Below are 230,686 nucleotides of genomic sequence, written 5' to 3' on the forward strand. Positions count from 1 at the left end.
TTCCCATGTATGCTTTGGGTGGGAAGGATCAAAATCAACAATCAGCCCGGTTAAAGACCCTGCTAATACTCCTTCAACCTCGATGCATAGTGCACCCTCCGGAAAGAGTTCCACATGATTTGTTAATTGCTCCTTATTCCACCATAAATCTGAAGGAAAAGGCGGCGGAAAGCATTCTGCCTGAATGTCAATTAACTGATCGAAATCCGCTTTAGTATAATTCCTGATTGCAGCTGGCACCGGCTGATCCCCGTCAAACACATAAAATTCGCTTTTATATGCCATTTTTCAGCCTTCGATATTTTCTTTTTCCCAGTCTACATACAGATCCGTTCTGCGGTCGCGCCAAGTCGTAACAGAACCGCGCTCGCGGACTTCATATAAAAGGCTGAGGTCAAGATCGGCAGTCACAATCATATCGTCATTCAACTCGCCTTCCACCATAATCCCCTTTGGCGGAAATGGAATATCATTCGGTGTAATGACGGCTGCCTGGCCGAAATTGGCACGCATAAAGTCGACAGTAGGCAGGGAACCAATTGTTCCCGTGACCACAACATAAACCTGATTCTCAATAGCTCTTGCATGGCTTGTATAGCGGACACGGTGGAAACCATGCCGGTCGTCCGTGCAGGAAGGACAGAAAATAACATCTGCTCCTTTTGCTTTTGCCATACGGACGATTTCCGGAAACTCAATGTCATAGCATGTCAGGATGGCTATTCTGCCTTTATCTGTATCGAATACACGGAGGCCGTCTCCAGGTGACATATTCCACTCATGGACTTCAGTAGGAGTGATATGCAGTTTAGCCTGCTCTTCAATCCGCCCATCCGGATAAAATAAATGAGCCACATTATAAAGACGGCCATCTCTGTTAATAACGTGTGTACCGCCTATAATATGCATTTTTGTATCTTTAGCGAAATTGGAAAATAGCATTTTATACTGTTCTGTAAAACCAGGCAACTCATTAATCGTCAGACTTGTTCCCTGCTCGCTTCCAATGGACAAAAGCTGTGTGGTAAAAAATTCAGGAAATAAGACAAACTCCGATCCGAACTCCTGGGCAGTTTTAATGTAATGCTCACATTGCCTGGCAAACTCTTCAAATGAACGAATAGTGTGCAGATGGTACTGCACAGCGGATACACGAATTTTCAATGTACTCCCCCTCATCAGAAAAATGTATAGATGAGTATCACTCTATCTTTAAAAGATTATCAATGATTTTCCTGCATAGCACAATACTTTTTTAATCGGATTACGAAATTTTTTAATTAACACTATTTTGTTTTACAAACCATACTTTTTGAATTTTATCATCATTAATTTCATACATGGCTATTGCATTAATAGACTCGCCGTTTGCCCTTCCAGTAACATATTCATAATCAATAACTATATTTTCTTTTACCATTCTGGAAATCAGCTCAGCATGCTGATTCGGATTGTTTTTAAAAAGCTGGCTGTACCTTTCCCTCATTTTTTCTTTTCCTCTATACATGACGTCGTTCCCAGGGAATGTCATAACTATTACATCATCACTATATACTCCCAGGAATTCATCAATGTTCTGCTGGTTATAAGCATCAAGTTGCTGCTGAGCAAGCCTTTCTGTTTTTCCTTCCAAATGGGTCACCATCTTTCAATAGTTTTTCTTTCTATCTTAAGGATTTATGGCAAGTCGGTCCAGGTTTGTGCCAAAAAAAAGCATTACCCATAAAAGTAATGTCTTAAGTGTCTATTTTAGTAATTTGCTTAATCCTGATATAAGCCCAATACCTTTTTTTAAATCATTGTTTGCTGCATTGAGTACTTTTAAATATAAGCTTAAAAGGGAAGCGTTTTGTTTCTTTAATTCAGCTACCTCTTTTCGAGTTGTTTTTAATTCGGACTTTATTGCTTCCATTTCTCTTTGCAAGGAAACAAGTTCTCTATTTTCCATATCTGGAATCTCTTCGATTGCTGCTCCATCTTTATCTTCAGGCGGTTTTTGGGAGATTTCTTCAACCAGTCCCATAAGGGAATCATCCTTCAATATCTTATTGGCCATTTTAAATAAAGATCCGAAATTGATATTATTTTCATCCTTCAGTAAGTTAGCTGCAAGTTTTTCTACAGCCTCAGAATTATACAGTTTTGTATTGTTTGCCGGTTTTTCAGATGAATTTTGCTGTTCTTGTTTATTTTCCTCCATTTTTATCCCGTCCTTTTTCGTTTTCACTCACTATTCTATGAAACTGCAGTATTATTGAAATGGACAAACATACAAGGATAAAGAGATTTGCTGATTTCTTCATACGAAAAACCCTGGAATTATACCAGGGTTTTTGTAATTTTGCTTTACGCAGTAGGTGCAGAGCATCCCAAAAGACTGCAAATTGCCTCCACGATGGCACCTTCTGCTGAAGGTACAAGAATACTTGCCAAAAGCAATACAACGGCTAAAAGAATGACAATTAACACCGTTAATGGTTCTACCATGATGATATCCCCCCTTTAAAACCATTTAGCAAGGGAACCCTTACGTAGACATGTTATGTCTAAAATTTGGACATGCTTAAACTACTATCCTATACTGAGAAAAAAGGGCGCTTGTCCAGGGGGGATAACACTAAAAAACGAAAAATATAAAAAGCTATTAGAATTATAATTTGCATAGATCTTTAAAATTACTTAATATTCACTGTATGAGGAAAGCATATTTTTCATCCGTTCAAGAGGAATTTTAGGCATCCATGCAAAACGATACGTGACAAAAGCTGGCCCTCGAGACGGAGAGCCAGCTTATCATTTACTTCTTTTTCAATTCATTTGCCAGAAATTCCACATCCGTTCCAACAATAACCTGCAGACTGGTTTTGCTGAGCCTTATTACCCCTATTGCCCCCAGCTGTTTTAATTGCCCTTCATCAACCAGCGCTATATCTTTCACCTTTAAACGAAGGCGGGTTACACAATTATCGATTTCTTCAAGATTTTCTCTACCGCCTAAAGCCTCCAGATAAGCATCTGCTGCTTCATTATAATTCCCTCTCACAGCGTAATTTTCTTCGAATTCACCTTCTATTTCATCTTCTCTTCCAGGAGTTTTTAAATCTAGTTTCTTTATTAGAAAATAGAAAACCACAAAATACAGAAGGCCATATAGGAGGCCTATCCCCGCAAGCAGTACTGGTTTCTGGGCAATGCCGAAGTTTAGAATATAATCCAGGGCGCCTGCTGAGAATCCGAAACCATGGTGAATATCCAGGGCATAGGAGATGGACATAGCCAGACCTGTTAAAATAGCATGAATTAAATATAGAACCGGTGATAAGAACATAAATAAGAATTCAATCGGCTCTGTAATACCAGTCAGAAAGGAAGTAAATGCGAGACCTGCCATCGCCCCGGCAACCGCTTTCCTTCTTTCCTTTCTAGCAGCGGCAACCATGGCAAAAGCAGCACCCGGCAGTCCAAACATCATGATCGGGAAGAATCCTGTCATGAAAATTCCTGCAGATGGATCTTTAGCAAGAAAGCGCCATAAGTCTCCTTTAATGACATCCCCGGCTGCATTAGTAAACTCACCAAACTCAAACCAGACAAGCGTGTTCAAAATATGATGGAGCCCAACAGGAATTAATAATCGGTTCAGGAATCCGAAGACTCCAACACCTGCGGCACCTGCACCAATAATCCAATCGCCCACACCGTTAATGCCTGCCTGGACCGGCGGCCACACATACCCGAACAAAAATGCAATGACAATCATAGCAAGTGATGTGATAATCGGCACAAACCGTTTTCCTCCAAAGAAACCAAGCCATTCCGGCAGCTTAATATCATGATATTTATTGTATAATAGCCCTGCAATAATACCGGAAATGATTCCTCCAAAAACACCCATATTGACCGTTTCGTTTATCGCCGCGGCACCTTCAGTCAGCACAAAATAACCCACTGCACCGGCGAGGGCAGCAGCCCCGCTGCCATCCTTAGAAAAACCGATGGCAATCCCGATGGCAAACAATAGTGCCAAATGTCCAAAAACAGCATTCCCGGCTGCAGATATAAACGGAATGCCTAAAAGGTCATCCTGTCCCAGCCTAAGCAAAAGTGCAGCAGCAGGCATGACTGCAATCGGCAGCATTAAAGACTTGCCAATCTTTTGTAAAAACCCCAACATTTTTACACACCTCTTTCTGCATGGATTATTACATAATATGAACAGGCTTTATAATTCAGTACCAGGCACCATCAGTATTATGCCGGCCCGCCTTATAATAAAAAAAAGAACCTGGGGCAATTTGCCTCCAAGTTCTTACCTGCGAGTTTAATAGAGTAAATATTCTTCACGTGTCTTTTTGAATTGTTTTAATTCTTTCTGCCATTTGGAGGAGATTTCTTCAACTGGCTTCCCTTCCTCAATGTCCTCACGAACCCAGCCATTGCCCATCAGGTTGTCAAAGAATGAAATCTCTGCACTGTTCTCTGCACGGAATTCGAAGTCTTCCGGATACATATCATGGATCGCCTTCACGATGTGAAGTCCGGTCTCGACAGGCTTGAATGCATCGCGATGTGTAACATGAATCTGAATCCCATGAGAAAGCTGACCTGCATGCTTAGAGAAGCTTGGTGTAAACGAAGCAGCTCTGAAGGTTACCCCCGGAAGATTAAGACTGTTCAAATGTCCAGCCAAGTCATCAGCGTTGATAAATGGAGCACCAATTAATTCAAACGGCTTCGTTGTTCCGCGCCCCTCAGAAACATTCGTCCCTTCAATCAATGCAGCTCCCGGATATACTAAAGCTGTTTCTAAAGTTGGCATATTCGGAGACGGCATGACAAACGGAAGGCTGGTGTCATCATAATACATATCTCGCTTCCAGCCATTCATTTTGACAACAGTTAAATCTGCTCCAATTTCGAACTCTTCATTGAATAATTCGGCCAGTTCTCCTACAGTCATCCCATGGCGGAGCGGAATCGGATAATTCCCCACAAAAGAGGAATACTTCATATCAAGCACCGGCCCTTCAACCTTTGTTCCACCTTGAGGATTTGGCCTGTCCAGCACGATGAAAGGGATGTTGTTTTCTTTTGCTGCTTCCATCGCATAAGCCATTGTGTAAATATACGTGTAAAAACGTGTTCCAACATCCTGGATATCAAACAGGAGCACGTCGATATTCTCCAGCATTTCAGGTGTAGGCTTTTTGGTTTTTCCGTATAAGCTGTAAACAGGAAGCCCTGTCTTTTCATCGATATAATACTCAACGTATTCTCCCGCCTGTGCACTTCCGCGGACTCCATGTTCCGGGCCATATAAAGCTGTTAACTCTACATCGGGATCATTGTGCAGAATATCGACAACGCTGTTTAAATTCTGGTCTACCCCAGTTGGGTTTGTAATTAAGCCCACTCTTTTCCCTTCTATGAGTTCCTTCTTATCATCTAAAAGAACTTCAACTCCAAGCTCGAATTTCTTTTTCTTGCCTTTTCCTTTGCCATTGCCGTTATCTGCAAGCACAACAGTTAAAGAAGAGAGTACGAGAATCATTGTCAAAAATCCCATGAACCATTTCTTCATATATTTTTCCTCCTTGGTTAAGAATGAGGTGCGGGCAAAACCCTAAGGCTGCCCGTACCCTTTCCTTTTCAAAAATAGCAGTGTGCCTAATAGCTCAATCCATGGCCAAATTCATATAAAACACTGCCATCTGTACCCGGAATTGTTACAGGCAATTTACCTGAAGGATTAACCTGGCTAAAAACAACACCTGCAGATGCATCAAAGCTTGCCGTTCTGAATCCGTATTGTGCAATGTATGCATCAACTTCCGGATAAGCCATGATGTCATATGGGTTACGGATGCCAACCGAAATGACTGGAGCTTCTGATTCAGCAATGATGGAATTAACCATTTTCATCTGAGCGCTGTCCGGTGAACGGCCTGATACATTAAAAGTATAGGAGCCCACAATAACTGCACTGGCATTCCTGATTTGCTGCTTCTGCTCTTCCGTTAATGCATAGCTTGAGGTCTGGATGACCTGTGTGTTTGCATGAAACTTGCTGATTGCGTTCTTTAAGTCTGCAATATACGTATTGCCGACAACGACAATATTCTCTTCAGGAGATAATTGTATTGGCAATGCATCTCTTTCATTTTTAACCAATGTAATTGAACCTTCTGCTGCTTCTTTTTCTATTTGTTTATGTTCTTCTGATCCAACAATCTCAAGAGCGTTTGCAATTTTTTCATCAATCGGCTGTGGTGTCTCTTCTTTAATAATTCCCCGCTTTATTTTCAGTGTTAAAATTCGTTCAACTGATGATTCAATGCGTTTTTCTGATATTTCTCCATTCTCCACCGCATTCAATAGCCCTTCTGCAACTTCTTGAAGTCCAACAGGCATTAGCACAATATCTGTTCCAGCTTTAACTGCTCGAATGGCCGCGTCAACTGGTCCAAAATGTTCGGCGATGGCATTCATATTCATTGCGTCTGTTGTAATGACACCATCATAGCCCATTTCTTCCCTCATAAGTTCTGTCAGCACTTTATGGGAAAGAGTGGCCGGAACTGCAATTTCTTCACTCGTTTTTTTCGAGATTGCTTTTGTATCATCAATCTTAGGGAAAGTAACATGTGCTGTCATGATCGCATCAATTCCTGCTTCCATTCCCTTTTGAAAAGGATACAATTCAACTTCTTTTAGACGTTCTTTGTCATGTGGTACTTCAGGCAATCCAAGATGTGAGTCTACTGCTGTATCTCCATGTCCGGGAAAATGCTTTGCAGTAGCGGCAACACCTGCTGATTGCAATCCTTGGGTATAAGCAACACCCATGTCAGCGACAAGCTGCGGGTCTTCACCAAATGAACGAACGCCAATTACCGGATTGTCGGGATTATTATTTACATCCATGACAGGTGCAAAGTTCATATTAATGCCGAGTGATGCCAGCTCCTCTCCAATCGCCTTGCCAACCTTGCGGGAAATTTCTTCAGAACGGGCAGCTCCTAATGCCATATTGCCAGGCATATCCGTTCCTGATTGAAGACGTGTAACAATTCCGCCTTCCTGGTCAATCGTCATCAATAAGCCGAATTTATCGGCAGCTTTCTGATAGTCTGAAACCAGTGTGGCTGTCTGTTCTGTTGTTACCACATTTTCACGGAATAATATTACTCCGCCAAGATGATAATCTTTTACCAGCTTCTCAATTTCCGGCAGCATTTCAGTGACATTTTGTCCCTTCCAGGTGCGGAAATCCGGCATCAGCATTTGGCCGACCTTCTCTTCAATGGACATGTTTTTCACTGCTCGGCTAATGAGATCATACCGTTTCCCATGCTCCTTAATGATTTTCACTTTAAAAGCTGGCTTGCCTTTGCTGCCCTTTTTGCCGTCAGGTTTTACTTGAAGCGCGATACGGTCTTTAAATACTCCGTCCGTTACACTGATGAAGGTTTTTCCAGGCTTCCCTATTAAGGTGATATTCCCCGACTGATCAACTGCTGCAACGTTTTTATTGGAAGATTTCCATTTCATACCATCTGAAACTCCCATGAAATGTCCTTCTTTAAACACATGAAGCGCTTTTAATTGAAATGCATCTCCACTATTCTCTGTGCTGACCTTAGGCAAATTCTGAAGGATGATTAAATCCTTTGCTGCACTTTCTGCTGATGCTTTTTTCAAGGTTCCTCCGATCCATAACTGCGAAACGGCAAGTGTAATTGCGAGAAGGGAAATGAACATTACTTTGCGGGCTTTAACCATTTCTTCCACCGTCCTTACTGCATTTATTTCATATGCACTTAAGCTTACTTTTCACTAAAAAATCGAATGCTAGTAATTTCTTTTTTTCCAACCGTTTCCTGAGAAGTCCGGCGTCACTTTTCGTCCATCTGAAAGCTGGAGTTTTACATTATCAACGTACCAGCCTCTGCCGTTTACTGTACTGTCTGTCTGGTATCGGAATCGAATGTGGGAGGTTCCTGCAGGAATCGTTAGTTTTTCCTTTTTCCAATCGACGCTGCTGCCTGTAAATGGCTGTGCAGCTTGTGTCCAATTGACGCCATCCTCTGACACCTCAACAAAGGCCATATCCGCATTGGTTTCAGTTCTGTACCAGGTATCAAACGACAGGACCGCCTCTTCATCGAGGTCCACTTTAGCCGTTAAATTATGTTGAATTTTATCTCCATATCCTGAGAACCAGGCATCTCCTTTTCCAGGGATTGCAACAGGAATGGAATCTGCCACCTGTCTTGCAAATGCTCGCCTTGCAATATTCGTTGTAACTGTATTTCTTGATGGATGAACGCGATTTGTTAAGAGAATCGCAATCGTGCCATTATTCCGGTTTATTACAATGGATGTTCCAGTGTACCCTGTATGCCCTAGCGAAGTTCCCTCTGATAAGGCATCCATGAACCACCCCTGACCAAGCTCCCAGCCAAGGCCATGATCATCACCAGGAAATTGAGGAATCTGGTTTTGAATCAGCATTTTCACCGTCTCTTCCTTTAAAATCCGCTTGCTGCCATAACGCCCGTCATTCACATACATGTGGGCAAGTTTAGCAAGGTCGGAGGCAGTGGAAAAGACACCTGCATGTCCGGCAACGCCATCAAGAGACCAGGCATTTTCATCATGAACTTCCCCCCAGACAAGGCCCCTGCCAATAGCAGGCTGGTATTCCGTGGCTGCAATTCGCTGTTTCAAAGATTCAGGAGGATTATACATTGTATCCTTCATACCGAGGGGGTTGGTTATGCGTTTTTTCACAAACTCATCCAGGCTTTGTCCTGACAGGCGTTCGATTATTGCGCCGAGCGTAATCATATTCAAATCGCTGTATGTATACGCTTCACCCGGTTCATTGGCCAATGGATGTTTAAAAACGATTTGCATGCGATCGTCTCTGCTGCTCCCTTGTGAATATAAAGGAATCCATGCAGTAAATCCTGAAGTATGTGTCATCAGCTGGCGAATCGTTACATTTTCCTTGCCGTTTTCAGCAAACTCGGGGATATATTTCGCAACAGGATCATCCAGTTGAAAGCGGCCATCATCATACAATATCATCGCAGCAGTCGTTGTAAAAATCTTACTGATTGAAGCCAGATCAAAGATTGTATCTTCCGTCATTTCAATCGGATTCTGCGCTTCAGTGAATTTATCATCCGTATAGCGGTAGGAATATCCGTATGCGTCATGTTTGACAATATGACCCCGCCTTGCGACAAAAGTGACAGCACCAGGCATGACTCCTTCTGATATCATCTCTTCCATCAGCGGATCGATTTCATCGAGCGGCTGCTGAACCATTCCAGCTCCCGCCGCTGAACCTGGATGAAGTATAGGAGAAATCGGCCCAGGGCGATCCCACGAAAAAATCGGATGAATTTTGTGTTTCACATCTTTATGATTCTTCATTTCCATCGTTGGCTTAACTCCTTCCGCGCCCTGCGCAGATGCCGGATATGCTGCCGGAATAAAGAGTGATGTGCTTAGTGCTGCAGATAGCGCAACAAGCTTGGTTTTATTTTTCATACTGCCTCCTTTAATTTTATGAACTTTCATCAGCCTATAACCTCCTTTATGTTTGAAAGGGTTTACATACTGTAAGATTAATAGAGATAGAGTATAGTTGTCTATACCACATAAGTCCTGTTCTAGTTAAAAACTTCCAAATATTTAATTAAACCAATAGTTCTTTTTGACTATTCTGAAAATTATGTTTTTCCTCATGATTTGTTTGCAGGTTTCCCAGCTTTTTTTGTAAAAATGAATGTTTGTTTGCCAGATTCAAATATTCTTTGAAATTTTCCAGGTTTGTTTGATGAAAACAGTCAAGTTTTGGAAGAGGTCACCATTTAGACGAAAAAAAGCAGAATCCATTACGGATTCTGCTTTATCTTTGGAATTGCACATTATGGAGACCTGCAAAGATCCCGCCCTGTTTTATTAACTCATCATGTGTACCTTCTTCTTCTATCCCGTCTTCTGTGACAACCACCACCCTGTCTGCATTGCGAATGGTTGCAAGCCTGTGGGCAATCACAAGTGTAGTGCGGTTTACGGCAAGCTCGTTCAACGCAGTTTGAATAATTTGTTCGGTTTCTGTATCCAATGCCGAAGTTGCTTCATCCAAAATTAAAATCGGCGGATTTTTCAGGAACATTCTTGCAATGGCAATTCGTTGTTTTTGTCCGCCAGACAGCTTTAATCCACGTTCCCCAATTTGTGTTTCGTAGCCATCCGGAAGAGATGCAATGAAGTCCTGCAGGTGAGCTTTTTTAGCCGCGTCCGCAATTTGCTCATCTGTTGCCCCAAGCATTCCGTAAGCTATATTTTCTTTCAGGGTACCGGTAAACAGGAAGACATCCTGCTGGACAATGCCGATTTGCGATCTCAGTGATTTTTTCGTCATGTCCCTGATATCCATGCCATCGATCTTAATGCTTCCGCTATTTACATCATAAAAACGTGGAATCAAAGAACAAATCGTTGTCTTTCCGGCTCCTGAAGGTCCCACAAAAGCAACTGTTTCACCTGCTTTTATTTGAAGATCAATCCCCTCAAGCACCGATTTATGCTTGTCATATCTAAATGATACATCCTGAAAGCGGATGTCACCCCTTAAGGATTCAACCTCAATGGCATCTTTTGCATCCTCAATCTCCGGCTCAGTATCGATGATTTCCAAAAAGCGTTTGAAACCAGCCATTCCTTTTGGGTACAGTTCCATCAGGGCGCTAATTTTATCAATCGGTTTTAAGAGTACATTCACATAGAGCACAAATCCGACCAATTCTCCATATGAAAGCAGCCCGTTGAAGCTCAGCCAGGAACCGTACACAAGAACAATCAGCGTAACTAATCTGGTCAGCATATAGACTCCGGAAGCACTGAAGCTCATAATCTTATATGCTGCAAGCTTGGCAAGACGGAATCTGCCATTGTTTTCTCTAAATCTTTTAATCTCATAGCTTTCATTTGTAAAAGACTGAACCACACGCACTCCAGATACACTATCTTCAACCTGGGCGTTCACATCGGCTATTTCACCGTACATCCTTTTCCATGCTTTGTTCATTTTAATATTGCAGAATGTAATCAGCCATACAAGAAACGGAAGAACAAATATCGTTACAAGGGCGAGCTTTACATTGATGGTCAGCATGATCCAGAATGCACCCACAAACGTCATGACCGCAATAAACAAATCCTCCGGGCCATGATGGGCAAGCTCCCCGATATCCATAAGATCATTTGTCACCCGGCTCATGATATGCCCTGTTTTGGTATTATCGAAGAAGCGGAAAGACTGCCTTTGAACGTGCTGAAAAAGCTGCTGCCGCATATCTGTTTCGATGTTGATGCCCAGCTTGTGGCCCCAATAGTTAACAACAAACTGCAGAAGTGTGCTGGTCAAATAAAGAGCAAGCAGGCCGGCACTTACGGAAACAATCATGGACCAATTCCCGCTTGGAAGCAGGCTGTCGATAAACCACTGAACCGCAAGCGGAAAGCCCAATTCAAGAATTGCCACGAATACCGCCGAACTAAAATCAAGAATGAATAGGCGCTTATGTGGCTTATAGTAGCTAAAAAACCGTCGGATCATCATATTCTCCTTATTCTGAAAAAATCAAACATAATAGGATTATAAATTCACCAGGAATATATTACAAGAAAAACCCGTCCCTATTTATTTCTGGAACGAGTCTTATAGTTAGAGGATATATTACGGCTTAAATCCTAAAAAAGGCCGATGTAATAGTTCTTCGCTGCAAATTAGATTCTTGATTTGAACTGAACTTTGCGGATCATTTGATTGATTACCTCTGAAATGACAAGTCCGACTGCGATTGCCCCGGATATCATGAATGCCTTCGCGGCAAGCTGAATTGCCGTATTATAATCATTTTCAACAAAATTCCGCATTGCATCATAAGCAATCCCTCCTGGGACCAGTGGAATGATGCCGGCAACACTGAAAATAATGATAGGTGTTTTATACATTTTCGCAAAAATCTGGCTGATCACAGCAATGGTAAAAGCAGCGATTAATGACGAAATGACAGCATCGTACTGCCAATTGACAAGCCAAATATAAACAAACCAGCCAACCATCCCGACAAACCCGCATTTCAGCAGCGATTTTTTCGGGGCATTGAAAAGCACTCCGAACCCTGCTGAAGCAATAAAGCTTGTAATCATATGTGTCAACATAAACATACGCATATTCCTCCGCTAATGCATTTAGAAAGTGAATACAAGAGCAATCCCAGCTCCAATGGCAAATGCCGTTAAAAAGGCTTCAGCCCCTTTTGACAGTCCAGAAACAAGGTGCCCGGCCATTAAATCCCTGACTGCATTTGTAATCAGCAGCCCCGGAACGAGTGGCATGACTGAACCGATGATGATCTTATCAAGCTCTGTTCCCACTCCTGAGTACACAAAGAAATAGGCGATAAGGCCAATTAATAATGAAGCAATAAATTCAGAGAAAAATTTTATCTGGACCACTCTATGTACGTATATAAATGAAACAAACCCCAGACCGCCTGCAATCATGGCTGGAATAAAATCTGTCCAGCTTCCAAGGAACATAATTAAAAAGCAGCCGCTTGCAATCGAGGCTGCAAGAATCTGCTGATAAACAGGGAAAGTATAGTCGGCACTTTCAATTTCCTTCAGCCTTGCCAAGGCTTCCTTTCCATCCAGTTCACCGCTGCTGATCCTGCGTGAAACTCCGTTCACTAATGTCACTTTATACAAATCCGTTGACCGTTCTGAAATCCGAATCAGCTTTGCCGGTTCAGTTCCATCCGTTGAAAATATGATTCCGGTTGGCGTCACATAGCTATGCGAGTGCGGTATACCCAGGGAGGCTGCAATCCTGGTCATGGTGTCCTCTACCCGATACGTTTCTGCACCGCCCTGAAGCATGATTTTCCCTGCAAGCAAGCATATCTCAATTACTTCTATTGTTGGAGGGAGTTCTTTCCCCATTCTTTCACCTGCTTTATAAATCTAAAATTTAAAACCCTCTTATATAGGGTTACATCTTAACGGAAATGATAAACGAAAGAAAGACCTTTTGTCTAAAATTTATATAAAAATGTTTTGTAAACCTCGTCTGCATATTTTATAAGGCAGAATAGAAATTGAATAAAAAAAGCGATTATCCCTTACAGAATAATCACTTTCCCATTATTTCTTCCGTATTCCAAACTGAGCATTAAGCTGACCCTGAATCATTTTTGAACGTGATGCCTGATCGTCTTTTTTCTTTTTCCTCTTTAATTCCGAGCGGATTTCCTCCGTTCGGACTCCCTCCTCCCTTTTGTTGGCTATGTCGATGAGCGTCTCTACATCGAGAAAAGAATATTTCCTGCTTCCGCGTTCTGATCTTTCAGGGAAAATCAATTTCCTCTCTTCGTAGTATCGAATCTGGCGTTCACTAAGTCCTGTCAATTCGCTGACCGTCCCAATCGAAATGACTTTTCTGGTTTTGTAGGATGTTTCTCTTTCCAATCATGTCACCTCAATCTAACCATTTTCTTTCATTATACTAATCTTTCAATCATTTTCATCAATCCTGTCAGAAAATCTTACAAAGCAACAAAAACAATGTAAGAAAACTTAACATAATAACTGAATTAGAGCTAAATTTCTTTTAGAATAAACAAAAAAAGAAAAGAGGAGATAGAAAATGCAATATTTACGGAAAGCCATTGAAAAAAAACGGCAATATCTAATCGATCTGCTGGTCAAATCAGGAAGCGAATATCAGCATTCTGAACCGGCTCTGCAAAAGCTGACCTTAACAGAACTTGAGGTTATATTTAAAAAACACAGCAATCAAAGCCGTTATTAACCAGGGGGCCCTTATGGAAACAAAAAATACAATAGATCTGGCAAGAAGGATTATTGAACTCGATTTACTGCGTGATCAGCTTTGGGAAAGTTTAACGGCAGCAGCCGGTGATCTTGCTTATGAAATTTTAAGAAATGAACAGAATAGTTAATAATGGAACGCTTGGAAGAGCGTTCTTTTTTATACCAATGTTAAAGTTTTGTAAATTAATAATTCCCCCTTTTCTTATCACGTTTATTTTGGTATCATCCAATTATCGAATTCCGATATCGGTTTTCGAAATTAATAAGGGAGGCATTTGCTTGGAAGATAAAATATTGCGCAAGCTGTTCCTGGGGTTTATTCAAATCCATATTCTTCACCATGCAAAGAAGCACCCTGTTTTCGGCGCTTGGATGGTGGAAGAGCTGAAAGAGCATGGATATAGCATCAGTTCCGGAACATTGTATCCTATCCTGCATTCGATGGAGTCAGACGGGCTGCTTCATCAGGAGAAGAAAAATGTGGATGGCCGAATCCGTAAATATTATACCGCAACAGAAAAAGGAATTACGGTTCTGGAGGAAGCCAGAAAAAAAGCTTATGAGCTTTTTAAAGAGATTAAAGATTAAAGACTAAAGGAGATGCATATGAACAAAAACAGAACTGGCTTAAAATCTTTACTGGAAATATTAATGGTTTCAACAAGGCTTGGACTTACATCATTCGGGGGACCTGTAGCTCATCTAGGCTATTTTCACGATGAGTATGTCCGCAGAAGAAAATGGATGGATGAGAAAAGCTACGCAGACTTAGTTGCACTTTGTCAGTTCCTGCCCGGACCGGCGAGCAGCCAGGTTGGCATTGGCATTGGTGTCATGAGGGCTGGAGTAGCCGGCGGCATTATGGCTTTCCTTGGTTTTACATTACCATCTGTTATTGCCCTGATTATTTTTGCCATTCTTCTTCAAGGCATTAATCCGGCGGAAGCCGGCTGGATCCATGGACTCAAAATTGTCGCAGTAGCTGTAGTGGCTCACGCGGTCTTGGGAATGGCACAAAAGCTTGTACCTGACCTGCCGCGAAAAACGCTGGCACTGCTCGCGATTATCGCCACACTATTATGGCAGACTGCCATTACTCAGGTTGCGGTCATCCTTATCTCTGGTTTTATTGGATTTTTAATCTATAAGAAGCATGCAGATAACGATGAAGCACGGATGGAGTTTCCCATTTCAAAAGGTTTTGCCATTGGCTGTTTAGTGTTGTTTTTCGCCCTTTTAATAGTGCTTCCAATTTTAAGGGAGCTAACCGCATTGGATTGGGTTGCTCTTTTTGACAGCTTTTATCGCTCAGGATCTCTGGTTTTCGGGGGCGGCCATGTTGTCCTTCCCTTGCTGGAACGTGAATTTGTCCCAACAGGCTGGCTAAGTGAAGAAGCTTTTCTGGCTGGCTACGGTGCAGCTCAGGCAGTGCCAGGGCCGTTATTTACTTTTGCTGCCTATCTTGGAGCAGTGATGAATGGCTGGCAAGGCGGTTTGCTTGCAACGGCCGCGATCTTCCTGCCTGCGTTTCTGCTGATATTAGGCACCCTCCCATTTTGGGACACACTTCGCCGCAACCCTAACATAAAGGGTGCATTAATGGGTGTAAATGCTGCAGTTGTCGGCATTTTAATCGCTGCCTTTTATCATCCAATTTGGACCAGCAGCATCCTGGAGCCGGCTGATTTTGCCTTTGCAGCAGTACTATTCAGCATGCTTGTTTATTGGAAGCTGCCGCCCTGGATTATTGTTGTGACAGGTGCCATCGGCGGAACGATATTAGGATCAATTTTTTAAAAACGCATTTATAAGAAAAGCTGCCTGGATTAGGCAGCTTTATTCTATAGCGGAATTTCAAGTACAATTCTTGTCCCTTTAGTTTCTGCTGAATAAACTTTTATGGAACCGCCCGCAGCTTTTGCTCGTTCTTCCATGCTAAAAAGACCGACTCCTCTGGAGACTTCATTAACATTGAACCCTATGCCTTTATCTTCAATGACTATACGGATTTCTTCTTCCATCTGCCTGATTGTGACTGCTGCTTCATCTGTTTCAGCATATTTCCTTATGTTTGTCAGAGCTTCCTGAATGATCCTGTAAATGGTGATTTCTTTATTTGAACTAAGACGGGAAGCCAAGTAGCAATCAAAATGGACGTTGATATTGTGATGTTCTGAGAACCGGACCAGGTAGGATCGAATCGCTGGAATCAGACCAAGATCATCAAGCACAGAAGGACGCAGCTCCCATGAAAGGTCTCTCAGTTCCTCAATGATTTCAGCAGCCTCATCCTGCATTTGATCAAGCAGCGGGTGGCTAATTTCAGCCTGAAGCCTATTAATGGTAATCAGATGGCTGTACAAATTCTGCCCTATTCCGTCATGAAGCTCCCGCGAAAGTCTTTTCCGTTCATCTTCTTGAACATCAATGATCCTGGTCATCATTTTTTGCAGCTCTTCTTCTGCATTTTTTCTTTGCGTGACTTCATGGCGAATAGCAAGATGCTGATAGGGTTTCCCTTTTTCATTAAGGAAAGGGACGATTGTGGTATCCACCCAATAATGTGTGCCATCCTTAGCTCTGTTCTTGATCTCTCCTTTCCATACCTTCCCGGAAGAAATCGTCTTCCATAAATCTCTAAAAAATTCTTTGGTGTGGAAACCTGAGTTGATAATTCTATGATCCTGTCCAAGCAATTCTTCCCGTGAATATTTTGAGATGCTGCAGAATTGATCATTCACATACGTAATGGTGCCTTTCTGATCTGTAATTGCCACAATGGATGAAGCATCCAGGGCAAACTTTAAATCAATCAGCTCGTTTACGGAATTTTTCAGTTCCTCCACAACACGCTTATATTCAGTAATTTCCTTCCGGATGGCCAGGTATTTATATGGCTTTCCTTTGTCATCAATGAAGGGAACGATCGTGGTATCCACCCAATAATAAGTTCCGTCTTTAGCTTTGTTTTTAATTTCACCGCGCCAGACTTCCCCGCTCGAAATGGTTTCCCAAAGGTTCTCCATAAAATCTTTGGAATGGTATGATGAGTTGATAATTCTATGGTCTTTACCAACCAGCTCATCCGCAGAATATTTCGACACCTCACAGAACTTTTCATTCACATACGTAATTTTTCCTTTTTTGTCTGTAAAGGCCACAATTGTTGATTCATCCAGGGCAAATTGCAGGTCAACCAATTCCTTTAATGGATATGATTGCTGCTTTTTTAATCGGGAACGGTCTTTGACTGAATGAAAGACGATTAAATAATAGGTTTCTTCTCCCTGCTTGAAAGAATTGATTCTATAAAAGATTGAAAATACCTGACCATTACGATGCTGGCCATATTGGTGAACCACTTTGCCCTCTTCAGTTTCATGCAGAGTGATCTCAGGAAGCAGTTCCTTTAGGCTCTTCCCCTGCAGCTCATTTACCCTATATCCAAATTGCTCTTGTGCCTGCTCGTTCGCATAGGAGATGATCCCAAATTTATTAACAAGAATCGTTGCATCACTGGAATCAGGAGCAATCTCTCTCTTTTTCGGCAACTGATTATTCCTGTCCATTTACGTTCCTCCAGTTGCATTTTTTAACCATTCAGCTTTAGTTCAAGTGTCCTCGCTGCATTCCTTGCAGTGCTTTGCTTGTTTTCATTTATAGGCTGACCGGACCGGCTCCCGATCAGGAGGACCCCTTTAGGGATCCCTTTAAAATGAATGGGAACAGCATATGCATACTTCAGGGCTTCAGCAAGCATAATCGGGTATTCCAATGCTTTTCCGGAAATATTTTCTGGGAAGTTTTCTACGTACATCGGCCTTCCGGTTGAAATCACCTTTCCTGCAATGCCTTTGCCGTACCTTACTGATATTCTCTTATATTTTTCGTTGCTATTTCCAGCGGCATAATGCCATCTTACATCCGGGCCATCTGTATTTTGCAGTGCCAATCCCACAAAATCACAGTCCAGCTCTGTCAGCACCTTTTCACAAGCCTGATCAATAAGTGTGCTTTCTCCCTGGCTGCCCCCCTTATATTCCATAACCGAGCAGCCCTTTCTTTAAGGCATAGGCAACAAGTTCCGGCCTGGTTTTCATCTGAAGTTTTTCCATTAAATTACCTTTATGGGTTTCAACTGTCTTTACACTAATCACAAGCTGTTCAGCAATTTCCTTATTGGAAAACCCTTTGGCTATTAATGTAAGAACCTCTTTTTCCCTGTCAGACAACAGGTTAAATGTATCGGTGTTGCCCTGCTTTACACTACCGATATATTCTTCCATCAGCCTTTTAGTTGCAGAAGGATGCAAATAGGCATTCCCGCTTGCAACAGACCGGATTGCTGCGAGCAGTTCATCATGAGGAGCACTTTTTAAAATACATCCGGACGCACCCGCTTGGATCGCCCTGAATAAATACTCTTCATCATCATGCATGGTCAAAATCAGGATCGCTATTTCCGGCATTAATTTTTTCAATTCTGACGTTGCCGACATGCCATCTTTTCCATGGGGCATGCTCAAATCCATTACTACCACATCAGGCTTTAATTCAAGAGCCTGCTGAATCCCCTCGTTGCCTTCCGAAGCTTCACCAACCACCTGCATGTCTTCATGGTTATTTAAAAGCATTTTCAAACCCATTCGGACTACCGCGTGGTCGTCGCAAAGTAAAATAGTGATCAACCTTGCTCCCCCTTTACCATTTGTCTGTACGAGAAAAGCGCAATCTCCTTGCCCACCCGAGGGGGCAGGCTGCTTGCGCCGACAGTCCTCGTAGTACAAAGAAACAATTTCCAGTGTAAAAAATTATCTTTAATAGGCAACAAGGGAGCCGCATTACGCAGGTCCCTTGTTAAGTATAATCTTAGTATAACGGAAGGCTGATATCTATTGTAGTCCCTTCACCGATTTTGGAGCTGATGACGCACTTGCCGCTGATTAAACACATTCTTTCAATCATGGCAGCAAGGCCAGTCGATTTTTGCATCCCAGCATTAACATCAAAGCCCTTCCCCTTGTCTTCAATGCTAATAGAAAGCTGTCCCGGTTTCCATTGCAGGTAGATGGCTGCACTCATTGTGTCAGCATACCTGGCTATGTTTGCCAAAGCTTCCTGGCAAACTCGGAACAAAGTTATGCTTTCCCTTTCACTGATTTGGACTTCCATCCCCTCATTTTGAAGATCCACTGTAATTCCATATGTGGAAGTGTATAATTTCAGATAACTTTTCAGCGCCGGCAGCAGGCCGAGGGTTCCCAGAGCAGGGGGATGCAATTCCACAGCCAGAAGCCTGATTTCCTGAATTGTTTTTTCCATCATTTGCGCCATATCTCCAACATAGCCTTTCATCTCGGGCTGATCGACAGCGGTTTGAATGAACTGCATGCCTGTATATAAGCTGTAAAGCGTCTGCCCGACCCCTTCGTGAAGCTCCATGGCGATGCGCTTGATCTCATCTTCCTGTGATTGAATAATATAGGAACTAATATTTTTCTTTGCTGGCTGGGTTTCCATTTCATCCCTCCTCCTTAAGACTTTATTTTTGCTTTTATTTTGCTTTTTTTACCCGATGGCTGGAAATGTCACTGAACATGCCAGCATATTGAACTACATCTCCAGCATCATTTTTAATCGCACTAATGGTAAGCCATTGGAGATATTCCTCTCCGTCTTTGCGGCAATTCCATATTTCCCCTTGCCAGAATCCATTTTTTTCGATTGAAGTCCATAAGTCCTGGTAAAAGCCCTTAGCCTGCTTTCCTGATTTAAGGATATTCGGATTTTTGCCGACTACTTCTTCTTCCTTGTACCCGGTTATTTCTGTAAAAGCAGGGTTTACAGAGATTATTTTACCGCCCTTATCCGTTACCAGAATTCCTTCAATTGTATGATCAATCACCTGGCTCGCAATTTCCATTTTACCTTGGAAGTACATCCAAATAACTAGAATCAGGCTGGCAAGCGCCACTTCGGACAATGCCATAAAGCCAATCGCATAATGCCCAGTAATATTAAATAACAGGGTCAATATCAGCGGCGGGAAAAATCCTCCCAGGCCGCCCATTGCGGAAACAATTCCGTTCACGATACCCGCCTGCTTCTGGAAGTACATAGGCACCAGCTTAAAGATAACACCATTCCCAATTCCAGCTGATAGTGCAATGCTTAAGCATCCGAATGTATACCATGTAATGGACGGAGATAATGATAGAATTACTGCAGAGATGGTATACACTCCAAAAACAAACATTAGAAGAATTAAAGAATGGAAACGGTCTGCAAGCCAGCCGCCAATCGGTCTCATGGCAGTTGCAAGGACGATAAATCCGGCAGTCCTTAATCCTGCATCCACTTTATCGAGTTCAAAATGAGCTACTAGGAAGTTTGGAAGATAAATTGTAAACGCAACAAATGATCCAAAAGTAATGAAGTAGAATAAGCTCAGCAGCCACAGCTTTTCATTTTTATAGACGCCTTTAATCTGTTCCAGAAGCGGTGTCTGCACCTTAACTTCTTTTTTATCACCAAGCAAGAAGTTTGCTGCAATGAAGATTCCGAGCAAGACAAGATAGATTTGTACGGTTAGGGACCAGCCAAACTTTGTGGCAACAACCGGAGCCGCAAATGCGGTTATGGCTGTTCCTAGATTACCTGCCCCGTATATTCCATTTACAAACCCATGACGCTCCTTTGGATAATACTTTGGAAGAGATGTAACACCAACAGAGAACACCGCTCCTCCAAGACCGAGGAATAATCCCCCGATTAGTAAATCAGTAATTGAATCAGCTATACTGATATAATAGACTGGAAATAATAGAAGAATAAAGCTCAGTATAAAGATTATTCTTGCACCAAACTGATTAGCATAATATCCCAGAGGAATACGAAGCAGTGATCCAAGGATTACCGGAACTGCTGTTACTAGGGCAAGCTTGTCGGCTGGAATATTAATATCTTCCTTAATAAACGGCATAAGGGAGGATATCAGCACCCAAACCATAAACCCGGCTACTAAGTTTAACGTCTGCAAAGGCAGCTGTATTTTTCTTATCATTGTGTTCACGCTCTCTTCTTTATTACATATTTTAATCCGGCTTCCTGATCAAGAGCAGCCCACCTGCTGTCAGATGCTTCCACAGAGGAAGTCAGCGGGACCGCAAAAAAATTCATGTGGTCAAAATAAATACGCAAATGTGTTCCATCTGGGCAGAGCCCGGTTTTTATTATTTCTTTGTGAACAAAAGGGGCTTTGTCATTTCCCTCTTCATCTAAAATTGCCACCTGCACATTTCGCCGGACAAAACCGTCCAAATCTTCTATTTTAATGAGTTCCACAGCTGCCGCACCCTCTTTTAGCAGGGTAAATATACATTTGATAACCCTGCAGATATTTCCAGAATGATTCACTTGCATTTTCTTCTATGAATTCGATGGTTTCCTCTTCTGATTGCCATTTGCTCATGCCTTTTATCTCTGCTACAACAATGTCCATGCCCTCATGAGACTTCTCATCCAAGTACCAGTTGAGGCGGACTCCCTTAAAGAGTTCGGAAAGGAGCTGGTCAACTTCTGGAGCAAAATCCCCGGATCGTTCTCTTACAAAACAAAAATCAAGATATGTTTCACTGTTCATAGAATCACGCCCTCATGTTAATCGTCTTTCTATAAGCGAATACAGCCAAGGGAAAAAGAACAATATTCAGTCCCCCGAAAATCAGTACATTTACATAGTTTTCGTAATAGTATTGGTGGACCATATATTGGGTAAAGACAATATTCATCAATAATATCGCGGCCAAAATGATGACACCCAGATAGCTACGCTTCATAACGTTTCACCCTCACTGCAAAGATTGCCCCATTCTCCACCTTAACCTGGATTTCCGGAAGCGGCCTTCTTGGCGGCCCCGCAGTTGGCGAACCAGTCTCCACATCGAACTTGCCGTGGTGGCAAGGGCATATCATTTCACCTTGCTCCTTCACCCAAAATACCGGGCAGCGCAAATGTGTACACGCATTCTGATAAGCAACATATTTGTTTTCTGATAAACGGATCAAAATCGCGTCATCATGATCCCCAGGAAACTTGAACTCTACTGCATCGCCGATTGGCAGCTTGCTTACTTCGGTTATTTTCTTATGAGGATATTCTTTTTCGCCAAGCCCCATTAATTCTTTGGCAGCCACTGCCCCCCAGGGAAGGGAGGAAACCGCAAATACACCGGCGGCACCAACCAAAGTTTTCATGAAACCCCTTCTATCCAGTTTTCTTTCGTTATTCCGTTCGATATTATGCGTATAATTATCTTCATTAAAGGGAATCTTGTTATTCTTATCAGACATCCCTAATCCCTCCTAAAACAGCTTTGTAATCCCCTGCAGGATTCCCGGCAGATTTACCTTTACGTTTGTTTCGCCTTCAAGATATGGCATGCTTGTTACCCATTTGCCGTTATCAAGGTTAAATTGCTTCTTCTTGTTTTCAATTTCTTCATCTGTCAGCCATTGCAGTGTATTGGATGGACATACACTCGCACACATAGGAGGAATTCCATCTTTAGTACGGTCAATACATAGGTCGCATTTGTACATTAAGTTCTGCTCTTGATCAAATTTCGGTATGCCATATGGGCAGGCTATTGTACAGTTCTGGCAGCCAATGCACTTTTCCACAAGTGCAGATAACACAGCGCCTGTCTCATGAATTTGAATGGCCTGGGCCGGACAGCTTCGGGCACATGCCGGATTTTCACAGTGAAGGCACATGAGAGGCATAGTCTGCCGGTTCACAAGAGGATTTACATCATACACATAGTTTCTGTTGCGCTCCTCATGCCCCCCGCATTGTGTACATGCTGCCAGACAAGAACGGCATCCTATACAGTTTTCAAGTTCTAAATACAGCCTCTTCTTCATTTATTGCACCTTCTTTAATTCGACTTTTTCCAGCTGTGCAGCACATGCCTTGAACTCAGGCATTCGGGATATAGGATCTAACGCTGCAATCGTTAATAGATTAATAGAATCTTCATGTCCAAAATGGTATGGAACAAAGACGGTATCCTTGCGGATGGCTTCCGTAATTTTGACTTTATAGATGGCCTCGCCTCTTCTTGTAAATAAACGGACCCTTTCTTCATGTTCCATATCATATTTTGATGCTGTTTCCGGGTGGATCTCCACAAATGGTTCAGGGCACATATCATGAAGGAATGGAATTCTTCTAGTCTGATTGCCTGATAGGTAGTGGTAAACCACCCGGCCAGTTGTTAAACGGAGCGGATATTTTTCACATGGTTCTTCAGCTGGCGGACGGTATGGCAGCGCGCATATTTTTGCTTTGCCATCCGGATGATAAAATTTCTTATCAAGGAACATATGTGGTGTCCCTTCATCATTTTCATTTTTGCATGGCCAGAAAACTCCATCCTGCTTGTCGATTTTATCCCATGTAGCTCCATAGTAATCAGCATAGCCGCCCTTGGTAGCCAGTCTGAACTCATCTGCAACATCTCTTGCTGTTTTTAGGTGAGAAAAGTATTTTCCTTTTCCTAAGCGCTCAGCCAGCTCCACTTGGATCTGCCAGTCCGGCTTCGATTCCCCAACAGGTTCCTGAGCCTTATTGATCTTTATAATGCGGCCTTCAATATTTGTTACTGTTCCTTCATCCTCTGACCATGTGACAGCCGGAAGAACAACATCTGCAAATTCTGCCGATTCAGATAGGTAGAAATCGGAGCATACCATGAAATCCAAGGTCTTAAATGCTTTTCTGACAAAATTTTGATTTGGTGCAGATACAGCAGGATTCGAACATAGAAGGTATAAACCGCGAATCGTTTTTTGCTCCATCAGCTCAATCATTTCATAAGCAGATACACCAGGCTGCGGCATTTCTTCAGGTGTGATTCCCCAAACACTGCATACTTCTTCAACATGTTTTGGGTTTGTAATTTTTCGGTAGCCTGGAAGCAAATCTGATTTTTGTCCATGCTCTCTTCCGCCCTGTCCATTGCCCTGTCCAGTGAATGTAGCTACTCCGGCTTTAGGACGGCCAATCTTTCCAGTAACAAGCGCCATATTGGTGTAGGCGGAAACATTATCAACACCCTTATGCTGCTGTTCAACACCTCGTGCAAACATGACAACTGCATTTGGAGCTTTTCCGTATATTTCGGCGGCGCGAATGATTTTTTCCGGTGCCACACCAGTCAGCATGCTTGTATATTCAGGTGTGAAATCCTTTACAAGTTCCTTTGTTTCTTCAAATCCGTTCGTGTGTTTATTAATGAACTCTTCATCTATATAGCCCATTTCAATCAATTGATTAACAATCCCGTTTGCAAGTGCAAGGTCTGTTCCGGGCTGCAGGTCGAGATGAAGGTCAGCTCTTCTGGCAATTGGAGTTTCACGGGGATCAACTACAATGATATAACCGCCTCTTTCCTGAACGTTCCAAATGCGGAACATAGAAGTTGGATGGCATTCAGCTGTATTGCTTCCAGCGATAAACAGGCAATCTGTTTCATGAATATCTGTCCAAGGCAATGTTGACCCTCTATCCACTCCGAAAGAACGGAGGAATCCGCCGGCAGCGCTTGACATACAGAAACGGCCGTTATAGTCAATATATCTTGTTGCAAGAGCAACACGGGCAAATTTACCTGTCAAATAACATTTTTCATTTGTCATTGAAACCCCGCTGAAGACGGAGAGTGAATCTTTTCCGTATTCTGTTTGAAGCTCTTTGAATTTTGTTGCAATTAAATCGTATGCTTCATCCCAGCTTGCTTCACGGAACCCTTCTGCCGTTCCTTTCAAAGAAGCATCATCCCGGATCAGCGGTTTCAGCAGGCGGTCTTTGTGGTTGGTCTGCTGGTAGGCGGTAACTCCTTTCGGACACATTTTCCCGACAGTAACCGGCCAGTCATAACGGGGCTCGACCCCGATGATTTTATTCGTCTGTGTATTAACCCTCAAGTTCATTCCGCATTGCATGCCGCAATAGCTGCAGTGTGTTTTGATCAATTTTTCATTCGGATGGTTTAGATTCTCAATTTCTTTAAAAAACTTATCCCTTTGCATTCTGGTTTGCCTCCTTGACCTTCACTTCATGAGTAGGGAATCCGGAAAATTGTGCAATCCGGTATTTTCTTCTGCAAGGAAGGCACATTTCTGCAAGATGATGTCCTTCCTTTGCCTTAAATTCAATATCGTTCACGCCGAGTACATCGACGACATCTTTTGATTGTTCTGATGAAACAAACTGATCTCCGCAAACCTTGCATTCCTTCATGCCTTGTTCGGCATAATGTTCTCTGTAGTTTCTTGCCAAAACACTCATTGGGCGGAAAGGAATATGTGCGAGCTTTCCAAATGGCAGGTAAATCAGTGTAATGATGACGGACCACTGATGGATCAGTGACATTGCCGGCTGTCCCGCACCGTGTAAAAAGATATTCATAAAGGTTAAAGCCAATCCTGTGATGCCGACTAGAAGCAGCATATAAAGAGGCATGAAATCATATAGGAATTTCTGCTCTGCTCTTGCCTGCATATTTTTCAGACGGCGGTACAGCGCCATGCAAACTCCAGTGATTACCATTACTGCTGTAATATTCAGCGCGTTATAAGAGAGATTGGCAATGATGCCATCCGCCGGGACAGTCATTACCTTCATGCCCATTGCAATAATGTTGTAATGGCCATTGTCATCCATCGTAAAATACATCCAGCCGAAAACGAGAGGGAATGTAACGAAGCAGGATAAGATACAGCCCCAGCCGATCAGCACGTGCTGAGTCCATCGGTAAATTCCCCTATTCCAGATAAAATTGTAAGTTGCAAGATGCTCAACAGATGTTTTTGGCGTTGACTTTCTAAATAGCAGCTTCAATCCTTTTTTCAGGATAAGCTTTGTTGGCGGCCTTTCGCCCCAGGCGATGAACCTGTAGAAAAACCCTCCAATAAACACAATCGTTCCGACCATATATCCGTACAGGTTTAAATCAACATGTGTAAACATTCTAGTTCCAATAAAAGAAAGAATAGCTAATGCTGTTACAGATAAAAACATCGACTTGGCAAAATGAGATGCAAACGCATTGTTTAATGTGTTTCCTGTTTTTTGATTGACTGCAGCTTTTGCCTGCATATTAACTCCTCCTCATTCACAAACAATTACCTTAACCTTATTGTAAAAGCGGGAGGAATTTTTCAATATCGGGGAACTTCCCCATTAGAGGGGGGAAATTCCCCTATCTTTAAAAAAGGATATTAATTGCTTTACAAATGAGCATGTTGTTGCAGGGGTCTGCCAACTAAAAAAAGACCTTTTCAAAGGTCTTTGCGAAAAAAATTGAAACTTTTTCCAAGTCCATGCGTATCTCTAATTAGGAGGCGGTACCATGAAGAAAAAAATATATTTATTTTGTTCATTACACTAGCTGCAGAAACTCTGATTACCCTGCTCGCTTCACGTGCCTTTTCAATCCGATTCATAGAAATTATGTTTTTCTCTGGTGTGGTTTTTACAGCTTTAACTGTATGGTTTTCGGGCAGCGGCGGTATGGTAACGAGGTTTATGGACAGCAATGCAAGTGCCTTGACTGGATTCTTAATCAAAAGGGAGGAGTTCAGCTTCAGACCTAATTATGCTGTTCTAGGTTCGGTTATCTTTTCACTTATTGGTCTTGTTTTCTTTATTTTACTGTTAACAAATATAATTCCTCCAATTTAGGCATTATGGTACAATCATCAAAAGGAGTTGGTCAAATGGCTAAATCAGCTGCGAAGAAGTTAAGGGAAAAAGCAGTACGTGAGGGAAAAAGAAACCCTGAATGCAATCGAAGCCCATTTGCGTATGCGGACATGCGCACAAGAAAAACAAAAACCAAAAAAGAACAATTATTTAGGAGCAAATATAAGAACCGTTATTCTGATGAAAACAGAGCACACGGTTCTTTTTTTTGTATTATCTTTTCGAAAGCAGCCAGTCCGATTAAAGACCAGCTGCATTTTTCCGATTATAATATTCCCATCCCTTCTATATGTCTCCGGGCTTCGTCATCACCCAGATCATAAATCATTTTATATATGCCTTCCATGGATGCATCATATTCATCATTTTTTGATTCTTTGTGGTACTCCAGGAAAGGGACATGTGCACGGGCAAATGTTTTAAGATCTGCCTCATAATTCTCATTAATGTATTCATTTAACTGAGCTAAATCTTCGTCTGTGGCAAAAATTTTAAACTGCCATTCGGCTGCTTCAACCGGTTCTGTGTATATCTGCGCATTTTCAATATCTATATAATATGTTTTTTTTGTTTGTTCCATTGTTTTCATCTCCTCTATCTTTTATACGGTATTTACCACAAATTGAGGAAGTTTAACCATTTAATATTCAATGACATTTTAAGACGCTTAATGGGCATGATATAGCTGTGCATTACTAGGAAGGTGGCACAAAAAATGAATCTTTTCAGGAGGTATACAATGGGTATTTTAAGCGGAAATCCAAAGGACGAGCCTTTGCATTATGGCGAGGTTTTTAGCACATGGTCTTACTTGCTGGCAGGAAAGGGAATGGCCTCTGCATACCAAACGATGCTTAGCCACTCTGGAGATGGAGACTTGAAGAAGATGCTTGAAGAAGCCATCCGCCTCTGTAAGCAGGAAGAGGAACAAATTGAGGGAATGTTAAAGGAAAACGGAATTGGCCTTCCTCCCTCACCACCTGACAGACCTGAAGCTTGTGTAAACGATATTCCTGCTGGTGCAAGATTTATGGATCCTGAAGTAGCTGCAAAATTAGCAGGAGACCTGGCATCAGGATTGGTTGGCTGCAGTACAATCATGGGCCAATGTATCCGTGAAGATATCGCAGTCATGTTTGGCCAATTTCATACTCAGAAAGCCGCTTTAGGTATTAAGGTTCTTCGAATGAATAAAGAAAAAGGCTGGCTTATTCCTCCGCCGCTTCATCTTCACAAATCAGATAATTGCTGATGTGTCCAGCTGTAAAAAGAGAGCAGAGTCCATTGTCTGCTCTCTTGCCTAAAAGTTATTTCTTAAAACTTGGGCTTAGTTCACTCCATACATCAAATAAGTTGCCGTCCGGATCAGAAAACACAAAATTCCGGCCAGGATGCCCGCGATTTTCGATAGCTCCTGCATTTACTTCCTTCTCAAGAAGTTCCCGATGCAAGTTTTCGAGCTCTGTTATTCCATCGACTTCAAAGGTTAAACAAAATCGCAATCTTCCGTCAGAATCCTTGAAATTAAGACTTTCTTCTTCAGGTGCTTCCAAAAGGAAAAAGCTTTGGCTTGCCATATTGATTATCGCCATTTTCCCCTTTTCATCCCTATAGCTTTCTGCTGCTCCAAGCTTCTCTGTGTACCAGTTTAAGGAATCCATTACATTTCTGACAGGTATGTATACCGTTCCTACTCTTAAGAGCTTTTGACTCATAAATGATCCTCCTTCAAACAAATTCTCTATATTTGTAAATTCTATCCAAACGTATTAATTCCTTTTAAAAATAAAAAAAACCTTAGTCCTGAATGTGACTAAGGCTCACATATCTTACTCAGTGTATTTGCTTTCACTGGAATCAGGGGAAACCATGCCACCGGCACCGCTGGAATTGATATCAGGTTCTGCTCCTTCAGGCTGAGATGGCAGCACTTTGTTTTTCTTTTGATTAGGAAGGCCGGAATGCTCCTTTAGATATAGATCATTTTCCATGATCGTTACCACCTTAAATCCTGTTCCTTCGAGCTGGTTCTTCAATTGATTAAATACTTTTGTCTGATTATTATTCATTTCCTGATCATCATACTGAAGCTCTACATTTATTGTTTTCATGTCAGGACCTCCTTTTTAACCTATTTTCCCGAATGAGCTTTCATTAAACTACGCAGAACTTTAAAGAAGCAGAAGTTTATTTCAGTAATAATAGGTTATTTAAGAAAACAACTAGGACAGAGTTCAATCATTATAATGCATGGATTATTTTTCCATTAATATCATTTTCTATTCATTCCTGAATATAAATAAATTGTATGCCGATCAGACGAAAGGAGCAGAGGCATGTGGTTTTGGATTCTGGTAATCTTCATTCCTATTATTATCCTCGCTATTTTGGAAGAAACGATTCAATTTGTGGTTCATCGTAAAGTCTTCGGGAAAAGTGACAAACCGGTTTTAATTAAAGAAAAACTGAATCACTTCAAAAATAAATTCAGGTATAAGAAAAGCCATTCCCAATAAGGAAAGGCTTTTTTGTCCAGCCGTTCTAGGCCGCTAAAACTCATACTTTAATTAGGATTCTTCTGTTTCGGAACCTTCTTCTGCCGACTGTTCCCGTTCTTGTCCGGACATCCGCTTCTTTTTCAGCTCAAAATAGGCATCTAATACTTTTCTGCCAATTTCATAATTGGCTGTATGTCCGCTTCTTCCCTGGTATGCCCATGGAACAATGACAGACATGGCAATTTCGGGATTATTATGCGGTGCATAGGCAACAAGGCTCAAGTTCATAACATCTATTAATTTATCTCCCTTTTTTTTGAGAGGGCCGTCATAAAATGCTTCCGCTGTACCTGTTTTTCCTGCTGGAGAATATGGGGCATCTGCGAACCTTCTATATGCAGTCCCTTCAGGATGCTGCATCACCTGTCTTAATCCTTCTTTAACAGTGTTAAGTTCTCTATCACTTACATCTATCGTATTTAAGACAGTTGGCTGAATATCCTTCCAGATCGGGCCAAGCCCCTCCTGCTCCGTGGCTGGCTCACGGATTTCTTTTACAAGGCGCGGCTGGATACGGTAGCCGCCATTTGCAATCGTTGATATATATTGCGCCATTTGCATCGGAGTATAGGTATCATACTGCCCGATTGCAAGGTCTAATAGAAATCCCGGCAAGCGAAGCGGTCCTTCATAGCCTATTGCCTCATTCGGCAAATCGATGCCAGTTCTGACTCCGAGGCCAAATTGGCCGAAAGACTCTCTCATATCTTCAAATGCATTAGGATTTTTAAATCCCAGAGGCTGATCATAAGCATATCGCGCATCCGCAATTTCAATTGCTGTTTTGAACATATATACGTTTGAGGATATGCGCAAAGCCCTTGTTTCGTTCATGATTGCCTGAAAGTTAAACCAGGATTTTTTCACCTGTGGTGTACCTGCAATTTTCATGGGTGCATCTAAAAAGGTCGTCCCGGGTGAAATTGCACCGGTTTTATAGCCTGTTAAAACAGTTGCCCCTTTTACAGAGGATCCCACATTATAAGAAGAGGCAATCGTACCCAGCGCATAATCCTGCAGAACCGTTTTGCCATTATCATCTTTGTCTATCATTTTACCTGCCAGCGTCAGGACTTCACCAGTATACGGATTCATTAGGACGACAAACGCACGATCCATTAAGTAAGTTCCCCTGGTCCTTTTTGCAGCCCAAATTTCCTCTTCCAATATTTTTTCCACAGCCTTCTGCAGATCCATATCAATCGTCAGAACAAGATCCTTGCCTCTTTGGCCTTGAGAAACCAGTTCACTTCCGAGAATTTCTCCTTTTTTTGTAATAAGCTTTTCCTTTGATTTTTGGCCATGCAGAACATCCTCATATTGCATTTCGAGATAGCTCTTTCCAACACGTTCATTTCTGCTGTAGTCCCTGGCCAGAAAATAATCCAGCCTTTCCTGCGGCAGCCCTTCATTTGTATCTGTAACCTTCCCCAGGACTGTCTGGAGCGTACTGTCAAAAGCATAAGTTCTATCCCAGTCAGTGGTTGTATTGACACCTGGAAGATATTGAAGATTCTCGCTTACCGCAGCATATTCTTTACTTGATACAGCTTCATTTTTGACTATTTGCGGCGTCATTGCATAGCCGCTCGTAAATTCCCGGAAGATTGCCCGCACTTCCAGATCCTGCTTGCTCAGCTGTTTCAGATCTTCTTCTGTAATTCTTTCAAGCTGCATTTCATAAATTTGCTTATCATCCAGTTTTTTCTCTTTAAACAGCTTCCATTCCTTATCAGTTATTTTATCCCGGACAGCATCAGGATTTTTTAGAATCCAATGATCCTTCTTATCGCGTTCTGTCACTTTATCCGTCTTTTTATCAATCAAAACGGCCAGCCGTTCTGCCACCTGAAGCATTTCTTTCTGTTTGGCATTCCGATTGGTATATGTAATCGCACTCTTTGGGATATTATCCACGATAACCTGATGGTTCCTGTCAAGCATCCTTCCCCTTGGAACCGGGTTAGATACGATGACATCTTCCGTCCGGTCCACTTCTTTTTTGTATGTCTCACCATTTACAATCTGGACGACGCCGAGTCTTAAAATTAGTACTGAAAACAAAACAAAAACAGCAAAAAACAATAAATTGACCCTAAAAGGCACATGGCTTTTCTTTTTCTTCTTTTTCCCCATGTATGAATCTCCCCCCTTATGAACACTATGTCTGTATTATAGAGACTCTTCCAAATCTTCCCCTGTTAAATAATTCCACGATTTTTGTCAAATCCCTGCCAGTCCAAAAACATATTTTGAAATATAAAGGAATTTAAGGAGGTTAAGCGGAAATGTTAATCTGATTATTTTTTTAGGAGGGATTTAATATGGAAAGAGCGCAAAAATATCTGAACTATTTTTTATCGCATAGAAAGGTGACCAATGAGCTGATCAAGAAGATTGATGAAACAAACTATGATTACAAACCAACTGAAACAAGCATGGCAGCCGGCAAGCTGGTTACTCATATGCTTACTTCTTTTTATATGTTTGCCAAAACAGTAAAAGAAGGCAGCCCGGCAGTGTTTGGCGAGAAATTCGATGAAGTTGCACCAAACCTTTCTGAAGCCGCTGAAAATTATACAGAAAAAACCATTGAGATCATTTCATCATTAACAAATGATGAAATGGATAGGACCATTGATTTGACGCGGATATTTGGTATGGAACTTACAGGCAGCCAGCTGCTGCAGCTTGCAATGGATCATGAAATTAATCATAAAGGGAATTTGTTTGTTTATGTACGGGAAATGGGCCATACGGAGCTTCCGATGTTTGTGAGCAGATGATGAAAAAACGGACGCGTCACCGCGTCCGTTTTATAAACTATTAAGAGGAGAAATTAATTCTGCCAGCTCATTTTTTGGTGAATTCACTTTACTTGATACCGGGTACTTATCCATTTTTTCAGCCGGATAAGGTTCAAGTAATGACTTCAGATATTCAGTGTCATTAAAACGGGGATTAAGCCAATCCTCAAAATCGCTTTCCTTTAATATCACCGGCATTCGGTCATGAACATACTCGGTTACTTCATTTGGCCCCGTTGTAATGATTGTACAGCTCGTTAAAGAATTTTCTCCTTTATGCCATGTATCCCAAATGCCTGCAAAGGCAAACGGTTTTTCATCTTTCATAATGAACCTGTATGGCTGTTTACCTTCTTCGGTTTTCTTCCATTCATAAAAGCCATCTGAAAGGATTAAGCACCTTCTGCTTTTAAAGGGAGCTTTGAAGCTTGGTTTCGAATCAATGCCTTCCGCTCTTGCGTTTATCATTTTGTAAGCTGTTTTTTCGTCTTTAGCCCAGAAGGGGACCAGCCCCCACTTCATCTGCCTGCCGATCCGCTGTTTGCCATTTCCAATGACGGTTAAGATATTTTGGCTTGGCGCGATATTATATCTGGGAATAACCTCTCCCCCTGCATATTCAAATTCAAACAGCAGCTGAAGTTTATTGATGGTTTCTGTTAATGTAAACCGGCCGCACAATATAATCACCTCTTTTAAATCAATTCAGCAATATAATGTTCATCTATTCCCGGATATAGCGCATATTAAAAATGTCAGCTATTTTACAGGGAGGAATGAAATATGACAAAACAAGGTAGACACAATGCAAATCAAACGAGAGCCCAAATTGAAAAACAGGATAAGCGAAACGATGTTGAACTGGGAAGCGAGTTTCAGACAGGAAATGATAAATCTCAAAGCCAGAAAAAAAGCGGAAAGCAAATTAATAAGAAGTCATAATGACAAATCCCCCAATTCAGGGGGATTTTCATGTCCTGATTGTATACAGCTGCCCCTCCACCGCAAAAGAAATGCGGCCTGTTTCCTCTGAAACTACAATGGCAACAGCATCTGATTTTTCAGTAAGTCCAATTGCCGCTCTATGCCTTGTCCCAAGTTTTTTTCCCTCAATAGTTTTATTGGCAAGAGGCAGGATGTTGCCTGCAGAAATAATGGTATCATCTTTTATTAATATACCGCCGTCATGCAATGGGTTTCCCGGATAAAAAATGGTTTCAAGCAAAGCGCTGCTTACTTTTGCTCCAATTGGCGTCCCATTATGAAGGTAATCGCCTAAAGGCAGTCTTCTCTCCACAACAATAAGCCCTCCATGCCTTTTTTCCGATAAATGCTGGGCGGCCAATGACAAACTTGAATATTCCTTTGTATACGGCGATAAATATGACTGAAGATAATAAGTCGAAGCAATTGTGTGAGCCTCTGTTACCGCCTTCTGCAAGTTTTCAAAATCGGATAAAATACAGCAGCTGAAGTCCTCTAGCGTTTTGGAAATAGAATGAATCTGATTGTCGATATTGTCAATATACCGATTTAAATCTTTTCGGTATTGATCTTCGCCATAAATCACCGGACTTCCTCCAATCTTAATTCATATTAGTACCTTTTCCAGTTAAAAATTATTTATCCATTTTACGGAATAGGTTTAGAACCTCTCAAAAGGGACTAAATATAAGTATTAAGCAACGAGGTGAGGGACATGTTCGATATTTTAGCAAAACAATTTGAGAAACCGGAAGGATTACTAGGGAAGCTTGCCGGGAAAATCATGTATTTCGAAAACCGCAAGATTAACAAATGGACAATAAAACAGTTAAAGATTAATCGCAGGGACTCTATTTTAGAAGTAGGCTTTGGCCCTGGATACAGCATTAGGCATATAATGGATCACTGCCGCCATGCAGAAACGGATGGAGTTGATGTATCCGTAGATATGAAGGCTTCAGCAGCCAAACTGAATGATGACTATATTCGGCAGGGGAAGGTCAGATTGTTCGTAAAAGATATTCACGATTACTTCCCTGATAAAAAGTATAATAAGATATTTTCAGTCAACAATTATCCATTATGGACAAAACCAAGAGAATCACTACAGCATCTCTATGGGATGCTTGAGGAAGACGGAATAATTGCCATCACAGTTCAGCCAAGAGAAGAAGGAGCAGATGACACCATTGCCAAAAATCTCGGACAGGTAATCAAAGCAGATATGGAAGCGGCTGGATTCCATTCTATTTCCATTTCGTATAAAGATGCCCGCCCCGTATTAACCGTTTGTGTAACTGGAATAAAATAATGGAAAAGAGCGGGAGATTGTTGCTCCTGCTCTTTTTCAATTTATCACCAGCCACGGCTGGCTCCTCCTCCTCCGGATGAACCGCCTCCCCCACCCCGGGGACCGCCGCCTCCTCCGCCTCCCCCTCTTGAGAGAATGGAAAGGATGGCGTATGAAAAGGCTCCGCCAAAAAATTTAATGTCTAGAAACAACAATCCAACAACAATTATAATTATCAGCCAGGACGGGATGCCAATGCCTCTTTCCTGTGTTCCGGCATCAGCATACTCTCCACCTAAATTCACTTCTTCTCCGGCAGCTTCCTGTACAAGCACCTTATAGGTTTCAATTACCGCTCTATTGGGCTGGCCATCCTGAAGATATGGAAGGGTAACTTCATCCAGAATCCTGCCTGCTTTTCCATCGGGAATCTGGCCTTCAAGCCCATAACCAACCTCAATCCGCACCTTCCGATCCTGCATGGCCACAACCAATAGGACACCATTATTCTCAGCAGCACTGCCTATGCCATAAGACCGAAAAGCTTCATTTGCATATTCTTCAATCGGCCTGTCCCCAGTAGTTCCAACAGTTAAAACTGCAACCTGTGCAGATGTCTTTTCTTCCAATTGCCTCCCCAGGTTATTCAATTCAGATTTTTCCTGGTCATTCAGGACCTCCGCAAAATCCTGGACATAAATATCTCCGGCAGGCTGCGGTATGGATTCATCTGCATGGACTGGGAATGCCCCCATTAGTAAATTTACTAAAAGAAGGGTCAAAGAGACCCTGCGAATGATCATTCTCCTTTGCCTCCAAAGTCAACTTCAGGTGCTTCATTTGCCAGCGGATCCGCCCTAAAATACTCTTTTTCATCAAAGCCTGTTATCCCTGCTACGATTGCACCCGGAAACCTTTTTACTTTCTTGTTATAAACAGCAACCTGGTCATTATAATCCTTTCGGGCAACCGAAATCCGATTTTCCGTACCCGCTAGCTCGTCCATTAATTGAGTAAACTGCTTATCCGCTTTTAAATTAGGATAGTTCTCCACCACTACAAGCAGACGGCTCAATGCGCTTGACAGCTCGGCGTTTGCGGCTGCTTCCTCTTCAGGAGACCTTGCTCCCGCCAATCTCGCACGTGCATCTGATATTGCCTGAATTGTCTCCTTCTCGTGTGCAGCATATCCCTTTACTGTATTTACCAGATTAGGAATCAAATCCAGCCTTCTCTGCAGCTGGTTCTCGATTTGAGAATAAGCCTGGTCCACATTTTCCTCAGCGCTTACAAACCCGTTATAACTGGACATCAGCATCATACCTGCTATGACAACTACCGCAATAACGGCAATTAAAACACCCATACCTTTTTTCATTTGCGCCACTCCTGTTTCTAAGTTGTTTTGTCACTTGCATGGTATTTTTCCTTTTTTGGGCGAAAGTTAAACCAGGAGATTGGCTTGCTGATTGTTTTTTGGAGAACTGGTTAAATTTGTGAGGGTCGGCTCTTTCCACGAGGGTGTATGTCTTAATGCGCGGGCTGGCTTCTGATTTACGCGGGGATTTTACTTTTGAGCGCGGGTGGGCTCCTTCTGCGCGGGTAGTACGTTTTTATGCGCGGGTGACTTCTGATTTTCGCGGGAATGTTACTTTTGCGCGCGGAATCTTGTCAGTTTCTATCATTATTGCTTCATGCCTGATGTAAATTGCGTCGCCAGGATAGGTTATTGCGCTGATGTTATAGTTTTTGCTCTATCACAACATTTTTGCTTCTTGCTTCCCCATAAATGATCCATCCAGCAGGTATTTCGCGCCGCCGTATCTCAATTTCGCGCTGTCACCTTTCATAATTGCGCCAATCAAATTTCCTTTCCCCTACAGGACCAAAAAACCGGAACCCATCCGGGCTCCGGTCCAAGTATGATTATTTAATAAAGTTGTTCGCAATCAGTTCACTGAATTCAGGTTTATCTTTCAGGAATTTTAAAGTGTAGGATGAATCTGCAAATTCCTGGATTGTGTCTGCATCAACATCGTAAGTGAACCCAATTCTTTCCCATGCGCGGTCTACGACTTCTTTTTCCAGTTCCTGGCCAGTTACTTCTTTAATGTCTTTGATTGTAATTGCTTTTGCTTCTTCAGGATTTTCTTCGATAAATTTAACTGCATCTTTATGTGCATCAACGATTTTCTGTACTTTTTCCGGGCTGTTCTTCACAGCATCGCCAGTTGCAACCAATACTGATGCCGGAAGTGTTTCACCGAAGGAAACTTCATCCCAGCCAATTACGACTTCAGCGTTTGTTTCCTGTTCAATGACAGCTGCCCATGGTTCGGGAGCAACTGCAATATCAACTTTACCTGTTTTCAGCATACTTGCATATTGTGCAGGGTTGCCTGTTAAATGCTTCATGGTACCGCCGATGCGAGCTGAAGTGATGCCGGCTTCTTCAAGATATGTTTCATACTGGACATCATGTGTGCAGCCCACGCCAGGTGTAATGAACGTTTTTCCCTCGAAGTCTTCAAGTGAGTTAATTTCTACACCTTCTCTGGCAAGGACAACTGTTCCGCCAGTTGAGGCACCGGCGATAATTTTAACATCAGCCCCAGTTGAGAAGTTGTTCATTGCTGGTCCAGGTCCTACAAGACCTGCATCAATGTCGCCTGTTTTCAGGGCAGTCATGAATGAACCGCCTTCAGCAAATGTCTTGTATTCTACTTTAGTTCCATCTCCAAGCTGTTCTTCAAAATAGCCTTGATCTTTCGCAACCATTGCTGGCACATGATTGATATTCGGGAAATAACCGATGACAATCTTGTCTTCTTCACCGCTGCTCTTCTCAGATGATCCGCAGCCGGCAAGCAGCCCGGTTAAAGTAAATAATACAGCAACCCATAAAATAGCCTTTTTCATTAATACCCCTCCAAAATTAAGACTCAAGTCCCCATTTTTTTATGACTGATTTTTCAATGCGCTGGAAGATGAATTGGTCAACAATCATTCCAATAGCTCCAATAATAATCATGACACCTATCACAATGTCCATTCTTCCAAAGTCTGAAGCATATCGAAGTGTGTAGCCCAATCCTGGTCCTGTGCTTAAAAGCTCACCGGCCATCAGTGCGCGCCAGGCAAATGCCCAGGCAAGACGTGAACCAGTGACAACGTATGGAATTGATGCTGGAAAGATGACTCTTGTGAATAAGTCAATTCCATTCGCACCCATTGTCTGAGCTGCCTTGATATATAATGGTGAAACATTTTTAATCCCTGTTCGCATGTTCAGAGCCATAACAAATGTACCGCCAAGTATGGTTACAAAAATAACAGCCTTTTCATTTAAGCCAAACCACATAATCGCGATCGGCAGCCAGACGATGCTGGGAACACTTTGCAAGGCGAGGATGACTGCACCCAGTGTTTCATCAGCTGTTTTGGATTTTCCCAAAAGAATTCCAATCAGAGTCCCAATAATAAGGCTGATAGTTAAACCGACTGCGAGCCGCTTAAAACTGGCGATTAAATCATAGATGAGAGTTTTATCCTGAAACCCTTCAACAAGAGCACTGAATACACTGGACAGGGAAGGGAAAATCAGAGGATGCCAAAGCTCTAGCCGTGATCCAATTTCCCAAAATGCAATGATGGCTGCAAAAAATATGATCCTTTTAATGGCTGTTTGCATATTGGAGTTCCTCACTTACAACTTTATCAATTTCCTTCTTCAGGTATTTCATAATGTGGTCTTCAATCTCAAGCATTTCTTTTTTGTGTTCCTCACGGGGTCTGGGTATGTCAACCGTTATATCCTGTAAAATGATTCCCGGCTTTGTTCCCATAACTATGATTCGATCTGAGAGTTTAATAGATTCTGAGATGCTATGAGTAACAAAAAGAATGGTTTTCTTTGTCTCAGTCCAGATGTTTTCCAGCTGTCCGTGCAGACGCGAACGGGTCTGTTCATCAAGAGCTCCGAATGGTTCATCCATTAATAGTGTTTCCGGGTTCATCGCAAGCGCTCTCGCAATCGCGACCCTCTGCTGCATTCCTCCAGAAAGTTCATGAGGATAATGGGATATATATTTTCCCAGCTGAACCATTTGCAGATATTTAAGTGCTGTTTCCTCTGCATCCTTCTTCTTCATTTCTTTTTTCAGTGGAAACGTGACATTTTCCATGACTGTCAGCCAAGGGAATAAGGCTGCCTGCTGGAAAACCATTCCCCTGTCTTTTCCGGGTTTTATTATGGTTTTTCCATCAATTTGAATTTGGCCTGAAGTTGTTTTAGTCAGCCCTGCGACGATTGAAAGAAGTGTTGACTTTCCGCATCCTGAAGGGCCTAAAATTGAAACAAACTGGCCTTTTTCAATGGATAAATTAATATCTTTCAGGACGTCAACAGGACGATTTTCTTTATCGCTATATTGTTTATTCACATCGTTTATCTCAATGAACATTCAAAATCACCTATTCCCATAAATCTCATTAATTTACTCGGATTACTTGTAATTATAAAGTATTCACTTTGCATGTCAACCTTTACAATAAATATTTTTAAAAATGGGCTTAATCAAATAAAAAGCCTCCTCCATCAAGGAGAAAGCTTTTGTTTCACAATTTAATTTCTTCTATTTTAGATGAAGCGATCAGCTCTTCAACTTTTGCTAACTCACCGCTTTGAAACAGTTCTATGATCTTGCTTCCAACGATTACCCCGTCACAATGCTGATTCATTTCTTTTACATGATCTGGTTCAGAAATTCCAAATCCCGCCAATACTGGTATCGGACTTACATCTTTAACATTCTTCAAATGCTTTCCGAGCTCCTCTTTAAATTCTTTTCTTGCACCTGTGATGCCATTAACCGTTACAGCGTATAAAAAGCCTTTCCCCTTGCTCGCAATAGCCTGGATCCGCTCTAGTGGACTGGTTAAGGTCACAAGCCGGATGATTTCGATTCCAGCTCTCTCTGCGATTGGTGCAATTATCTCCTCTTCTTCTGCAGGAAGATCAGGCAATATCAAGCCGTCTACCCCAGACCTGGAGGCATCAGAAATAAAGTTGCCAATGCCATAGGCCATGATCGGATTCATGTATGTCATAAAGATAAGCGGGATGTGAACAATAGGCCGGATTTCCGCAATTTTAGCTAAGACGCCTCTAAGTGTTGTTCCGGCTTCTAATGCTCGAATGCCAGCTTGCTGGATTACTGGCCCATCGGCAACCGGATCCGAAAACGGAATCCCAATTTCAATGGCAGTTGCTCCCGCTTTTTCGAGGAAAGTGATTTTCTCGGCCAGTGTCTCTAAGCCTCCATCCCCGGCCATTATATATGGCACAAATGCTTTTTCGTTGTTTTGCTGTAGGCTCTGAAAAACTTTTTCAACCCGGTTCATTGTCCTTTCCCTCCTAATTTTGCTCTTACAGTTTCTACATCTTTATCTCCTCTGCCGGATAAACAGATGACAAGACCTTCGTCTTTTTTCATTTGCGGTGCAAGCTTTAATGCATAGGCAACGGCATGGGAGCTTTCCAGCGCAGGGATAATGCCTTCCAGTTTGCATAAAAGCTTTAACGCATCTAGCGCCTCATCGTCTGTGATGGATTCATACTCGGCTCTTCCGCTGTCTTTCAAATAGCTGTGTTCCGGGCCAACTCCGGGATAATCAAGCCCAGCTGAGATGGAATGGGCCTCCTGAATTTGTCCGTGTTCGTCCTGAAGCAAGTACATTAATGCCCCATGAAGAACTCCAGGAGTTCCTTTTGTTAAAGATGCGGCATGTTTCTCAGTATCTGTTCCCAATCCAGCCGCCTCCACCCCAATCATGCGGACAGTTTCATCTTTTATGAAAGGATAGAACATTCCCATTGAATTGCTTCCTCCGCCAATACAGGCTACAACTGCATCAGGGAGCTTACCTTCTTTTTCAAGGTATTGCTCCTTGGTCTCATTTCCGATAACACTTTGAAAATCCCGTACAATCATAGGAAAAGGATGAGGTCCCATGACAGAGCCAAGGATGTAATGTGTATCCTCGACATTTGTCACCCAGTAGCGGAGTGCTTCGTTGACTGCATCTTTTAATGTGGCACTTCCCGATTTTACCCCGACAACCTTCGCTCCAAGCAGTTCCATTCTGAATACGTTCAGCTGCTGTCTCCTAATGTCCTCTTCACCCATAAAAATAATGCATTCAAGATTTAAAAGCGCACATGCAGTTGCTGTTGCGACTCCATGCTGCCCTGCACCCGTCTCAGCTACTATTTTTCTTTTTCCCATTCGCAGCGCCAATAGAGCCTGGCCCAGTGAGTTGTTTATTTTATGGGCACCTGTATGATTCAAATCTTCTCTTTTAAGATAGACCTTCGCACCGCCGGCGTATTTTGTGAGGTTCTCCGCAAAATAAAGAGGAGTTTCACGTCCGACATAGTCTTTCAGCAAAGCCTGCAGCTCTTTCTGAAAACCTTCATCAGCTTGCGCTTTCTTATACTCCTCTTCCAATTCAAGAATGGCCTGCATAAGTGTCTCCGGCACATACCTTCCTCCAAATTCCCCAAAATGACCTCGTTCATCAGGCAATGTGTAAGCTGCGTTCATTTTACTTCCTCCCTCTCCACAAGTTTAGCGTTATCTATGAATCTTTTTATTTTCTCCAGATCTTTCTTCCCTTCAGTCTCAACCCCGCTGCTTACATCAACCATATAAGGATTGGCTGCTTTAATTCCTTCCCCCACATTTTCAGGATTGAGCCCTCCAGCGAGGATCATTTTTTTGTTCTGCTTTGGGTTTTTGTTTAGAATCGACCAATCAAACGATACCCCGTTGCCCCCCCGATACTTTCCTTTCGGACTATCAAGAAGAACGTATTCACATGAATATTCATCCAGTTGGGATAGATCATCTGGTGAACTAATGCTCAGAGCTTTTATAACTGGAAAAGAAAATGAGCTGCAAAATTCCGGCGTTTCATCTCCATGAAGCTGAATGACATTGATCCCTGAAACACTTGCTATTTCCTCAATAGTCTCTTTCGTTTCATTTACAAACACTCCGACTTTTAAAACTTCTCCGGAAAGCTCTCTGATTATCTCCCCTGCTGCCACAGGATTAATTTTTCTTTTGCTTTCAGCAAAAACAAATCCCAGGGCATCCGCACCGCTTTCAATGGCAGAAAGTGCCGTGCTGATATCTCTAATTCCGCAAATCTTCACCTTCATTGATTGACAGCCCCCTGCAAAGGAAGCTTCATGGCCTTCAAAAGCCCTTCCAGGTTATCTGCTTTCATAAATGCTTCTCCGACAAGAATGGCGTTTGCTCCTGCTGCAATTACACGCCGTACATCCTCTTCTGACTTAATCCCGCTTTCACTGATCAGGAATCTTCCTGCCTTCTTTATTAGCGGTGCAAGTTTTTCTGTTACACCAAGGTCTACTTCGAAAGTTTTTAAATTCCGGTTGTTGACTCCGATCAGCTGTGCACCGGTTTTCAGAGCTATTTCCAGCTCTTCTTCATTATGAACCTCCATTAATACTTCAAGGCCTTCACCTTCAGCAAAATCGAAAAGCTCTTGAAGCCGTTCAGCTTCCAAGGCAGCAGCAATGAGCAAAATAAGGTTCGCCCCTGATGCTTTTGCCTTTAAAACTTGCACTTCGTCTATAATGAAATCTTTGCAAAGGATAGGCAGGCCGACAGTCTCTCTGACAGCTGACAGATCAGCAAAGCTGCCTTTAAAAAACCTATTGTCTGTTAAAACGGAAATGGCATCCGCACCATACTTTTTATAAAATAATGCCTGATCTTTCGGATTTTGTCCGGTATTTATATCACCTTTTGAAGGTGAAGCTCTTTTGAATTCAGCAATCACAGCCAGTTCACTGCCTGATGCAAGCTTATTAATAAATGAGCGTTTAATCACGGGGTCCCCAGCTTGAAAGGATTCTGTTTCTTGCTGCAGTACGATGACTTCATTTCTTTTTTCAGCCAGTATTTTATCTAGAATCGTTCCCACTTATATCACCTCTTTATGGACACTTTTACTTGCTTCAATTAACCTATGCAGTTTTGCTAATGCAGCACCTGAATCAATGCTTTCTCTGGCTAAATTTATCCCGCCTTGAATTGTTTCGGCCATGCCTCCTGTAAAGATGCCAATCCCGGCGTTAAGAAGGACCGTGTCCCTTCTCGCTCCCCTCTCCCCATTTAGGACACTCAGGAGTATTTCAGCATTTTCCCTGGAATCTCCGCCTCTGATCGCATCATTGCTGCTGACGGATAGTCCAACTTCCTCTGGGTGAAGAACCTTTTTCGTCACCTTGCCGTTATTAAGAATTGCCAGGTGATTTTCCCCCTGTAAGGATGCTTCATCCATAAACCCTGCACCATTTAAAACAACTGCCCGTTTTCTTCCCAAAGTTTTTAACACCTCTGCAAACATTTCAATATAATCTCTCCGATAGATCCCCAGAAGCTGAGTATCAAGTTCAACCGGATTGGTTAATGGTCCTATTAGATTGAAGGTTGTGGGTATTCTCAGGTCCTTGCGCACTTTCATGATTCTTTTAATATTCGGATGAACGTGAGGGGCGAAAAGAAAGGCAATCCCGATTTCTTCCAGAATCTCCTCCGTGCGCTCAGGCGGTTGATTTAAATTTATCCCCAAATGCTCCAATACATCGGCACTGCCTGTTTTGCTGGATACACTTCTATTGCCATGCTTGGCAACAGGAATTCCGGCTCCTGCAATCACAAAGGCCGAGGTGGAACTGATATTAAAGCTGCTTGAACCATCCCCTCCTGTACCGCAATTATCCAAAACATTAGGAATTTTCTTGCTAAATGAAAGGGATTTATCCCTCATCGCTTTTACGATGCCTGCAATTTCTTCAACTGTTTCCCCTTTTGTTTTAAGGCTCACCATAAATGCCGCAATCTCACTGTCTGTCACATCATTGGCAAATAAATAGTCCATCGCTTCCTTCATTTCTGCCTCTGTTAATGACTGCCGATCAGATAACCTCTGCAGTATAGTTTTCATCGTTTTTTTCCCTCCCGATCGTTTGTAAAAAGTTTTCCAAAATCTTTTTTCCAAGGCCTGTTCCTACAGACTCCGGATGGAATTGCAAACCGTATAAAGGATAGTCTTCATGCTTGATTGCCATTATTTCATTATCATCCATTGATCTGGCCAAAACCTTAAAGCTGCCAGGCAAAGTTCCCGACTGAATAATTAAGGAATGATAACGCATGATATGGATTGGCTGCGGCATGTATTGAAACAGCTGCGATCCGTTATGCTTAAGATTAGACACCTTGCCATGCATAATTTTCTTTGCTTTTTCAATTTTTGCACCAAACGCATAGCCAATTGCCTGATGGCCAAGGCAAATGCCCAGGATAGGGAGCTTCCTGTAAAACTCCTGAATAACATCAACAATGATCCCTGCTTGTTCCGGCCGCCCCGGTCCGGGTGAAAGAACAATGGCTTCAGGATTTAATTTTTCAATTTCTTCGATTGTTATCTGATCATTCCTTACAACTTTAATTTCTTGTCCCAGTTCACCTAAATACTGATAAAGGTTAAATGTGAATGAATCATAATTATCAATCAGCAGAATCATTTTTTGTCCTCCAAAAATGCTTTTAATTTATGAAGTGTTTCTTCGTACTCTTTTTCGGGAATGGAATCGTGCACGATGCCTGCCCCAGCTTGTATATAGGCGAATCCATCTTTTATCACCATTGTTCTGATTGCCAGGGCGAAATCCATATTGCCATTTCCGGAAAAATAGCCGACTGCCCCTGAGTAAATTCCTCTTTTCACTGCTTCAAGTTCATTGATGATTTCCATTGCTCTGATTTTGGGTGCACCTGAAACCGTTCCGGCAGGCAGACACGCTATTAAGGCATCAATCGCTGTGTGTGGATTTTTCAGCCTGCCTCCAACTTCGGATACAAGGTGCATGACATGCTTATATCTCTCAATTACCATGTTTTTTTCTATCGTTACCGAGCCAAATTCGCAGACACGGCCGAGATCATTTCTGCCTAGATCGAGCAGCATCCTGTGTTCGGCAAGCTCCTTTTCATCTTCTATCAGGTCCCTTTCAAGCAGTAAGTCTTCGTCTTCTGTCTTGCCTCTTGGCCTTGTTCCTGCTATAGGGTTAGTAATTACTTTGTTTCCAGTTGCTTTTATAAGACTTTCAGGGGATGCCCCCGCAACCGCATATTCTTCAAAATCAAGATAGTACATGTAGGGGGAAGGATTTTGCACTCTTAACTTCCGGTAAAATGCAAAAGGATCTCCAGTCAATTCTGCTTTTAACCGCTGAGAAAGCACCACCTGAAAAATGTCTCCCTCTTCAATATAGGACTTGGCTCGGTTTACTTTTTCAACGAAGTCTTCTTTAGATATGGAAGCTTTGAAAGCCGACAGCGATGCTTCTTCCGATTCAGATGCCACTGCCCCCTTTTGTATTTCGGCCTTTCTTTTCTGTAATCTCTCACGAAGCTGAGATTCATCGGTTGCTGCCAGTATAGGCATGGCTACCAGATATACCTTTTGCTCCAGATGATCGAAAACGGCCACTTCCTCAAAAAACATAAGGTGGACATCTGGTACATTCAGCTCATCATGAGGAATCATTCCGATATCTTCGTATTGCCTGATGACATCATAGCCTGCATATCCAACAGCTCCTCCACAAAATGGGAACTGTTCAAAGGGGTGCGGCTTTTCCTTCGGCATCAGCCTTCTTAATACATCAAGCGGCTTCTCATCAAAAACTTCTATTTTTCCGTCTGCAGTAACAGCCGTCCGAGATCCTTCCCCTTTTAGTTCCATCACTGGGTCGGCACCAATAAAGGAATACCTTCCCGATTTTTCATGCTTAAGCGAGCTTTCAAGCAGAAATTTTTTTCTTCCGCTCATTTTCTGATAGATCAAAATAGGTGTTAATGTATCCCCTTCAAGCTCTTCGATGATATACGGACCTTCCAATATCGTTTTCAATATATTTCTCCTCCAGTTCTTTCGGATTCAGAAAAGCGCAAGCGCCTTGATCACCCCCGACACCTCGAGGGGGTAGGCGCTGGAGCTAGACAGTTACCTAACTTCAGAATTTATATACTTAACTATAAATAAAAAAGTCCCCTATACACACAGACAGAATCTGCGGGTATAGAGGACGTGTCTTGTGAACGTGGTGCCACCTCTTTTTAGAGCAAAATGCTGCTCCCTTTTTCGGGTACGGAAAAATATCGATACCCTATCCTTTTAACGGTGGAAATCCGTGCTTCCCTACTATCGTTCAGGTAGCCTCTCGCAAGTCCATTCGAATGATTTTCCGTACCGGGCTCTCACCTCTCCCCGGCTCTCTTGAACGGACTACATCAATCTACTCCTCTTGCTCAGCGATTTAAAGTAATAAAGTTGTTTGAAAATAAAAAAGGGCCTCCCGTCTAAAAAGGACGAGAGACCCGTGGTGCCACCTTCATTAGCTGATACATCAGCTCACTTAACAGATATCAAAACGAAAAACGTTTGAATATCTGTCCCTTGTAACGATGAGACCGTTCGCCAAAGCCTACTGCTTAAAAAAGGTTCGGTTTGGAGGCTCGAAAGTCCATTCACTGCTGCTTCCACACTGATTTGCACCAACCATCAGCTCTCTTTAGCTTCAACTGCAGTTACTACTCTTTGTCATTGCCGATCAATATATATTGTTTATTATACTATTCCGGTAAATAAAAAATGTCAAGAGTAAATTTCATTTTTTTATAAAAGAGCTTTTTCCAGCTTTTCTCTCCAGACATCTGCAAGTTCCTCAATCCGCAGCAGTTCTTCAATTGCTTTATGGTTTTTGCGGTCATGGAACATGATAAAATTCCCTTGCAAAACCGATACCTTTTCCTGCTTTCTTTCTTCGAGCTTAAGAACGCTGCCTGCTGTTACAGTTCCTTCCTTCAGCACTCTGAAAAAGTAGCCTGTGAAGCATGTTTCCACAATTCTGCCTAAAAGCCGACCTTCTTCGTTATGCTTTGAAATTGTTGAACACGGGATACGCCCCTGTGTTATTTGAATAGCAGATTCACCAAGAGAAAAGATATCTCCTATAAAAACATCCTTTTCCAGCATATTTCCCGCACAAATATTTTCACCAAATGCTGGCGGGCAGAACGTCTTTTTAAATTCTTTTTCCCACATCCCGTAATGTTCGAACGGGTATAGGCAAACTGCCCGGTCGGGGCCGCCATGAAAATCAGTGTTTGCTACTCCATCCCCCAGGAAACCATCCTTCGTTAAGAACGCACTTTCAATTTTTTCTTTGCCGATTCCCGATATTTCCTCACGGTTTTTCCAGCTGTGCTTTTTCGGCTTTCCTATGCTTAAAGTAATAATTTCTTTCATAATATCCCCTCACCAGATTCGCTTTTCTATATATTTTAACGCTTTCTTTTTAGTAAATCGAAACATATTTTTCCAGAATTTTAATTTTCCCATAAAAAGACAGAGGTTTTTCTAGTTAGTTTTCCTGCAATTAGCTCATATTAAGACTAGTTTGATTAACGAAAAGGAAGGTCAGAAATATGGAGCATGTTGAAAATTTACAATCTGTAAATTCCAAAGCTAAACAGAAGTCCGGTGATGATGTTCATAACCAAAAATGGGCCATTCTATCACTTTCTTCAATTCCTCTCGTTATGACACTTGGGAATTCCATGCTGATTCCTGTTCTGCCGGCGATGGAAAATAAACTAAATATTTCTGCATTCCAATCCAGCATGATTATTACCGTTTACAGTATTGTAGCCATTATTTTAATTCCAATCGCAGGCTTTTTATCGGATCATATCGGCCGAAAAAAAGTCATTATACCAAGTCTTCTCATTGCAGGAATTGGCGGGCTGATCTCTGGATGGGCGGCATGGAAAATGGCGGATGCTTATTGGATCATATTAGCCGGGAGAGCATTGCAGGGTGTTGGGGCAGCCGGTGCGGCACCAATTGTTATGCCTTTAGTCGGGGATATGTTTAAAAATGATGATGAAGTCAGCAGTTCCCTTGGCCTGATTGAAACTTCCAATACTTTTGGAAAAGTTCTATCACCTATACTTGGAGCGTTTTTGGCAGGGTTTATTTGGTTTTTACCGTTTTTTTCGTTTCCAGTTTTTTGTACGATTTCAATCCTGCTGGTTTTCTTTCTTGTAAAAACACCAAATAAAAGAGAAGAGCCGCTTCCGCTAAAGAAATTTTGGAGCAATATTAAGGATACCTTTAAAAACAACGGAAAATGGCTTTATGCTATTTTCTTAATTGGTGCCATTCTTATGTTTGTGCTTTTTGGGATACTTTTTTATTTATCTGATGTGCTTGAAAAGACATATGATATTAAAGATGTTAAAAAAGGGCTTCTCCTGGCTGTACCGCTTGGCGCACTATGCCTTTCGTCCTATCTAACAGGAAAAAAAATAAAAGAAAATAAAATACTGATGAAGTGGATCATTTTTTTAGGCTCAGTACTTGTGGCAGCTGCCACTGCAATCTTAAGCTTTTCAAACAATATGTGGTTTATGATCAGCATGTTCCTGTTTGCCGGAATTGGCATAGGCGTTGCATTGCCTTCATTGGATGCACTTATTACGGAAGGAATTGCAAAAGAAGAACGTGGAACCATTACTTCTTTATACAGTTCAATGAGGTTTATTGGCGTTGCCGGCGGCCCGCCGGCCATTGCCATTCTCATGAAGCATTCTGATCAAGGCCTTTTTTATATATTAAGCGGAATTACCATTCTTGCTGCCCTTGCAGCCATAATGGCAATCAAACCTGATGGAAATGAGGGATAAAAAAATCCGTATCGTGCTATGACGATACGGATTTTTTTATTTAAAATGCTGCTGTACAAAACCAGTTACAACCTGGTTGAAAAGCTGCCACTTTTTAGTTGGCGCCTGATGGGATACACCTTTGATTATTGCCGCCTGAAAGCTGACATATCTTCTATAGCTCCTAATATGCTGATTAACAAAATCTCTTGATCCATAAATAAGGAGAAGGGGGACGCTTAAGTTCCTTAGGCGATCAGTGCATGAATAGTGAAGCGATCTATCGTAAAATTGAAACCACATAGTATGATTTGCCTTTTTCATGTGTTCCAAAATATCGTTTCTGACTTTTTGATCATTTGTGTGACTTGCTGCTATTACATAGCGCAGGAAACCCGGAAAATGTTTCACGAAATACATTCCCAATATATGCTCATATTTGAAAGTTTCTGATAATACCTCTGGAAATCCGCCTGATAGTATCACACCAAGCGTCCTCTCAGGAAAAGAGAGAGCAAACTCCTGAGCAATTATGCCACCGGAGGAATAACCAAGGATAACGGCTTTTTCAATTTCCAAGTGGTCCAATACAGCTTTAATCTCCTCTGCATAACCTTTGATGGTTACTGTTTTCTCGGGACCAATGGTATCTCCATTCCCGCTTAGATCAGGAAAAACAACCTGAAAATGCTCAGCCAGCAGACCTTGATAATAAAATACCTTTCTCCCCATGGCAGGCGGATGTATAAAGATTATCGGTACACCCTTTCCCATCGTTTCATAAAATATTTTTGTATCCTCATAAATAAATGCTGGCACAAGAATCGTCCTTTCCATTCACAAAACATAGATGGCTCTCCATCCTCCTGTTCCATATAAAAAATGGGACAGTTTTAGTCTGCCCCATCTCGGTCAATTCTTTATTTCCAACATCAGTTAGTCTTGTCTTTTTAGCTTTTTTGCTTTGCTGATCAAGCTCTTTTAAGAACTCCATATCGCTTACGCTTTTGTTTGTGCTTTGCAATCCTGATTTAGTCTTAATATTGCGTTTTGTCATGTCTGATCCTCCCTTATAGTACTGCCATTATAGTAGGGCACATTAGGCTTCGAATCATTATGGATTTTCAGCAGAAATTTGCATATACTATAAGTAATCATGCGATTATGCTTATTTCCGTGACTTTCTGAACCGTATATGATATTCTTGAATTAAGAATATGAATAAAAAAAAAACGACCGCAGGTGTTGCCGCACCCACGGTCATTCGCAATAGTCGTTCCCTTAGGGGATCGGCCTGTCAAAGACATAGACCTCTCCCTCAATTGTCAGATCAAGGGAGGTCTATTTTTTATGGTTAAAAGTCATGACAGCAATGATCAGACTAGAGAAGGAAATCATCATCATGATCGATTCGAAAACTGTCAAAAGGCATCACCCCCTTTCTTACGGGGCTAGCCGACCACCCTTGAGAAACTCCCATTGCTTCTTTATTATAACACATCCTTGTCCATTTAGTCGAACGTGTGTTCTATTTTAAGAAAATTGATTCTTCTTTCCTATTTTTTCAAGTTTCACTATCTTTATCGCCTGCAGATTTCCTTTGAAGATATCCGCGAAGAAAACCCATTTCTTTATTAAGCAAATACTCCATTTCCTCCATCTGCTGCTTAGCAATTAACTGCGGACTGCCTGTCCATTCAGCACTGTGGATAAAGTAATAATTCTTTATTCTTTTAAAAATGATGACCGCTTCAGGAAAGCAGTCAAACAGTCCCTTTACCTGATTTCTCCGCATGTAACTCCATCTTACCAGTTTCATGATATCAGCCTTTTTATACTCTTTTACCCAGAAAACACTGCTGCATGTTCTTAATGCAAAAAAAACTGCCAAAAATGGCAGCATTGAATTTATTCTTTAAGCCTCGGCTTTGCCGGATCACATTTCGGCTTTTCAGACTGAGTGGACTCAGCAAGCTTTGACAGGTAATAGCATTCTTCACGGTACATGTGATCAGCCATTAAAGCTGCAAATGTACCCAATGCCTCTTTGCTCAATTCAAGCTCCTCAATTTCATTGAGAAAGTTCATAAACAAAGATATTTCAAGTGCAACATCGCTGTTGAACTTTTGAAGTGCCGGGAATGACTCAACATTTGTCCGAAGGAACCCGGACATTTCAACCGCCTTTAAATAAAATGCTTCAAAATCCTTTGTATAGCCATCACTGATTTTTTTTATTTTCTTCTCAACACTTTCCATATTATCTGATATGGCTACAGCATGGCCAGCTGCATCCAGAAGCCAGATTAAATGGTGGTGGAGCTCATGAAATACAGGCGGGGCTTCCCCCTTTTTTAAATATTGAAGGACAAGCATATATTCTTCAAGTTCATTCACCATATGGTTAATGAAAACAGGCCCAAGATGAATGGAAATTTTCCCTATCAGATGACGTTCGATTAAGTTCAATTTAAATTCCCTGAGCTTTTTAGCTTCCTGTTCTGCCCTCCGGCTCAATTGCTCCAGGTTATCCACTTCAACCCTTCCTAATAGCTGGTCGAAGGTTTGTATAAAGTAATTTGCCCGTTCAATGCTGTCTTTTTCCTTTGGTGATAGTGAATCATGTATGAAGCGTGCATGATCACCCAAAATCTGAAGCCAAAACCCGTGTTCCAATTTTGCAGCACTTTCAAATCCAGCAGCCAATATATCTCCCCTTTCAAACTTACTCATAAAAACATATCAGGAACCATCTGAAATTATGCCAATAAGCACGAACCTCATAATTATTTGGTAACTTAGTTTTTTGCAGAAAGGGGGAAATTAAATAGGCAGCAGGTATCCTAAAGCGTTTTTTTCATCATTACCTGGCCAATCTTTTTTTCAAATCCCATTTTAAGCAAAGCTTTTGAGGCGGGATTGGAAACAGAAATATTAACTGCAGTGAAATCAATTGAATCATCCTGATCCAGGAACAGATGGCCCAGAATCCTTTCAGTCATTGCATCATTCGCACTGCCATCCGTGAACTTTAGCTGATAGATGATAATACGATCTGTACGTCCTCCTGCTTCCAGCACTCTCTTGTATAGAATGTATCCTTCCTCTTTCCCATCGTCACTCATAAGCACAGCAGCTTCCCCTTGTTTTGCACTTTGCCACTGGCACTGCCAGGCAGCATCGCTGTCATAAAAGCTGAGTGACTGCAGCTGTTCGGGATATATCTTTTTTATTGCTAAATGGTTTTCCATCAATGTGCCCATTTCTTTATGTGTAAGCTTCTTGTTTAAATAAAGCAATTGATCAGTAATCGCATAGCCGGCTTTTTTGTACAGCTTAATCGCTCTCTCATTTTCTTCAATTGCTTCAAGAACAGCAGTGTGTGCATTTTCAGCTTTATATATGCTGAGCACTTCTGACATCATAGCTGCAGAAAGCCCTTTTCCCCTGTATTGTGGTGCGATTCCAGTGCCTCCGTTCCAGGCAATTTTCCTGCCGTTAATCTCCCTGAACCCATTCATTATGATTCCGCAGGGTTCTCCGTGCATAAAAACGACTATGGATTTTTCAGGCGAAAGTCCCTCAGATGCCATTCGATTAATAAAGGCCAGAATATCCATTTTTATTGGAACTATATAACCTTCAAATCCTTTGTTCCAGGCAGTCAGCGCCTCCTCCAGGGTGCACTGAGAAAGTTTTTTAATTTTCATAAACGCTCTCCTTCAAGTGTTTACTGATGAAGTTTTACTTGTTGTGCATCTAATGGTTAGTTATTTATGTTTGTTCCCTCTTTTAATAACAATGATAATGGCCATGGTCCCGCACCTCCTAATATATAGACTGGATAGTTTATTTATTCATAAAATAATATAGACTGATTAGTTTATTTTAATTAAATCATTTATTTTCAGTTTTTTCAATCTTTTCTAAATAAAAATTTAAAGCCGATACATTAAGTACCGGCTTTGGTTTATTCATTATTTATTTAAAGGTTTTTTCAGGAACCCTATAAGGATAGCAGACAGAAGAGCACCTGCTATTATTCCTGCAAGGTAAATTCCCCATGGGCCATCGACGAGAGGGACGACAAAGACTCCGCCGTGCGGCGCTCTTAATCCGATTCCAGCCATCATTGAAATGGCACCTGCCACGGCTGATCCTGCCATGATTGATGGGATGACCCGCAAAGGATCTGCTGCTGCGAACGGGATTGCGCCTTCTGTGATAAACGAAAATCCCATAATGTAATTTGCTTTTCCTGCATCCTGTTCCTGTTTTGTAAATCTATTTTTGAATAAAGTGGTGGCAAGCGCGATGGCAAGAGGCGGAACCATACCCGCTGCCATGATTGCTGCCATTGGTTCATATACACCATTCGCAAGCAGCCCTGTACCAAATACGTATGCCGATTTATTAACCGGGCCGCCCATATCAAATGCCATCATCAGCCCAAGCACTACTCCAAGCATGACAGCATTTCCAGTACCAAGACCTGAAAGCCACTCGGTGATAGCAGTATTTAATGCGCCAACTGGTTTGTTGACAACATAAAGCATCAGTAATCCCGTGATAGCAATTCCAAAGAGCGGATAGAGCAAAATCGTTTTAATTCCTTCAAGTGATGAAGGCAGGCCAGCAAAGACCTTTTTCAAACCAACTACTACATAACCTGCAAGGAAGCCGGCAATGATGCCGCCAAGGAATCCTGCGCCTCCAGATGCTGCCATCATTCCCCCGACTGCACCTGCAGCAAAGCCAGGGCGATCAGCAATACTCATGGCAATGAACGCTGCAAGGATAGGAACGATTAATCCAAATGCATTTCCCCCGCCAATGGTCATCAGTGCTTCTGCGATAGGATGATATGACGGATCATTCGGATCTGCTGCTTTATATCCGAACATAAAGGAAATGGCAATGAGTATTCCGCCGCCAACAACAAATGGAAGCATGTTGGAAACGCCATTCATCAAATGCTTATAAACTCCTGCTTTTTGTTCTTTTTTCTTATCTGCGTTTCCGCTGCTGTCTGCGCTTCCGCCCTTGTATACCGGTGCATCCTGCTTTAGCGCTTTTTCGATAAGCTCCTGAGGTTTTCGGATGCCGTCAGCAACTGCCGTTTCGAGGACATGCTTGCCGCTGAATCGCTCCATTTCAACCTTTGTATCTGCTGCGACTATAACTGCTGCTGCATTCGCAATTTCTTCCGGTGTCAGAACATTTTTAGCACCGCTTGAGCCATTTGTTTCAACCTTAATATCAACGCCCATTTCAGCTGCCTTGGCCTTTAGTGAATCAGCCGCCATATAAGTATGGGCAATTCCTGTTGGGCAAGCTGTTACAGCAACAACAAATCGTTTACTGTCTGCAATATTTTGGACTTCCTCTTCTTCTGTCTCGTCATAGCTGTCTATAATTCCAATAACTTCGTCTGCAGAAGCAGCATTTTGGAGTTTTTTGCGTGCTTCCTCGTTCATTAGTATTGATGAAAGCCTGGATAGAGCTTCCAGATGTGTATTGTTTGCTCCTTCCGGGGCTGCAATCATAAAGAATAGGTGTGCGGGCTGACCGTCAAGTGATTCATAATCCACTCCTGCTTCTGATTTGCCGAATGCAATAGCAGGCTCCTTGACCGCTCCAGTTTTTGCATGAGGAATAGCTATTCCGTCACCGATGCCTGTTGTGCTTTGTTCTTCCCTTTTTAAAATGGCATTCTTGAAGGCAGTGCGGTCATGAAGCTTTCCTGCTTGATCAAGCTGGTTTACCAATCCATTTATGGCATCCAATTTGCCTGTTCCGCTCAACGAGAGCAGAATCGTATCTCTTGTCAGTAATTCTGTAATTCTCATCCTAAATCTCCCCTTTTAGGCTGACCTTTTCAATCGAAACCTGAGAAAGCAATTCCTCTGCTCTTTCCTTTGTGCAAAGACCAAGTGAAAAAGCCGTAGCGCTTCCGGAAGCAACACTGTATTGAAAAGCCTTTTCTATATTTTTGTTTTTCTCATAAGCTGCAAGAAAACCGGCTACCATGGAATCTCCGGCACCTACAGAACTTTTCACTTCCCCATTTGGAACGCTTGAAATATACGCTGTTTCATCAGAAATCAAGACGGCTCCCTTGCCGGCTAATGAAACAATTACATTCTGTGCGCCCATTTCTACAAGTTTCTGTCCATATGGGATAACTTCTCTTGCGGAAGTAAATTCTGTATTGAATATTTCACCTAATTCATGGTGATTGGGCTTTATTAAAAACGGTTTGTATGGAAGGACCTTTTTCAGTAACTCTCCCTCTGCATCCACCACAAAAGCCGTCCCATTTTCTGAACAAATTCTTACCAGCTCTTCATAAGTTGATTCAGGCAATGTTGATGGAATACTGCCAGCCAGGACAAGCAAATCTTCTTCTGAAAGATTGCGGATCTTATTTTTAAGATCTTCGAAATTCCTTCCTGAAATGGCCGGCCCTTTGGCATTGATTTCTGTTTCCGCCTCTGTCTGGATCTTTACATTGATTCTTGTGTCATCAGCAACTTGGACAAAGTCAGTTTGAATATTCTCCTTGTTTAAGTAATCAACAATATAATCTCCTGTAAATCCGCCTACAAAGCCAAGGGCCTTGCTTTCAACATCCATTCTGTTCAGCACTCTGGAAACATTTATCCCTTTTCCTCCAGGGAACTTTGTATCCTGCTGCATGCGGTTAAGACCGCCGACTATCATTTCATCCAATTCTACGATGTAGTCCACTGACGGATTTAGCGTCAATGTGTGTATCATGCTGTCACGACCTTTATTGTAGTTTTGCTGCTATAAGGCTCTTGCTGATCCTCATCCAGCTCATTTGTAATAATTGCTGCTGTATGCAAATCGGCAATCTTGGCAAATGCGATTTCTGAAAACTTCGTATCATCGGCAAGCACGAATGCCTCCCTTGAAAGCGAAATGGCCATTTGCTTGATCATTGCCTCATCCTGATCCGGTGTGGTGTAGCCGAATTGAGGATGGATGCCGTTAACCCCCATAAAGCATTTATCAAATCGATAATTTTCCAGGCTCGCCAATGCCCCCCTGCCGATGATGGCTTTTGTCTGTTCCTTGGCAAAACCGCCGATTAAAAATGTTTTTATATTCCTTTCGAGCAATGCGTTGATATGCATTAATCCGTTCGTTACAACCACAATTTCCTTCGCAGGCAAAAAGGGAATCATTTCAGTTACTGTCGAGCCTGCATCAAGATAAATAGAATCACCTTCTTCAACAAGACTTGCCGCGTATTGGGCGATTTGCCGCTTTTGCTGAAGGTTTTTGGATGACTTCTCAGACATGCTGGGTTCCTGCAGCTTTCCCTGAAGCCTGGCAGCCCCTCCATGTACTCTTTTTAAGTACTTCCCTTCCTCAAGCTGGGTCAAGTCCCTTCTGATTGTGGATTCCGATGTTTCTGTCATGTCAACGAGATCCTGAATTTTCACTACACCTTTTTCTTTTATAAGCTGCAGAATCAATTTGTGGCGCTCTTGTGTTAACAAAACATCACCTCCCTGGGTGTGTTGTTCTTCTTGATTACATCATACTGAAACCGATTGCAAAAATCAATCATTTTCATTCAAAACAAACCAAAATCAATCAAACTTTGATTGATTTTGGTTGTTTTGCGAATATTTACTCCCTAATTCAAAAAATAAAAGAATATTTTAAATATATTAAAATAATAGTTTGCTCTCTATGTTTTATTATGCTAGAATCAGAAATAACAATATATAGTTTCCCAAACAATTTATGCTACTATATATTGTTTTGAATTTAAGAATTTACTCGTTCCAAGGTCTCTTTTTGAACCGCTTTCTATTTGAAAGCGGAATTTTTTTGTTTTAGAAAAAAATCTCTTTTGTTCAATCCCAGACAAACAAAAAAGAGCACTACGCAATGGTAATGCCCTTCTTAAATATTGATTTATTTATTTTGATAATTTACAAGATCCTCAATTTTTCCATCCTCATTATGCAGGATTGCCATTGTGCCTGCATCCTCTGCCATACTCTTCGCTTTCTCCACTGCATCTGAACGTGTTTCCGCTGTAAACTCAGGCTCGTTTTGCCCCTCATTTTTGACTGCCCATCCTTCCTCATCGTGCGGTACTACATGGAATCTTGCTTCTTCTGTTCCTGCCCGGTCCTTAAAATATTGTTCCTGTTCATCACTGTGTATATTGTTTTTACTATTTGCCATGTTTATACCTCCTTAATTTAAGTGAACTATCATCTATCGATGAGTAATATCACTTTACCCTCATATGGAAATAAAAAAACACAATGTCTCTTTCCAAAAATAGTAGTAACCTACCACTGAGTTTTGTCTTTTATTATATAAATTTGACACACTATGTCGGAACAATAGGCATGTCCCATAGGAATAAGTACTCTATTCAAAAAATACCATTTTCTACTAAAATAGGAATTGTTAGGGAGTCGAATAAAACAATAACTTTTCAGGAGGGTATTATGTCAGGAAATAATCGGAAATCTGCCAAGATTCTAGCAGCAGCTCTAGCAGTTTCTTTAGCATTTGGCACAATCGGGTATGCTGCCCCGCTAAGTAATGAAAACGGAAAATCATCCCACTCGCAAGATCAGAAGATCATTGCCAGAGTAAATGCTGAACGTGCTATCGAGCACGTAAGGTATCTATCGGAAGAAATTGGGACAAGACCTGGTGGATTAGAAAATGAAAAAAAATCGGCAGAGTATATTGCAAATACACTCAAAAGTTATGGCTATGATGTTGAGTTTCAATACTTTCCGGTAGCAGATCAATTCATAGGCAGCGCAGCATTTGAAGACGGTACGATATGGGAAATGGGCGCTGCACCAAATGGAGCCATCAGCGATACACCAGTTGATGCAGAAGTAACCTTTGTAGAAAATGAGGATTATAAAGGAGCCGAAGGTAAAATTGTACTTCTGGCTCGGGCAGATACAACAGCCGGATACCGAGAGCAAATAGCTAAAGCAGTTGAGGCAGGAGCAGCTGGTGTGATTCTCCAAAGCCTCGTTGGAAGCCGGGGCAATTACGGACAAACTTTTAATCCGAGCATTGCTGCGGAATATGATATCCCGGTTTTCGGAGCTTCCTATATTCATGGTGAATGGCTCAAGGAGCAAATGGAGCAGGGTACAGTTAAGCTCTCCCTGACAGCAAAACATTATAAAGATCTAAAATCGGTAAATGTAATTGCAACAAAAGAAGCAAAATCAAAGAGTAACGATACAAAAGAGGTTATACTAGGCGCCCACCATGATAGTGTAGTGGGTGCTCCAGGTGCGAATGATAATGCATCCGGGGTAGGGCTAATGCTTGAGCTTGCCAGAGTTTATAAAGGATACAATACAGACAAAACCCTTAAATTCATTGCATTTGGATCTGAAGAGCGCGGCCTTTTGGGAGCAAGATATTATGTAGATCAGTTAACAGAGACAGAAAAAGACCAGATAGAGGCTGTTTTTGTTCCTGATATGGTTGCTACAAATTATGACAAGGCGACAAACCTATATGCCATGACACCAGACGGCAGCCAAAACATTGTAACTTCTTCAACTGGTGAAGCTGGGGCACGCTTGGGCAATTCGGATATTCTCCCAGGCAAATTCGGATCGAGTGACCATGTTCCTTTCCATAATGCCGGCATTCCTGCAGCCTTATTTATCTGGATGGGCATAGACAGCTGGGATCCGCTTGTTTATCATATTGAAAAAGTTTACCATACTCCACAGGATACAATTGAAGATAATATCTCTGCTGAGAGAATGCAATCAGCACTTGATATCATCGGTTCCGGACTTTTTGATGTGGTTCGAAAAAAAACACAAGGCAATAACTAATACCTCTAACAAGCCGCTGGCCAATCGCCAGCGGCTTGTTTATTACAAAAAAAAGAAGCTCCTTACCTATCCCCTGTTTCTCCGCACGCTGCCAGCATTCACCTTGACATATAATCCGTTTTCACATTTTAACAAATATTTATGTAAACCAATTAAAAATTAAGTTGACATTTAATGTTTGCTGCTATTATTCTAAATTGTATAAATATAAATCTATCAGGAGGCATCTTATGAAGACAGGTTTAAGAACGATTGATTTAACATTGGCTGGCATGTTTGTCGCCCTAATGGCTGTTGGAGCAAATATCACTTCATTTGTCCCATTTTTGGTTATTGGGGGAGTGCCTATTACTTTGCAGACCTTTCTTGCCATTTTGGCAGGGGCTATTTTAGGAAGCCGATTAGGGGCTATCACTATGGCTGTCTATGCTTTTGCCGGGCTTGCAGGCGCTCCTGTATTTTCAAAATTCGGCGGCGGTTTTGCTTCCTTATTAAGCCCCACTTTCGGTTTTATCCTATCGTTTATTTTAACAGCCTATGTCACCGGCAAATTGATAGAAAAGAAAAAGTCTGTTCCGGTGTATATTACTGCAGCTTTAATCGGAATGGTGATCAATTATGTTTTCGGGACGAATTGGATGTATATGGCCTATAAACTTTGGTTTACAGCACCTGAGGGATTTACCTATCAAATGGCATGGCTGTGGATGGCAGTCCCCCTTCCAAAAGACATTATTCTCTCTGTTTTTGCCGGGTTAATGGCCCATCGTCTGGAGCATAGAGTATTTGCCAGCAGTCAGTTCAGAAAAATGAACCGAGCAGCATAAACAATTTTACTAAGGAGGATACATATGAATTTTCAACAGCTAGCACTTGACGTACTGGAAGGACATGAACTGACAGACTCGGAGGCAATGGAAATTTTAAATTGTCCAGATGAAGAACTGCTGAGTTTATTGCACAGCGCCTATAAAATCCGTCATCATCATTATGGCAATCATATTAAATTAAATATGATTATTAATACGAAATCAGGCCTATGTCCTGAAAACTGCGGCTATTGCTCACAATCGAGCATCTCAACAGCACCTATTGAAAAATACCGGATGATGGATAAGGAATCTATCATCCAAGGTGCTAAACAGGCCCATCAGCTAAATGTCGGAACCTATTGCATCGTAGCAAGCGGAAGAGGCCCTAGCAATAGGGAGCTAAATGAAGTAGTTTCAGCGGTTAAAGAAATAAAGGATAACTATAATATGAAGGTCTGTGCCTGTCTCGGGCTCCTAAAACCTGAACAGGCTGAGCAGCTCAAGGAAGCTGGAGTGGACCGCTATAATCACAATATTAACACCTCAGAAAATCATCATGACAGCATCACTACCTCCCATACATACCGGGACAGAGTCAATACGGTCCAATTAATAAAGGACGCAGGCATTTCACCTTGTTCCGGAGTAATTATTGGCATGAAGGAAACCAAGGAAGACGTCGTAGCGATGGCCAGAAGCCTAAAAGCCCTGGATGCCGACTCAATACCGGTTAACTTTCTGCATGCAATCGATGGGACGCCATTAGAAGGGACAGATGATTTGAATCCCCGCTATTGTCTGAAGGTGCTTTGCCTGATGCGATATATCAACCCTTCAAAGGAAATCAGAATATCCGGAGGCAGAGAAGTGAATCTTAGGAGCCTTCAGCCGCTTGGACTTTATCCGGCTAATTCTATTTTCGTAGGAGATTACTTAACCACTGCAGGACAGGAAAGCACTGCGGATCACCAAATGCTGAAGGATCTTGGTTTTGAGATTGATTTTGTATCTGGGGAACCAGTATCCTCCTGATTTAAAAAAAGATTCTGCGCCAAAGCAGAATCTTTTTTATTTTATATATCCGGATAACCTTTATAATTCATCAAACCCATTATCAATTTGAACTTTTGTATATTGCCGCGATTTTTGCTCAAAGAAATCGGACTTCCCATGGTCAACCTGCTCATAAGCTACTATCCAGCGGAGCGGATTGGTTCGATAGCCTTCAAACGGCCGTTCATATCCCAGCTGATTGCAGCGGACATTGGCATAAAATTTGATATAAGCTTCAACGTCAGATATCAGGATGCCTTCTGTTTTGCTGCCGATCACATCGCGGGCCCATACAATCTCCAGTTCAGCTGCTCTTTTAAAAGTTTCCTGGACGAATTCACTTAATTCATTAGTATTAAGATCCGGATTTTCCTGCAGAATTTCTTTAAAAATTTTAACAAACAAATCTACATGAATTTGTTCATCCCGGTTGATGTAATTAATCATCGTTGAGGTGGCTACCATTTTCTGATTTCTGGCCAGGTGATAAAAGAAAGCAAAGCCTGAATAAAAGAAAAGCCCCTCCAGAACGACATCAAAAACAATAGATTTCAACAGGTTCTCTGCGCTTGGATTCTCTGCAAAATCTTTATATCCGTTCACAATAAATTCATTTCTTTCAGCTAATATAGGTTCTGTACGCCAGAATTCAAAAACCTCATCCTGTTTTTGTTTGGGAACAAGGCTTGATAGAACATAGGAATATGAGTGATTATGAATCACCTCTTGCTGTGCAAGTATGATCATGAGTGCTGATATGCTTGAGTCGGTAATGTAATCAGCAACTTTTCCGGCATAATCCGTCTGGATGCTGTCGAGCAGTGCAAGCAGCCCAATAATTTTCAAAAATGCATCTTGTTCACTTTTCGTTAATTCCGGAAATTGCTTAATGTCCTGTGACATGTTTATTTCAAAGGGCGTCCAAAAGTTAGCGAGCATTTTTTTATACTTTGGATAGGCCCATGAGAAGCGAACATCATCCCAATTAAGAATATTGGAGCATTCCCCGTTGATGATTGAAGTTGATTTGTTAGGCGCCGATTGATTAATAATTGGCCGTTTTTTTAGGGTATTCATAAGATCCTCCTTTAGCTTGAGCAAGATTCACAGTCTTCAACCTCAGATGAAGTTGAACGGATATAATAAGTTGTTTTTAATTTTTTCTTCCATGCTGAAAGATGCAGATTCAAAAGATCGATTGCTTTAATATGATTAGGTATATAGAAATTAAATGAAATAGCTTGATCTATATGTTTTTGTCTGTTTGCATTCTGCCTGATGCTCCACTCCTGGTTAATATGATAGGCAGATTTGTAATACCAAATGGTCTCACTGTTAATATCAGGGGCTGTCACAGGGATCCGATAATCCTTTTTCTCTTCGGAATACTGCTTGTTGAATATAGGATCAATACTTGGGGTGCTTCCTGCAATTAAAGCAGTTGATGCATTAGGAGCAACCGCCAGCAAATAGGCATTTCGAACGCCGATTTCCCTTACCTCTTCGCTCAATGCAGCCCAGTCCATGTCTGACTCTGCCTCCAGATATCCCCGCTTTTCAAAGTAGGCACCCGTTTCCCAATCAGAGCCTTTAAAGGCTGAATAGCTTCCTTTTTCTTTTGCCAGGTTCATAGAACTTTTTATCGCTAAAAAAGCAATTTGTTCATATAGAGTGTCAGCGAATTCTTCTGCTTCTTCGCTTTCCCATGTGATTTTTTTCAGTGCAAGAAGGTGGTGCCATCCAAAAGTCCCTAGTCCAATCGCACGGTACTTTTGGTTTGTAATCTGGCCCTGCGGCACTGGAATACTATTAATATCAATAACATTATCAAGCATTCGCACCTGAATTGGCACAAGCCTTTCAAGGACTCCTTCACTTATGGCCCGTGCAAGATTGATGGATGAAAGATTGCAGACAACGAAGTCTCCTGGCTGTTTTTCGATAATAATTCTCCCATCTCTTGTATATTCTTCAACCCTCTTTGTAACACTTTGGTTTTGTACGATCTCAGTGCACAGGTTGGTACAATAAATCATCCCGCAATGTGTATTGGCATTTTTCCGATTAACTTCATCCCGGTAGAACATGAATGGTGTCCCGGTTTCAAGCTGACTTCTCATGATGGATTTCATTATCTCGATAGCAGGCACTTTTTCCCTTGATAGAATCGGGTTATCTATGCACTCTTTATATTTCTGGCGGAATGAACCTTCGCCTTCTCCTTCGTCATAAAAATCTTCCAGAGAAAAGCCCATTACCTTGCGGACTTCATGGGGATCAAATAAATACCAATACCCGCGGCTTTCCACTTTTTCCATAAACAAATCCGGAATGCAGACACCCGTGAATAAATCATGTGTTCGCTGTCTTTCATCTCCATTGTTAAGCTTTGCATCTAGAAACGAGAAGATATCTTTATGCCAGACATCCAGATAGACGCTTATAGCACCCTGCCTTTGTCCCAGCTGGTCAACACTGACGGCTGTATTATTCAGCTGCTTCATCCAGGGAATCACACCTGAAGATGCACCCTTAAATCCTTTAATATCACTGCCTCTGCTGCGGATTTTCCCCAAATACACTCCGATTCCGCCGCCATTTTTAGACAGTGATGCAATATCGGTATTGCTGTCATATATTGAATCAAGACTGTCATCAACGGTCTCAATGAAACAGCTTGAAAGCTGTCCCCAGTTTTTCCCTGCATTAGCGAGTGTTGGAGTGGCAACAGTCATATACAAACCACTCATTGCCCAGTAAGCTTCTTTAATAAGTTCAAGCCGCTTACCCTTCGGCTCCATTTTCATCAGCACCATGCTGATGATCATGAACCGCTCCTGTGGAAGCTCATAGAGATTTTTCTGTTTGTCCCTGGCAAGATATCGGTCAGCCAGCATTTTTAACCCCAAATATGTAAATAAGCGGTCATTTTCTTTCCTAATAAAATGGGCCAGCTCATTTATTTCATCCTTTGAATACAGATCTAATAAATCCTGTTCATAAATTCCCAAAGCGGTCAGCCGTTCAATTAACGTATAAAAATGTTTGTAGCAATCATCCGGCTGGCATTCTCTGTTTTTTCCAGACTCAATATAGAGCTTCTTAAGAAGCAGGCATGAAGCGGCAAAAGTCCAATCAGGCTCATCAATGCTGATAAATGATAAACAATCCAGTATAAGCTGGTCATACATTGCCTCCGCTCCCAGCTGGCTCATTTCTTCTTTCCTTTTTAATAGCTGCCCAATGCCGAGCTGTGGAAATTCTGTCTTAAGTTCTTCTAAAATTTTTATCGGTTGTATGGTTTGGACCATCTTACTTCCTCCTAAAGGCAAAATAAAAATCCGCCCGGAAAATGAGCGGATCAAACGATAGTATAATAGCAGGAAGAAATGAAAAAACGGCCATTACGCGATCGTTTCATCATCTCAATCCCCGAAGATAAGAAACTTTCGATCGCCCTGGCAGGTCTCCTGGCTTGTGCTTCACTCTACTAAAAGCCCTTCCCATACAAGCGCCATGAAGCGTTTTGTACAGTGGCATGCTTTTTTCGTCTGCACTTACAGTTGCGGGGACAGCTTCGGTTTTACACCGAATTCCCTATTAAGTCCACTTAGGACACCAATCACGATCTATATGTAGTTTTTAATCTTAAAAATATATACTATATATTGTAGACGATTCTATCATACAGAGAAATAGATTACAAATTTTTAATCGTCAATGTTCGAAAAAAGAGCAGGGGGAGATTTCCCTCTGCTCTTTTATTTCTCATTCATGATTTTCCATTTCAATATCATGAGGTACCGGCTCTGGGGTAACCCAAAAAGAATCATATGCAGCATACAATGCCATTACAAGAACGAGGTAAGCAATCGCTGCACCTGCCCATTTTTTCATTATATCAGCCCCTCCAATTAAACATTTTTTTCATTAATTTTTACTCTTTGTAATCGAAGTGCGTTTAAAACGACAGATACGGAGCTGAACGCCATTGCAGCGCCGGCAAGCCAAGGTGCAAGGAACCCTAACGCAGCTACTGGGATGCCAAGTGTATTGTATGCAAATGCCCAGAAAAGATTTTGTTTTATATTCCTTATTGTTTTTTTACTCATTAGGATGGCGTCTGCAATACTATTTAAATCCCCTCTCATTAGAGTGATATCAGCTGCTTCCATCGCAACGTCTGTACCGGTTCCGATCGCCATTCCAATATCAGCTACAGCAAGTGCAGGTGCATCGTTTATGCCATCGCCGACCATGGCGACTTTTTTTCCCTGGTTCTGAAGTTTCTTTACTTCTTCTGCCTTGCCTTCAGGTAAAACCTCTGCAATTGCAGAGTCTATGCCCACTTCCTCAGCTATTGCCTGAGCCGTACGTTTGTTATCTCCCGTAATCATAATGACTTCAATCCCCAGTTTCCTTAAGCGATTGATTGCATCTCTGGAAGTTTCCTTTATTGTATCCGCAACTGCCACGATACCTGCATATTTGCCATCAACCGCGACAAGCATTGCCGTTTTTCCATTTTCCTCAAGTGTTTCCATTTCAAGTTTGGCTGACTGGACATTAACACCGTATTTGTCCATTAATCTTCTTGTACCTATTAGAAGGTCTTTGCCTTCCACTTTTGCTTTAATTCCATACCCGGGAATAGCTTCAAATTCCTCAGGATTAAATAGCGTGATCCCTTTATCCTTTATTCCCTTTACGATCGCTTCAGCCAATGGATGCTCAGACTGTTTCTCCGCTGACCCTACAAGCTGGAGAAATGTCCTCTCTTCAATGTTGCCTTCCGTAATCACATCTGTTAAAACCGGTTTGCCATGTGTAACTGTTCCAGTTTTATCAAGAACGACTGTAGTGATTTCATGTGTGAGCTCCAAGTGCTCTCCGCCTTTAAAAAGTACCCCATATTCCGCTGCCCGGCCGGAACCTGCCATTATAGAGGTTGGCGTCGCAAGACCTAGTGCACATGGACATGCAATCACCAGCACGGCAATCAATTTTTCGAGTGCTTCTGCAAAATCTCCAGGACTTACCCATATATACCACACCAGGAATGTTACCACAGCTATAGTCACAACAATGGGAACAAATATCCCAGAGATTCTGTCTGCCATTCGCTGTATGGGTGCTTTTGAACCTTGCGCTTCTTCAACCACTTTTATAATCTGTGACAGTGCTGTATCTTTGCCAACTTTTGTGGCTTTAATTTTCAGGAAGCCATTTTTGTTAATGGTAGACCCAATAACTGTGTCGCCTGCTGTTTTATCAACAGGTACACTTTCCCCTGTCAGCATGGATTCATCCAAAGCAGACTGCCCTTCGATAATTACACCATCAACCGGAATTTTTTCACCTGGCTTTACATATATGATATCCCCAGCAATAACTTCTTCAAGGGGAATTTCAATTTCTTCCCCTTCCCTTAAGACAGTTGCTGTTTTTGCCTGCAGACCCATAAGCTTTTTAATCGCTTCAGAAGAACGTCCCTTAGCCCGTGCTTCAAACAGCTTGCCTAAGATTATTAATGTTATAAGGATGGCACTTGTTTCGTAATAGAGTTCCACCATATGTGCATTGCTGCCAATTGATAAAATTGATTGGTATAAGCTATAGAAAAAAGCAGCAGAAGTACCGAGTGCAACCAGCACATCCATATTGGCGCTCTTATTTTTTAATGCCTTATATGCCCCGGCATAAAATTGCTTTCCTATGAAAAATTGCACGGGAGCTGCAAGCGCCAGCTGCACCCACGGATTCATAAACATATCGGGAACATAAATAAATGATGTAAACTCGAAATGTCCCACCATGGACCAGAATAAAGGAATGGAAAGAATTAAAGAGAAAATAAACTTGCCTTTTTGTTTCTCAATTTCCTTTTCCCGATATCCTTCGATATCTTCGTCTTTATCCATTTTTACTTTCGCCTGATACCCTAAATTTTCCACTTTCTTTATCATGTCCTGGATGGAGATTTGTTCAGGATTGTATTCAACAGTGCCAGTTTCAAGAGCCAGATTGACCACAGCTTGTTTGACGCCTGGAAGCTTATTAAGTCCTTTTTCAATCCTTCCAGAGCAAGCAGCGCAAGTCATGCCCAGCAATTCGAACTCGGCTTTCTCCGAAACTACCGTATAACCTAAATCCTCAATTTTTTTCTCAAATGCTTCGACAGAAGTTTCCGCAGGATTATATTTGATTGCTGCTTTTTCCAAAGCAAGATTGACACTTGCTTCCTGGACGCCATCGAGCTTATTTAAGCCCTTCTCTATTCGGGACGAACAGGCTGCACATGTCATGCCTGATATTGGAAGGTGAACCTCCTTTAGGGCTGCATCACCCATAACTCCCACTCCTTTATTAAACGATGTGTCTTACACTTTATATACTATACCCCTCTACCCTATATGTCAATTAATTAAATCCAGACAAATTACCCATTTTTACAGCCCTATTTATTAAAAAAAGAGAACGTGCATTATATTCACACGTTCTTTCCCGATATATTACTCTACATCATAGCCTTGATCGTCAATTGTTTCTTTGATTTCCTCAAGTGTAACTGCTGATGAGTTAAATTGAACCTGAACCTGGCCATTATCAAGGTCAACCGCTACTTTATCTACACCATTTAGTTTGCCGACACTGCCTTCTACCGCTTTTACACAATGTCCGCATGACATTCCGCTAACTTTTAAAGTTACACTTTCCATAATAATTAAACCTCCAATTATTTTTTCATTAGTTTTTGAATAGTGACTAAAAATTCATCAAGCACTTCTTCATCGCCTTCGTGGATTCTTTCAACCACACAGCTTTTCAAATGGCCTTCAAGCAAAAGCTTTGCTACGCTATTCAAAGCAGACTGAGTTGCAGAAATTTGTGTTATTATATCGTCACAATACACGTCTCTGTCAATAAGTCCTTTTATTCCGCGTATTTGACCTTCAATCCGATTTAAACGGGTTGTCAAATTCTTTTTAACTTTTTCTGAGTGATGACTTTTTCGCTCCGATTCAATCGAACAGCAGCTTTCAGATGATAAATCCTCATTTTCCAATTCAAAAGCCATTTGATCAGCCTCCTTTATATTCATTATATTATACCCCGGTACCCTATGTAAAGGCTTGAACCCTAAAAAAATAAATTACGGATTTTTATGTACAATTTCCCTTTCATGATATTGAAAATCTCTGTTTATACTAACGGAAACACTTTATTAAAGGAGGCACCTGATGTGGAAAGAAAGCATGAAAATCTAGAAGACATGGGCAAAGATCTATATGGGATCGATAAAGATATCAGCCTGCAGTCAGTAAACTTTGCTTCTGCTGAGAATCAGTATTTAAATGAACGTACAGAAACAGAATACAATCAGGAAATATAGAGTAAAAGCCGCCAATATGGCGGCTTAGGATCATATTTACAATTCTGTCAGTTCTCCAATTTCTACCTCGGATCTTTCTTCAAGTGGACCGCGCAAATGTACCGTAGCTGTTCTTCCATCCTCATTCAGCTTGTCGATCCACACAGAAGCACCATTGTATTTTACTTCGATATCTGCTGATGATGAAAGAATTTGCTTCACACGTTTTACATCCATAAGTAACACTCTCCTCTGCTTTTTTCATTTTATTTTTTGCATGCTTGAGAAATTTATGCTTACTTTGTCAAAAAGTGAAATGAGTAAGCCTTCTGATTTTTGATCAAGGTTTTTATGGACTATGGCAACTGATTACAAATCTGCTGTTCATAACTTGCTCTGGATTAAAAGTTGTCCTATCCTTCCAATACACTGAATACAATTTGTACAAACAGGTTTTGGCAGTTAGGAGCTGTACACTTATGAGCATATTTCTAGGCTATGTATTCTTGGGTCTGTCGCTTGCAGCGCCAATCGGTCCAATCAATGCTGCACAGTTGGATAAAGGAATAAAAAATGGCTTTTTACATGCCTGGCTGGTGGGGCTGGGGGCTATGACAGCAGATGCCATATATATGGCAGCCGTTTATTTGGGGGTTGTACACTTTCTTGAGATTCCATTCATGAAAGCTTTCTTATGGTGCTTTGGATTTTTCGTCCTTGTATACACAGGAGTTGAAACCCTAATAAGTGCCGGGAAAGTCGTTTCAAGCTATAGAACCAAAGATGAATCTAAAGTTAAAGCCTTTATGTCAGGCTTTCTCATGTCATTGTCAAATCCTTTAACTATACTGTTTTGGCTTGGCATCTATGGTTCCATTCTGGCCAAAACAGCAGCCGAGTATGATAAGGCTCATGTTGTTTTATATAGCGGTGCAATTTTTACAGGGCTTCTTCTCTGGGACATAACGATGGCAGCTGTCGCCAGCAGCTTCAGAAGATTTTTAACCGAGAAGATTCTCGCTTTAATTTCCATATTATCTGGCTTATCGCTGATTGGCTTTGGGATTTATTTTGGGATGCAGGCTTATAAACTTTTGTTTTAATACATATTCCATACATTCGGACATGAAATGGTCATAAAACATTTGGCACCATTTATCTTTCCAGAGAACGGAATTGACTTTTAAAACAGACGGCAAAATGAGGATTGACTCAAAAATAATTCAGTTCTGGCACATATATGGGTGAAAGTGACGCATATTTGTATTTTCCATTAAAAAGAAGAGTTCAAATTAAGATATTTTGATTCTGTATATCATTCAAACAAACAAAAAAGAGCACCCATCAGGTGCTCTTTCATATGCCCGGCAGCGTCCTACTCTCACAGGGGGACAGCCCCCAACTACCATCGGCGCTGAGAAGCTTAACTTCCGTGTTCGGTATGGGAACGGGTGTGACCTTCTCGCTATCGCCACCGGACTATTTGGTTGAAGAAACTTCGTTCCCTCAAAACTAGATAATGCATGAAGAAGAATTGCCGAGTAATAACCAAATATGTCTTGGTTAAGTCCTCGATCGATTAGTATCAGTCAGCTCCACATGTCGCCATGCTTCCACCTCTGACCTATCAACCTGATCATCTTTCAGGGATCTTACTAGCTTGACGCTATGGGAAATCTCATCTCGAGGGGGGCTTCATGCTTAGATGCTTTCAGCACTTATCCCTTCCGCACATAGCTACCCAGCGATGCCTTTGGCAAGACAACTGGTACACCAGCGGTGCGTCCATCCCGGTCCTCTCGTACTAAGGACAGCTCCTCTCAAATTTCCTGCGCCCACGACGGATAGGGACCGAACTGTCTCACGACGTTCTGAACCCAGCTCGCGTACCGCTTTAATGGGCGAACAGCCCAACCCTTGGGACCGACTACAGCCCCAGGATGCGATGAGCCGACATCGAGGTGCCAAACCTCCCGTCGATGTGGACTCTTGGGGAGATAAGCCTGTTATCCCGGGGTAGCTTTTATCCGTTGAGCGATGGCCCTTCCATGCGGAACCACCGGATCACTAAGCCCGACTTTCGTCCCTGCTCGACTTGTAGGTCTCGCAGTCAAGCTCCCTTGTGCCTTTACACTCTGCGAATGATTTCCAACCATTCTGAGGGAACCTTTGGGCGCCTCCGTTACTTTTAGGAGGCGACCGCCCCAGTCAAACTGCCCACCTGACACTGTCTCCCGCCCCGATAAGGGGCGCGGGTTAGAATTTCAATACAGCCAGGGTAGTATCCCACCGACGCCTCCACCGAAGCTGGCGCTCCGGCTTCTCAGGCTCCTACCTATCCTGTACAAGCTGTACCAAAATTCAATATCAGGCTACAGTAAAGCTCCACGGGGTCTTTCCGTCCTGTCGCGGGTAACCTGCATCTTCACAGGTACTATAATTTCACCGAGTCTCTCGTTGAGACAGTGCCCAGATCGTTACGCCTTTCGTGCGGGTCGGAACTTACCCGACAAGGAATTTCGCTACCTTAGGACCGTTATAGTTACGGCCGTTTACTGGGGCTTCGATTCAAAGCTTCGCTTGCGCTAACCTCTCCTCTTAACCTTCCAGCACCGGGCAGGCGTCAGCCCCTATACTTCGCCTTGCGGCTTCGCAGAGACCTGTGTTTTTGCTAAACAGTCGCCTGGGCCTATTCACTGCGGCTCATCAGGGCTATGCACCCTAATGAGCACCCCTTCTCCCGAAGTTACGGGGTCATTTTGCCGAGTTCCTTAACGAGAGTTCTCTCGCTCACCTTAGGATTCTCTCCTCGCCTACCTGTGTCGGTTTGCGGTACGGGCACCTTTTCCCTCGCTAGAGGCTTTTCTTGGCAGTGTGGAATCAGGAACTTCGGTACTAAATTTCCTCGCCGTCACAGCTCAGCCTGTGTGGTAACGGATTTGCCTCGTTACCGGCCTAACTGCTTGGACGCGCTAATCCAGCAGCGCGCTTACCCTATCCTCCTGCGTCCCCCCATTGCTCAAACGGTAAAGAGGTGGTACAGGAATATCAACCTGTTGTCCATCGCCTACGCTTTTCAGCCTCGGCTTAGGTCCCGACTAACCCTGAGCGGACGAGCCTTCCTCAGGAAACCTTAGGCATTCGGTGGATGGGATTCTCACCCATCTTTCGCTACTCATACCGGCATTCTCACTTCTAAGCGCTCCACGGGTCCTTGCGATCCCGCTTCAACGCCCTTAGAACGCTCTCCTACCACTGACATCGTAAGATGTCAATCCACAGCTTCGGTGATACGTTTAGCCCCGGTACATTTTCGGCGCGGAGTCACTCGACCAGTGAGCTATTACGCACTCTTTAAATGGTGGCTGCTTCTAAGCCAACATCCTGGTTGTCTAAGCAACTCCACATCCTTTTCCACTTAACGTATACTTTGGGACCTTAGCTGGTGGTCTGGGCTGTTTCCCTCTTGACTACGGATCTTATCACTCGCAGTCTGACTCCCATGGATAAGTCTTTGGCATTCGGAGTTTGTCTGAATTCGGTAACCCGATGGGGGCCCCTAGTCCAAACAGTGCTCTACCTCCAAGACTCTTACTACATGAGGCTAGCCCTAAAGCTATTTCGGAGAGAACCAGCTATCTCCAAGTTCGATTGGAATTTCTCCGCTACCCACACCTCATCCCCGCACTTTTCAACGTGCGTGGGTTCGGGCCTCCATCCAGTGTTACCTGGACTTCACCCTGGACATGGGTAGATCACCTGGTTTCGGGTCTACGACCACATACTCATTCGCCCTATTCAGACTCGCTTTCGCTGCGGCTCCGTCTCTTCAACTTAACCTTGCATGTAATCGTAACTCGCCGGTTCATTCTACAAAAGGCACGCTATCACCCATTAACGGGCTCTAACTACTTGTAGGCACACGGTTTCAGGATCTCTTTCACTCCCCTTCCGGGGTGCTTTTCACCTTTCCCTCACGGTACTGGTTCACTATCGGTCACTAGGGAGTATTTAGCCTTGGGAGATGGTCCTCCCTGCTTCCGACGGGATTTCTCGTGTCCCGCCGTACTCAGGATCCACTCTGGAGGGAACGAAGTTTCAACTACAGGGCTTTTACCTTCTCTGGCCGGCCTTTCCAGACCTGTTCATTTACCTCGTTCCTTTGTAACTCCGTGTAGAGTGTCCTAAACCCCAGGAGGCAAGCCTCCTGGTTTGGGCTAATCCGTTTCGCTCATGCTACTCAGGGAATCGCGTTTGCTTTCTCTTCCTCCGGGTACTTAGATGTTTCAGTTCCCCGGGTCTGCCTTCAATACCCTATGTATTCAGGTAAAGATCCTATCCCATTACGGATAGGGGGTTTCCCCATTCGGAAATCTCCGGATCAAAGCTTACTTACAGCTCCCCGAAGCATATCGGTGTTAGTACCGTCCTTCATCGGCTCCTAGTGCCAAGGCATTCACCGTGCGCCCTTTCTAACTTAACCTACTTCGGCCTCTGATCGACTGCGGATCTCTGCGTCAGCTCTCTCGCTCCGCTCCTCACGTACTGAAGTACGCTCCGGTGCTCACTCGGTCGCTTCCTTGATCTCCTTGCTCATCGTCCTCATGGTTTGTGCTCTTACTTCGTTATATAACAAAAATAAGAGAAAAAAACTAAGATGGCGATTACTCGGTTATTGCTTCTTCATTAACATTATCTAGTTTTCAAAGAACGAATCTTTCATTGAGAGATTGAACTCTCAAAACTGAACGAACAAAGAACGTCACGTTACATGTAAATATCCTTAGAAAGGAGGTGATCCAGCCGCACCTTCCGATACGGCTACCTTGTTACGACTTCACCCCAATCATCTGTCCCACCTTAGGCGGCTGGCTCCAAAAGGTTACCCCACCGACTTCGGGTGTTACAAACTCTCGTGGTGTGACGGGCGGTGTGTACAAGGCCCGGGAACGTATTCACCGCGGCATGCTGATCCGCGATTACTAGCGATTCCGGCTTCATGCAGGCGAGTTGCAGCCTGCAATCCGAACTGAGAATGGTTTTATGGGATTCGCTTAACCTCGCGGTCTTGCAGCCCTTTGTACCATCCATTGTAGCACGTGTGTAGCCCAGGTCATAAGGGGCATGATGATTTGACGTCATCCCCACCTTCCTCCGGTTTGTCACCGGCAGTCACCTTAGAGTGCCCAACTGAATGCTGGCAACTAAGATCAAGGGTTGCGCTCGTTGCGGGACTTAACCCAACATCTCACGACACGAGCTGACGACAACCATGCACCACCTGTCATCCTGTCCCCGAAGGAACGCCCTATCTCTAGGGTTGTCAGGAGATGTCAAGACCTGGTAAGGTTCTTCGCGTTGCTTCGAATTAAACCACATGCTCCACCGCTTGTGCGGGCCCCGTCAATTCCTTTGAGTTTCAGCCTTGCGTACTCCCCAGGCGGAGTGCTTAATGCGTTTGCGACTAAAGGGCGGAAACCCTCTAACACTTAGCACTCATCGTTTACGGCGTGGACTACCAGGGTATCTAATCCTGTTTGCTCCCCACGCTTTCGCGCCTCAGCGTCAGTTACAGACCAAAGAGTCGCCTTCGCCACTGGTGTTCCTCCACATCTCTACGCATTTCACCGCTACACGTGGAATTCCACTCTTCTCTTCTGCACTCAAGTTCCCAGTTTCCAATGACCCTCCCGGTTGAGCCGGGGCTTTCATCAGACTTAAGGAACCGCCTGCGCGCGCTTTACGCCCAATAATTCCGGACAACGCTTGCCACCTACGTATTACCGCGGCTGCTGGCACGTAGTTAGCCGTGGCTTTCTGGTTAGGTACCGTCAAGGTACCGGCAGTTACTCCGGTACTTGTTCTTCCCTAACAACAGAGTTTTACGATCCGAAAACCTTCATCACTCACGCGGCGTTGCTCCGTCAGACTTTCGTCCATTGCGGAAGATTCCCTACTGCTGCCTCCCGTAGGAGTCTGGGCCGTGTCTCAGTCCCAGTGTGGCCGATCACCCTCTCAGGTCGGCTACGCATCGTTGCCTTGGTGAGCCGTTACCTCACCAACTAGCTAATGCGCCGCGGGCCCATCTGTAAGTGATAGCCGAAACCATCTTTCAGCTTTCCCTCATGTGAGGGAAAGAATTATCCGGTATTAGCCCCGGTTTCCCGGAGTTATCCCAGTCTTACAGGCAGGTTGCCCACGTGTTACTCACCCGTCCGCCGCTGACTTCAGGGAGCAAGCTCCCATCTGTCCGCTCGACTTGCATGTATTAGGCACGCCGCCAGCGTTCGTCCTGAGCCAGGATCAAACTCTCCATATAAGAGTTGATTAAGCTCATAAGTTGTCTTTTTAAAAAAGACTAAAGAATTAACGTTGACGTTTTTGTTCGTTCAGTTTTCAAAGATCAATCATTTCAGCTGCTATCTTTTGAAGCAACTTTTATAATATATCACTTACAACCTTCAGCGTCAATAACATTTTAAAAAATAATTTCTTTCAGTTATCTTGTGAAAGCTGTTCTTAAATAATAGCATCGCAAGTGTTCCAGGTCAACGTTTTATTCGTGGTATTTTATACCAATTTATATTTATTTTTTAATTTTTCTTTAGATCATCAGATAACATTTTGAAAGTATAAATTTCAGTTTGATGGGAACATATAATTATTTAATTTCCTGATTAACATCAGCAAAAGCATAAGTATCACACTAAAGTAAATAGGATTCCAAAAAGCGCTTATTTCTAAAATGTCCATTTTCACCATAAAGAAATGAAAAGCTAAATCGGCAAAAAATAATAGGGCCATCCATTTAAATCGATAATATTTTATTATGATAATGGTCAGCAGCAGTGCATAGATAATCCAAATTAGAACACTGAAAGCTATATGGTCCTGGTAAGGTGATTCAAACCATCCGATTTTATACCGATGAGTTCCCAGGATAGCCGTTAAAACAAATGATATCCCCTGAAAAATTGTGGTAATGGCCATATACACAGTTATAAATTGAATAAATAAAGTGGGAGCTTCAACTCTATTCCTCCACCATTTAATAACAAAAACTGAAGCAAACAAGATTATCGGGGTAAACCAGGATCTCCACCAATTATGTTCATAGATGCCCAACCAGAGAAACAGCTCTTCTATCCCAAAAATAGCGGCGATTATAAAAATAATCCATCTGAAGCGCATTCTAAAAGCAGCTATTGCCATCAGTACACTAGGAATAAAAAAAGCCTGTGATATACTGGAACCAAAAACATCATCATACCATTGGACAGAAAATAATTTCGGATAATAGGAGTATGCGTCGCCTAAAATTAATACGATGTATTCCATTAAGAAAGAAAGTCCCATAACGAAGAAGTAAACCGCAAGATTATACCGATATTCAGTTTTAATATAAGTTATATAAATAAGGCCTATGCTGATGAACACTAATCCAAGAAACCAAAGTAAATTTGACATTCTTCCACATCCAGTTTAGCACGTTTCCATTATTTTGTTCTTCATGGACAAACATATACTTCACCTTTAAAGGAAGGACAAATTGACGTAAGATTTCCCCTTATCTACACTTAAAAGTTAAATATGATTAAAACGGGTAAAATGCATGGATTTTGATATTGAATCTGAGAGTATTATGTTTGAAAAAGGCTTTTCCCTTATTGAATTTCTAAGACCCGATGAGCTTGCAAGCGTAATAGAAAAAATCAGCAAAAAAATAAAGGGCGATGTCATCGCCCTTACAATTATTTAGAAAAGATGCTGTTATTGTTAACGACTTGCAATTCTTTAGTCGTTTCTTTCATTTCACTTTTGCAAATCGGACAAATAGGTACCTGGCTGCTTTTGAAATTGTCCCTTACCCAGCAGTTGCAAGACTCAGATGTACACTCCCAGATTTTCACTTCTTCAACCTTGATTTCTTCCAAATTTTTTCTGCCAAATCCCATTGCCATAATCAGGCACCTCCCAAAGAGTAAGACCCTTACCCAAAATAAAAATCACTTGCTATATAAAGTGACGAACCACTGGCTCTATATAACAAGTGTTTATGGGCAATATATTATATTCTTTTTACTAAAATTAGTATAACATATTTAAAGGGTTCTGTCAAAAAGTTCTAAACTTACACAGCAGCCTTAGAAACACGGCAAAAAATTGATAAATACTATTAAACCAATCTGGGAAAAGTGTATAATGACATGTACAGCAGCGAAAGAAAGGGTGAAGACCATGAACATTACAAGTTATACTGTTGAGTACATACAGGATCCCACTGGCATTTTAACGGGTGACCGCTACGAATACTTTTTAGATATCGATGTAGATGAAGACGATGAATTATATTCAGAGAATGGCATTAAGTTAAGGGTGCTTTATTATAAAAATGGAGAAGATGAGAGGATTCTTAATTATCATTTTGTCGAAAGTCATTCAGGAAACATATTGGATTTCGCTTTAAATGAGGAGGAAGAGAAAAAAGTTTCTGCTTTCTGCAGAGAGAACCTTTCTCAAGCACAAGAGTAAGAGCAGGTTCCCCTGCTCTTTTATTTTATCACTGAATTTTTTTACTCTCTTCAATAATGTGATACATTAAATGTGCCAAATGCTGTATCGGTGTATAAGCTTCTTCTTCTTCCCTATCCACATTATTTCCTTCATTAAAATCAAGGTCATTCAGATAAAGAGCTGTGAATTGATAGAAATCTTTTAATTCAAAAGCAAAGCATGCACTGGGTTCTTCCGATTCACCTTCATATTGGAGAACCAGGTAAGACTCCTTACCTTCCTTATCAATAGCATCAAAAAATATAAAATAGCCAACATTTGAATTCAATTCAAATAAATGCCTTGTGCCGCCTTCTGTGTATAGTTCAAAGTCATTTTCATTTAATTTTTGAACAGCCATCGGCTGTACATTGTCTTCCTTATGGAACATCACTGTGAAATTCTTCATTGATTCTCCCCCTTTTTCCATACAATCCTAACATATTGCTATATTTATTTACATAATTTCTATCCAAGGCTAATAGATTGAAATTTAGGACTATTCGTTTGAACCGTTTTCTTATAATATTGGTTTATTATTTCTTTTATCTAGGAGGCCGCCTGAGTGCTGACAAAAAAACAATTAAACGATATCCATTCTCTCCAGCAAATATGCGAAGAGATAGGGAATTTCAAATTAAAATTAAACTGGGATACCTTGAAGTCAAGGGCCGACGAGGAAAATGACTATTTCCATTATGATAATAGCGGGAATTTATTAGGTTACCTTGCTCTATATAATCTCGGAGGTCCGGTTGAATTATGCGGAATGGTTCACCCTAATCATAGACGAAAGGGGATCTTTTCCAGCTTGTTCAATGAGGTAGTAAAACAATTGGCCCAAGCACGCAAATTACTTATTAATGCTCCAGCCTCTTCCCAATCTGCAAAAGGTTATCTAAAATCATTACCCTGCACCTATTCATTCTCCGAGTATCAAATGAAACGCCATAAAAGCGAAAAAATCGGAACAGCAAATCCTGAAGTAACTATGCGGCAAGCAATGAGCAGTGACCTTGTGTTCATTAATCATCTGGATACTGCATGCTTTGATATCCCCAAAGACGAAGCAGAGGTTTATAATAACAAAATCTTTGCCTGCGAAAATGAGAGGACTTTTATAATTAAATACAAAAGCGAAAAAGCCGGCAAAATCAGGATTCAAACAGAAAAAGATGCTGCGTGGATTTACGGTTTTGCTGTCGATCCTTCTTTTCAGGGGAAAGGAATCGGCAGGGGCGCTCTTACAAATGTTGTTAATCTGCAGCACAGCAAGGGAGTTAACTGGGTGCATCTTGAAGTAGCTGCAGAAAATGACCATGCACTTTCATTGTACAAATCATGCGGCTTTGAACCATACGGCACACAAGATTATTACGAATATGACCTGAACACACTCAAGGTTTGAAACACGTTTTATTCCTTTGAATCGAAATAAACATGATTGAATGTCATCTCATCTGAAATTTCCAGGGTGCCGAACGAATAGTTCGGCTGCCTGCGCTTATCTGTCGGAGACCCGGGATTAAACAGTATAATTCCATTATGGAGTTTCTTTATCGGTATATGTGAATGGCCAAATATAATAGCATCAACATTTTCCTTATCAAATGCTTCTATACTTCTTTTTTCAGTTGTTTTTCCCTTTCCATGTCCATGGACAACCCCAATTTTAAAGCCTTCTATTTCAAGCAGTATTCTTTTCTTAAGAATGGAGCAAAGTTCATCACTGTCGGTATTTCCATATACCCCCTCAACAGGTGCATATTTTTTTAATTCATAATACAGTTCGACGCTCTGCCAATCACCTGCATGAATAATCAAATCACAGCTGAGAAGTTCGTTCAGAAGTATATCAGGCAGTTGTTTTGACTTCTTCGGCATGTGGGTATCAGACAGAATAAGGATTTTAATCATTATCATTCCTTTCCTCTTACTTTTATACCCTATTTCTCCCAAAAATAAAAGAGCCCCTTAATAGGGACTCTCTTATCAATCAATTATAACTTTGTTACATTTACAGCTTGAGGTCCACGCTGGCCCTGCTCTATGTCAAAGTTAACTTCCTGGCCTTCATCAAGGGTTTTGAAACCTTCTGTCTGGATTGCAGAGTAATGAACAAATACATCTTCTCCGCCTTCAACTTCGATAAAACCAAAACCTTTTTCTGAGTTAAACCATTTTACTTTGCCTGTTGCCATGTAAATTTCCTCCTAATATCTATAACTCACAGAGTGATTTTTTACCCTGCATTTACTAATATGGGTAAATTCCTCAAATTTTATAATTAAATGTTCAAAAAGTACCGAAAAAAATCATTATATTCATTTTCTCTCGAATATTAGACCGCATTATCCCTTATTGCTGCTGCTGCGGTTTTTAGTGCGTCTGTCCCGGCCGCCTTTAAAATCTCTTCTATCACGGCCGCCGCCTCTGGACCTGTCGTTGTATCTTCTCCCGCCGCGATCACCTTTAGGTTTTCTGACACGGATAGGTTCCACCGCAGTTAATTTAACCGGTGTTACATCAGGACCTTTAGTCAGCAATTTGATGGCTGCAGCAAGCAAGGTAACAGAATCTGTATCTTCAAGAAGACTTTCCGCCACTCTCTTGAAGTCTGCATGTTCTTCTTTTTCAATAACTTCCATAAGTTTATTAATAGTCGCCTGCTGATTGCCTGCAACAACATCCTTAAAGGAAGGAACAGGCTTTTTCGCCATTTTGCTCTTTGTAACACTTTCAATTATTTTCAGGTGGTCAATTTCTCTTGGAGAAACGAACGTAATCGCAAGCCCCTTATTTCCGGCACGCCCAGTACGTCCAATCCGGTGAACGTAGCTTTCAGGATCCTGCGGGATATCGAAGTTATAAACATGGGAAACGCCTGAAATATCCAGACCTCGTGCAGCAACGTCAGTGGCTACCATTATATCGATTGTCTGCTCTTTAAATCGGCGGATAACCTGATCCCTTTTCGCCTGGGGAATATCACCATGAATCCCTTCAGCCGAATAGCCTCTCTTGATAAGACCTTCCACCACTTCATCTACACGCTTTTTAGTCCTTCCAAACACAATAGCCAGTTCAGGTGACTGAATATCCAACAGGTTGCAAAGCACATCAAATTTTTGTTTTTCATGCACTTCCATATAGTACTGCTCAATATTTTTAACAGTCATTTCTTTCGCTTTGACTTTAACCATTTCTGGTTCCTGCATGAATTTTTCAGCAAGAGACTGAATTCTTTTTGGCATTGTTGCAGAGAAAAGAAGGGTTTGGCGCTCACCTTTAATTTCACTTAAAATTCTCTCAATGTCCTCGATGAATCCCATATTAAGCATTTCATCCGCTTCATCCAGAACTACCATCTTGATGTTGCTTAAACGGATTGTTTTTCTTTCAATATGATCAATTAACCTTCCCGGTGTAGCAGCAATAATATGCGGGTGCTTTTTAAGCGCACGGATTTGGCGGGTGATATCCTGACCACCGTAAACAGGAAGTGTCCGGACTCCTTTTACCTGTCCTATACGGTTTAATTCTTCTGCCACCTGTACAGCAAGCTCCCGTGTTGGCGCAAGGACAAGACCTTGAATTCCTTCGTTTAAATCAATCTGCTCTAACAGCGGCACACCGAAAGCAGTGGTTTTTCCAGTTCCAGTCTGCGCCTGGCCAATCATGTCCTTTCCCTTCATTCCGATGGGAATCGCCTGTGCCTGAATTGGTGTTGGTTCCTCGAAGCCCATATTGGAAAGGGCTTTTACTATTTCATTACTTAAGCCAAAATCTGAAAAAGTTGTCAAAATATATGTTCCTCCTTGAATTGCATATCTTATTAGGTACTGAAAGATTGTTTTTGTATAAAGACATGGACACTTTACTAGGCTTTCCAGTTTGTATCTCTTTTTTACATTTCCGTTTGCACATTTTTTAAACTTTTTGTAAGTGAAGTATTTTAATTGGGTGAAATGAAAAATACATATTCCTTAAAGCAGTTATTGCAGAAGATCTGTTTTGAGGAATGCTGAAGGCTACAAAGTGGATAAGCAAAACATAAAAAGGTGATGCATGATTAGACATGCATCACCTCATTTTAAGCAAAATTATGCTTTTGTTACGTTAGCAGCTTGAGGTCCACGGTTACCTTCAACGATTTCGAAAGTTACGTCTTGACCTTCTTCTAGAGTTTTGAAACCTTCAGTTTGAATAGCGGAGAAGTGTACGAATACGTCTTGACCTTCTGAAGATTCGATGAATCCGAAACCTTTTTCTGCATTAAACCATTTAACTTTACCTGTGTTCATTTGTGTTGCCTCCCAATAAATTGTTTTTCACTATAATGTACCATATAAACTTAAACATAAAAAAGTCGCAGCTGCCAGAAATGAGGATGAACGATCGCCTACATTTCTTTGCAGCTACGACTACTTATCCAAAAAGTATATAACGAACTTTACAGCGTTAACCTAATAATAAACGACACCCAGTTATAAGTCAATCCTTTTAAAGATCAATTTTTATTTAGGGATAAATGGACTATTTATGCTTTCCCTGTATTTCAGCGATTTTTCCGCAGCATGAACAGTATGTTTCAAAAGCATGGAGATCGTAACAGGTCCAACTCCTCCAGGTACGGGTGTAATGGCAAACGCCTTTTCAAGACAGCTGTCATACTCTGCATCCCCAATATTTCCTTCATTATATCCGGCATCAAGGACAATAGCTCCTTCTTTAATCCATTCACCCTTGATGAAGTTAGGTTTTCCTACAGCTGCTACTACAATATCAGCTTGCTTTACAATTTGGGGCAGGTTTTGGGTATATGAATGGCACGTAGTGACTGTTGCGTTTCGATTCAGTAAAAGGGCAGAGACCGGCTTGCCCAGGATTGGGCTTCTGCCTACGACTACTGCATGCATACCTTCAGCATTCAATTTATAAAAATCCATAATTTCCAAAATAGCTGCAGGTGTACAAGACGGATATTCACCAAATCCGAATGCAGTCTGTCCATATCCAAGGCTTGTAACACCGTCTACGTCTTTTTCAATAGCAATTGCTTCAAAAGCTTTTCGTTCATCTATTTGTCCAGGTACGGGATGCTGGAGAAGGATTCCATGTACAGAAGGATCATCGTTTAATTCTGCAATCTTTTCTAATAGTTCTTGTGTTGTTGTATCCTTTGACATATGAATACGTTTTGATAAAATGCCAAGTTTTTCACAGGCATTTCCCTTCATCCTTACATACGTTTCAGAGGAAGGGTCATCTCCCACCAAAATAGTGGCTAAGCAAGGGACGACATCCTTCCCCTTCAATTCTTCAATTCGATTCTTTAATTGGTCTTTCACATGTTTTGCCACAATAATTCCATCAAGAATGATCTTTTTTTCCATGCATATTCCTCCTGATAGGAAAAGCACCTATTCGGCTGACGGGCTTTTCCATTTTGTTATGAAAAAAGAGACAAGGGTATCCCTTATCTCTGCCCAGACGACCGGCTATACATAGACGCAGCTCCCCAGCGGTTCATTCCGCATTGTCGTCAGTCACTGCGATTTTGATAAGCTATTCTAATGTATACATCATACCACAAAAACACAAATGATTAAACTGAAACTTATTAAATCGTTCGTGTTTTTTTGCAAAATAAATAAAAAAGGACAGCAAACACTGTCCTTATAAGTGATATATTTGAGTTAATTAATTATTACCTAAAACAATGAAAGCCCTGCCTCTCTTCCATCCTTGCGGCTCCTAGACCGCGCCAGTGGGAATCAGGTTGGTCGGAATCCTTTCCGACTCTTAGATGCTCTCTGAGATTTTAATATTAAATGGTAAGAAACTTACTGAAGTAAAAATACGGAGAAGTGTCTGGTTTATAGAAGATGATTAAGAAGAAAATTCAGCTTTAAGCTGTCCACACAAATTATTCTTAATTACAAACACATGCTTACTCTTTCAAAATCCTAAAGAGCATGAAACATAATAAAAAGCCGCAGTTTCACAAAAAAGAAGGTTCGGCTGCCGAACATTCCAAGTGAATTAACGACTTCAACAATATACCTCAAATACTTCAATCACTATGTTACCTTATTTGCGGTAATGTGTCAAGAAAATAACTTGTCACCCGTTTATTAGCCTTCTCCCTTATACTCAGTTACATCAAAATAATCGGTTGTGTCTTTATAGTCATTAAAACCAATATCCAGATCATGAAAATAACGATGCAGTTTAATTAGAACATCCTTTTCCTTAGTGCCCGACTGCACAGTTTCTGCCAGACTTGTTATTGTGCCCAGGTCAGTCTGCAGATCCTCATTCTCCGCTGATATTTTTTTTAGCGAGTTTACGATTAATTCAGCCTGCTCTCTTTGTTTAGTCCAGCTGACTTTACGGTCTCTCCCCCATCCAAGTGTTTCATTATAAAAAGTATGATTGGAGGCAATGAAGTCTCCTAAATCATCGTACATTAAACCCTGTTCGGATGTCTCCGCATTTGCCGAGGTTTTTTGCACCTTAGATTCACCCTTATTTAAAAAGACAAGTACACTATATGCTACGGCAATGGCTATGACCATTCCGAGAATTGAAAGAGCCCTGTTTAATTTTTTGTTTTTTAGCAATTTGGAAGCCTCCATTTGATTTGATTAATGAATGCTGAAACTTAATGGATTTGTTGCCATTTCCTAAAGAAACTTTCCCTGACTTCAAATGTTTTCCATGTTAATACATTCTATGCAAACTTCCCATTCCCCTTCAACGCCAAATAAAAAAAGCTTTTAACACTATGTGTCAAAAGCTATTTCTGAACTTTCTGAGTGAGGAAAACTTCCATAAAATCAATGACAAAACGTTCCAGGTCAAGCTCCATCGCTATATTATCAAGTGTTTCCGGCGGATCATCTTCGGGCAATGGCCTGAAGTCAGCTATGCTTTTTCCCTTTGCCTTTCCAAACTGTTCAATTCTCACTCTTCGTTTTACATACTTGGTAAGATCGGGATTTGTGAGAACACTTAATACAACAACATCATGAAGAGGTGCCCCCTTAATTCCCGGGACAAGCTTTTGATAAGCTTCATAATAATAATCATAAGCAGGTTTGATTAGATCTTTAAAAGGTGATTGGGTATTATTTGCAATAAAATTAATCGTTTCAGGCCGGATAATCGCTTTATTTGTTACATTTAGAGGAAATATATAAATGTTTTTTGCTTTTTCAAGCACTGAATCCGCTGCAATGGGGTCAGCGAAAAAATTCGCCTCTGCCTCTGGCGTTACATTTCCCGGAACTAGAAACGCACCGCCCATTAAATAAAATGCATTTACATCTTTATATGCATCCTTTCCATACAGAATGAGCGGCAATGCCAAATCTGTCTGTCTCCCTACTCCAACGATCACAAGGTCATTTTTGTATTCATTTACAATTTCAATAATTTTATCTATATCGTATACCTTAATATTGCTGTTGAAGTCCTCCGGAGGCTGAATGGGCCCAAGGCCTTCCTCCCCGTGAATTTCGGGATAAAAAACAGCGGTCTCTCCGGATAATGGCCCGCTCGCCCCCGCAATAATGGGAATGTCCTCTCTGCCTGCAAGCTTCAGTAAATAAGCAGTATTATTAATGGATTCTTCTTTTGTTATGTTGCCATAAGCACTGACTACACCTACTAGATTAATCTCGGGATGCTGAAGGGCATACATTAGGGCAAGTGAATCATCAACCCCCGAGTCAACAAACATGAGTACATTGTACATAAGCCACCTCCGCTAGCTATTTAGTCTATAGTATGCCTAAGGTATGTCCCTTTTGTTTATGAAAATACGCCTTAAAAAAGAAAACTCCCCAATTGGAGAGTTTTAATTCTGATCAGCTGGCTTTACCGCAAAGCTGAGTTCCTGGTTCAGCTGGTTTTCAAAATTACTTTCTGCAGCTGTATCCCATTTAAATGCATCAGCCATATATGAAATTACTTGCTTTTGATAATTTCTTACCGTTTCAATATCAAAAAGAAGCGCTCCTGTTCTGCGGTTAAAAAAGTCAACAGGGGTGGCAGCCATTTCATGTTCAATTGCATATTTCAGCTTTGCCCATAATATAATCGGCAGGCCATAATTCTCAGCTTCACTCCTTTTCGTTTCAATCATATTAAAGATGATACCAACGTTAGAACCATACATTTTAACTAGGTGTTTTGACTGTTCAGCTGATAAACCAATACTTCTTCCTTTTTCAGTCTGGAACCCGATAAATTCCTGGAATTTGGATGATCCTCCTACATTTCCTCCTGAAATGGGCAATGTTTTTGTAATACTCCCGCTAAATGTTTTATTTGATTCCTGTTTGAATTTTTCAGCAAGTATATCAACAATGGTTTCGGCCATTTTCCGGTACCCGGTCAGTTTCCCGCCTGCAATTGTCAGTAAACCAGTATCCGACTCCCAGATTTCATCTTTGCGTGATATTTCGGAAGGATCTTTTCCTTCTTCCCAAATAAGCGGACGAACACCAGCCCAGCTGGATTCAATATCATTCTCCGCTATTTTCACAGAAGGAAACATAAAGTTAATGGCGTTAATGATGTATGTTCTGTCACTTGCAGTCATCTTTGGATTTACAGGATTAGAATTATAGAATGTATCTGTTGTTCCCACATAGGTCTTACCGTCTCTCGGAATGGCAAATACCATCCTTTTGTCAGGCGTATCAAAGTACACAGCCTGTTTTAACGGAAACTTGGATTGGTCTATTACCAAATGAACCCCTTTAGTCAAACGCAGGGTCTTTCCTTTTTTTGATCCGTCTTTCTCGCGGATGGAATCAACCCAGGGACCTGCTGCGTTGATGACTTTTTTTGCTCTAACTTCATGAACCTTGCCTGTTAGCTGATCTGAAGCTGCAGCTCCGCATACTTTTCCTTGTTCATCATATAAAAGTTTTTCGACCTTCAAATAGTTAACAGGCATAGCGCCTTTTTCTGCCGCAGCTTTCATTACCTCTATTGTAAGACGGGCATCATCTGTGCGATATTCCACATAATAACCGCCGCCTTTAAGTCCATCTTTTTTTACAAGCGGCTCTTTTGATAGTGTTTCCTGGACATTGAGCATACTTCTGCGTTCAGACTTTCTGACGCCTGCAAGAAAGTCGTAAACTCTAAGGCCGATAGAAGTTGAGAATTTTCCAAACGTCCCTCCTTTATGCATTGGAAGCAGCATCCACTCCGGTGTAGTCACATGTGGTCCATTTTCATATACGATTGCACGCTCCTTGCCGACTTCCGCTACCATTTTAACTTCAAATTGTTTAAGATATCTCAATCCGCCGTGAACCAGTTTTGTTGAACGGCTGGATGTTCCAGCTGCAAAATCCTGCATCTCGACGAGTGCTGTTTTCATTCCCCGTGTTGCCGCATCCAGAGCAATTCCCGCTCCAGTTATGCCGCCGCCAATAATCAGAATATCAAATTCTTCCGTTGTCAGTGTTGCTATCATTTCAGTACGATTTAAATTAGAAAATGTCATTGCTGTCTCCTCCTTGTCGAAAAGGCCAGTAGTTGTAACTACCCTTTTTAAGCAGGGAATAAAAAAAGACCACAAAATACATCATCGATTAGCCGATAATGATTTTGTGGTCTCTCCGCATCTCCTGCCGAACTATTAACTTAAGCTTACTATAACATAAAAGATATGATTTGTGTATAAAACTTGCTTCTGATTATTTAAATGCAATAGCAGCCTTTACAGCTTTTTTCCAGCCTTGATAAAGATCTGCACGGACTTTTTCTTCCATTGATGGATGATATGATTGATCAATTGCCCACTGCTCAGCAATTTCCTCCTGTGATTTCCAGAACCCGACGGCCAATCCAGCAAGGTAAGCTGCCCCAAGCGCAGTAGTTTCATTAATTGTCGGTCTTTCAACCGGCACCTCTAAAATATCTGACTGGAACTCCATCAAGAAGTTATTTTTCACGGCACCTCCGTCAACCCTAAGTGTCTTAAGTTCAATGCCTGAGTCCGCTTCCATGGCAGATAGAACATCTTTTGTCTGATAAGCAAGTGACTCAAGTGTCGCACGGATAAAATGCTCTTTGGACGTTCCCCGTGTGACTCCGAATACTGCTCCCCTTACATCACTGTCCCAATATGGTGTCCCTAGACCTACAAATGCCGGAACTACATAAACTCCATCTGTGGAGTCCACTCTTTTTGCATAGCTTTCGCTGTCCTTTGCATCCTTGAGCATCCTCATTCCATCACGGAGCCATTGAATGGCAGAACCCGCAACAAAAATGCTGCCCTCCAATGCATATTCAATTTTCCCCTCAAGCCCCCAGGCAATGGTGGTTAGAAGTCCATGTTCAGATTGGACGGCTTTTTCCCCTGTATTCATAAGCATGAAACAGCCGGTGCCGTAAGTGTTCTTAGCCATTCCTTTCTCAAAGCATGCTTGTCCAAATAGCGCAGCCTGCTGATCACCCGCTGCTCCCGCGATGGGTACTTCCTTGCCGAAAAAGTGATAGTCAATTGTCTTAGCATACACTTCCGAAGATGGCTTCACTTCAGGCAGCATCGCTTTCGGGACTCCGAGAATGTTCAGCAGCTCTTCATCCCATTTAAGTTCGTGGATATTAAACATTAATGTGCGGGACGCATTGGAGTAATCTGTCACATGCACTTTTCCTCCAGATAGCTTCCAGATCAGCCATGTATCGATGGTTCCAAATAATAATTTGCCCTGCTGGGCTTTTTCCCTTGCCCCTTCCACATGATCCAGTATCCACTTAACTTTTGTTCCTGAGAAATAGGCATCTATTAAAAGACCGGTTTTTTCTCTGAATAGATCGTTATAGCCTTTTTCCTTCAATTCATCGCAAATTTCGCTTGTCTGCCTTGACTGCCAGACAATCGCATTATAAATCGGGGCTCCCGTTTCTTTATCCCAAACAACTGTTGTTTCCCTCTGATTTGTAATGCCAATACCGGCAATTTGCTCAGGTTTTATGCCGGATTCCGAAAAAACACCGGCAATCACCGATAAAATTGAACCCCATATTTCATTAGCATTATGTTCAACCCAGCCAGGCTTTGGAAAATGCTGTGTGAACTCTTTTTGTGCCGTGTGTACAATTTCCCCTTTTTTATTAAATAGGATAGCACGCGAACTAGTAGTCCCCTGGTCTAATGATAAAATATATTTTTCCACAATTAACTCCTCCCAATCCTGTTCATTATTCTTATTTATGCCGCCACTTTAGAAGAATCAACTTCTCCTGGCTGTTTTTTGCCAAAAATATATGAAAGAATTAATACTATTATATTAACACCCAGCACTGCCCATAACATACCTGAAGCTTTGCCATCGAACATCACTTGATAGAAGCTTGAGCCCATTAATCCCCCAAGGATTGGACCAGCTACCGGTATCCACGCATACCCCCAGTTCGATTTCCCTTTTCCTGCAATCGGAAGAAGAAAATGAGCAATGCGCGGTCCCAGGTCTCGAGCCGGATTAATCGCATAGCCAGTTGTTCCTCCGAGCGACATTCCGATTACAACAATCAGAAGGCCTACAGCAATCGGATTTAAGCCTTCTGTAAATTGATTTGCTCCAATAAACATCAATCCCAGTACAAGAATAAACGTCCCAATCATTTCACTTAATAAATTTGAAAATGTATGGGGAATCGCAGGACTGGTTGAGAAAACAGCAAGTTTTGCACCCTGGTCTTCTGTTTCTTTCCAGTGCGGCAGATAGTGAAGGAATACAATAACCCCTCCCAAAAAACCTCCGAGGACTTGAGCCAGAATATAGCCAGGCACGTCTGCCCAAGGGAAATCCCCGCTAAGCGCAAACCCGATTGTTACAGCAGGATTCAAGTGTGCCCCGCTAATCGATCCTACAGCAAAAACCCCCATCGTTACAGCAAGTCCCCAGGCAATTGTGATAACAATCCACCCTCCATTAAAAGAGAAAGTCTTTTTTAAATTCGCCCCGGCAACAACGCCTCCTCCAAAAACAATCAAGATCATCGTTCCAATTATTTCTCCTACAAAAGCAGACATCTGAAAATCCCCTTTCCCTTTTGGCTGATCGGAAACAAAAAAGGAGATTCACGACAGATTAAGCCATTAATGGCTAAACTGTGTGAATCTCCTAATCTCCGACACATAAATTAACTTGTTAAAACCGAGTATACAAGTCTATGAAAACGTTGTCAAACATTTCTTGAACATTTTCATGAAAACCTTTCCCATAATTCTATTTTCGAAGTGGTAATAGCAGATGCTCCTGCATCAAGCGCATTCTTCACTTCTTCTTCTGATCGGATGAGCCCTCCAGCAAATATGGGGGTATTCAAACGTTCTTTTACTTCTTTTATCATCCATGGCATGGCTCCCGGCAAAACTTCTATGTAGTCCGGCCTGGTTTTCTCGATTAATTTATAACTTTTTTCAAGCGCGTGGGAATCGATGAGGAAAATCCTCTGGACAGCGATCACTCCTTTTTGCTTTGCTTTTAGGATGACGCTGGATTTCGTAGAGATTAACCCGTAAGGCTTAAATTCCTGGCAAATATATTCTGCGGCATAGTCATCGCTTTTTAAGCCATGAATCAGATCAACATGATAAATCATTTTCTTGTTATGTGCTTTTGCCATCTGCGAAACATTCTTCAGCTGTGAAATGTGCATATCGAGAAATACACCAATATCATAGGGGCTTTTCAGGAACTTTTCAAATTCTTTCATGTTTGAAGATGCCGGCAAAATTTTTTGATTCATTGTTTCCACTCCTGTATTTGTTATTTCCCTATGTTATAAAGAATGTGCGCATTTCTCAATACCCATTATACATTTTTGCGGTACTCATAATAGCGGAATCCAATTATCATTATTGTCAGCCAGGCACCTCCGGCTGCAAAACCAGCCATTACATCACTAGGAAAATGAACGCCTAAATAGATGCGGCTTAATCCAATCATGATGATAAAGCAGCCTAGCATCAGTGTCCATGCAGTCTTCCATCGTTTTCTTTTTGCCAAATGGATGATCATATAGGCCAGCGAGCCATAAAAAATAAAAGATCCCATTGAATGCCCACTCGGAAAACTGAATCCCTGCTCCTCGATCAGAGGTCTGATATCCGGTCGTTCTCTTTTGAAAATCCATTTCAGCAGCAAGTTAAAAAGTGCTCCGAGACCAGATGAAAGAACCATGAACCATGCAAGTGAAGTCTTTTTAAACAAAAACAAAAGTACGGCCGCCAAAAGTACAGAAAAAGCCAGCCATTTTACCGACCCCAAAAAAGTAATCACACTCATATACTCTGTGAGCCGGGGAGAAATAAATGCCTGTACATACTGAATGGCAGCTTCATCGAATCGAATTAGCTCATTTTCCTTCAATTCGTCCACTAATTCAATAAAAAGCAGCAAAAACCCGCCAAAAATCGCAGCTGCCAGCGCTAAGTAGATGCTATTTTTTAATGTTATATTCTTCCTGTTCATTTATACAAATCCTTTTTATTTATAGGATTACCACTAACTTTGGTAAACGGAACATTTTTTGAAGTTTTATTCTAAAATACTTTATGGCGATTTTCTTCAGCTTTTCTTTAAAAAATGAATAGCTTCCAATTAATAAAAAACCGAGTTTGCACCAGCAAAGTCGGTTTTATTTCTATTAAGCCTGCTTTTTTGCTTTTGTTTTTGCAGGAGCACGTTTCTTTTTAGCTGCCGGTTTTTTCTTTGTTTCTGCATCAGCAGGCTTAGTTTTATCAATGGATGCCTGCAGGGCAGCCATAAGGTCGGTTACATTGGCTGCAGGTTCTTTTTCAACAGGTGTGACTATATCTTTGCCAGTCCGTTTTGCTTCAATAAGCTCCAAAAGAGCTGTCCGGTAGTCATCATTATATTTCTCGGGCTTAAATTCAGTGGTTAGTTGATCAATCAGCATGATGGCAGTATCAATTTCCTTATCAGTCACTTTGTCTTCTGCAGGCACATTTGGCACATCAGCAGCCTTTCGCACTTCATCGGGGTAATGAATCGTCTCCATAACAAGCGTGTTTTCATATACCCGGACCACAGCAAGCTGTTCTTTGGATCGAATTATGATTTTTGCCAAACCTACCTTTTCTGAGGTCTCCAGCGCTTTTCTCAGAAGGGAATAGGCTTTCCCTCCTCCGTCCCCTGGAGACATAAAATACGTGCGATTATAATATATCGGATCAATCTCCTGTATTTTTACAAAGTCCATAATCTCGACAGCTTTATCCTCATTTTCCTGTTTAAGCTTTTCTAAATCCTCATCCTCTAAAACGACAAACTTTCCTTTTGTGTATTCATAAGCTTTTACAATATCTTCGTTTTTAATTTCTACTTCACAAACAGGGCATGTCTTCTCATATTTAATTGGTGAATGACATTCTTTATGAAGATTCCTCAGCTTTATATCCTTATCTTCTGTAGCCGAGTGCAGCTTAATTGGTATATTCACCAGCCCAAAACTGATGCTCCCTTTCCACATTGTATGCATAGTTAGACTCCCATTCTTATTAGACGTAGTACTCATAATTTGTGTATTAACAAAAAGGGAGATACGCTAAAACATTTGGAAACTGAGTAGTTTTAGCGGCAATGGCCAAAACTATAGTAACTATTGTAAAGGAGGCCAAATTGAATGAGACCAATGCTTCCTACATTAACTTTTGAAGTTCCGGAAGAGAAGGAATGGCTCTTTGAAGCAAAGTATGATGGTTTTAGAGCAATCCTGCACTTGGACAAGGAAACCAGACTGACAAGCAGGAATGATAAGCCTTTATTACATATTTTTCCAGAGATTAAGGATTTTTTGGAGCAAAACAAAAATAAATTCGAACCATACCTTCCACTTACACTTGATGGAGAATTAGTCTTTCTGGAGAATGCCTATAAAGCCCATTTTGGATCGATCCAGGTCAGGGGCAGGATGAGGTCTGAAAAGAAAATTCAAGAGAAAGCAAAAGCTGCACCCTGCCGTCTTCTTATTTTTGACATTTTGATGATAAAAGGCAAAAAAATGACCGATAAAGAGTACTTTACCAGAAAAGCAGAACTTGAAGCATTGTTTAAAGATTGTAATATGCCCTTAAAACCTGATGAGCAGGATCAGAGATTGATACAATTAATCCCTCCATACCGCAGCTTTAATGAACTTTGGGAAAAAATTGTCCTGCATGACGGTGAAGGAATCGTGGCAAAGCAGATGAGGAATAAATGGGAAGAAGGAAAGAGATCATCTTTATGGCTAAAATTCAAGAATTGGAAATACGTTTCCTGCTTTATCACTGCATATGAAAAATCAAATGGCTACTTTTATGCTGGTGTATACCAGGGGGATGCTGTCATAGCAATCGGACAGTTTCTTTTTGGGTTGAAGCCAGACGAAAAACAAGCCTTATTCCAAATAATCAAAGATAATAAAACAGATGAAAACAGCCAATTCATTTATGTAGAGCCAGCCATATGTGTGGAAGTTAAATATCTGGAGATTTATGAGGATCAAATGCGCGAACCGCACTTTCACCAGTTTCGTTTTGATTTGAAGCCTGATGCCTGCACTTACGATAAATTTATACAGCAGCAGAAAAACCTGCCTCCCGAAATAGAAATCACCCATCCAGACAAGCCATTATGGGAAACACCAGCTATTCAAAAGATTGATTACATTCACTTTTTAAGAGAGATTGCTCCATATATGCTGCCATTTTTAAAAAACAGGCTTTTAACTGTAATCCGCTACCCGCATGGGATCTTTGCAGAGCCTTTCTACCAGAAAAATTGCCCGGATTACGCACCGGATTTTGTGGAAACCGAAATGTCAGAAGGCATCAACTATATTGTCTGCAATAATCTTCAAACGCTGCTCTGGCTTGGCAACCAGCTTGCATTTGAATATCATATCCCATTTAAGACCATTTACAGCAATGGACCAAGCGAAATAGTGTTTGATTTAGATCCTCCTTCGAGGGACGCTTTTCATCTTGCCATTAAAGCTGCACTATTGATTAAAGAGGTGCTTGACCAGCTGAAATTAATCAGCTTCGTCAAAACATCCGGCAATAAAGGTCTGCAAATCTATATCCCGCTGCAGGAAAATACGTATAGTTTTGATGATACTCGGCTGTTCACAGAATTTATTGCCCAGTATCTAATTTCCAAAGACCCCGATTCTTTTACAACAGAAAGATTAAAGAAAAATCGTGGAGGCAGGCTTTATGTGGATTATATCCAGCATGCAGAAGGCAAGACAATCATTGCTCCTTATTCAGCAAGAGGAAATAAATCTGCAACTGTCGCTGCTCCGCTATTTTGGGAGGAAGTCAACGAGAAATTAACAATGGAGCGGTTTCAGATAACCAATCTTATAAAAAGGATTAACAGCGATGGAGATCCATTCAGTTCTTATTTTCAAACAAAAGAAATTCAGCCCTTTTCTCCGGTGCTCGATTTTTTAAAACAGCAAAACAAAAAAGGATAAGGCCAGTGCCTTATCCTACATCCATTCTTTAAGTACCGCTTGGGCATATTCCTGAAGTTTAGCATACTGCTTAATTTCTCCAGTATGTTCCTCTTTCTGGGACAGGGAGAACTCTGCTGGATTTTCCATATTGACTTCCGCTTCACAGCGGTAAACATAGCTGGCATTCCCAATTAAATCAATGAACCGCCTGCCATTCTTCTCATGAACTACACAGCGCACTTTTCCACCATTATTGTATACTTCAACAGGCTCTTCGATTTTATTCAGCCCATTCATGCAAGTGACAAGTGTTGAAGCGGACATGGCCGTACCGCAGGCATTGGTAAATCCTACTCCCCGCTCAAATGTCCTAACATAAATATGCCCTTTTTTTAATGGCTTTACAAAGCTGACATTTACTCCATCAGGAAAGAATTCATTCGGCCCGTTCAAATATTCGCTGATATTTTTTTGCAGGTCAGATGTAATGTGCTCTTTCTCCACAATGGAAACAAAATGGGGATTAGGGACTGCTAAGGCTGTAAAAGCTAATTCCTCTGAGATCCCGCTGACTTTTTCATTAATTATTGTATCTTTATCGAGAATTAAAGGAAGATCCTTCAAATCGAATGAAACAGGTGATATTTCAACAAGATAAGTCGGAATGTCCTCAAAGATACCCTCTTGCTTTTTTACCTGCAAATCCGCTTTCATGGTTTCAATGATGGCTTCTTTTAGACCAAGAAGTTCACATACATAACGGGCAACGCATCTTAATCCATTTCCGCACATTGAGGCTTCTGATCCATCCGGATTAAAAACACGCATCCTGGCATCTGCTTTTTCACTTTTTAATACGAAAAGAATTCCATCTGCACCAAGTTCAGTGCTGCGGTCACATATTGCTTTGGCAAGCTCAGCACGTTTCTCCTCTGTAAAATTATACGTATGGGAAATTTCATCTATTATAAAGAAATCATTTCCTGATCCATGACATTTCAGCAGTTCAATGTTCATCGTAATACCTCCAAACCATTTGTAGCTCAACTTATAAATAAGAGTGCCATAAAAGCATTTATTATTCAATAATTGTTTTCTTTATTATATTATTAACTTATCAGAAAACTGATAAGCTCCGTCATTTAGGGAAGTGACCGATATTAATACTGAACTTTATACATTTAAATTTTTCATTCAGCGGATCGAAGAGTTTGGCAGCGTTATTAATGAAAAAAATGCCTTTGTAGAAACAACTGCATTTTTTAATAAAACAATTGTATATGAAGGGAGTATCCGGGTGCGTTTCAATGACTATGGAATTTTCCCCTTCCCCGAGGACCTTTCCCGGGCAGACATTCCGGTGTCTGTTAAAAGGAAGATGGCTGCAGAAATGAAAAGGTATATTAAGCCGCAGAAAAAATATCTATAATAGTACTGCGGCTAACATATTAGCTTGGCTGTCTGCTGGTATATTTTTCAGGATTCATAAGCTGACTGGACCAGGCTAATGATTCTGAATAGATCTTAAAAATGGTTTTTTCATCAACACTCAGTTTCTCACACATTTCGCTGATCCTGCTCCATTGCGCTTTCTCTACTGCAAAAGCAAGATCGAGTATCTCTTTCAGCTTATTATTTTTCCCTCGGAGGGCTTCACAAATATCATCCTGCAAAGGAAGTTCATCGAGAATTTGACTCATCGGGATATTCAGCAATGAATCCATTAATGAAAACATTCCTGTCATAAAATAGCTCGATGATACGCTTTTTCCGGTTCTGAGTCTCCCAATTTCCTCACACATTTTGGCACGAGTCATTGATAACCTGATAGTCTCTTCTGCCATTTGGGACTTTTGAATAATATTTTCCCTTACCGCCAATACATAGATCCACTTTTCAAGTTCGATCAATCCCAGCAGAACTATCGCCTGGCGGATTGAATTTATCTTTTGCTTTGGACGATAAGCTGGTGAGTTTATTAGTTTCAGCAATTTATAAGACAGTGATATGTCACGTTCGATTAATTCAGTTATGCGGTCAAGACTTGGCTCCTCATTTGACAGGTTTTGGATCATCTCATAATAGGATTGAAAATAGGACGGGACATCATGTGTAGACATTATGACTGGCTTCGCAAAAAAATAACCCTGAAAATAATCGTAACCCTTGCTTTTCGCTTCTTCGTAGCTCTCTCTTGTCTCTACCTTTTCAGCAACTGTTTTAATTTTGAGCTGATTAACAAGCATTTCAATTTTTTCCCGCATATCCTTTGGGGTATTAAGAAAGTCCACCTTTATGATATCAGCGTATTTCAGCAATTGTCTTGCAAATGGATTGGTTGCATTGAATACATAATCATCAAGTGCGATCTGATAACCAAGTTCCTTCAAATCTTTGCAAATATTGACCAGTTCCGCACTAGGCTCTACAGTTTCAAGGATTTCGACAACGATTTCCCGAGGCCTAAAATAAGCAGGGAGCTTGAGCTTCAGCAATTTTTCCGTAAAATTAATAAAACATGGCTTTCCTTCAGAAAGATGGTCAATCCCTATATTTAAAAAACTATTAATAATTACCTCAGCCGTGGCCTGATCTTCATCTATTTCAGGAAAGGCATTTACCTGATTATTTCTATACAAAAGTTCATAAGCAAACACTTCTTCTTTAGAATTGAAAATCGGCTGCCTTGCTACAAACACTTCCATTGACATACCTCCGAAAACACCATATTACTATAGACCTATATTAGCTCAATTAATTTATTGCGTGTGTCGAAACTTGTTGAATAAAAAGAAATTTTTATATTATTATACAAAATTCCCCAGCTTTCTTTGTTTCATTAGAAAAAGAAAAAGGATGCCCCAATAGGACATCCCAATATCTATATTAACTAATCACATGAAAAACAAAGTTGAATAAAAATAAAGCAGCTATAACATACAATGCAAGTGAAACTTCCTTTGCTTTGCCAATCGAAATCTTTAAGATTGGATAAAGAATAAATCCAATGGCAATGCCGTCCGCAATACTATACGTGAACGGGATCATGGCTATGATAAAGATAGCTGGAAAGCTTTCGCTCATATCCTTTAAGTCAAGATTGCGGATGTTTTGAAGCATCAGTCCGCCAATAATGATAAGAATAGGTGCAATTGCACTGTTGGGAATCAATTTAATAACAGGAATAAAGAATGCGGATAACATAAACAGCAATCCAGTTGTAACTGCTGTCAATCCTGTACGTCCGCCGGCAGCCATACTCGCTGCACTTTCAACCGTTGCTACAGTCGGGCTTGTCCCAAAAATACCTGACAATAATGCAGAAACCGAAGTTGCCTGAAAAGCACGCTTAAACTGTTCCGGCCTATTAATAAAACCAACATGACCGTGAACTAATCCGATATTTTCAAAGACAAGAACCATTGTTAATGAAAAAATGGCAATCCAAAAAGTGACGGAAAGCAAGTTATCAAATGACATCGCTCCAAAAACTTCCATATAATCGGAAAGAGCGAACGGCTTTTCATCGGGATTTTGCACATTAATCGGACCAAAAGCCCATGCTATCAATGTTCCTGCTGCAACAGTAATCAAAAAGTTGCCGGGCACATTGCGCATGAATAAAATGATGGCAAGCAAGAACGTTAAGATGGTCGCGAGCACTTGCGGGTCTCCAAGTTCACCCATAGCAATAATGGAGTTTGTCCCTTTTTCAACGATTCCGCCTTTTTCAAGTCCGATCAGCATCAAGAAAAGTCCGAGCCCCACTGTTATTGCTTCTTTAAGTGAGTGCGGAATCGATTCGCTCAATGTCTTTGCGAATCGCGAAAAAGCCACGAATACAAAGATCAGACCAGATATAAAGACAACAGCCAATGCTTCCTGCCAGGATAAGTCCATGGATTGGACCATTGTATAGGAAAATAAAGCGTTAATTCCCATTCCAGGCACAAGGAGAATCGGTACATTTGCCCAAAACCCCATAATCAAACAGCCGGCAACCGATGTTATAATGGTTGCAAAAATGGCTGCTTCCAGCGGAATTCCTGCTTCAGAGAGAATTAGAGAGTTAACTGCGATAATATAAACAATCGTAAAAAAGCCGATTGCCCCAGCCATAACCTCCCTTTTTACAGTTGTTCCATTTGAATCAAGCTGAAAAAGCTGGTTAAACCACTTATTCATATATACTACCTATCTATTCAATTAGCCCTCTCCCTACCCGCTCTCCCCGTATATATCTCCCTCAGTTAAGAGTGATCAGTAAAAAGTACGGGTGAGCCACAAGCTGTATTTTATCAAAAAAAACTCTTTCTGCCAATAGAAAGGTCAGACGTCTGCTCATATTTTTCAAAAAAAAATCAGCGGATATTCCCCCGCTGATTTTTGATAGATATAGCAACAGGGCAAGACTGTTGCACCTGTAAGCATACACTTATTTTTTTCATGCCTGCAAAAAATGCGGAACTTTATTCACTGTCAGATAATTGTCTATACAGATTGCCCATTTCAATAGCTCCAACAGCCGCTTCCCATCCTTTGTTTCCGGCTTTGGTGCCTGCACGCTCAATTGCCTGTTCAATCGTGTCAGTTGTAAGAACACCGAAGATTACAGGGACACCGCTCTGCAATGCTGTCGCTGAGACCCCTTTAGCCACTTCGCCGCTGACAAAATCAAAATGCGGAGTTGCTCCGCGGATCACTGTGCCAAGGGTGATGACTGCATCATATTTTCCGGATTGGGACAGCTTTTTAGCTGCCAGTGGGATTTCGAATGCTCCAGGAACCCAAACAACCGTCACATCTTCTTCGCTTACTCCGTGGCGCTTAAGTGCATCTTCCGCTCCGCTTAAAAGCTTGCCTGTAATGAATTCATTAAAACGCGACACTACAATTGCCATTTTTAATCCTGTTCCTACTAAATGTCCTTCGATTACCTTTTTCATCTCTAATCGCTCCCTTAAAATTGTAATAAATGCCCAAGTTTTGTTTTCTTTGTTTTTAAGTAAATCTCATTTTCAGATTTGGCAGGCATTTGAAGAGGAACTCGTTCGGATACCTCCAGCCCATAGCCGCCCAGTCCAGCAATTTTGCGGGGATTATTGGTTAGCAGGCGCATTTTTTTTACCCCGAGATCCCTAAGGATTTGTGCACCTACCCCATAGTCGCGAAGATCGTCCTTAAATCCGAGCTTATGATTTGCTTCAACGGTATCGTAGCCCTCTTCCTGCAGCTTATAGGCTTTCAATTTATTGATCAGGCCGATGCCGCGCCCTTCCTGTCTCATGTATAAAAGGATTCCCCGGCCTTCCTCTTCAATCTGCGATAATGCTGCTTCAAGCTGCGGCCCGCAGTCGCAGCGGTTAGACCCGAATACATCCCCGGTCAGGCACTCCGAATGAACACGAAGCAATACGGGTTCGTTTTCATCGATTTCTCCCTTTACAAGAGCAACATGGTCTTTTCCATCGATTGTGTTTGTATAACCTACCGCTCTAAAATCTCCAAATTCTGTTGGAAGCTGTATCTCCACTTCCCTTTTTACAATGGAGTCATGCTTCAATCGATACTCTATCAGTTGCTGAATAGTAATCATTTTTAAGTTAAACTTTTCAGCCACTTTTTCAAGATCATCCACTCGCGCCATTGTTCCATCGTCTTTCATAATTTCACAGATAATCCCGGCTGGTGCTGCACCGGCAAGACGTGCCAGATCGACCGCAGCCTCTGTATGGCCTGCCCGCCTTAGTACTCCCCCCTTTTTCGCCACTAGAGGAAAAACATGTCCCGGCCTGGAAAAGTCTGAAGGTTTAGCGTCATCCTCAAGCATTTCCTTTATCGTGAAAGCACGCTCAAATGCACTGATGCCTGTAGTGGTTTTCACATGGTCAATACTGACTGTGAAAGCTGTCCCATGGCTGTCAGTGTTCACTTCTGCCATTGGATTCAGTTCCAGCTTTTCAGCCAGCTCCTCAGTGATAGGTGTACAGATCAGGCCTCTGCCTTCTTTGGCCATAAAGTTGATCGTATCGGGTTTCGCATATTCCGCGATTGCCAGGAAATCACCTTCATTTTCCCTGTCTTCATCATCACAGACAATGATGACTTTTCCTGCTTTTAAATCTTCTAATGCCTCATTTATTTCACTGAACATGTTTGATTGACCCTCCTTTTGCTCATTATAAGAAGCCATTCTCTTTTAGGAATCGCTCTGATACTCCTTCTTTAGGCGAAGCGGTTTCCTGCTGCCTATTCATGAAGGAATATAGATATTTGGCAAGCATATCGAACTCGAGGTTAACAATGTCTCCCGCTGCTTTGAAGCCGAGTACCGTTTCACTTGCTGTGTGGGGAATGATCGAGACAGTAACAGTATTGTCTTCATTACCGAAAACAGTCAGCGAAATCCCATCCACGGCAATTGATCCTTTCATGATAAGCAAATGGCTTAATGCAGGCGGCACAGATATTTGTATATAAATGGCATTTTCGCTTGTTGATTTTTTTATGATCTGACCTGTTCCATCAACATGCCCTGTCACAAAATGCCCTCCAAAGCGGCCATTTGCTGACATCGCCCTCTCCAGATTGACTTTTGTTCGTTCTTTAATGGCAGAAAGCGAAGTACTTTTGAATGTTTCAGGCATGACATCTGCTGAAAATTCATTTTTCGCAAATTCCGTAACTGTAAGGCACACGCCATTAACCGAAATGCTGTCCCCCAGTCCAACATCTGATAAAACTTTGGAGGCCTGAATTGTCAGTTTCATGGCCTTGCCTTGCTGAACTACTTTTTTTACTGTTCCCAGTTCCTCAATAATTCCAGTAAACATTATTCCCTGGCCTCCCTCAGCGGTTTTGCGGTAATTCTAAGGTCTCCGCCAATCCTTTGAATTTCTGTGAATTCCAGTACAGGGGCGTCTTTTACATAGTTGGCACCCTCCCCGCCAATAAATGGAATCGCCTTATTGCCTCCAATAATTTTAGGAGCCACATAAAGGATTATCTGCTGAAAGAAACCGCTTTTTATAAATGAAGCATGAACCTCTGAACCGCCTTCAACAAATAAAGTCATGATATTTCTTTCACCTAAATTTTTTAATACTTCTATAATCGGCACCTCATTAGCAGGAAAAGAAAAAACTTCAGCATCATACTTCTTTATCTCTTCTGCCTTTGACCGATCTATTTCGCAGCCGGTAAAGATTATGGTCTTTACAGACTGATCTCGGATGACATTTGCGTCAGCCGGAATTCTCAGATTTGTATCTAATACTACTCGAATGGGATTTTTTCCGCCTTGGGGCAGCCTGGCGGTTAAAAGGGGATTATCGTGAATGATCGTATTTACACCTGTAAGTATTGCGTCATGTTCATGCCGTAGCCGATGTACATCCTGCCTGGATTCTGGAGAGGTAATCCATTTGCTGTCACCGGTTTTTGCAGCTGTTTTCCCATCAAACGATGAGGCTGCTTTAATGGTTACATATGGTGTCTTTGTTTTTATTAAATGGAAAAATGGTTCGTTTAGGGCATCTGCTTCCTCCTTCAATAAGCCGGTCACTACTTCAATCCCGGCATCCTGCATCCTTTCAATTCCTTTGCCGGAAACAAGAGGATTTGGATCGGCAGAAGCAATAAAAACCCTACTAATTCCTGAATTAATTATTAAGTCTGCGCATGGCGGAGTCCTGCCAAAATGGCTGCATGGCTCAAGCGTGACATAAATATCAGCGCCTTTAGCCTTATCGCCAGCTGCAGCAATCGCATGGACTTCAGCATGGGGAGTACCTGCTTTCAGGTGAGCACCCATCCCCAGAATTTCACCATTTTTAACAACAACCGCACCCACCTGCGGGTTAGGACTGGTTTGGCCTTTAGTGGCCGCTGCCAGGCTGATGGCTAACTTCATATATTCCTGATGGTTCAAATTATCTGATTCCTCCTTCCCTTACTATTTCTCCAAATTAAGTATGAAACGGCAAAACCCCGTACACCAGCTAGGTGAAACGGGGCAAAATCACATGACGAAATAAGCGTTTAAAAAAGCTTTTTTCAACGCAGCACTATAATCATTCCTTCTCCCATCCAGACTTTCACTGTCGGCTTTGGAGTTTCACCAAATCCACCGTTTTCATAAGAGAAAAGCGGAAGGCGCCTGGAGCTAGACACTTATCTAGCTTCAGAATTTATGCAAACTTATCTTTTTGAAAAGCGCAAGCACCTTGCATCTCTACTAATAAAACCGGGTCACGGACTAAGAGGGCGTACCCTCATCACCGCCGGTTGGGAATTTCACCCTGCCCCGAAGGAAATCCTATTCTATTATAAGAATCTTACCATGAATAGTCGGAATATACAAAGAGAATTGCTTGTGAAAGAATTGAAACTTTTGCTTTAAACAGCCGTATAGTTAACTATAGAAGAAGGAGAGGACTTTAAATATGATTGAACCAAGAGAACATCTAATAAATGAATTAAGAAAATGTGAAGAATGGGAAAAAGACCAAGGTGATTTATGGTTTTGGGAGAAGCTGGGAAGACTCCCTTTTAAACTTATTGATAGATTCACACCGGAGTTCATACAAAAAAAGGTTGGAGTGATTCTTGATGAGCTTGGCACATATATTCAATCAGGAGGAAGATATTTAAGTTCAGCTTCGGCGTTAAAGAATTATTATCCTGAACAAAATATTCATACCTTACAGGATGTAGAAGCCCTGCCCATATCAAAGATGGATGAAGCCGCCGAAAAGCTAAGCTCAAACCGTAAAAGAACCGCTGCATTGCAAGGTGCTAGTACCGGGGTCGGAGGGATTTTCACCCTGACGATTGATATCCCTCTTCTCCTTGGCATTCAGCTAAAAACTCTGCAGGATATCGCGATTTGCTATGGCTTTGATCCAGCTGATAAGAATGAAAGAATGTTCATCGTAAAAATTCTGCAATTTGTTTCCAGTGACATTGTAGGAAAAAAAGCCATTCTGCAGCAGCTTTCCATGTTTGGTTCTAAAGAAGACGGATCAAAAAGGGAAGTCGTTTCAGAGCTTCAGGGATGGAGAGAAGTTGTGTTTTCTTACAGGGATCAAATTGGCTGGAAAAAACTTTTCCAAATGATCCCGATAGCCGGACTGCTGTTTGGGGCTTTCATAAATCGCTCAGCCGTAAATGACATTGCCGAAGCAGGCATTATGCTATACCGAAAAAGAGTAATCGTTAATCGTCTGCACCAGAATAGGATTACAGAAATAAAACCGGAGAGCTAAAATGGCTCTCCGGTTTTATTTAAGGAAGCTTTTTGATCTCCTTCTCCATATACTCTTCATTTAAAGCTCCCAAAACTTTCTCTCTAATAACACCATCAGAATCAATAAAATAGCTTGTAGGATAAGCCATTATATTATAGTCAGAACCCGCCTCTCCTTTTACATCCATAGGAATTGTAAAAGTCAGCCCCAGCTCTTTTACGAATTTCTCTGCGTCACTGCTATTTTTTTCTGTGTTTGTGAGATTGACGGCTAGAATATCGAAATTTTCATCTTTATACTTGTTATACAGCTTCTCCATATGCGGCATTTCCGCACGGCAAGGAGGACACCAGCTTGCCCAGAAATTTAAAAGCACTGCCTTGCCCCTGTAGTCGGAGAGTTTTACTGGGTTTCCTTCCATATCTGACAGTTCAAAATCAGGAGCAAGATTTCCTTTCTCAAGACCAACAGGCAAATCTTCAGGATCTTCCATTTTATCGTATTTCTGCATTTGTCCGGCTTGCTCTACTACCCCTTTTTCCTTGAGAATTGTTTTGTCAACAATAAACAGCAAAAGGACAATAACCGCGGCTGCGAGTAGAAATTTTTTCATTCCAACACCTCTATACTGATATCCCTATATATTAGCTGAACTTATCATACTATATGGGGAATATAGAATCTATAAATGTGCACTCTGTTTTAGTGATTGCGGTAAAGAAAAAACGTCGCAAAAATGGCATAAATTCTAAGCTTTTCTTTTGCTGTCAGACCCTCATCAAAAGAAAGTACAGGTGTATTGGGGTCCCTAAACTGCTGCCCCCATTCAAGCGGCATCCATCCTTTGCGAAGACGTGCAATCCTTTTTGATTTCTCATCAAGAACTTGAAAATCCGTATGGAAAAAGGTTTTAGCAATGGAATATCGATCACAGCCATTCTCAAATACCAGTTTGGATCCATCTTTTTTATTAATTATTGTTTCTTTGCAGGAGTCTTTCGCAAACGAAATATTCATGCCTTTTTTATCGATTAGGATTGATGCCTCCAGATTATCTTTATGATCGTAGATTCCCAGCCTTCTTGGAAAAAGCCGGTCCAAAAAATAAGGCAAGAACCATCGAAACTTCCACATTTTCATATCCCTGATTTCACCAACCTGCCTTCCTTCCGGATCAAAAAGCACCATTCTAAGGGCGGGAGCCGGCATAAAAGCGATCATCAAATTTGACTGGCATAAGAATGAGAGAAGGGCTTGTCTGCTTTTCTTGGAATTTCCCTCCTCAATCTCAGCCGCCCTTTGCTTATTCAGCAAGTGAATTTGATGGCACAGAAAACTATATATGATGAAAGGGATTAGAAAAAGAATTAAATTAGTCCGTGGAAATTCATTTATTAAAACCAATAGAAGGAAAAATGGAGGTACAAGTGCGGCAAGGCTAGCATTTATTGAGATGTCAGCTGTTTTCCGGTAATATTGCTGGATATTCATTAGTATGTCTCCCCCGCTATATGTATTTCTCTATATTCTATTAAATAGTTCCAAAAAAAATGAATTTTTGGCAGGATTTTATGAAGGGGAAATATTGCTGCATCTGCAGATAGTCTGTTTGAGTTTTTCGTTAACATCTTTATTCGCTGATTTTCCTTCAAATAAAAAAGCTGACGGACACTTTCCGCCAGCTCGTTTGATGGAATTATTTTAAAGCATTAACTGCATTAATTAGCCCATGGCCAGATTGTTCGTCGTATCCAGGCTTGAAGATATCTTCTGATGAAGATTGAATGATCTGCTTTACTTGTGAAGGAGAGATTTGGTCTTTCCCATGTTTTGCAATGATAACACCAGCCAGTGCCGCAACTTTCGGAGCAGCCATAGAAGTCCCGCCTTTATACCCATACCCGCCGCCAGGGATTGTGGCTAATGCCAAATAAGTATTGTCTCTGCCAGCTCCAGTATTTGGATCATAGTTTGGTCCCAGGTCTCCGCCAGGTGCCATGACATCAATTTTGCCGACACCGTAATTGGAATAGAAAGCAAGATTCTTTAAAGCGCCTCCCGCAGATACACGAATCATCAATTGACTGCTGGGGCTTCTGTGTGTTGCACCGTTATCAGAACCTGACAGCTGTCCCGGGCTCTTTAAATCAACAGCGTTATTGCCTGCTGAACCAACTACAGTAACACCTTTTTGAATCGCATATTTGATGGCTCTGTTAAACATTTGCACGTCCGCTACAGTTTCCTTCGTTGCATATTCAGGATTCTGGAACCAATCATAGCCTCCAAGAGACATATTGACAACATCAACATTATCGTCTGCAGCCGTCATTAAAGCTTCGGCGATATGGGAAGTCTCTGCGCCGCCAGTAGGGCCAAATACACGGTAAGCCGCAACCTTCAAGTCAGGTCCGACACCCATCGTTCTTCCTTTCGCTGCGATGGATCCTGCAACATGCGTTCCATGGCTGTTTTCATCCATTGGATCTGGATAGCCAGGAACAAAGGATTTACCATATGCGTAATTTTCTTTTAAATCTGGATGATTATAGTCAATACCTGTGTCAATTACACCAACAACGATATCTTTACCGTCAGCTGTCTTTCCAGTTCCTCCTGGAAGATTCCATGACGCACCATCATTCGTTACTTGTTTGATATCCCATTGTAGACTGTTATATAAATCAGCATTATCTAACGGAAGATCTGCATCTACTGCAGGAGCTTCGGGATAAATAACATTTTCAGCCCCAGCAGACAATACCAAGGAAGACTTCCGGATTTCATTAAGAAAATTAGGATTTGCTGATGTAACCTCAACAGCTCCTAATTTGTCAAGCTTATTCTCTACTTGTCCTCCAGATTTTCTCACTAATTCTGTATAGCCTGCAGGAAGCTTTGCTTCATCTTTGAAAACGACTAAATAACTCTTTTCAACCGTTTGGGCTTGTCCAATGCTGACAGAACCCGCAAAAACAGCTGAGGCACATAATGCCAAACTTAATGTACCCGTTACGATGCCCTTCTTGATATTCATTTTTTATTGAGACCCCCTTATATTTTCTAATTTTCATTATATTCAAAATAAAGATATCGACAATCTTTGTATTTCGACATACTTTTTCGTCATTTTGCAGAAAACAATACTTCAAACCCATTTCACTTACATAAATACCATATTTTTTAAGTTTGTCTGGGTCTATTAGCTTGATTCTCAATCAAAAACTTTGTTTGTTCCTCGACAACACTGTCGAAAAGACAAGACTATTTCCTTAATAAAAAACCGCATCTTATTAGATACGGCTTGGCTAAAATTGATTGATTCTCTCAAAGGATTTTCTTGCATCTTCATATCCTTGCAGATATAACTTTTCCAGTTTTTGAGGATTCCGTTCCATCCGTCCCACTGTTAATGGCTCCTGCGGCTGGATGACAAGAACTGTCCCATTCTTCTCTTCCTGTTCAACATAGCGGAGGGTCTCATTATAAGTCCGGCAGCGTTCCGCCAATGCTTTCTGAAGCCCAGTGTACTGCGGATATTTCCTTTTGACCATAAAAGTAAATTTAGATGGCTTCTTGGAATATCCCCTGTTTCTTGTCAAGATTACTATATTTTTTTTGAATCCATCTTGCTGGGCTTTTTTAATTGGTATAGGGTCGCTGATTCCGCCATCAAGGAGGACCCGGCTATTAAAATCTACCTCCGGAGCAATAAAAGGCAAGGAACTGGATGCTTTTAAAACCTTAAGCATATCTTTGCCATAATCTTTTTTACTGAAATACACCGGTTTACCTGTATGGCAATCTGTTGTTCCAATGACAAATTCAGACTCATTTTTATAAAACTCATCATAGTGATATGGGACAAGTTTATTCGGTATTTCATCAAAAATAAAATCCATCCCGAAAAACTGACGGGATTTAAAGTAATTCCGCCATGAGATATATCGGGGATCTGTAACATAGTCCACATTCACAATTCTATTCCTGCCCTTTTGCTTGGACAAGTAAGAAGCTGCATTGCAAGCCCCTGCAGAAACTCCAATTACATAAGGAAAGCAGAGGTCCTGTTCAAGAAAATATTCGAGAACCCCCGCTGTGTATACTCCTCGCATTCCTCCGCCTTCAAGCACCAGACCCGCTTCACTGATCAACCTTCATCTTCCTTTCATTCTTTTAAAGCTATACTACCAAAATATTAACCTCTCCATATACAAATATGCCCAAAAAGAAAGAACATGCCATGAATTCAGGCAAGTTCCCTTCTTTTAAAAATAGCAATTGATGCAAGCATGGAAAGAATAATTGTAAACACAGAAACAATGATACTCGGCAATACTTCATCCGGGAAATTCCGGCCCATAATAAAAGCATTCGTATAAGCAGACAGAAGGGCCGGACTCCACTCCAGCAGATGAGAAAGCGAACTGCTCAAAAGGCTTAATATGACTATGATGCCAATACTGATAAATCCGATCGCACCAGGAGATTTTATAAAAGTATTGAACAGTATTACTACAGTTACTATAAGGGTAAGCCAGATACCATAAACAAAGAAAGATTGGAGAAAATCCGAAAAAGGAATAAATTCAAACAATATGCCTACATAGTACCAGGAGAGGAAGTAACCTAAAAAATATGAGAACCATATGAGAATCATAGAACCAGCCCACTTTGAAGTTACAAACCGAGCGTATGAAACAGGCTTCACCAGTATAAGCCCCGCCACACCGCATTTCCTTTCCCCAGCAATAGTCCCCATTGTAATTAATACAATAATAAGCACACCAAACGTATTGAACTGGCTAAGACTTGCAGCGAGTGCTTCACCTGCAGAAGGAACAGGAAGCTCGATGACTGCCCCTTCCGGAAGACCGCCTAAAGAATCAATAATCTGAGGCATATAATATAATGTCAGCGGCTCTTTTACAGCTATCAAAATAAAAGTAAGAGGCACCCAGATCCACTTGTAATTTCTGGACATTTCAAGCATTTCTTTTTTAAATAAAGTTAACCATTGGTTCATTTTCGCACCACCTTCATGAAGACATCCTCCAGGCTTGTTCTGCTGATTTCAAACTTAACCAGCGGCAAGTTCCGTTTCATAATCTCAGTTAAAAATAGTTTTCTGGCATATTCTATATCCTCAACCAAAAAACTCGCACACTCTCGATCCAATTTCATTGAAGAAACAGGCTGGAGCAGAGATAATTCTTCGGCAAATTGCGGAGTATTCTGCTTAAAAGCTAAGTCAATTTTTGCCTGCTGATGTTTAGCTCTCAGGTCTGCCATTGTTCCAGACTCAACCAATTCACCATTATGGAGAAATAGTATTTCATCACATATTTCTTCGGCATCATTTAAGATATGTGTTGAAAACAGGATGGCAGTTTCTTTTTTCAGCTTATCCATCATTTCCAGCACTTCTCTGCGTCCAAAGGGATCAAGGGCAGAAACTGGTTCATCAAGCATGACGAGCTTCGGACGATGGATTATAGCCTGAGCGATTCCAAGCCGCTGCTTCATGCCTCCTGAATATTTTCCTATACGGCGATTCTTTGCATCAGCTATGCCTGTAAGTTCAAGAAGCTCCTCTGCTCTGTCTTTGGCCGCTGCTTTCGATAGTCCAGTAAGCTGGCCGGCATATTCAAGAAATTCCTTACCTGTCATCCATTCATAAAAAACGGGAAATTGAGGAAGATAGCCTATTAGTTTTCGGAAATCCGTTAATTCTCCCCCTTCAAACACGATCGAGCCGGAATCTGGCTTCATCAGGCCGGCAAGCATTTTTAGTGTGGTTGTTTTTCCTGCTCCGTTTGCTCCCAGAAGGGCAATACATTTTCCTTCAGACAATTGGAAGTCCAGACCTTTTATTACTTCCTGGTCCTGGAACTGCTTTTTAAGGTTCGTTATGCTTACAACCGGCATTTTCAGCTTCTCCTTCCGAAAATAAAGTAAATAATTGGCCCAAACAGGTTTATAAATAAAATGACAAGAGCCCATACCCATTTTGGCCCATTTGGTTTTTCTATTTTTACCAGGTCAATAATTGCAGCGGTCATTAAAATAAGCTGAATAATGATAATTGGTGCAAGGATTGCCCAGTTTATGCTTTCTATAAATTCCATTATGATGTCCTCCCTCATTTGCTATGTCATTCATAAGACGTGCAAGTTCAGAAAACGTTCACTTGAAATTCAGTTTTTTTCAAGCAAAAAAAACACCCCAATAATGGAGCGCTTCAAAAGTTTAATAAAATAAGCAAGGATTAATTCATTTCTTTTTCATAAACAGCCATCATATGGCGGATTTCGTTTGTTACTTGATCAATGAGTGAGGACGGCGAGAGTACCTTCGCCTGGTTACCCCAGTTGAGGAGCCATTTGACAAGACCATCACTCACAATGGCTTTTGCTGTTAAAACGAAATGGTTTTCATCAAGCTTTCTTATGTCTGCATCCCGCCCGAATTTATCAATTATCACGTTGATCAGATCGTTATGGAACCGGATTTTTATCCACTCTTCAGAGCCGGCATACATATGAAAGGTCGAGCTCACATACTTAGATACATCAAAGGGTTCATATGCGAACTGTTCTTCCGTTATATTTACATTGCGCAGACGGTCAATCCGGTAATGGCGGATTTCTTCTTTAGCAAAGTAATAGGCTATTAAATAATAAAAATCATTTACCCAGGTGAGCGCCAGCGGCTTGACCCTGTATTGCCCTCCATTGTGGCTTAAAACAAATTCCTTGTTGAGATTATATCTTCCATATTGAAATGTGACGATTCTCCGCTCGGAAATGGCTTCATGCAAATCATTGATAGCCAGCCGAACCAGTTTGCTTTCACTTTTTACAGAGGAATCGATCAAAATTTCATTATGCAGCTTTTTGGCATGATGAATGCTTGTCAGCTTTTTAATTTTCCGGATCAGCTGTTTCGTCTCCTCTTTCGTGATGAAGCGTGCAGAAGCAACGGCATCAATCAGCATACGCAATTCATAAAGCTCGAATAGACGGTATTGATGGCTGTAGAACTTCGGCATTCCCTCTTTTTCCTGGTTGATGGTAATATCGAATTTTGCTTCAATCAGATGTTCAATATCGTCCCTTAGTGAGTTTTTGTTTAATTTCACATCCGGTCCATATTCCTTTTTAAAGCATTCAGTTATATCGTCCAGTGTATATTCATTTTCTTCATCTGTCTGCTCTCTCAGAATATCCATAAGCTTGAGCATCCTTTGTTTGTTATCAAGTCTATTCATTACATCACCCCGTGTACTTTATAACTAAAAGCTCTGCAGAGTTAATTATCCATTAAAAAAAGCCCAGTGGCAACGGCCCTGGACTCTGATAAATTACTTTAAAATCCTGAAAACTAAAGGTATTCTGTACTCCTTGCCCTCATACGCTTTGACTGCAGCTACTATCGTGAAAATAAAAGCAAGGATTCCCACGATCCAAATAGTAATCACCCCAATTAAGATGATCATAAGCACTACGCTGATGGCGCTGTAAATCGTATAGGAAATTAAAAAGTTTAAATATTCCTTGCCATGATAATCTACAAACTCAGAGTCATTCTTTTTTAAGAGCCAAATGATAAGCGGTCCGATAAAAGCTGTAAAAAAGCTGGTTACATAGATGGCTGCTGCTAAAAGCCTTTCATCATTGGAAGGCATTTTATAATCATTCATTCTGTTTCCTCCTAATAATCCTCAATATATATTATGATTTCTTCTATATTATTTACGTTATTCATTTTAAAAGGTTTCATGTTTTTTTTAATTTTTGCACCCTTCCCCAAAATCCGTAAAACCTTAATTTCAAGTTCTTGATTGGGACAACTTGAATACAAATGTTAAAGACAGGCATTGCGCCATGACTTTGCCTAATTCTCATACCTGCTTAGGAAGGTGATATATAGATGATGTCAAAGCTGGAGGCATTCATTCTGGGGATCATCCAGGGACTTACCGAGTTCCTGCCTATATCAAGTACAGGACATTTATATCTGGGGAGACATCTATTTGGGCTTGATGAAGCAGGACTCTTCCTTGATACAATGCTGCATATAGGAACTTTACTGGCAGTCCTTGTCGTTTACAAAAATGAATTGCTTCAAATTGTAAAGAAGCCATTCGGCAAGCTGTCGATGCTTCTGATAGTCGGGACGATTCCAGCCGTAATCGTCGGGCTCCTGCTGAGTGACATGTTCGATTCAATTTCAAAATCCGGTGTTACAATCGGCTGGGAATTTCTATTTACCGGGTTCATACTCTGGATTGCTGATGGTGTTAAGAAAGGTGCAAAAAAGATGGATCGCATCACATACGGAGATGCTCTGTTTATCGGCACTTTTCAGGCAGCTGCCATCTTTCCGGCAGTCTCCAGGTCCGGCTTAACCATTGCAGCAGGCCTTTTCCGAAAGCTCGACAGGGAAACAGCTGCTTATTTTTCCTTTCTGCTATCCATTCCGGCCATCGCAGGCGGCATTGTCATGCAATTTGGAGAATTGATGTCCGGCCACACTGAAGCCATAACCCTTGGCAGTATGTTAATGGCAACTTTGTCATCAGCACTCTTTGGCTATGCAGCAGTCGTTTGGATGATTAATTTTCTAAAACGAAAATCCTTGAAGATATTTGCTGTATACGTTTGGATATTAGGGTTCACCATTATATTCCTGCAAATGACCGGGATTTTTTAATTTTCTAATGGGGAGGTATCAGTATGGAAGAGATCATTGCCAGCATTTTTGAAATACTTTCCCAGCTGGGTTATGCCGGCATTGCACTTGGTTTAATGGTTGAGGTGATACCAAGCGAAATTGTCCTGAGCTATGGCGGCTTTTTAGTTGGCACAGGAGACATCCATTTTACAGGAGCCCTGCTTGCGGGGGTTGCAGGCGGAACATTTGCCCAGCTGTTTCTTTACTGGCTTGGCGTGTATGGCGGAAGGCCTGTTCTTGATAAATATGGAAAATATTTGCTGATTCATAAAAAACATTTGGATGCATCGGAGAAATGGTTCGAAAAGTATGGAACAGGAGTGATCTTTACGGCCAGATTTATACCTGTAATACGGCACGCCATATCCATCCCTGCAGGAATAGCCAAAATGCCATTATCGGTCTTTACTGTTTACACCATAGCTGCCATGGTGCCATGGACGGTCCTCTTTTTATTATTGGGAATGGAACTTGGTGACCACTGGAGAGACATCAAAGAATATGCAAAACCATTTATATTGCCGATAATAGTCATCGCTTTGGGCTCGGGAGTGTTCTATTTTTTTTACAAAACGCGGAAAAGTTAACATAACCAAAATCAGGTTATTACTCAAAAGTGTAGAATGATAATTTTACACTTTTTTTATTTGAGCATATCAAGTTCATTCAGAAAAATGTTCACACTTTCTTTTCATTTTTGTAAAATAAAGCAAAAACTACAGGTTCAAAGGACGAGACCATGTGATGAAAATTTTATTAAAAAACGCAATCATTTACCCTGTTACTTCCCCTACTTTCCATGGGGATGTAATAGTAGAAAACGGAAAGATTTTAAAGACAGGCAAGAACTTAAAGTCTGATTCAAATGTAAAAATTATTGACTGCCATAGCCACCACCTGCTTCCGGGCTTCATAGATGTTCATACTCATTTGGGCCTGTATGATGAAGGAACGGGATGGGCAGGCAATGATGCCAACGAAACAATTGAACCGCTTAGTCCGCACATTCGAGCGATGGATGGAGTATATCCTCTTGATCCGGCTTTTGCCGATGCTGTGAAATATGGCATAACAACTGCCCATATCATGCCAGGCAGCGCCAATGTAATTGGGGGAACAACTTCTGTTATTAAGACTGCAGGAAAAAATATCAGCAAAATGATTATACAGGAAACAGCCGGACTTAAGATTGCCCTTGGAGAAAATCCAAAACGGATTCACAGCCATGGCAACAAGGATTCAATTACAAGAATGGGGATAATGGGAATGCTGAGGGAAGCCTTTTATGAGGCTTTACATTGCGATAACCCTGACTCATTTAGGTTTGCACCGCTTGTAAAAGCGCTTAAAAGAGAAATTCCCGTCAGGATTCACGCGCATAGGGCAGATGATATCATTTCTGCCATCCGCTTTGCAGAAGAATACAATCTGGATCTTCGGATCGAACATTGTACAGAAGGCCATTTAATTGCGGACGAATTGGAAGGGCTGAATTTAAAGGTATCAGTCGGGCCCACTTTAACAAGGCGGTCCAAAGTGGAGCTGAAAAACAAAACCTGGAAAACGTATCAGCAGCTGACAGAGCATGGTGTTGAAGTTTCCATCACTACAGATCATCCCTACACACCTGTGCAGTATTTAAATATGTGTGCAGCTATTGCAGTCCGGGAAGGCCTTTCCGAACAAAAAGCCTTAGAAGGAATCACCATTCTGCCGGCAAAAAACCTCAGGATCGATAATCAGCTTGGGAGCATCGAGGAAGGAAAAGATGCCGATTTAGTATTGTGGAACCATCACCCATTCCACTTTCTTTCCAAGCCGAAATGGACAATGATAGGCGGAAATTTTGTGTACAGGGAATCGTGAAACCATGTCGAATATCGCTGGTGTAATTTGACATAAAATCGCAAAAAAATAATCAAAAAACCTATTTCCTTTTTGATTTTTTTTTAGTATTATACCTAAAGTGAAGTGAAAATTTTGCTTCTTTATGACAGACAATCTAATATCGGAAACGATAGTAATAGGGAAGGCAAATGGTGCGCCACCAGTTATCTGGTTCTAGTGGGTTCGATTCCCACCCCGAAATTTTTTAGCAGCATAATAAAAAATTTCGAGGGTGGACCGATGGCTCTATTTGGCATGGAGTAGGACTGCCCTCAATTGGAGGGATATCCTATGCTCAAGAAACGTGATCTTCACGACTGCCATGCTTTATTTGATTTAATGACGCACCCTGATGTCTTCCCTTTTGTTCGCCAAAAAGCCAATTGTTATGATGAGTTTATGTTTATTACAAAGCAGACAATCGAAGCAGAAGAACGCGGTGAATTGATTTCACGCACAATTCTTGATGAATGGGGCGCTCCGATTGGGACGATTAATTTGTATGACATCCAGGACAATGCCGGCTTCTTAGGTACATGGCTTGGCAAGCCTTATCATGGCAAAGGCTATAACAAATTAGCAAAAGATGCTTTCTTTGAGGAGCTCTTTTTTGAAACCGGCATTGAAACAATCTTTATGCGGATCCGCAAGGAAAATATCCGCTCGCAAAAAGCTGCAGAAAAGCTTCCTTATGTCATTCTTGCAAATGAAACGAGAAAGTCTGTTTATGATCAGCTGAATGCCAATGGAGATATTTACAATTTATATGAGATCCCAAAAGATCTATATACTCTTCATGTAATGCGTCATGGAGCAGCAGTCCAAGAATCGTCCCAATTACTGGAGGCTTAATAAAAACGCAAAGCACTTGCATAGAGGCAAGTGCTTTTATTATTCTTTCAATTGATAATATTGGATTCCGGTTCATCTGTTTTTTCTCTTATTCCGTACTGGGACAGCAATTCTTCCAGCTCTTCATTTGTAAGTGTTTCAAAACGCCCGTCCACAAATGAAACTTGAGTCTGATTTGGATTAATCCTATTTATATTGAAGCTCATCTTTCTGCCTCCTTCAAGTCTAGTTTGGAAATGGCTGCTTTTAATATTTATATTCGCCGATGGAAGGATTTTTATTCTCGTTATTCAAAAGTTCACATAATTGAAACATTTTGTTTTCTCGATTTGTTCAGATTTCTTTAACTGTTTTTCCAGGATAAATGGCCTGCGTTGCTCCGGCCTCTCTTTAGAGTATGATATAATTCTCTAGTCACTTTAAAGAAAGAGGAAAGATTCATGAATCAAACATACAGCAAAAAACAAAAGATGCATCAGCTGCTGGTGATTCTAATTCCAATATTAGTAACCCAGCTGGCGATGTACTCCATGACATTTATTGATACTTTAATGACCGGCCGCTATAATTCACAGGACCTGGCAGGTGTAGCGATTGGATCCTCACTTTGGGTTCCTGTGTTCACCGGTCTCAGCGGCATACTCCTTGCTGTTACACCGATCGTGTCCCACTTGGTGGGAGCAAAGAAACAGAGTGAGGATGTTGCTTTTTCTGTCATTCAAGGTGTTTATCTATCCATCATTATGGCCGTCCTTGTATTTGCCGGAGGAGCACTCTCCTTAAATCCAATTTTAAGTGGAATGAATCTCGAAAACAGGGTCCAGGACACAGCTTTCAACTACCTTGCAGCCTTAAGCACAGGATTGATCCCCCTGTTTGTCTACAATGTATTAAGGTCGTTTATTGACGCTCTTGGAAAGACCAGGGTGAGTATGACCATTACTCTTCTTTCACTGCCAATCAATGCTGTGTTTAACTATATACTTATATATGGCAAATGGGGATTCCCGGAACTCGGAGGAGCAGGTGCAGGTTATGCTTCTTCTATTACTTACTGGCTGATAATGCTCATTTCATTTTTTATTATTCATAAAAATTCTCCATTCTCGAATTATGGAGTTTTCAGGAATCTGCATGCTGTTTCAATCGGAAAATGGAAAGAAATACTTATGATTGGCATCCCGATTGGTTTATCGATTTTTTTCGAAACAAGCATTTTCTCAGCAGTTACTTTATTAATGAGCACATTCGAAACAGCCGTTATCGCCGCTCATCAGATTGCCCTTAATTTTGCATCGCTTCTTTATATGATACCGCTCAGCATCTCAATGGCATTAACAATAGTTGTAGGATTTGAAGCAGGGGCTGCAAGATTTAGGGATGCTAAAGAGTACAGCTGGATCGGGGTGGGTATTGCCGTAATTATGGCATTAATTTGTGCAGCCATTCTTTTGGCTTTCCCAAAAGAAGTTGCATCTATTTATACAACAGACGACGATGTTTTAAAATTCACGGCCGATTTTTTAATCTATGCCATGTTCTTTCAGCTTTCAGATGCAATTCAGGCACCTGTCCAGGGAGCATTAAGAGGGTATAAGGACGTGAATGTTACATTTATTATGTCACTTATTTCTTATTGGGTCATCGGGCTGCCATTTGGCTTTTATCTAGCCAATCATACAAACTGGGGGGCATACGGTTATTGGATCGGCTTAATTACAGGACTTGCAGCTGGCGCCATTACTTTAACAAGCCGGCTGATTTATCTTCAAAACAAAAAATATCCAGCATCCATGAAAGTTTAAAAAAAGGCAGAAGAATTCAGTTCTTCTGCCTTTTTTATAAGTTTATTACTGGTAAATTTTACCAAGTACATCTTTACCCCCTGTAACTGGGATAATGCTGCCTGTTATAAAATCGGATTTTTCATCTGTCAGAAAGCTGATTACACGGGCAATATCCTCACCTGTTCCCGGTCTTCCGACTGGTGATGCATTTTCCTGAACCTCAGCAGCTTCTTCGATATTTTTTTCCTTCCATTCACCGGTTATATCTCCCGGACAAACCATATTTGCGGTAATTCCATTCCCGGCCTCTTCAATTGCGATGGATTTCGTCAAAGACGCTGCACCCGTTTTTGCAGCGGCAAAAGCGGAACGGTATATCCAGCCGGAAGCTGATTCTACACGATCAAAGCCAATCGTAATAATCCTTCCCCATTCATTTTCCCGCATTTTCGGGATAAACAGCTTAGATAAATAAAATACCGCATTTAAATTACCATTAATCAGATAATTCCATTGTTCGAAGGTATAATCCAGCATCTCTTTTCTTTCATGTACATAAGGGCCGGCATTATGAATGACTATATCGATGACTGGGAATTCATTCAAAGCAGCTTCTGACATCTTTACACAATCCGCCGGTATAGAAATATCCCCCTGCAGTGCAATATTTTTAGTTCCGTACATTTTGGTCAGTTCCCCGCATAATGAGACAGCTTCCTTTTGACTGCTACGGTAATTGATCACCAGATCGATGCCTTTAGCGGCAAGCACATGCGCCGTTCTTTTCCCGATCCCTGTTGCTCCTCCCGTGATTAAAGCTGCTTTATTTCTCACAAAATTACCCCTCAGTATTTAATAATTTTTATATACATCAATACCAATATAGTAGTAATTACAGTGTATTAATGCAAATAATAAGAAGTTTTTTTCACCTTCTGCAACAGGGGCTGCGCAAAGCTTAATGATCCATTATTAACGGATAGGCGTTTCTCCGCATAGAATATAAGGATTATGATGAACCATTAGCCTTGTAGGCAGTTTAGCATGGAAAGGATGAGAAGGATGTTTCCATGGAACCTTTTTCCATTTAATAAAGATATGAAAAATCCTCCCCATCAAATGAAACCGGAGGATATTGATAAATATGTTCGAAATATCATGGGGCAAATGTTTCCTCAAAATATGCAGGGAATGGCCGGAACACCAGATTTTATGAAAGGCTTTAATACAGCAGCCCCCGGAGCTAATCACCAGCCATATCCTGCACCACTGAATGCATCCGTCTTTGAGACACATGATTATGTATTTGTGAGATTCCCCATAAAAAACGAGGACTGGTTAAAAGAAATGAAACTTTACCACACATCCAACCAAATGATTATTGAACATATTCCTGAGAAAGACGATAAGCATATCATAACCCTCCCTGCTATTGTCAGGAAAAAAGGGTCAGCAGCCAGCTGCAAAGAGGGGTATATGGAGATAAAAATACCTAAAAACGTCGATATGCAATATTCGGAAATTGATGTAACCGAAATATTATAAGGGGGCATCTTTATGGAGCTGGATAAATGGAAAGATTTAATAAAAATGTCCGCCCAATATCAGAACCAGGATTTCTGGGGAACCTTTGTATCCCCTGAAAATTCCAGCCACAATAAAAAACATTCCTTTTCAGGACTGGAGCAGGAAAAAATCAATCGCTTCTTATCGAATCAGGATATTTATCCGCGATGTGACATGTATGAGTACAATGGGAATATCAAAATTGAAGCTGAGCTCCCCGGTGTATGCAAAAATGACATTAAAGTATCTCTCGTACAAAATGAACTAATTATTAAAGGAAAATGTTCATCATTTCATCAGCACTTGCGCTATTTTCTGAAAGAAAGACATAGCAGATCTTTTGAAAAGGTGCTGACCCTCCCTATGCCTGTTGATAAATATTCGATAGAATCGTCATTCGAAAACGGAATACTTTCCATTTCTCTTCCCATCTTATTCGAAGAGGAAGAAATAATACAAATTTTTGTAAAGAGTGAAGAAAAGCTTTAATTAAGCAGCTTATCATAACAATAAAAAGGGTTGTCCCGATCCATGTAGATTGTACCTGTATTGACATATCCGTTTTTTTCAAATAAACTTTGAGCCTTTTTATTCAGCGAGTATGTATCTGTTCTCATATACGGAATCCCTTTGCTGACTGCATGTTCTTCAGCAAATATAATTAACTTGCTCGCAATTCCCTCGCCTCTGATCTCAGGATCTACTGCCAGACGGTGAAATACAAAACATGGCTCATCCTTTCTCCACGAGGCATTTATATATTCCTTAGCCTGGGTTTGATCGACAGTAATGGAACCTGCAACTTTTCCATCATAGATGGCCGTATACAAATTGCCTGCTTCAACATCAGCTAAAAAATCCTGATCCTGGGGATAAGTCCGGTTCCATTGGTCATTCCCCTCGGATTCCATAATGTTAACAGTCTGCTGTACGATATCCATAATTTTTTTCAAATCGTCTCTTGTTCCTTTTCTAATATCCATTCAAATCACCTGTTGCTTCTGATTTTAGTGTCTTTTACTAATGTTCCTATGAATGATTGAATACATACATAGAGCCGAAGTAAATACTAAATTGAATCGCAAGGTAAAAAACGGAATTAAGACAATGCAAAAACAAATAAAAAGACAGCCTAAAGAGGCTGCCTTTACTCAATCACATATTATTTTCCAATGAACATTTGAGTCCAGTAGTTACCGTCAGCAACATGGCCAACACCAAGGTGCGTGAAGTTTGCATTCATGATGTTTTTACGGTGGCCTTCACTATTCATCCAAGCTTGTACAACTTCTTCAGGAGACTGCTGGCCCATAGCAATGTTTTCGCCTGCTGTAGTGTATGAGATGCCGAATTGCTTCATCATATCAAATGGTGAACCGTAAGTTGGGCTGTTATGGTCAAAATATCCTTTAGACTGCATATCACGTGATTTTTCACGAGCAACTTTGCTTAATTCAACATCCAATTTAAGTGCAGGTACTCCTGCTTTTGCACGTTCCTGGTTAGTTAATTCAAGTACTTTCTTCTCGTAAGCACTTACTTCAGAAGTTGCAGGTGCTGCTTCTTTTGTCTGTTCAGCAGGTGCTTGCTGCTGTGCAGGCTGCTGTGCTGGAGCCTTTGCTGTTTCTTGTGCTTTTGCAGGCTGTGCTGCTGGAGCTGCTGGAGCTGCCGGCTTCTGAGCTTCCTGTTTATTTACTTGAACATTACCCCAATTAATATTGTAGTTTTTAAGGTATTTTTGAAGAATGCTATTGATCTGTTCCTGGCTTAGGTTACCAGATTGAGAGACTTGAATTTTTTTAGCTTGCTCAGGAGTAGGACAATTTGAAGCTGCGTCCGCTTGGTTAGCTCCTGGTGCTGATACTAGTAATGCTGCTGCCGCTGCTACTGAGTAAATAACTTTCTTATTCATGTATATAAATCCTCCCTGTGTTTGTTTTCTTTGTTGTGTGGTGCTGTGTGACTTGCACAATCATCATAACACAGGGTTTTTCGTAATATTTTTGGACAGATTTTACAAATACCTGATTACAGCACACCTAAGAGACTTTTAAACTAGTAAAAATAGACTTACAACTTTTCATAAATCCTGATCTTAATAGGTTTATGATCACTCAAAAATGGGTAAGCGATTTTCTGGTTTTTTTTCTCTGTAGTGGAAGCCACTCTGAACAAATACCATTTATATACTAAAACATCGCTATTGACAGGTATTTAGGCCGATCGTATTCTTTACTTTTATTACACCAATGTAACAAATATTATAGGTATATGTACCCGTTTTTGGGTATTTATGCCCCTGAAGGAAAGCTATTGCAGAGTAACTAGACCCAAAACAAAAAGCAGCCAATGCTGCTGCTTTTTAATGGCTGCCATGACCACTCTCATCCATATTTTCCATTTCCGGGCTGCCTGATTCTTCTTCAGGTTCACTTGGCTGGCCAATAACAAATTCTTTTTTAGGCATATTATGCATCCTTCGAGCCGTTACATGTGAATATATATAGTAGGTTCCTTCTTCTTCAAAGCTTTTCTCCAGACGATAAATCCCGTTTTCCGCATGTTCAACTAGAATTTTTTCATGTTCTTCAGCATTCGCTCTCCAGATTTCAAACTTTACTTCATCAGCATCTGTAACCTCTTCTTCCCCATATGCAACTTTTGCTTCAAAAACTACCGGCTCATTTGCTTTTGCTTTTTCAGGATTAATGGATAACTCGACTTCCAGGAATTGCGGTTCTTCCTCAGCTGCATTATTATTGCTGCAGGCTGTCAGGCTTACCATGATCATTACTGGGAGCCAAATACTTAATAGCTTCTTCATCATAAATCTCCTTTATCTTACCTTATTTCGAACAGCGGCAGCACGATTCTAACCGTTGTCCCCTTATTTAATTCACTTAAAACAGTCAGCTCACCTTGATGGAGCTTGACTAGCTTTTCTGCAATCGCAAGACCAAGGCCTGTGCCGCCATCTGATCTCGTTCTGCCTTTATTCACTCTATAAAATCTTTGTTTAATTTTGCTTAAATGTTCTTCAGAAATCCCTATCCCTGTATCCTCTATTTCAATCACGCATTTATCTTTCTCTTGAGATAAACGGATCATGATTCTGCCTTCGGCTGTATACCGAATTGAATTGTCCATAATATTTTGGATAACCTGCTCAATCCTGCCTTCATCCCCATTGACGATTACTTCAGGATCCAGGCGGTATTGTAAATCCAAATTTTTTTCACGGAGGATAGGCTTGTATTTTTCAATAGCATCCTCTATAAGCTGTCCCAGCGGCAGCGGCATTTTTTCAAGTTTATATTCGTCGGATTCAAGTTTAGATAAATCAAGCAGGTCTCCCACCAGACGTTCCATCCTCCGGGACTCTCTAAGGATCAGCTGCAAGTATTTTTGCCTATCCTCCTCAGATTCTGCCATCTCGGAAATGAGTGCCTCACTGTAGCCCTTTACATAGCTAATGGGGGTTCTTAACTCATGTGATACGTTTGCCAGAAAATCCTTTTTCTTTTCGTCTTCTTTTTGTATAGATGAGGACATATGATTAAAAGCATTTGCCAGCTGGCCTATTTCGTCCTTGGAATCAATGTTTAAAGTAATATCATAGTGTCCCTTTGATACATGGTCAGCTGCAGCCTTCATATCCAATAGGGGCTTTGTCAGTTTTTTAACCAGCATGGTACCTAAAATGATGCTGATAACCGTAAAAACCATTGCAGCAGCAAACCAAAGATACGCAAAATCCTGGGTAATCTCTGAAATTTTTGCAAGGGGAACATATAAATATATTATGCCCTGCAGCCGATTATCATCGAGAAGCGGAATAATGACCCCCATAATTTTTCGGTCAAACCTTTTTTCATAGCCCAATTTTTCAACTGCACTGCCTTTAAGCAGCTCTTCACGTTCTTCTTCACCAATTAGTGTCTGATAGTCAATTTCAAAAGGCAGACAGGCGCTAAGCTCTCTAGGATTACTGACAATAAAAACCTCTGTTTCTGATTTTGAATTATACCAATCGATTTTTTCCCTGAGCTCCTCTGTCAAAGGCCCCCCCTCGTACTCTGACGAAAGACTCCTGCCTTCAGTCAGCAGGGATTCCCTTACATTTTCCACATAAATTTTTTCATAAAATAAATAAGATAAAAAATAGGAGTATAAGATTGTAATGATAATCGCGGCTGTCACTGTCAGCCACATTTTTTTGGCCAGGCTATTGGTCAGGAATTTCATTCACTTGGCACCTCGAATTTATAGCCTACTCCCCAGACTGTTTGGATATAGTCCCCAACCCCCAGCTTCATTCTCAGCGTTTTAATATGAGTATCCACTGTTCTTAAACTTCCTGTATAATCAATGCCCCATATATATTCAAGCAGCTGCTCCCTGCTTAATGCCTGGTTTTTATGTTCGATAAAAAATAGCAGCAATTCATATTCTTTAAGAGTAAGCGTGACCTGCTTCCCCGCAACTGAGACTTTCCTTGCTTTTTTGTCAATTGTGATCTTTCCAATTTGAATTGAATCCATGCCACTTTTTAATCCGCCTGTTCTTCGTAGGACAGCATTCATTCTGGCAATAAGTTCTCCAGGACTGAAAGGTTTGACAATGTAGTCATCCCCTCCTATCTGCAGAGCTTTCACTTTATCCCATTCCTCTCCCTTGGCAGAGAGAAATATAATTGGCACATTTGATTTTCCCCTGATTCGAGAACATACTTCAAATCCATCTTCAACAGGCATCATTATATCCAGAATAACTAAGTCCATCACATTATTTTCCAGTATGCCATATGCTTCAAAGCCGCTTTCTGCTGAAAAGCATGTAAATCCTGAATTCCCCAAGTACATTTCAATCAAATGCCTCATATCTGCTTCATCATCTATAATCAGGATATTCAGCATGTCATTTCACACTCTCCCTAATAACTATTTTAAAAGGGCCCTCTCCAACCTTAATATTTTTAAGCGTTTTTAAATTTTTTGGCTCTAGTATATGTAAATCATTACTGTCATAACCTGCGACCAAAAGTATATCTTTTGCAAAAGCCATTTCAAAGGGATTTGCTGCAACCGAGACAGAGGCAGCTTCTTCCCCTGATTCATTAATTTTATATAACATATTTGATCCATGGCTTAAGACATATACATAATTTTCTTGTCCAAGAAAATTAATCGGCATCGAAGCAGCTGAAATTTTCTTTTTTAACTCCCCGGTTTCAGTGTCATACACATGGATATTTTGTTCAATCTCAACTCCTTCTCCATGTCCGCCAATCCAGATTTCACCGCTTTTCTCATTAAGCCAGGCACCGGCTGCTGAAGGATGGATTGTAAATTCCCCGCTTTTTGCTTTTGATTCAATATCGATAATTCCCAGTTTTTCATGATTGAAGCTTAGGACAAATAACTTATTCTCTTCACCAGATTCGAGGAGGGTAAGCGGATCTCTTTCCGTCTCGACCTGTTCTTCCTCCTCTCCATTTAAATTAAAGAACCTAATTTTGTTTAAGTTTTGATCTGCAAAAGCTATTTCATTAGTATCAAGCAGGATGCCATTGACGATACCTTCTCCTGTCTCCCAGCTATCAATCAGTTTTCCTTCCTTTAAGGAATATTGATCAGCCGTTTCAAGCTGTTTTCCATAAAGAAGAATGGAATCATTGTCCGGGAGAATCAGTGCCCCTGTATAAGGTTTCTCCATGATCCACTCTGCCACCAGCTCCTTCTTAGCCAAGTCCACAAAAGATAAGGTCATATCCTTGATATTCACTGTAGCAGCAAAAGTTATATCATCAGGAATTGCAGGCTGTCTCTTTTCTGAGCAGGAAGTAAGGAAGGCGGCTAATATCAATAATAAGAAAAACCAATAATTTTTTTTTGACATACCATTTCTCCTTATGACTATCTTACCTTCATCTTACCTTAATATTGTGAGATAAATGTGAAAGGATCTTGAAACCTATAGAAAAACTGCTGAATTCAAAAAAAATAGGAAGCTTTACCCTTCCTATTTCAAACATTCAAATTCATTGATATGCATTTGGATAAGTGCGTTTTTAGATGTTTCCTCCAACTCTGAATGTGTTATCCTCTTAACCGCAAGGTAAAATTTTTCATAGATCGTTTTACGGACTCTAGGATGGGAATTTTCATCCTTTAGTTCCCTGGAGATTGCTTCTTTCAATATAATTTCAGCATTATGCTCCTCTTCGAGTTTCCGGTTATTCCAAAGCTTCCGGTATTCATTCAGAAGCTTTTCATAGTCTGCACTCATTACTGCCACTTCCCTTCCAAAACAGGAAACCATTATATTTCCTTAGATGTATTTTTACATAAATAATTTTATAAATGCAAAAAATATAGCTAATATGCCAGAAAGGAGAATGAGTTTATGAATTCACCTTATCGGTGCCCAAACTGTAAAACCAACAGAAGCCGATTTAATATTATTCAGCAGGTGCCTCAATCCATCAAAATGGATCCTCAGACAGGGAATGTATTGGAAGAGTACAGCAATGAACAGCTGTCCCCATTCCATATGCCTTATAAAGGCCCTGACAAGAGAGTGCAGTGTGCTGCCTGCGGACTTGTGGAAGACGAGCGCACATTCATCAAATTTGGCGAAAAACAGTAGTCTTGCTGAAAACGAATAAAAGCTTGAGATATTATTCTCAAGCTTTTATTCGTTCACTAACTTATTTTCATTTAGGAATCTTTTATTGTCCACTTTCCATGGGTCCGCTTGTGAAAAGCGAACAAGATAGATGCTGCCTCGAAAATGCAGTCTGCCGCGTTTTTTTATAAACCAGTCTGCTTCCACCGGCACTTCCAAGCTCAGCTCGTCTGTCAAATCCTCAGCAGGAAGGACAGGCATCGCACTTAGCCTTACATTTTCTATGCTGGGCAGGATATTATTCCAGGCTAAGGGCTGGAGGGAAATGGGCTGTACTAGCTTGGGATCCTGCTGTTTTAATCCGGCCATGAATGCACTGATTACTTCATATGGATTTGCATTATAGAGATATCCATCAAGTTTCCCTGCTGCTTTTAAGATCATCAGCATATGTGATAAATCCATGTAATTGGTACGGTGGGTGGTACTGCCATAAAAATGAATACAGAAGTGCCCAGGAAAGTTGTTTTTCAGTGCTCCGCCTCCATGGGGCATTCCATGCATTGAAGCGGCAATCCACTGATTTCCATTAATAACAATGATTGCCCGCCGCTTCCAGCTCCATTTTCCTCCATAAATGCTTTTCATTATTTTTGTCTCTTCAGCATTTAATGGCTGAACATCAGCATGATGGCTGCCGGCTCGTCTTTGAACTTTAAACTTCTTGCCTGTTTCAACATCTAGAACAGTAAATTTACTGTATCTAGGCAATATCCCATTCACTTTTTCCCAAGGGATCATCTCAATTTGCCAGCTTATCCCCTCTTCGCTTGCAGTAGTGTGAGTGCCTCCTGCAGCAAGAAGAACAATGAAGATCATGATTGCGTGTATTGTTTTCATAAGTTCCACTCATTTTTTATGTTTTTTCGGTTCAGCGTTATATATTGAGTTTCCCAAAAACAGGTTTTTTTCATTCATCTTAAGGAATAAAAAAATCGCACAATTTGAGTGCGATTTTTCTTATCTTTAATCTATGCCTTCTAAGGTTTTTAACCTTTTTTCAATTTCTCCCCAGTCAAGATTTTCTCCTATAAAAACCATATTCAGGGGCATATTTATGTTTTCCTGCATATACAGCGGCATTCCATAAGAAAACTGAAAAAGAAACGGGTACTGTGATGAATTCAGTTTCAAATATCCTTTTATTCTGTAAACAGTATCAGGGAGGCCTCTTAGAAAGTCCTCAAATTCAGACTGAATGACAGGTTTTTGAAACTGATAAACAAAAGTGCTCAAGCGTAGATCAGAAAAAACATGTGACCTGGATGCGGGGCTCTTTTTCCCGGTAGACATGCCTCTTACCTCCTTCACAGCGATCTTTGAGTACGAAGTTAAGATGCTGAAAGCCTGGCTGTTTAGACCCTGAATCTCCATCGTAAGCCGGGCCTGTTCCGCTTCGGTAAGTTCATCTGCTTTATTTAATATAATTAAATCCGCATGCCGCACCTGCTCAATTAAGAGCTGCTGAATCTGCGGGCTCAACAGCCTTCGATTAAGCCATCTGGGACCGTCAACAACAGAAAGAACCCCTTTCACCAGCATGCGATCTGCAAAGAGGGGGGAAAGGATGCTATCCAGAACTTCAATGGGATGAGCAGCGCCTGTTGTTTCAATATAGATCGCTTCCGGCTTATCAACCATCAATAACTCCTGAAGCTGAGCTTCCAGCTTATCTGAGATTGTACAGCATATGCATCCGTCAAGCAGCTCCTTTAAAGGTACATCCTCATCGACCACGTCTGAGTCAATTGATACTTTCCCAAGCTCGTTCATCATGACTGCCACTTTCCTGCCTTGCTTTTTTTCATCCTGGAGCAGCTGCTTAAGAAGTGTAGTCTTTCCGCTCCCAAGAAAACCTGATAATATATAAATTTCTGTGTTATTCATATTTTTCCCCTTCTTCACGATCTGCAAGTATTTCTTCAATCAAAATCATCATTTTCTTTTCTATTGAATCAATATCCAGATTTGTTAAGTAACCAACAGAATGAAACATTTCCTGTTTGCATTTCCAGATGGGAATATATGCATTTGGAAAAAAATCATCTTCCGTTTCAATTCCCAATTCCAAAATGGACTCATAATCAACTTTAAATACATCATTTTCTGATGCACGGCGGCCTTTAATGGTTCTGATCAGGTCCACTACCAGATTTTCCCCGCCGGTTTGAAAGTCTGTTTTATAGTTATTAAGAAGTTTTTCTGCAAGCTTTTCGCAATTTTGTTCAATATCTGATATTTGATTGCGGGTCTGCTCATTAAGTTCCACTATCTGCTTCAAAGGATCACCTCTTTATAGCTATCCTGTCTAATGACACATTGTATATGATTTTAACAGTCCATACAAACCATAAGACATATTTGCTATAATCTCTAATAAGGATGGTGGAGTTAATATGCTCGAAAATACCGGAGAAAGAATCATACCGGAGGAAATGCCAATTACAAACGGAATGCTTCTGGAACATTTGGCGCGTTACTATTTTGCCCTTTATTATGCAAGAGGAAGAGTCCTTGATATTGCCTGCGGAACGGGGTACGGCTCGAAAATTATGGCAAAAGCCAAGAAAAAAGAAATTAATGAAATTATCGCAGTGGACGTTGATGAAGAAACACTGAAATATGCCAGGCAGCACCATTTTCATCCTCTTGTGCAATATGTAAAAGCCAATGCAGAAGATGAAATCCTCCCTGATCAATTAGGATTCTTTGATGTGATAACGAGCTTTGAAACGCTTGAACACCTGGCATCAGAAGAAATATTTCTTAATAGCCTTTATAAGATGCTAAAGCCTGGAGGGACTCTCATTTTATCCACTCCATTCGGCGCCGGAAGGGGAAAACCAACAAAAGAGCCCTTCCATTATCACCAGCTGACTGAAGATGAATTCACCGATCTGTTTAAGTCATACGGAGTGACGGAATTTTATTATCAGAGAAGTGTTCTTATTGAACCGAAAAGAGAAGGCAAACACTACCCTTTTGGGATTGCGGTCTGCAGAAAAAATAAATGAGGAGCCCCACTGGCTCCTCATTTTTAAAGCGCTATGACTCTTATCTTCACTATTCTTTTTCAGCCTTCAAAAACTGCTTAAGTGCTTCTGAGTTTTCTTCAAAATCCAGCTGGAGAACCGATCCGGCATGCTCATATGTTTTATTTTCAAAACTGTCTGTAATCGGCACCCTCAGTGTTTCAATATCAGTAACAGGGTCCATTAAAAATGAAACACCTAAGGCTATTGCTTCCTCAATCTTTAAGTCAGTTTCAACGTATTTCAATGCCTGGCTGATCACTTCCGGAAATCTTGCCAAACCAGCAGGTGATGAGAATTGATTCATCACTTCATCTTTAAGCTCTATCAAAATTTCCTGCTGCCTGTCCACTCTCCCAAAATCACTTTGTCCATCATGGCGAAATCTCACATACGATAAAAGGTCGCTCCCCTTAAGTTTTTGCTTCCCGGCCTCCAAATCCAAGCCCATATCTTCAATCATTGCAGAACTGACTTCCACTTCAATTCCATCAGGGGCAATGGCATCAAGCATTTTTGTAAATCCCTTAAAATCGATAATTGCAGTATGATCGATTTGGACTCCAAAGTTTTGTTCTATTGTATCCTTTAATAAATCCTTGCCGCCTATATAATAAGCATGATTCAGTTTGCTGTACATATATTCATAATCTGGAATTTTAACATAGCTATCCCTCATTAAAGAGACCAATTTAATCGAATCTCCAGAGGGTACATAACTGGCTAGAAGAATAGCATCAGAACGTGACTCCTCTTCTCCCCTGCTGTCAACACCAATCAGCAAAAAATTTTTCGTTTCATTTCCAATAGCTGATGGCTCTTTATCTTCCTTTTCAGCCTCATCAGCTGAAGAATCCTGCCTTACCTCATTGCGATCTTCTTTTTGCTGAAAGGAAGTACAGCCGGACAGGATGGCTGCAGCCAATAAAAAAACAATCATTATATTCTTCAAGCGAATCACCCCAGCGCTGCTTATAGTAAAGTTTACTATCATTGTGGGAAAGATGAATGCTTTATATACCCATTTTCTATAACAGGAATACATTTATCCATGAAAAAAGCTCTCCAAAAAATGGAGAGCTTTTGCCTTAAGATTCTATTTGTTCTTTCAGCACTTCGGCTGCTTTTTGAATTTGCGTATCATTTTGATCAATTTTTTCACGGAGTTTTTCCATCAGTCTAAGGGTAGACTGCCCTGATAATACTCCATTTTGCTCAAGCTTTTCAGCATCCTGAAATTCCTTGACAGCCTGTTCTGTTTTTTCATCAAAGAAACCGTCTTCTCTTCCAGGATCATATCCAAGTGCTTTCAGCATTTGCTGTGCTGCTTTAACCTGAGCTGAAGAAGCAGAAAGCTTTAATTCAGTGTCAGGATTAATAAATGGCAGTGTAGCATAATCCGGCAAGGTCACTTTGTGGTCTGGTGTTATTCCCTTTTTATGAATCCAATTTCCATCCGGAGTCAGCCACTTTTCAGTAGTGAATTTCATGTTTGATCCATCGGAGAAGTCCTGTGCACGCTGGACTGTGCCTTTTCCAAACGACTTTTCACCGACAAGCGGCACATCTGCAGACTCGTGTACTGCTGCGGCCAAAATTTCTGATGCACTTGCGCTTCCTTTATCAATCACAACTACTAAAGGAATATTCGGGTTTTCTTCTTTCGTTGATTTAACTTCTTCCCTGTTTCCATTGCGGTCTTCAATTTGGAATAAAATCTCGCCATCCGGGACAAACAGGCTGGAAATTTTCACTGCCTGATCCAGAAGGCCCCCAGGATTCTGGCGAAGATCAAGGATTAATCCTTTCATGCCCTGCTTCTGCAGCTCATTCAGAGTTTCCACCAGCTCTTTAGAAGTATTTTCCGAGAAAGTAGTAATCTGCACTTTTGCAATACCATCTTCAAGCATTTCCCCATAGACGGTTTCAAGCGGGATAGTATCGCGGGTAATGGAAATATTCATAGGCTCATCTGAGCCAGGGCGCTGAACTGAAAGTTCTACCTTAGTGCCTTTTTCGCCTCTGATCAGCATAACGGCTTCTGTAGAACTCATCCCCTGAAGGCTTTTTCCATCAACTGACAGGACCTTGTCATTCGGTTTAAGCCCGGCTTTTTCAGCAGGTGAACCTTTTAATGGTGAAACAATTACAATATAGCCTTCCTGTTCCTGGATTTCAGCTCCGATTCCTTCAAATGAGGATGAAATACTCTGATGGAAGCTTTTGGCTTCTTCCTCGTTCATATAGTCTGAGTATGGATCATCCAGCGCTTCAAGCATACCATTAATAGCGCCATTTATAAGGTTATCCTGGTCAACTTCCTGGAAATAGTTTGTTTTAAGGGTATCATAAGCTGTATAAAGCTTATCAAATTCCCTTCTTTCGCCTGTTCCAACATCTACTGCTTTTTCATCACCAAAAGCCAGTGCAAAGGTAGTAATCCCAGCTGAAAGGAAAACAATAAAAAACAGCAGCATGACAAAATGAAACTTTTTCATGCGGATAAAACCTGAATGGTTATTATCTGGTGTTTCGGAAGTTCCTTTGTTTAGGTCTTCATTCTGCAAACTCTTCACCACTTTCGTTACCGTAAAATAACTATGTACAATCCTTAATGATTAGAATAACATTTTTATCGAAAAAATAACAAAGAAAAATGTGTATGTGTAAAATTTGAAAGAGCGCCAGCGTATATGCTAAAGCGCTCCTTCTTATGTTAGGCTACCCCATAGCCTTGATCTTCTATCGCTTTTATTAAGTTTTCCTTATCAGCTTTTTTCGGGTCATACTCGATTTCTGCATGTTCATCGTGAAAGGCAATGGCGACGCTTGCCACGCCATCAATGGAGAGAAGGGCATTTTTGACCGCCTCTTCGCAGTGGATGCAGGTCATGCCCACAACTTTAAGTAAAACTTTTTCCAATGTATGAACCTCCTTTTTCCCTGTAAAACCTTAGTTTATTATTACCTCATTTAAGTGTGTTAATAAACATCGAGTCAACAGTCGGCGGCTTGATGTATGCCAACTCAGGAATCATACTTCCCCTCAATATAAACATCGAGAAAATAAAAGATTAATGTTTAGCCAGTATAGACCATATTTTATTATATAGTCTCATTTTAAAAATCCACAAGCATCCGCCTAATCCTATACACCAGCCTTCCCTCAAGCCTCTCATCACTTTTTTAAGGAGTGAATTATAATGATACTCGCAGTGTTATGGCTAAGTTTCGCAGTTTCATTGATCAGCCTTATTGCAGGCATCATGAATCAGTCATGGAAACTTGCATTTTTAAGCTTCCTTCTTCTGCTGCCTTTGGGATATTATTTATCAGGAGCAGAAAACACATTCCGCTTTTTATCGGCCCTTCCAGTTGTTCCTCTTATTTTAGCAGTTATTTACTATTTCCAATCGGGGAAAAGCATATCAAAGCAGAGAAACAAATGAAAGAGGCCTTTTTGGCCTCTTAGATTTTTTTAACAATATCGAAGTATTCTTCCAAAGTCCATTTCTTTTCGTAAATGACTTTTGCAGCCTCTGTACCCACATATCGGAAATGCCAAGGCTCAAATTTATAACCTGTGATGGCTTCTTTTCCTTTTGGATAGCGGAGAATAAAACCGTAGCGATGTGCATTTTCAGCAAGCCACTTTCCTTCCTTTGTTTCCCCGAATTCTTCTGAAAGCTCAAGGTTTGCACTTCTGCTTGAGATATCCATTGAAAGGCCTGTCTGATGCTCACTGCTGCCCGGAATGGCAACAGCCAGAACTGCTTTTTCTTTTCCTACTCTGTTTACCTCTGCATCAAAAACCTGTGATTGCCGTGTAAATGAACGATACCCAGAAACTGCAAACAATTCAACACCTTGATTTAACGCTCCGGTAAATAACTTTTCCAAAGCCTGTGCAGCGTCCTGCCGCATATAGCTTTTTTCCAAATCTAATTTCCCATAAGAAAATGCAACTTCAGGGATCATTAACTTGGAAGGTTCATAGCCATCCGGAAGGCTGAATTGTTTATTCACAAGGGCCATTACATTTTCAGGATTCTGAATTATATTTCTGCCATCGACAACTTTAACATCATTAAAATATGCCGCTTCCAATGAAAGAGGATCATCTTGAATTCCTTCATTGTCTTCATTGCCTGCTTCCCCGGCACTGTTTTCATCTCTCTTTGGGGATTCATCTTCTTGAGGAGGTTCCTCAAGGCTTTTTTCTTCCCCAAGGAACGGTACTTTTTCAATAAGCGGCTGGACCTTATCCAAATATGGATCAAGCTGGCTGCAGCCGGAAAGCAGGAGGCTAAGAGTCCCTGCCATGATTATGATCTTTTTCATTCAAACTCACCTGTCTTTTTTTGTCTAGCGCAAGCAGCCTACCCCCTCGAGGTGTCGTGGGTGAGCTCCAAGGAATGCTTCCTTGGACTAACTTCGCAGGAACAAGTGATCTTTACTTGTTCCGAAGGCGCTTCCGCTTTTCTTTTTCTTTGCAACATTACTATTTTAACACTACACGTCAACTAGTCCATAATTGTGTAAAAAACAGGACAAACGGCACAAAGCATGCTTTTTATCGATTTCTTTTCCAAAAATTTCAAATCGCACTCATCAAAAAAAAATAAAACTGGCTCTATGAACCAGTTTCATTCCATTTATTCCTTAACAGCAGCCTCAAGTGCAACTTCAATCATTTCATTGAAGGTAGTTTGCCTTTCTTCAGAAGTTGTTTCCTCACCTGTTAGGATGTGATCGCTGACTGTTAAGACAGAAAGCGCCTTGCGGCCAAACTTCGCTGCAAGTGTATATAACGCAGCCGTTTCCATCTCAATCGCCAAAATCTGATATTGTGCCCATTTTTCGTGGTCAGCATTGTCATTATAGAACATATCAGCTGTGAATACATTTCCGACTTTAAGATTTAATCCTTTTTCAACACCTGCATCATAAGCTTTTTTCAAAAGGTCGAAGTTAGCTGTCGGCGCAAAGTCAACTCCTCCGAAAGTCAGCCTATTCATTTGGGAGTCTGTAGAAGAGCTCATTGCCAGGATTACATCCCTAACTTTCACATCTTTTTGAATCGCACCGCATGTGCCTACTCTAATTAAGTTTTGAACCTTGTAGCTCTGCATCAGTTCATTAATATAGATGGAAATGGATGGAACTCCCATGCCTGTGCCCTGAACTGATATGCGTTTCCCTTTATACGTTCCAGTATAGCCAAACATGTTACGGACTTCATTGTAGCATTCTGCATTTTCCAAAAATGTTTCTGCAATATATTTTGCACGCAGAGGGTCTCCAGGAAGCAGGACCGTTTCCGCAATTTCGTTTTCTTTAGCACCGATATGTATGCTCATAATCAAAACCTCCAAATTATTTCTGAAGCCTCTGTAAATGCTTCCAAGTCAAACTATACCATATGTGCCATCACTTAGAAACAAATTACATAAGGCATGTTTTTTCTCTGTACGGGAAAGCTATTTTTAGCTTTTCCAAAGGAGGTTGTAATCATGCCGCAAAAAGGAATGAGCAAAAAACTCAGGCAGGCTGTACAGCATGCTAATGAGACAAATCCATCTTCCAGGGCTAATACTGAGCCCAATACATCCAAAACGGTTAAAACAATAAGCAATCGATAAGCGGAGGGATTAGGATGGGCAAAAAGCATCGCAACCGTATAAATTCACCAAAGAAAAATAATCATATTCCTGCTGAAGCAATTATTGCAGAGCAAGAAGCACACGGCAAGGAATACTCTGCCAATAAACGTAAAAACAGCCCGGGATCAAACATAACTGAATAAAATAAAAATAAGCAGGAGAGCTATAGTGCCTCCTGCTTTTTCATAGTTTAGGGAATTTATGAATATAACGATGTGAATAACTTTGAGAAAAAAATATCTGCATCCAGCTCCAGCGCCTAGCCCCTCGGGTCATAAGTCAATTCACTCCAGAAATCAGGACAAGGAACGCTTCGTCAGCGATACATCGCCCGACCAAAGCTTGCTTTGGGAGGTTTCCTGCTGATTCGTCTTATGCCTGTCGGACTTGCACAGGATGTGCTGGCTTCAACGTTCGACACAGGACGTGGCGGTTTTTAGTTGAAGTTCATCCGATCAAGGCGCTTCCGCTTTTGTTCTTTAGCGTATATGTATTCGATTAACTTCCTCCCAGCCGCCCGGCTTTAGCTGATAATAAAATTGCCCTCTCCTGCCTTCATCAATATAGATTATATCCCCTGTGGAAATAAATCGGCCATCAAAATCCCCAGGGATTCGGTCATGCACATTAAACTTCCTAAAAACTGAATCCAGGCATTCCACATGGGTTAAAGCTTCGACATTTAGGCGATATACTTGCTCAAAGCCTTTTTTGTCCCTAAATTTAGGTGTTTGAAAGATCGTCACATCATATTCTTTTCTTTTGATTCTTGTTAATTCCTTCAGCATTTGGCATCCCCCTCACATTCTATGCATCCGCTTTTTTGGCTGATTTACCTATCAGACAAATTCAGCTGCTTTGACGAATAAGGTCTTCAAAAGCATTTTTTATGACATTTTTTTACTAGACGGCCAAAATTTCTAAGAACAATTTTTTATTACTGTTTAATTAGCCATTTTTCTTGTCGTTTCCTCCATCAAAAAAATACTACTTTTGTCGATTCACGGTTTTTTTCATAAAGAAAACGCTTTCAAAAGTGTTTAACCTGCATATTATGTATAAAAGTCTTTACTGGAGGTGACGAAAATTGTGGGTATCTAAAAAGCCTGTTTTATATTCAATCCTAATCGGATTGGTAATAATGACTATTTCTTATTTTTTTCAGCCTCTCATGCCTTTTCAGTCTATCGCTCACAGAGGCGCATCCGCACTTGCACCGGAAAACACGCTTGCCTCCTTTGAAAAAGCTATTGAATTGGGCTTTGACTATATCGAGTTAGATGTAAGGCTGAGCAAGGATAAACAGCTTGTTGTTATCCATGACGCTAATGTTTTGCGCACTACCGACGGAGAGGGGCTGATTGAGGATTTGACGGTTAAGGATATAAAAAAGCTTGATGCAGGATCCTGGTTTTCTCCTGCATTTGCCGGTGAAAAAATCCCATTATTAAATGAAGTATTAAAAAAAGTCAGCGGAAAAACAGGAATCATAATTGAAATGAAATCACCTGAAAATCAGCCTGGCATGACAGAGATTCTGGCAGACATGCTAAATTCTTATAAACCAGACAATCACATAAAAGTCCAATCTTTCCATATTAATGAGATGAAAAAATTCCACCAGCTTGCTCCCGAAATTCCTGCAGGCCTGCTGCTGAGCAAACACCTGGATTTGTTTCATTTGGCATCCTACCGCGATTTTGCCTCTTTCCTATCTGTACACCATCTCTTACTTTCCAAGTCCTTCATTAATCAAGCTGAGTTATTCGGATATGAGATATACTCGTGGACCATCAGCAAGCAATACCAGTTTGCAGACATGCAGCGGCTTGGTGTTCACGGAATTATTTCCGATGATGAGAAGAGAATTCCCGACTCAATCATGTACGTGTTAATCACCCCATTTTTAAAAGGACAGGATTTCCTAAAAACACTTCTGGCATAACTATCTGCATTCCACAGCCGCAGTCTGAGCATAAAAAAACGATGGGCGTCACCCATCGTTTTCGTTAGCATTTATTTAAGCATATTTTGCAATGACAGACTGAAGCTTTTGCTGCATATAAGGAATATCTGCATTTGTAACAGTGAAACGGACAAAGGTTTCATCCATTTCCAATGCTTCTGCCAGGAATCCGCCCAACCCTCTCGCTTTGCGGTCTACTTGCATCATGATCTCAGTCTCACCATTTGACTGTGGAAAAAATACAACTTCAAGTTCATCCAGCTTTCCTCTGAAAGGACCGGAGACTGGAACAAATTCAAACTCTTGTATAAACGGCAGCCTTCTGCGGAGGCGGTGCGGAGCCTGTTCGCATTCTGCTTCCCGCAAACGGAATCCCATACTCGAAACAGCGTTCAATACAGAATCCATTAGCGGGTTTGCCACTACTCGAATATAATCCTTATCGGCAGGATCCACCGCGTTTTTTATATCCAGCCCAGTCGCAACCCAAATATTTGTTTTCCCAAAAGACAAAGGTGTGTCAGCTGGAAGGTTAAAGGTAAAAGGAATCTCCTTTCGTTCATTCGCAGCCAGGGTGAAGGATTGAGCAAGCCTGAAACGGTCAATCAAACCGGAGACTGTATATTTTTTATCATCTGATTCTTTAATGTAAGTAGTATTCAATGAAAGATAAATATCATCGATTTTCTGTTCGGTGCTTCCCCCTGTAATCTCGACAACGCCTCTGAGGGCTTCACCTGGGGCTGCTGAATCCTTTTCAAGTTTCGTATCGACTTTTGCCGATCCAATTCCCACACTTGCCAGGACCTTATTAAAAAATGACATATGCTTCTCTCCCTAGTTCTTTTTTTATTTTATTTCTTTCCCAATTGAAGATTTACCTTCAAGCCGGCCAACTTTTTTTAACCATTTCCGGCGGTCTTTACTATATATAACACAAAGCACTTGCTTCATTTAGATATACGTGCTCATAACAAGAAAAGTTTCATTTTTCAGATGTGCTGCCACATATTATTTATATTTACGGAAATTGCTTTATCATTTCTCAGCGTTTTCTTGAAAGATGATGTGTGCTTGTAATTCGATGTTTCAGAATATGTATGTGCTTGATGCTCCTGCTGCTTCGCAAAAAAATGACGAGCACCTTTCCTCGTCATTTTTCTATATTAGTCATCTTCAATTTCTTCATCAATGATGCACTTTTGCAGGAGGTATTCAAATGTGATATCCGCAAGTTCATCCAATTCTCCTTCAGTAGGAACATAACCTCTTTTTGCCAGCTCATGAAAGAAAAACTCAGCAATTTCTTCCGTATCTATTACGACCTCTATTTCCTTCACAGCAACGCCCCCTTTGTACAAAATGTATGAAGCACTGGCTGGATTCATGCAAAACAACTTTCAGAAAAGTAATTCTTTATTTTGTCTTACAGTGCATTTTTCTTCAGTAAGGACATACATATAGGATAAGCAGCTGATAACGATCCATTTTATTCAGTAATTGAGGAGGCAGCGACATGTCAAGTATATCCAGACTGGCCCTAATAATTAAAGAAGATGTCAATCGTGAAGAAAGCTCCATTATAAATCTTTATAGCAATCTATTAAATGCCTGGTTTAAGCTGGTCAAATGGTTTGGCATCCCATTTTTACTGTATCTCCTAATCACTTGGCTCTAAGAAGAGCTTAGATCCCTGAGCTGCTTTACACAGTGCTCTTATCATCATTATTGGCAATATGCTTCAGTTTTCTGAGTATAACCCGCATAATATGCTTATACTCATCATCCTGAAACATTTCAAAAAGAATACGATAATCATTATATATATCAAGCAAACCATCAATCAGCACTTTTCTTTCTTTTATGCCTTCAAGCAATTCCTTTTCTGCCTTGCGGAATGAATGAGCGGTTTCCTTTAATTCAGGCAGCTTATCTTTTTTGTTTATCATATAAAGGAGTCCCAGCTTCTGGATAAAAGCATCTGCACTTTCAGCATCCGCAACGAGTGTCAGCTCTTCCTCTCCTGCCTCCAGCCATTCCCCGTCATTAATTCTCGAAAGCTCATAAATAACATCTTCCCATGCATCTTCTTTGTATCTCCAAATTTCCGTCCTGAAGCCTACTATTTTGAAAAGATCCGAACCATACCCCTTGACTTGGACAAGGTCGCCAAAAAAGTATTTATATTCGATGTCAATATGCTCCTTTTCCATAATCTCACCTTCATACTCAGACAGCATTTGAAGGCTGGATTCCATATATAGACCTTCACTTTTATTGACTTCATAGACGTACATATCATCTAGCCATTTCACATCTGTTACTTTTCCGACTGTACCATAAATAGTGATCACGACTGTATCACCGATTTTGTACTTTGGTTTCTTCTTTTTGCTCATTTCCTCCATCCTCTCAATGACTGAGTCGTGAGTATTGAATACAATAGTATATGCACTTTTTATGAAAATCGTCCGTACGTTCATCACAATCAAGCGAAAAGCGCAGACGTCCCATTTTAAATAATTGCTCTTTTCTCATAGATTGTTGTTTTTGATTATGAATTCAGCCCGTTGCTTTCCGCTGCGGGCACTTGCTTTCCGCGGGGAGGAACAGAGCTCCTCGGCTTCGCCTGTGGGGTCTCCCGCTCCCTCTCCTCCCGCAGGACATTGAATAAGCTTCTTCGAATGTGCACCGCACGAAGGAAATGCGTAAGCATTTTCGAGGATCAAGTGCCCTCCGCTCCAATCAATTCAGTAAATTAAACAAGTTATTAAAAAGCAACGAACTTTACGAAAACAGCCTTAATAAAAAAACACTCCAGAGTCGGAGTGTTTCTAAGAAATCATTTAGCCCTCAGAAAGTATATACAATTGCCAGACTTCATCAAATACAGACATGCTCTCCGGATAACTTCCGTTCAATTCAAGGTAAGAGCTGATCTCATCATAATCATAGGCTGTTTTCGGAAAGCTGTGATCCTCATATGCGTCATTGGCAAAACGGCTGATGTGATCCTTTGATGCAGGGTGCCTGTACTTCATTAAAAAGTGATAGAAAGTTTTGGACATGCTAACGCCTTCCCCTTTATTCTGTCGTTCATTAATTTATTTTCTACTATAATCGAATTGTGCTCAGTTCGTCTACTAATTCAAAGAAAAAGCAGCCCGCATATCTTTACGGGCTGCCCTTATCACTTACTTATCATAGGAAGAGAAATCGAAATAATTTCGCTTCAGCAGCCTCGGCTGCTCCATCAATTTTTCAAAATTTATTTCTTTTCCGATCTTTTTCGCATCAATTAAAAATAGTTGGTCCTCAATCTCCTTAACAAGATCATCGGACTGGTAAACCATATCACAATCCCTGCAGGAAATGGAAGGTGTCTCATTGATTTGGATGGCCCTTGTTCCATCAGGCAGCTCCCAATAAACAGTTTCCCTGCTCTCATTTATATTTTGGCTTTCACACCATGCACATTTAATTTGCATTCTTAACCTCCTATTCCTTTGCCGCTGCCGTTTCGGCATCCGTTTCAGCTGCTGGATTCTGCTTCGTCTGCTGGGCATTGAATTTCTTTTCCTTTAGTTCATCCCGTTTGTCACGTTTATCCTTCAATGAACTATGGGATGGATCGCTTTCATATTTTTCACGGCGGTCAAGTCTTGCAAGCCCTTCAGGTACAAGATTAAACTGCTGATCATTCATCAGCGCGGCTATTCCGACATTGGACCGTTTTTCATCCATTTCCGGGTAAACTTCTTTAAAATACCCTTCAGCACGGCCAGGAACATAGTTTTCCGGCTCCGGATAAGTGGTTATGACTCCTTCAAAATTACGAAGGACCACTTTATCGGCACTTTGTGATATCAGGTAATTCGGCTGCAAGGAGATTTTTCCGCCTCCCCCAGGCGCGTCCACAACAAAAGTTGGAACCGCATATCCCGAAGTATGTCCTCTTAATCCTTCAATGATCTCAAGCCCTTTTGAAACTGGTGCACGGAAATGGCCAATGCCTTCAGATAGATCACATTGATAAATGTAATAAGGCCGGACCCGGATTTTAACAAGGTCATGCATTAGTTTTTTCATAATTGGAACGCTGTCGTTTATACCCGCCAAAATAACGGATTGGTTGCCAACCGGAACACCGGCATTTGCCAGCATCTCACATGCTCTCTTGGAATCTTCGGTAATTTCAATAGAAGTATTAAAATGTGTATTTAGCCATACCGGATGATACTTTTTCAGGATACTGCATAAATTTTCGGTAATCCGCTGCGGAAATACAACCGGTGCCCTCGTGCCGATTCTGATGATTTCAACATGATCAATTTCCCGCAAATTCTTCAGAATGTATTCAAGGATATTATCATTGATTAAAAGTCCATCCCCGCCAGATATGAGAACGTCTCTAACCTGAGGGGCACTCCTGATATAGCTGATCGCTGCATCAAGCTGTTTTTTCGGCACTCCCATGCCAATTTGACCGGAAAATCTCCTCCTTGTACAATAGCGGCAATACATGGAGCATTGGTTTGTCACCAGAAATAAGACACGGTCAGGATAACGGTGCGTCAGGCCAGGGACAGGTGAATCTTCATCTTCATGCAAAGGATCTTCAAGGTCATATTTTGTTTTATATATTTCTTTTGAAATTGGTACTGATTGCATTCTTATCGGGCATCGCGGATCATCCGGATTCATTAGTGAAGCATAATAAGGTGTAATGTTCAGCGGAATCGTCTTAGTCGAGATTCTTACCCCTTCTTCCTCATCCGGAGTGAGATTTATGACTTTCTTCAGATCATCAACAGTGCGAATCGTATTTGTCAGCTGCCAAAGCCAATCATTCCATTGTTCTTCTGCGACACCCTTCCACAGCTCAATGTCTTTCCAGTGCCGATCCGGCTTATATAAAAAGTTTTTCATTTAAATTCCCCCTATATGGATTTCTTTAAAATACTTACTGCAAGAATCATGCCATTTTTGAAGCTTTCGTATTATCATATGAAAACCTTGCCGGAGTGGCGATTGTTAGCAGCTGAGGGGATTTTTTTATTAAACTGGTATCTTTGAAACAAAAAAAATGCCGATTATTCGGCACTTTCATAATTACTGCAGAAACGGCTCCTGTTATTTATATCAATATTATACTTTGCCAGTTTATATTGCAGCGTTTGACGCGGAACCTCCAATAGCTTTGCGGCTCTTTTTATATTTCCATTGGTCTCTAGAAGAGCTTTTTCAATTAATGCTTTTTCCTGTTCTTCCATGCTCGCCTTTAATGGCTGAACCTTTAGTGAAACAACCTGTTTATCCTTTTGCAGCTGCTGTTTCATTATCACAGGCAAATCCTCTGCTTTAAGAAAATTTTCTTCACAGACATTCATCATGTATTCGATTGTATGCTTTAATTCCCTGACATTTCCGGGCCAATGATATTGTCTGAAAAAGGCAAGCACATCATCCCCGATTCCTGAAAGGTTTTTGTGTAGAACCTGATTAAATCCCCTAATAAAATGATGTGCAAGAAATTCAATATCTTCTTTTCTATCCCTTAGAGGAAGGAGCCCGAAAGTGAGAACATTTAAGCGGTAAAATAAGTCTGTTCTGATTTGGTTTCTCTCCAGTGCTTCCACTGGATGGATATTCATGGCTGCAATCACTCTCACATCTACATGGGAGTTCTTCGGGCTTCCCACTCTTCTGACAATCCCATCCTCCAGCACTCTAAGCAGTTTTGCCTGAAGCTCAATTGGCATGGCATGTATTTCATCAAGGAAGAGTGTTCCCCCATCGGCTAATTCAAATAGCCCTGGCCTGTCTACAGCTCCTGTATAGCTTCCTTTAGCAGTCCCGAATAGAATGCTTTCAAGCAAGGGTTCCGGTATAGCTGCACAGTTCTGGGCAATAAATGGCCCGGCAGCTCTTGGGGAAGCATGGTGGAGTCCCTGAACAAAGAGCTCCTTTCCGCACCCGCTTTCGCCAAACACCAGAATGGAGGAATCAGACTTAGCCAGTTTGGCCGCTTCTTTTTTAATTTTTTGCATTTCCTGATTTATTGTGAGAAGGCTATCCAGTGTGTACTGGACATTATCAACAGCAGTCTTTTTTTTGACAGGCTGTTTTATTTTTTTTCGCAAATCCAGAAGGCTTTCAGAAAGAAGCTTCAACCTGGAATAGTCCTTAGCAATCTCAACAGCTCCCGCTACTTTCCCATCTACAGTAATAGGGAGAGTTGTATTAATGGTTTCTATTTGTGCGCCATGAAGGTTCACATAGGATTGCGTCTGGTTATAGATCGGTTTTTTTGTTTTCATTACTTTTAATAAGGTGCTTGTCTCTTTATCCAATGAAGGAAAGACTTTCAGAACAGGTTTTCCGATAACCTCAGAAACCTCCAGACCATCGTGTCTTGCAGCAATTTCATTATAAAAAATGGTATTTCCATTCAAATCTACTACATGAATTCCTTCATCAATGCCCTTTAATATGGCTGCCAGAACTTCTTTTGAAATGCTTTGAGTTTCAGTCATCAAAATCCCCTCCCATATATATGTATATGACAGGGTGCCGAAAATTTGTCAGGATGGTGCCGAAATACTGGCACTATTTTTTGTGGCCCCAGTAATCCGCTGCAGCCAAATTCTTTACCCAGACATTCATATTTTCAAGTTTATCGAAAATATAACAGTTGTTAAGAAGCCGGCCCCGATAGGAATAGCCCAGCTGATGCAGAACGGCATTCATTCCGAACGACAGCGCTCTGGCAATGGAGTAGGCACAGAATACACCCTGCGATTTTAAATCTTTTTCCAATTTTTCAAGGAGTATTTTCATTAAACCATGTTTACGGTGGGACGGAAGTGTCGCACAATCTGTCAGTTCTGCGTTTTTATAAAAAAGATTGACCTCCGCTGAAGCTCCACTGACAAGGTCATCATTATACTGAAATGCGTAATAGATGGTACCTTCCTGGATGGTCTTTTTAATATATGAGGGATCATGGAGAGGTGTTGGATAAATTTGAAATACTTCCCGGTAAAGTGCAGCAAGTTTTTCAGCATCTTGCTCCGTTACTTTCAGGAGCTGATATTCGGAAGGAGGCATGATGACATCCGGGTTTCTTTCAATGGCAACTACATTTGTAATGATGCTGTCTTCAGAAATCCAATGGGGATTGATTCTTCTTTCTTCAGAGAAATATTTACAGAAAAAGTATTGATCAGAGCCCCGGAAATACCCGTCAATAACAGCTTCGCACTGAAAACCCTTAGCAAGCAGATCCATATAATTTTCCACTCTTCCTCTAAAAATTAATTTCTCACACTGGTGTTCTTTTGCCGTTTTCTCTGCTTCATGGACGGCATCTTCCAATTTACCTGCATAATCGTCTACTCTTAAGCGTTTATTGAATGGATCAAGGTATAATTCGGCAAGAAAGTTTTCTTTTTTTATTATTTTTACAGAAGCTGTATTATGCATAGCTCAGACCCCCTTCTATTAAAAAACTGCCCGGCCAAACGGCCAGGCATTATAGATATATAAAGGAATTCGGGCCAATACTGCCTTTTTACCGGCCAATTCGATTAAAATACCGGCCAAACTCAGGCATTTACCGGCCGAATAAAGTGAAACTTCAATCAGTGGGGGTGATTTTTCCCCACTGATTGTTAGTTGAGGCCCACAGGAAGTGGGTCACAAAGACGTTGCCACAGGAGGTGGCGTTTCTTAGTCTTTGTTCTTCTTTTCGGGCCTTTACGGGCAGTTTGACCCCCACTTATCCCTCAATGATTTCTCCAGAGCCTTGAAGTGGAGGTCTTACTGCCCGTTAGACTGCGATAAAATTCCTGTCCATCATCTTAGTCAATTTTAAAGCTGATCAGCTTCATCTCTGTCATTTCTTCAACAGCATATTTTATGCCTTCACGTCCCATTCCGCTCATTTTCACTCCACCATATGGCATATGGTCTACACGGAAGGTTGGGAAATCGTTAACCATCACACCGCCAACATGAAGCTCTTTTGCTGCTTTAAAGGCTTTGTTCACATCATTGGTGAAAACACCAGCCTGCAGGCCATAATCTGAATCATTCACAAGTGCCAGCGCCTCTTCAAAGCTGCTGAATGAATTGATATGAACAACAGGTGCAAATGCTTCCTCACATGAAATTTTTTCTGATTTATCAACGTTCAACAGGACGGTTGGGTGCAATGTATTATTTTCTGCCTTACCGCCAAGAGCAAGTTCTGCTCCGCTCTTAACGGCACTCTCGATCCAGCTTTGAGCGCGGTCGGTGTTACTCTTGGAGATCATCGCAGAAATATCTGTTTCCTCATTAAGCGGATCGCCGATTTTCAGCTTTTTGGCTTCCTCAATAAAGCGTTCGGCAAATATCTGGTACAGGGATTCATGCACATAGATGCGCTGAACGGAAATACAAACCTGTCCCTGGAAGGCAAATGCCCCAGCTGCAATTCGCGGGACAATTTTCTCCACGTCTGCATTCTCATCCACTACAACTGCCGAGTTGGAACCCAATTCAAGCGTTACTCTCTTTAAGCCTGCATTTTCGCGGATCTGCTTTCCTACTGCCGGGCTCCCTGTGAAAGTAATCATCGATATGCGGTCGTCTGCAACAAGTACATCCCCGACCGTTCCGCCGCTCCCTGTTATTACATTCAAAGCTCCATCAGGAAGTCCGGCTCTGTGAAAAATATCAGCTATTTTATATGCCGACATTGGCGTTTGGGATGCAGGCTTTAATACAACCGTGTTGCCGGCAGCAATTGCAGGACCCACTTTATGGGCAACCAGGTTCATAGGAAAATTGAATGGAGTGATGGCGCCGATAATTCCAAGCGGCTCCTTTACTGTATAAGCAACCCTGCCTTCGCCTCCAGGAGCAGCATCCATTGGGATAGTCTCTCCATAAAGCTTGCGCGCTTCCTGGGCAGCGAAGGTATATGTCATGATGGTGCGGTCCACTTCTCCTCTTGCAGCCTTTAGAGGTTTAGATGCTTCACGCGCAATGATCTTTGCGCACTCTTCATTTTCTTCCTTCATGATGGCAACTGCATTTTCCAATATTTCCGCCCTTTTATGGGCAGGCATTTCAGCCATTACTTTTCTAGCCTGATCTGCCGCATCAATTGCCGACTTCACATCGGAAGGAGAAGCCATGGCGACTTCTGCAATAACCTCCCCGCTATAAGGGCTTTTCAATGCTTTGTAGTTCTCTGTTTCCTTGAACTTTCCGCTGATCCATAAATGTTGTTTCATTGGAATTCCTCCTTATGTGCAGCATTCACCTATTACTTCTTCTAGTACGGTTAATCCTTCATTGAGCTGTTCATTGGTTGTAATAAGCGGAGTGAGCAGGCGAATGATATTCCCATAGAGGCCTGCACTCATAACAATGAGGCCGCGCTTGTGCGCTTTTGACAGGACTTCCTGAACAATTTCCTTATTGGGTTCCTTTGTATCCTGATCTTTAACAAATTCAATGGCACACATTGCCCCTAAAGAGCGAACTTCACCCACTTGCTTATATTTTAAAGGAAGATCTGAAAATTTTTCAGTAAAAAGGCTTCCGATTTCATTTGCCCTTCCTAATAATCCTTCTTCCTCAATTGTTCGAATCACTTCTAATGCGGCTACACAACCGAGCGGACTGCCTCCATAAGTTCCGCCAATTTCACCGATATTCGGTGAATCCATTATGTCAGCCCTGCCAGTTACAGCACTGATCGGCAATCCGGCACCGATCGATTTTGACATCGTAATAAGATCCGGCACAACATCATAATGCTCCATGGCAAACATTTTGCCAGTCCTGCCAAATCCCGTCTGTACCTCATCAGCGATAAAGAGGATTCCATGTTTTTCACAAAGCTGTTTTACACCTTTTACAAAACGTGAAGACGGCATAACGAAACCGCCCTCACCCTGTACAGGCTCCATAATGACAGCAGCAATTTCTTCAGGAGGCACCTCGCTGAGAAAAAAAGTTTCGAATCTCTTAAATAAGGCAAGATCATAATCTTTATCCTTCAAACCCTCACTGCGGTAATAATAAGGATAAGGCCATTTATATGTTTCAGGCGCAAATGGCCCGAATTCATATTTATATGGTTTAACCTTGCTCGTTAAACTCATGGACATATAGGTACGGCCATGAAAACCCCGTTCAAATGATATGATTCCTTTTCTGCCGGTATATTTCCTTGCTATCTTAACGGCATTTTCTACTGCCTCTGCGCCGGTGCTTAAAAAGAATGTTTTTTTGCTGTGATTTCCGGGTGTAATGCTGTTGAGTTTTTCTGCCAGCTTAATATAAGGCTCATACATCATGACATGAAAGCATGGATGAAGATATTTGTCAATTTGGGCATGCAGGGCTTCTACAACCCTTGGCGGGCAGTGGCCAACATTTAGTGTTCCGATTGCCCCGGCAAAATCTAGAAAAGTATTTCCGTCTATATCTGTCAGAAGTGCTCCATCCCCCTTATCCGCAAATGTCTGCATCGTGTTAAATGGTCCCTTTGGCACATTCTGCTCTTTTTTAGCCAATAATTCCTTCGCTCTCGGTCCCGGTATCTCCGTTCTTATTTTAATTGATCCCATCATCATTTCCCCTCTCACTGATTAGTGCCGCACCATTCCAGCATTGCCAGAGCAATGATTTCAGCAGCTTCATAGACTTCCTGCAAGGAAATATATTCGTTAACATCATGGGCTGCTTCAGTTACACCGGGCCCGAAGACAACTACAGGTGTATTCCCCACTTTGGATAATATGCCTCCATCCGTGCCCCAGGGTGATGCTTCAACTGCCGGCTGCATGCCTTTTACTTCTTCAAAAGACTCCGATAATACGGTCATTAGAGGGTGATCCTGTTCCAAATCACCAGGCAGCCAGCGTCCGCCGAACCATTCAACTTGAGGAGGGTTCTTTTTTAGCCACTCATCATTTTGTGCTGCTTTCTTTAGACACTGCACCAGCTCTTTTTCCGCAGATTTCATTTCTTCATCTGGCGCCACTCCCATCCTCCCCTCTAAGATGGCAATATCCGGCACTGAAGATGGCCATTCTCCGCTATTTATTTTTCCGATATTAATAGGGATCGGAATAGGAATCTTTGAATATAGCGGATCCTCAATTCTAAGGTTTCTTAATTTCTCAAGTTCCTGAAGCTTTGTCATCACTATCATGGCTTTTTCGATTGCATTGATACCTTCATATCGGGTTCCTCCATGAGCAGAACGCCCTTTGACTGTTATCCGGAACCACATTGAACCCTGCTGTTTTGGAAAAAGCTTCATATTTGTCGGTTCGGGAATGATTGCCCCGTCGGCTGTATAACCCCGGAGGACAGCAGCCAAAGTACCCGCCCCTCCACTTTCCTCTTCAATGACACTTTGGAATATCACATCTCCTTTAAGCTTGATTCCAAGCGTTATGATGGCTTCCATTGCAAGCAGGAGCGAGACTGTTCCCCCTTTCATATCCGTCGAACCCCGGCCATATAGTTTTCCATCTTCGATTCTTCCGCTAAATGGATCATGATCCCAATCATTTCGGTCTCCCTCTGGAACAACATCAATATGGCCATTGAGGATAAGGGACCTTCCCCCGCCTGTTCCTTTCAAAGTAGCCACCACATTGGGATTTCCGGAAAAATCCTTTCTATCCGAACAAAAGGCAGGATGTTTGGTCAATTGCTCCTTTCCAATCTCCCAAATATCAAGGGATAGTCCAAGTTTGCGGCATTTTTCAATGATGACAGCCTGTGCACTGCTTTCTTTCCCACGGATGCTTCCTTCCTGGACCAGCTGCTGAAGAAGTCTTGTTCCCCTTTGCCTATTTTCTTCCAGCCACTGTTTAATCTTTGCATGAGCATTCATATTCTCACTCCTTTTTTGAGACCACAGCCAAACATAGGATACTATCTATCAATTAATCACTCTCACATTCCCAGCAATTGTAAAACTGCAGCCGGTTTTCGCCCTGACTGCATTAACCGAGTGCGGCGCAAACAATTCAGTCAGTGTCAGACCATGATTTGTTATTTGAAAGACAGCCATCTCCGTAATAATCATGTCTACACAGCGGGCAGATGTAAGAGGCAGACTACACTCGTTCACAATTTTTGAATTTCCATACTTGTCTGTCTGGTTCATAAGGACAATTACTTTTTTGGCTTTTTGGGCAAGTTCCATTGCCCCGCCCATGCCAGGAACTTTTTTACCGGGCACAATCCAATTGGCCAGATCTCCCTTTTTACTCACCTGCAGGGAGCCAAGGATCGTCATATCAACTCTTCCTCTGCGTATCATCCCGAAGGCAATAGTACTGTCGCAATAAGAAGCACCTTTTACAACGGAAACCGGAAAACCGCCAGCATTACAGAGATTTTCATCTTCCTTCCCTTTCTCCGGACTTGGCCCCATACCTGTAATGCCATTTTCAGCATGAAACATCACTTTTGTCCCAGCTGGCAAATGATTGGGAACAAGCGAAGGGATTCCGATGCCGAGATTTACAATCATCCCGTTCTTTATTTCTTCAGCAGCACGTTTTGCAATGCGATCTCTGATTTCTACTCCCATGCCCATTTCCAATTCACTCCTTTCGAAGGGACAATATAATCCACAAAAACCCCTGGTGTTATAATTTCATCAGGATCGAGGCTGCCAAGAGGGACGATTTCCTCCACTTCTGCAATGGTCATATCTCCTGCCATAGCAACAAGCGGGTTTGTGTTTCTCGCACTTTTGTCATAAATCAAGTTTCCGTAGGGATCAGCTTTTTTTGCAAAGACAATGGATATTTCAGCCGTTAGAGCCGATTCGACGAGATAATTTTTCCCACTCAAATTACATGTTTGTTTATTGCTGGTTACAATGTCATTATCAAGGCCAATATCGGAAAGAATGGCAGGGATGCCGACTCCCCCTGCACGGATTCTTTCTGCCAATATCCCCTGTGGTGAAAATTCCACTTCCATTTTCCCATCTGTCATTAATTGGCCGGCTACGGGATTTGAGCCAATATGGGAAGCAATCATTTTTTTTGCCCTTCCCTGGCTGACCACTTTCCCGATGCCAATATGGGGAAAACCTGAATCATTGCCAATAAGCGTTAAGTCTTTGAATCCATTATCCAAAATGCCGTCAATAAGGGCAGGCGGGGTGCCAATTCCGCCGAATCCGCCAAACATAATGATCATGCCATCCCGAAAATGCTTCATTGCCTCATCAAGTTCAATGATTTTGTTAAAAGTGTTTTCCATATTTATTCAGCCTCTTCCTCAGCAAAGATCATGTGTTTTTCTGTGAAAATCTGTAAAGTTCTATCAAACCTTTTCACAAGATCATCAATTTCCCTTTTGGTAATGGTAAGCGGCGGTGCAATCAATACAGCATCTCCATCTGTGCCCGTTTTGCCTGCACCCGCAGGGTAAATAAGCAGTCCCTGTTCCTGAGCTTCCTGTATTAATCTCTGTGTCAGACTGAACCTTCTTGAAAACGGCTCTCTGGACAGATGATCTTTTACAAATTCAAGTCCGATCATTAGTCCTTTTCCTCTTACATCACCAATAAAAGAAAATTTGGATTGCAGTTTTGTCAACTTATTTCTCAAATACACACCTTTGCTATCCACTTCAGGAATGATGTTATTTTTCTCAATATACTCAAGCACTGCGAGAGAAACAGCGCAGGACTGAGGATTGGCACTCAAGGTATGGCCACTCATAATGCTCTTTGACCCTGCCAATATAGGCTTCATAACTTCATCGCTTACAAGGGCAGCCGCAATCGGTGCATACCCGGCTCCCATTCCTTTACCAAGTGCGACAATATCAGGTTTCACATTCCATTGCTCACAGGCAAGCATTGTCCCCGTTCTGCCAAAACCAGTCATAACCTCATCAGCAATAAATAAAATGTCATACCGGTCACAAATTTCTTTTATTATCCGGTAGTAATCCTTTGGAGGGGTAATAGCACCCCCTGCAGCCCCAATGACTGGCTCTGCGATAAATGCTGCAATATTCTCTTGCCCTATCCGTTTAATGACGGTTTCAAGTTCATGGGCACACAAATAACCGCATTCAGGCGCTTCTAGATTGTAGGGGCACCTATAGCAATATGGCGGATGAATGACAGGAAAATCTTCAAGCAGCGGTATGAAGCGCGCCCTTCTGCCCGTATGACCTGACATCGATAAAGCACCCAGGGTTATGCCATGATAGCTCATCCACCTTGAAAGCACCTTTGTTTTTGTCTGAATGCCTTTTTCCTGCCAGTATTGAATCGCTATTTTCATAGCTGTTTCAGTGGCCTCAGACCCGCTGTTCACAAAAAAGCTCCAATTCAAGTCGCCAATCGCTGCTTCTGCTATTTTATGGGCAAGCTTTTCAGCTGCCCCGCTGGTAAATTGCGAACGATACACAAAAGAGACTTTCTTAGCCTGTTCATGCATTGCCTCAATGATTTCCTCAATACCATGGCCAATATTGGCTGTTATCGCACCAGACGATGCATCCAAATATTCCTTTCCGTCAGTATCATATAAATAGACGCCTCTGCCATAATCAATAACTGGATAATGTACATGAAGCATTGGCTTAATTAGGTTTGATTGTTCCATTTCAGAAACCCCTCCATTGTTATTCGTGCAAAAAAGCGTCTTGGGCTCTAAAGTTGAAGCAGAATTATAAAGTGTGACGCTATCTTCTGGGCCAATATATTAAAATATATGAAATGACTTCCAAAATCTTTCTTAAAGAATATTCATATCCTTAAAATGAACCATTTGCAGGAATTAAAAAAACAGCCGGTGTAATAACGGCTGTTTGATTGGTTAAATAATGCTTTTTTTCAGGTTCATTAGATCAATGTCTTCCTCTGCAAGTTCTTGAAAATATCCTTCTTCATCATGATGAAAGACATACTCAAGTTCTTCTTCAGCTTCTTTCAATCTATTTAAGATTGAAAGATAGCAAGCTTTATTATATCTCGCTATCAAAAGGTCAGGATCAATTTCAAGCGCTTCCTCCATTAGTTTTAGTGATTTTTCAACATCCTTTATTTTATGAAAAGAAATAGCCAGTTCAATATATAAGGAAGTATCCTCGTTATGAACCTCTAATCCTTCTTCCATAATCTCTATCGCTTCTTCATACCGTTTTCTTTTATTTAATAATTGTCCGTATCTAAAATGGGCCTCTTTTTCATACGGATTTTCTATTAACACCTTTCTAAAGATTGTTTCTGCCTGGGTGAATCGCATCCTGTGTGTAAATGCAACTGCCTTTAAGAGCATGAGATGTGTATCGTCCGGTTTTTCTTTTAAGCAGGCATCCAGCAGTTTTATTGCTGTGTTCATCTCTGCCGCTTCCTCAATGGGATCATTCCCGCCCGCCATATGCATCTGTGCAAGCTGATAGGCTGTAATAAAATCCCAATCTTTTTCAAGAGAAGACTTCAGAACCTTTTTGGCATCCTCCTCAAGATTTACAGATTCATAGAATCCGGCAAGACCGATTGGTGCATTTTTATTAAGCGGATTATGTCTGATTGAGGATTCATATAAGTCGGCAATCACTCCAAACAAAGTGATTTGCTTTGTCTTTTCTCTCATCTTTTGAACAAACCTTCCAATGAAGGAGGATTTTTGATCAGCTTCCCAATCCACACCGCTTGCATGCAGGGCCAATGCATCAGCTGCCTTTAAGAATACCTGGCTTTTTTCCGTTTTTTCAGTTCTAATTTTCCCGAGGAATGCCGGAAGGTGTATTATTTTATTGGTTTCGACAAATAGCACAATTAAAGTTTCATATAAGTCTTCATCATCCCAATATTCTTTAATAAGTTCCTCCAGAAATTTCCTAGCCTCTTTATATTTCTTATTCTTTATAAGCAATTTTGAATAGTGATGTCTTAATTCAGCCAATTGAGAATCCAGATTCAGGGCCTGCAAAAGACATTCCTCTTCCTTGATTCTGTCTCCTTCAGCTCCATAAGCATAAGCAAGGCTATCCAATCTCCATGTTTCCAGAACTTCTCCCTGCATACGAATTAATCTTTCAATAAATCCCCGAAGCTCTTCCATGGATAGCAAGCTTGATAGATATTCAATATTAACTCTTAACGGAGCCTTATCAATCAGCTTGAGCATATACTCTGTTTCCTTCAGTTCATTTCCCAAAATCCCATAGATTTGTGCGATGCGGCTATATGCCCCCTCTGTTTCAGGATCAAGATCAAGACATTTTCTTAATGCTTTAACCGCCAGTTCAAACTTTTCAAGTCTAAAATACGTTTCCCCCAGCCTGTAGTATGGAAAAGCTGTTTCATTTTTCCCGATGGCTCTTTTGTATAGGCTAATTGCTTCAGCATATCGCTCAGCACTTTCATATAAAGTGCCCGCATAGCATAGATAGTCAGTTTGGGAGCCTTCACCAGCCTTTGCTTCCAGAAAAGCGATTGCACGATTCACGTAAGACGATTCTTCTACTATGTTTACATAAAGTTCCAGGGCTTCATCCATATTTTGATCAACGTAGTTAAAACCTCTTTCAATTAAAGACATTCCTGCCTCCAGCAGGTGGGAATCCTTCAGGCCTTGTGCGAAGTCTGCAACCAGTTTGCCGCCATTTATTAAAAATTCGCTATCCTTACAAAAACGTTCTGCATGTTGTCTTATAAATTCAGCTGCTTCATCAGGCCTCTTCGTTTCAGAGATAGCAAATGCATAACCTAGATAGGCAAAAACCTCATCAGGATTTTCTTCAATACAGGAGAAGTAAATACTCTCTGCTTTTTCATATTCCTCATGATCTTTGTAAAGATCACCCAAGCGAATTAGAATCTGCGGACTTCCTGATAACCCCACTCCTTTCATTAAAATCTCTTCGGCACGCATTTTGTCTTCAAATAAATATTCATAGCAGTCGGCAAGAGCCAGATATGGATAAGAATTTTCCGGATCCAGGCTGGCTGAAATCATATAGCCTCTTTCTGCTTTGCGGATTTTTCCTTCTGCCTGGTCAAGCTTCGCTCTCTCATACCATACATGCGAATCACAATGATCTTCACGAAGCAGCTGGCTGAATATCGAGCGTGCTTCATTGTACTTTTCCTGATCCGTAAGAATTATGGCATGATTTACTCTAATAAAGCGGTCTTGCTCATTTATATTTAGTGCAATGTCTGACATTTCTTTCGCATTTTCCGTCTCAGAATTATAGAGGAAGCATAGCGCAATATAACTCCAAATATAGTATTGATCCGGGTCAAGCTGAAGGGATTTTCTGAAAAAGCCGATCGCAAAATGGTTTTCATCCTTATACATCTGAATCCTTCCATTCAAATATTGGTATAATGGGCTGAAGGTTTTTCTATTGACAAGTGTTAAAATCTTTTCCGCTCGATCGATTTCGTTTAAACGTATATATGCCTGAGCTGCATGCAGCTTAAAAAAGTCAGACTCAGGAAAAATGGCAAGCAGCTTTTCGGAACATTGAATAATGAATTCTTTGTGTCTATCCCCGGAAAAAAACTTTAATGTATATATGAGCGTATAAGGTTCATTCATTGAAGAAGATAAAAAGTCTGCCATAGCCGGTTCATTTTTCATTATGTCTTCTTCAACAATTTCCGAAAGGGAGTGAAGTTTCTTATAATACAGGTGCTCATCCATAGGCAGGAATTCAAGCTCCGCCTCTCTCTCTTTTGGCACTGCCGCAATCGACAAAGAATTTGTATTAACAGCAAGCTTTTGGAACTCTTCATAAGGAACATACATTGTATCAAGAAAGTTTGGATCTTGTACCAAATAAAAGCCAAATCGTTCATCAATCCCAATCATAACCTGCACATGTGAAGATGCCTCAAAGTCCACACTAAGGATGACGGGTATCCCCTGCTGCAATAATGCCTTATAACGCTCCTTATCACCTGTAAAGAAACGGCATGCGAAACCTTCTTTTTCAAGGTATTCCGCAGATGCAGACAGCTTTGAACCAGTCACATCAAAAATATGTTCAGCAATATCATCCTGAGTTTCCTTTTTTCCAAAATAAGAAAAGAGCATTTCAAAGCTGGCAGGCACACAGTAATTGCTTTTCTGTACAACTGGATTGATTGAGAGCTTTACTGCATCACCTGTTTCAGAAAACCCCTTATCTCCTGAGAAAGGGCTGTCCTTCATTTTCTTCAGAGAGATAATGTGATGTAATTTTTCAAGTTCATTTTTTTGATAGTAGGAAACAGCTATAAGATGTTCAAAATAGCGCTTATAACTGTGAAAAGGAACAAGTCGATCGAGCTCACTTATTTCTGATAGCATGTCCTCATGCAAGCCGAAATCCCTGTATCTGCGAATAAGCTCCAATCTTAATGCAGGCGCCTGCGGGTGGACTTCCATTCCCTCTTTAATCGTTTGAAGAGACTTTTCCCCTCCTCCATTTGATGCGTATAGATCTGATAACAAAAGATAACAAACAAGTCCCCGGTCTTCATCTCTCAGGCCAGCCGTTAAATGTGATTCTGCCTTTGCACGGTCTCCTGTCTGCAGATAATAAAATCCAAGTTTATCCCAGATTGGCTTTTCGCTGATCTCCTCCATTTCAACGAGCCTCTTCACTGCTTCTTTTGTTCTTTTTAACTCAAGAAGGCTATGTACTTCTGTAAATAATGCACTTATTCTCAGCTCAGTGTCTGCTTCATGCGGCATCTTTTTCAAATATTCCGTTATAATATTATTTGCTTCCAGTGACCTGCCGCTGTCAATTAACTCATCGCAATACCAAATGGCGGTTTGAAGTGTTTTAAAACGCCTGTGTGCATAACGGGCAAGAAACCCGCTATATTGGTACATCAATCCACGGTCAAATAATCGTATGAGCAGCTTAAAATCATCAACTGAAGTTATTTTTGCTAATTTATTCTTAATAATTGAGAACTTTGATTTTTTCATATCTTCCAATTCATTAGCCAGAACTTTCAGCGCCTTTAAAAACTGCCTGTCTTCTGCCAGGCCTCTTAGATTTTTCAAAATTTCCATTCTGCACCTCATTTGGGTATGTTAGAAATATAATACAAACATTTACAGAGATTTACTACAGGAAATGGTTGTATTTTATTCTTCACATAAAAATACCCCGGCATATTATCCGGGGATGAATTATTTCTGTTCAATCCAAATTTCACTTTCAAAACCTTGTGCTTTTATTGCTGCCTTTCCTCCAATCGGAATAGTGGCATAAGGCTGTACATGGCCAAAATTCACATCAGCTATCACAGGAATGCCGTGAAGCTCTTTTTTTGAATCAATAATTTTTCTCAGTGCCTCTTCGGTAACCTGGGAATTCTTCTGAAATCTGCCAATCAGGATTCCTTTGATGCCCTGAGCATCAGGCAGGTGCAGCAGTGATTGAAGATCCCGATCAAAGGTAAGAGCATGTGATTCCTCATCATCTTCAATAAATAAGATTGAATCCTTTAATGATGGCATGAATTCTGTCCCCTGCAGCAAATTAAGTGTGCATAAATTTCCTCCAATTAATCTGCCTTCTGCATCCCCTTCCTGGATTACCGTATACCCATTATGTTTGATGAAATGCCTGTCTTCCTGATCAAGATACCATGGATCATCACTCCAATGTGACGATGCGAGGATTTCATAGGGAGCGTCATTGGTTACTGCATTAATAAAAGAATCAAGAGTGTACTCAAACCCATGTTTCACACCGAAGCTTGAAAAATGCGGGCCTGAATAGGTGATCAATCCTGTTTTTTTATAAATGGCCCCCTGCAGTGCTGTGATATCACTAAATCCGCAAAATATTTTCGGATTGTCTTTTATTATCTCGAAGTCTATGTAATTCAAAAGCTGGTTGGCGTTATAGCCGCCAATCACTGTCAGGATTCCCTTTACATTAGGATCAGTAAAAGCATCATGCAAATCTTCAATTCTCTCTTCAATAGAAGTACTGAAAAACTCATCATGCAGTTCTGCATTTTTACCGTATGTTACTGTGAATCCAAGCTGATTCAGCCGTTCCTGGGCAATTCGCAATTGTTCTCCTTTTATGATGGCCATGCTTCTTGACGGTGCAATGACCCGGATCTCATCACCTGGCTTTAAACGCTCTGCAAGCATTTTGTCCTCTCCTTTGCCGCTTTTTAGTCTTGTTTATTGTTTTACATTTTATCAAATACAGTCTCGTTGAGAAATAACTGTTTTTACATATTGAAAAAAGGCCAGCTTTAAAGCTTGGCCTTCTGCTATTATACTATTGCAGGTTCCCTTCTTGGTGCATTGCTTTTCTTTTCTACGATATCCCTTGCAATCCAAACTCCGCAAGCTCCCGCTTGTGCGAGCCCTCTGGTGATGCCCGCACCGTCCCCGCCGACATAAAGACCGCTGATTTCCGTTTCGAAACGGTCATTCAGTCTTGGGCGCGCAGAGTAAAATTTTGCCTCCACGCCATAGAAAAGTGTATGTTCTGATGCAAGGCCAGGAGATACATGGTTTAAAGCCTCAGTCATTTCAATCAGGCTTTTCATTGTATTATATGGAAGCACAAGGCCTAAGTCGCCAGGTACCGCCTCTTTTAAGGTTGGCTCCAGGAAACCTTCCTTAATCCTCTTCTCAGTTGATCTTCTTCCTTTTAATATATCTCCATACTTTTGAACAATGATTCCGCCGTTTGAAAGGCTGTTGGCAAGCCTCGAAATTTCGTGGGCATACTCATTTGGCTTATCAAACGGTTCTGAGAATGTATGGGATACAAGCAGCGCAAAGTTTGTATTCGGGCTTCCCAGTTTAGGGTCTTTATATGCATGGCCATTCGCCAGCATGATTCCCGAGTGGTTTTCCACTACGACGTGGCCAGAAGGATTGCTGCAGAATGTCCGTACTCTTGTACCGACAGATGTATTAAATGTGAACTTTCCTTCGTAAAGATGTTTATTGATCTCTTCCATGACAATATTGGAAGTTTCAACCCGGACGCCAATATCAACCTGATTATTGATCATCTTTAAGCGGCGGGACTTCAGGAGGTTTGCCAGCCAAACAGATCCATCTCTCCCTGGTGCTACAACCACCTTATCAGCATGAACCTTATTTCCGGACTTAAGCTTAACTCCCATAATGCGATGGCCATCAGGCGTTTTTTCGGTTATGAGATCTTCAACCTCTGTCTTATAGGACATATCAATTTTTTCACGCAAATATTCATAAATGCTTTTTAGTATTTCAAGGTTCTGCTCCGTACCCAAATGCCTAACCTGTGCACGAAGTAGTTTCAGTCCCGCTGCATAACCGCGGCGCTCAATATCTCTCACTTCATCCGTCATTGGATCTGTGATGCTTTCAGTTGCACCGTGTTTCAAATTAATTTCATCTACATATTTGATCAATTCAACAACCTGGGAATCAGGGAGATAATCTGTCATCCAGCCTCCGAATTCACTTGTAATATTGAATTTTCCATCTGAATAAGCACCTGCTCCGCCAAAACCATTGGTGATTGAACATGCCGGCAAACAGCCTGCATATTCTTTTCTTCCCGCGGCCGGCGGGCATTTCTCAATTTTTTTCTGTAAAATCGGACAATTCCTCCGATAAATATCATGACCTTTATCAATTAATAAAATATTTGCTTCAGGCATTTTTAGTGTTAGTTCATAACAAGTAAATATTCCAGCCGGTCCAGCACCGACAACAATAACATCATAATTCGCGTTCATCGTCCTATTCCCCCAGACGCATTATTCGTTAATTTCAACAACCCTAGGTAACTATATCAAACACCGAATAAATGGTCAATCTCTTTTACGAACTATTTAACTAAATTAATATATATTGTTCGTCTTTATGATAATTTATGTAAAATTCCGTGAATACCAGAGCACCTGCTGGATCCTCAACAAACAGAAGGCTGCTCCTAAAGAGCAGCCTCCACAAGATTCATTTTATATTACCAATTTCCACAGCAGCATGCTCCGATAATGATCAATAGAATGAACAATACAACGATCAATGCAAAACCGCCATATCCACATCCTCCATAATGAGCACCCGCTACAGGATAGCCATATCCTGGATAGCATGGGTCATAGCCAGCACCAGCAACTGCACCTTTATACATTAATAATCACTCCTCAACAAGATTTCTTGGGCATTTTCAATATTAATGTATGTGGGGTGAACTTGACCCGCATGTGCATTTGCCCATTTTTATAAAAAAACGCTGAACTCCATTTTAAACCTTCCACCATAGCCATTATTAGGGTACGATAACATTAAGAGATACAGAAAAGAAGCGGGGGATTCAAACCAATGAAGAAAAGGAAGATCGGCATATATTTTTTTATCATCACTTTTATATATGGTTTGTATCATTTGTTTGATAGCCTATCTAAAGTTGAAGGGGCAAATCCAACTAACGTGTATCAAAAGTTATCGTCAAAAGAGAATATCAATTACCTCATTATCGGGGATAGCATTGGCAGAGGGTCAGGTGCGACCTCCAAATCATCTGCATGGTTTACAAGGCTTGAGCGGCATCTGCATAGTGAATTTGGGATTAAAGCCAAAAGGCATTCAATAGTTCAAAGCGGTGCCACTGCCTTTGAAGGTTTATATAAGCTTCAGCAATCCGAACATTTAGGGAAAATTGATTTAACTTTTATCGTGTTTGGGGAGAATGACCGCAAATATATGGATGAAAAGCAATTTTCATATTTCTACGAAGGGCTTATCCGGAAAACCAAACAGCTCTACCCTGACACCGAGATCATAACCATTACAGAAAATCCGCTTGATAATGAGGCATTTGTTCAGGAAATTTCTGTTATTTCTAATCACTATGGTGCAAAAAATGTGGATATGAGAAAGCCATTCGGACAATCCGGATTGCCTGCAGAGGAACTGACAAAGGATATGGTCCATCCAAATGATGAGGGCTATAAAATATATGCAGATACACTAATCAAGAAAATAAGAGAATTAGCCGGCAGTCATACAGAGATTGCGGAACTTTCTGCCCCCATTCATGAAAATGAGGATATCGAAATAGCATCCATCCCTCATGTTACCGATATATCGGGTTCATTTATTCACAAAGACGGCATTTGGGAGAGCAGTAAGGCGGGTGACAGTCTTGAATATCGATTTAGCGGCCCTTTCCTTGGGGTCAATATGATTCGAAGCGAAAAAGGCGGGAAGATGGATGTTTTTATAGATGATATTTATATTACATCTTTATCTGCCTGGTGGCCTCTGACTAAAGAAAGATATCAATATATTGTCAGCGGCCTCGAAAACGGACCGCATCATGTGAAGTTTATTGTGACTAAAGAAAAATCAGTGAATAACAGTACTGACGATGCAGTTATTCAAATTTCTTCCATACTTATAAAATCAGAATAGCAAAGTTTTTTCGTTCGAAAGAGGAGAGCAATTCATGAAGAGTTTATTCAAGAATTTTATTAATGGGATTCTAACGATTGTGCCCATTATTTTAGCAATATTTGTTGTGGTCAAAACCTTTTTGTTTCTTGATGGCATTACAGGGAATCTCTTAAAGCCTTATTTAAAGGATGATTATATCCCTGGAATAGGATTGCTCGCTACACTTATCCTGATTACCTTATTAGGATGGCTTTCAACAAAATTCATTACCGGATCCATTATTAAGCTTGCAGATCGACTGCTGGAGAGAATTCCTCTGGTTAAAACGATTTACACTGTCATTAAAGATACTGTTCATTCCTTCCTTGGTGAAAAGAAATCATTCTCAAAAGTAGCATTGATTACAATCCCAGGAACTGAAATGAAGAGCCTTGGGTTTATTACTTCGGAAGGACTGGAAGATTTTTATGACCCGCTGAGGGAATATGCAGCTGTCTATGTACCCCAAACCTTTCAGGTTGCAGGCTTCACGTTTCTAATACCTAAAGAGCAAATAGAAATCATAGATGTTAAGCCCGAAAATGCAATGAAATTTATTCTATCTGGGGGAATGACCTCGAAGGGAACTCCAGACAAGGAACGAAGTTTATAAAAAATCATGTATAAAGCCGCCCAATCATTGGCGGCTTTTTCTGATTATTTCGCAGTAACTGTCATTACTGTTGATGTACCTCTCGTTACGGCTCCTGCTGCATTCTTCTCAAGAGATGCAACCTGGTCGCCATTGGTGACAATAATCGGTGTGACTGTACTCTTTGCCTTTTCTTTAACTAGAGCTAAATCAAAAGTGACAAGCTTATCACCTTGGCTGACCTTTGATCCCTCGGAAATATGGGTCTCAAACCCTTCCCCTTTCATCGAAACCGTTTCAAGGCCAATATGAATTAAAATCTCGGCACCATTCTCAGCACGAATGCCAATTGCATGCTTGGTAGGGAACACTTGAACTACTTCTCCATTTACCGGGGAAACGACTACCCCTTCAGAAGGTTCGATTGCAATACCGTCCCCCATCATTCTTTCTGCAAAAACTGGATCGGGCACTTCTTCCAGTTTAACTGCTGTACCTGTCAAAGCAGCCTTAACCTCAATTGCTTTGACCGTTTCCTTTTTGCCGAATAATTTTTTAAACATAAAAACACCTTCCATTTCTTAGTTTGCATCATTAAATAATGGCAGAAATTCTTTGTAGCCTTCTTCCTCCATCTTTTCCTTGGGGATAAACCGAAGCGCAGCAGAATTAATGCAATAACGGAGGCCAGCAGGTCCCGGTCCATCATCAAAAACATGTCCCAGATGGGAATCAGCCGTTTTACTTCTCACTTCAGTCCTGACCATAAAGTGACTGCGGTCTTCCTTTTCCAGAACTTCTTCATCTTCAATAGGCTTAGTGAAGCTCGGCCAGCCACAGCCGGCATCATATTTGTCTTTTGAGCTGAAAAGAGGCTTGCCAGAAACAATATCAACATAGATTCCGTCTCTGAACTCATTCCAATATTCATTTCGGAATGGCGGTTCTGTCCCATTATTCTGGGTTACTTCATATTGCATTGGACCAAGTTTTTGCTTTAAATCTTCTTTATTTTTTGTCATTTACTTTCACCCCAATGCTTATTAATAAATGCCTTTCTTCCAGACCCGGTTTGATAGGCATTGTATCTTTCCGGATTCTTTTTGTAATAATGCTGGTGATAGTCTTCTGCAGGGTAAAAGTCAGAAGCAGGCAGAATCTTAGTAACAATCGGTTTTGTAAAAGGACCGGTTTCTTCAAGCTTTTGTTTTGATTCTTCTGCTGTCTGTTTTTGTTTTGCATTATGATAGAAAATAGCCGTCTGATAGGATTGACCTCGATCATAAAACTGGCCGCCTTCATCAGTTGGATCTATCTGCTGCCAATATAGTTCAAGAAGCTTTTCATAAGGGAAAACCTCAGGATCAAATGTTATTTGAACCGCTTCATAATGGCCAGTGGTTTCGGAACAGACTTCCTGATAAGTTGGATTTTTCACATTCCCTCCGGTATATCCGGATTTTACTTCTTTAATTCCAGGCTGTTCATCAAAAGGCTTTACCATACACCAAAAGCAGCCTCCTGCAAATGTTGCCTTTTCAAATTGTTTCTCTGTCATTTACTCCACCTCTTTCCGGCACTTTTCTATCTTTTATTTTTCCCTTAGAAAGATGATTTAAAGCTATATACATAAGATTAATGAAAAGATTCATTATATGCAAAAGAAACCTCTTTGCTGAAGAGGTTTCTGAATTTTTACATTCTTTTGCTCTTTACTCCACCGCTCAATTTTTTCCAGCGTTTGCGCTCTTCAGATTGGGCTCTCTTATCCTGCTTTCTGTCCAAATAAGCGAGTTCCTTGAGAAGCTTTTTATAGCTGTTAAGACGTGCCCTTGATATGCTTCCATCCTCTATTAACCTATGCACAGCGCAGCCTGGCTCATTTTCATGTGTACAGTCCCTGAATCTGCAGTTTTCAGCGGCTTGCTCAATATCTGTGAAGCTTTCAGAAAGCCCGCTTTCACTTTCCCACAGCTGAAGCTCTCTCATTCCTGGAGTATCAATTAATATGGCACCCTCAGGAAGAAGGATGAGTTCCCGATGGGTAGTTGTATGCTTTCCTTTATCATCACTTATTCTAATATCCTGGACTTTTTGCTTATCCGCGCCTAGAAGGTAATTTGTAAGAGTGGATTTCCCTACGCCTGAAGAGCCGAGTAAGGCGATTGTTTTTCCTGGCTCTAAAAACGGCTTAAGCTGGTCTATTCCCTTCTCTTCAATGACACTGATTGAGATAACAGGAACACCCATGGCAACACTATCCACCTCAGCAAGCTTACCCTCCAGATTTTCACAAAGGTCAGCCTTGGTAAGAACAATGACAGGAGTTGCCCCGCTTTCCCATGATAAAAGCAAATAACGTTCCAATCTCCTTAAGTTAAGATCCTCGTTAAGAGAATTAACCAGGAAAATAGTGTCTACATTAGCTGCTACAATTTGCTCTTCAGTATTCATCCCTGCAGTTTTCCGTGAAAATTTGCTTTTTCTTGGAAGGACTGCATGAATCGTACCTCGCTGTTCGCCCGCCCTTTCTTTGATGACAACCCAGTCACCGACAGCAGGATAATCTTCCCTTGATGATGCATCGAAAGAAAACTTCCCTGATACTTCACAAAGCATTTCCCCGTTATCTGCCCAAACGCGATACATTCTTTTATGCTCTAGTGCAACACGGCCAATTTGATACTCTTTTTCTTCATACGCTGAAAACGCCTGTTTAAAGAAGTTATTAAATCCAAATTTATTGATTGTCAATGTTTGTTCCTCCATGCTTATAGAAATTTAATTTACATATAAAAAACCATAGGCAATCAGCCCATGGTTTGATAATGCAAAGTTCAATAAGCAGTGGAAAACTAACTGGTCCGCTCGATTAAACGATCTCCATTTGGGCTGTGCCTGAATTATTTACAATGAACGTATTTGCATAAAGTTCTCTTTTCATAGCACATCACCCACTTTCGTCTATTTGTTTATATTATATGGAATATTGCACCAGAAGTAAAGCCCTTTTATTTTCTTTACTTCATTTTCCCAATGCGGCATTCACCCAGGCAATAGCATATGTTCTTGAGGCAATTCTGATTCCAGACTAATGGGTTCAAATACTCGTTAACAGAAAAAGGAATCCTTTGCGAAAGGATTCCTTTTTCTCATTTAACCGGCACAAGAAGAGTAAAACGAATATCGTCATGCTTTAAATTAAATTCATCCACTTTTACTTTCACATCACTTTTCAGCTTCATTTCCTGCAGCGACACATAAATTCGTTCTTTCTGCGGCTGGATTGTAACCCCTTCTGGAAGCTTGTAGCGGTCTTTTACCAGCTTCAGGACATGTGATACAGGGAGATTCAGCTGTCCTACAGATATAGACTTTTGCTGAAGGACTACATCCCCATTCTCCAAGGCTTCTGGTTCAAATGATAATGTCATTTGCAGATCCTGGCTGAAGAAAGGGATTGTGCCATATAAATCAACTTCATCATTCAGGAGAACTTTATAATCTATTGCCCCTGTCAGTCCTTCTTTTTCAAGATAGTGGTTAATGACTCTGTTCAAGTCTTCTTTATTGGCTTTTATGTTAAAAGGAACATAATTATCACTATTCTCGTTGATCGCTGTATAGTCTTCATCATCTGCCGGCATGCTGATAAAAATAAACAGCACAATTAAGATGAGTGCATTAATGACCAGCAGCGCAAAAAACAGCTTTTTCCATTTGCTATCTTTCAATCATCTTCTCTCCATTTCCTTCTGTTTTCCTTTTATACGGAATTTCTTTCAGAACTTCTTCTGTGAGGATTTGATGAACTCGGCCAGCTATTAATTCATAGCCTTTGTCATTTGGATGAAAATAGTCTGTATATAAAAGATTATCATCGGTATTTTCGAATATATCATCTATTTCAACAAAATACGTCCCCGGATAATCTTTTAAAATAGCCTGGCTTGTGCCATTCCAATCTCCAAGAATATCATTTATTTCCGTTATTTCGGAAAACCATTTTAAGAATGGATTATATAATCCTATTAAAACGATTTTACTATTAGGGTTTACCTCTTTAATCGCATCTAAAACCTCAATCAGATTTTGCTCATAGTTTTTCTTTTCTTTAGTAAAAGCCCTCAGCTTTAGGTTTGAAAAATTCTCACGGACAACTTTCATAACATCATTTCCGCCAATGGTTATGATAATCGCGTCTGCCTTCTTCACAACATCTTTTACTTCTTCAGTCCCTAATTTTTTCAATAATTGATCGGAACGATTGCCTCTTACTCCAAAATTATAAAAAACAGCGTCTTGAACACTTTTGTCTTTTTCCAGTGACATTTCAAGATATGGCACGTAACCTCCACGTTCAGTACTGTCTCCAACCCCCTGGGTTAAAGAGTCCCCTACTGCAGCAACAGTAAGATTTCTTGGAAAAAAGTCGAAGGGAATTTCCTCTTTAAGTGCGAGTTTAGATTCTTTTTTAGAATGAATGATTTCGCTGTTGTTTGATGAACTGCAGGAGGCGAGAAGCAGCATGATCAAAAAGATGAAGGTGAATTTTTTTATCATACTATCACCTGCCTATATAAGTCATTCATATTATAACATGTACTTTACTATTAAAAATAATTAGCTTTTGCCCGGAAGGTTTCCAGGCTTATCCGAAAAGAAAAATAGACCTTTTCCAAGGTCTATTGCAAGGCTTTAATATCATTCATTATTTCATCTAATGGAATTTCATTAAGTCCAGTATAGTATTTCATTACATTGCCGTTCTGGTCAACAAGGTAAAAATCAGTTCCATGGATAACCTGATCGCCTGTTTGCGGCTTTTTCACAATGGTTTTAAAGTATTCCATAGCATACTTCTCAATTTCCTCCTGGGCATAGCCGGTCAGAAAATGCCAATTGCTGAAATCTGCATTGTATGTTGATGCAAATTCCTTTAGTACCTCAGGTGTATCAACGTTGGGGTCAACACTGAAAGAAACAAATTCGATATTTTCAATGCCTTCCTTCTTGGCCAAATCCTGAAGCTTTTTCATATTAGCTGTCATTGGCATACATACATCTTCACAGTTTGTAAAAATAAAGTCCGCAACCCATACCTTGCCTTCAAGATCCTTTAAACCAAAATCCTTATTGTCCTGATTTGTATACTTAAAATCTGCAAGTTCCCAGTTTAACGCATCCTTTATACCGCTCTGTCCGCATGCTGAAAGGACTATTAGCATTAAAGCTGAAACGATAATAGCAAAAACTCTTTTTCTCATACATTCACCTGCTTTAATTAGTTACGATGCTAATTTTAGCAAATATTCTTGAAAGAAGAAAGAAGTTCTTGTGACAAACTTGTGAATAGAAGTTTTTGTCCTCTTTTTTAAGAAATAGCGGAATTGAGTCCAGTTACTTCTTGGAGGTATGCAGCATTTCGGATGGCATCTTCCCTGGATACATTTCCATAATCAGCAACAATCCCCACGATATTAATTTCTTCTGAGAAAAAGGCAAAGATCACCGCAATAAAATCATCTATTCCAAAGTCACTGAATAAAAGGACATTTATTTCTCTTCAACCCTACACCCCCATAATTCATTTTATTCGGGGGATAAACAAGAATGGCAAATATCTTCAATTATAGGATAGAAGTCTATAAATTTAATCAATAGCCAGCGGAATGAATATCCGGAAAACCGTTCCTTTTCCTTTTTCACTATTAACCTCAATACGCCCCTTCATCCGGTCGACAATTTGGTAGCACACCAGCAGGCCCATCCCAGTTCCCTTTTCTTTCAAAGAATAAAAAGCGGTCCCCAATCTATCCATTTCTTCCTTTGTCATACCGATTCCAGTATCAGAAATTTCAAAAACACCATATGTACCTTCATTGGATACTGAAAGCGACAAACAGCCCCCATTTTTCATGGCTTCAATGCCGTTTTTATAAATATTGATCAAAACCTGCTTTAACTCACTTGCATTCCCTTGTATCCATATTCCTTCAGATATCTCCGAAACAACAGATATATTTTTTGACATCATGGCATATGAGTTCATTAAATCAATAACACTGGCAGCAAGTTCTCCGGCATTGATTGCCTCTACTTGTTCTATATCAGGTTTGGCAAGTGATAAATAATCGTTTATGATTGTTTCCGCTCTGTCCATCTCATCAATCATAAGCTTTATGTACATTTTTTCTTCTTCGGTCATTTCTTCCTTAGCCAGAAAAATCTGGAGAAATCCTTTTACTACTGTCATTGGGTTCCTGATCTCATGTGCCACCGAAGCAGCAAGCTGGCCAATTGCGTTCATCTTTTCGGCTCTTTGAAGCTCCTTAAGAATCTTTGTCCTTTCCATGATATGCTCCATTTCCCCTATTGCTTCTTCAAAGCGATGTGAAGAGGGAAAATTCCTTTGTACTGTCCCAAATTGTTCGGAAGTGGCAGACAGCCTTTCAAAAAGGATAGCCAGCCGGGTTGTCATAAAGTTAAATCTCTCAGAAAGAATGCCTAAATCTGCTTGATTAGAAGGCTTTAACTTTACGTTAAAGTTACCGCTGCTGACTTCCTTAAAACCCGAAATAATATCATTAATTGGCTCTAATACTTTTGTAAGACCCCGCTTCAAAACAAAATATACTAAAAAGATAATGATTAAAAACAAACCTGATAAATAAAGGGCTAAATCTCTTTGAATCGATTTCAGCACAGCTGCATCAATATCTATGCATAATATGGCAATTATATTTCCTTTAGAGTCCTCTATAGGTGCAAAGGCAGAAATCCAGGTGCCAAACTGATCCTGATAAACCTCACTGGATACAGAGCTTTTTTTCTGAACTGCCTCCGTTAAACCATCTATAAATTCGTCACCTGCCGAATAAAGTGAAAATGATTCCAGACCCATTTCTTCAAAGCTTTTGGAAGTAACTAATAACTTTACCGAATTATCATCACTTTTTTCCGGTATCATCAGAGATGCATTTGAATAGGCTGCCTTTTCATTCACTAAAGAAATAAGATGATGCAGCCTTTTATATGCAGGATGGAACTGATCCTGATATTCCTTTACATTTTCAACATCTTCGTACGCTATAACAGAGCTCCAAAGAGAAGCCATGTCAGTCACTCTATCTGTAAGCTGCTTCTCCAGCTGCCGGGTTTCAACCATAAAGCTGATGCCTGCTGTAAAAACCGTGACAAAGAAAGAAATGAGGAAGGAGAATAACAGCACTTTTCTGAACAAAGGCAGATTTTTTATTTGATCCTTCATATAGCAGTCACCGATTCCTTTTATTCTAAGTAGCTATCTAACCTTTTTCGGCAAAATTCTGCTGAAATCCTCTAAAAACGCCAAAGTTTTAAAAGTGCAGGCATTTTACCTCCGGAACAAAAGCGGAAGCGCCTTGATCAGCCTGGGCGCTGGAGCTGGATGCAAATAATTTTTCATCAAAGGTATTCACATCGTTATATTTTATAAATTCCTAAACTACAAAAAAACGCATAGCCTGATTTGCCATGCGTAGGTTTTATTAATCTTCCAGATGATACATAAATCCAATTGCTCCTGGTCCCGTATGTGTACTGATAATTGGAGTTGTTTCTTCAATTTCAATTTCTTCAGCAGCATCCAGCTCTTCAATCATTCTCTTCAGTTTAGAAGCTAACTCAATGCCTTCTGCATGGACAAGGCCTACACCTTTTATTGTTTTCCCTTTGATATCCTCTGCAAATTGCTTGGCCAAATATTTGGCAACCTGGGTATGGCTTCTTACTTTGGCGACAGGTGTGTATACACCGCCTTCAAGCGAGGCAATTGGTTTTATATTCAGCAAGGACCCAATCATGGCCTTGCCTTTGCCGATTCTTCCGCCTTTCACGAGATTTTCCAAAGTATCCACTACTACAAACAATTTAGTATTACCGCGAATAGTTTCCAGCCGGCTGACAATTTCCTGTATACTTTTCCCTTCGCTGGCCATTTTTGCAGCCTCTAAAACTTGAAAAGCCAGTGCTTTGGATATATATCTGGAATCTACCACTGTAACATTTGCATGTGACATAGCAGCCGCACTTTCTGCTGACTGAACAGTACCGCTCATTCCGCCAGTCATATGAATAGAGAGAATTTCATAGCCTTGGTCACCAAACCTGTCATACACCTCTGCGAATACTCCCGCAGGAGGCTGTGAGCTTTTAGGCAACTCGTCCGCTTCTTTCATTTTTCTCATGAATTCAGATGGAGTAATATCAACCCGGTCCAAGTATGTATTTCCTTCAATGTGAATAGATAACGGGACGACTTCAATATCGAATTTTTCAATCAATTCGCTGGATAGGTCAGCTGTAGAATCTGTGACAATTTTAATTTTAGCCATTATGCTTTCACTTCCCCTGCATTAACAATTAGTTCATATTATACATTCAAGCAAAATACAAATAAAGCAATAAATATAAAGCTTGTATTTCTCCTCCTCAAGTGGCCAAAAAAATACCGGCTAGCTGCCGGCATCAATGTTGTTAAGCGTTATTTTTTAATTCTGGAGTCTTAAAAATCTCTTCATAGACGGGCCACTTTAAAACTCGCTTTAGATATTCTCTAAAAGAATGGTTCTTAAGTGTTTTTTCATTGGCGTTAGTGGCCGCAATAAAAGTTTTCAAACGGACTTGGATCATAAAATAATAAGGGCTATCTTTTGCCAATACAGGAATTTCAATAATTTTTACCTTCTGTCCAACAGCATTTTTGAACTCTAGGCTTTTAAATAGCAAAATATCAATCCTCTTTTTCACCCGTTTGTTTATATTATACCCCAAATATGGCTCGAAATGTGTCTGATTATGCTATCTGAATAATTTTTTTATGAAGATGCCTCTCCTGAATTCTCTGCTTTTTTCAGCTTTCTTTTGTAGACAATTTTTGATAAGTTGATGCTTATTTCATAAAGCAGAAGCAATGGAATAGTGACAAGAATATCAGACATGAAGTCAGGAGGTGATATAACAACCGAAATCACGACAAGGACAAAATAAGCATACTTCCTGATTTTTGTAAGCACATAAGGATTAATGATTCCAAGCGAAGTCAGGAACATGATGACTACAGGGAGTTCAAACAAAACCCCAAAAGGCAAAGTCATATTAAGCACAAAGCGAAAATATTTATCCGCAGTGAAATTGGCCTCAAACATTTCTCCACCCAATTCAACAAGAAAACTTAATACGGTGGGGAAAATGACAAAATAGCCAAAGCAAAGGCCAATAATGAACAAAATAAAAAGTGCCGGCACATAAGAAAGAGAAACCTTCCGCTCAGCTGCTGTCAGAGCAGGCTTGACAAACAGCCAAATCTGCAAAGCCAGAATGGGAATTGTCCCTGCAACGGCAATGACCGTAGCAAGCATAAAGTAAACCCAGATAATATCACTGGGGCCCAGGACAATCAATTTGACATCCAGGTCTCTTACCAGCCATTTATAAATATCCTCCACAAAAACAAAACCTGCAATAAAAAACAGGATAAATGCTGATGCCGTTATAATGAGTCTTTTTCTTAATTCATCTAGATGTTCGACTAAATTTAACTCTTTTTCTTCCATACAATTCTCCTGCTAATTTTATAAAAAGCCAGGCTTTGGCCCAGCCTGCTGTATCTTAAACCAAAACAAAAAGGCGCAAGAAGTATATCCTTACACCTTATTTAACCGTTTTTTTCTTAGAATCCTGTTCAAGTTCTTCCATTACGTCACTCGTTAGGTCACGGGTGGATTTTTTGAATTCTCTAAGTGTTTCACCAAAAGCACGGCCAATTTCCGGCAGCTTTTTTGGTCCGAATATGATTAACGCCAAAACAAGGATTAAAATTAATCCCGGAACACCAATATTTGAAAGCATATTCACATCTCCTTTAAAGTACTTCCCTTCTGAATCTAATACGATTATAGTACTTTTCAAAGGAAATGTCACAGATATCATAAAAATTCATATTTCAGTCACAAATCATAGGAAATAATATGAATCTGCCAAGTCATTCGGGTACTTATACCAGCAGATGAAAAAGGTTACTGTCTTTGTTTATCTCTTTGTATGAGAAACCTTTTTTATTCATTCTCAAAATGAGGTCACTATAGTCCTCTTTATGCTTTAACTCAATTCCAACAAGGGCTGGACCATTTTCTTTATTATTTTTCTTCGTGTACTCAAACCGTGTAATATCATCTGTTGGGCCAAGAACCTCGTCAAGAAACTCTCTTAATGCTCCCGCACGCTGAGGGAAATTCACAATAAAGTGGTAAAGCAGGCCTTCATAAAGCAAGGACCTCTCTTTTATCTCCTGCATTCGTCCAATATCATTATTGCCGCCGCTGATCACACATACGACATTCTTCCCTTTAATTTGCTCCCTGCACATATCAAGTGCGGCTATTGGCAGCGCACCGGCAGGCTCAGCCACAATCGCATGCTCATTATATAATTCAAGGATCGTCGTACACACTTTCCCTTCAGGAACCATGAAAATATCATCAACAAGCTCATTGCAGATCTCATAGGTTTTTTTACCGACACATTTTACTGCCGCTCCATCTACAAACTTATCAATTTCATCGAGAGGTGCTACTGTTTGAACCCTGATTGATTCACTCATCGATGGTGCTCCTGCCGGTTCTACTCCAATCATCTGCGTTTCCGGTGATATACTTTTTATGTAAGTGCTCAGTCCGGCCATTAATCCGCCTCCGCCAATACTCGCAAAAACAAAATCTGCAGGCTCCTCACAGTCATTAAGGATTTCAACCGCTACTGTCCCCTGTCCTGCAATCACCATTTCATCATCAAATGGGTGAATAAATGCCCTGCTTTCCGCCTCTGCACATTTAAGTGCTTCGTAATAGGAATCATCAAAAGTATCTCCTACGAGAATAATTTCCACTGAGTCCCTTCCAAACAGCTCCACTTGACTTACTTTTTGCCTCGGTGTGGTTGCCGGCATAAAAATTTTTCCCTGGACTCCAAGATGCCTGCAAGCGTATGCGACTCCCTGTGCATGGTTCCCTGCACTTGCACAGACTACACCATTTTCCAGTTCCACTGCAGTTAAAGATTTAACTTTATAGTAGGCACCTCTTAATTTAAATGAGCGGACATGCTGAAGATCTTCTCTTTTTAGATAGACATTGCACCCATACTTTTCTGATAGCCGTTCATTTTTCTGTAAAGGTGTATGGGCAACAATATCCTTTAGCTGCTGGTATGCAATCAAAATATCTTCCAACTGCACCCATTTTTTTGTCATTACCTTCTGTTCCATTTTGCCACCCTCTTCTTTACAAGTTATTAATTTGTACATTATACCATGACAAATCATGATTTCAATTGGGTTTTTTTAAAAATTTACATTTTTCGAATTATTTTAAGGATAGAAATCGCTCAAACCGACATATAATAAGCAAAAGTTAATTTATATCTCAAAGGGGTGCAGGAATGGAGTTTTCTTTATGCAGTCTGGATAGCGCTTTGCCTGTGGAAGTAACATTGGATGAAGATAACGGCCGGTATATGATTCGGAAAAGCGACACGAGCGGAGAGTACTTCAACAGTGCTGATGAATTAATACAGTGGGTAAAAACCAACTTTACAGCAGAAGAGTTTTGCGATCCCAAAGAATACCACGGAATGATTCAGAAGCTGACAGATTATTTAGTGAATCCCAATTTCTAATTTAATTTACCGCTAAAATAATGACAGAAAAAGGCCCCTGACTGAAAGGGGTCTTCTTCTTATGACGCGATCTTCTTGCCTGTAAGGCTGCTGCATATTATTTCTCTTACTTCCTGTGCAAGAAACTTTGCATCCATATCTTTAACAATCTTAGAATTCACAGGTTTACACACCCGGATTTCTATTTTAGCCGGCTTTATAAGTCTCCCATTCTTTTCAAAGACATCGGCTGTTCCTTTAATAGAAATTGGCACAATCGGAACACCTGCATCCTGTGCAAGCCGGAATCCGCCCACTTTAAAAGGCGCTACCTGCCCGCCCTTGCTTCTTGTTCCTTCCGGAAAAATCAGGAGAGAGTGCCCTTGCCTTAAAAGCAATGCAGCATCCTTTAAAGAATTGATAGCCTTGCTGCGATTGCTGCGATCAATAAAAACACAGTTCATGACTTTCATCCATGAAGAGATAATGGGTGCTTTCTTAACTTCAACTTTTGAAATAAAACCAAAAGGTTTATGAATGGATGCAAGAAGGACTGGAATATCAAAATCCCCTTCATGGTTGCAAACAATGACAACAGGTCCGCCCGGAATCAATTCCTGCCCCGTAACTTTCACTTGAGAGCCTGAGATTTTCATTATTGTCCTGGACCACTTCTGCGGCACATTATGGATAATGCGGTCGCGTTCCTCAACAGGGAGCGCGGCATTCAGTTTTCTCATGCGGGTTAGTGCAGGCAGGCTGTAAACCAAATATCCGCCCATATACAGAAAAAATATTATTAATCGAAGCATAATGACCTCCAGGTCTTGGGATGGTTTACATTATATAATAATCAGGTTCCTTTCACTATATGTTTACAGTTTAAATGATTAAAAAAGCAGCCCGCCAGAGCGAGCTGCCTTTAAGATTATTTTCTTTTATAAATGAGGAACTCAAAATCATATGGATTTTTTTCATCCCTGGTGCCCTTCTCCCTTGAAAGGAGATCCCATTCTGACATGTCTAATTCCGGAAAGTATGTGTCTCCTTCAAATTGATCATAAATCATAGTCAGATAGAGACGATCTGCTGCAGGAAGAATGGCTTTAAAAATCTCGGCACCGCCAATGACGAAGATTTCATCTTCCTTTTCACCGCTGTACTTCAGGAGCTCTTCAACCGTATTTACAACTGTGCACCCTTCACAGGAAAAGGATTCATTGCGGGTAATAACAATATTCTCTCTCCCCGGCAGAGGTCTTCCGATTGAATCCCAAGTTTTTCGTCCCATGGCAATCGGATGCCCCATAGTAGTTCTTTTAAAGAACTTTAAATCCTCAGGCAGATGCCAGGGAAGTTTATTATCCTTGCCGATCACACGATTCTCATCCATTGCCCACATTAAAGAAATCATACACTGACAACTCCTTTAATATGAGGGTGGGGATTATAGTCTTCCAGCTGGAAATCATCAAACTTAAAGCTGAAAATATCTTTCACATCCGGATTAATAATCATTTTGGGAAGCGGACGGGGATCACGGCTCAGCTGGAAGTTTACCTGGTCAATATGATTCTGGTAGATATGCACATCTCCGAAAGTATGTACGAATTCACCAGGCTCCAGATCGCACACCTGTGCAACCATCATAGTCAGTAAAGCATAGGAAGCAATATTAAACGGAACCCCGAGAAAAACATCCGCAGATCTCTGATAAAGCTGGCAGGAAAGCTTTCCATCTGCTGCATAAAACTGGAACATGCAGTGGCAAGGCGGCAAAGCCATTTTTTCTATCTCCCCAACGTTCCAGGCATTAACAATCAGACGGCGGGAATCGGGATTTGTTTTAATCTGGTCAATCAGGCTGCTAATCTGATCAACTGTATTCCCATCTGCACCTGTCCATGATCTCCATTGATGACCATAAACTGGCCCAAGATTGCCTTCCTCGTCAGCCCATTCATTCCAGATTCGCACACCATTCTCCTGAAGGTATTTTACATTTGTATCACCGTTTAAAAACCATAACAGCTCATGGATAATGGATTTCAAATGCAATTTCTTTGTTGTTACCAATGGGAAGCCTTCCTGCAGGTTAAAGCGCATCTGGTAGCCAAATGTACTTATTGTCCCTGTACCAGTGCGGTCTTCTTTCTTTGTACCATTCTCCAAAACATGCTTGCATAGATCCAAATATTGTTTCATTTCAACCCAACCTTTTTTAAATACTTAATGATATTGTACACGAATTTCCGGAAGTTTCACATCGGATAAAAACTTTAAGAAACCCCTGTTTTTTTCAACAGGGGTAAACTTAGTTTAATTTGTTAATAAAATCATAGGTTTTAGGAGCATTCACACTTAATAATTTCCTTGATTCCCCTCCTGCAAAATACATGGCAAAAGCCTCAGCGAAATATTCTTCAGGGAAGGAAAGAAAATAATTTTGACCCGGAAACAATTTAGCTTTCTCAGCTTTCCAGACAGAGAGAAACTTCTGATTAAATCGGATGCCATTGTAAACATGGCGATCAACAGAATGGGCAAGTTCATGAAGTTCCAGATTAACGGAGCCATGGCCTTTCCCCTTATCACTGTATCCTATTTTAACAAGGACTGTTTTTGCCCCGCCAATCCCCGGGACATCATCCCAGGTGGTACCCCCTGTATAGCCGCGGGGAATTACCCCTTCAAGGTGCTCGGCTGTAGGATTATCAGTAAGCTTTCCTACGAATAATTTCACCCTGATATCTTCATCCTCTATTTTGGACAGAAGGGAGGCGGGCAGATTATCCACCCGGGAAATCATTTCTGCAGCCTCTCCCTCATCAAAAGGTTCAAGAGGCAGTATAAAAATGTCGCCAAGCTGTCGTGGAGATTTTAAACTGAGAAACTCTTTAAGCTGGGAGGAGTGCCGATAATCCTTTAGTTTGATCCCGCCCATGGTAGCCTGAGAGTTCCCCAGCAGTGCAAGGGAAACCATCATGATTGTAAATGTCAGTGCCATTTTGCGCATTTTAAAAGCCCCTTCTGCTAATCTAAGATGTATAATTTACGGGCAACAGAGCTCTTTGAAGTGTCTAAGCTGCGGAACTGCCTGAATGGAGAAAAAATTTTTAACCGTTCTGTTAATCTATTAAAATTATAACATACGAATGAAGGAATTGAAGGGAACAAATGATGGGAAAATTAAATGAAAATTCAAAAGGGCCCGAGTAAATTCGGGCCCATGCCAATGGTTATCTTTATTAAGAATATGAACGCACAACATCTGATAGGCCTGGAGAAGCCGTTCCAGTGCCAACTGCAGCAAACTTCCAATCGCCTCCATGGCGATAAATCTCACCGACAATTAAACTAGTTTTTCCGCTGTAATCATCTGAAAGATTGTATTTAATCAATTCTTGATTATTTCCCGAGTTAACGACACGGATGAATGCATTCTGAATCATGCCAAAATGCTGCTTTCTTTTTACACTATCATAGATGTTTACGACAAAAACCATTTTGTGAACGTGTGCCGGCACTCTGCTTAAATCAATCATTACCTGCTCGTCGTCTCCATCTCCCGCTCCGGTAAGATTGTCCCCGGAATGCTGTACACTCCCATCACTGCTTTTTAAATTACCGAAATAAATAACATCTTTATTACTCTTAAGCTTTCCATTTTCACCAAGCATGATAACAGAAGCATCGCAGTCGATATTTGCACCGCCGCCGCCTCCGAATAAAGAGCCCAAGAGACCGCCGCCTCCGCTTTTTTGCACTGGATCCCAGCCTAATCCTACCATAATTTTAGATAATCCCGGATTTCCTTTAGTTAAGTCAACACGCTGGCCTTTTTGAAGATTTATTGCCATATCAATTCCACCTCATCAATAATTTATATTTTATTTTAAAATGAGCAGCTGCCTAACCCTGCTGCTTCATTTTTTTAAAATTGTCCTGCAGCTGTTCCAGTCTCCTGGTTCCTTCTTCACGTAAACGCTTGTTTTCTTCTTCTATTGATTTTGTCTCCTGCATACCTTTCATGATGATATTCCAGGATTCCTCAATAGTTTCTATCTTAATGCTCGGGCCGCCTGCCAATCTTGCGATATCAGCACTTTGATTAGAAATATTCTGGGCATTGCGCACAAGCATTTCATTTGTCCGTCTGTCCAGCTCGCTCATTGAATCTGCAACAAGCTTTTGTCTCTTTGCTGCCATTGCCTGAATCAGGCCATTCTTAAAAATTGGAATAGTGGTAACGAATGCAGAATTAATCTTCCCGATAAGCTTGGTATTGCCTCGCTGCAGCAGCCGGATTTGCGGTGCAGTCTGAAGGGCAACCATTTTAGCCATTTCAAGATCATAGACTCTTTGCTCCAGCAATTCGATGGCATTTCTTAACGTATCCAGCTGCATCGAAGCCATTTGATCCCCCTGAGCCGCCCGTGCTTCCAGCTGTGGAAGCTGATTGGCTTTTAAATCGTCGGCTTTAAGCTGTCCTGCCACAGCATATTTTTCCAGAGTCAGATAGTACTGATAATTTTGCTCATACATTTGTTCAAGCATGGTTGTGGAATCAACCATTTCACTTTGGTATTTGGATATTTCAACATAAACTTTATCAATTTCCGCGCCCATTGTCTGGTATTTTCCGAAAAGCTTTTCAATCATCTTTTCTCCCCGCTTGAAAAGCTTGCCAAAGATCCCTTTTGATCCTTGCTCGAAATCCTTCTTGTCAAATTTGTCCATAATTCTGCCGAGCTGTTTTAAAAGTTCACCTGAATCTTCAACCTTCGTTGTTCTCATGTTGCCCAGTATCTGATCGGAAAAGCGGGATATCTGGACAGCAGGCTCTTTACCGAATTCAAGTATTTGAATTTGGTCCCTCTCATCAATGGACCTGGCCAAGTTTTGGACCTCAGGCTCCTGCCTTAAAGCAAGCTTAATTTCTGATACCTTATTTTCGGTTAATTTATCATCCTGCACCTGGGTTGTTAAGTTCAAATCTGTTGCTTTAGTCGGATTCATTTTCAATCACCCTTTAAATTTTTTAAAAATCCTTGAAAGAGAACCTTCTTTAGAAAGGATGGCTCCTTAAATTCCTGTTCAAAAACAACATCCTCAAGCCAATGGACATCATATAAAACTTCCTCAATGAAGTTTTCAATGTCGTTATGGCCCGGCGGATTATACAGTACAATATCCAGTCCAAACTGATTAAGCAGCAAAAGAAGAGCGGCATCTGATCTTACCATCGTCCCGTTCAGCTCGTTGTTATAGAGGATAATTTTAGGTACGTCCTGCGAGTAATCAAATTGCTGCATTAATTTTAGAATGCTCGGCGGAATTTGCAGGCTTTGGCTAAATAGATAAATTTTCAATTCCTCTTCCGATTCACTGGAAAGCGGCTTTAATTGCGGACGTTCACACATATTCCTAATGGCCATTGCAATTCCATTTTGCAGGCCGCCAGGAAGCTGCTGATACCTCCAATAGTGCCCTGCAATGATTTTTTCAGGGTCAAGCTTCCCCTCCCTGTCCAGTGCGTTGCGATAATGGAACCGAAAATCATTGTTGACGCTATTTGTAAAAGGAAATCTCCTTATCAGCAGACTTTCATCATACTGGCTGATTGTTTGTATTCGATCCCAGTATTCCTTGCGGTTTCTGCTTACACCCTGGATCTTTGAAAATACGGAAGGTATCATAACCCTTCCATCTTTCACCTCGAAGTTTGGGCGGATCATGGCTTTCTCTTTGATTAAAATAAAGAGTTCATCATAAGTGGTTTTCAAAGTCACAGAGGAAGGTGTATAATCCCGCAGCTGCCAGGGTTTATAAAGTCCTGAACCCTCATGGTTAAGAATAGTTTCGATTTCCCTGGATGCCCTATAGGCAACTGTAGCACTCCTTCTTCTCTTTTCTTGGGGAAAAGGCTCTGGCTTTTTCTTTTCAGGGTAATGATGAACAAAAGACTCCTGAACCAACGGCCCCATTTTCGCCGGAAGATCTTCCCCTGAAGGAGAAAAATAAAGAATATCGCACCCGATTTGAATTAAGTAGTACAAAAAATAAAAATGACTCTTTTTCCCATTACCGTACCATAGGATTTTTGGCATGGCCATTTTGGGATCAATATCTTTAAGTTCTGTGCCCAAATGATTAGTGGACCACTTAATCACATCTACAAGCACTCTTCGGATATCCTGGTTTTTTAATCCGGCTGGTTCATGTTCAGAAAAAAGTTTCAGCATACTGATCATCGCTTCTCTTATCTTCCTGTGCATAGAAGGTGAGGATGATTTAAGCAGCAGCTGTTCCCCATCTAGGAAGGCAGCAAAGCGGTTTATGGATAAATCCTGTTCCCGGTTAATGTTCAGGACTTTTTGTATCGCCTGAAACTGCTGATTATTAATGGTTTTATCCAGATGTTCTTCACTCAAAAGAAGAAGCCCTGCATTCTCTGTGTGAATAAGATCAAAAAGACGATTATAATATTCATCTTCATCGAGCGGAACTCCAAGAAACCTGGCCACAATCTGGCCAATATGCAAAGTTTGCTGTTCCTCTCTGTAACTATCACGCTCGTGATTAGGCTTTGTTAAGTGTGAGGTCCAATTCTCATGTGTAACCTTTAAGATGTGAGTTTTGATTTGACTGTACGACAAGTTCAATTTATATCCCTTCCCTCTATGAGCGAAAGATGCATTCTTATCATTTCATTCAAAAATGGCGTTTCAGTTCCCGGATAATGACACCGGAAAAAAATAGGTAAACTTATTACCATCATATCATAGGAATACAGCCTTTTTCTAAAATGGTTTACTTTCTTTACGATTTAACAGGAAGAAAGTTTCAGTTCAGCAGTATTTTTCATAGCTGAATAACCTCAAATGAATTTTTTCACCATTATTCCTGTCCCCGCATAAATTGGAGTACTCTGTGAAGGAAGGTGAATCTGTATGAGGCTGTTATTTCGAAGAGTGAGATATCAGGGGATTGATCATGATCTGGATATAATCAGGAGTATTTTATGTTCCAGTTCTTTTGTGTTTATTGACATCTTTTTCTGGTCATTAACCCTTGCTATTTTCACCTTTGCCATACACCAATCTATTGCCATCAGCAGTTTAACTTTTATAGGGAGCTATACTTCTAGTTTCTTTTTATTCATGCTTCTAAAAAAATGGCTGAGGGACCAGCCGGACTAAACTCTCTCTTTAATATTATTTAAAATATCATTTAGAATTTCTTCCCCGGCTGCTGCCCCTATTTTATTTGAAATCGAGTAAGGATGTGAGAGGGCTGGATTAGCTGCCAGCTCACCATGGTTTGGGACGTATGGAAAATCGCAGAACTTTAAGAAATCATGGTCCAGAACTGAATCACCTGCTCCAAAAACAATATTTATTCCTTCCCGATTCTTAATAAATTTTACCGCCTCGCCTTTACAGATGGGATTTGGCATAAAATACAGTTTTCTCCCCTGAAGGGATATTCTCCAACCATAAGACTCAGCCAGCCTTACTATTTCCTCTTTGGCTGCTGTTGTTATTTGTTCATCCAGAATATAATAAAAGAAAAGATTTTCAGCCGTTTTTATTTTTCCGTTCAGTTCCAGGCATTGTGATCTGTCCATCATTTCCTCAAGCAATGCACACTCTGCCTTTAGACGCTTTCGGACTACGCCGGACCACTCCTCAAGAGGTTTTCCATGATAATGGATATTTGCGCCATTCGATGTGATAGTGTACGGAATGTTAAGGTCATCCTGAAAAATGAAAATACGCTTATATTGTTCGTATGTTCTCGTTGTAACAGGCACAAAAAGAATGTGAGCGGATACCTCTTTCAGCATCTTGAGCGCCTCGCTTGTCATAAAGGCCACTTCCCTGCCATCTTTACGCTCAACACCTATTAAATTTTCTTCTCCTGTCTGTCCAAAATCAGCTAGTGCTTTATTTGAGTAGATCAATGTCCTGTCCAAATCCGAAGCAAACATCCTCATTATTCTTCTCCCGTCTTTTTAATTAATCCACAGCATGTGTAGCTCATATCAGGAAAATGAATAATCTCGACATTCCGCTCCTTGGCCAGCATGACAATATGGCGAACATATGGGCTTTCCGGGTCTTTTATCAGGATTTTCCATGGAAGCCTCCTCAGAAGAACCCTGGTGGTTTCTCCGACTCCCGGCTTTACAAAGTTTATAGATTCAATTTTAAATTCCTCTTGTATTCTCTGAACTTCTTCCATGCCTTTAAAATTTGCTTCCCCCGGGTTTTCCATAATCTCGGCCGCAAGTTCAGCTGCTTCCTGTTTAATAGCCGAGAACTCCTCGGTAATCGCTGAGAGATAATGGTTTGAAACATCTGCTTCCTCCAGCTCAAAATAATATTTGGCGCCATGGAAATCTTCCGGACCAATTAAGGATTCATTTAATACTGTTCTGCTGACCAATCCTGAAACAGTAGAATTGAGGCAGGCACTTGGAATCAGAAAGTCTTCTCTTGTTCCATAAAGTGTTGTGCAAAATCCTGGATCCGCAAGAACGGCCAAAGTGTCATCGAGAAGAACACCATAAAGTTCATGGAATTGTCTGCAGGCCTTGGTTAATTCAACAGAAATAGCCCCTTTGCCTGTCCATCCATCCACAAACTGAATATTGCAGCCAGGATGTGAGGTTAAGATATGCTTTATCGCATTTTCGTCAATCCCCCGGTCCCTGATAATGGAAATGCTGTAATGCGGCAATCTTACTCCATATACTTCATAAAGATACCGTTTTATCAGAATACCGACAGGCGTCCCAGCTCTGGCCAGGGAAACTAAAACCGTATTTTTTCCTTTTTGCTTCCAAATTTGTTCAGAAACCACTCCTGTGGACAATGCTGTTTTTCGTTTGTATTCATCAAGTGTTTCCCAAAACAGGGAAAGGTAATTTTCAGGAGGCTGGTATTCAATAGGAAGTGTTTCACTATAATGCTGACCGGACTGAATGTTTTTTTCCCTTTGCTCAACGGATCCTTCAAGTGAATATCCGCTTAAATCCTTCAGTAAAAATACAACGTCATCTTTACTATATGAACCAAATTTATCTGCAATTCTATTCATTTCTTTCACCCCCATTAAAGTAAACTATTTTTATATTCTTTATATATTTCTTTAATTGATTGATAAAAGGCATAAGTGAATCTTTTTCCGGCTCTCTTTCGAAAAACAGGAATACTTCTTCATAATAGTCCTCTGGAATGTTATAAACAAATTGCGCCATTTCAGAGTCTTCAGGGTTTTGAAAGGAAATGCCGTAGTTGGCTCCATAGTCATTCTCATTTCTTACAAAGATGGGACTGCGTGTTGTTGAGTGGAATTTTACGCCTTCCCCCATTAATGAGGCAAGTTTCATAGGGATATACATAAACTCCCCGGTTCCAAGACATAACGTATTCCTGCCATCCCGTTTTCGGGATAGGTATTGGCCGATCTCAGCTAATGACACACTTAATCTGGCTTGGCGTTTTGCATCCAGCCCGAAACGGCCAGAATCTTTTAAATAAGGAATAGTTCTGATTTCACCGCTTAGAGCAGCAGAAGGCTCATTCATCCGGCTTAATAGTTCAGGGAATTCATTATTTATACGAATATAAGAAATTAGCGCATCATTTCCTTTCAGTTCATCCGATGACTGACTTTCATGCACTTCAGGGGAACCCTTAACGTCGATCTCCCCTTTTAGAAGAGACACACTGTGAATAATAATGCCCAATTCTTTTTCGAGATCATCAAACAGAATCTGGTTTTTTAGGGAACGCCAATCCAGAATGGAGACGACTGTATAAATCTTTCTGGGAAAGCGTTCATGAATGGATCGGATGATATTAATAGCTGTTTTTCCTGTTGTCATTTCATCATCAACAAGAATGATCTCTCTCTTATTATCCAAAAGGCTTTCATCTGTGTAGCATCTGTGGGAAGTAGCATGGGAATGTTCTTCTTCAAATGTTATAACAGAATTCCTATCAATCAGCTGCTCTCTTGTTGTGTGAAAGTAATCTGCACGTTTAAACGATTGAAAGAAAGCATGTCCAAGTGCCGTTGCTGTTTCGGCAAATCCGATAATGACAGGGTTATGGTCTTCGTGAATAAAAGGACTGCTGTTCATGATGCCTGAGCCGTTTTTAAAAGCAGATAGAATCTCTGCGGCCTTTCCTGTCTCCACTTTCTTCACCTTTTCCATATAACGGCTGGCAAGCAGTTCCCCTGTCAGGAGTCCGATTTGCGGATTAATCGGAATATGTTTCCCGAGTACTTTGCTGACAAATAAAAAGGATCTTTTTTTATTTATTCTTGCGGCCATGACAAACAAATCTTCAGGCGCCAGCTCATAAGGGTTATCGGTTATCTGTATATCAACGGTTAACGAGTTGAGTATCTGAATTGAATGTTTCGTTTTTGAGTAGGTCAATGTATGTGATCTCATCCTGCAGCACCCCGTATACTTCTGATTTTAATAATATTTTTCTAGCCCAATATAAATGGGGTTTAATCTCATTCATTTTGTTTTGGTAATCGCTTTTCATAACCCCTATTTTTCCGCCGGCCTGACCGGCGATGCTCTGTGCATCCAAATACTCTTCAAGGGTTACAGTATTCAATGCCTGTACTGGCCTAATATGGGTTGGATGGATAATGGTTTTTCCAGTTAAGCCATTTGAAATATCCATCGCAATTTCTCTTATTAATCCGTCCATATGCCGATCAATCAAGTCCGTTCTCATTTTGAGCCCATCCTGCCCAAGACGTTCCCTGAATGGCGTCTGCCTAATTTGAGGCTTTAGAAGACGCTCCTTTGAGGAGAAATATTCCCATACCGGGCCTGAGATGACATATGGCTGATCGGAACGCAAAAATATATTAATGATATCTGAGATACAATCTCTAATTACAGCAATATCGTATACGGTCGTATCTGAATTTCTTCTTATTCCGTACAAGCCGCTAAAATCCGTGGCTCCAATTCTCACATTCAGAATCAAATCAAAATTTTGGTCCAGCACTTTCTTAATGCCGATTAACTCCTCAAGCCTTGTTTCTTTTTGAATGATTTCTTTAGTTTCCAGAATCGGCATGGCATATAAACAATAACCATGAGAATTAAGCTCTTTAATTTCTGTTAAAATTTTGCATCCTTCAGCCGGTGAAAACTTAGGCAGAACAAAACCAGTCAGGAGATGCATTCCATTCGGAATTCTGCTCTTGAGTCTCATAAGCTGATCATAGCTTCTGATTCGCACGAAGATCAAAGGGAGATCTTCTTCTTCACAAAGACCCTTCACAAGGTCCGAGCTCAAATTTTCCAATTCCAAACAAAGCCGATCTTCTGCCATTTCCACTTCATCATCACCAATTGCATCTTCAAGGCATATGACCATGGATGAAAGGCCTGCATGCTTTTTTGAGAGCAGATCCTGGTGCATATTAGGCCTTGTCGCCGGCATATATAAAGTTGCTCCAAGTGCGTATGCTAATAGCTCCCTGTCGGATCTCTTGTTAAAATAGCCTGGCTTTTTATAAAACATCTTATTTATTTTTTCATCCGGAAGATCGGAAAATAGTCTCATTTATTCAGCTCCATTCCTTCACTAAAATACTAACATCTTCCTTTTTTACCCAAAAAAGATAAAAATAAAAGGGAGCGGACAATTGTCTGTTCCCTTCTTAACTCAATACAGTTACATTATTTAGATTCAGCCCTGATCTGCAGCTTCTTTTTTTGCATTCCTCGCATGTACAATAAAAGTAATAGCAAACACGATAACCAATACTATAAAGAAGTAAATATGGTCGATGTGAATACCAGCCGCACTCGCAAGCATCTTAGCAGCAATAAGAAGGATCAGAATATATGAGCTGGTTTCCAGCTCCGGCACCCTGTCAATCAGCTTCAAAAATACGCCAGCTACACCACGCATCATGATAATACCAAGCATACCGCCTATTAACAGCACCCAGATTTCCTGGCTGACTCCAAGCGCAGCCAATATACTATCGATGGAAAATGCAATATCCATCAATTCAACTGCAATGACAGTTCCCCAGAAAGTACCGAAAAGGCGGATTAATAATCCTCTTTGATTGATACCTTCTATTGCATGTTCATCACCTTCCTCCTCAGCTTGCCGCTTATCAATAAAATACTTAATGGCAAGCCAAGCCAAGTAGGCAGCACCTAAGACCTTGATATACCAGAATTCAATTAAAAATACACCGATGCCGATTGCAATAAATCTGAAGAAGTAAGCACCTAAAAGACCGTAAAAAAGAGCTTTCTTCCGCTGTTTTTCCGGTAGGTGTTTTACCATTACAGCAAGAACAAGCGCATTATCAGCAGATAATAGGCCTTCTAGAATTACAAGTGTCCCTATCAGTGCCCAGCTTTCCGGCTTTGATAAAGCTTCAACCCACATTTCCCAGTTAAAGAACTGAGAATATGTATGCAAAATAGATTCTAATATTTCCATTCTAAATTATTCCTCCCGGTGATGTCTGCTTTTTCATATAAAAGACCCGGCATTGCCGAGCCTTATTAAGCAAATATACCTCTTATTTATCCAACCTGTAAACCAAAATCTTTTGCCAGTGCAGCCAATCCGCCCTGATATCCGCTTCCGATTGCACTGAATTTCCATTCTCCGTTATGTCTGTATAATTCTCCAACTACAAGTGCAGTTTCAATTGAGAAGTCTTCACCCAAGTCATATCGGATCAATTCTTCGCCTGTATCTTCATTCAGAATTCTTGCATAGGCATTTGATACCTGTCCAAAGTTCTGATTGCGGGCTTCACCGTCATGGATGGTGATTGTGAATGTAATGCGCTGAACGTTTGCTGGCACATTAGCCAGGTCAATTTTCACCTGCTCATCATCGCCATCCCCTTCACCTGTACGGTTATCTCCAGTATGTACAACTGAACCATTAGCGCCTGATGTATTGTTGTAGAAAACAAAGTCGCTTTCAGAAGTTACTTTTCCAGTATCTCCAAGCAGAAATACGGAGGAATCCAAATCAAAGTCATTTCCGCCATCATATTTATTCGTGTCCCATCCAAGTCCTACTACTACCTTACTCATTCCTGGATTTGTTTTTGTTAAGTCAACTTTTTGTCCTTTTGATAAGCTTACTGCCATTTCAACTCAAACCTCCATTATGTAGAATAAATGTTTTTACGGTATAAATCATGAAAAGTTTCATAATCCATAAAAATATTTTTTCATATTCCAGAATTTATTTCAATCTTTAAGTCATCCATTTTGGCGGAGTGTTTTTATTCCAGTAAATTGATCCAAGTTCATGGTGGGCCTGAAAATTATCATGGTGTGTGTGATAGTGAAAATTAAACCAGTATCCCTGCTGTGGAGGATGGTCCCTTCTTACATGGAAGCGAATGACATCTTCATTCGCCTTGCTATTGGTGATATGGAAGATTTTTTCCGACAATCCGCCCCCCGGTGTTTCTGTAACCTTTAAGTGAGCAAGGCTTTCTTCGGGAAATTGCACCGCCACCTCCTGGATGGCTTTCTCAATATTCGGAAGTATTACCTCGTTAAACTCATCTTCAATAACAGGGCCTATCTTTGCGCCAAACTTCTCATACGATTGTGCCTCAGCTTCTATAAGCATTTGCCTGATAAAGTCTTCTTTATCAAAATTAATATCTTCCTCTTCAGCAAGTTCTGCACTGTTTTCTGAGTTTTCCACATCGGAAGCTCTAGAGGCTTTTAACTGGCTGGTATTTTCATATAGAAATGCCTGAGAAGGTGTGACGAGGCCAAACGTTAAAATGGTAACAAGTACAACAAAGGATTTTCTCAGCCAATTCGGCATGTTTTTCGCCTTCCTTTCTACTAAGCAAGGATTTTCTTAAGTATGCCACTTTTTTCAATATTTGCGGCAGCCTGCCTTAATACACTTTCGTGCTGTACAAGTGCAATCCGAACATATCCCTCACCCCATTGGCCAAAAGCACTTCCAGGGGTTACGACTACGCCGGCGCGGTTAATTAAGTCAACCGCAAAATCCCTGGAGGAGCTGTATCCAGATGGAACCTCGGCCCACAAGAACATTGACCCCTCTGGCTTGACGATATCCCACCCGATATTTTTCAGCTCTTTTAATATTACATCTCTTCTTTTTCTATATGTTTCTCTCAAGTCCTGCAAAAAAGATGACTGATCATTCAATGCTTTCACTGCAGCTGACTGCACCGGCAAGAATACTCCATAATCCAAATTGGATTTGAAATTGGCCAGCAGCGCAATAAGCTGCTGATTACCTGCGGCATATGCCACCCTGCAGCCTGCCATATTAAAACTTTTTGATAGTGAATTCATTTCAATCCCTACATCCAAGGCCCCTGCAACAGACAAAAAACTTAGAGGTTTCTTCTCATAATAAAGTTCCGAATAAGCAAAATCATGCAATACTGCAAAGCCGTACTTCTTTGCAAGATGAATTGCCTGAAGGAAAAACTCCTCTGTCGCCATCGCAGGAACAGGATTGCCGGGGAAATTCAGGATCATTAATTTCGTGTTTGAGAGGATCTCTTCAGGGATTTCATCAAAATCCGGAAGGAAGCTGTTCTCCTTTTTTAATGGCATGCCGTACATTTGTGCACCAGCCATTGCTGCACCTGCAGCATAAGCAGTATATCCTGGGTCCGGAACAAGGATATAATCTCCAGGGTCACATAGAACCATCGGCAAATGAACCAGCCCATCCTGGGAACCCATTAAAAGCAGCACCTCTGAAGATTCAAGGTCCACTTCAAAATTCCGTTTATAATAGTTGCTGACTGCAGAATGAAATTCATTTGTGCCTGTTAACGAGTACCCATATAATTCTGGCTCCCGGGTTCCTCTTGCTAATTCCTCCATAACAAAAGCGGGAGGGGGCAAATCAGGACTGCCAATGCTCAAATCAATCATCGGAAACCCGTCTGAAAGTTTAGAATTCTTAATTTGGGCCAATTCCGCAAAAACACTTTCCGGAAAAGAAGCCATTCTTTTTGAAATAGGAAATTCCATAGTATCCTTCCTCGCTATGTATCTCAATTCTATTTTTCTATTATACTTCTTTTCGAACCAAATTTAAATTGATTTCATGTATCGTTAAAAAGAACAATAGATATATAGTGAAAAATATAATTGCCGGATTATAAAGCAGCAAAACGGGAATAATAGGAACAAATCTTGTTCTTCAAGCCGAGGAAAATGAAAAAGGGGGAAATTCAGATGGAATGGTCACTTGTCTTTGTTATTGCAAGCCTTTTGCTGATGGCTTACTTTGTTTACCTGGCCATCGCAGATTAAATAAGAAGGTGCCTGGTATTCAGGCACCTTTTCTTATTTTTCAATTATACCAAAATGAAATTTCGATGACTTTCTTTCAATTACTTTGAAGCCATATCGGGCAAACCTGGAACTTCTAAAGTGATCCTTCAGAACTACTCTCTGTCTGGCTGCTCTTTTTGCATGAAAAATAACTTCCTCTGACAGGTCCTCATAAACAGCAAAGTTCCTTAGTGCTTTAATCCCCTCTGACTCAAGGATTTTTTCTTCAAACATGGGATCAAAATAGACAACATCATAACTGTCAGGGGGCAATTTTTTCAAATAAGGAAGGGCCATTGAGGATTCCACCTTTATTCTTCTCATTGCCTGATTCATACTCTCAAGTCCCGAGTCCCATTGTCTAAGCCCATTCGCCACCAGGAAGGAAAGATATTTATTTCCTTCCAGTCCTGTAACTTTGCCTTTACTCCCTGCTGCATAACTGGCTGTTATGCTGTCCGAGGCCAGTCCAAGGGTACAATCGAGAATACTGCTGCCTTCTTTAAGCCCGGCGGCCTGAAGAAAAGGATCACCCTCTCCTTTTTGGAGACGTTTTACTCTGAACATCGCTGAACTGGGATGAAAGAAGAATGGCTGGCTTTCACCAACCGGAAAAAGCTCCAAACGTTCTTTTCCAACTACTATGCAGTCTTCAGGAACTTGTTTTTGGATCATTCCTACAGACCTTTTATTCCTGCTGATATATTCTGCTCCCAATTGTTCGGCCATTTTTTTTGCTTTTTCTACCATTGCTTCATTGGTGCGTCCGGCAGTTGTAATAATCATTATGATCACCTGAATTTCTTAATCTTGCTATAAGAAAAGGGTGCCAGCAGACACCCCGTTTTGTTTCATCTCTTTATTCTCAGCAATTCGCCTCAAAAGCAGCAAGAAGATTTTCCATGATCGCTTCCATGGAATGGTCTTCAATATCATGGCGGTGAATGAAGTGTACAACTTCCTTCCCTTTTAAAAGAGCCATAGAAGGTGATGAAGGCTCATATCCATCAAAGTACTCGCGCATTTTAGCTGTTGCTTCTTTATCCTGTCCTGCAAACACCGTCACTAAATGATCAGGTTTTTTTTCACTGCGTAAAACGGCCTGTGTTGCAGCCGGTCGAGCCAGTCCAGCGGCACAGCCGCAAACTGAATTGACAACCACAAGAGCTGTCCCTTCAAGACCTTCCATAAACTGCTCTACACCTTCTGAAGCCGTCAGCTCTTTAAAACCTGCCTGTACAAGCTCCTCACGCATCGGCTTTACCATTTGTTTCATATATTCTTCATATGCCATAGACATAATATTTGCCTCCTCCTCAAGCTGAAGTTTGTAAAGTAAGCATACTATATCGTATGATCTTTATGCAATTTTTCTATGCCGGGTATTACTGTCTATTTATCGTTAAATTATGGTTTTCTAATTTCAAATCATATACATTAGAGCCAATTGCTTTTATCAGCAAGAAAGCCAGTCATAAATGACCGGCTTTCTTAACATTATTAAATTTTCATAACGCCGCCTGTGCTGGCATTAGTCACAAGCTTCGAATAACGGGCAAGATACCCTTTTTTGACCTTTGGCTCGAAGCCTTTCCAATTGGCTTTGCGTTTTTCAAATTCTTCATCTGAGATTTCCAGGTTAATTGTACGGTTATTCAAATCCAATTCAATGATATCTCCATTTTCCACGAATGCAATAGGCCCGCCTTCAGCAGCCTCTGGAGAGATGTGTCCAATGCTGATTCCCCGAGAAGCGCCTGAGAAACGGCCATCTGTAATCAGGCCGACTTTTGCCCCAAGTCCACGGCCGACAATCTGGGAAGTAGGTGCAAGCATCTCCGGCATTCCAGGCCCTCCTTTAGGACCCTCATATCGAATGACTACAACATGGCCTTCCTGCACTTTGCCGGTAATGATTCCGGATAATGCCTCTTCCTGCGAATCAAAGCAGATGGCTGGTCCTCTATGGTATCCGCCTACTGACTCATCAACAGCACCGACTTTTATAATTGAGCCTTCAGGAGCAAGATTTCCAAACAGAACTGCCAGCCCGCCGCGTTCAGAATGTGGATTCTCCAAAGTTCGGATTACATTTTTATCCAGGATTTCACTGCCTGCTACATTCTCCCTTAGCGGCTTTCCGGTAACTGTCAGACAATCTCCATTCAGGGCGTCCGGCTTTTTAAGCAATTCATTAATGATCGCACTTACTCCACCGGCATTATGAACATCTTCAATATGATAATCTGAAGCAGGAGCAATCTTGGCTAAATGCGGAACCCGGTTAGCAATCTCATTAATACGTTCAATCGGATATTCAATTTCGGCTTCGTGAGCAAGTGCCAATGTGTGAAGAACTGTATTGGTTGACCCGCCCATTGCCATATCCAGGGCAAACGCATTGTCAATTGCATCAATTGTAACAATATCGCGAGGCTTGATGTCTTTTTTGATTAATTCCATCAGCTGCTTGGCTGAACGTTTAACAAATTCTTTTCTCTCTTCTGATACTGCCAGAATCGTGCCATTGCCAGGAAGCGCAAGACCCAGTCCTTCTGCAAGGCAGTTCATGGAATTTGCAGTGAACATCCCGGAACATGATCCGCAAGTCGGACATGCAACCTGCTCAATTTCCAGAAGCTTTTGTTCATCGATTTGTCCAGATTCAAAGGCACCTACACCCTCAAAGACAGAGCTTAAAGATAAAGGTTTTCCGCTTGAATCAACGCCAGCTTTCATAGGGCCTCCGCTGACAAAAAGGGTTGGAATGTTAACCCTTAAAGCCCCCATCATCATTCCAGGCGTAATTTTATCGCAGTTCGGGATACAGACCATTCCGTCAAACCAGTGTGCAGAAACAACGGTTTCAAGTGAGTCTGCAATGATTTCGCGGCTTGGCAGAGAATAGCGCATGCCAATATGGCCCATAGCAATTCCATCATCTACTCCAATGGTATTAAATTCAAATGGAACGCCACCTGCTTCACGGATTGCTTCTTTAACAATTTTACCAAATTCCTGCAAATGCACATGTCCAGGTACGATATCAATATAGGAATTGCACACAGCAATAAATGGTTTTCCGAAATCTTCTTCCTTTACTCCGGCAGCACGCAGCAAGCTGCGGTGCGGAGCCCTGTCTGTTCCTTTTTTGATCATATCACTTCTCATCTGTGAGCCAGTCATAGTATGTAATACCTCCGTTTACCCTAGTTTCATAATCTCTTATTCTATGGGAATAATATGATAAGCCTCCTGCTCCCAAATATTTTCTTTCCAATATAGACCCTTTTTCGGATAATTTCAATAATTTTTACAAATTTAATATAATTTTTCGCTTTAAATGAGTGAAACTGCAGTGTGTGCAAGTGATGACATTCATTAATTTGGGACCTTCTGTAAAATGCCGGGCACACAATTTCGCTTCAGTCATTACCATACTGCCATCCTTCCTAAGAAGCGTGGAACGATTCCATATATGCCCAACAAAAAAACCGCTCCAGATTTTCATTCTGTGAGCGGTTTTTCCCGTAAATTATTCCTGGCCCTGTTTTCGGGATTCAGTCATCTGTTTCCAAACTGATCCTTTTGCTTCTTCTCCATGTTCAATTCTTTCAATTGCCAATTTGATTTGCATGCTGACTTCGAATTCCGGATCGTCTTCTGCTGCTTTTAAAGCAGGTAGCGCACTTTCATCACCCACTTCGTAAAGGAACATGGCCGCACGCCAGCGTACAAGTTTACTGTCGTCCTGCAATGCTTCCTTCATGGCGTCCATTGCTTCTTCGAATCCCAGGTCAGACAAACAGTCCCCTGCTGTACGTCTTACAGTGACCGTTTTATCCTTTAATGCTCGGTACAGGAGAGGCAGGACACTCTTATCCTCAATCATCCCAAGATAAACTGTAGCAAGTCTTCTGATTGAAGCCTTCTCATCTTTAAGCGCTTTTTCAAGAACAGGCAGGTCCTCCAGTTCAGGATCATCCATCTGTTCGAGTTTTTGATAGCGCTCCCGCCAATCTGGGGAATTCAGATCTTCGACAGACAGTTTAAAAAGGGAACGTGCGAGTTTTTCCTCCGTTTTATCAGGGTTTTTTGCCATTTTCACAAGTATCTGGAGTCTTCCTTCTGGATAGGCAGCCATTAGTTCTTCTACAATATCATGTCCAACCTGGTCAAAGTCTCCATAGCGGACACCGAATTCTTTCCACTTGCGGACCATGACAACATTATCAGCAGGATCCTGAGCCTCTGAAACAGCTTTGATATAGTTTTCAGGAAGTGCAAAACGCTTTTCTTCCGTGCCATCAGTCAGTTTCACCTGCATGGGGATTCCTTTATACATTTGGACTAACACCTGTACCTCACCAAAATGTTCATCGATCCCGTTTTCTTCCGGCCCTTCATTTTCTATATCCTCGCCAAAAGCGGATCTTACTTGAGGGAGAAGCTCTTTCCAGTCATATTTGGCATTTCTTTCGACAGCAAGGAAATCGGCAACATGGTAAACCCCTTTGATTCCTTCGATTTCAAGAATATCAAGAATAATCTGTGGAGCTCCTTCTTTTTTATCCTTTTTATAATTATTGGCTTTACCCATCGGAAGCTCTTCATCAAGAATAACCTTCATTGTATTTGGACTTGGTGTTGGCTCGATTGCTTTTATTTTCAAAAGTATCACCCTTTTTTATATATTCACGATGGTAACTGATTTTATTTTAACATAAGGAAATTTACGAGGCATTTTAGGCGCTTTTGAAAAAAAACCCGGAGATTACTCCGGGTATGCATCACTCATTCTCAGCTGTCTCTGATAGGTAGCTCCATCTCTCGATTAAGTATTCAAGCTCTTCATTCAGATTGGTTTCTTCATCTACTAAAGCCTGGCCCTTTTCAAAGTCGCTCCCGATGCTGGCCATTTCAGAGGCGATCGCTTCGAGACGGGTTTCAGCCGCTTCAATTTTACCCTCGATTTCTTCCCATTCCTTTTTTTCTTTGTAGCTCATTCTCTTCTTTTTAGGCTTAGTTTCCCTCGCTTTTTTGGGGGCAGGATCAATTTCCTGAACAGGCTTTGCATTCTCGCTTTCAAGAAATTCACTGTAATTTCCATAGTAGGATTCGATTTTGCCCTCTCCTTTTAATACAAGAAGCTGCTCAGCCACTTTATCCAGGAAGTAGCGGTCATGTGAAACTGTTATGACTACGCCAGGAAAATCTTCAAGATAATCTTCGAGAACCGTCAGGGTTTGGGTATCAAGGTTATTGGTCGGCTCATCAAGAAGAAGAACATTAGGCTCAGACATTAAGATTTTTAATAAATACAGCCTGCGTTTTTCCCCTCCGGAAAGCTTGCGGATAGGAGTGCCGTGAGAATACGCCGGAAATAGAAAGCGCTCAAGCATTTGAGCTGCAGAAATCGTTTTGCCATCGGAAGTTTCAACCACTTCTGCTGTTTCTTTGAGATATTCGATCATGCGCCTGTTCTCATCCATATCTTCGCTCTCCTGGGTATAGTAAGCGATTTTTACCGTCTGCCCAATAATGCGCTTACCTGAGTCAAGCGGAATCCTGCCTGCCAGTATGTTAAGCAGAGTAGATTTCCCTGTTCCATTTCTTCCAATAATCCCTATTCTATCTCCTGGTTTTACAAGAAGATCAAACTGATCCAGAATCCTTTGAGTGCCGTACTTTTTTGAAGCAGATTCGAGTTCAAATACCTGTTTTCCGAGGCGGCTGCCGCTTAGGGACATATCCAATTTTTCGGAGGATTTAACTGAAGCAAGCTGGCTGTCAAGGGTTTCGAACCGCTGAATTCTGGCCTTTTGCTTGGTGGTACGGGCTTTTGCACCTCGTCTGATCCATTCCAGTTCCCTTCTGAATAGATTTTTCTGCTTATCAATGGCTGCTGCCTCATTTTCCTCTCTTACCGCCTTTGCTTCAAGGAATGCAGCATAATTCCCTTTATAGCTGTATAGATTTCCGCCTTCAAGTTCAAACATTCTATTTGTAACCCGGTCAAGGAAATAACGGTCATGTGTTACAAGGAGCAGCGCCCCCCTGTACCTGCCCAGATATTCTTCCAGCCATTTGACCGATTCAAAATCAAGATGATTTGTCGGCTCGTCAAGAATCAGCAAGTCAGGTGACTGGATCAGTACTTGCGCCAGCGCAACCCGTTTTTTTTGCCCGCCAGAAAGCTCTCCAATCTTTTTGCTGAACTCCTCGATACCCAGCTTAGTGAGTATCGTTTTTGCATCGGTGTTCACTTCCCAGGCATCAAGGGTATCCATTCTTTTTTGAAGTTCAAAAAGATTTTGCTGAATGTCTGAATCTTCAGGGTGCATTCTAAGCTCCAACAGGGCTTGTTCATATTCTCTCTGCAGTACAAGAATTGGCGCATCTCCTGCAAAAACCTGCTCGAGAACCGTTAAATCATAGTTCAGTTCAGACTGCTGTGCTGAATATGAAATGGTGTAATCTCTCGGCGTGACTATTTCTCCAGAGTCTGGCAGGTCAACACCGGCAATCACTTTCAGCAGGGAAGATTTCCCTGTACCGTTTACACCGATCAATCCTGCTCTTTCCTTTTCAGCGATTGTAAAAGATATATCAGTAAAAAGTTCTTTCTCTCCATATGTTTTTGTAACATTTTCCACAGAGATCATCTTCATGCTTGACCATTCCATTCTTTAAAAAATTGATGCAGATACTGCTCCATCATTTGATGTCGCTCTTCTGCCATTTCCCTGGCAGTGTCAGTATTCAGCAGGTCTCTCAGCTTCAATAGCTTTTCGTAAAAATGATTAATTGATGATGACTTCCCATTCCGGTATTCATCTTCTGTCATTTCCTTTCTGATTTCAAGGCAGGGATCATAAATCGGCTGCCCTTTTTTGCCGCCATAGGCAAATGCTCGTGCAATCCCCACAGCACCAATCGCATCCAATCGGTCCGCATCCTGGACTATTTTGGCTTCCACGCTTAAGACCTTCTGGTTATTGCCGCCTTTAAAAGAAACTGAATCAATAATTGTCTTAATGCTGCTGGAAGCTTCTTCTGCGATCTCAATTTCCTGCAGAAAATCAGATAGCTTCCTTTCTCCCGATTCCTTTGAAGTGTTCAGCTTTGCATCGGGTATATCATGAAGCAACGCTGCCATTTCAATTAAAAAAGAATCTCCTGCTTGTTCCTTTTTGGCTATGTAAAGGGCAATCTTTCGCACCCGCTCAATATGATGCCAGTCATGCCCGGTTGTATCTTCTCCGAGTGTATCCCGGACAAATTTTTCTGTTATATGTATAATTTTTTCCACATTATTTCACCTGCTTTCAAACTCCACTGTCCATTTTAACATTAGTCTCAAAAAGAAACGATGGCAAGGTCATACTATATCTATAGAAGAATTTAATAGATCCATTATTACAGACAGCACCGATAAAAAAATGGTGCAGAAAACCAGTATTTGATTTCCTGCACCAGGTCCCTACACTATTTTATTCCAGGCCATTCAGCCAGCTGATGCCAAGTGTATTTTCTCCTGCATGGACGCCAATGGTGGCCCCCAAAGAATAGCATCCAAATTCAACTCCAGTAAATTCTCCCTGGAGTTCCTTCTTCCAAGTTTCCGCTTCTTCCGGATGTAAACCGTATAGGATGAATACTTCCTTCAGCGGTTTTCTCTCATGTGCATCCCTCAGCAGCTTCACAATTTTGTCTTTTGCCTTTCTCTCGCTTCTGGCTTTCTCCTTTACGCTTAATTCACCATCATGAACGGAAATGATCGGCTTTACATTTAGCATGCTGCCCAGGAAAAATTGGACTCCGAACATCCTGCCGCTTCTATGAAGCTGTTCAAGACTCCCAATGAGGACATATGTTTCGCCTGTATCTCGAAGTGCCTCAAGCCTGCGGATAATGTCTTTAATATCCAGTCCGGCTTCTGCTAATTCCATCCCTTTAAGGATTAATCTTGTTAAAGGGTATGATAATATCTTGGAGTCTATGCTGTGTACTGGTATATCAACCAGCTGGGCGGCCTGTTCACTGGAAGAAACGGTCCCGCTGAGCTTTGCCGATACAAGAACAGCGATGATACAGTCATAGTCCTTCTGCAGATTTTCGTATAAATCCCTGAAAGCGCCGATGGATGGCTGGGAAGTTTTTGGAGGGGTATCCAGGGTTTTTAAACTCGCATAAAGTTCTTCCGGTGTTAAATCAACCCCATCAGTAAATTCTTTGTCATCCATAATGATGGTCATTGGAATCTGGTACAAGTGAGGATGGTTTCTTAACTCGTTATTTAAAAAAGCCGTGCTGTCTGTTACCCATGCAATTTTAGCCACTAAAGCCGCCCCCTTTTAAGATATTTATACGTGTATGTATGTAAATAAGACTATTTGAAAGGCCGGAAGTGAAAGATTTCTCTTCCAGCCGCAGGTTCTATGGCAGAAAAGGCTTGATTTTAGGAAAAACCTTTATAGCGGTATTGTAAAAAACATCTTCATGATGCTCTTCAGGTATGAGTTCTTTAATAAATTCAATATATGGGCCCACTGGCGCAAGCGGCCAATCGGTTCCAAACAGCAATTTATCGTAAGAATCTGCAAACACTAAAGCATGCCTCAGATGATCCAAAAATATTCCTTCGCTGCGCTTCTTCAATTCTTTTTCTGTTCCGACAATCAGGCCTGAAAGATCGGCATAGACATTAGGATTCTTGTATATGATTTCAGCTCCCGTCAGCGTCCATGGATCTCCGAAATGAGCCATTATGAAATTGACATTCCGGTGTTTAACAGCAACCTCGTCAATAGCAAGGGGGTGAGAATACTTAAGCAATCCCCTCTCTGAATAAGTATCCCCTGTATGAAATACAACAGGAACTCCATATTTTGCAGCGAGTGCATACACAGGTTCATAAACCTCATCATAGGCGTAGAAAGGATAATACCCCAGGTAAATCTTAATCCCTGCCACGTTAGGCTTTTTCAGATCATCCTCCAGCCTTTGAAGAGCCCCTTCATTGAGATCATATGGATTGATGCCAGCGCAGTAAACAACATTAGCCGGTATCTTATCATCCAGGTCAAGCCCCATAGGTGTTCTTGCTTCATAATCCGGAAAGCCCATATTTTCTGTTTCAGTAAGTCCCATTGCAATGCTCAAAACTACATTTGCTTTTTGGAACTCCTGCTGGTGCCCATAATATGAATAATCTACAAATGAGAGTTCATTGGCAGTATGATGAAATGATGTAATATCAGAAAAATGAATATGTGCATCTATGACTTTCATAATTTCTCCTTTAGCGGAATTCCAGGTTGTGGAGTCTATTAAGCACCCTGCCCTCGAAGCTTCTTTCATCAAATGCAATAAAGCCCGGTTTGGCCAACGAATCTGCTTTTCTTTCAGAAATAACTTCGAATACTTCTTTATTCATATATGCTCCAAGGAATTCATTATCTTTACTTCTCGTTACATACATTTTTTCAGGGGATCGGCAGCTGGAAATACGGGATCCATCTGTAAGAACAAATGACTGCTCCTCAACTCCGGCCTGATATGCTGATTCTGTACCTTTGTCACTTACTGTAAGAGTAAGATCCTTTAATGAGCCTCCGGATATAAATAAATCTGTGATCCATTTTTCATTTGCCAGATACTTCCCGCCTGCATTCTCCGCTTTTACCCAATGGGCAAGTAGCGGCACTCCCGGCAATAGCGCGAAATACAGTGTATATTCAAGGCCTCTCCATACGGGGTGATGGACAACTTTCGTATGGATGGCCAATGCAGACCATTCGTTTCCATACGTATCTTTAACACTGGTAAATTCAGCAAAAGATGTCTCCTTCAATAGCGAGAACACACTCATTTGCGATGGCACAGTTTTCATGCCGCCAGCCCAAGGATTCCACCATCCTTTGGGAACCGGTTCGGGAAAGGAAGAATCAAGCCACTCCCGCTTTTTATAGGTTAATGAGAATAATCCAGGATAAAAATCCGGTGCACCTTTTAATCTAATGATGCCGTTATCCATGATATAAACAGTCTTGCCGCCATGCTCTTCCGTAAACATACGGACATTTCCCCGGGGTACAAGCAGGAGTTCTCTTACATGCTTCTTTTCACTGTCAAGGGTAATATCAGCATTTATAATAGATAAAGGTTCCGTATCCTTAATAGGAAAATTCGATTTAAATACCCTTAATTCCTGTTCTTGACTGAAATTTGAGGTTTGTTTTTTATCTGTATTTAAATATAAATCAATAGTGCCATTAAGATAACTTGAACGGTATGTTTTAAGAGTGAACTCTGCTGTTTCCTGTTCTTTTGCAACTGGATTTCCCCTATTGATAATCAGCGCTTTTTCATTGTGTACATTTTTTTCATACTCTGTCTCCACACCTGCAAAATGCTGCATTTCTTCCCATGTCCGGAAAGCTCCTATTGATAAATAGCCAGGTGCCAATACCATCTGATCCCCCGATTCAAAACAGCCAGTTTCCTGCTGATAGTAAAATTGCCACCCATCCGGATTGGACTTCGCATTTTTGGGCCAGCAGAATCCAACCGGCTCGCCGTTATGATTGGCGAAAAACCAATTTTCGGTTATACCTGATAACTCCATGAACCCCAATTCTCTTATGTCAGAAAACTCGATTACTTCATTTTCCAACGGAAAATATGGCTGTTGCATTTCATAATATAGCGGCTGGCTGAAATATAGGTTCTCATATTTTTCATCCCCTTCGTTTGTCAATTCAGCCCATACTTTAACAAGGCCTTCACCATATAGGGATGTATACAATGATACAAGAATTCCTGTAAAAGCTTCAGACTTGAATACCAATTTGAAGTTGATGGCAGTGTCATCTGTGAACCACTCTGCTGCCACCGGCTTTGCCTTTGAAAATTCAGTTGAATAGGGTTTCCCAAGTCTAGGAGCAAAAAACGCAAAAGGCTGGTTAACACTTTCGTTCCTGCCAGCCGTTATTTTATAATCCAATTTTCGGATATTCACCTGGCAGATTCCATTGCAGATATGCCAATAATCCTTTGACTCTCCTCCGAACTTTTGACCAAAGCTTTTAAGGGGAATGCCCACCGAGCTGCTTGTAAAAGCGAGTTCACCCCCATTCTCCTTTGTTGCCAATATCGTCATTTCCGGCTGATAGAAGCCATATTTTTTCACAATGAAAGGCACCTTCAGCAGCTTACGCCCTTTTTTGTGAAGCTTTATTCGAAACTCCCGCTTTTGTAATTCGACAAGATCACTTACAGGAATTGAAAGGTGAAATACGGCGTCTTCTTCCAGGTTGTTCTCTACCTCAATTTCCAATTCAGCTTCCTGATTTATAAATCTGAGATTCCCTTTTGAACCGCCTGTAATTTTGGCTGGCTGCTTAGGCAGCAGACCCAGGCGCAATTCACACTCCTCACCATTTACCCACACCTTAATGTCTAATGAAGGATGTGTTTTCCAGACACTGGGCTCTTCCCCTTCATGCACTATGAATTGTCCGGTAATTACCGCGTCACTTTCAGCCATCATTTCATGCTCGAAAACAGCTTCGACTCTTCCCTGGTTATTCCCTTCAGCCTTAAAAGAAACAGGACTTTCCGTCTTATTTATGAGTGTGAGCTGGAAATTTTGGATTTCATTTTCGATTACTTCATGATGATCCATGGATAGTTCTAGAAGATAATCATTCGTTTCTATTAAACTGATTCCTCTGCCGGTTCTTTCAAATCTGATTCTTGCAGACTCTTCCCCGCTTTCCCATATATACTCGTAAAATGTAAAGCCGCTTTCTTTGATCCCATCTGGCTTCACGTCAATTTCTCTCATGCTGCTGCTATACCAATCAAGCTTTTCTAGCGCAGGTTTCAAAAGCTGTGTCTGGTGAACAGCCGGAATAAAATTCATTAAGTGTGTTGTATCATCTCTGTCTTCCCAGAAGAAACCGCATTTTTTGTAAAGCGGGACAGCTTTCACATTTCCTGGCCATGTATATAAGTCAAGGCGTGGCCAGCCCAATTCAATTGTTTTTTGCAGCGCTTTCTGCACAAGCATTTTTCCTATTTTCCGTCCATGGTAATCCGGCCTTACATTTAAAAGAGGTATATATAAGGAACCCGTATCTTCTTTATATTCCGATAACCCGCAATAGCCTACGACCTCTTCACCATCCAGGGCTAAGTATAAAGTAATATTGCCATTATTCGCTTCCTTCGTTTTCACTTGTTCTTCAGTCATTACACTGGTATCTCCGCCCCAGCTGTCTCTGCTCAAGTTCCACATTTTTGCGATTCCTGCCGCAAAGCTCTCATGATACTCTGCAATGACTATTTTGTCTGTACTTTGAATCATACCTTTGTCCTCCTGACTAGGTTACGTCTTGTCTACCCTTCTCAATTCCTTTTCCTGCAATGATAACCATAACCATTTGCCTCTCCTCCTTTTGGTATTTTTCGGAATGTTTTTCCATTCCTTCTTAATCGTATTATCAGAGTATGTGATTGTAAATATAATTTTGAATTTCCCGTATAAATTTTATACAAAAAAACGCCTTGCTTTTAGTGAGCAAGGCGCATACATTTTAAAATTGAATTTTTCTTAAAGCTTCCATAGAAGCGGTCATATAAGAGATCATTTTATTCAAATCATCTATTTGCTCTTCATGAATAAGACGGTTAAAAGAGATGACGGTTTCTGTTTCGGCCAGGGCATTTTCAGGGTTGTATTTCACGGTCTGTTCGACCTTCCGTCCGATGCCCCAGATATGACGCAGAACTTCACGGATTTCCAGAAACACTTGGGAATCTTTTGGATGTTTAATTGTAAATTTCACATAAATCCGGCAGCCTGCCAGCTTCTCAGATTTCACTTGAGGCAATAGCTCAGCTGCGAGATTATCCAGTCCCGCTTCCATTGTAAAGGTACAGAAAATCTCCGCCAATCCTTTTGCAATATCTGTGAAAGTAATGTCATACCTCCTGCTCATTTTAGCTGAGTTTAAAATATCATTTCGATCAACAATTCTTATTTCACCGTCCAGATCCCGGTCATAAAATCCGCCTTCCATTACAACCTTCATATTCTCAAAGGCCGTTGGGTCAAACATGGGCTAATCCCCCTTAAAATAGGCCGACAGCATTCCCATCTTCATCTACATCCATGTTCATGGCTGCAGGGGCTTTAGGCAATCCAGGCATAGTCATCACATCACCGGTGAGTGCTACAATGAATCCTGCACCAATGGATGGCTTCAGCTCACGTATAGTAATGGTAAAATCTGATGGCCTTCCAAGCTTTGAAGGATCATCAGATAATGAATATTGTGTTTTAGCCATACAAACCGGCAGGACGCCCCAGCCAAAGTTTTCAAAGTCTCTTATCTGCTTTTTGGCTTTGGTTGAGTATTCCACTTTACTTGCGCCATAAACCGTCTGGGCTACTGTTAGAATTTTCTCCTCAAGAGGCAAAGATAAATCATAAAGGTGGCTGAACTTCGCTGTTTTTTCATCCAAAATTCCCAGGAGCTTCTCGGCCAGCTCAATTCCTCCCTGCCCGCCTTTTTCCCAAACCTCTGTCAGTGCCACTGGCATGCCGGCCTCATTGCAAAGATCTGTGAGGACCGCAATCTCATTCTCGCTATCGGAAATAAACCGGTTAATGGCCACTACATACGGAAGCCCAAAGCTTTCAATTGTTTCAATATGCTTTTTTAAATTAGCGAAGCCTCTCGTGAGTGCTTCAGTATCTTCCTTGCCCAATTCAGCTTTTGACAAACCGCCATGCATTTTTAGAGCACGGATTGTAGCTACAATAACCACTGCTTCAGGGTCAATGCCTTCGGTTCTGGCTTTAATATTTAAAAACTTTTCAGCACCAAGATCCGCGCCAAAACCGGCTTCTGTCACTACATAGTCAGCCAGCTTGGAGGCAGCGGCAGTTGCAATCACACTGTTGCAGCCATGAGCAATATTGGCAAACGGGCCGCCATGAACCAATGCCGGTGTATGTTCAATAGTCTGCACCAGATTCGGTTTGACCGATTCTTTAAGAAGCAAGGTAAGAGCACCTTCAACTCCAAGATCGGCCACTGTTACCGGCTGTTTATCATAATTATAGGCTATAACCATTTTTCCTAGTCTTTCCTTCAGGTTCTGAAGGTCAGATGCAAGGCATAAGACGGCCATAATCTCTGAAGCAACGGTGATATCAAATCCATCTTCCCTCGGAACACCTTGTACAGGCCCTCCAAGGCCAATGACGATTTTTCTTAATGCGCGGTCGTTCAAATCCAAGGCACGCTTCCATACAATCCTTCTCTGGTCAATATTTAACAGATTCCCCTGCTGGAGGTGATTATCAATCAGGGCAGCCAAGGCATTATTGGCAGTAGTGATTGCGTGAAGATCACCGGTAAAATGCAGATTGATGTCTTCCATCGGCAGAACCTGTGAATACCCTCCGCCGGTTGCTCCGCCCTTAATTCCCATTGTTGGCCCCAGAGAAGGTTCCCTCATTGCGACCATAGCTTTTTTGCCAAGTCTGTTAAAAGCATCGGCAAGACCGACTGTTACTGTGGATTTACCTTCTCCTGCAGGTGTCGGATTAATGGAAGTGACAAGAATTATTTTTCCGCTTTCTTTCGTGCTTAATTTTTTTAAGGTGTCTGCGGATAATTTTGCTTTATACTTGCCGAAAAGCTCCAGATCATCCTCTAAGAGTCCGATTTTTTCAGCTATTTCCGCAATGGGCTTCATTGCAGATGCCTGGGCAATTTCAATGTCTGATTTCACAATCGGTTTCACATTCATTTTTATCCCCCTAGAATCCAATATGTATAGGTTCCTTACAGCTATATTGTACCACCCCTGAATCGAAATATTGTCATTTACTTTTGATATTTTCGCATTTTCACACAGTAAAGCATTGATACAATTTTGAATCGTCTTTATAATAAGTTTAATTGAATTTTTGCACAGGGAGATGATCACTTGCCAATAAAAATTCCTAAGCTGCTTCCTGCAAGGGAGATTTTAGAGGAAGAAAATATATTTATCATGGATGAGGACCGTGCCAAACAGCAGGATATTCGCCCATTAAATATCCTCATCCTGAATTTAATGCCTGAAAAAGAAAAAACCGAAGCACACCTATTAAGACTCCTTGGAAATACACCTTTACAGGTGAACATCTCGTTTTTAAAAACTGCCACACATCAATCAAAAAACACCAGTCCTATGCATCTCGAACAATTCTATACGACGTTTGAGCAGGTTCGAAACCGCAAATTTGACGGGATGATCATAACTGGAGCACCTGTAGAGCTTCTCAACTTTAAAGAAGTGGATTATTGGGAGGAACTAACCGTAATAATGGAGTGGACGAAAACGAATGTTACTTCCACCCTGCATATATGCTGGGGAGCACAGGCTGCGTTATTTTATCACTTTGGAATCGGAAAATATGAGCTGCCTGAAAAATGCTCAGGTGTTTATCTTCATGAAGTCCATGACAGAAGCGAAAAATTATTGAGAGGATTCGACGATATCTACTTTGCTCCGCATTCGCGCCATACGGATGTTTATACAGAGCAATTGCTGAAACACCCGGAAGTCAAGCTTCTGTCATCATCTGAGGAAGCGGGTCCTTTCATCATGAGTGCGAACGGCGGAAGACAAATCATGGTAACAGGACACCTGGAATATGAAGCAGGCACACTTGCAGAAGAATACACAAGAGACAGAACCAGAGGCCTGCAGGTTCCCGTGCCAAAACATTATTTCCCGAATGATGATCCTGGCAGAACCCCCCATAATAAATGGCGGTCACATGCCCATTTAATGTTTTCCAACTGGCTGAACTACTATGTTTACCAGGAAACTCCTTACGAGTGGGATTAATAGTGCAGTGAACGGATAACTTAATTTGCAGCAAAAAGCATGAAAAAAGCCGGTTTATATCAGAGGTTACCCCTCTCAAAAACCGGCTTTTCCTTAAAATAAGAAAGTATAAAATTTTGAACTTCGATTACTGTCCAGCTCCAGTGCCTACCCCCTCGAGGTCACAAGCCGCCCCTCCCAAAAAGGCAAAGAACGCCTTTCCGGAAGGCTCGTCTTGTGCTGGTCGGGGGTGAGCAAGGCGCTTCCGCTTTTCCTTATGATTGCTGAGCATAATACACTTCTTCAAATGGCTGAACTACTACAAAACCGTCACCTGAAAACTTCATTTGGATCGACTCTCCGCTTCCTCTTCCAAGGAATGTTTTAAATGAGATATCTGTCACAAATTCCGGCTGCAGTGTACCTGACCATGCAACTGTCGCATTCGGATCGGTATATACCGGATTATCAGGAGTAACCAAAAGTGTCAGCGGCTCATAGTGAGAAGTGATAGCCACCATTCCTGTTCCTTCTAAACGGACATTGAACAAACCTCCTGCAAGCATGCCCGCCATCCTCTTCATTAACTTAATATCCCAGCTGATGGAAGGCTCGAATGCAAGCAGATCATTTCCATTTACAAAGATGGCATCTCCATCGAGATTCAGAATTGAAATTTTCTTCCCCTGGTCTGCAAGGTACAGCTTTCCGTTTCCCGTAGCTTTCATTAAAGCTGTGCCTTCTCCAGTGAGTGCCTTTTTGAACATTTTTCCTAAGCCATGCTCGAGTATCCCTTCGCGCTCAAACTTAATTTGGCCGCGGTAGGAGACCATCCCGCCTGCTTTAGCCCAAACCTGGCTGGTTAAATTAATTTCGAGCATCCTTGGTGTTTCAAGTTCAAATAATCCTTCTCCTTTATCCTGCTGTTTCGTCTGATTTACAAACTCTTCAATTGAATATCTGCTCATTCTTTCCCCATCCCTTCATTTTTCTTGTTTTCAAGCATAAAGATCCACATAAAAGATAATGATTGCTTTAGCTCATCTGTCAGCGAGCCTTTTGAAAGCTGGTCTGATGCTTTTTTATAAACACCCAGTTCATCAATCTTTGACCATCCGTTCTCTTTTGCAAGGCGTTCAAATTCCCACGGCATCATGGTATTGCAGATAACTTTTTCCTTATAGAGCCTGCCGTAGCTGTTAGCCCGGGGTGCAGCTGTTGGACCAAGAATGCCTATACACGCCCTTCCGCCCGGCTTAACAGTTCGCCGAATTTCTTTTATTACATCCAGCGGGCTCTCTGTCCATTCCAATGAATTGATGGCAAGGACCGCATCAAGCGCATTCTCTTCAAGGGAAAGATCTGAAATGTCTTCTTTCTTAAATACCGCACCAGTTTTTTCGTTCAATTTTTCTGCTTTATGTATCATCTCTTCAGAGACATCAATCCCGATAACCTTATAGCCAGCCAAAGCAAGTTTGTATGAACCATACCCATCTCCGCATCCAAGGTCACATACGGCAGATCCCTTTTTGACATGCTTTTCGAAGAAGGAGATGATATCCTTTCGGCTCCCTTCCTCCCACATTGACGCGCTTTTTGCATTCCATGATTCCGAATTTTCATCCCAAAGCTTCTCTGCTTCTGCAGACCAGTTAAAAGTGCTCATCATATCCCCCCGTGTATGCATACGATTGTTCATAAAAAAAGTTTCCAATATTTTAAATTCGCTAAGATTATCAGAAATACCTCTGATTATAAAATGTTAAAAAAGTCAACAATATTGATAGAAAATGAATAAGGAGAGTTTTGTATGGACGGCGAACAGCTGACAGCAGTCTACAGAAACAACAATGATGAGATTATTTCATTCCAGACTTCTGGAGGACGGATCATTTCTTATCGGAAAGCACTATTGGAGGCTGAAGAAGGCTTGATTGAGGGTATTCAAATTTATGAAGACGAAGATGGTTCTATGTATCTAAATCCTTCCTATGCGTCATCTTTTGATGATTTTCCCAGCTTCTATTAAAACAGTGCCAGTACATGAAAAAACCTGACGCAAAGCAGTCAGGTTTTTACTGTTCTTCTTCATTTTTACGCTGGATTTCCCTCAGCACTCCAATGCGGCTTTCATCTTCTTCAAAAAACTGAACCAAGTCGCCAACCCTGTCGATGGCATCCCAGCTCAGGTGATGTTCAATACCTTCCACATCTTCATAAATATTTTCTTCTTTAACTCCAATAATACGCAGGAGCTGTTCTAAAAGTTCATGCCGATATACAAGCCTCTTGCCGATTTTTTTTCCTTTTGGCGTTAAAATAAGCCCTCGGTATTTTTCATAAACAAGATACTCATCCTTATCAAGTTTCTGAACCATTTTTGTCACAGAAGATGGATGTACAGAGAGAGCCTCGGCAATATCAGAAACTCTGGCATATCCTTTGTCCTCGATTAACATATATATTTGTTCAATGTAATCTTCCATACTTGGTGTTGGCATTACGCAACCTCCTGCCAATTAGAAAAGCGCAAGCGCCTTGCCCACCCCCGACAAGCACAAGACAAGCCTCTCAGAAAGGCGTTCTTTGCCTTTTTGGGAGGATTGGCTTGTGACCTCGAGGGGGTAGGCGCTGGAGCTAGACAGTTCTCAAAATTCAAAGATACAAATTCAGATATTATTAGAAAAGCGCAAGCGCCTGCCTTTCGGCGACCTGCTTATGACAAGCGCTGGCAGAAGGCGTTCTTTGCCTTCAGAAGCGATTGGCTTAAGACCTCGAGCCGATGGCGCTCGGAGCTAGACAACTATTTTAGAAAAGCGCAGAGCGCATGTTCACTTTATATCTTTAATAAATATATATAAGACTTTAACGATTTTACTACAGTTGGAAAATGGAGACAAGGAAATACACTGCAGCAGGCAAATTTAGGTCTTTTGCGGGAAGAGAAATTTGACTCTGTTCTCCTGGCGGTCCCAGGTTAATTTAGCTGAAAATGTTTTATCCTTTCCTTTGCTTGTAAAACCTTCAACTAATTCTGTTTCCCCATCCTTTAATAGCTGTTTAAGCAGTTTTTGAGTCATCGTCTTTCCCATAATGCTTTTGGAAATAGTGAAAGTGCATTTTGTTTTATTATAATTGGAGCAGCCATAAAAGCTCCCCTTATCAACCACTTTACCATCACACAGCATGCATTTGCCCAGATTGGCTGCCCTTTTTTGCTTGAATTTCCCAGGCGTGAACCCCTCTTTATCTTCCTCAGAAAATGTCCACTTTCCCGCATGTTCAATGGAGGCGGAAATCAAATGGCCAACCATTTTATTGGTTTGCTCCATGAATTGTTTTGGGGATGCCTGACCATCCGAAATATCCTTCAGCCGCTGTTCCCATTTGGCCGTCATTTCTGGAGAAGCCAGTATTTCTGTGCCTATTGCCTCTATCAGGATTTTTGCTTTTGAGTTTGCATATACAAGATTCTTCTTTATATCAATGTATTTGCGCTCCTTCAGCATTGTGATGATTCCCGCCCTTGTGGCTTCCGTTCCAAGGCCTTCCGTCTTCATCAGGACCTTTTCAAGTTCCTTATCTTCGATTTGCTTCCCGGCCGTTTTCATCAGTGTAATCAGCTGGCCTTCAGTATACCTTTTTGGCGGCTGGGTTTTGCTTTCTTTAACATCCGCCTTTAACACTGTACCTTGATCACCCGCCTGCAATAAAGGCAGAATCGGTTCCTTTTCCTTCTCCTGCTGCGGAATCACTTTTCTCCAGCCTTCTTCAAGCTGTACTTTTCCCTTGGATAAAAACAAAGCTCTTCCATCTGCAAGGGTTTTAATAGTTGTATATTCTGTTACAGCTTTTCCATAATGTGCAGCTATTAAGCTCCTTACGATCAGGTCATAGAGAATTTTTTCATCCGAAGATAATCTTACCAGGTCGGGCACCTGTTCGGTCGGAATAATGGCATAGTGATCAGTTACCTTTTTATCATTGACATACCGTTTATTCTGCAAAATTGAGCTTGAAGGCAGAGGGAAAAGTTCCTTATACTCATCTTTTGTTTCCATTTTTCTGAGGATCTCTGGAAACATTTCCGCTTCTCCTTCTGTTACGTGCCTGGAATCTGAACGAGGATATGATACGATTCCTTTTTGATAAAGCTTCTGCAATACATCAAGTGTTTTTTTAGGCGGGAATTTGAATCTGCGGTTTGCTTCTGCCTGCAGTGCAGAAAGGTTATAAAGCATCGGCGGCAGGAATTCTTTTTTTTCGGCCTGCACATCTTCTACCTGTGCATCTTTGTCCCTGCAGAATGCCGCAATCTTTTCGGCAAGCTCTTTCGTCTTAATTCTTGATTCCCCATCTTTTTCCCACTTGCCGGTATATTTTTTCCCGTTTACTTTAAACTGTGCAGTTACCTCCCAGAAAGGTTCGGAAACAAAATTCTGGATTTCCTGTTCTCTTTTTACGATTAAAGCTAAAGTGGGAGTCTGAACCCTTCCTACTGAAAAAACATCCGAGAAACCTTTCTGCTGCAGAAGAAGACTGTATAAACGCGAAGCATTCATGCCAACGATCCAGTCGGCACATGCTCTCGTATAGGCTTCATAATATAAGTTCCTTGTGTCACTTTCATCCAGCAGGGCAAGAAACCCTTCCTTTATGGCTTTAGGAGTCAAGGAAGAGATCCAGAGTCTTTTCATGGGCACTACGGTACCGGTAAGCCTTAGAATATTCCGGATGATAAGCTCGCCTTCTCTCCCTGCATCACCAGCATGGATAATTTCTGTTAAATTAGGATTAGAAGAAAGCTGTTTGATTATATTAAATTGTTTTGCTTTATCCTTTGTCACTTCATATTGAAATTGCTCCGGAATTATGGGCAATGTATCCAATGACCATTTTTTCCAATCCTTATTGTATTTTTCAGGGGCAGACAGCTGGCATAGGTGGCCTATAGCCCAGGTAACATGAGCCCCTTGGGGAAATATATCGTTCGGAAGGATCTCAATATATCCCTGGTGTTTCTTCATTTTAAAAATAGAAGCCAGCGTCATACCCTGATCGGGTTTTTCCGCGATTATCAGTTTCATACTTTAGCTCCCTTTGCATTGTAGAACAAATTGTAGACATCTATTTTAATATTAACCTAAAAATTTAGCAAAGGGAGTTAAAATACCTATATAGTTATGAAATTTTTAAAACAATCGTGTTCCGCTAAGAAAAACAAAAGAAGAACCCCCTCACAGGATTCTCCTCCACTACTTATCTTTTTAGAATAAAGCTTGTTTGTGCGGGTACTTCAATTGTTTTTGACTGATATATCTTTAGGGTTCTTATCCCTGCCTGTTTTCCGTCTGCAAGCAAATGCCAAGGGCCCTTGCCTGGAAGTGATATTTTGGCTGGTTCTGTATTTGCATTATAGATTACAACAATCTCTTTCGCTCTATCTTTTAGGCCATTTGCATCCAGTCTGTAAGCCACCGTATTATCTGGGGCATCTATAAAATCAAGCTTTGATTGAATATCCTCAGCTGTTGTCATTCTAAACGATTTATAATGCTTTCTGAGCTTAATCAGACCTTTAAAATAGTCTACTTCCCCGCTGAATTCAGTTCGGCGGTCCCAGTCTAACTGATTTACACTGTCAGGGGATTTATAGCTGTTGTGATCCCCGTATTTTGTCCGCATGAATTCCTGGCCTGCATGAACAAAGCTGACTCCTTGGGATGTCAGTATAATGGAAGAAGCCAATTTATGCATTTTCTTTCTTGATTCTTCATCTGCATCTGGATTGGTCAGTTCAAGCTTATCCCAAAGAGTGTGGTTATCATGTGCCTCAGCATACGTAACCGCCTGTTCAGGATCTTTGTATGTGGCCATTGTGCCCGGATAATCCAATCCTGCTGCAATTCCTTGCTGAACAAAGTTTTCCATGCCCTGTTTGCCATTTACAAAACCTTTATCCAGTTCATCAAACACACTGCCTTTTAAACCATCCCGGATGCCATCGTTGAAATGGCCAATGCCAGGCATATCTTCGGCATTTTTCTGATTGGCCTTTCTTTCAGCTGCCAGTGGTGTGTTTAAATCCCATCCCTCCCCAATGATAATGATAGTAGGATCAATTTTATCCAATGTCTTTCTTACTTTATTCATTGTTTCAGTGTCATGAATGCCCATCAGATCAAAGCGGAATCCATCAAGATTATATTCCTCAGCCCAATAGGCAACAGAGTCGACAATAAATTTCTGCACCATTTTTCTTTCCGAAGCTGTATCATTGCCGACTCCTGTGCCATTGGCAAGTGTTCCATCTTCGTTATAGCGGAAATAGTAGCCTGGAACAAGCTTATGGAAACTGGATTCATTCACTGCAAACACATGATTATACACAACATCCATTACAACCCGCAGCTGCTCATTATGGTACTCCTGAATCATTGTCTTCAATTCTATAATTCTTGCAGCTGGATCATAAGGATCAGTAGAATACGAGCCTTCCGGCACATTATAATTTTTTGGATCATAGCCCCAGTTATATTGTGGTTCGTCCAGTTTTGTTTCATCAACCGTCCGGTAGTCATAAATCGGAAGGAACTGAACATGTGTGACTCCAAGATCTTTTATATGATTTAAACCTGTTTTTTCTCCTTTAGAATTTAAGGTGCTTTTCTCAGCAGCCCCAAGGAACTTCCCCTTATGCTTAATGCCGCTGTCCTCATGAATCGAAAGGTCCCGTACATGAACTTCATAAATGATGGAGTCCTCTGGATTCTTTAACTTCGGCTTCTGTTTATTCCACTTTTTAGGGTCGGTTGTATCCAGATCCATCACAACGCCCCTGTCGCCATTCACTGTTACAGCCCGGACATAGGGATCAGTCGCTTCTGTCCATTCCCCTCCGATTTTGACTTTATAATTGTAAATCAGCCCATTTTGATCCCCTTTTAGAACAGTTGTCCAGGTTCCTTTTTCACCTCTTTTAAGAGGAAGTTCATCAGCGGTCTGATCATCCCAGCTGTCATAAAGGACTATGGATGCTTCACTTGCTGTAGGGGCCCAAAGCCTGAAAGAGGTTTGATTTTTCGTATACTGGTTTCCCAGCTTCCCATCATAATAGAAAGCATCATCAAATTCCTTTGATCTGACAATATCCCCAATCTTCACCTCTGCCTCTCCAAATGAAACTGCAGTGATTTTATATGATTGCCTGAAATCTAGTTTATCTTCTGTTATCACTCTTACTTTATTTGTAAAATCATTTTCCTCGTCCCCGTCATAAGGGACAACTTCTTTAATATCGGCATTGTCAATTTCAATTATGGATTCCCAATCCCTCCACTGGAAAGGGAAATTGGTTTCAAGCGTAATCTGATTAAAAGTATCCATAGAAGCATTCACTATTTTTGGAACTTTTTCAATATAGGCTGGATTGTAATAAATTCTTTCTGTTCCCTGAACAATCCATACTTCTGCATTCCCATTTTCATCGAACTTTGTAATAAAGCGATCACCAAATTCCTTGCCGACCCAATCATTTCCTTCCATGCTCTTCCTGACTATAAATCCGGCCTTTTTCATACCTTCCGGATTTTCAAGCTCAAATTCAGCAACTTTCCCAAAATCATCTTCTGCTGTAAAATCAACTCTTTTGCCATCCTTGCCTTCTGGCCATGTCCATAAATTCCAGCCTTCATAATTTCCGTCATATCGAAAGTAGTGGAGTTTTACCTTCACCCGTTCAAATGCTGGAAAGTCCCTATACTCACCATCAGGCGGTGATGTATATGTATGTTCATCGCCTGCTTTCACCCATACTTCATCATATCCGCCTTGTACATTAATGAATCGGTCCCCTCCATCTTTCTCCCAGCTGTCAGTGCGGACAATAAATCCAACTTCATTATGGATACCTTGCAGCACAACCTCTGCAGTAAGTCCAAACTCATCTTCACCAGTGAATTCAAAAACCTGTCCCTCGCCATCTTTAGGCCATACCCACAAATTCCAATCCTTCATTTCGCCCTCTTCAGGCTGATAATGGATGGTGACTGCTGTAGTCTGACCGGCCCCTTGTGTCGTTTTTTCGGCCGATGCAATCGTTTGCATAAATGGGGATAAAAAATTAGATGCCGCCATTATTATAGCTGCGGCCAGAAAAATAAACTGTTTATACCCTTTCAACCTAAGTCCTCCTTTATAAATTGTTTAAAGATTCCTGCAATTATATATTAATCCATAAAGGAAAGCGTTTGCATAAGGCGGAAGACTCTGTGATTTTTTAACTATTAAACCTGTTCAAAAAAAATCGGCTTTTGCCGATCATTCTTTTAGATAGCGCTTTATTGTCAGATTTTTTTGGATGTACCATTTATTTTCTGTGACAATGTTGGAAACCGTCAAAATCATGGATGGTATTTTCTCAACATTAAAAACTATGATGCCTAATTGGTCATTCATAATAATAAAAGACTCTCCATGCGAGTATAGAGGGAGGTCCTTGCCAAGCTGCAGGATTGAGCTGATGATGGCCTGCTTCTCTTCCGCTTCTATTTGGATGTTGGGTGAAAACCTCAAGATCCAATCTTGATTCTCAATGGAAAACCGATACATTTTCCTCACCCTTTGGCAACAAGATAATTATTAATTAATATGAGAAAATCTATAATTTATGTTATCAAATCACTGGGTAAACATAGCAATACACTCTCAATTAAACAAAAGTTAAAATATTTAAAATATTTTAATGTTTTTTGTAAAAAAGCGTTTCAATTCCTTGACGGAAAGTGCCCATTCGTGTATATTATAATCATCATTTAACAGAATATATTTCCGTTATTAGATAAAAATATCTGCTCTATGTTTTGTTAGGTGGTAATATTCATCTAAGGCACAAGATGTGTCTTGACAGGCTTAGGAGGAAAAGTAAACATGCAAAACGGTAAAGTAAAATGGTTCAACAATGAAAAAGGTTTCGGTTTCATCGAAGTTGAAGGCGGAGACGATGTATTCGTACACTTCACTGCTATCCAAGGTGATGGTTTTAAATCTTTAGAAGAAGGCCAGGAAGTTTCTTTTGAAATCGTTGAAGGAAACCGCGGACCTCAAGCTGCAAACGTTGTAAAACTATAATTCAAATATAACGATTATAAGGCTGGCATCTGCCAGCCTTTTATTTTCGTCCCGTATTTATGAAAGCTTGCTGCCAATTGATTTAATTTTCTCACCTACCGTGCACTCTTTAATGCAAAATCGATGGGCATATCTGCGCCCTCTATCCTCTTTATGATGTTTATGAAGAAAGCAGTCTTTGCAGTAACTGATCATCAGCTCCTCCACTTCATTAATAATTTCCTTTCTGCTCAAACGATTCACGCCTTCCTTATACCCGATTATATTATCTGCATTTTGCTGTTAATAAACTTCCCCTGCAGTGCCTGACCGGCCAATTTATCTGCTTCTTTATTTTCATTGCGCGGAATGGGTCTATATCTTGGCAGAATACCAAGCTTTTTAATTTTTTCTTCAATTCGGTCAAGCCAGCGGTTTAAATTTTCTTCATAACATGGCCATTCCCCTTCAAGCTGTTTCAATACTACCTGGGAATCCCCTTTGAATTCACAAGTCATATGATGAACGCCCATTTCTTCGAGCAGGTTGAGAGTGTAATAAATGGCCGCATATTCTGCCTCATTATTATTATCCATCTCATCAAAGAGCTCATTTGCCCGCACACGGTACTTTTTTTTGCCTTGTTTAAAATATATTACCGCACCGAGGCCAGCCTGACTGGTTTCTTTATTAAATCCGCCATCAAAAAATACGGTAATATCGTGGGGATCCTCTTCCACTTCCATTAGAAGCTTTCTCAATTCCTTTGTGCTCCATGAGGTGCCAGCTTCATCATAATAAATTACTTCTTTGCCCTTCCCTGATTTTTCAATATCTTCTCCAGCCTGCAATGCCGATTCACCGTCAATCCAATCTGAAGTAAATAATATATCCTCAGTTCCTTTAAGTTTATATTTCCATTCCAATTTATATTTCATTAAGGTCAGCCTTTCTGTACTTTATTAGCTGGTCATCATTATTAGAACTGTTTGCAATAGTTGAACTTATTATACTTTACTCAGTTTATTACTAACTGAGTATATTTCAAGGTATAATGGTCAATGACAATTTTATATCTCCTGCGGTTCGCAAACTCCCGCATTAACAAAACTAGGAGGAATATGATGTTTAATGAATGGTTTGGATTGCTCTTTGCAATTATTAATTTCACATTAGTTTTGGCTATGTACCGCCTGTTCGGAAAGACTGGTTTATTCGTGTGGATTGGCTTCTCAACTGTCATGGCCAATCTTCAAGTGGTAAAAACCATTGAAATGTTCGGCCTGACGGCTACTTTAGGAAACGCTATGTACGGTACCGCTTTTCTCGTTACGGATATCCTAAATGAAAAGTACGGAAAAGAAGAAGCAAAAAAAGCTGTATGGCTTGGTTTCTTTACTCTTCTGTCCATGACTCTCATCATGCAGATGGTATTATTATTTAAACCGCATGAAACAGATTTTGCACAGGAACCCCTCAGCACTCTTTTTTCGATTCTGCCGCGGATTGCTGCCGGAAGCCTCGCTGCCTATTTAGTTAGCCAATTTACGGATGTTTATATCTTTACCTATTTAAAAAAGAAATTTCCAAACGATGGCCAATTTTGGATCAGAAATAATGGCAGCACCATGATCAGCCAGCTATTGGATACCCTTGTTTTTACAAGCATTGCCTTCCTCGGTGTATTTCCAATGGAGGAATGGATTCAAATATTCATCACGACTTATTTGCTGAAATTTATAGTAGCTATACTTGATACCCCGTTTGGCTATATTGCTAAACGTTTTCCAGTAAAAGATTAGGATGCCGTTTTGGTATCCTTTTTTTATCGCAGTCTAACGGGCAGTAGGCTCCCCCCAATTAAGACTCAGAGGTATCAATGGAGGATAAGTGGGGGATCCAACTGCCCGTAAAGGCCCGATTGGTTCAACTAACAATCAGTGGGGGATAAAGCCCCCCCACTGATTGAAGTTTCACTTTATCGATTATTTTTATGATAAACTACATTTAGTTTACCCTATTATGCTGTTAAAATCAGGAGGCTGTTTAATTGATTGAAGTATATATCGATGGAGCAAGTGCCGGAAACCCAGGTCCCAGCGGTGCAGGCATATTCATTAAAAATAATGGCCAAGTCGAACGCTATTCCATTGCTTTGGGGAATATGGAAAATCACGAAGCCGAATACCGTGCATTTATTCATGCGCTGAAAATATGTATAGAAAAGGGATACAAAACAGTTTCTTTTCGAACGGATTCACAGCTCGTTAACCGGGCCGTTGAAAAGGAATTCGTTAAAAATAAAAAGTTTGCTCCCTTGCTTGAAAATGCTTTGGAGCTTACAAGACAATTTGATTTGTTTTTTATGAAGTGGGTGCCCAGTTCCGAAAACAAAGGAGCAGATGAATTGGCCAGAGCTGCCATTCGCAAAAATAGAACGAAAGGTCAAAAAGATAATGAATAGATCGGTTATATTTGCAGATGTAAGCCTTTTGCTGGTAGCCTTTGTGTGGGGAACCACCTTTGTGCTTGTACAAAACGCCATTGCTTTTCTTGAACCATTTTCTTTTAATGGCGTACGCTTTTTCATGGCCGCTTTCTTGCTGGGAGGGTGGCTTGTGATTTTTGAGAGAGAACAATTAAAGGAAATAGACAAAAAGCTTTTGATTTCCGGAGTTATTATGGGCTTGTTTTTATTTATAGGCTATGCTTTCCAGACAATCGGCCTGCTTTACACAACATCTTCAAAAGCTGGCTTTATTACGGGGTTAAGTGTAGTAATGGTCCCAGTCTTTTCTTTTATGCTTTTAAAAAACAAGCCAGGATTCAATGCCATTATAGGTGTATCAATTGCAACGGCGGGATTGTATTTGCTTACAATGACCGATAAAGTCTCGCTAAATATCGGTGATGCATATGTATTAATTTGTGCTGTCGGTTTTGCACTTCATATTATATTCACAGGGAAATACAGCAGTAAATATCCGGCCCTGCTATTAACGGTTATTCAAGTAGGTACAGTGGCATTACTATCAGTCATTTTTGCGTTTTTCACAGAAAATTGGCAGCAGGCATTTGAAACAGGAGTCTTATTTAAGACCAATGTGGTGACTGCTCTGATTGTAACTTCACTATTTGCTACCGCGATCGCATTTTTTGCACAGACGGCATTTCAAAAATATACAACACCAACAAGAGTAGCCCTGATCTTTGCCATGGAACCTGTGTTTGCAGCCGCTGCTGGATTTATGTGGGCGAATGAGAGACTTTCCTTTAGTGCCCTGACTGGCTGTCTGCTTATTTTCGCAGGAATGGTTTTTGCAGAAATTCCTGCTAAGAAAACCTTATCGATCTTTAGGAAAAAAGCAGCTTAATAAATTGAAAAGGCGTGTTCTCAATAAAGACACGCCTTTTAAATGATTGCTTTTTCTTTTACAAATTTTATTGCTTCCCGCCTGCTGGTAATATTCTTTGAAACCAATGTTTCAAGCAAAGATACGTAAAAACTGCCGTCAAAAGATTTCTGCGCTTTTAATGTAAGTTCTATTGCTGCATTGGCAAGCTCGTCAGAAGCATTGGTATAATTTTTGCCAAAGTAAATGAAGCCAACCGCGTCTTCCCGAAATTGAAAACCTTTACTTTGCAAAAAGTGCAAATACTCTTCAACTGTCTTCATTTTTACTTACCCTCTTCCCCTGCTCCCTCCTGCGTTCTCCTAAATCTTACTTGATTTTTCGACAATTATCTAGCTTTTTTCTGCATGAAGCAAGGGAGTTGTAAGCTCAATTAGCAAAAATTATTTCTTCTTAGTTAGAAGGTAGCCAAGTGTTCCGGTTAATACACCGAGGAGAGCTCCGCCCAATACTTCAGCAGGCTGGTGGCCGAGCATTTCCTTCAGTTTCTTTGGACCTTCCTCCTCAAACTTTACAGTTTCATCTTTGTGAATTTTATCAACCAGCTCACCCAGACTGTTTACCTTTAAGGTTAGCTCACCGGTCTGGCGCCTGATTCCCTGGGCATCATACATAACGATCAGGCCATAAACCAGCGACAAAGCAAAGTCGACCGTAGGCACTCCGCGCTTTAAAGCAATAAAAGTAGTTAAAGACGAAACACCTGCTGAATGGGAACTCGGCATGCCCCCTGTCTGGAAAAATAAATCCGGACGAAGTTCTCCCTTTTTCACATAATGGATGGGGATTTTCAGGCCCTGTGCCAGCCCTATACTTAAAAGAGCGATATAAACTCCCTTATTCATAACAACTCACCTCTTCTTTATTTTGAAGTATGCAGACTTTTATTATTCCTCCTTCAAATGCTAAATAGGCTTGTATTCATGGAGTAATTAAACCCAAAAAAGAAGAAAAATTCACCGCATCAGTTGCTAAATTGTACCCTCGATGGACATGATTAAAACCCGAAGACTTTAACAATAATAAGGTTATCAATGGAGGAATTGCTTACTGGGGAGGTGAATCACATGAGCAAAAATGGACATACAAACAGAGGAAAAAAAGCACCTGGCGTAAACCCTCAAGGATACGGGCAGGATGCTGAATTTTCAGAAGAGCCTAAAAGCAAACTGGAGAATGCAGCGAAGAAGAAGAATACTAAATAATGCTTGAATGGCCGCCTTGGGCGGCTTTTATGATTTATGGGGAATATTTGGTCTGAGAGGAACGCCATTTAAAAAACCCCAGGCAGCCGCCTGGAGCTTCTATTATGCATATTCCTTTTTAAAATCAAGAAATCTGTGAAGGCCGCGGAATTCAATTTCAGTGAATTTCTCAATGACCTTTTCCCGGTTCATTGTGAATTGCGCCAGGTCGAGAGGGCATTCAACTGGTACATCGCATTTTATTTCGGCGAGCTGTCTGCTCAAGTGCAGCATTTCAAGATCCTGTTCGATCTTGGTACGCTGTCCTTTTGTAAGCTGTTCCAGGTTTTCCAGCACCCCTTCAATATGCTCAAATTGCTGCAGCAGCTTCAGCGCTGTTTTTTCGCCAATCCCTTTTACTCCCGGATAATTATCACTTGTATCCCCCATGAAGGCTTTCAAGTCAATCATCTGCTTAGGTGTTATTCCCTTTTCTTCATAAAAGGTTTCCGTTGTATGCACAAGATAATTCCCGTAGCCTTTTTGCAGCAGAATGACAGAAATATTGTCATCCAGAAGCTGCAGGATATCCTGGTCGCCAGTAAGGATCAGGACTTCCGCTTCCTCGCTAGCTTTTCTTGCAATGGTACCAATGCAGTCATCAGCTTCATATCCTTCAAGGCCAATATTAGGCACGTCAAAAGCTTCCACGACTTCTTTTACTAGATCGAATTGAGGTACAAGTTCAATCGGAGCTTCAGGACGGTTTGCTTTATAGGCATCAAACATTTCCGTGCGGAAGGTTTTACTTCCCATATCCCAGCATACGGCCACATGAGTCGGATTAAAGGAAGAAACAGCCGTTAAAAAGTGTTTAACAAAGCCGTAAACTCCATTTGTAGGCATTCCTTTTGAATTTATCATAAATTGACCGGACATTGCTGTTGCAAAATATGCCCTGAACAGCAGAGCCATTCCATCAACAAGCAGCAGTGAAGGTTTCTTCTCGTTCATTTTTCCGCCTCCCGATTATAATCATAACAACTATTATAACATGCGTAACTCCCCATTTCTCTTGAAAAGTTTTACAGTATTAGTCCGTTTCCCTGATCAATTCAACTCCATGTTCTTCCAGCTCATAGTAAGCCGCAATTCTTGCCTTGCGGATATTATCATTTAAAGGATAGGCATATGTGGTTCCATCCTTAAAAGTAAAAATTAATTCATCATCAGACATAACACCCATTTTATTTATAACCGTTTGCCTTGCTTGCTGAATTTCCGACCACTCATAATGCTTCTCCTGCAAACTGAATAATGTGTTAAAATGTACACCTTTTTTATCGATATAGTGGTAATAATCAAAACTGAGAATCACTGTAGCCAGTGAAAATAAAAGTCCGGCTCCTACTATAACTTTTCCAATCCTGCCGATTTTTTCAGCGCTCTGCAGCCAAACTCCTGCAATGATAAAAACACCCATTGCTGCCAGTGCAATGCTAAATGTCAGATAAGCTGATTTCGGAGCTTCGAAAACCCAGGTCCCTTCAGGTTTATAGAATTGCGCCTGAAAAGGTGAAAGTAAAAATATAGGAATAAAGATTGCAGATAATATTAAAATGATGGCCGTTGTCACCAATATTTGGTTAATATCGGTTTTTTGTTTTTTGGTGATGGTGTAACCCGAAGTATTCATTTTTACCCTCCATTTTTTCAAAATATATTAAACCTTTTAAATTATATAATAATTCAAAAAGTAAAAAAATCCCTTTTTCAAAAAGGGATTTCACTATTTTTCGACAGTTTCTATTTTATTGCCGTCATAAGAGATCCAGTCACTGAAGCTTCCAGCATATAATTTAACATGTTTATAGCCAGCTTCCTTTAAAGCAAGAAAGTTAGGTGCCGCCGTCACGCCAGAGCCGCAATAAACAATTATAGGTTTATTTTTATCAATGTCTGCAAATCTATTTCCCTGTTCCTCAGCTTCTTTAAATCTCCCATTCTTATAGGTTTCAAGCCAAACTCTATTTATTGCTCCTGGAATATGGCCCGCTTTTTTATCTATTGGCTCCTCCAGCCCCAGGTATCTCTTTTCCTCTCTAGAATCGATTATTACAGCAATATCCTGATTAACGGTAAAGCTTTTAACTTCTTCGTATGAGGCAAGTATATCAGGCTGCAGATCGATTATAAAGTCAGCTGTCCCAAAGCTTTGAACCTTATTATTCAAAGGATAGTCGCTTTCAGCCCATTCTTTATATCCGCCGTTCAATACATAAACTTTTTCATGTCCCAAATACATGAGCAGCCACCAGAATCTTGCAGCAAAAGCCCCTTCTCCTCCATCATAGGCAATTACTGTGGTATCCCTGCTGATTCCAGCTTTCTCAAGTTCTTCTCTAAATTGAGAGGGATCTGGAAGCGGGTGCCTGCCCCCATGTTCTCTCACAGGGCCTGACAGATCCTTCTCTAAATCAAAATACACTGCATTGGGAATATGGCTGAGATTATATAAGCTGCGCCCTTCTTCAGGCGACCCAAGTTTAAAGCGGCAGTCGGCAATTCGGATATTGGGATCATCCAGTTTGGTTAAAACCCATTCCTTTTCTACTAGATACTTCATTTAAGGTTCTCCCCTTTTCTCTTTTCCATCAGGCGTATTATATGTTCCTTTGGTGTCCAGCAGTTAAATTGATAGTCAGGTTTCGTTTCATAGCCCAGTCTGCTGCAAAAATAAACCATTCCTTCTTTACGTCTTTCAGGCTGGAAGTTTACGCAGGTTGCACATGCATGAAAAGAATTCTTCCCCATAGCTCTCCCTTTTCTTTTCAGAAATAATTTTAAACTTTCAGCAGTTCCCAAAGCCATTCATTCAGTCCGGATATTTTGCCTTTTTCTTTAGGCATTGATTCACCGGCTATATAGAGTACTTCCCTTTCTGACTCGAGTGTCTCAGCTATTTGATTTGCTAAATGCTCCTGAATAAGACCCCCACGTTGTTTTGCATGGGCCAGGGCCTGATAAAAGCGGGTAATCTCATCCTCTTCCTTTAAACAAAAGAGACCTGTATACAAAAAGTCTCCGTTTAAATTACTTTGCTGAAGCAGCTGCCTTGAAATGAGGCAGGCTCTTGCCGCCTGAATTAGCAGCTTCTGTTTCTTAATTGTAAATTCCTCTTTTTTAGCCGCTTCACCTAGATTGCGGGAAAAGAGCTGGGTGTAATGCTGGAATAACTTATATCGTGAAAACTCTTTTTCCGCGATACTCCTTAGCCTATTTGAAAAGCCATCCTTATCCCTGTAGATGATGGGTGAGTATGCCCATTCGAATATACTTGGATTGGATTTGTGCATAAGGTCAAATGCTTTAAAAATATCCCAGCCGTGCGCATCATAAGGGGTATCTGCATCAATAACCTCTTTTGCACGTTCAAGGGAAAGATATGCTTTCAGATCCTTATGTTTAAAGATGAAGCGGATATCATAATCCGATTCCGCATCATCTGTCCCCCAGGCCCTGCTTCCTGCTTCACATGCAAAAAGGATGTCAATATTGTATTTTTCTTCAGCATCGGAAAGCCATTTTTCCATAAGAAAAGCAGCAACCTTTCAATACCTTTTATTCGTACTGTGCAATGTTCCTCTCAATTTCTTTCAGCTCTTCAATTGGGAAATCATCTTTTAAAGCAGCCGTAATTCCTTCATAATATTCATTGTTCTGTTCAATCAGCGAATTGAGCAGCCGCTCAAATTCAGCCGTCAGCAGGCTGCTGTAATGGAATTTTAGTCTGGTGCTTTCAGCTTGCAGGTAGCGGTCTGCAGGTTCCTGCAGGTTCTTCTCCAGTTCATCCGCTAACTGCTTGCGTTCATTCTTTTCAAAAAACGATTTTGGATTTTTAAAGTAGGATAGAGCTTTTTTAAATTGATTAGGGTCTTCATTGGAAAATGCTGAATCAAATTCAATACTTTCCATTTTTAATGTCTCATAAGAGCTAAAAGACAAATCACTGTTCACATTGGCGGCTTTTTTCGAAATAGTCTCCTGCTGCTGGCCGATCAGCTTGGATATATAGGATTCAAGCCTTAATGTTGTTGCGCGAAGCTCCTGGGCAAAATCAAATCCAAAGCTTGCAAGGAATTCGTCAAGTGCGATTTTAAGCATTTTCTTTAAGTTCCGGCCATCATCCTTCAGGACTGAAGGGTTGAAAGCCTCCTTAACAAAGTCAAAGTAACGCAGAAATACTCTTTGCTTGATGTAAAATACAAGCTCATCCGTTTCCTGTTCAAGCCTTTGGGACAGCAGTTCGGATTTTTGTCCACGGATAATCTCAGCAACCGTTTGATGCTCTTCCTCAAGCTGTTTCAGCTTTTCAAACCTGACTTCTTTATTTTCCTGTGAGGAAGAAATGTAAGACCTCAGCTGGGCTAATAGGCGCCTCCACTCTGTTTCTGCTGATGATATGGAAATATTCAGCAGGTCTTGATTAATAAAGGAGTAAAAGCTCTTTTCAAATGAGCTGATATTGGAAACTTCCTCTTTGCTGCTATCCAGCTTCTCTGCCAGAGCTTGAAGGCTTGAAATGCCAGACAGATGGGGCCGGCGGATTCCGTATTGCACCAGCTGCTCTTCAACGTATTCTAGTACCGAATCCTTTTCTTCTTCATTATTGGCAAGGTCGATTGCATTGACGATAAAGAACATTTTATCAAGGGAGAAGGTGTCCTTGACCCTTCCAAGCTGAATAAGAAACTCTCTATCGGCTTTCGAAAAGGCATGATTATAATAAGTTACAAAAAGGATTGCATCCGAGTTTTTTATATATTCAAATGCGACCCCGGTATGCCTCGCATTAATCGAATCTGCCCCAGGTGTGTCAACCAGGGTAATTCCCTGCCTTGTCAGTTCACAATCAAAGTAAACCTCTATAGTCTCAACGAAGCATGATTTTTCCTCATTGGCAACATAGTCCCGAAACTCTTCCAAATCAGCTTTTATGACTTTCCCAAGCTGATCTGTGAAGAAATTAAAACCTCTCATAAACGCATTAAGAAATGCAAAGTGTGTCTTTTCATTCGCATCGAAATCCTGGTTTTCCCCAGTGATCTTCTTAATCGCTGCAGCAGCATCGCCGAAGTTTCCTGCAGAATAATCAAAGACCTTCAATGAATGATTGATATCATTTAAGAGAGTCTGTGAATCCTTTACTTTTACAAGAACGGTTCCATGCTCATTTTCTGCCGTAACAGGCTTAATTTTGTTGATTGCGGCTGTCGTGGGATTTGGTGAAACAGGAAGCAGTTTATTCCCGATTAAAGCGTTGGCAAAGGAGGACTTCCCTGCACTAAATGCACCAAAAAGGGCAACTGTGAATTCTTTGCTCTCAAGCCTTGATGCTTTATCTGCCAAATCAGCTGCAAGCTTTCTGAAACCTGGGATATCTTTTACTGCATTAGCGGTGAATTGAAGCTTTTCAAGAACAGGCTGAACGGAAACCGCAGGAACAGTTTCCCCTGTCTGCTCTTCTTCAGCAGATTTTTCAGGTCTATTGTGCACCTTTTCCTCAATTTTATCTTCATGCAGGAAAACAACTTCAGCTTCATCGACATCTTCTGCTGCAAGCATTTTGGCTTGCTCTTGAAACTCATCATGAGCTAAGTCACCTGTCAGATAGACTTTCATCTCGGCAGATGCCTTAATTACTTTTTCATTGAGAGCTTTAATTGCACTAAGGGCTTCAGCATAGGCAGTAAGCTTGCGAATTTCATTGACCAGTACAGTTTGATCCTGACTGTTATTTTTTTCAAGCGCTTCCAGAAGTGCATTTTTCAAGAAAGCTGCGTTCTTTTTGGCAATTCTCTTTACAGCCTCTGCGGTGTCGTTTGTATACTGAAGAACATAATCTCCTGAAACCATGGCGCCGGATTTTACTGTTTCGGCTAAAACTGCTGATTCAAAGGAAAGCTTAAAGCTCTGAACTTGTGCCAGAATGTCTGAGTCATGGATATTATGCTGCTTGAACTGCTGTAAAAACAGCTCTTTTATATGCCACTCCAGCTGAGACTTAACCTTTTCGGAAAAATCCTGATAGAAGCGGTCAAGCCGCACTGACCTTTCCTGCTCCGTTTTCTGTTTGCTGAAAAATAGGCCAATTTTAAACGAAGGCTGGCACGACTCAAGGTAAGATTCTGCCAGTTCCCTCGTCTGGAAAGGCATTAAATAAGCGTTTTTTAAAATCTCATCTATCTTTCCGGTTAACTCAATATCTGCTTCATGTATGGAAGACTTTAGCTTATTCAACTGATACTCTAAATCTTGCAGCCTGTTTCCGAGCTGATCCCGTTCATCCTGATCTAATTCAGCCAATTTTTCTTCCCATTTATCTTTTTCAGCTGCATGGGCGTCTCCTAAAAATGCCAGATGATCCTCTGTTAGTTTCTTTAAAGAATTAAAAACGGATTGGGGCAAAAGCTCTTCACGGTTATCAATGCTGCTGTTAATAAAGTTCTGAAGTGCCTTAAAATCGTTTGCCTGGTGATTTTCGTCTTTTAACGTGGTGTAAAAAATCCGCGCAGGCTTTACTCCCCAGGATGCAAATGATTCCTTTACGCTTTCTTTAAATTGTTCAAAGCTGAGCTCTTCATCCCGATGTTTATCAATTTGATTGATAACAAGATAAACTTCTTTTCCTGCAGCCGTCAGTTCTTTTGTAAAAAGAAAATTTAATTCCGACTGGACATGGTTATAATCCATAACATAAAAAATGAGGTCAGCCAAATGAAGAGCAGATTCAGTAGCAATTCTATGCGCATCATCTGTAGAATCGATTCCAGGTGTATCCATAATTACTGCCTTCTTGGGCAAACTGGTGGCAGAATGGCTTATTTCAATGGAATGAATTGAATCGCCGTCCTTGCAATAGGATTTTACCTGTCCGTAATCATACGGAGCAGGATAAAGCCTTGGCTTTCCTTCCTTAAAAATAACTTTTGCATAATCTTCCTCACCTGATTTGACTTTTACCAGGTTGGCACTGGTTGGAATCGGCGAGGATGGAAGAAGGTCCTCTCCTGCAAGCTTGTTAATCATGCTCGATTTCCCAGCTGAAAAATGTCCGCAAAAAGCGATGGCAAATTCCTGGTCTCTTAGCTTAATTAAGAGATCTTTAGCTCTTTTAGCTGTCTGGCTATCCCCATTTCTCTGGGCGAATGTATATATAGCAGTTATTCTGTTCATTAATTCAGTTTGCTGCAATCCTGGTTGCAAAATCGTGTCAGCCATTTCCATTAATCCCCTTGTAACTTTAATTTACTTCCTATTTTATATGATTTTCGTTTATTTTCCTATATAGGATGGGTTATTCTTTGATTTTTCTAATATTTCTCAGCAGAAATCAATTCCTGCTTTTATTCTATGTTCATTTGCTTGTATTTTCACATGCGTAAAAAAAACAAAACCAGGCCTCTGCCTGGTTTCAAGAAATACTATTATCTTGTATGTGGTTTAGCTACGTTATTTAAAACATGTTTCATAACAAGTGAGTAGGCAGCAATTGTTCCTGCAACAAATAGAATTGTCATATGTAGCAACACCTTCCTGTTGGAATGATATTGAGAATAATTTTCAAATTCAATTAGAAGTTTATCACGAACGATAATCATTTTCAATAGGGATTTTAAAATTGTCAAACTTTTTTAATATCTCTTTTCAGGCCAGGTCTTAATCGTAAAAAAGCTTCTTCGTATTCTGTCAATTCTTTCAGTGCTTTTTCTTCGGCTGGTATCCTGAACGAAAGTACCATTATGTTTAGCAGGGTAAATACAGCCGCTGTGACATAAGCCTGAAACATTAAAGGTATCACGAGAAATTCAGCAGCTACAATTACATAATTTGGATGCTTTATAAAGCGGTATGGCCCCCTTTTGACAACCTTGGCCCCCGGCATGACAATGATTTTAGTATTCCAGTATTTCCCTAAAGAGAATAGTGCCCATATTCTTCCCGCCTGGGTAAGAAAGAAAAGAATAAGAAGAATAGGCCAAAAAGGGGACAGGTCTTTTTCAACGATGGTTACTTCAAGCAGATAGCAAATAAAAAAGGAAGCGTGAACCGCAACGATCCAGGGATAGTGCCGCTGGCCAAATTCCAGTGCGCCCCGGCCTTTCATCCACTTTTCATTATTTCGGGCTACAGCAAGCTCTGCTGCCCTCTGCAAAATGATGGCAGCAACAAATATTTTGAACAGCATGTATTCACTCCCATTCCAGCAGCAGTAATTCCGAGCTAAATCCCGGGCCGAGGGCTGTTGCAAGCCCGGTATCTCCCTGCCGGCCGATCTCCATAAACCTTTTCAGTACGTAAAGAATGGTTGCAGATGACATATTCCCGAACTCCTTTAATACATCAAGTGAAATTCTTGTCATATCAGGATCGAATTGCAGTGCTTTCTGATAAGCATCAATGACTTTTTTACCGCCAGGATGGGCAACAAAATGGTTTATCTCTTCCATTTCAATGCCTTTTCCCCTTAGAAATTCCGTTACATTCGGCTTCAGCCAGCTCTCTATTATCGATGGTATGTCCTTTGAAAAAACCACATATAAGCCCTCATTCTTTACTTCCCAGCCCATTACATCCAAAGAATTATGCATCGTTGTTGACTGGGTTCCCAAAATTCTTGGAATGGATGACACCTTTTGAAAATCCCTTTGAACGTCATCACCCGTTATCAGCGCGCATGCTGCACCGTCAGCAAAAAGTGAGGTCCCGATTAGATTGCTCTTTGACCGGTCATTGCGCTGAAAGGTCAAACTGCATAATTCTATGGTTAAAACCAGTACCTTTGCTTCAGGGAAAGCCAGGCAATATTCATAGGCTCTTGAAAGTCCTGATGCGCCGCCCGCACAACCCAGTCCCCATATCGGTATTCGCTTCGTATGTTCAGAAAATGGAAGCTTATTCATGATTCTTGCTTCAATGCTCGGTGTGGCAATTCCTGAACTTGAAATAGTAAAAATGGCATCGATTTCATCGCATTGGAGATTCTTGCTCAGGAAAATGTCATTTTCCAGACAGCTCTTTATCGCCTTTGTACCCAGTTCAATAGCCTGTTCAATGTAAGCATTGTTTCGATCTTCAAATGATTTATCTGTTTTAAACCATTCTAGTCCCTTTGCAAAGTAGCGCTTTTCAATTTGGCCGTTGCGGAAAGCTTTCAATAGGCGTTCAATATCCTTAAAAGACTCTGAAAATAAATCTCTGGCAAAATCCATTACCTGATCCTGTGTCAGAACATGTTCAGGTATTGCTTCTGCAACTGATACAATTGCTGGCATACATGACTCTCCTCCGCTTGCTTTCTTTTATTTTTTCCAAATAAAAGCAATTTATGTTCAAAATTGTACAATCAAGCAAAAAAAAGCTCCCCCCATTTGGAGGAAGCAATGTGTTTTGAAGGAGTTGTTGTGCATCTTTATTATAAAGGAATAACTAAATGAATAGCATTACTAAATCTTTTCCAATTAGCGCTGGGGCCAAGCATTTCAATAAATATGGCTGGCCCATTACATAGTTATTCTGATGCATCCAATCCATTATTGTTTTTGTGATGCTTTTGTACTTCTATATATATTTTTTTCGTAACCAGGATACCGCAAGCAGCACAAACCTCTTCTTCATTATATAAAAGCCGGCAGTTATCACAATAATATTTCTCCATCACATTACACTCTCTTTCTTGCGAGAAACAATCGCTTCGGAAATGTAAAATACCGATAGAATATTATATTGATTGCCAGAATTATTGTGATTGCCGCTAAGAAGAATTATGAAGCCTTCTGCTCCGCAAAAGATGCAGGCTGAACTGCTTTTTTACCTTTAGCAACATTGAATACGATGTTTAAAAGAATTGCCGTCACACTGCCTGCTACTATTCCATTATCAGTCAGGATGCGCACACTGGAAGGCATTTGCGCGAATAGTTCAGGAACGGCTGTTACTCCCAATCCCATCCCGACAGAGCAGGCAATGATTAATAAATTTTCCTGAGAGGAGAACTCTACCTTGCTGAGCATTTTTATTCCATAGGCGACTACCATACCGAACATAGCTACCATTGCGCCTCCTAATACGGGAGTTGGAATAATGGTTGTCAATGCGCCGATTTTCGGAACTAGCCCAAGCAGTACAAGAAACGCCCCTGCTGTATATATGACATTTTTTGTTTTTACGCCTGACATCTGAAGAAGTCCGACGTTTTGCGAATATGTTGTATAAGGAAAAGCATTAAAGACAGCACCAAGGATGATTGCAAGTCCTTCGGCACGATAACCATTTGACAGATCCTTTTCTTCCAATTTTTCTTCACAGATATCACCAAGGGCAAAATATACGCCAGTAGATTCAACTAAACTGACCATTGCTACGAGAATCATAGTGAGGATCGCTGTCACCTCAAATGTCGGCATGCCAAAATAGAAAGGTGATGGCATATGAAACCAGGAAGCTTCCCCAACAGCGGAGAAATCTACCATGCCCATAAAAAACGCTGTAATGGTGCCAGCAGCCAGCCCCAGCAAAATGGCAATCGCTCGAATAAAGCCTTTAAAGAAGCGGAAGAGAATAATGATGAACAGCAAAGTTCCGAAAGCCAATGCTATGTTTGTCATGGAACCAAAGTCCGGGCTTCCCTGTCCTCCAGCCATGTTGTTCATTGCAACAGGAATTAACGTAATTCCGATAATTGTAACTACCGACCCTGTCACGACAGGCGGAAAAAATTTCACTAGTTTTCCAAAGTACTTTGAAACAGCTACAACAAACAAGCCTGAAACAAGGATCGAACCATAGATTGCTGGTATCTCATATTGCCCGCCAATCGCAATCATAGGTCCAACGGCAGTAAATGTGCAGCCAAGAACAACAGGAAGGCCAATCCCAAAAAATCTGCTGCGCCATACTTGAAGAAGTGTTGCAATACCGCACATAAAAATATCAATTGAAACTAGATAGGTAAGCTGTTCCCCTGTTAATCCCAGGGCCCCTCCTACAATCAATGGTACAATTACTGCGCCTGCATACATGGCAAGGACATGCTGAATTCCAAGGGAAGCAATTTTAAGCGGATTCTGATTCATCGCATCAATTCCTCCATTTTCTTTGCTGATTTATCAAAGCTGATCATGCCGTTTTCAAGCGAGTCAATAATTGCTAAAGATTCAACCCGAAATCCCTTTTCCCTCAGCAGCTGTCCGCCATTTTGAAAGCCTTTTTCAATAACGATTCCAATCCCTGCTATTGCTGATCCCGCTTTTTTCGCTATATCCGCAAGACCCAATGCTGCCTGTCCATTCGCTAGAAAATCATCGATTATAAGAACATTATCTTTTTCTGAAAGATATTTCTTTGAAACAGAAATTTCACTTGTTTCTTCCTTAGTAAAAGAATAGACAGAGGCTGTAATCAGGTCATTTACCAGAGTAAGAGATTTTCTTTTTCTCGCAAAGACAACTGGAACATTCAGCTGGAGCCCCGCCATTACAGCTGGCGCAATCCCCGAAGATTCGAGAGTCAATATTTTTGTAATCCTGCTGCTGGAGAATCTATCTGCAAATTCTTTGCCGACTTCATGCATTAGCTGGGGATCTATTTGGTGGTTCAGAAAAGAATCCACCTTTAAAACTGCCGGCGATAAAACAATCCCTTCGCTTTTTATTTTTTCAATAAGCATATCCATTTTGCATCCTCCTCTATGATAGAAAGCCCTCAAATACCCATTCCGGCCATATAAAAAGCCTGAAGCCCATCGCATTCACATCATAAAAATGAGTGAAGCAATGGCCTTCAGGCTAATTGATCTAAGCTGCAGGCAAACAAGGATGGCAAAAAACGTCCTGTACATTGCTCACTCATAGTCGGATCATTTACGGTAACCCGGTAGAAACTTGCGAGCCATATCCTCGCGATTATATGAGTGAATGTTATTAATTTATTAACATTATAACATCATTTACTAATACTTCAATCTAAATCTTTAACTAAATACGAACTAAATAATATATTATCAGAAAATTGTTCGCTAATCAGATTATTCACCCTCTTCAGTATGCTTATCTTGAAATAAATTAGCCTGTCTTATGTAGCTTCAATAAACCTTCACAGTTTTTTCACAATTTACGGGTGTGTTTTGTGACATATATCACTTAAATATCAATTTTTCACCATTATCATAGTGTTTAAGTTACGAATGAACAATTTGTGAACTCACTGAAAGCATCTAGAATCTTCCTAAATGTTTTGTATTATGAAAGTGTAATCATATACTTTTTCCAAATATTCGAAAGGAGTGAAGGACAATGGCGAAAACGGAACTCAGCCGAAAAACAAAAACTGAAATAGAGGATAGCTCTTCCTTAAAGGGAACGCTAGCTTCCGTTTTCTTATTAGGATTCTTCCTGATCATTACATGGGTAGGCGTTTATTCATTATTTATCAGCCGCTTTTAAGTTAGAAAGGGGAAAAAGCCATGCATATGCATAAATTTGAAAAGGCCTGGCTCACTTTTGGAATCGGATCGCTGCTTGTTTTTCTAACAGTCTTGGGAGTCAGCGCATTTTACCTGGGCAATCAGCCTCCAAGCTGTTTGGCAACAATCGACCCTGAAAAGGTCGATACTACCGCTCCATTTAATGAGCCAGGACTGAAAAAGGTAGAAGGGAAAGATTGGGATTACGAATTGGTATACGTAGCATCCGCGTTTTCCTATAGCCCAGCTGAAGTGGAGGTTCCATATGGTGCTAAAGTGAAAATTATCGCTACAACCAAAGACGTCGTCCACGGTTTCGAAGTTGCAGGATCAAATATCAACATGATGCTTGAACCCGGCTATATCAGTGAACATGTTACAACATTTGATAAAACAGGCGAATACTTAATTGTATGTAATGAATATTGCGGTGTTGGTCACCACATGATGTCGTCTAAAATTAAGGTGGTGGAATAATGTTTAATCCTTCAGCAAAGTTAAAAGTTGACCGCCGTGACGGAAAATTGGCAATGGCTCACTTTTTCGTTGCATTTACAGCTTTAGCAATAGGCGGCCTTGCTGGTTTATTGCAGACTTTGGTCCGCTCAGGTAAATTCGAGCTTCCAGCAGGCATCGGGTATTACCAAATTCTCACGGTTCACGGTGTTGTACTGGGACTTGTACTTACTACCTTTTTTATAATGGGCTTCCAGATCGCTGCAACAAGCAAAACATCAGGGACCCTTACAAATAAACAGCGAATTGCCGGCTGGATCGGTTTTTGGCTTATGACCGCAGGAACTGTTCTTGCAGCTGTCATGATCCTTTTGAATGAAGCTACTGTTCTTTATACTTTCTATGCTCCTCTTCAGGCACATGCATTGTACTATATCGGTTTAACACTTGTTATAGTGGGAAGCTGGATTGACGGGGCAGCAATCATTATGAAATATGCAGAATGGAGAAGAAAAAATCCTGGACAGCCGAGTCCGTTATTAACCTTTATGTCATTGGTCAACACGATGATGTGGATTGTGGCAACAATCGGCGTAGCGTCTACTGTTCTTTTCCAGCTTCTTCCTTGGTCATTGGGGTTTGTAGAAACAGTAAATATCGGAGTCAGCCGTACTCTATTCTGGTATTTCGGACATCCGCTTGTGTACTTCTGGCTATTGCCGGCTTACATGGCCTGGTACGTTGTAATTCCTAAAGTCATCGGCGGAAAGATTTTTTCTGATTCATTAGCACGCATGTCATTCATTTTATTCCTGCTGTTCTCAATCCCTGTCGGATTTCACCACCAATTAATGGAGCCGGGAATTGATCCAGCATGGAAATTCTTTCAGGTTATCCTAACATTCCTGGTTGTCATTCCATCTCTGATGACTGCATTTTCTCTATTTGCCACTTTTGAAAGCTTTGGCCGTTCCAAAGGGGCCACTGGATTATTCGGCTGGGTAAAAAAACTGCCTTGGGGAGATGCCCGATTTACTGTTCCTTTCATCGGGATGGTTGCCTTTATTCCAGCGGGTGCAGGCGGTATCGTTAATGCGTCCCACCAGATGAACCAGGTTGTTCATAACACGATCTGGGTAACCGGCCACTTTCACTTAACAGTGGCAACATCTGTAGTACTTACATTCTTTGGGGTTTCTTACTGGCTGATTCCTCATCTGACAGGAAGAACATTAACAAAAGCGATGAATAAATTAGGGATCATCCAAGCAGTTATCTGGGCAATCGGAATGACATTCATGTCTGGTGCCATGCATGCTGCCGGTCTTCTAGGAGCACCGCGCCGTTCGTCATATTCTGAATATGGCGGAGCAGCACAGGCAGCAGAATGGATTCCATATCAGGTTGCACAGGCAATAGGCGGTACTATCCTATTTATAGGCATCATCTTAATGCTTTATATCTTCATCAACCTTGCCTTTTTCGCACCAAAGGGAGAGCAGGAATTCCCTGTCGGAGAAGCTGCTGATGAAGCCGAAAAAGCACCAATGGTATTTGAAAATTGGAAGCTTTGGCTTGGAATTACGGTTGTTCTTATTCTATTTGCCTACACCATTCCATTTATAGATTTAATTCAAAATGCACCTCCTGGGGCTAAAGGATATAAACTCTGGTAGAAATAACACTCCGTTCCAATATGGACGGAGTGTTCAGACTGTCGACAAACTCGATGAAAATCGTGCTTGTCTTCAGTCTTTTTTATTTTAAAATAGAAGTAATACAATGCTTGAGGTGAGTAAAATGCTTTCAAAACATAATCCAATTCAACGGGATCAAATTGAAATGATTGCTTTAGACGAACTTGTACCAGCGGACCATTTGGTTCGCAAAATTGAGGCTGCGATTGATTTCTCATTCATCTATGACTTGGTAAAAGATATGTATTCAGAGGTAGGGCGCCCAAGTATTGACCCTGTAATATTAATTAAACTCTCATTTATTCAATATACCTTCGGTATTCGCTCCATGCGTCAAACAATTGAAGAATTGAAAACGAATATGGCTTATCGATGGTTTTAGGCTATGGTTTCCACGATAAAGTTCCTCACTTCTCAACTTTCGGTAAAAACTATGAGCGCCGATTTAAAAACACCGATCTCTTTGAACAGATATTTTACCGAATCTTAAAAACTGCAACTGAAAAGAATTTAATTAGTGCTGAACACGTTTTTGTAGATTCTACGCATGTAAAAGCGAGTGCAAATAAGCGCAAATTTGAAAAGAAAGTTGTTCGAAAAGAAACACGTGCCTATCAAGAACGCCTTCAAGAGGAGATTAACCAAGACCGTGAGGATCATGGAAAAAAGCCGTTTCCACCAGATAAGTTTGATAAGGAAGAATACAAAGAAATTAAGGAGAGTACAACGGACCTAGAGAGTGGCTACTATGTAAAAGATGAGCGTACAAAACAGTTCGCCTATTCTTTCCATGCGGCCGCAGACCGCAACGGCTTCGTGCTAGGCACAATTGTAACCCCGGGTAACACGCATGATAGTCATATTTTAGAGCCATTGGTTGAACAAGTCATCGAGAAAGTTAGTAAACCAGAAGCTGTTGCGGCAGACGCAGCTTATAAAACACCTGCCATCACGAGCTACTTATTGAAAAACGATATCACACCTGCTTTACCTTACACACGACCTCGCACAAAGAGGGTTACTTCAGAAAACATGAGTATGTTTATGACGAGCATTTTGACTGTTACATTTGCCCAGCTGGTGAGATATTAAAATATACAACGACTACAAAGGAAGGGTATCGTCAATATAAATCAGATCCGCGAATTTGTGCTGGATGCCCTTTCTTGTCTCAATGCACACAGAGTCAAGCACATCAAAACTGATTCAACGACATGTGTGGGAGGAACACGTGGAAGAAGCAGATCACCTTCGTCACCATCAAGACGTCAAACCGATCTATGAGAAACGCAAAGAAACAATTGAACGTGTATTCGCAGATGCAAAAGAAAAGCATGGCATGCGTTGGACAACCCTAAGGGGACTTAAAAAATTGTCGATGCAGGCGATGCTTACTTTCGCTGCCATGAATTTGAAGAAGATGGCCAACTGGACTTGGCAAAGTCCAGAAATGGCCTAAATGATGACCTCGGAGAGGTCTAGAATTCTCTAAAATCCC

General features: G+C 41.1%; 239 protein-coding genes, 3 rRNA genes, 3 pseudogenes, 4 riboswitches and 2 other annotated features (1 of these 251 running past the window's edge). Of the genes and pseudogenes, 51 read left to right on the top strand and 194 right to left on the bottom strand.

The window, feature by feature from the left end:
* The 13 genes from IRB79_RS19210 to IRB79_RS19270 all read right to left on the bottom strand — a co-directional run.
* Window positions 1-285: the 5' portion of a GNAT family N-acetyltransferase gene (locus IRB79_RS19210; protein ID WP_243504127.1), read on the bottom strand. 384 nt of this gene lie to the left of the window's left edge; 285 of the gene's 669 nt are visible here — the first part of the coding sequence; it begins with the start codon at window positions 283-285; the stop codon falls past the left edge of the window.
* A gap of 3 nt (window positions 286-288) precedes the next feature.
* Complete coding sequence (locus IRB79_RS19215) at window positions 289-1,164, bottom strand: carbon-nitrogen hydrolase family protein (protein WP_243504128.1); 876 nt, start codon at window positions 1,162-1,164, stop codon at window positions 289-291.
* A gap of 112 nt (window positions 1,165-1,276) precedes the next feature.
* Window positions 1,277-1,633, bottom strand: a complete 357-nt coding sequence (locus tag IRB79_RS19220; RefSeq protein WP_243504129.1) for a nuclear transport factor 2 family protein — start codon at window positions 1,631-1,633, stop codon at window positions 1,277-1,279.
* A 111-nt stretch (window positions 1,634-1,744) separates the two neighbouring features.
* Window positions 1,745-2,200: a hypothetical protein gene (locus tag IRB79_RS19225; protein WP_243504130.1), complete on the bottom strand. Its 456-nt coding sequence runs from the start codon at window positions 2,198-2,200 to the stop codon at window positions 1,745-1,747.
* 146 nt (window positions 2,201-2,346) lie between these two features.
* Complete coding sequence (locus IRB79_RS19230; protein ID WP_243504132.1) at window positions 2,347-2,487, bottom strand: hypothetical protein; 141 nt, start codon at window positions 2,485-2,487, stop codon at window positions 2,347-2,349.
* A 310-nt stretch (window positions 2,488-2,797) separates the two neighbouring features.
* On the bottom strand, window positions 2,798-4,174 hold the full coding sequence (nagE, locus tag IRB79_RS19235; protein WP_243504134.1) for an N-acetylglucosamine-specific PTS transporter subunit IIBC: 1,377 nt from the start codon (window positions 4,172-4,174) through the stop codon (window positions 2,798-2,800).
* Between the two features lie 147 nt (window positions 4,175-4,321).
* A complete protein-coding gene (locus tag IRB79_RS19240) occupies window positions 4,322-5,581 on the bottom strand; it encodes an exo-beta-N-acetylmuramidase NamZ family protein (RefSeq protein ID WP_243504136.1) in 1,260 nt (419 codons plus the stop codon).
* An 86-nt stretch (window positions 5,582-5,667) separates the two neighbouring features.
* The gene (locus IRB79_RS19245) at window positions 5,668-7,782 is read right to left on the bottom strand and encodes a glycoside hydrolase family 3 protein (RefSeq protein WP_243509545.1); all 2,115 of its coding nucleotides are present in this window, start codon (window positions 7,780-7,782) and stop codon (window positions 5,668-5,670) included.
* A 69-nt stretch (window positions 7,783-7,851) separates the two neighbouring features.
* A complete protein-coding gene (locus IRB79_RS19250; RefSeq protein ID WP_243504138.1) occupies window positions 7,852-9,591 on the bottom strand; it encodes a serine hydrolase domain-containing protein in 1,740 nt (579 codons plus the stop codon).
* Between the two features lie 331 nt (window positions 9,592-9,922).
* Window positions 9,923-11,638: an ABC transporter ATP-binding protein gene (locus IRB79_RS19255; RefSeq protein ID WP_243509546.1), complete on the bottom strand. Its 1,716-nt coding sequence runs from the start codon at window positions 11,636-11,638 to the stop codon at window positions 9,923-9,925.
* 170 nt (window positions 11,639-11,808) lie between these two features.
* On the bottom strand, window positions 11,809-12,252 hold the full coding sequence (locus IRB79_RS19260) for a threonine/serine exporter family protein (RefSeq protein WP_113881300.1): 444 nt from the start codon (window positions 12,250-12,252) through the stop codon (window positions 11,809-11,811).
* Between the two features lie 24 nt (window positions 12,253-12,276).
* Window positions 12,277-13,029, bottom strand: a complete 753-nt coding sequence (locus IRB79_RS19265; RefSeq protein WP_243504140.1) for a threonine/serine exporter family protein — start codon at window positions 13,027-13,029, stop codon at window positions 12,277-12,279.
* Window positions 13,030-13,230: 201 nt separating this feature from the next.
* Window positions 13,231-13,554: a MerR family transcriptional regulator gene (locus IRB79_RS19270; RefSeq protein ID WP_206843345.1), complete on the bottom strand. Its 324-nt coding sequence runs from the start codon at window positions 13,552-13,554 to the stop codon at window positions 13,231-13,233.
* Window positions 13,555-13,732: 178 nt separating this feature from the next.
* On the opposite strand from IRB79_RS19270, the gene fbpA reads away from it, so the two are divergent.
* The 4 genes from fbpA (at window position 13,733) to IRB79_RS19290 (ending at window position 15,717) form a co-directional block, all read left to right on the top strand.
* A complete protein-coding gene (fbpA, locus tag IRB79_RS19275) occupies window positions 13,733-13,897 on the top strand; it encodes a Fur-regulated basic protein FbpA (RefSeq protein ID WP_113881298.1) in 165 nt (54 codons plus the stop codon).
* Window positions 13,898-13,910: 13 nt separating this feature from the next.
* A complete protein-coding gene (locus tag IRB79_RS19280) occupies window positions 13,911-14,048 on the top strand; it encodes a hypothetical protein (RefSeq protein WP_243504142.1) in 138 nt (45 codons plus the stop codon).
* A gap of 151 nt (window positions 14,049-14,199) precedes the next feature.
* A complete protein-coding gene (locus IRB79_RS19285; protein WP_243504145.1) occupies window positions 14,200-14,508 on the top strand; it encodes a PadR family transcriptional regulator in 309 nt (102 codons plus the stop codon).
* A 12-nt stretch (window positions 14,509-14,520) separates the two neighbouring features.
* Window positions 14,521-15,717, top strand: a complete 1,197-nt coding sequence (locus IRB79_RS19290; protein ID WP_431833393.1) for a chromate transporter — start codon at window positions 14,521-14,523, stop codon at window positions 15,715-15,717.
* Between the two features lie 44 nt (window positions 15,718-15,761).
* Here the strand turns inward: IRB79_RS19290 and IRB79_RS19295 are convergent, their stop codons facing one another.
* From IRB79_RS19295 to IRB79_RS19350, 12 genes are all read right to left on the bottom strand, one after another.
* Window positions 15,762-17,489 (bottom strand): PAS domain-containing sensor histidine kinase, encoded by a 1,728-nt coding sequence (locus tag IRB79_RS19295; protein WP_243504150.1) that lies wholly within the window; start codon window positions 17,487-17,489, stop codon window positions 15,762-15,764.
* 23 nt (window positions 17,490-17,512) lie between these two features.
* Entirely contained in the window at window positions 17,513-17,965 is a 453-nt protein-coding gene (locus IRB79_RS19300; RefSeq protein ID WP_243504152.1) for a GAF domain-containing protein, read from the bottom strand.
* Window positions 17,955-18,608 carry a response regulator gene (locus IRB79_RS19305; protein WP_279401030.1) on the bottom strand — a complete coding sequence of 218 codons (654 nt, stop codon included), beginning with the start codon at window positions 18,606-18,608 and terminating at the stop codon, window positions 17,955-17,957. The genes IRB79_RS19300 and IRB79_RS19305 overlap by 11 nt, the downstream gene beginning before the upstream one ends.
* A 181-nt stretch (window positions 18,609-18,789) precedes the next feature.
* Window positions 18,790-19,440 carry a sensor histidine kinase gene (locus IRB79_RS19310; RefSeq protein ID WP_243504155.1) on the bottom strand — a complete coding sequence of 217 codons (651 nt, stop codon included), beginning with the start codon at window positions 19,438-19,440 and terminating at the stop codon, window positions 18,790-18,792.
* A gap of 34 nt (window positions 19,441-19,474) precedes the next feature.
* Window positions 19,475-20,983: a nitrate/nitrite transporter gene (locus tag IRB79_RS19315; RefSeq protein ID WP_243504157.1), complete on the bottom strand. Its 1,509-nt coding sequence runs from the start codon at window positions 20,981-20,983 to the stop codon at window positions 19,475-19,477.
* 5 nt (window positions 20,984-20,988) lie between these two features.
* On the bottom strand, window positions 20,989-21,264 hold the full coding sequence (locus IRB79_RS19320) for a hypothetical protein (RefSeq protein WP_243504159.1): 276 nt from the start codon (window positions 21,262-21,264) through the stop codon (window positions 20,989-20,991).
* Window positions 21,251-21,562 (bottom strand): hypothetical protein, encoded by a 312-nt coding sequence (locus IRB79_RS19325; RefSeq protein WP_243504161.1) that lies wholly within the window; start codon window positions 21,560-21,562, stop codon window positions 21,251-21,253. Before IRB79_RS19325 ends, IRB79_RS19320 begins: the two co-directional genes overlap by 14 nt.
* Window positions 21,563-21,566: 4 nt before the next feature.
* Entirely contained in the window at window positions 21,567-21,758 is a 192-nt protein-coding gene (locus tag IRB79_RS19330; RefSeq protein ID WP_243504163.1) for a hypothetical protein, read from the bottom strand.
* On the bottom strand, window positions 21,748-22,272 hold the full coding sequence (locus IRB79_RS19335) for a Rieske (2Fe-2S) protein (protein ID WP_009333501.1): 525 nt from the start codon (window positions 22,270-22,272) through the stop codon (window positions 21,748-21,750). Before IRB79_RS19335 ends, IRB79_RS19330 begins: the two co-directional genes overlap by 11 nt.
* 12 nt (window positions 22,273-22,284) lie before the next feature.
* Entirely contained in the window at window positions 22,285-22,845 is a 561-nt protein-coding gene (locus IRB79_RS19340) for a 4Fe-4S dicluster domain-containing protein (protein ID WP_009333499.1), read from the bottom strand.
* Complete coding sequence (locus IRB79_RS19345; RefSeq protein WP_243504165.1) at window positions 22,846-25,014, bottom strand: molybdopterin oxidoreductase family protein; 2,169 nt, start codon at window positions 25,012-25,014, stop codon at window positions 22,846-22,848.
* Window positions 25,001-26,083 carry a hypothetical protein gene (locus IRB79_RS19350; protein WP_243504167.1) on the bottom strand — a complete coding sequence of 361 codons (1,083 nt, stop codon included), beginning with the start codon at window positions 26,081-26,083 and terminating at the stop codon, window positions 25,001-25,003. Before IRB79_RS19350 ends, IRB79_RS19345 begins: the two co-directional genes overlap by 14 nt.
* Before the next feature lie 276 nt (window positions 26,084-26,359).
* Here IRB79_RS19350 and IRB79_RS19355 point away from each other — a divergent pair, with 276 nt between their 5' ends.
* Window positions 26,360-26,668: a hypothetical protein gene (locus IRB79_RS19355; RefSeq protein WP_243504169.1), complete on the top strand. Its 309-nt coding sequence runs from the start codon at window positions 26,360-26,362 to the stop codon at window positions 26,666-26,668.
* Between the two features lie 286 nt (window positions 26,669-26,954).
* Here IRB79_RS19355 and IRB79_RS19360 read toward each other — a convergent pair whose 3' ends face one another.
* Window positions 26,955-27,269, bottom strand: coding sequence for a hydrolase (locus IRB79_RS19360; protein WP_243504171.1), 315 nt, complete (start codon window positions 27,267-27,269; stop codon window positions 26,955-26,957).
* A gap of 159 nt (window positions 27,270-27,428) precedes the next feature.
* Here IRB79_RS19360 and IRB79_RS19365 point away from each other — a divergent pair, with 159 nt between their 5' ends.
* Window positions 27,429-27,941 carry a DUF3231 family protein gene (locus tag IRB79_RS19365; RefSeq protein WP_243504172.1) on the top strand — a complete coding sequence of 171 codons (513 nt, stop codon included), beginning with the start codon at window positions 27,429-27,431 and terminating at the stop codon, window positions 27,939-27,941.
* Between the two features lie 55 nt (window positions 27,942-27,996).
* On the opposite strand, the gene IRB79_RS19370 is transcribed toward IRB79_RS19365, so the two are convergent.
* Entirely contained in the window at window positions 27,997-28,404 is a 408-nt protein-coding gene (locus IRB79_RS19370) for a VOC family protein (protein ID WP_243504176.1), read from the bottom strand.
* Between the two features lie 114 nt (window positions 28,405-28,518).
* Window positions 28,519-28,800, bottom strand: a complete 282-nt coding sequence (locus IRB79_RS19375) for a hypothetical protein (protein WP_243504179.1) — start codon at window positions 28,798-28,800, stop codon at window positions 28,519-28,521.
* Window positions 28,801-29,025: 225 nt separating this feature from the next.
* Between IRB79_RS19375 and IRB79_RS19380 the strand changes: the two genes are divergently transcribed.
* Window positions 29,026-29,205, top strand: a complete 180-nt coding sequence (locus tag IRB79_RS19380; protein ID WP_243504181.1) for a hypothetical protein — start codon at window positions 29,026-29,028, stop codon at window positions 29,203-29,205.
* 51 nt (window positions 29,206-29,256) lie between these two features.
* Here IRB79_RS19380 and IRB79_RS19385 read toward each other — a convergent pair whose 3' ends face one another.
* Window positions 29,257-31,383: a peptidoglycan D,D-transpeptidase FtsI family protein gene (locus IRB79_RS19385; RefSeq protein ID WP_243504183.1), complete on the bottom strand. Its 2,127-nt coding sequence runs from the start codon at window positions 31,381-31,383 to the stop codon at window positions 29,257-29,259.
* Between the two features lie 188 nt (window positions 31,384-31,571).
* Here IRB79_RS19385 and IRB79_RS19390 point away from each other — a divergent pair, with 188 nt between their 5' ends.
* The gene (locus tag IRB79_RS19390) at window positions 31,572-32,033 is read left to right on the top strand and encodes a DinB family protein (RefSeq protein WP_243504185.1); all 462 of its coding nucleotides are present in this window, start codon (window positions 31,572-31,574) and stop codon (window positions 32,031-32,033) included.
* Window positions 32,034-32,063: 30 nt separating this feature from the next.
* Here IRB79_RS19390 and IRB79_RS19395 read toward each other — a convergent pair whose 3' ends face one another.
* Window positions 32,064-32,735: an SOS response-associated peptidase gene (locus tag IRB79_RS19395; protein ID WP_243504186.1), complete on the bottom strand. Its 672-nt coding sequence runs from the start codon at window positions 32,733-32,735 to the stop codon at window positions 32,064-32,066.
* A 102-nt stretch (window positions 32,736-32,837) separates the two neighbouring features.
* Between IRB79_RS19395 and IRB79_RS19400 the strand changes: the two genes are divergently transcribed.
* Window positions 32,838-32,996, top strand: a complete 159-nt coding sequence (locus tag IRB79_RS19400; RefSeq protein WP_243504188.1) for a hypothetical protein — start codon at window positions 32,838-32,840, stop codon at window positions 32,994-32,996.
* Window positions 32,997-33,024: 28 nt separating this feature from the next.
* On the opposite strand, the gene cdaS is transcribed toward IRB79_RS19400, so the two are convergent.
* Window positions 33,025-33,624, bottom strand: a complete 600-nt coding sequence (cdaS, locus tag IRB79_RS19405; RefSeq protein ID WP_243504190.1) for a sporulation-specific diadenylate cyclase CdaS — start codon at window positions 33,622-33,624, stop codon at window positions 33,025-33,027.
* 129 nt (window positions 33,625-33,753) lie between these two features.
* On the opposite strand from cdaS, the gene IRB79_RS19410 reads away from it, so the two are divergent.
* Complete coding sequence (locus tag IRB79_RS19410; RefSeq protein WP_243504192.1) at window positions 33,754-34,350, top strand: methyltransferase domain-containing protein; 597 nt, start codon at window positions 33,754-33,756, stop codon at window positions 34,348-34,350.
* 44 nt (window positions 34,351-34,394) lie between these two features.
* On the opposite strand, the gene IRB79_RS19415 is transcribed toward IRB79_RS19410, so the two are convergent.
* The 13 genes from IRB79_RS19415 to IRB79_RS19475 all read right to left on the bottom strand — a co-directional run bounded on the left by IRB79_RS19415 (window position 34,395) and on the right by IRB79_RS19475 (window position 46,743).
* On the bottom strand, window positions 34,395-35,132 hold the full coding sequence (locus IRB79_RS19415; protein WP_243504194.1) for a TPM domain-containing protein: 738 nt from the start codon (window positions 35,130-35,132) through the stop codon (window positions 34,395-34,397).
* The gene (locus IRB79_RS19420; RefSeq protein WP_243504196.1) at window positions 35,129-35,707 is read right to left on the bottom strand and encodes a LemA family protein; all 579 of its coding nucleotides are present in this window, start codon (window positions 35,705-35,707) and stop codon (window positions 35,129-35,131) included. Before IRB79_RS19420 ends, IRB79_RS19415 begins: the two co-directional genes overlap by 4 nt.
* 548 nt (window positions 35,708-36,255) lie before the next feature.
* Window positions 36,256-37,248 carry an aliphatic sulfonate ABC transporter substrate-binding protein gene (locus IRB79_RS19425; protein ID WP_243504198.1) on the bottom strand — a complete coding sequence of 331 codons (993 nt, stop codon included), beginning with the start codon at window positions 37,246-37,248 and terminating at the stop codon, window positions 36,256-36,258.
* A gap of 16 nt (window positions 37,249-37,264) precedes the next feature.
* Window positions 37,265-38,020, bottom strand: coding sequence for an ABC transporter permease (locus IRB79_RS19430; protein ID WP_221880110.1), 756 nt, complete (start codon window positions 38,018-38,020; stop codon window positions 37,265-37,267).
* Entirely contained in the window at window positions 38,004-38,792 is a 789-nt protein-coding gene (locus IRB79_RS19435) for an ABC transporter ATP-binding protein (protein ID WP_243504199.1), read from the bottom strand. The genes IRB79_RS19430 and IRB79_RS19435 overlap by 17 nt, the downstream gene beginning before the upstream one ends.
* A gap of 154 nt (window positions 38,793-38,946) precedes the next feature.
* The gene (gene trpA / locus IRB79_RS19440) at window positions 38,947-39,732 is read right to left on the bottom strand and encodes a tryptophan synthase subunit alpha (RefSeq protein ID WP_243504201.1); all 786 of its coding nucleotides are present in this window, start codon (window positions 39,730-39,732) and stop codon (window positions 38,947-38,949) included.
* Window positions 39,729-40,934: a tryptophan synthase subunit beta gene (gene trpB / locus IRB79_RS19445; RefSeq protein ID WP_221880107.1), complete on the bottom strand. Its 1,206-nt coding sequence runs from the start codon at window positions 40,932-40,934 to the stop codon at window positions 39,729-39,731. The genes trpA and trpB overlap by 4 nt, the downstream gene beginning before the upstream one ends.
* Window positions 40,931-41,554 carry a phosphoribosylanthranilate isomerase gene (locus IRB79_RS19450; protein WP_243504202.1) on the bottom strand — a complete coding sequence of 208 codons (624 nt, stop codon included), beginning with the start codon at window positions 41,552-41,554 and terminating at the stop codon, window positions 40,931-40,933. The genes trpB and IRB79_RS19450 overlap by 4 nt, the downstream gene beginning before the upstream one ends.
* Window positions 41,551-42,345, bottom strand: a complete 795-nt coding sequence (gene trpC, locus IRB79_RS19455) for an indole-3-glycerol phosphate synthase TrpC (RefSeq protein WP_243504204.1) — start codon at window positions 42,343-42,345, stop codon at window positions 41,551-41,553. Before trpC ends, IRB79_RS19450 begins: the two co-directional genes overlap by 4 nt.
* Window positions 42,346-43,371, bottom strand: coding sequence for an anthranilate phosphoribosyltransferase (trpD, locus tag IRB79_RS19460; protein WP_243504205.1), 1,026 nt, complete (start codon window positions 43,369-43,371; stop codon window positions 42,346-42,348).
* Window positions 43,343-43,954, bottom strand: a complete 612-nt coding sequence (locus IRB79_RS19465; RefSeq protein ID WP_243504207.1) for an anthranilate synthase component II — start codon at window positions 43,952-43,954, stop codon at window positions 43,343-43,345. The genes trpD and IRB79_RS19465 overlap by 29 nt, the downstream gene beginning before the upstream one ends.
* The gene (trpE, locus tag IRB79_RS19470; RefSeq protein ID WP_243504209.1) at window positions 43,951-45,345 is read right to left on the bottom strand and encodes an anthranilate synthase component I; all 1,395 of its coding nucleotides are present in this window, start codon (window positions 45,343-45,345) and stop codon (window positions 43,951-43,953) included. Before trpE ends, IRB79_RS19465 begins: the two co-directional genes overlap by 4 nt.
* Window positions 45,346-45,513: 168 nt before the next feature.
* Window positions 45,514-45,756: a binding site (T-box leader), on the bottom strand.
* 40 nt (window positions 45,757-45,796) lie between these two features.
* Window positions 45,797-46,048 (bottom strand) — a binding site (T-box leader).
* Window positions 46,049-46,110: 62 nt separating this feature from the next.
* Window positions 46,111-46,743 (bottom strand): MOSC domain-containing protein, encoded by a 633-nt coding sequence (locus IRB79_RS19475; protein WP_431833394.1) that lies wholly within the window; start codon window positions 46,741-46,743, stop codon window positions 46,111-46,113.
* A gap of 179 nt (window positions 46,744-46,922) precedes the next feature.
* Here IRB79_RS19475 and IRB79_RS19480 point away from each other — a divergent pair, with 179 nt between their 5' ends.
* Window positions 46,923-48,182: a bacillibactin exporter BcbE gene (locus IRB79_RS19480; protein WP_243504211.1), complete on the top strand. Its 1,260-nt coding sequence runs from the start codon at window positions 46,923-46,925 to the stop codon at window positions 48,180-48,182.
* A 36-nt stretch (window positions 48,183-48,218) separates the two neighbouring features.
* Here IRB79_RS19480 and IRB79_RS19485 read toward each other — a convergent pair whose 3' ends face one another.
* The 11 genes and pseudogenes from IRB79_RS19485 to IRB79_RS19525 all read right to left on the bottom strand — a co-directional run bounded on the left by IRB79_RS19485 (window position 48,219) and on the right by IRB79_RS19525 (window position 56,390).
* Window positions 48,219-48,980, bottom strand: coding sequence for an alpha/beta fold hydrolase (locus IRB79_RS19485; protein ID WP_243504213.1), 762 nt, complete (start codon window positions 48,978-48,980; stop codon window positions 48,219-48,221).
* On the bottom strand, window positions 48,961-49,218 hold the full coding sequence (locus IRB79_RS19490) for a hypothetical protein (RefSeq protein WP_243504216.1): 258 nt from the start codon (window positions 49,216-49,218) through the stop codon (window positions 48,961-48,963). The genes IRB79_RS19485 and IRB79_RS19490 overlap by 20 nt, the downstream gene beginning before the upstream one ends.
* A 284-nt stretch (window positions 49,219-49,502) precedes the next feature.
* Window positions 49,503-49,565 (bottom strand): hypothetical protein, encoded by a 63-nt coding sequence (locus IRB79_RS28240; RefSeq protein ID WP_220182004.1) that lies wholly within the window; start codon window positions 49,563-49,565, stop codon window positions 49,503-49,505.
* Window positions 49,566-49,725: 160 nt separating this feature from the next.
* Window positions 49,726-49,956, bottom strand: a complete 231-nt coding sequence (locus IRB79_RS19495) for a hypothetical protein (protein WP_019381156.1) — start codon at window positions 49,954-49,956, stop codon at window positions 49,726-49,728.
* Between the two features lie 113 nt (window positions 49,957-50,069).
* Window positions 50,070-50,894, bottom strand: coding sequence for a DUF2935 domain-containing protein (locus IRB79_RS19500; protein ID WP_252215471.1), 825 nt, complete (start codon window positions 50,892-50,894; stop codon window positions 50,070-50,072).
* A gap of 110 nt (window positions 50,895-51,004) precedes the next feature.
* A complete protein-coding gene (locus IRB79_RS19505) occupies window positions 51,005-51,871 on the bottom strand; it encodes a GNAT family N-acetyltransferase (protein WP_243504221.1) in 867 nt (288 codons plus the stop codon).
* 267 nt (window positions 51,872-52,138) lie between these two features.
* A complete protein-coding gene (locus IRB79_RS28245; protein WP_431833449.1) occupies window positions 52,139-53,131 on the bottom strand; it encodes a PTS fructose transporter subunit IIC in 993 nt (330 codons plus the stop codon).
* Window positions 53,132-53,245: 114 nt separating this feature from the next.
* Window positions 53,246-54,010 (bottom strand): annotated as a pseudogene (locus IRB79_RS28250) (fructose PTS transporter subunit IIA); the annotation flags it as partial.
* A 1-nt stretch (window position 54,011) separates the two neighbouring features.
* Window positions 54,012-54,941, bottom strand: a complete 930-nt coding sequence (gene pfkB, locus IRB79_RS19515) for a 1-phosphofructokinase (protein ID WP_243504225.1) — start codon at window positions 54,939-54,941, stop codon at window positions 54,012-54,014.
* A complete protein-coding gene (locus IRB79_RS19520) occupies window positions 54,938-55,690 on the bottom strand; it encodes a DeoR/GlpR family DNA-binding transcription regulator (RefSeq protein WP_243504227.1) in 753 nt (250 codons plus the stop codon). Before IRB79_RS19520 ends, pfkB begins: the two co-directional genes overlap by 4 nt.
* Window positions 55,691-56,114: 424 nt before the next feature.
* A complete protein-coding gene (locus IRB79_RS19525; protein WP_243504229.1) occupies window positions 56,115-56,390 on the bottom strand; it encodes a DUF2188 domain-containing protein in 276 nt (91 codons plus the stop codon).
* Window positions 56,391-56,662: 272 nt separating this feature from the next.
* Between IRB79_RS19525 and IRB79_RS19530 the strand changes: the two genes are divergently transcribed.
* From IRB79_RS19530 to bioB, 3 genes are all read left to right on the top strand, one after another.
* Window positions 56,663-58,039, top strand: coding sequence for a M28 family metallopeptidase (locus tag IRB79_RS19530; protein WP_243504231.1), 1,377 nt, complete (start codon window positions 56,663-56,665; stop codon window positions 58,037-58,039).
* Window positions 58,040-58,269: 230 nt separating this feature from the next.
* On the top strand, window positions 58,270-58,866 hold the full coding sequence (locus IRB79_RS19535; protein WP_243504234.1) for a biotin transporter BioY: 597 nt from the start codon (window positions 58,270-58,272) through the stop codon (window positions 58,864-58,866).
* Between the two features lie 24 nt (window positions 58,867-58,890).
* Window positions 58,891-59,883 (top strand): biotin synthase BioB, encoded by a 993-nt coding sequence (gene bioB / locus IRB79_RS19540; protein ID WP_243504236.1) that lies wholly within the window; start codon window positions 58,891-58,893, stop codon window positions 59,881-59,883.
* A gap of 60 nt (window positions 59,884-59,943) precedes the next feature.
* Here the strand turns inward: bioB and IRB79_RS19545 are convergent, their stop codons facing one another.
* From IRB79_RS19545 to IRB79_RS19565, 6 genes are all read right to left on the bottom strand, one after another.
* Complete coding sequence (locus IRB79_RS19545; RefSeq protein ID WP_243504238.1) at window positions 59,944-60,981, bottom strand: ribonucleotide-diphosphate reductase subunit beta; 1,038 nt, start codon at window positions 60,979-60,981, stop codon at window positions 59,944-59,946.
* Window positions 60,982-60,992: 11 nt separating this feature from the next.
* Complete coding sequence (locus tag IRB79_RS19550; protein ID WP_243504240.1) at window positions 60,993-63,215, bottom strand: ribonucleoside-diphosphate reductase subunit alpha; 2,223 nt, start codon at window positions 63,213-63,215, stop codon at window positions 60,993-60,995.
* A gap of 133 nt (window positions 63,216-63,348) precedes the next feature.
* Window positions 63,349-63,542: riboswitch (cobalamin riboswitch) on the bottom strand.
* A gap of 130 nt (window positions 63,543-63,672) precedes the next feature.
* Window positions 63,673-63,801 (bottom strand): hypothetical protein, encoded by a 129-nt coding sequence (locus IRB79_RS28070; RefSeq protein WP_275721276.1) that lies wholly within the window; start codon window positions 63,799-63,801, stop codon window positions 63,673-63,675.
* A 17-nt stretch (window positions 63,802-63,818) separates the two neighbouring features.
* Entirely contained in the window at window positions 63,819-66,254 is a 2,436-nt protein-coding gene (locus IRB79_RS19555) for a heavy metal translocating P-type ATPase (protein ID WP_243504242.1), read from the bottom strand.
* A gap of 162 nt (window positions 66,255-66,416) precedes the next feature.
* The gene (gene copZ, locus IRB79_RS19560; protein ID WP_243504244.1) at window positions 66,417-66,623 is read right to left on the bottom strand and encodes a copper chaperone CopZ; all 207 of its coding nucleotides are present in this window, start codon (window positions 66,621-66,623) and stop codon (window positions 66,417-66,419) included.
* Between the two features lie 17 nt (window positions 66,624-66,640).
* The gene (locus tag IRB79_RS19565; protein WP_243504246.1) at window positions 66,641-66,982 is read right to left on the bottom strand and encodes a metal-sensitive transcriptional regulator; all 342 of its coding nucleotides are present in this window, start codon (window positions 66,980-66,982) and stop codon (window positions 66,641-66,643) included.
* 165 nt (window positions 66,983-67,147) lie between these two features.
* On the opposite strand from IRB79_RS19565, the gene IRB79_RS19570 reads away from it, so the two are divergent.
* Window positions 67,148-67,297, top strand: coding sequence for a hypothetical protein (locus tag IRB79_RS19570; protein ID WP_243504248.1), 150 nt, complete (start codon window positions 67,148-67,150; stop codon window positions 67,295-67,297).
* Window positions 67,298-67,333: 36 nt separating this feature from the next.
* Here the strand turns inward: IRB79_RS19570 and IRB79_RS19575 are convergent, their stop codons facing one another.
* Complete coding sequence (locus IRB79_RS19575; RefSeq protein ID WP_243504250.1) at window positions 67,334-67,513, bottom strand: H-type small acid-soluble spore protein; 180 nt, start codon at window positions 67,511-67,513, stop codon at window positions 67,334-67,336.
* Between the two features lie 242 nt (window positions 67,514-67,755).
* Here IRB79_RS19575 and IRB79_RS19580 point away from each other — a divergent pair, with 242 nt between their 5' ends.
* The gene (locus IRB79_RS19580; protein WP_243504253.1) at window positions 67,756-68,379 is read left to right on the top strand and encodes a LysE family transporter; all 624 of its coding nucleotides are present in this window, start codon (window positions 67,756-67,758) and stop codon (window positions 68,377-68,379) included.
* 259 nt (window positions 68,380-68,638) lie between these two features.
* Here IRB79_RS19580 and rrf read toward each other — a convergent pair.
* The 4 genes from rrf to IRB79_RS19600 all read right to left on the bottom strand — a co-directional run bounded on the left by rrf (window position 68,639) and on the right by IRB79_RS19600 (window position 74,743).
* A 5S ribosomal RNA gene (rrf, locus tag IRB79_RS19585) occupies window positions 68,639-68,755 on the bottom strand.
* A gap of 80 nt (window positions 68,756-68,835) precedes the next feature.
* Window positions 68,836-71,759, bottom strand: a 23S ribosomal RNA gene (locus IRB79_RS19590).
* A gap of 304 nt (window positions 71,760-72,063) precedes the next feature.
* Window positions 72,064-73,595 (bottom strand): 16S ribosomal RNA (locus tag IRB79_RS19595).
* Together the 16S, 23S and 5S rRNA genes form the textbook arrangement of a ribosomal RNA operon.
* 320 nt (window positions 73,596-73,915) lie before the next feature.
* The gene (locus IRB79_RS19600; RefSeq protein ID WP_243504255.1) at window positions 73,916-74,743 is read right to left on the bottom strand and encodes a hypothetical protein; all 828 of its coding nucleotides are present in this window, start codon (window positions 74,741-74,743) and stop codon (window positions 73,916-73,918) included.
* 145 nt (window positions 74,744-74,888) lie between these two features.
* Between IRB79_RS19600 and IRB79_RS19605 the strand changes: the two genes are divergently transcribed.
* A complete protein-coding gene (locus tag IRB79_RS19605; protein ID WP_345798891.1) occupies window positions 74,889-75,035 on the top strand; it encodes a DUF3900 domain-containing protein in 147 nt (48 codons plus the stop codon).
* On the opposite strand, the gene IRB79_RS19610 is transcribed toward IRB79_RS19605, so the two are convergent.
* A complete protein-coding gene (locus tag IRB79_RS19610; protein WP_206837737.1) occupies window positions 75,028-75,237 on the bottom strand; it encodes a cold-shock protein in 210 nt (69 codons plus the stop codon). The two genes, IRB79_RS19605 and IRB79_RS19610, sit on opposite strands and share 8 nt — an antisense overlap.
* Before the next feature lie 277 nt (window positions 75,238-75,514).
* On the opposite strand from IRB79_RS19610, the gene IRB79_RS19615 reads away from it, so the two are divergent.
* Window positions 75,515-75,808: a DUF6509 family protein gene (locus IRB79_RS19615; protein WP_243504257.1), complete on the top strand. Its 294-nt coding sequence runs from the start codon at window positions 75,515-75,517 to the stop codon at window positions 75,806-75,808.
* Window positions 75,809-75,836: 28 nt separating this feature from the next.
* On the opposite strand, the gene IRB79_RS19620 is transcribed toward IRB79_RS19615, so the two are convergent.
* Window positions 75,837-76,238 (bottom strand): cytosolic protein, encoded by a 402-nt coding sequence (locus IRB79_RS19620; RefSeq protein ID WP_243504258.1) that lies wholly within the window; start codon window positions 76,236-76,238, stop codon window positions 75,837-75,839.
* A gap of 156 nt (window positions 76,239-76,394) precedes the next feature.
* Between IRB79_RS19620 and IRB79_RS19625 the strand changes: the two genes are divergently transcribed.
* Entirely contained in the window at window positions 76,395-77,237 is an 843-nt protein-coding gene (locus IRB79_RS19625) for a GNAT family N-acetyltransferase (protein WP_243504260.1), read from the top strand.
* A gap of 8 nt (window positions 77,238-77,245) precedes the next feature.
* Here the strand turns inward: IRB79_RS19625 and IRB79_RS19630 are convergent, their stop codons facing one another.
* The 13 genes from IRB79_RS19630 to IRB79_RS19690 form a co-directional block, all read right to left on the bottom strand.
* Window positions 77,246-77,752 (bottom strand): metallophosphoesterase family protein, encoded by a 507-nt coding sequence (locus IRB79_RS19630; protein ID WP_243504261.1) that lies wholly within the window; start codon window positions 77,750-77,752, stop codon window positions 77,246-77,248.
* A gap of 77 nt (window positions 77,753-77,829) precedes the next feature.
* Complete coding sequence (locus IRB79_RS19635; protein WP_009332506.1) at window positions 77,830-78,030, bottom strand: cold-shock protein; 201 nt, start codon at window positions 78,028-78,030, stop codon at window positions 77,830-77,832.
* A gap of 150 nt (window positions 78,031-78,180) precedes the next feature.
* Window positions 78,181-79,632, bottom strand: a complete 1,452-nt coding sequence (locus IRB79_RS19640) for a degradosome RNA helicase CshA (protein WP_243504262.1) — start codon at window positions 79,630-79,632, stop codon at window positions 78,181-78,183.
* 300 nt (window positions 79,633-79,932) lie between these two features.
* Window positions 79,933-80,133: a cold-shock protein gene (locus IRB79_RS19645; protein WP_009332508.1), complete on the bottom strand. Its 201-nt coding sequence runs from the start codon at window positions 80,131-80,133 to the stop codon at window positions 79,933-79,935.
* 213 nt (window positions 80,134-80,346) lie between these two features.
* A complete protein-coding gene (locus IRB79_RS19650; protein ID WP_243504263.1) occupies window positions 80,347-81,225 on the bottom strand; it encodes a bifunctional 5,10-methylenetetrahydrofolate dehydrogenase/5,10-methenyltetrahydrofolate cyclohydrolase in 879 nt (292 codons plus the stop codon).
* 84 nt (window positions 81,226-81,309) lie between these two features.
* Window positions 81,310-81,392, bottom strand: a riboswitch (ZMP/ZTP riboswitch).
* Between the two features lie 574 nt (window positions 81,393-81,966).
* Entirely contained in the window at window positions 81,967-82,455 is a 489-nt protein-coding gene (locus tag IRB79_RS19655; protein ID WP_243504265.1) for a hypothetical protein, read from the bottom strand.
* Between the two features lie 176 nt (window positions 82,456-82,631).
* Window positions 82,632-83,591 carry a nucleoside hydrolase gene (locus IRB79_RS19660; protein WP_243504266.1) on the bottom strand — a complete coding sequence of 320 codons (960 nt, stop codon included), beginning with the start codon at window positions 83,589-83,591 and terminating at the stop codon, window positions 82,632-82,634.
* A gap of 102 nt (window positions 83,592-83,693) precedes the next feature.
* Window positions 83,694-85,358: a glycerol-3-phosphate dehydrogenase/oxidase gene (locus IRB79_RS19665; protein ID WP_243504268.1), complete on the bottom strand. Its 1,665-nt coding sequence runs from the start codon at window positions 85,356-85,358 to the stop codon at window positions 83,694-83,696.
* Window positions 85,359-85,551: 193 nt separating this feature from the next.
* Window positions 85,552-87,042: a glycerol kinase GlpK gene (glpK, locus tag IRB79_RS19670; RefSeq protein ID WP_243504270.1), complete on the bottom strand. Its 1,491-nt coding sequence runs from the start codon at window positions 87,040-87,042 to the stop codon at window positions 85,552-85,554.
* A gap of 35 nt (window positions 87,043-87,077) precedes the next feature.
* Complete coding sequence (locus IRB79_RS19675; protein ID WP_243504272.1) at window positions 87,078-87,902, bottom strand: MIP/aquaporin family protein; 825 nt, start codon at window positions 87,900-87,902, stop codon at window positions 87,078-87,080.
* 173 nt (window positions 87,903-88,075) lie between these two features.
* Window positions 88,076-88,621: a glycerol-3-phosphate responsive antiterminator gene (locus IRB79_RS19680; protein ID WP_279401031.1), complete on the bottom strand. Its 546-nt coding sequence runs from the start codon at window positions 88,619-88,621 to the stop codon at window positions 88,076-88,078.
* 65 nt (window positions 88,622-88,686) lie between these two features.
* The gene (locus tag IRB79_RS19685) at window positions 88,687-89,346 is read right to left on the bottom strand and encodes a phosphatase PAP2 family protein (protein WP_243504276.1); all 660 of its coding nucleotides are present in this window, start codon (window positions 89,344-89,346) and stop codon (window positions 88,687-88,689) included.
* Between the two features lie 175 nt (window positions 89,347-89,521).
* Window positions 89,522-90,376 (bottom strand): non-homologous end joining protein Ku, encoded by an 855-nt coding sequence (locus tag IRB79_RS19690; RefSeq protein ID WP_243504278.1) that lies wholly within the window; start codon window positions 90,374-90,376, stop codon window positions 89,522-89,524.
* Window positions 90,377-90,520: 144 nt separating this feature from the next.
* Here IRB79_RS19690 and IRB79_RS19695 point away from each other — a divergent pair, with 144 nt between their 5' ends.
* Window positions 90,521-92,359: a DNA ligase D gene (locus IRB79_RS19695; protein WP_243504280.1), complete on the top strand. Its 1,839-nt coding sequence runs from the start codon at window positions 90,521-90,523 to the stop codon at window positions 92,357-92,359.
* A 15-nt stretch (window positions 92,360-92,374) separates the two neighbouring features.
* Here the strand turns inward: IRB79_RS19695 and dapF are convergent, their stop codons facing one another.
* A complete protein-coding gene (dapF, locus tag IRB79_RS19700; protein WP_243504282.1) occupies window positions 92,375-93,358 on the bottom strand; it encodes a diaminopimelate epimerase in 984 nt (327 codons plus the stop codon).
* Window positions 93,359-93,491: 133 nt separating this feature from the next.
* On the opposite strand from dapF, the gene IRB79_RS19705 reads away from it, so the two are divergent.
* Window positions 93,492-93,770 (top strand): hypothetical protein, encoded by a 279-nt coding sequence (locus IRB79_RS19705; RefSeq protein WP_243504284.1) that lies wholly within the window; start codon window positions 93,492-93,494, stop codon window positions 93,768-93,770.
* 19 nt (window positions 93,771-93,789) lie between these two features.
* Here the strand turns inward: IRB79_RS19705 and IRB79_RS19710 are convergent, their stop codons facing one another.
* The 6 genes from IRB79_RS19710 to ribD all read right to left on the bottom strand — a co-directional run bounded on the left by IRB79_RS19710 (window position 93,790) and on the right by ribD (window position 100,271).
* Window positions 93,790-95,046 (bottom strand): EAL and HDOD domain-containing protein, encoded by a 1,257-nt coding sequence (locus IRB79_RS19710; RefSeq protein ID WP_243504287.1) that lies wholly within the window; start codon window positions 95,044-95,046, stop codon window positions 93,790-93,792.
* A gap of 181 nt (window positions 95,047-95,227) precedes the next feature.
* The gene (locus IRB79_RS19715) at window positions 95,228-96,526 is read right to left on the bottom strand and encodes an NCS2 family permease (RefSeq protein WP_243504290.1); all 1,299 of its coding nucleotides are present in this window, start codon (window positions 96,524-96,526) and stop codon (window positions 95,228-95,230) included.
* Window positions 96,527-96,810: 284 nt separating this feature from the next.
* Window positions 96,811-97,287: a 6,7-dimethyl-8-ribityllumazine synthase gene (gene ribH, locus IRB79_RS19720; protein ID WP_243504293.1), complete on the bottom strand. Its 477-nt coding sequence runs from the start codon at window positions 97,285-97,287 to the stop codon at window positions 96,811-96,813.
* Window positions 97,288-97,301: 14 nt separating this feature from the next.
* A complete protein-coding gene (locus IRB79_RS19725; RefSeq protein WP_243504296.1) occupies window positions 97,302-98,495 on the bottom strand; it encodes a bifunctional 3,4-dihydroxy-2-butanone-4-phosphate synthase/GTP cyclohydrolase II in 1,194 nt (397 codons plus the stop codon).
* Between the two features lie 25 nt (window positions 98,496-98,520).
* The gene (ribE, locus tag IRB79_RS19730; protein WP_243504298.1) at window positions 98,521-99,174 is read right to left on the bottom strand and encodes a riboflavin synthase; all 654 of its coding nucleotides are present in this window, start codon (window positions 99,172-99,174) and stop codon (window positions 98,521-98,523) included.
* The gene (gene ribD / locus IRB79_RS19735) at window positions 99,174-100,271 is read right to left on the bottom strand and encodes a bifunctional diaminohydroxyphosphoribosylaminopyrimidine deaminase/5-amino-6-(5-phosphoribosylamino)uracil reductase RibD (RefSeq protein WP_243504301.1); all 1,098 of its coding nucleotides are present in this window, start codon (window positions 100,269-100,271) and stop codon (window positions 99,174-99,176) included. The genes ribE and ribD overlap by 1 nt, the downstream gene beginning before the upstream one ends.
* Window positions 100,272-100,413: 142 nt before the next feature.
* Window positions 100,414-100,658: riboswitch (FMN riboswitch) on the bottom strand.
* Window positions 100,659-100,785: 127 nt separating this feature from the next.
* On the opposite strand from ribD, the gene IRB79_RS19740 reads away from it, so the two are divergent.
* Window positions 100,786-101,607, top strand: a complete 822-nt coding sequence (locus IRB79_RS19740) for an EcsC family protein (protein WP_243504303.1) — start codon at window positions 100,786-100,788, stop codon at window positions 101,605-101,607.
* 19 nt (window positions 101,608-101,626) lie between these two features.
* Here the strand turns inward: IRB79_RS19740 and IRB79_RS19745 are convergent, their stop codons facing one another.
* The 9 genes from IRB79_RS19745 to IRB79_RS19785 all read right to left on the bottom strand — a co-directional run bounded on the left by IRB79_RS19745 (window position 101,627) and on the right by IRB79_RS19785 (window position 109,291).
* Window positions 101,627-102,202, bottom strand: a complete 576-nt coding sequence (locus IRB79_RS19745) for a TlpA disulfide reductase family protein (RefSeq protein WP_243504305.1) — start codon at window positions 102,200-102,202, stop codon at window positions 101,627-101,629.
* 89 nt (window positions 102,203-102,291) lie between these two features.
* Window positions 102,292-103,080 carry a hypothetical protein gene (locus IRB79_RS19750; RefSeq protein WP_243504306.1) on the bottom strand — a complete coding sequence of 263 codons (789 nt, stop codon included), beginning with the start codon at window positions 103,078-103,080 and terminating at the stop codon, window positions 102,292-102,294.
* 205 nt (window positions 103,081-103,285) lie between these two features.
* Entirely contained in the window at window positions 103,286-104,626 is a 1,341-nt protein-coding gene (locus IRB79_RS19755; RefSeq protein ID WP_243504308.1) for a S8 family peptidase, read from the bottom strand.
* Window positions 104,627-104,897: 271 nt separating this feature from the next.
* Window positions 104,898-105,743 (bottom strand): patatin-like phospholipase family protein, encoded by an 846-nt coding sequence (locus IRB79_RS19760; protein ID WP_243504310.1) that lies wholly within the window; start codon window positions 105,741-105,743, stop codon window positions 104,898-104,900.
* A 95-nt stretch (window positions 105,744-105,838) separates the two neighbouring features.
* The gene (locus IRB79_RS19765) at window positions 105,839-106,615 is read right to left on the bottom strand and encodes an ABC transporter permease (RefSeq protein ID WP_243504312.1); all 777 of its coding nucleotides are present in this window, start codon (window positions 106,613-106,615) and stop codon (window positions 105,839-105,841) included.
* Entirely contained in the window at window positions 106,612-107,517 is a 906-nt protein-coding gene (locus IRB79_RS19770; protein WP_243504314.1) for an ABC transporter ATP-binding protein, read from the bottom strand. The genes IRB79_RS19765 and IRB79_RS19770 overlap by 4 nt, the downstream gene beginning before the upstream one ends.
* Window positions 107,518-107,519: 2 nt before the next feature.
* Entirely contained in the window at window positions 107,520-107,717 is a 198-nt protein-coding gene (locus tag IRB79_RS19775; protein ID WP_243504315.1) for a PLD nuclease N-terminal domain-containing protein, read from the bottom strand.
* 140 nt (window positions 107,718-107,857) lie between these two features.
* The gene (locus IRB79_RS19780; protein WP_243504318.1) at window positions 107,858-108,820 is read right to left on the bottom strand and encodes a helix-turn-helix transcriptional regulator; all 963 of its coding nucleotides are present in this window, start codon (window positions 108,818-108,820) and stop codon (window positions 107,858-107,860) included.
* A 132-nt stretch (window positions 108,821-108,952) separates the two neighbouring features.
* Window positions 108,953-109,291, bottom strand: coding sequence for a DUF4870 domain-containing protein (locus tag IRB79_RS19785; RefSeq protein WP_243504321.1), 339 nt, complete (start codon window positions 109,289-109,291; stop codon window positions 108,953-108,955).
* Between the two features lie 233 nt (window positions 109,292-109,524).
* Here IRB79_RS19785 and IRB79_RS19790 point away from each other — a divergent pair, with 233 nt between their 5' ends.
* The 4 genes from IRB79_RS19790 (at window position 109,525) to IRB79_RS19805 (ending at window position 113,064) form a co-directional block, all read left to right on the top strand.
* Window positions 109,525-110,304, top strand: coding sequence for an undecaprenyl-diphosphate phosphatase (locus tag IRB79_RS19790; RefSeq protein WP_243509553.1), 780 nt, complete (start codon window positions 109,525-109,527; stop codon window positions 110,302-110,304).
* Window positions 110,305-110,327: 23 nt separating this feature from the next.
* On the top strand, window positions 110,328-110,912 hold the full coding sequence (locus IRB79_RS19795) for an undecaprenyl phosphate transporter UptA (protein WP_243504324.1): 585 nt from the start codon (window positions 110,328-110,330) through the stop codon (window positions 110,910-110,912).
* 154 nt (window positions 110,913-111,066) lie between these two features.
* A complete protein-coding gene (locus IRB79_RS19800) occupies window positions 111,067-112,191 on the top strand; it encodes an amidohydrolase (protein WP_243504327.1) in 1,125 nt (374 codons plus the stop codon).
* Between the two features lie 312 nt (window positions 112,192-112,503).
* Window positions 112,504-113,064 (top strand): GNAT family N-acetyltransferase, encoded by a 561-nt coding sequence (locus IRB79_RS19805; protein ID WP_035331501.1) that lies wholly within the window; start codon window positions 112,504-112,506, stop codon window positions 113,062-113,064.
* A gap of 47 nt (window positions 113,065-113,111) precedes the next feature.
* On the opposite strand, the gene IRB79_RS19810 is transcribed toward IRB79_RS19805, so the two are convergent.
* Window positions 113,112-113,270 (bottom strand): hypothetical protein, encoded by a 159-nt coding sequence (locus tag IRB79_RS19810; protein ID WP_200870063.1) that lies wholly within the window; start codon window positions 113,268-113,270, stop codon window positions 113,112-113,114.
* Window positions 113,271-113,504: 234 nt separating this feature from the next.
* On the opposite strand from IRB79_RS19810, the gene IRB79_RS19815 reads away from it, so the two are divergent.
* Complete coding sequence (locus IRB79_RS19815; protein ID WP_243504328.1) at window positions 113,505-114,869, top strand: MATE family efflux transporter; 1,365 nt, start codon at window positions 113,505-113,507, stop codon at window positions 114,867-114,869.
* 45 nt (window positions 114,870-114,914) lie between these two features.
* On the opposite strand, the gene IRB79_RS19820 is transcribed toward IRB79_RS19815, so the two are convergent.
* Window positions 114,915-115,685 (bottom strand): SDR family oxidoreductase, encoded by a 771-nt coding sequence (locus IRB79_RS19820; RefSeq protein WP_243504331.1) that lies wholly within the window; start codon window positions 115,683-115,685, stop codon window positions 114,915-114,917.
* A 228-nt stretch (window positions 115,686-115,913) separates the two neighbouring features.
* Here IRB79_RS19820 and IRB79_RS19825 point away from each other — a divergent pair, with 228 nt between their 5' ends.
* Window positions 115,914-116,396 (top strand): Hsp20/alpha crystallin family protein, encoded by a 483-nt coding sequence (locus IRB79_RS19825; protein WP_243504333.1) that lies wholly within the window; start codon window positions 115,914-115,916, stop codon window positions 116,394-116,396.
* A gap of 12 nt (window positions 116,397-116,408) precedes the next feature.
* Window positions 116,409-116,906 (top strand): Hsp20/alpha crystallin family protein, encoded by a 498-nt coding sequence (locus IRB79_RS19830; protein ID WP_243504335.1) that lies wholly within the window; start codon window positions 116,409-116,411, stop codon window positions 116,904-116,906.
* On the opposite strand, the gene IRB79_RS19835 is transcribed toward IRB79_RS19830, so the two are convergent.
* From IRB79_RS19835 to IRB79_RS19865, 7 genes are all read right to left on the bottom strand, one after another.
* Window positions 116,903-117,400 (bottom strand): GNAT family N-acetyltransferase, encoded by a 498-nt coding sequence (locus IRB79_RS19835; protein WP_243504337.1) that lies wholly within the window; start codon window positions 117,398-117,400, stop codon window positions 116,903-116,905. The two genes, IRB79_RS19830 and IRB79_RS19835, sit on opposite strands and share 4 nt — an antisense overlap.
* Before the next feature lie 179 nt (window positions 117,401-117,579).
* Window positions 117,580-118,329: a CAP domain-containing protein gene (locus IRB79_RS19840; RefSeq protein WP_243504339.1), complete on the bottom strand. Its 750-nt coding sequence runs from the start codon at window positions 118,327-118,329 to the stop codon at window positions 117,580-117,582.
* A 450-nt stretch (window positions 118,330-118,779) separates the two neighbouring features.
* Window positions 118,780-119,241 (bottom strand): FixH family protein, encoded by a 462-nt coding sequence (locus IRB79_RS19845; protein WP_243509556.1) that lies wholly within the window; start codon window positions 119,239-119,241, stop codon window positions 118,780-118,782.
* 17 nt (window positions 119,242-119,258) lie between these two features.
* Window positions 119,259-120,662: a sensor histidine kinase gene (locus tag IRB79_RS19850; RefSeq protein WP_243504340.1), complete on the bottom strand. Its 1,404-nt coding sequence runs from the start codon at window positions 120,660-120,662 to the stop codon at window positions 119,259-119,261.
* Complete coding sequence (locus IRB79_RS19855; RefSeq protein WP_243504341.1) at window positions 120,659-121,333, bottom strand: response regulator transcription factor; 675 nt, start codon at window positions 121,331-121,333, stop codon at window positions 120,659-120,661. The genes IRB79_RS19850 and IRB79_RS19855 overlap by 4 nt, the downstream gene beginning before the upstream one ends.
* A gap of 1 nt (window position 121,334) precedes the next feature.
* On the bottom strand, window positions 121,335-122,315 hold the full coding sequence (locus IRB79_RS19860; RefSeq protein WP_243504342.1) for a YncE family protein: 981 nt from the start codon (window positions 122,313-122,315) through the stop codon (window positions 121,335-121,337).
* Between the two features lie 123 nt (window positions 122,316-122,438).
* Complete coding sequence (locus IRB79_RS19865; RefSeq protein ID WP_243504343.1) at window positions 122,439-122,705, bottom strand: hypothetical protein; 267 nt, start codon at window positions 122,703-122,705, stop codon at window positions 122,439-122,441.
* 117 nt (window positions 122,706-122,822) lie between these two features.
* Between IRB79_RS19865 and IRB79_RS19870 the strand changes: the two genes are divergently transcribed.
* The gene (locus tag IRB79_RS19870; RefSeq protein ID WP_221878047.1) at window positions 122,823-123,065 is read left to right on the top strand and encodes a DNA alkylation repair protein; all 243 of its coding nucleotides are present in this window, start codon (window positions 122,823-122,825) and stop codon (window positions 123,063-123,065) included.
* 45 nt (window positions 123,066-123,110) lie between these two features.
* Here the strand turns inward: IRB79_RS19870 and IRB79_RS19875 are convergent, their stop codons facing one another.
* The 3 genes from IRB79_RS19875 to IRB79_RS19885 form a co-directional block, all read right to left on the bottom strand.
* Window positions 123,111-123,944, bottom strand: coding sequence for a hypothetical protein (locus IRB79_RS19875; RefSeq protein ID WP_243504346.1), 834 nt, complete (start codon window positions 123,942-123,944; stop codon window positions 123,111-123,113).
* A gap of 126 nt (window positions 123,945-124,070) precedes the next feature.
* Window positions 124,071-124,991 (bottom strand): CobW family GTP-binding protein, encoded by a 921-nt coding sequence (locus tag IRB79_RS19880; RefSeq protein WP_243504348.1) that lies wholly within the window; start codon window positions 124,989-124,991, stop codon window positions 124,071-124,073.
* A complete protein-coding gene (locus tag IRB79_RS19885; RefSeq protein ID WP_243504350.1) occupies window positions 124,984-125,385 on the bottom strand; it encodes a hypothetical protein in 402 nt (133 codons plus the stop codon). Before IRB79_RS19885 ends, IRB79_RS19880 begins: the two co-directional genes overlap by 8 nt.
* Before the next feature lie 115 nt (window positions 125,386-125,500).
* Between IRB79_RS19885 and IRB79_RS19890 the strand changes: the two genes are divergently transcribed.
* On the top strand, window positions 125,501-126,118 hold the full coding sequence (locus IRB79_RS19890) for a class I SAM-dependent methyltransferase (RefSeq protein ID WP_243504351.1): 618 nt from the start codon (window positions 125,501-125,503) through the stop codon (window positions 126,116-126,118).
* Between the two features lie 49 nt (window positions 126,119-126,167).
* Here IRB79_RS19890 and IRB79_RS19895 read toward each other — a convergent pair whose 3' ends face one another.
* The 3 genes from IRB79_RS19895 to IRB79_RS19905 all read right to left on the bottom strand — a co-directional run bounded on the left by IRB79_RS19895 (window position 126,168) and on the right by IRB79_RS19905 (window position 129,059).
* On the bottom strand, window positions 126,168-127,097 hold the full coding sequence (locus IRB79_RS19895; protein ID WP_431833395.1) for an LCP family protein: 930 nt from the start codon (window positions 127,095-127,097) through the stop codon (window positions 126,168-126,170).
* 127 nt (window positions 127,098-127,224) lie between these two features.
* A complete protein-coding gene (locus IRB79_RS19900; protein WP_279401032.1) occupies window positions 127,225-128,703 on the bottom strand; it encodes a lmo1851 family serine protease in 1,479 nt (492 codons plus the stop codon).
* Between the two features lie 149 nt (window positions 128,704-128,852).
* Window positions 128,853-129,059, bottom strand: coding sequence for a heavy-metal-associated domain-containing protein (locus IRB79_RS19905; protein WP_243504355.1), 207 nt, complete (start codon window positions 129,057-129,059; stop codon window positions 128,853-128,855).
* A gap of 280 nt (window positions 129,060-129,339) precedes the next feature.
* Here IRB79_RS19905 and IRB79_RS19910 point away from each other — a divergent pair, with 280 nt between their 5' ends.
* Window positions 129,340-129,585: a hypothetical protein gene (locus tag IRB79_RS19910; protein ID WP_243504357.1), complete on the top strand. Its 246-nt coding sequence runs from the start codon at window positions 129,340-129,342 to the stop codon at window positions 129,583-129,585.
* A 19-nt stretch (window positions 129,586-129,604) separates the two neighbouring features.
* On the opposite strand, the gene IRB79_RS19915 is transcribed toward IRB79_RS19910, so the two are convergent.
* Window positions 129,605-130,477: a M15 family metallopeptidase gene (locus IRB79_RS19915; RefSeq protein ID WP_243504360.1), complete on the bottom strand. Its 873-nt coding sequence runs from the start codon at window positions 130,475-130,477 to the stop codon at window positions 129,605-129,607.
* A gap of 314 nt (window positions 130,478-130,791) precedes the next feature.
* Complete coding sequence (gene deoD, locus IRB79_RS19920; RefSeq protein WP_243504361.1) at window positions 130,792-131,496, bottom strand: purine-nucleoside phosphorylase; 705 nt, start codon at window positions 131,494-131,496, stop codon at window positions 130,792-130,794.
* Window positions 131,497-131,649: 153 nt separating this feature from the next.
* Here deoD and IRB79_RS28075 point away from each other — a divergent pair, with 153 nt between their 5' ends.
* Window positions 131,650-131,778, top strand: coding sequence for a hypothetical protein (locus tag IRB79_RS28075; RefSeq protein WP_258750918.1), 129 nt, complete (start codon window positions 131,650-131,652; stop codon window positions 131,776-131,778).
* A gap of 14 nt (window positions 131,779-131,792) precedes the next feature.
* The gene (locus IRB79_RS19925; protein WP_243504365.1) at window positions 131,793-131,942 is read left to right on the top strand and encodes a hypothetical protein; all 150 of its coding nucleotides are present in this window, start codon (window positions 131,793-131,795) and stop codon (window positions 131,940-131,942) included.
* 336 nt (window positions 131,943-132,278) lie between these two features.
* On the opposite strand, the gene IRB79_RS19930 is transcribed toward IRB79_RS19925, so the two are convergent.
* The gene (locus IRB79_RS19930) at window positions 132,279-132,587 is read right to left on the bottom strand and encodes a YodL domain-containing protein (RefSeq protein ID WP_243504367.1); all 309 of its coding nucleotides are present in this window, start codon (window positions 132,585-132,587) and stop codon (window positions 132,279-132,281) included.
* A 299-nt stretch (window positions 132,588-132,886) separates the two neighbouring features.
* On the opposite strand from IRB79_RS19930, the gene IRB79_RS19935 reads away from it, so the two are divergent.
* Entirely contained in the window at window positions 132,887-133,744 is an 858-nt protein-coding gene (locus IRB79_RS19935) for a glycerophosphodiester phosphodiesterase (protein WP_243504368.1), read from the top strand.
* A 75-nt stretch (window positions 133,745-133,819) separates the two neighbouring features.
* Here the strand turns inward: IRB79_RS19935 and IRB79_RS19940 are convergent, their stop codons facing one another.
* Entirely contained in the window at window positions 133,820-134,590 is a 771-nt protein-coding gene (locus tag IRB79_RS19940; RefSeq protein ID WP_243504370.1) for a sporulation protein, read from the bottom strand.
* A 341-nt stretch (window positions 134,591-134,931) separates the two neighbouring features.
* A complete protein-coding gene (locus IRB79_RS19945) occupies window positions 134,932-135,105 on the bottom strand; it encodes a YozD family protein (RefSeq protein WP_009332582.1) in 174 nt (57 codons plus the stop codon).
* Between the two features lie 176 nt (window positions 135,106-135,281).
* Here IRB79_RS19945 and IRB79_RS19950 point away from each other — a divergent pair, with 176 nt between their 5' ends.
* Window positions 135,282-135,443 (top strand): hypothetical protein, encoded by a 162-nt coding sequence (locus IRB79_RS19950; RefSeq protein WP_243504372.1) that lies wholly within the window; start codon window positions 135,282-135,284, stop codon window positions 135,441-135,443.
* Between the two features lie 25 nt (window positions 135,444-135,468).
* Here IRB79_RS19950 and IRB79_RS19955 read toward each other — a convergent pair whose 3' ends face one another.
* From IRB79_RS19955 to IRB79_RS28080, 16 genes are all read right to left on the bottom strand, one after another.
* Entirely contained in the window at window positions 135,469-136,164 is a 696-nt protein-coding gene (locus IRB79_RS19955; RefSeq protein ID WP_243504374.1) for a hypothetical protein, read from the bottom strand.
* Between the two features lie 447 nt (window positions 136,165-136,611).
* Window positions 136,612-136,833, bottom strand: coding sequence for a YozE family protein (locus tag IRB79_RS19960; protein ID WP_243504376.1), 222 nt, complete (start codon window positions 136,831-136,833; stop codon window positions 136,612-136,614).
* A 126-nt stretch (window positions 136,834-136,959) separates the two neighbouring features.
* The gene (locus IRB79_RS19965; protein WP_243509562.1) at window positions 136,960-137,247 is read right to left on the bottom strand and encodes a YokU family protein; all 288 of its coding nucleotides are present in this window, start codon (window positions 137,245-137,247) and stop codon (window positions 136,960-136,962) included.
* Between the two features lie 16 nt (window positions 137,248-137,263).
* A complete protein-coding gene (ablA, locus tag IRB79_RS19970) occupies window positions 137,264-138,694 on the bottom strand; it encodes a lysine 2,3-aminomutase (RefSeq protein WP_243504379.1) in 1,431 nt (476 codons plus the stop codon).
* A 164-nt stretch (window positions 138,695-138,858) separates the two neighbouring features.
* Complete coding sequence (locus tag IRB79_RS19975; protein ID WP_243504381.1) at window positions 138,859-140,301, bottom strand: sigma-54 interaction domain-containing protein; 1,443 nt, start codon at window positions 140,299-140,301, stop codon at window positions 138,859-138,861.
* 73 nt (window positions 140,302-140,374) lie between these two features.
* On the bottom strand, window positions 140,375-141,250 hold the full coding sequence (gene ablB, locus IRB79_RS19980) for a putative beta-lysine N-acetyltransferase (protein WP_243504383.1): 876 nt from the start codon (window positions 141,248-141,250) through the stop codon (window positions 140,375-140,377).
* A 377-nt stretch (window positions 141,251-141,627) separates the two neighbouring features.
* A complete protein-coding gene (locus IRB79_RS19985) occupies window positions 141,628-143,049 on the bottom strand; it encodes an aldehyde dehydrogenase family protein (protein WP_243504385.1) in 1,422 nt (473 codons plus the stop codon).
* 12 nt (window positions 143,050-143,061) lie between these two features.
* Window positions 143,062-144,396, bottom strand: a complete 1,335-nt coding sequence (gabT, locus tag IRB79_RS19990; protein WP_243509566.1) for a 4-aminobutyrate--2-oxoglutarate transaminase — start codon at window positions 144,394-144,396, stop codon at window positions 143,062-143,064.
* Window positions 144,397-144,407: 11 nt separating this feature from the next.
* Window positions 144,408-145,673: a peptidase gene (locus IRB79_RS19995; RefSeq protein WP_243504387.1), complete on the bottom strand. Its 1,266-nt coding sequence runs from the start codon at window positions 145,671-145,673 to the stop codon at window positions 144,408-144,410.
* A gap of 48 nt (window positions 145,674-145,721) precedes the next feature.
* Entirely contained in the window at window positions 145,722-146,384 is a 663-nt protein-coding gene (locus IRB79_RS20000) for a 3-oxoacid CoA-transferase subunit B (protein WP_243504389.1), read from the bottom strand.
* Window positions 146,369-147,061 carry a CoA transferase subunit A gene (locus IRB79_RS20005; RefSeq protein WP_243504391.1) on the bottom strand — a complete coding sequence of 231 codons (693 nt, stop codon included), beginning with the start codon at window positions 147,059-147,061 and terminating at the stop codon, window positions 146,369-146,371. The genes IRB79_RS20000 and IRB79_RS20005 overlap by 16 nt, the downstream gene beginning before the upstream one ends.
* A gap of 2 nt (window positions 147,062-147,063) precedes the next feature.
* Window positions 147,064-148,422 (bottom strand): aspartate aminotransferase family protein, encoded by a 1,359-nt coding sequence (locus tag IRB79_RS20010; protein WP_243504393.1) that lies wholly within the window; start codon window positions 148,420-148,422, stop codon window positions 147,064-147,066.
* Between the two features lie 213 nt (window positions 148,423-148,635).
* Window positions 148,636-152,841 (bottom strand): tetratricopeptide repeat protein, encoded by a 4,206-nt coding sequence (locus IRB79_RS20015; protein WP_243504396.1) that lies wholly within the window; start codon window positions 152,839-152,841, stop codon window positions 148,636-148,638.
* A gap of 120 nt (window positions 152,842-152,961) precedes the next feature.
* Window positions 152,962-153,939, bottom strand: a complete 978-nt coding sequence (locus tag IRB79_RS20020; RefSeq protein ID WP_243504398.1) for a S66 family peptidase — start codon at window positions 153,937-153,939, stop codon at window positions 152,962-152,964.
* Between the two features lie 128 nt (window positions 153,940-154,067).
* Window positions 154,068-155,534 carry an NAD(P)/FAD-dependent oxidoreductase gene (locus IRB79_RS20025; RefSeq protein WP_243504399.1) on the bottom strand — a complete coding sequence of 489 codons (1,467 nt, stop codon included), beginning with the start codon at window positions 155,532-155,534 and terminating at the stop codon, window positions 154,068-154,070.
* 230 nt (window positions 155,535-155,764) lie between these two features.
* Window positions 155,765-155,935, bottom strand: a complete 171-nt coding sequence (locus IRB79_RS28080) for a YjcZ family sporulation protein (RefSeq protein WP_275719756.1) — start codon at window positions 155,933-155,935, stop codon at window positions 155,765-155,767.
* A gap of 191 nt (window positions 155,936-156,126) precedes the next feature.
* Between IRB79_RS28080 and IRB79_RS20035 the strand changes: the two genes are divergently transcribed.
* Together IRB79_RS20035 and IRB79_RS20040 are read left to right on the top strand one after the other, a co-directional pair.
* Window positions 156,127-157,218: an SGNH/GDSL hydrolase family protein gene (locus IRB79_RS20035; RefSeq protein WP_243504400.1), complete on the top strand. Its 1,092-nt coding sequence runs from the start codon at window positions 156,127-156,129 to the stop codon at window positions 157,216-157,218.
* A 34-nt stretch (window positions 157,219-157,252) separates the two neighbouring features.
* Window positions 157,253-157,852 (top strand): DUF502 domain-containing protein, encoded by a 600-nt coding sequence (locus IRB79_RS20040; protein WP_243504401.1) that lies wholly within the window; start codon window positions 157,253-157,255, stop codon window positions 157,850-157,852.
* Between the two features lie 44 nt (window positions 157,853-157,896).
* Here IRB79_RS20040 and IRB79_RS20045 read toward each other — a convergent pair whose 3' ends face one another.
* From IRB79_RS20045 to ilvA, 14 genes and pseudogenes are all read right to left on the bottom strand, one after another.
* Window positions 157,897-158,394: a PTS sugar transporter subunit IIA gene (locus IRB79_RS20045; RefSeq protein ID WP_243504403.1), complete on the bottom strand. Its 498-nt coding sequence runs from the start codon at window positions 158,392-158,394 to the stop codon at window positions 157,897-157,899.
* Between the two features lie 18 nt (window positions 158,395-158,412).
* Window positions 158,413-158,853 carry a peptide-methionine (R)-S-oxide reductase MsrB gene (gene msrB / locus IRB79_RS20050; RefSeq protein ID WP_243504405.1) on the bottom strand — a complete coding sequence of 147 codons (441 nt, stop codon included), beginning with the start codon at window positions 158,851-158,853 and terminating at the stop codon, window positions 158,413-158,415.
* A complete protein-coding gene (gene msrA, locus IRB79_RS20055; RefSeq protein ID WP_243504407.1) occupies window positions 158,850-159,389 on the bottom strand; it encodes a peptide-methionine (S)-S-oxide reductase MsrA in 540 nt (179 codons plus the stop codon). The genes msrB and msrA overlap by 4 nt, the downstream gene beginning before the upstream one ends.
* 137 nt (window positions 159,390-159,526) lie before the next feature.
* Window positions 159,527-160,585 (bottom strand): ribosome small subunit-dependent GTPase A, encoded by a 1,059-nt coding sequence (rsgA, locus tag IRB79_RS20060; protein ID WP_243504409.1) that lies wholly within the window; start codon window positions 160,583-160,585, stop codon window positions 159,527-159,529.
* A gap of 398 nt (window positions 160,586-160,983) precedes the next feature.
* Window positions 160,984-161,565 (bottom strand): YpmS family protein, encoded by a 582-nt coding sequence (locus IRB79_RS20065; RefSeq protein WP_243504411.1) that lies wholly within the window; start codon window positions 161,563-161,565, stop codon window positions 160,984-160,986.
* Window positions 161,555-162,394 (bottom strand): SGNH/GDSL hydrolase family protein, encoded by an 840-nt coding sequence (locus IRB79_RS20070; protein WP_243504413.1) that lies wholly within the window; start codon window positions 162,392-162,394, stop codon window positions 161,555-161,557. The genes IRB79_RS20065 and IRB79_RS20070 overlap by 11 nt, the downstream gene beginning before the upstream one ends.
* A gap of 122 nt (window positions 162,395-162,516) precedes the next feature.
* Window positions 162,517-163,098: an SCO family protein gene (locus IRB79_RS20075; protein ID WP_243504414.1), complete on the bottom strand. Its 582-nt coding sequence runs from the start codon at window positions 163,096-163,098 to the stop codon at window positions 162,517-162,519.
* 128 nt (window positions 163,099-163,226) lie between these two features.
* Window positions 163,227-163,391 (bottom strand): annotated as a pseudogene (locus IRB79_RS20080) (nucleoside hydrolase); the annotation flags it as partial.
* Window positions 163,392-163,484: 93 nt separating this feature from the next.
* Window positions 163,485-165,101, bottom strand: coding sequence for a sensor histidine kinase (locus IRB79_RS20085; protein ID WP_243504416.1), 1,617 nt, complete (start codon window positions 165,099-165,101; stop codon window positions 163,485-163,487).
* Window positions 165,102-165,360: 259 nt separating this feature from the next.
* Window positions 165,361-166,206, bottom strand: coding sequence for a DegV family protein (locus tag IRB79_RS20090; protein WP_243504417.1), 846 nt, complete (start codon window positions 166,204-166,206; stop codon window positions 165,361-165,363).
* A 142-nt stretch (window positions 166,207-166,348) separates the two neighbouring features.
* A complete protein-coding gene (locus IRB79_RS20095) occupies window positions 166,349-166,600 on the bottom strand; it encodes a DUF2535 family protein (protein ID WP_019379714.1) in 252 nt (83 codons plus the stop codon).
* An 89-nt stretch (window positions 166,601-166,689) separates the two neighbouring features.
* Window positions 166,690-167,427, bottom strand: coding sequence for a twin-arginine translocase subunit TatC (tatC, locus tag IRB79_RS20100; RefSeq protein ID WP_243504419.1), 738 nt, complete (start codon window positions 167,425-167,427; stop codon window positions 166,690-166,692).
* Window positions 167,428-167,524: 97 nt separating this feature from the next.
* The gene (locus IRB79_RS20105; RefSeq protein WP_206837967.1) at window positions 167,525-167,722 is read right to left on the bottom strand and encodes a twin-arginine translocase TatA/TatE family subunit; all 198 of its coding nucleotides are present in this window, start codon (window positions 167,720-167,722) and stop codon (window positions 167,525-167,527) included.
* Between the two features lie 145 nt (window positions 167,723-167,867).
* Window positions 167,868-169,136: a threonine ammonia-lyase IlvA gene (gene ilvA / locus IRB79_RS20110; RefSeq protein WP_243504422.1), complete on the bottom strand. Its 1,269-nt coding sequence runs from the start codon at window positions 169,134-169,136 to the stop codon at window positions 167,868-167,870.
* Window positions 169,137-169,309: 173 nt separating this feature from the next.
* Here ilvA and IRB79_RS20115 point away from each other — a divergent pair, with 173 nt between their 5' ends.
* Window positions 169,310-169,546 (top strand): hypothetical protein, encoded by a 237-nt coding sequence (locus tag IRB79_RS20115; RefSeq protein ID WP_206837973.1) that lies wholly within the window; start codon window positions 169,310-169,312, stop codon window positions 169,544-169,546.
* 59 nt (window positions 169,547-169,605) lie between these two features.
* On the opposite strand, the gene IRB79_RS20120 is transcribed toward IRB79_RS20115, so the two are convergent.
* The 7 genes from IRB79_RS20120 to IRB79_RS20150 form a co-directional block, all read right to left on the bottom strand.
* Window positions 169,606-170,337 (bottom strand): lysophospholipid acyltransferase family protein, encoded by a 732-nt coding sequence (locus tag IRB79_RS20120; RefSeq protein WP_243504425.1) that lies wholly within the window; start codon window positions 170,335-170,337, stop codon window positions 169,606-169,608.
* Between the two features lie 116 nt (window positions 170,338-170,453).
* Entirely contained in the window at window positions 170,454-170,939 is a 486-nt protein-coding gene (locus tag IRB79_RS20125) for a dihydrofolate reductase (protein WP_243504428.1), read from the bottom strand.
* Window positions 170,936-171,730 carry a thymidylate synthase gene (locus IRB79_RS20130; protein ID WP_243504430.1) on the bottom strand — a complete coding sequence of 265 codons (795 nt, stop codon included), beginning with the start codon at window positions 171,728-171,730 and terminating at the stop codon, window positions 170,936-170,938. The genes IRB79_RS20125 and IRB79_RS20130 overlap by 4 nt, the downstream gene beginning before the upstream one ends.
* Before the next feature lie 109 nt (window positions 171,731-171,839).
* Window positions 171,840-172,541: an anthrax toxin lethal factor-related metalloendopeptidase gene (locus IRB79_RS20135; protein WP_243504433.1), complete on the bottom strand. Its 702-nt coding sequence runs from the start codon at window positions 172,539-172,541 to the stop codon at window positions 171,840-171,842.
* 232 nt (window positions 172,542-172,773) lie between these two features.
* Window positions 172,774-173,385 (bottom strand): TerD family protein, encoded by a 612-nt coding sequence (locus IRB79_RS20140; protein WP_243504436.1) that lies wholly within the window; start codon window positions 173,383-173,385, stop codon window positions 172,774-172,776.
* 52 nt (window positions 173,386-173,437) lie between these two features.
* On the bottom strand, window positions 173,438-174,544 hold the full coding sequence (locus tag IRB79_RS20145) for a toxic anion resistance protein (RefSeq protein WP_243504438.1): 1,107 nt from the start codon (window positions 174,542-174,544) through the stop codon (window positions 173,438-173,440).
* A gap of 2 nt (window positions 174,545-174,546) precedes the next feature.
* Window positions 174,547-176,184, bottom strand: coding sequence for a YceG family protein (locus IRB79_RS20150; RefSeq protein ID WP_243509569.1), 1,638 nt, complete (start codon window positions 176,182-176,184; stop codon window positions 174,547-174,549).
* A 294-nt stretch (window positions 176,185-176,478) separates the two neighbouring features.
* On the opposite strand from IRB79_RS20150, the gene IRB79_RS20155 reads away from it, so the two are divergent.
* A complete protein-coding gene (locus IRB79_RS20155; protein ID WP_243504439.1) occupies window positions 176,479-176,727 on the top strand; it encodes a hypothetical protein in 249 nt (82 codons plus the stop codon).
* Here IRB79_RS20155 and IRB79_RS20160 read toward each other — a convergent pair.
* The 19 genes from IRB79_RS20160 to IRB79_RS20250 all read right to left on the bottom strand — a co-directional run bounded on the left by IRB79_RS20160 (window position 176,724) and on the right by IRB79_RS20250 (window position 199,736).
* Window positions 176,724-177,524, bottom strand: coding sequence for an HAD family hydrolase (locus IRB79_RS20160; RefSeq protein ID WP_243504441.1), 801 nt, complete (start codon window positions 177,522-177,524; stop codon window positions 176,724-176,726). The two genes, IRB79_RS20155 and IRB79_RS20160, sit on opposite strands and share 4 nt — an antisense overlap.
* Window positions 177,524-178,630 (bottom strand): cysteine protease StiP family protein, encoded by a 1,107-nt coding sequence (locus tag IRB79_RS20165; RefSeq protein WP_243504442.1) that lies wholly within the window; start codon window positions 178,628-178,630, stop codon window positions 177,524-177,526. Before IRB79_RS20165 ends, IRB79_RS20160 begins: the two co-directional genes overlap by 1 nt.
* Window positions 178,623-179,996, bottom strand: coding sequence for a phosphoribosyltransferase family protein (locus tag IRB79_RS20170; RefSeq protein ID WP_243504444.1), 1,374 nt, complete (start codon window positions 179,994-179,996; stop codon window positions 178,623-178,625). The genes IRB79_RS20165 and IRB79_RS20170 overlap by 8 nt, the downstream gene beginning before the upstream one ends.
* Complete coding sequence (locus IRB79_RS20175) at window positions 179,926-181,137, bottom strand: HpcH/HpaI aldolase/citrate lyase family protein (protein ID WP_243504446.1); 1,212 nt, start codon at window positions 181,135-181,137, stop codon at window positions 179,926-179,928. The genes IRB79_RS20170 and IRB79_RS20175 overlap by 71 nt, the downstream gene beginning before the upstream one ends.
* 126 nt (window positions 181,138-181,263) lie before the next feature.
* A complete protein-coding gene (locus IRB79_RS20180) occupies window positions 181,264-182,037 on the bottom strand; it encodes a TerC family protein (RefSeq protein WP_243504448.1) in 774 nt (257 codons plus the stop codon).
* An 86-nt stretch (window positions 182,038-182,123) separates the two neighbouring features.
* Window positions 182,124-182,705 carry a TerD family protein gene (locus IRB79_RS20185; RefSeq protein WP_035331375.1) on the bottom strand — a complete coding sequence of 194 codons (582 nt, stop codon included), beginning with the start codon at window positions 182,703-182,705 and terminating at the stop codon, window positions 182,124-182,126.
* 109 nt (window positions 182,706-182,814) lie between these two features.
* Entirely contained in the window at window positions 182,815-183,402 is a 588-nt protein-coding gene (locus IRB79_RS20190; protein ID WP_243504451.1) for a YpjP family protein, read from the bottom strand.
* A gap of 20 nt (window positions 183,403-183,422) precedes the next feature.
* The gene (locus IRB79_RS20195) at window positions 183,423-184,601 is read right to left on the bottom strand and encodes an LL-diaminopimelate aminotransferase (RefSeq protein WP_243504453.1); all 1,179 of its coding nucleotides are present in this window, start codon (window positions 184,599-184,601) and stop codon (window positions 183,423-183,425) included.
* 318 nt (window positions 184,602-184,919) lie between these two features.
* Window positions 184,920-185,693: a class I SAM-dependent methyltransferase gene (locus IRB79_RS20200; RefSeq protein ID WP_243504455.1), complete on the bottom strand. Its 774-nt coding sequence runs from the start codon at window positions 185,691-185,693 to the stop codon at window positions 184,920-184,922.
* A 79-nt stretch (window positions 185,694-185,772) separates the two neighbouring features.
* Entirely contained in the window at window positions 185,773-186,207 is a 435-nt protein-coding gene (locus tag IRB79_RS20205; protein WP_243504457.1) for a BrxA/BrxB family bacilliredoxin, read from the bottom strand.
* Window positions 186,208-186,407: 200 nt separating this feature from the next.
* The gene (gene ilvD / locus IRB79_RS20210) at window positions 186,408-188,078 is read right to left on the bottom strand and encodes a dihydroxy-acid dehydratase (protein WP_430538220.1); all 1,671 of its coding nucleotides are present in this window, start codon (window positions 188,076-188,078) and stop codon (window positions 186,408-186,410) included.
* A 364-nt stretch (window positions 188,079-188,442) separates the two neighbouring features.
* The gene (locus IRB79_RS20215; RefSeq protein WP_243504460.1) at window positions 188,443-189,579 is read right to left on the bottom strand and encodes a conserved virulence factor C family protein; all 1,137 of its coding nucleotides are present in this window, start codon (window positions 189,577-189,579) and stop codon (window positions 188,443-188,445) included.
* Between the two features lie 118 nt (window positions 189,580-189,697).
* Window positions 189,698-191,578 carry an ABC-F family ATP-binding cassette domain-containing protein gene (locus tag IRB79_RS20220; RefSeq protein ID WP_243504462.1) on the bottom strand — a complete coding sequence of 627 codons (1,881 nt, stop codon included), beginning with the start codon at window positions 191,576-191,578 and terminating at the stop codon, window positions 189,698-189,700.
* On the bottom strand, window positions 191,575-192,219 hold the full coding sequence (locus IRB79_RS20225) for an HD domain-containing protein (protein ID WP_243504464.1): 645 nt from the start codon (window positions 192,217-192,219) through the stop codon (window positions 191,575-191,577). Before IRB79_RS20225 ends, IRB79_RS20220 begins: the two co-directional genes overlap by 4 nt.
* Before the next feature lie 181 nt (window positions 192,220-192,400).
* Window positions 192,401-193,249: a DegV family protein gene (locus tag IRB79_RS20230; RefSeq protein WP_243504466.1), complete on the bottom strand. Its 849-nt coding sequence runs from the start codon at window positions 193,247-193,249 to the stop codon at window positions 192,401-192,403.
* Window positions 193,250-193,346: 97 nt separating this feature from the next.
* Complete coding sequence (locus IRB79_RS20235) at window positions 193,347-194,201, bottom strand: amidohydrolase family protein (RefSeq protein ID WP_243504468.1); 855 nt, start codon at window positions 194,199-194,201, stop codon at window positions 193,347-193,349.
* A 10-nt stretch (window positions 194,202-194,211) separates the two neighbouring features.
* The gene (locus IRB79_RS20240; RefSeq protein ID WP_243504470.1) at window positions 194,212-197,280 is read right to left on the bottom strand and encodes a GNAT family N-acetyltransferase; all 3,069 of its coding nucleotides are present in this window, start codon (window positions 197,278-197,280) and stop codon (window positions 194,212-194,214) included.
* Window positions 197,281-197,509: 229 nt separating this feature from the next.
* Window positions 197,510-198,034 carry a hypothetical protein gene (locus IRB79_RS20245; RefSeq protein WP_243504472.1) on the bottom strand — a complete coding sequence of 175 codons (525 nt, stop codon included), beginning with the start codon at window positions 198,032-198,034 and terminating at the stop codon, window positions 197,510-197,512.
* 13 nt (window positions 198,035-198,047) lie between these two features.
* Window positions 198,048-199,736 carry a formate--tetrahydrofolate ligase gene (locus IRB79_RS20250; RefSeq protein WP_243504475.1) on the bottom strand — a complete coding sequence of 563 codons (1,689 nt, stop codon included), beginning with the start codon at window positions 199,734-199,736 and terminating at the stop codon, window positions 198,048-198,050.
* 180 nt (window positions 199,737-199,916) lie between these two features.
* Here IRB79_RS20250 and metA point away from each other — a divergent pair, with 180 nt between their 5' ends.
* On the top strand, window positions 199,917-200,825 hold the full coding sequence (metA, locus tag IRB79_RS20255) for a homoserine O-acetyltransferase MetA (protein ID WP_243504477.1): 909 nt from the start codon (window positions 199,917-199,919) through the stop codon (window positions 200,823-200,825).
* A gap of 254 nt (window positions 200,826-201,079) precedes the next feature.
* Here the strand turns inward: metA and IRB79_RS20260 are convergent, their stop codons facing one another.
* Both IRB79_RS20260 and IRB79_RS20265 read right to left on the bottom strand, forming a co-directional pair.
* On the bottom strand, window positions 201,080-201,772 hold the full coding sequence (locus IRB79_RS20260; protein ID WP_243504479.1) for an AIM24 family protein: 693 nt from the start codon (window positions 201,770-201,772) through the stop codon (window positions 201,080-201,082).
* Complete coding sequence (locus tag IRB79_RS20265; RefSeq protein ID WP_243509572.1) at window positions 201,769-202,473, bottom strand: class I SAM-dependent methyltransferase; 705 nt, start codon at window positions 202,471-202,473, stop codon at window positions 201,769-201,771. Before IRB79_RS20265 ends, IRB79_RS20260 begins: the two co-directional genes overlap by 4 nt.
* A 144-nt stretch (window positions 202,474-202,617) precedes the next feature.
* Here IRB79_RS20265 and IRB79_RS20270 point away from each other — a divergent pair, with 144 nt between their 5' ends.
* Window positions 202,618-202,836, top strand: coding sequence for a DUF3892 domain-containing protein (locus IRB79_RS20270; protein ID WP_243504481.1), 219 nt, complete (start codon window positions 202,618-202,620; stop codon window positions 202,834-202,836).
* A 46-nt stretch (window positions 202,837-202,882) separates the two neighbouring features.
* On the opposite strand, the gene mntR is transcribed toward IRB79_RS20270, so the two are convergent.
* From mntR to IRB79_RS20290, 4 genes are all read right to left on the bottom strand, one after another.
* Complete coding sequence (mntR, locus tag IRB79_RS20275; protein ID WP_113884637.1) at window positions 202,883-203,308, bottom strand: transcriptional regulator MntR; 426 nt, start codon at window positions 203,306-203,308, stop codon at window positions 202,883-202,885.
* A 423-nt stretch (window positions 203,309-203,731) separates the two neighbouring features.
* On the bottom strand, window positions 203,732-205,894 hold the full coding sequence (locus IRB79_RS20280) for a DNA topoisomerase III (RefSeq protein ID WP_243504483.1): 2,163 nt from the start codon (window positions 205,892-205,894) through the stop codon (window positions 203,732-203,734).
* A gap of 172 nt (window positions 205,895-206,066) precedes the next feature.
* Complete coding sequence (pulA, locus tag IRB79_RS20285; protein ID WP_347815340.1) at window positions 206,067-208,988, bottom strand: type I pullulanase; 2,922 nt, start codon at window positions 208,986-208,988, stop codon at window positions 206,067-206,069.
* 138 nt (window positions 208,989-209,126) lie between these two features.
* Window positions 209,127-209,417, bottom strand: a complete 291-nt coding sequence (locus IRB79_RS20290) for a hypothetical protein (protein ID WP_221878118.1) — start codon at window positions 209,415-209,417, stop codon at window positions 209,127-209,129.
* 318 nt (window positions 209,418-209,735) lie between these two features.
* On the opposite strand from IRB79_RS20290, the gene cspD reads away from it, so the two are divergent.
* Window positions 209,736-209,936, top strand: a complete 201-nt coding sequence (gene cspD / locus IRB79_RS20295) for a cold-shock protein CspD (RefSeq protein ID WP_009791749.1) — start codon at window positions 209,736-209,738, stop codon at window positions 209,934-209,936.
* Between the two features lie 57 nt (window positions 209,937-209,993).
* Here the strand turns inward: cspD and IRB79_RS20300 are convergent, their stop codons facing one another.
* Window positions 209,994-210,170, bottom strand: coding sequence for a zinc-finger domain-containing protein (locus IRB79_RS20300; RefSeq protein ID WP_243504485.1), 177 nt, complete (start codon window positions 210,168-210,170; stop codon window positions 209,994-209,996).
* Window positions 210,171-210,196: 26 nt separating this feature from the next.
* Window positions 210,197-210,853 (bottom strand): ribonuclease H family protein, encoded by a 657-nt coding sequence (locus IRB79_RS20305; protein WP_243504487.1) that lies wholly within the window; start codon window positions 210,851-210,853, stop codon window positions 210,197-210,199.
* A gap of 186 nt (window positions 210,854-211,039) precedes the next feature.
* Between IRB79_RS20305 and IRB79_RS20310 the strand changes: the two genes are divergently transcribed.
* The 3 genes from IRB79_RS20310 to IRB79_RS20320 all read left to right on the top strand — a co-directional run bounded on the left by IRB79_RS20310 (window position 211,040) and on the right by IRB79_RS20320 (window position 213,289).
* Window positions 211,040-211,717, top strand: a complete 678-nt coding sequence (locus IRB79_RS20310; protein ID WP_243509575.1) for a queuosine precursor transporter — start codon at window positions 211,040-211,042, stop codon at window positions 211,715-211,717.
* Window positions 211,718-211,965: 248 nt separating this feature from the next.
* Window positions 211,966-212,379 (top strand): reverse transcriptase-like protein, encoded by a 414-nt coding sequence (locus IRB79_RS20315; RefSeq protein WP_243504490.1) that lies wholly within the window; start codon window positions 211,966-211,968, stop codon window positions 212,377-212,379.
* Window positions 212,372-213,289, top strand: coding sequence for a DMT family transporter (locus IRB79_RS20320; protein WP_243509577.1), 918 nt, complete (start codon window positions 212,372-212,374; stop codon window positions 213,287-213,289). The genes IRB79_RS20315 and IRB79_RS20320 overlap by 8 nt, the downstream gene beginning before the upstream one ends.
* Before the next feature lie 38 nt (window positions 213,290-213,327).
* Here the strand turns inward: IRB79_RS20320 and IRB79_RS20325 are convergent, their stop codons facing one another.
* Both IRB79_RS20325 and IRB79_RS20330 read right to left on the bottom strand, forming a co-directional pair.
* Window positions 213,328-213,591: a DUF6123 family protein gene (locus IRB79_RS20325; protein ID WP_206838057.1), complete on the bottom strand. Its 264-nt coding sequence runs from the start codon at window positions 213,589-213,591 to the stop codon at window positions 213,328-213,330.
* 120 nt (window positions 213,592-213,711) lie between these two features.
* Window positions 213,712-214,173, bottom strand: a complete 462-nt coding sequence (locus IRB79_RS20330) for a divergent PAP2 family protein (RefSeq protein ID WP_009332661.1) — start codon at window positions 214,171-214,173, stop codon at window positions 213,712-213,714.
* Window positions 214,174-214,395: 222 nt separating this feature from the next.
* On the opposite strand from IRB79_RS20330, the gene sspL reads away from it, so the two are divergent.
* On the top strand, window positions 214,396-214,533 hold the full coding sequence (gene sspL / locus IRB79_RS20335; RefSeq protein WP_221878125.1) for a small, acid-soluble spore protein L: 138 nt from the start codon (window positions 214,396-214,398) through the stop codon (window positions 214,531-214,533).
* A gap of 102 nt (window positions 214,534-214,635) precedes the next feature.
* Here sspL and IRB79_RS20340 read toward each other — a convergent pair whose 3' ends face one another.
* The 11 genes from IRB79_RS20340 to IRB79_RS20390 form a co-directional block, all read right to left on the bottom strand.
* Window positions 214,636-215,526: a 5'-3' exonuclease gene (locus IRB79_RS20340; RefSeq protein WP_243504492.1), complete on the bottom strand. Its 891-nt coding sequence runs from the start codon at window positions 215,524-215,526 to the stop codon at window positions 214,636-214,638.
* A 79-nt stretch (window positions 215,527-215,605) separates the two neighbouring features.
* Window positions 215,606-216,208 (bottom strand): hypothetical protein, encoded by a 603-nt coding sequence (locus IRB79_RS20345; protein ID WP_243504494.1) that lies wholly within the window; start codon window positions 216,206-216,208, stop codon window positions 215,606-215,608.
* Window positions 216,209-216,301: 93 nt separating this feature from the next.
* Window positions 216,302-217,138 carry a sulfurtransferase gene (locus tag IRB79_RS20350; protein WP_243504495.1) on the bottom strand — a complete coding sequence of 279 codons (837 nt, stop codon included), beginning with the start codon at window positions 217,136-217,138 and terminating at the stop codon, window positions 216,302-216,304.
* Window positions 217,135-217,326, bottom strand: coding sequence for a hypothetical protein (locus IRB79_RS20355; protein WP_243504497.1), 192 nt, complete (start codon window positions 217,324-217,326; stop codon window positions 217,135-217,137). The genes IRB79_RS20350 and IRB79_RS20355 overlap by 4 nt, the downstream gene beginning before the upstream one ends.
* Before the next feature lie 29 nt (window positions 217,327-217,355).
* Complete coding sequence (locus IRB79_RS20360) at window positions 217,356-218,105, bottom strand: nucleotidyltransferase domain-containing protein (RefSeq protein WP_243504499.1); 750 nt, start codon at window positions 218,103-218,105, stop codon at window positions 217,356-217,358.
* 28 nt (window positions 218,106-218,133) lie between these two features.
* Window positions 218,134-221,793, bottom strand: a complete 3,660-nt coding sequence (locus IRB79_RS20365) for a dynamin family protein (protein ID WP_243504500.1) — start codon at window positions 221,791-221,793, stop codon at window positions 218,134-218,136.
* A gap of 403 nt (window positions 221,794-222,196) precedes the next feature.
* The gene (locus IRB79_RS20370; protein ID WP_279401033.1) at window positions 222,197-222,760 is read right to left on the bottom strand and encodes an isoprenylcysteine carboxyl methyltransferase family protein; all 564 of its coding nucleotides are present in this window, start codon (window positions 222,758-222,760) and stop codon (window positions 222,197-222,199) included.
* 4 nt (window positions 222,761-222,764) lie between these two features.
* Window positions 222,765-223,847 (bottom strand): type III polyketide synthase, encoded by a 1,083-nt coding sequence (locus IRB79_RS20375; RefSeq protein ID WP_243504502.1) that lies wholly within the window; start codon window positions 223,845-223,847, stop codon window positions 222,765-222,767.
* A gap of 236 nt (window positions 223,848-224,083) precedes the next feature.
* Entirely contained in the window at window positions 224,084-224,233 is a 150-nt protein-coding gene (locus IRB79_RS20380; protein ID WP_221878754.1) for a hypothetical protein, read from the bottom strand.
* Window positions 224,234-224,336: 103 nt separating this feature from the next.
* Window positions 224,337-225,647, bottom strand: a complete 1,311-nt coding sequence (locus IRB79_RS20385; RefSeq protein ID WP_243504505.1) for a nucleobase:cation symporter-2 family protein — start codon at window positions 225,645-225,647, stop codon at window positions 224,337-224,339.
* Window positions 225,644-226,246: a xanthine phosphoribosyltransferase gene (locus tag IRB79_RS20390; RefSeq protein WP_243504507.1), complete on the bottom strand. Its 603-nt coding sequence runs from the start codon at window positions 226,244-226,246 to the stop codon at window positions 225,644-225,646. Before IRB79_RS20390 ends, IRB79_RS20385 begins: the two co-directional genes overlap by 4 nt.
* 155 nt (window positions 226,247-226,401) lie before the next feature.
* Window positions 226,402-226,503: riboswitch (purine riboswitch) on the bottom strand.
* Between the two features lie 362 nt (window positions 226,504-226,865).
* Between IRB79_RS20390 and IRB79_RS20395 the strand changes: the two genes are divergently transcribed.
* From IRB79_RS20395 to IRB79_RS20410, 4 genes and pseudogenes are all read left to right on the top strand, one after another.
* Window positions 226,866-227,015 (top strand): cytochrome c oxidase subunit 2A, encoded by a 150-nt coding sequence (locus IRB79_RS20395; RefSeq protein WP_113884615.1) that lies wholly within the window; start codon window positions 226,866-226,868, stop codon window positions 227,013-227,015.
* A 20-nt stretch (window positions 227,016-227,035) separates the two neighbouring features.
* Window positions 227,036-227,512, top strand: a complete 477-nt coding sequence (locus IRB79_RS20400) for a cytochrome c oxidase subunit II (RefSeq protein ID WP_113884614.1) — start codon at window positions 227,036-227,038, stop codon at window positions 227,510-227,512.
* Window positions 227,512-229,167 (top strand): b(o/a)3-type cytochrome-c oxidase subunit 1, encoded by a 1,656-nt coding sequence (locus IRB79_RS20405; protein ID WP_243504510.1) that lies wholly within the window; start codon window positions 227,512-227,514, stop codon window positions 229,165-229,167. Before IRB79_RS20400 ends, IRB79_RS20405 begins: the two co-directional genes overlap by 1 nt.
* A gap of 124 nt (window positions 229,168-229,291) precedes the next feature.
* Window positions 229,292-230,647: pseudogene (locus IRB79_RS20410) on the top strand (IS1182 family transposase).
* The last annotated feature ends 39 nt before the right edge of the window (window positions 230,648-230,686 follow it).

Source organism: Cytobacillus oceanisediminis (assembly GCF_022811925.1).
GTDB lineage: Bacteria > Bacillota > Bacilli > Bacillales > Cytobacillaceae > Cytobacillus > Cytobacillus oceanisediminis_D.

Coding starts and splice junctions, on each gene's coding strand:
- IRB79_RS19475 (WP_431833394.1), bottom strand. CDS start 46,743: ATGAAAGAAATTATTACTTTAAGCATAGGAAAGCCGAAAAAGCACAGC.
- IRB79_RS19840 (WP_243504339.1), bottom strand. CDS start 118,329: ATGAATAAGAAAGTTATTTACTCAGTAGCAGCGGCAGCAGCATTACTA.
- ablA (WP_243504379.1), bottom strand. CDS start 138,694: ATGAAAAACTTTTTATATAAGCCGGATCGGCACTGGAAAGACATTGAG.
- IRB79_RS19815 (WP_243504328.1), top strand. CDS start 113,505: ATGAATCAAACATACAGCAAAAAACAAAAGATGCATCAGCTGCTGGTG.
- trpD (WP_243504205.1), bottom strand. CDS start 43,371: ATGAAAACTATACTGCAGAGGTTATCTGATCGGCAGTCATTAACAGAG.
- IRB79_RS19650 (WP_243504263.1), bottom strand. CDS start 81,225: ATGGAAAAAAAGATCATTCTTGATGGAATTATTGTGGCAAAACATGTG.
- mntR (WP_113884637.1), bottom strand. CDS start 203,308: ATGCCAACACCAAGTATGGAAGATTACATTGAACAAATATATATGTTA.
- IRB79_RS19805 (WP_035331501.1), top strand. CDS start 112,504: ATGCTCAAGAAACGTGATCTTCACGACTGCCATGCTTTATTTGATTTA.
- IRB79_RS28080 (WP_275719756.1), bottom strand. CDS start 155,935: ATGTATAAAGGTGCAGTTGCTGGTGCTGGCTATGACCCATGCTATCCA.
- IRB79_RS19545 (WP_243504238.1), bottom strand. CDS start 60,981: ATGAATACCCTAAAAAAACGGCCAATTATTAATCAATCGGCGCCTAAC.
- IRB79_RS20245 (WP_243504472.1), bottom strand. CDS start 198,034: ATGTTTGACCCAACGGCCTTTGAGAATATGAAGGTTGTAATGGAAGGC.
- IRB79_RS19810 (WP_200870063.1), bottom strand. CDS start 113,270: ATGAGCTTCAATATAAATAGGATTAATCCAAATCAGACTCAAGTTTCA.
- IRB79_RS19785 (WP_243504321.1), bottom strand. CDS start 109,291: ATGAATGATTATAAAATGCCTTCCAATGATGAAAGGCTTTTAGCAGCA.
- IRB79_RS19710 (WP_243504287.1), bottom strand. CDS start 95,046: ATGGAAGTGTTTGTAGCAAGGCAGCCGATTTTCAATTCTAAAGAAGAA.
- IRB79_RS20405 (WP_243504510.1), top strand. CDS start 227,512: ATGTTTAATCCTTCAGCAAAGTTAAAAGTTGACCGCCGTGACGGAAAA.
- IRB79_RS28075 (WP_258750918.1), top strand. CDS start 131,650: ATGCCGCAAAAAGGAATGAGCAAAAAACTCAGGCAGGCTGTACAGCAT.
- IRB79_RS19350 (WP_243504167.1), bottom strand. CDS start 26,083: ATGCAGGCAAAAGCTGCAGTCAATCAAAAAACAGGAAACACATTAAAC.
- IRB79_RS19745 (WP_243504305.1), bottom strand. CDS start 102,202: ATGAAAAAATTTCTACTCGCAGCCGCGGTTATTGTCCTTTTGCTGTTT.
- ribE (WP_243504298.1), bottom strand. CDS start 99,174: ATGTTTACTGGAATTATTGAGGAACTGGGAACAGTAAAAAAAGTAGTT.
- IRB79_RS19630 (WP_243504261.1), bottom strand. CDS start 77,752: ATGATAATGATTAAAATCCTTATTCTGTCTGATACCCACATGCCGAAG.
- IRB79_RS20205 (WP_243504457.1), bottom strand. CDS start 186,207: ATGTCTATGGCATATGAAGAATATATGAAACAAATGGTAAAGCCGATG.
- IRB79_RS20180 (WP_243504448.1), bottom strand. CDS start 182,037: ATGGAAATATTAGAATCTATTTTGCATACATATTCTCAGTTCTTTAAC.
- IRB79_RS19960 (WP_243504376.1), bottom strand. CDS start 136,833: ATGTCCAAAACTTTCTATCACTTTTTAATGAAGTACAGGCACCCTGCA.
- IRB79_RS19835 (WP_243504337.1), bottom strand. CDS start 117,400: ATGGATATTAGAAAAGGAACAAGAGACGATTTGAAAAAAATTATGGAT.
- IRB79_RS19985 (WP_243504385.1), bottom strand. CDS start 143,049: ATGAAACAACATTTATGGATCAGCGGAAAGTTCAAGGAAACAGAGAAC.
- IRB79_RS20385 (WP_243504505.1), bottom strand. CDS start 225,647: ATGAATCAGAATCCGCTTAAAATTGCTTCCCTTGGAATTCAGCATGTC.
- IRB79_RS19505 (WP_243504221.1), bottom strand. CDS start 51,871: ATGAAAATTAAAAAACTTTCTCAGTGCACCCTGGAGGAGGCGCTGACT.
- dapF (WP_243504282.1), bottom strand. CDS start 93,358: ATGAACATTGAACTGCTGAAATGTCATGGATCAGGAAATGATTTCTTT.
- IRB79_RS19500 (WP_252215471.1), bottom strand. CDS start 50,894: ATGAGTAAGTTTGAAAGGGGAGATATATTGGCTGCTGGATTTGAAAGT.
- IRB79_RS20160 (WP_243504441.1), bottom strand. CDS start 177,524: ATGAGGATGTTTGCTTCGGATTTGGACAGGACATTGATCTACTCAAAT.
- IRB79_RS19345 (WP_243504165.1), bottom strand. CDS start 25,014: ATGCAAAGGGATAAGTTTTTTAAAGAAATTGAGAATCTAAACCATCCG.
- IRB79_RS19300 (WP_243504152.1), bottom strand. CDS start 17,965: ATGGAATATAAGGGGGGCAGCCAGGGAGAAAGCACACTTATTGATCAG.
- IRB79_RS19870 (WP_221878047.1), top strand. CDS start 122,823: ATGAATTCACCTTATCGGTGCCCAAACTGTAAAACCAACAGAAGCCGA.
- IRB79_RS19435 (WP_243504199.1), bottom strand. CDS start 38,792: ATGTTCATTGAGATAAACGATGTGAATAAACAATATAGCGATAAAGAA.
- IRB79_RS19385 (WP_243504183.1), bottom strand. CDS start 31,383: ATGGGGAAAAAGAAGAAAAAGAAAAGCCATGTGCCTTTTAGGGTCAAT.
- bioB (WP_243504236.1), top strand. CDS start 58,891: ATGAATTTTCAACAGCTAGCACTTGACGTACTGGAAGGACATGAACTG.
- IRB79_RS20250 (WP_243504475.1), bottom strand. CDS start 199,736: ATGAATGTGAAACCGATTGTGAAATCAGACATTGAAATTGCCCAGGCA.
- IRB79_RS20120 (WP_243504425.1), bottom strand. CDS start 170,337: ATGCTTCGATTAATAATATTTTTTCTGTATATGGGCGGATATTTGGTT.
- IRB79_RS19610 (WP_206837737.1), bottom strand. CDS start 75,237: ATGGCAATGGGATTTGGCAGAAAAAATTTGGAAGAAATCAAGGTTGAA.
- IRB79_RS20145 (WP_243504438.1), bottom strand. CDS start 174,544: ATGAATCCGACTAAAGCAACAGATTTGAACTTAACAACCCAGGTGCAG.
- IRB79_RS20270 (WP_243504481.1), top strand. CDS start 202,618: ATGGACGGCGAACAGCTGACAGCAGTCTACAGAAACAACAATGATGAG.
- IRB79_RS20400 (WP_113884614.1), top strand. CDS start 227,036: ATGCATATGCATAAATTTGAAAAGGCCTGGCTCACTTTTGGAATCGGA.
- IRB79_RS20010 (WP_243504393.1), bottom strand. CDS start 148,422: ATGGAACAATCAAACCTAATTAAGCCAATGCTTCATGTACATTATCCA.
- IRB79_RS19255 (WP_243509546.1), bottom strand. CDS start 11,638: ATGATCCGACGGTTTTTTAGCTACTATAAGCCACATAAGCGCCTATTC.
- fbpA (WP_113881298.1), top strand. CDS start 13,733: ATGCAATATTTACGGAAAGCCATTGAAAAAAAACGGCAATATCTAATC.
- IRB79_RS19725 (WP_243504296.1), bottom strand. CDS start 98,495: ATGTTCAGTGAAATAAATGAGGCATTAGAAGATTTAAAAGCAGGAAAA.
- IRB79_RS20340 (WP_243504492.1), bottom strand. CDS start 215,526: ATGAACGAGAAGAAACCTTCACTGCTGCTTGTTGATGGAATGGCTCTG.
- IRB79_RS19375 (WP_243504179.1), bottom strand. CDS start 28,800: ATGAAAACAATAAATGTAGAGCTTCAGTATGATGATCAGGAAATGAAT.
- IRB79_RS20290 (WP_221878118.1), bottom strand. CDS start 209,417: ATGTATCGGTTTTCCATTGAGAATCAAGATTGGATCTTGAGGTTTTCA.
- IRB79_RS20320 (WP_243509577.1), top strand. CDS start 212,372: ATGAATAGATCGGTTATATTTGCAGATGTAAGCCTTTTGCTGGTAGCC.
- IRB79_RS19620 (WP_243504258.1), bottom strand. CDS start 76,238: ATGAAGAATTTCACAGTGATGTTCCATAAGGAAGACAATGTACAGCCG.
- IRB79_RS20395 (WP_113884615.1), top strand. CDS start 226,866: ATGGCGAAAACGGAACTCAGCCGAAAAACAAAAACTGAAATAGAGGAT.
- IRB79_RS19420 (WP_243504196.1), bottom strand. CDS start 35,707: ATGAAAAAAGGTATGGGTGTTTTAATTGCCGTTATTGCGGTAGTTGTC.
- IRB79_RS19680 (WP_279401031.1), bottom strand. CDS start 88,621: ATGAATCAAAAAATTTTGCCGGCATCTTCAAACATGAAAGAATTTGAA.
- IRB79_RS19665 (WP_243504268.1), bottom strand. CDS start 85,358: ATGACATTTTCTAATTTAAATCGTACTGAAATGATAGCAACACTGACA.
- IRB79_RS19605 (WP_345798891.1), top strand. CDS start 74,889: ATGGATTTTGATATTGAATCTGAGAGTATTATGTTTGAAAAAGGCTTT.
- IRB79_RS19995 (WP_243504387.1), bottom strand. CDS start 145,673: ATGAATGCTCATGCAAAGATTAAACAGTGGCTGGAAGAAAATAGGCAA.
- IRB79_RS20190 (WP_243504451.1), bottom strand. CDS start 183,402: ATGCCGAATTGGCTGAGAAAATCCTTTGTTGTACTTGTTACCATTTTA.
- IRB79_RS19390 (WP_243504185.1), top strand. CDS start 31,572: ATGGAAAGAGCGCAAAAATATCTGAACTATTTTTTATCGCATAGAAAG.
- IRB79_RS19260 (WP_113881300.1), bottom strand. CDS start 12,252: ATGTTTATGTTGACACATATGATTACAAGCTTTATTGCTTCAGCAGGG.
- ilvD (WP_430538220.1), bottom strand. CDS start 188,078: ATGAGAAGTGATATGATCAAAAAAGGAACAGACAGGGCTCCGCACCGC.
- IRB79_RS19555 (WP_243504242.1), bottom strand. CDS start 66,254: ATGGGTGATGCAGCCCTAAAGGAGGTTCACCTTCCAATATCAGGCATG.
- IRB79_RS19335 (WP_009333501.1), bottom strand. CDS start 22,272: ATGTCTGATAAGAATAACAAGATTCCCTTTAATGAAGATAATTATACG.
- IRB79_RS19600 (WP_243504255.1), bottom strand. CDS start 74,743: ATGTCAAATTTACTTTGGTTTCTTGGATTAGTGTTCATCAGCATAGGC.
- trpA (WP_243504201.1), bottom strand. CDS start 39,732: ATGAACCGGGTTGAAAAAGTTTTTCAGAGCCTACAGCAAAACAACGAA.
- IRB79_RS20200 (WP_243504455.1), bottom strand. CDS start 185,693: ATGATTATTACAACTGCCGGACGCACCAATGAAGCAATGGTAGAAAAA.
- IRB79_RS19910 (WP_243504357.1), top strand. CDS start 129,340: ATGATACTCGCAGTGTTATGGCTAAGTTTCGCAGTTTCATTGATCAGC.
- IRB79_RS19490 (WP_243504216.1), bottom strand. CDS start 49,218: ATGACAAAACGCAATATTAAGACTAAATCAGGATTGCAAAGCACAAAC.
- trpB (WP_221880107.1), bottom strand. CDS start 40,934: ATGAACGCAGCTTACACATTGCCTGATGAACGAGGTCATTTTGGGGAA.
- IRB79_RS19250 (WP_243504138.1), bottom strand. CDS start 9,591: ATGAAAGTTCATAAAATTAAAGGAGGCAGTATGAAAAATAAAACCAAG.
- IRB79_RS19425 (WP_243504198.1), bottom strand. CDS start 37,248: ATGAAAAAGGCTATTTTATGGGTTGCTGTATTATTTACTTTAACCGGG.
- IRB79_RS19575 (WP_243504250.1), bottom strand. CDS start 67,513: ATGGATGTAAAACGTGTGAAGCAAATTCTTTCATCATCAGCAGATATC.
- IRB79_RS20280 (WP_243504483.1), bottom strand. CDS start 205,894: ATGAAACTGATAATCGCGGAAAAACCCGATCAGGGTATGACGCTGGCT.
- IRB79_RS19890 (WP_243504351.1), top strand. CDS start 125,501: ATGCTCGAAAATACCGGAGAAAGAATCATACCGGAGGAAATGCCAATT.
- IRB79_RS19825 (WP_243504333.1), top strand. CDS start 115,914: ATGTTTCCATGGAACCTTTTTCCATTTAATAAAGATATGAAAAATCCT.
- IRB79_RS19280 (WP_243504142.1), top strand. CDS start 13,911: ATGGAAACAAAAAATACAATAGATCTGGCAAGAAGGATTATTGAACTC.
- IRB79_RS19925 (WP_243504365.1), top strand. CDS start 131,793: ATGGGCAAAAAGCATCGCAACCGTATAAATTCACCAAAGAAAAATAAT.
- IRB79_RS20350 (WP_243504495.1), bottom strand. CDS start 217,138: ATGAAGTATCTAGTAGAAAAGGAATGGGTTTTAACCAAACTGGATGAT.
- IRB79_RS19830 (WP_243504335.1), top strand. CDS start 116,409: ATGGAGCTGGATAAATGGAAAGATTTAATAAAAATGTCCGCCCAATAT.
- IRB79_RS19340 (WP_009333499.1), bottom strand. CDS start 22,845: ATGAAGAAGAGGCTGTATTTAGAACTTGAAAACTGTATAGGATGCCGT.
- IRB79_RS20070 (WP_243504413.1), bottom strand. CDS start 162,394: ATGATAAAAAAATTCACCTTCATCTTTTTGATCATGCTGCTTCTCGCC.
- IRB79_RS19740 (WP_243504303.1), top strand. CDS start 100,786: ATGATTGAACCAAGAGAACATCTAATAAATGAATTAAGAAAATGTGAA.
- IRB79_RS20075 (WP_243504414.1), bottom strand. CDS start 163,098: ATGAGAAAAAGAGTTTTTGCTATTATCGTTTCAGCTTTAATGCTAATA.
- IRB79_RS20325 (WP_206838057.1), bottom strand. CDS start 213,591: ATGAAGACAGTTGAAGAGTATTTGCACTTTTTGCAAAGTAAAGGTTTT.
- IRB79_RS19430 (WP_221880110.1), bottom strand. CDS start 38,020: ATGCAAACAGCCATTAAAAGGATCATATTTTTTGCAGCCATCATTGCA.
- IRB79_RS19860 (WP_243504342.1), bottom strand. CDS start 122,315: ATGTCAAAAAAAAATTATTGGTTTTTCTTATTATTGATATTAGCCGCC.
- IRB79_RS19695 (WP_243504280.1), top strand. CDS start 90,521: ATGAGACCAATGCTTCCTACATTAACTTTTGAAGTTCCGGAAGAGAAG.
- IRB79_RS19365 (WP_243504172.1), top strand. CDS start 27,429: ATGGGTATTTTAAGCGGAAATCCAAAGGACGAGCCTTTGCATTATGGC.
- IRB79_RS19875 (WP_243504346.1), bottom strand. CDS start 123,944: ATGAAAACAATACACGCAATCATGATCTTCATTGTTCTTCTTGCTGCA.
- IRB79_RS19310 (WP_243504155.1), bottom strand. CDS start 19,440: ATGGAAACCCAGCCAGCAAAGAAAAATATTAGTTCCTATATTATTCAA.
- IRB79_RS20090 (WP_243504417.1), bottom strand. CDS start 166,206: ATGGCTAAAATTAAAATTGTCACAGATTCTACAGCTGACCTATCCAGC.
- IRB79_RS20170 (WP_243504444.1), bottom strand. CDS start 179,996: ATGAGATCACATACATTGACCTACTCAAAAACGAAACATTCAATTCAG.
- IRB79_RS20260 (WP_243504479.1), bottom strand. CDS start 201,772: ATGAGCAGATATTCAATTGAAGAGTTTGTAAATCAGACGAAACAGCAG.
- IRB79_RS28070 (WP_275721276.1), bottom strand. CDS start 63,801: ATGAAAAAATGGGCAGGTGCAGCGATTGCTTACCTCGTTCTTGTAATG.
- IRB79_RS20000 (WP_243504389.1), bottom strand. CDS start 146,384: ATGGGCATGGGAGTAGAAATCAGAGATCGCATTGCAAAACGTGCTGCT.
- IRB79_RS20235 (WP_243504468.1), bottom strand. CDS start 194,201: ATGAAAGTCATAGATGCACATATTCATTTTTCTGATATTACATCATTT.
- IRB79_RS19775 (WP_243504315.1), bottom strand. CDS start 107,717: ATGGAATTTATAGAAAGCATAAACTGGGCAATCCTTGCACCAATTATC.
- IRB79_RS19290 (WP_431833393.1), top strand. CDS start 14,521: ATGCATATGAACAAAAACAGAACTGGCTTAAAATCTTTACTGGAAATA.
- ribH (WP_243504293.1), bottom strand. CDS start 97,287: ATGAAAAAGGTAATCGAAGGACATTTAGTAGGAACAGGATTAAAAATG.
- IRB79_RS19845 (WP_243509556.1), bottom strand. CDS start 119,241: ATGAAGAAGCTATTAAGTATTTGGCTCCCAGTAATGATCATGGTAAGC.
- IRB79_RS19790 (WP_243509553.1), top strand. CDS start 109,525: ATGTCAAAGCTGGAGGCATTCATTCTGGGGATCATCCAGGGACTTACC.
- IRB79_RS19880 (WP_243504348.1), bottom strand. CDS start 124,991: ATGAATAACACAGAAATTTATATATTATCAGGTTTTCTTGGGAGCGGA.
- IRB79_RS20130 (WP_243504430.1), bottom strand. CDS start 171,730: ATGAAACAATATTTGGATCTATGCAAGCATGTTTTGGAGAATGGTACA.
- IRB79_RS19240 (WP_243504136.1), bottom strand. CDS start 5,581: ATGAAGAAATGGTTCATGGGATTTTTGACAATGATTCTCGTACTCTCT.
- IRB79_RS20240 (WP_243504470.1), bottom strand. CDS start 197,280: ATGATTCAAAGTACAGACAAAATAGTCATTGCAGAGTATCATGAGAGC.
- IRB79_RS20105 (WP_206837967.1), bottom strand. CDS start 167,722: ATGCTTTCAAATATTGGTGTTCCGGGATTAATTTTAATCCTTGTTTTG.
- IRB79_RS19660 (WP_243504266.1), bottom strand. CDS start 83,591: ATGTACAATGTACTCATGTTTGTTGACTCGGGGGTTGATGATTCACTT.
- IRB79_RS19850 (WP_243504340.1), bottom strand. CDS start 120,662: ATGAAATTCCTGACCAATAGCCTGGCCAAAAAAATGTGGCTGACAGTG.
- copZ (WP_243504244.1), bottom strand. CDS start 66,623: ATGGAAAGTGTAACTTTAAAAGTTAGCGGAATGTCATGCGGACATTGT.
- IRB79_RS19315 (WP_243504157.1), bottom strand. CDS start 20,983: ATGATAAGAAAAATACAGCTGCCTTTGCAGACGTTAAACTTAGTAGCC.
- IRB79_RS20040 (WP_243504401.1), top strand. CDS start 157,253: ATGAAGAGTTTATTCAAGAATTTTATTAATGGGATTCTAACGATTGTG.
- IRB79_RS19535 (WP_243504234.1), top strand. CDS start 58,270: ATGAAGACAGGTTTAAGAACGATTGATTTAACATTGGCTGGCATGTTT.
- IRB79_RS20140 (WP_243504436.1), bottom strand. CDS start 173,385: ATGGCAATAAATCTTCAAAAAGGCCAGCGTGTTGACTTAACTAAAGGA.
- IRB79_RS28245 (WP_431833449.1), bottom strand. CDS start 53,131: ATGAATGGCGTTTCCAACATGCTTCCATTTGTTGTTGGCGGCGGAATA.
- IRB79_RS20370 (WP_279401033.1), bottom strand. CDS start 222,760: ATGCTGTTCAAAATATTTGTTGCTGCCATCATTTTGCAGAGGGCAGCA.
- IRB79_RS19975 (WP_243504381.1), bottom strand. CDS start 140,301: ATGACTGAAACTCAAAGCATTTCAAAAGAAGTTCTGGCAGCCATATTA.
- IRB79_RS19755 (WP_243504308.1), bottom strand. CDS start 104,626: ATGAATATCAAGAAGGGCATCGTAACGGGTACATTAAGTTTGGCATTA.
- IRB79_RS19750 (WP_243504306.1), bottom strand. CDS start 103,080: ATGAATATCCAGCAATATTACCGGAAAACAGCTGACATCTCAATAAAT.
- IRB79_RS20035 (WP_243504400.1), top strand. CDS start 156,127: ATGAAGAAAAGGAAGATCGGCATATATTTTTTTATCATCACTTTTATA.
- IRB79_RS20005 (WP_243504391.1), bottom strand. CDS start 147,061: ATGGAAAACACTTTTAACAAAATCATTGAACTTGATGAGGCAATGAAG.
- IRB79_RS19930 (WP_243504367.1), bottom strand. CDS start 132,587: ATGCTGAAGGAATTAACAAGAATCAAAAGAAAAGAATATGATGTGACG.
- pfkB (WP_243504225.1), bottom strand. CDS start 54,941: ATGATACACACATTGACGCTAAATCCGTCAGTGGACTACATCGTAGAA.
- IRB79_RS20115 (WP_206837973.1), top strand. CDS start 169,310: ATGGAGTTTTCTTTATGCAGTCTGGATAGCGCTTTGCCTGTGGAAGTA.
- IRB79_RS20265 (WP_243509572.1), bottom strand. CDS start 202,473: ATGAGCACTTTTAACTGGTCTGCAGAAGCAGAGAAGCTTTGGGATGAA.
- IRB79_RS19770 (WP_243504314.1), bottom strand. CDS start 107,517: ATGCCGGTTGTAAGCATAACGAACCTTAAAAAGCAGTTCCAGGACCAG.
- IRB79_RS19265 (WP_243504140.1), bottom strand. CDS start 13,029: ATGGGGAAAGAACTCCCTCCAACAATAGAAGTAATTGAGATATGCTTG.
- IRB79_RS20365 (WP_243504500.1), bottom strand. CDS start 221,793: ATGGCTGACACGATTTTGCAACCAGGATTGCAGCAAACTGAATTAATG.
- IRB79_RS20375 (WP_243504502.1), bottom strand. CDS start 223,847: ATGCCAGCAATTGTATCAGTTGCAGAAGCAATACCTGAACATGTTCTG.
- IRB79_RS19415 (WP_243504194.1), bottom strand. CDS start 35,132: ATGATCATTCGCAGGGTCTCTTTGACCCTTCTTTTAGTAAATTTACTA.
- IRB79_RS19955 (WP_243504374.1), bottom strand. CDS start 136,164: ATGAGCAAAAAGAAGAAACCAAAGTACAAAATCGGTGATACAGTCGTG.
- IRB79_RS19685 (WP_243504276.1), bottom strand. CDS start 89,346: ATGAACAGGAAGAATATAACATTAAAAAATAGCATCTACTTAGCGCTG.
- IRB79_RS19865 (WP_243504343.1), bottom strand. CDS start 122,705: ATGAGTGCAGACTATGAAAAGCTTCTGAATGAATACCGGAAGCTTTGG.
- cspD (WP_009791749.1), top strand. CDS start 209,736: ATGCAAAACGGTAAAGTAAAATGGTTCAACAATGAAAAAGGTTTCGGT.
- sspL (WP_221878125.1), top strand. CDS start 214,396: ATGAGCAAAAATGGACATACAAACAGAGGAAAAAAAGCACCTGGCGTA.
- IRB79_RS19940 (WP_243504370.1), bottom strand. CDS start 134,590: ATGTCATTTTTTAATAAGGTCCTGGCAAGTGTGGGAATTGGATCGGCA.
- ilvA (WP_243504422.1), bottom strand. CDS start 169,136: ATGGAACAGAAGGTAATGACAAAAAAATGGGTGCAGTTGGAAGATATT.
- IRB79_RS19245 (WP_243509545.1), bottom strand. CDS start 7,782: ATGGTTAAAGCCCGCAAAGTAATGTTCATTTCCCTTCTCGCAATTACA.
- IRB79_RS19690 (WP_243504278.1), bottom strand. CDS start 90,376: ATGCATACAATGTGGAAAGGGAGCATCAGTTTTGGGCTGGTGAATATA.
- IRB79_RS19950 (WP_243504372.1), top strand. CDS start 135,282: ATGTCAAGTATATCCAGACTGGCCCTAATAATTAAAGAAGATGTCAAT.
- tatC (WP_243504419.1), bottom strand. CDS start 167,427: ATGGAAGAAAAAGAGTTAAATTTAGTCGAACATCTAGATGAATTAAGA.
- IRB79_RS19675 (WP_243504272.1), bottom strand. CDS start 87,902: ATGTCTGCTTTTGTAGGAGAAATAATTGGAACGATGATCTTGATTGTT.
- IRB79_RS20330 (WP_009332661.1), bottom strand. CDS start 214,173: ATGAATAAGGGAGTTTATATCGCTCTTTTAAGTATAGGGCTGGCACAG.
- IRB79_RS20015 (WP_243504396.1), bottom strand. CDS start 152,841: ATGGAAATTTTGAAAAATCTAAGAGGCCTGGCAGAAGACAGGCAGTTT.
- IRB79_RS20155 (WP_243504439.1), top strand. CDS start 176,479: ATGAGGCTGTTATTTCGAAGAGTGAGATATCAGGGGATTGATCATGAT.
- IRB79_RS19400 (WP_243504188.1), top strand. CDS start 32,838: ATGACAAAACAAGGTAGACACAATGCAAATCAAACGAGAGCCCAAATT.
- IRB79_RS20020 (WP_243504398.1), bottom strand. CDS start 153,939: ATGCTTGCAGAGCGTTTAAAGCCAGGTGATGAGATCCGGGTCATTGCA.
- IRB79_RS19230 (WP_243504132.1), bottom strand. CDS start 2,487: ATGGTAGAACCATTAACGGTGTTAATTGTCATTCTTTTAGCCGTTGTA.
- msrA (WP_243504407.1), bottom strand. CDS start 159,389: ATGACAGAGAAACAATTTGAAAAGGCAACATTTGCAGGAGGCTGCTTT.
- IRB79_RS19855 (WP_243504341.1), bottom strand. CDS start 121,333: ATGCTGAATATCCTGATTATAGATGATGAAGCAGATATGAGGCATTTG.
- IRB79_RS19465 (WP_243504207.1), bottom strand. CDS start 43,954: ATGATTCTGCTGATTGATAATTATGATTCATTCACATTTAACCTTTAT.
- IRB79_RS19450 (WP_243504202.1), bottom strand. CDS start 41,554: ATGAAGGTGAAGATTTGCGGAATTAGAGATATCAGCACGGCACTTTCT.
- gabT (WP_243509566.1), bottom strand. CDS start 144,396: ATGATGGGATCAATTAAAATAAGAACGGAGATACCGGGACCGAGAGCG.
- IRB79_RS20135 (WP_243504433.1), bottom strand. CDS start 172,541: ATGCGCAAAATGGCACTGACATTTACAATCATGATGGTTTCCCTTGCA.
- IRB79_RS19565 (WP_243504246.1), bottom strand. CDS start 66,982: ATGGCTTTTGAATTGGAAAATGAGGATTTATCATCTGAAAGCTGCTGT.
- IRB79_RS20165 (WP_243504442.1), bottom strand. CDS start 178,630: ATGAATAGAATTGCAGATAAATTTGGTTCATATAGTAAAGATGACGTT.
- IRB79_RS19410 (WP_243504192.1), top strand. CDS start 33,754: ATGTTCGATATTTTAGCAAAACAATTTGAGAAACCGGAAGGATTACTA.
- IRB79_RS19635 (WP_009332506.1), bottom strand. CDS start 78,030: ATGGCAACAGGCAAAGTAAAATGGTTTAACTCAGAAAAAGGTTTTGGT.
- IRB79_RS19765 (WP_243504312.1), bottom strand. CDS start 106,615: ATGAACCAATGGTTAACTTTATTTAAAAAAGAAATGCTTGAAATGTCC.
- nagE (WP_243504134.1), bottom strand. CDS start 4,174: ATGTTGGGGTTTTTACAAAAGATTGGCAAGTCTTTAATGCTGCCGATT.
- IRB79_RS19480 (WP_243504211.1), top strand. CDS start 46,923: ATGGAGCATGTTGAAAATTTACAATCTGTAAATTCCAAAGCTAAACAG.
- IRB79_RS19530 (WP_243504231.1), top strand. CDS start 56,663: ATGTCAGGAAATAATCGGAAATCTGCCAAGATTCTAGCAGCAGCTCTA.
- IRB79_RS19495 (WP_019381156.1), bottom strand. CDS start 49,956: ATGCGGAGAAATCAGGTAAAGGGACTGTTTGACTGCTTTCCTGAAGCG.
- IRB79_RS20360 (WP_243504499.1), bottom strand. CDS start 218,105: ATGGAAAAATGGCTTTCCGATGCTGAAGAAAAATACAATATTGACATC.
- IRB79_RS19370 (WP_243504176.1), bottom strand. CDS start 28,404: ATGAGTCAAAAGCTCTTAAGAGTAGGAACGGTATACATACCTGTCAGA.
- IRB79_RS19360 (WP_243504171.1), bottom strand. CDS start 27,269: ATGGAACAAACAAAAAAAACATATTATATAGATATTGAAAATGCGCAG.
- IRB79_RS19715 (WP_243504290.1), bottom strand. CDS start 96,526: ATGAATAAGTGGTTTAACCAGCTTTTTCAGCTTGATTCAAATGGAACA.
- deoD (WP_243504361.1), bottom strand. CDS start 131,496: ATGAGCATACATATCGGTGCTAAAGAAAACGAAATTGCGGAAACGGTC.
- msrB (WP_243504405.1), bottom strand. CDS start 158,853: ATGACAAAAAATAAAGAAGATTTAAAGCAAAAACTTGGTCCAATGCAA.
- IRB79_RS20305 (WP_243504487.1), bottom strand. CDS start 210,853: ATGAAATATAAATTGGAATGGAAATATAAACTTAAAGGAACTGAGGAT.
- IRB79_RS20185 (WP_035331375.1), bottom strand. CDS start 182,705: ATGGCAGTAAGCTTATCAAAAGGACAAAAAGTTGACTTAACAAAAACA.
- IRB79_RS20195 (WP_243504453.1), bottom strand. CDS start 184,601: ATGGAATTTCCTATTTCAAAAAGAATGGCTTCTTTTCCGGAAAGTGTT.
- IRB79_RS20355 (WP_243504497.1), bottom strand. CDS start 217,326: ATGGGGAAGAATTCTTTTCATGCATGTGCAACCTGCGTAAACTTCCAG.
- IRB79_RS20390 (WP_243504507.1), bottom strand. CDS start 226,246: ATGGATATGCTTATTGAAAAAATAAAAAGCGAAGGGATTGTTTTATCG.
- IRB79_RS20085 (WP_243504416.1), bottom strand. CDS start 165,101: ATGAAGGATCAAATAAAAAATCTGCCTTTGTTCAGAAAAGTGCTGTTA.
- IRB79_RS19330 (WP_243504163.1), bottom strand. CDS start 21,758: ATGAAGCGTAGCTATCTGGGTGTCATCATTTTGGCCGCGATATTATTG.
- IRB79_RS19525 (WP_243504229.1), bottom strand. CDS start 56,390: ATGGCAAATAGTAAAAACAATATACACAGTGATGAACAGGAACAATAT.
- IRB79_RS19795 (WP_243504324.1), top strand. CDS start 110,328: ATGGAAGAGATCATTGCCAGCATTTTTGAAATACTTTCCCAGCTGGGT.
- IRB79_RS19615 (WP_243504257.1), top strand. CDS start 75,515: ATGAACATTACAAGTTATACTGTTGAGTACATACAGGATCCCACTGGC.
- IRB79_RS19915 (WP_243504360.1), bottom strand. CDS start 130,477: ATGAAAAAGATCATAATCATGGCAGGGACTCTTAGCCTCCTGCTTTCC.
- IRB79_RS19325 (WP_243504161.1), bottom strand. CDS start 21,562: ATGAACAGTGAAACATATCTTGATTTTTGTTTTGTAAGAGAACGATCC.
- IRB79_RS20345 (WP_243504494.1), bottom strand. CDS start 216,208: ATGAATACTTCGGGTTACACCATCACCAAAAAACAAAAAACCGATATT.
- IRB79_RS19580 (WP_243504253.1), top strand. CDS start 67,756: ATGAGCATATTTCTAGGCTATGTATTCTTGGGTCTGTCGCTTGCAGCG.
- IRB79_RS20175 (WP_243504446.1), bottom strand. CDS start 181,137: ATGAGACTATTTTCCGATCTTCCGGATGAAAAAATAAATAAGATGTTT.
- IRB79_RS19380 (WP_243504181.1), top strand. CDS start 29,026: ATGTGGTTTTGGATTCTGGTAATCTTCATTCCTATTATTATCCTCGCT.
- IRB79_RS20310 (WP_243509575.1), top strand. CDS start 211,040: ATGTTTAATGAATGGTTTGGATTGCTCTTTGCAATTATTAATTTCACA.
- ablB (WP_243504383.1), bottom strand. CDS start 141,250: ATGCATAATACAGCTTCTGTAAAAATAATAAAAAAAGAAAACTTTCTT.
- IRB79_RS20125 (WP_243504428.1), bottom strand. CDS start 170,939: ATGATTTCTTTAATGTGGGCAATGGATGAGAATCGTGTGATCGGCAAG.
- IRB79_RS20025 (WP_243504399.1), bottom strand. CDS start 155,534: ATGAACGCGAATTATGATGTTATTGTTGTCGGTGCTGGACCGGCTGGA.
- IRB79_RS19780 (WP_243504318.1), bottom strand. CDS start 108,820: ATGGATATTCTGAGAGAGCAGACAGATGAAGAAAATGAATATACACTG.
- IRB79_RS19295 (WP_243504150.1), bottom strand. CDS start 17,489: ATGGACAGGAATAATCAGTTGCCGAAAAAGAGAGAGATTGCTCCTGAT.
- IRB79_RS19550 (WP_243504240.1), bottom strand. CDS start 63,215: ATGGTCCAAACCATACAACCGATAAAAATTTTAGAAGAACTTAAGACA.
- IRB79_RS19645 (WP_009332508.1), bottom strand. CDS start 80,133: ATGAACACAGGTAAAGTTAAATGGTTTAATGCAGAAAAAGGTTTCGGA.
- IRB79_RS20045 (WP_243504403.1), bottom strand. CDS start 158,394: ATGTTTAAAAAATTATTCGGCAAAAAGGAAACGGTCAAAGCAATTGAG.
- IRB79_RS20220 (WP_243504462.1), bottom strand. CDS start 191,578: ATGAAGATGATCTCTGTGGAAAATGTTACAAAAACATATGGAGAGAAA.
- IRB79_RS19225 (WP_243504130.1), bottom strand. CDS start 2,200: ATGGAGGAAAATAAACAAGAACAGCAAAATTCATCTGAAAAACCGGCA.